At 63.4% G+C, this 228,435-nt stretch carries 216 protein-coding genes, 3 tRNA genes, 1 other RNA gene, 1 pseudogene and 1 riboswitch (1 of these 222 only partly in view); of the genes and pseudogenes, 144 read left to right on the top strand and 77 right to left on the bottom strand.

Going from position 1 to position 228,435, the window contains the following annotated elements:
- On the bottom strand, positions 1-2,523 hold the 5' portion of the coding sequence (locus JFC13_RS14825; protein ID WP_198397827.1) for a M3 family metallopeptidase. It extends 54 nt beyond the left edge of the window; 2,523 of the gene's 2,577 nt are visible here — the first part of the coding sequence; it begins with the start codon at positions 2,521-2,523; its stop codon lies off the left edge, out of view.
- Between the two features lie 107 nt (positions 2,524-2,630).
- Between JFC13_RS14825 and JFC13_RS14820 the strand changes: the two genes are divergently transcribed.
- Complete coding sequence (locus JFC13_RS14820) at positions 2,631-3,701, top strand: AI-2E family transporter (protein WP_092103486.1); 1,071 nt, start codon at positions 2,631-2,633, stop codon at positions 3,699-3,701.
- 3 nt (positions 3,702-3,704) lie between these two features.
- Here the strand turns inward: JFC13_RS14820 and JFC13_RS14815 are convergent, their stop codons facing one another.
- On the bottom strand, positions 3,705-3,920 hold the full coding sequence (locus JFC13_RS14815) for a hypothetical protein (protein ID WP_198397826.1): 216 nt from the start codon (positions 3,918-3,920) through the stop codon (positions 3,705-3,707).
- A gap of 82 nt (positions 3,921-4,002) precedes the next feature.
- On the opposite strand from JFC13_RS14815, the gene JFC13_RS14810 reads away from it, so the two are divergent.
- From JFC13_RS14810 to JFC13_RS14780, 7 genes are all read left to right on the top strand, one after another.
- Complete coding sequence (locus JFC13_RS14810; RefSeq protein WP_332839428.1) at positions 4,003-4,449, top strand: GNAT family N-acetyltransferase; 447 nt, start codon at positions 4,003-4,005, stop codon at positions 4,447-4,449.
- Positions 4,450-4,569: 120 nt separating this feature from the next.
- Entirely contained in the window at positions 4,570-5,328 is a 759-nt protein-coding gene (aqpZ, locus tag JFC13_RS14805; protein WP_198397824.1) for an aquaporin Z, read from the top strand.
- Positions 5,325-5,885 (top strand): GNAT family N-acetyltransferase, encoded by a 561-nt coding sequence (locus JFC13_RS14800; RefSeq protein WP_198397823.1) that lies wholly within the window; start codon positions 5,325-5,327, stop codon positions 5,883-5,885. Before aqpZ ends, JFC13_RS14800 begins: the two co-directional genes overlap by 4 nt.
- Before the next feature lie 8 nt (positions 5,886-5,893).
- Positions 5,894-6,505, top strand: coding sequence for a M23 family metallopeptidase (locus JFC13_RS14795; RefSeq protein WP_198397822.1), 612 nt, complete (start codon positions 5,894-5,896; stop codon positions 6,503-6,505).
- A 79-nt stretch (positions 6,506-6,584) separates the two neighbouring features.
- Complete coding sequence (locus JFC13_RS14790; RefSeq protein WP_198397821.1) at positions 6,585-7,037, top strand: SRPBCC family protein; 453 nt, start codon at positions 6,585-6,587, stop codon at positions 7,035-7,037.
- Between the two features lie 393 nt (positions 7,038-7,430).
- Positions 7,431-8,954 carry an acetaldehyde dehydrogenase ExaC gene (exaC, locus tag JFC13_RS14785; protein WP_198397820.1) on the top strand — a complete coding sequence of 508 codons (1,524 nt, stop codon included), beginning with the start codon at positions 7,431-7,433 and terminating at the stop codon, positions 8,952-8,954.
- Positions 8,954-9,373 (top strand): DUF779 domain-containing protein, encoded by a 420-nt coding sequence (locus JFC13_RS14780; protein ID WP_198397819.1) that lies wholly within the window; start codon positions 8,954-8,956, stop codon positions 9,371-9,373. The genes exaC and JFC13_RS14780 overlap by 1 nt, the downstream gene beginning before the upstream one ends.
- A gap of 6 nt (positions 9,374-9,379) precedes the next feature.
- Here JFC13_RS14780 and JFC13_RS14775 read toward each other — a convergent pair whose 3' ends face one another.
- Positions 9,380-9,997 carry a helix-turn-helix domain-containing protein gene (locus JFC13_RS14775; protein ID WP_198397818.1) on the bottom strand — a complete coding sequence of 206 codons (618 nt, stop codon included), beginning with the start codon at positions 9,995-9,997 and terminating at the stop codon, positions 9,380-9,382.
- Positions 9,998-10,111: 114 nt separating this feature from the next.
- Between JFC13_RS14775 and JFC13_RS14770 the strand changes: the two genes are divergently transcribed.
- The gene (locus JFC13_RS14770; RefSeq protein WP_198397817.1) at positions 10,112-11,083 is read left to right on the top strand and encodes an NAD(P)/FAD-dependent oxidoreductase; all 972 of its coding nucleotides are present in this window, start codon (positions 10,112-10,114) and stop codon (positions 11,081-11,083) included.
- Complete coding sequence (locus JFC13_RS14765; RefSeq protein ID WP_198397816.1) at positions 11,083-11,703, top strand: SAM-dependent methyltransferase; 621 nt, start codon at positions 11,083-11,085, stop codon at positions 11,701-11,703. The genes JFC13_RS14770 and JFC13_RS14765 overlap by 1 nt, the downstream gene beginning before the upstream one ends.
- A 6-nt stretch (positions 11,704-11,709) precedes the next feature.
- On the opposite strand, the gene JFC13_RS14760 is transcribed toward JFC13_RS14765, so the two are convergent.
- Genes JFC13_RS14760 through JFC13_RS20050 form a run of 7 tightly spaced genes read right to left on the bottom strand, consistent with a single transcriptional unit; the run spans position 11,710 to position 19,527 of the window.
- Positions 11,710-13,053 (bottom strand): alkylhydroperoxidase domain protein, encoded by a 1,344-nt coding sequence (locus tag JFC13_RS14760; protein ID WP_198397815.1) that lies wholly within the window; start codon positions 13,051-13,053, stop codon positions 11,710-11,712.
- 1 nt (position 13,054) lies between these two features.
- Positions 13,055-14,098 (bottom strand): putative FMN-dependent luciferase-like monooxygenase, encoded by a 1,044-nt coding sequence (locus tag JFC13_RS14755; RefSeq protein ID WP_198397814.1) that lies wholly within the window; start codon positions 14,096-14,098, stop codon positions 13,055-13,057.
- Positions 14,099-14,108: 10 nt separating this feature from the next.
- Positions 14,109-15,788, bottom strand: coding sequence for a dipeptide ABC transporter ATP-binding protein (locus JFC13_RS14750; protein ID WP_198397813.1), 1,680 nt, complete (start codon positions 15,786-15,788; stop codon positions 14,109-14,111).
- Positions 15,785-16,660: an ABC transporter permease gene (locus tag JFC13_RS14745; RefSeq protein WP_198397812.1), complete on the bottom strand. Its 876-nt coding sequence runs from the start codon at positions 16,658-16,660 to the stop codon at positions 15,785-15,787. Before JFC13_RS14745 ends, JFC13_RS14750 begins: the two co-directional genes overlap by 4 nt.
- On the bottom strand, positions 16,657-17,712 hold the full coding sequence (locus tag JFC13_RS14740) for an ABC transporter permease (protein WP_198397811.1): 1,056 nt from the start codon (positions 17,710-17,712) through the stop codon (positions 16,657-16,659). The genes JFC13_RS14745 and JFC13_RS14740 overlap by 4 nt, the downstream gene beginning before the upstream one ends.
- Positions 17,709-19,418: a TIGR04028 family ABC transporter substrate-binding protein gene (locus JFC13_RS14735; protein WP_198397810.1), complete on the bottom strand. Its 1,710-nt coding sequence runs from the start codon at positions 19,416-19,418 to the stop codon at positions 17,709-17,711. The genes JFC13_RS14740 and JFC13_RS14735 overlap by 4 nt, the downstream gene beginning before the upstream one ends.
- A gap of 52 nt (positions 19,419-19,470) precedes the next feature.
- Positions 19,471-19,527 (bottom strand): putative leader peptide, encoded by a 57-nt coding sequence (locus tag JFC13_RS20050; protein ID WP_353843990.1) that lies wholly within the window; start codon positions 19,525-19,527, stop codon positions 19,471-19,473.
- Between the two features lie 82 nt (positions 19,528-19,609).
- Between JFC13_RS20050 and JFC13_RS14730 the strand changes: the two genes are divergently transcribed.
- The 4 genes from JFC13_RS14730 to JFC13_RS14715 all read left to right on the top strand — a co-directional run bounded on the left by JFC13_RS14730 (position 19,610) and on the right by JFC13_RS14715 (position 24,420).
- Positions 19,610-20,263, top strand: coding sequence for a VOC family protein (locus tag JFC13_RS14730; protein ID WP_198397809.1), 654 nt, complete (start codon positions 19,610-19,612; stop codon positions 20,261-20,263).
- Positions 20,251-20,919, top strand: coding sequence for a VOC family protein (locus JFC13_RS14725; protein ID WP_198397808.1), 669 nt, complete (start codon positions 20,251-20,253; stop codon positions 20,917-20,919). The genes JFC13_RS14730 and JFC13_RS14725 overlap by 13 nt, the downstream gene beginning before the upstream one ends.
- Positions 20,920-20,964: 45 nt before the next feature.
- A complete protein-coding gene (locus JFC13_RS14720; RefSeq protein ID WP_332839427.1) occupies positions 20,965-21,777 on the top strand; it encodes a DUF3152 domain-containing protein in 813 nt (270 codons plus the stop codon).
- Positions 21,778-21,867: 90 nt separating this feature from the next.
- Complete coding sequence (locus JFC13_RS14715) at positions 21,868-24,420, top strand: ATP-dependent Clp protease ATP-binding subunit (protein WP_198397807.1); 2,553 nt, start codon at positions 21,868-21,870, stop codon at positions 24,418-24,420.
- Positions 24,421-24,520: 100 nt separating this feature from the next.
- On the opposite strand, the gene JFC13_RS14710 is transcribed toward JFC13_RS14715, so the two are convergent.
- The 3 genes from JFC13_RS14710 to JFC13_RS14700 form a co-directional block, all read right to left on the bottom strand.
- Positions 24,521-25,150, bottom strand: a complete 630-nt coding sequence (locus JFC13_RS14710) for an endonuclease (RefSeq protein WP_198397806.1) — start codon at positions 25,148-25,150, stop codon at positions 24,521-24,523.
- Positions 25,151-25,185: 35 nt separating this feature from the next.
- Positions 25,186-26,001: a YidC/Oxa1 family membrane protein insertase gene (locus JFC13_RS14705; RefSeq protein WP_198397805.1), complete on the bottom strand. Its 816-nt coding sequence runs from the start codon at positions 25,999-26,001 to the stop codon at positions 25,186-25,188.
- 174 nt (positions 26,002-26,175) lie between these two features.
- Positions 26,176-26,481 (bottom strand): hypothetical protein, encoded by a 306-nt coding sequence (locus JFC13_RS14700; RefSeq protein WP_198397804.1) that lies wholly within the window; start codon positions 26,479-26,481, stop codon positions 26,176-26,178.
- A 154-nt stretch (positions 26,482-26,635) separates the two neighbouring features.
- Here JFC13_RS14700 and JFC13_RS14695 point away from each other — a divergent pair, with 154 nt between their 5' ends.
- The 5 genes from JFC13_RS14695 (at position 26,636) to JFC13_RS14675 (ending at position 30,419) form a co-directional block, all read left to right on the top strand.
- Positions 26,636-27,280 carry a ClpP family protease gene (locus JFC13_RS14695; RefSeq protein ID WP_198397803.1) on the top strand — a complete coding sequence of 215 codons (645 nt, stop codon included), beginning with the start codon at positions 26,636-26,638 and terminating at the stop codon, positions 27,278-27,280.
- Positions 27,277-27,858: a ClpP family protease gene (locus tag JFC13_RS14690; protein ID WP_198397802.1), complete on the top strand. Its 582-nt coding sequence runs from the start codon at positions 27,277-27,279 to the stop codon at positions 27,856-27,858. Before JFC13_RS14695 ends, JFC13_RS14690 begins: the two co-directional genes overlap by 4 nt.
- Before the next feature lie 92 nt (positions 27,859-27,950).
- Positions 27,951-29,342 carry a sensor histidine kinase gene (locus JFC13_RS14685; RefSeq protein ID WP_198397801.1) on the top strand — a complete coding sequence of 464 codons (1,392 nt, stop codon included), beginning with the start codon at positions 27,951-27,953 and terminating at the stop codon, positions 29,340-29,342.
- Positions 29,339-30,013, top strand: a complete 675-nt coding sequence (locus JFC13_RS14680; protein WP_198397800.1) for a response regulator transcription factor — start codon at positions 29,339-29,341, stop codon at positions 30,011-30,013. The genes JFC13_RS14685 and JFC13_RS14680 overlap by 4 nt, the downstream gene beginning before the upstream one ends.
- Positions 30,014-30,131: 118 nt before the next feature.
- The gene (locus JFC13_RS14675) at positions 30,132-30,419 is read left to right on the top strand and encodes an SHOCT domain-containing protein (RefSeq protein WP_198397799.1); all 288 of its coding nucleotides are present in this window, start codon (positions 30,132-30,134) and stop codon (positions 30,417-30,419) included.
- Positions 30,420-30,450: 31 nt separating this feature from the next.
- On the opposite strand, the gene JFC13_RS14670 is transcribed toward JFC13_RS14675, so the two are convergent.
- On the bottom strand, positions 30,451-30,801 hold the full coding sequence (locus tag JFC13_RS14670; protein ID WP_198397798.1) for a helix-turn-helix domain-containing protein: 351 nt from the start codon (positions 30,799-30,801) through the stop codon (positions 30,451-30,453).
- A 164-nt stretch (positions 30,802-30,965) separates the two neighbouring features.
- Between JFC13_RS14670 and JFC13_RS14665 the strand changes: the two genes are divergently transcribed.
- Positions 30,966-31,994 carry an iron-siderophore ABC transporter substrate-binding protein gene (locus JFC13_RS14665; protein WP_198397797.1) on the top strand — a complete coding sequence of 343 codons (1,029 nt, stop codon included), beginning with the start codon at positions 30,966-30,968 and terminating at the stop codon, positions 31,992-31,994.
- 55 nt (positions 31,995-32,049) lie between these two features.
- On the opposite strand, the gene JFC13_RS14660 is transcribed toward JFC13_RS14665, so the two are convergent.
- The 4 genes from JFC13_RS14660 to JFC13_RS14645 all read right to left on the bottom strand — a co-directional run bounded on the left by JFC13_RS14660 (position 32,050) and on the right by JFC13_RS14645 (position 35,614).
- Positions 32,050-33,531 (bottom strand): L,D-transpeptidase, encoded by a 1,482-nt coding sequence (locus JFC13_RS14660; RefSeq protein WP_198397796.1) that lies wholly within the window; start codon positions 33,529-33,531, stop codon positions 32,050-32,052.
- 181 nt (positions 33,532-33,712) lie between these two features.
- Positions 33,713-33,808, bottom strand: an RNA gene (ffs, locus tag JFC13_RS14655) — signal recognition particle sRNA small type.
- A gap of 49 nt (positions 33,809-33,857) precedes the next feature.
- Entirely contained in the window at positions 33,858-35,222 is a 1,365-nt protein-coding gene (locus JFC13_RS14650; protein WP_198397795.1) for an RNA polymerase sigma factor, read from the bottom strand.
- Complete coding sequence (locus JFC13_RS14645) at positions 35,189-35,614, bottom strand: YciI family protein (protein ID WP_198397794.1); 426 nt, start codon at positions 35,612-35,614, stop codon at positions 35,189-35,191. The genes JFC13_RS14650 and JFC13_RS14645 overlap by 34 nt, the downstream gene beginning before the upstream one ends.
- Before the next feature lie 261 nt (positions 35,615-35,875).
- Here JFC13_RS14645 and JFC13_RS14640 point away from each other — a divergent pair.
- From JFC13_RS14640 to JFC13_RS14625, 4 genes are all read left to right on the top strand, one after another.
- Positions 35,876-35,960, top strand: a tRNA-Ser gene (locus tag JFC13_RS14640).
- Between the two features lie 653 nt (positions 35,961-36,613).
- Positions 36,614-37,438 carry a hypothetical protein gene (locus JFC13_RS14635; RefSeq protein ID WP_198397793.1) on the top strand — a complete coding sequence of 275 codons (825 nt, stop codon included), beginning with the start codon at positions 36,614-36,616 and terminating at the stop codon, positions 37,436-37,438.
- Positions 37,431-37,637 (top strand): hypothetical protein, encoded by a 207-nt coding sequence (locus JFC13_RS14630; RefSeq protein ID WP_198397792.1) that lies wholly within the window; start codon positions 37,431-37,433, stop codon positions 37,635-37,637. The genes JFC13_RS14635 and JFC13_RS14630 overlap by 8 nt, the downstream gene beginning before the upstream one ends.
- 259 nt (positions 37,638-37,896) lie before the next feature.
- Positions 37,897-38,529 (top strand): hypothetical protein, encoded by a 633-nt coding sequence (locus JFC13_RS14625; protein WP_198397791.1) that lies wholly within the window; start codon positions 37,897-37,899, stop codon positions 38,527-38,529.
- Between the two features lie 654 nt (positions 38,530-39,183).
- Here JFC13_RS14625 and JFC13_RS14620 read toward each other — a convergent pair.
- From JFC13_RS14620 to JFC13_RS14610, 3 genes are all read right to left on the bottom strand, one after another.
- Positions 39,184-39,717, bottom strand: coding sequence for a type 1 glutamine amidotransferase domain-containing protein (locus JFC13_RS14620; RefSeq protein WP_198397790.1), 534 nt, complete (start codon positions 39,715-39,717; stop codon positions 39,184-39,186).
- Between the two features lie 182 nt (positions 39,718-39,899).
- Positions 39,900-40,856: an NADP-dependent oxidoreductase gene (locus JFC13_RS14615; RefSeq protein ID WP_198397789.1), complete on the bottom strand. Its 957-nt coding sequence runs from the start codon at positions 40,854-40,856 to the stop codon at positions 39,900-39,902.
- 129 nt (positions 40,857-40,985) lie between these two features.
- Complete coding sequence (locus JFC13_RS14610) at positions 40,986-41,591, bottom strand: hypothetical protein (RefSeq protein WP_198397788.1); 606 nt, start codon at positions 41,589-41,591, stop codon at positions 40,986-40,988.
- A gap of 244 nt (positions 41,592-41,835) precedes the next feature.
- Between JFC13_RS14610 and JFC13_RS14605 the strand changes: the two genes are divergently transcribed.
- The 3 genes from JFC13_RS14605 to JFC13_RS14595 are packed head-to-tail and all read left to right on the top strand — an operon-like array spanning position 41,836 to position 44,070.
- Positions 41,836-42,243: a YciI family protein gene (locus JFC13_RS14605; RefSeq protein ID WP_198397787.1), complete on the top strand. Its 408-nt coding sequence runs from the start codon at positions 41,836-41,838 to the stop codon at positions 42,241-42,243.
- Entirely contained in the window at positions 42,228-43,364 is a 1,137-nt protein-coding gene (locus tag JFC13_RS14600) for an RNA polymerase sigma factor (protein ID WP_198397863.1), read from the top strand. Before JFC13_RS14605 ends, JFC13_RS14600 begins: the two co-directional genes overlap by 16 nt.
- Positions 43,365-43,398: 34 nt before the next feature.
- Entirely contained in the window at positions 43,399-44,070 is a 672-nt protein-coding gene (locus JFC13_RS14595) for a DNA alkylation repair protein (RefSeq protein WP_198397786.1), read from the top strand.
- Positions 44,071-44,077: 7 nt separating this feature from the next.
- Here JFC13_RS14595 and JFC13_RS14590 read toward each other — a convergent pair whose 3' ends face one another.
- The 3 genes from JFC13_RS14590 to JFC13_RS14580 all read right to left on the bottom strand — a co-directional run bounded on the left by JFC13_RS14590 (position 44,078) and on the right by JFC13_RS14580 (position 46,631).
- Complete coding sequence (locus JFC13_RS14590) at positions 44,078-45,505, bottom strand: amidase (protein WP_198397785.1); 1,428 nt, start codon at positions 45,503-45,505, stop codon at positions 44,078-44,080.
- 52 nt (positions 45,506-45,557) lie between these two features.
- Positions 45,558-45,899, bottom strand: a complete 342-nt coding sequence (locus JFC13_RS14585) for a winged helix-turn-helix domain-containing protein (RefSeq protein ID WP_198397784.1) — start codon at positions 45,897-45,899, stop codon at positions 45,558-45,560.
- A gap of 282 nt (positions 45,900-46,181) precedes the next feature.
- Positions 46,182-46,631, bottom strand: coding sequence for a flavodoxin family protein (locus JFC13_RS14580; protein WP_198397783.1), 450 nt, complete (start codon positions 46,629-46,631; stop codon positions 46,182-46,184).
- 42 nt (positions 46,632-46,673) lie between these two features.
- On the opposite strand from JFC13_RS14580, the gene JFC13_RS14575 reads away from it, so the two are divergent.
- From JFC13_RS14575 to JFC13_RS14565, 3 genes are all read left to right on the top strand, one after another.
- Positions 46,674-47,603, top strand: coding sequence for a Sir2 family NAD-dependent protein deacetylase (locus JFC13_RS14575; protein ID WP_198397782.1), 930 nt, complete (start codon positions 46,674-46,676; stop codon positions 47,601-47,603).
- Complete coding sequence (locus tag JFC13_RS14570; RefSeq protein WP_198397781.1) at positions 47,600-48,202, top strand: TIGR03085 family metal-binding protein; 603 nt, start codon at positions 47,600-47,602, stop codon at positions 48,200-48,202. Before JFC13_RS14575 ends, JFC13_RS14570 begins: the two co-directional genes overlap by 4 nt.
- A 126-nt stretch (positions 48,203-48,328) precedes the next feature.
- The gene (locus tag JFC13_RS14565) at positions 48,329-48,721 is read left to right on the top strand and encodes a DUF4190 domain-containing protein (protein ID WP_198397780.1); all 393 of its coding nucleotides are present in this window, start codon (positions 48,329-48,331) and stop codon (positions 48,719-48,721) included.
- Positions 48,722-48,740: 19 nt separating this feature from the next.
- Here JFC13_RS14565 and JFC13_RS14560 read toward each other — a convergent pair whose 3' ends face one another.
- Genes JFC13_RS14560 through JFC13_RS14525 form a run of 8 tightly spaced genes read right to left on the bottom strand, consistent with a single transcriptional unit; the run spans position 48,741 to position 54,340 of the window.
- The gene (locus tag JFC13_RS14560; protein ID WP_198397779.1) at positions 48,741-50,369 is read right to left on the bottom strand and encodes a polyamine aminopropyltransferase; all 1,629 of its coding nucleotides are present in this window, start codon (positions 50,367-50,369) and stop codon (positions 48,741-48,743) included.
- The gene (locus tag JFC13_RS14555; protein WP_198397778.1) at positions 50,366-50,791 is read right to left on the bottom strand and encodes a DUF350 domain-containing protein; all 426 of its coding nucleotides are present in this window, start codon (positions 50,789-50,791) and stop codon (positions 50,366-50,368) included. The genes JFC13_RS14560 and JFC13_RS14555 overlap by 4 nt, the downstream gene beginning before the upstream one ends.
- A 48-nt stretch (positions 50,792-50,839) precedes the next feature.
- The gene (locus JFC13_RS14550; protein WP_198397777.1) at positions 50,840-51,196 is read right to left on the bottom strand and encodes a hypothetical protein; all 357 of its coding nucleotides are present in this window, start codon (positions 51,194-51,196) and stop codon (positions 50,840-50,842) included.
- Entirely contained in the window at positions 51,193-51,771 is a 579-nt protein-coding gene (locus JFC13_RS14545) for a DUF2617 family protein (protein ID WP_198397776.1), read from the bottom strand. Before JFC13_RS14545 ends, JFC13_RS14550 begins: the two co-directional genes overlap by 4 nt.
- Positions 51,771-52,388 carry a DUF4178 domain-containing protein gene (locus tag JFC13_RS14540; protein WP_198397775.1) on the bottom strand — a complete coding sequence of 206 codons (618 nt, stop codon included), beginning with the start codon at positions 52,386-52,388 and terminating at the stop codon, positions 51,771-51,773. Before JFC13_RS14540 ends, JFC13_RS14545 begins: the two co-directional genes overlap by 1 nt.
- A gap of 38 nt (positions 52,389-52,426) precedes the next feature.
- A complete protein-coding gene (locus JFC13_RS14535; RefSeq protein WP_198397774.1) occupies positions 52,427-53,452 on the bottom strand; it encodes a GNAT family N-acetyltransferase in 1,026 nt (341 codons plus the stop codon).
- Positions 53,453-53,483: 31 nt separating this feature from the next.
- A complete protein-coding gene (locus JFC13_RS14530) occupies positions 53,484-53,675 on the bottom strand; it encodes a hypothetical protein (protein WP_198397773.1) in 192 nt (63 codons plus the stop codon).
- A complete protein-coding gene (locus JFC13_RS14525) occupies positions 53,672-54,340 on the bottom strand; it encodes a DUF1707 SHOCT-like domain-containing protein (protein WP_198397772.1) in 669 nt (222 codons plus the stop codon). Before JFC13_RS14525 ends, JFC13_RS14530 begins: the two co-directional genes overlap by 4 nt.
- A gap of 138 nt (positions 54,341-54,478) precedes the next feature.
- Between JFC13_RS14525 and JFC13_RS14520 the strand changes: the two genes are divergently transcribed.
- The 15 genes from JFC13_RS14520 (at position 54,479) to JFC13_RS14450 (ending at position 71,448) form a co-directional block, all read left to right on the top strand.
- Positions 54,479-57,820, top strand: a complete 3,342-nt coding sequence (locus JFC13_RS14520; protein ID WP_198397771.1) for a DNA polymerase III subunit gamma and tau — start codon at positions 54,479-54,481, stop codon at positions 57,818-57,820.
- On the top strand, positions 57,817-58,422 hold the full coding sequence (gene recR / locus JFC13_RS14515; RefSeq protein WP_198397770.1) for a recombination mediator RecR: 606 nt from the start codon (positions 57,817-57,819) through the stop codon (positions 58,420-58,422). The genes JFC13_RS14520 and recR overlap by 4 nt, the downstream gene beginning before the upstream one ends.
- A gap of 225 nt (positions 58,423-58,647) precedes the next feature.
- A complete protein-coding gene (locus JFC13_RS14510) occupies positions 58,648-59,343 on the top strand; it encodes a DUF2975 domain-containing protein (protein ID WP_198397769.1) in 696 nt (231 codons plus the stop codon).
- Positions 59,343-59,576: a helix-turn-helix domain-containing protein gene (locus JFC13_RS14505; RefSeq protein WP_198397768.1), complete on the top strand. Its 234-nt coding sequence runs from the start codon at positions 59,343-59,345 to the stop codon at positions 59,574-59,576. The genes JFC13_RS14510 and JFC13_RS14505 overlap by 1 nt, the downstream gene beginning before the upstream one ends.
- 269 nt (positions 59,577-59,845) lie before the next feature.
- Positions 59,846-61,171 carry an aspartate kinase gene (locus tag JFC13_RS14500; protein WP_198397767.1) on the top strand — a complete coding sequence of 442 codons (1,326 nt, stop codon included), beginning with the start codon at positions 59,846-59,848 and terminating at the stop codon, positions 61,169-61,171.
- Positions 61,168-62,220: an aspartate-semialdehyde dehydrogenase gene (locus JFC13_RS14495; protein WP_198397766.1), complete on the top strand. Its 1,053-nt coding sequence runs from the start codon at positions 61,168-61,170 to the stop codon at positions 62,218-62,220. Before JFC13_RS14500 ends, JFC13_RS14495 begins: the two co-directional genes overlap by 4 nt.
- A gap of 212 nt (positions 62,221-62,432) precedes the next feature.
- A complete protein-coding gene (locus JFC13_RS14490) occupies positions 62,433-63,392 on the top strand; it encodes a metal ABC transporter solute-binding protein, Zn/Mn family (protein WP_198397765.1) in 960 nt (319 codons plus the stop codon).
- Between the two features lie 2 nt (positions 63,393-63,394).
- Positions 63,395-64,264, top strand: coding sequence for a metal ABC transporter ATP-binding protein (locus tag JFC13_RS14485; RefSeq protein WP_198397764.1), 870 nt, complete (start codon positions 63,395-63,397; stop codon positions 64,262-64,264).
- Positions 64,264-65,175, top strand: coding sequence for a metal ABC transporter permease (locus tag JFC13_RS14480; protein ID WP_198397763.1), 912 nt, complete (start codon positions 64,264-64,266; stop codon positions 65,173-65,175). The genes JFC13_RS14485 and JFC13_RS14480 overlap by 1 nt, the downstream gene beginning before the upstream one ends.
- 131 nt (positions 65,176-65,306) lie before the next feature.
- Complete coding sequence (locus JFC13_RS14475; protein WP_198397762.1) at positions 65,307-66,275, top strand: metallophosphoesterase; 969 nt, start codon at positions 65,307-65,309, stop codon at positions 66,273-66,275.
- A 55-nt stretch (positions 66,276-66,330) separates the two neighbouring features.
- Entirely contained in the window at positions 66,331-68,682 is a 2,352-nt protein-coding gene (locus tag JFC13_RS14470) for a transglycosylase domain-containing protein (RefSeq protein ID WP_198397761.1), read from the top strand.
- A gap of 272 nt (positions 68,683-68,954) precedes the next feature.
- Positions 68,955-69,110 carry a hypothetical protein gene (locus JFC13_RS14465; RefSeq protein WP_096158366.1) on the top strand — a complete coding sequence of 52 codons (156 nt, stop codon included), beginning with the start codon at positions 68,955-68,957 and terminating at the stop codon, positions 69,108-69,110.
- Between the two features lie 133 nt (positions 69,111-69,243).
- Complete coding sequence (locus tag JFC13_RS14460; RefSeq protein ID WP_198397760.1) at positions 69,244-69,717, top strand: RidA family protein; 474 nt, start codon at positions 69,244-69,246, stop codon at positions 69,715-69,717.
- Complete coding sequence (locus JFC13_RS14455) at positions 69,707-70,684, top strand: NUDIX hydrolase (protein ID WP_198397759.1); 978 nt, start codon at positions 69,707-69,709, stop codon at positions 70,682-70,684. Before JFC13_RS14460 ends, JFC13_RS14455 begins: the two co-directional genes overlap by 11 nt.
- Positions 70,681-71,448, top strand: a complete 768-nt coding sequence (locus tag JFC13_RS14450; RefSeq protein ID WP_198397758.1) for an MBL fold metallo-hydrolase — start codon at positions 70,681-70,683, stop codon at positions 71,446-71,448. The genes JFC13_RS14455 and JFC13_RS14450 overlap by 4 nt, the downstream gene beginning before the upstream one ends.
- Positions 71,449-71,573: 125 nt before the next feature.
- On the opposite strand, the gene JFC13_RS14445 is transcribed toward JFC13_RS14450, so the two are convergent.
- Positions 71,574-72,251, bottom strand: a complete 678-nt coding sequence (locus tag JFC13_RS14445) for a Crp/Fnr family transcriptional regulator (RefSeq protein WP_069599638.1) — start codon at positions 72,249-72,251, stop codon at positions 71,574-71,576.
- Positions 72,252-72,497: 246 nt separating this feature from the next.
- Here JFC13_RS14445 and nth point away from each other — a divergent pair, with 246 nt between their 5' ends.
- Together nth and JFC13_RS14435 are read left to right on the top strand one after the other, a co-directional pair.
- Positions 72,498-73,238 carry an endonuclease III gene (gene nth / locus JFC13_RS14440; protein WP_198397757.1) on the top strand — a complete coding sequence of 247 codons (741 nt, stop codon included), beginning with the start codon at positions 72,498-72,500 and terminating at the stop codon, positions 73,236-73,238.
- A complete protein-coding gene (locus JFC13_RS14435) occupies positions 73,235-74,002 on the top strand; it encodes an NUDIX hydrolase (protein WP_198397756.1) in 768 nt (255 codons plus the stop codon). Before nth ends, JFC13_RS14435 begins: the two co-directional genes overlap by 4 nt.
- A gap of 189 nt (positions 74,003-74,191) precedes the next feature.
- On the opposite strand, the gene JFC13_RS14430 is transcribed toward JFC13_RS14435, so the two are convergent.
- Together JFC13_RS14430 and JFC13_RS14425 are read right to left on the bottom strand one after the other, a co-directional pair.
- Positions 74,192-75,016 carry an ABC transporter permease gene (locus JFC13_RS14430; protein WP_198397755.1) on the bottom strand — a complete coding sequence of 275 codons (825 nt, stop codon included), beginning with the start codon at positions 75,014-75,016 and terminating at the stop codon, positions 74,192-74,194.
- A 2-nt stretch (positions 75,017-75,018) separates the two neighbouring features.
- On the bottom strand, positions 75,019-75,969 hold the full coding sequence (locus tag JFC13_RS14425) for an ABC transporter ATP-binding protein (RefSeq protein ID WP_232488641.1): 951 nt from the start codon (positions 75,967-75,969) through the stop codon (positions 75,019-75,021).
- Between the two features lie 102 nt (positions 75,970-76,071).
- On the opposite strand from JFC13_RS14425, the gene JFC13_RS14420 reads away from it, so the two are divergent.
- A complete protein-coding gene (locus JFC13_RS14420) occupies positions 76,072-77,091 on the top strand; it encodes a TetR/AcrR family transcriptional regulator (RefSeq protein ID WP_198397754.1) in 1,020 nt (339 codons plus the stop codon).
- A gap of 119 nt (positions 77,092-77,210) precedes the next feature.
- On the opposite strand, the gene JFC13_RS14415 is transcribed toward JFC13_RS14420, so the two are convergent.
- Positions 77,211-77,618 (bottom strand): phage holin family protein, encoded by a 408-nt coding sequence (locus JFC13_RS14415; RefSeq protein ID WP_009883350.1) that lies wholly within the window; start codon positions 77,616-77,618, stop codon positions 77,211-77,213.
- Positions 77,619-77,785: 167 nt separating this feature from the next.
- Positions 77,786-79,720 (bottom strand): acetate--CoA ligase, encoded by a 1,935-nt coding sequence (acs, locus tag JFC13_RS14410; RefSeq protein ID WP_198397753.1) that lies wholly within the window; start codon positions 79,718-79,720, stop codon positions 77,786-77,788.
- Between the two features lie 326 nt (positions 79,721-80,046).
- Between acs and JFC13_RS14405 the strand changes: the two genes are divergently transcribed.
- From JFC13_RS14405 to JFC13_RS14365, 9 genes are all read left to right on the top strand, one after another.
- Complete coding sequence (locus tag JFC13_RS14405) at positions 80,047-83,004, top strand: hypothetical protein (RefSeq protein ID WP_198397752.1); 2,958 nt, start codon at positions 80,047-80,049, stop codon at positions 83,002-83,004.
- A 244-nt stretch (positions 83,005-83,248) separates the two neighbouring features.
- Positions 83,249-84,256 (top strand): septum site-determining protein Ssd, encoded by a 1,008-nt coding sequence (gene ssd, locus JFC13_RS14400; protein ID WP_198397751.1) that lies wholly within the window; start codon positions 83,249-83,251, stop codon positions 84,254-84,256.
- On the top strand, positions 84,253-85,422 hold the full coding sequence (locus JFC13_RS14395) for a TadA family conjugal transfer-associated ATPase (RefSeq protein ID WP_198397750.1): 1,170 nt from the start codon (positions 84,253-84,255) through the stop codon (positions 85,420-85,422). Before ssd ends, JFC13_RS14395 begins: the two co-directional genes overlap by 4 nt.
- Positions 85,422-86,099, top strand: coding sequence for a type II secretion system F family protein (locus tag JFC13_RS14390; RefSeq protein WP_198397749.1), 678 nt, complete (start codon positions 85,422-85,424; stop codon positions 86,097-86,099). Before JFC13_RS14395 ends, JFC13_RS14390 begins: the two co-directional genes overlap by 1 nt.
- A gap of 5 nt (positions 86,100-86,104) precedes the next feature.
- Entirely contained in the window at positions 86,105-86,695 is a 591-nt protein-coding gene (locus JFC13_RS14385) for a type II secretion system F family protein (RefSeq protein ID WP_198397748.1), read from the top strand.
- A 110-nt stretch (positions 86,696-86,805) separates the two neighbouring features.
- The gene (locus tag JFC13_RS14380; RefSeq protein WP_143922100.1) at positions 86,806-87,408 is read left to right on the top strand and encodes a GNAT family N-acetyltransferase; all 603 of its coding nucleotides are present in this window, start codon (positions 86,806-86,808) and stop codon (positions 87,406-87,408) included.
- 170 nt (positions 87,409-87,578) lie between these two features.
- Complete coding sequence (locus tag JFC13_RS14375) at positions 87,579-87,935, top strand: DUF4244 domain-containing protein (RefSeq protein ID WP_198397747.1); 357 nt, start codon at positions 87,579-87,581, stop codon at positions 87,933-87,935.
- Between the two features lies 1 nt (position 87,936).
- Positions 87,937-88,362, top strand: coding sequence for a TadE family protein (locus JFC13_RS14370; protein ID WP_198397746.1), 426 nt, complete (start codon positions 87,937-87,939; stop codon positions 88,360-88,362).
- Complete coding sequence (locus JFC13_RS14365) at positions 88,359-88,676, top strand: Rv3654c family TadE-like protein (RefSeq protein ID WP_198397745.1); 318 nt, start codon at positions 88,359-88,361, stop codon at positions 88,674-88,676. Before JFC13_RS14370 ends, JFC13_RS14365 begins: the two co-directional genes overlap by 4 nt.
- 28 nt (positions 88,677-88,704) lie before the next feature.
- On the opposite strand, the gene JFC13_RS14360 is transcribed toward JFC13_RS14365, so the two are convergent.
- Entirely contained in the window at positions 88,705-90,981 is a 2,277-nt protein-coding gene (locus tag JFC13_RS14360; protein ID WP_198397744.1) for a DEAD/DEAH box helicase, read from the bottom strand.
- Between the two features lie 55 nt (positions 90,982-91,036).
- Here JFC13_RS14360 and JFC13_RS14355 point away from each other — a divergent pair, with 55 nt between their 5' ends.
- Both JFC13_RS14355 and topA read left to right on the top strand, forming a co-directional pair.
- Positions 91,037-92,761 carry a class I SAM-dependent methyltransferase gene (locus tag JFC13_RS14355; RefSeq protein WP_332839426.1) on the top strand — a complete coding sequence of 575 codons (1,725 nt, stop codon included), beginning with the start codon at positions 91,037-91,039 and terminating at the stop codon, positions 92,759-92,761.
- A 135-nt stretch (positions 92,762-92,896) separates the two neighbouring features.
- On the top strand, positions 92,897-95,743 hold the full coding sequence (topA, locus tag JFC13_RS14350) for a type I DNA topoisomerase (protein WP_198397743.1): 2,847 nt from the start codon (positions 92,897-92,899) through the stop codon (positions 95,741-95,743).
- A 128-nt stretch (positions 95,744-95,871) separates the two neighbouring features.
- Here the strand turns inward: topA and JFC13_RS14345 are convergent, their stop codons facing one another.
- Together JFC13_RS14345 and JFC13_RS14340 are read right to left on the bottom strand one after the other, a co-directional pair.
- A complete protein-coding gene (locus JFC13_RS14345) occupies positions 95,872-96,396 on the bottom strand; it encodes a GNAT family N-acetyltransferase (RefSeq protein ID WP_198397742.1) in 525 nt (174 codons plus the stop codon).
- Positions 96,397-96,475: 79 nt separating this feature from the next.
- On the bottom strand, positions 96,476-97,210 hold the full coding sequence (locus JFC13_RS14340) for a lipoate--protein ligase family protein (RefSeq protein ID WP_232488640.1): 735 nt from the start codon (positions 97,208-97,210) through the stop codon (positions 96,476-96,478).
- A gap of 115 nt (positions 97,211-97,325) precedes the next feature.
- On the opposite strand from JFC13_RS14340, the gene tmk reads away from it, so the two are divergent.
- Together tmk and JFC13_RS14330 are read left to right on the top strand one after the other, a co-directional pair.
- Positions 97,326-100,037, top strand: a complete 2,712-nt coding sequence (tmk, locus tag JFC13_RS14335; protein ID WP_232488654.1) for a dTMP kinase — start codon at positions 97,326-97,328, stop codon at positions 100,035-100,037.
- Entirely contained in the window at positions 100,038-101,195 is a 1,158-nt protein-coding gene (locus tag JFC13_RS14330) for a DNA polymerase III subunit delta' (protein ID WP_198397741.1), read from the top strand.
- A gap of 3 nt (positions 101,196-101,198) precedes the next feature.
- On the opposite strand, the gene JFC13_RS14325 is transcribed toward JFC13_RS14330, so the two are convergent.
- Complete coding sequence (locus tag JFC13_RS14325) at positions 101,199-102,290, bottom strand: M20/M25/M40 family metallo-hydrolase (protein WP_232488639.1); 1,092 nt, start codon at positions 102,288-102,290, stop codon at positions 101,199-101,201.
- A 112-nt stretch (positions 102,291-102,402) separates the two neighbouring features.
- Positions 102,403-103,314 (bottom strand): GNAT family N-acetyltransferase, encoded by a 912-nt coding sequence (locus JFC13_RS14320; RefSeq protein ID WP_198397739.1) that lies wholly within the window; start codon positions 103,312-103,314, stop codon positions 102,403-102,405.
- A gap of 126 nt (positions 103,315-103,440) precedes the next feature.
- Between JFC13_RS14320 and JFC13_RS14315 the strand changes: the two genes are divergently transcribed.
- Positions 103,441-103,513, top strand: a tRNA-Thr gene (locus tag JFC13_RS14315).
- A 43-nt stretch (positions 103,514-103,556) separates the two neighbouring features.
- Here the strand turns inward: JFC13_RS14315 and JFC13_RS20045 are convergent.
- Positions 103,557-104,081: pseudogene (locus JFC13_RS20045) on the bottom strand (tyrosine-type recombinase/integrase); the annotation flags it as partial.
- 262 nt (positions 104,082-104,343) lie between these two features.
- Between JFC13_RS20045 and JFC13_RS14305 the strand changes: the two are divergent.
- Entirely contained in the window at positions 104,344-104,592 is a 249-nt protein-coding gene (locus tag JFC13_RS14305) for a hypothetical protein (protein WP_198397737.1), read from the top strand.
- 536 nt (positions 104,593-105,128) lie between these two features.
- Here the strand turns inward: JFC13_RS14305 and JFC13_RS14300 are convergent.
- Both JFC13_RS14300 and JFC13_RS14295 read right to left on the bottom strand, forming a co-directional pair.
- Positions 105,129-106,661 carry a hypothetical protein gene (locus JFC13_RS14300; protein WP_198397736.1) on the bottom strand — a complete coding sequence of 511 codons (1,533 nt, stop codon included), beginning with the start codon at positions 106,659-106,661 and terminating at the stop codon, positions 105,129-105,131.
- A gap of 47 nt (positions 106,662-106,708) precedes the next feature.
- The gene (locus tag JFC13_RS14295) at positions 106,709-107,119 is read right to left on the bottom strand and encodes a hypothetical protein (protein WP_232488638.1); all 411 of its coding nucleotides are present in this window, start codon (positions 107,117-107,119) and stop codon (positions 106,709-106,711) included.
- 298 nt (positions 107,120-107,417) lie between these two features.
- On the opposite strand from JFC13_RS14295, the gene JFC13_RS14290 reads away from it, so the two are divergent.
- From JFC13_RS14290 to JFC13_RS14280, 3 genes are all read left to right on the top strand, one after another.
- The gene (locus tag JFC13_RS14290) at positions 107,418-108,626 is read left to right on the top strand and encodes an acetyl-CoA C-acetyltransferase (RefSeq protein WP_198397735.1); all 1,209 of its coding nucleotides are present in this window, start codon (positions 107,418-107,420) and stop codon (positions 108,624-108,626) included.
- 1 nt (position 108,627) lies between these two features.
- Entirely contained in the window at positions 108,628-110,799 is a 2,172-nt protein-coding gene (locus tag JFC13_RS14285; RefSeq protein ID WP_198397734.1) for a 3-hydroxyacyl-CoA dehydrogenase NAD-binding domain-containing protein, read from the top strand.
- A gap of 78 nt (positions 110,800-110,877) precedes the next feature.
- Positions 110,878-111,798, top strand: a complete 921-nt coding sequence (locus JFC13_RS14280) for an NADP-dependent oxidoreductase (protein WP_198397733.1) — start codon at positions 110,878-110,880, stop codon at positions 111,796-111,798.
- Positions 111,799-111,804: 6 nt separating this feature from the next.
- Here the strand turns inward: JFC13_RS14280 and JFC13_RS14275 are convergent, their stop codons facing one another.
- Positions 111,805-112,437 (bottom strand): TetR/AcrR family transcriptional regulator, encoded by a 633-nt coding sequence (locus JFC13_RS14275; protein WP_198397857.1) that lies wholly within the window; start codon positions 112,435-112,437, stop codon positions 111,805-111,807.
- A gap of 127 nt (positions 112,438-112,564) precedes the next feature.
- Here JFC13_RS14275 and JFC13_RS14270 point away from each other — a divergent pair, with 127 nt between their 5' ends.
- From JFC13_RS14270 to cls, 4 genes are all read left to right on the top strand, one after another.
- Complete coding sequence (locus JFC13_RS14270; protein WP_198397732.1) at positions 112,565-114,178, top strand: carboxyl transferase domain-containing protein; 1,614 nt, start codon at positions 112,565-112,567, stop codon at positions 114,176-114,178.
- Positions 114,179-114,186: 8 nt separating this feature from the next.
- Positions 114,187-116,205 (top strand): acetyl/propionyl/methylcrotonyl-CoA carboxylase subunit alpha, encoded by a 2,019-nt coding sequence (locus JFC13_RS14265; RefSeq protein ID WP_198397731.1) that lies wholly within the window; start codon positions 114,187-114,189, stop codon positions 116,203-116,205.
- Between the two features lie 43 nt (positions 116,206-116,248).
- Positions 116,249-117,421, top strand: coding sequence for an acyl-CoA dehydrogenase family protein (locus JFC13_RS14260; RefSeq protein WP_143922081.1), 1,173 nt, complete (start codon positions 116,249-116,251; stop codon positions 117,419-117,421).
- A 148-nt stretch (positions 117,422-117,569) separates the two neighbouring features.
- Complete coding sequence (gene cls, locus JFC13_RS14255; RefSeq protein WP_408610773.1) at positions 117,570-119,042, top strand: cardiolipin synthase; 1,473 nt, start codon at positions 117,570-117,572, stop codon at positions 119,040-119,042.
- A 153-nt stretch (positions 119,043-119,195) separates the two neighbouring features.
- Here cls and JFC13_RS14250 read toward each other — a convergent pair whose 3' ends face one another.
- Together JFC13_RS14250 and JFC13_RS14245 are read right to left on the bottom strand one after the other, a co-directional pair.
- On the bottom strand, positions 119,196-120,071 hold the full coding sequence (locus JFC13_RS14250) for a hypothetical protein (protein ID WP_198397729.1): 876 nt from the start codon (positions 120,069-120,071) through the stop codon (positions 119,196-119,198).
- 342 nt (positions 120,072-120,413) lie between these two features.
- Positions 120,414-121,235: an HAD-IIA family hydrolase gene (locus JFC13_RS14245; protein WP_198397728.1), complete on the bottom strand. Its 822-nt coding sequence runs from the start codon at positions 121,233-121,235 to the stop codon at positions 120,414-120,416.
- A 137-nt stretch (positions 121,236-121,372) separates the two neighbouring features.
- On the opposite strand from JFC13_RS14245, the gene JFC13_RS14240 reads away from it, so the two are divergent.
- The 12 genes from JFC13_RS14240 (at position 121,373) to JFC13_RS14185 (ending at position 135,017) form a co-directional block, all read left to right on the top strand.
- Positions 121,373-121,684, top strand: a complete 312-nt coding sequence (locus JFC13_RS14240; protein WP_198397727.1) for an ArsR/SmtB family transcription factor — start codon at positions 121,373-121,375, stop codon at positions 121,682-121,684.
- Positions 121,685-121,707: 23 nt separating this feature from the next.
- Positions 121,708-122,193 (top strand): SRPBCC family protein, encoded by a 486-nt coding sequence (locus tag JFC13_RS14235; protein ID WP_198397726.1) that lies wholly within the window; start codon positions 121,708-121,710, stop codon positions 122,191-122,193.
- Positions 122,194-122,328: 135 nt separating this feature from the next.
- Complete coding sequence (locus JFC13_RS14230; RefSeq protein WP_198397725.1) at positions 122,329-122,868, top strand: MaoC family dehydratase; 540 nt, start codon at positions 122,329-122,331, stop codon at positions 122,866-122,868.
- A gap of 8 nt (positions 122,869-122,876) precedes the next feature.
- Positions 122,877-123,680 carry an HpcH/HpaI aldolase/citrate lyase family protein gene (locus JFC13_RS14225; RefSeq protein ID WP_198397724.1) on the top strand — a complete coding sequence of 268 codons (804 nt, stop codon included), beginning with the start codon at positions 122,877-122,879 and terminating at the stop codon, positions 123,678-123,680.
- A gap of 16 nt (positions 123,681-123,696) precedes the next feature.
- Positions 123,697-124,368: a peptide deformylase gene (locus JFC13_RS14220; protein ID WP_232488637.1), complete on the top strand. Its 672-nt coding sequence runs from the start codon at positions 123,697-123,699 to the stop codon at positions 124,366-124,368.
- Between the two features lie 43 nt (positions 124,369-124,411).
- On the top strand, positions 124,412-124,942 hold the full coding sequence (gene msrA, locus JFC13_RS14215) for a peptide-methionine (S)-S-oxide reductase MsrA (protein WP_198397723.1): 531 nt from the start codon (positions 124,412-124,414) through the stop codon (positions 124,940-124,942).
- A complete protein-coding gene (locus JFC13_RS14210; protein WP_232488636.1) occupies positions 124,943-125,761 on the top strand; it encodes a nitroreductase family protein in 819 nt (272 codons plus the stop codon).
- The gene (locus JFC13_RS14205; protein WP_332839425.1) at positions 125,758-127,068 is read left to right on the top strand and encodes an MFS transporter; all 1,311 of its coding nucleotides are present in this window, start codon (positions 125,758-125,760) and stop codon (positions 127,066-127,068) included. The genes JFC13_RS14210 and JFC13_RS14205 overlap by 4 nt, the downstream gene beginning before the upstream one ends.
- A 131-nt stretch (positions 127,069-127,199) precedes the next feature.
- Positions 127,200-130,922: an efflux RND transporter permease subunit gene (locus JFC13_RS14200; protein ID WP_332839424.1), complete on the top strand. Its 3,723-nt coding sequence runs from the start codon at positions 127,200-127,202 to the stop codon at positions 130,920-130,922.
- 25 nt (positions 130,923-130,947) lie between these two features.
- Positions 130,948-131,709, top strand: coding sequence for a CPBP family intramembrane glutamic endopeptidase (locus tag JFC13_RS14195; protein ID WP_198397722.1), 762 nt, complete (start codon positions 130,948-130,950; stop codon positions 131,707-131,709).
- Between the two features lie 130 nt (positions 131,710-131,839).
- Positions 131,840-134,314, top strand: a complete 2,475-nt coding sequence (locus JFC13_RS14190; RefSeq protein WP_198397721.1) for a PhoX family protein — start codon at positions 131,840-131,842, stop codon at positions 134,312-134,314.
- 214 nt (positions 134,315-134,528) lie between these two features.
- A complete protein-coding gene (locus JFC13_RS14185; RefSeq protein WP_232488635.1) occupies positions 134,529-135,017 on the top strand; it encodes a GNAT family N-acetyltransferase in 489 nt (162 codons plus the stop codon).
- Positions 135,018-135,152: 135 nt separating this feature from the next.
- Here JFC13_RS14185 and JFC13_RS14180 read toward each other — a convergent pair whose 3' ends face one another.
- Together JFC13_RS14180 and JFC13_RS14175 are read right to left on the bottom strand one after the other, a co-directional pair.
- Complete coding sequence (locus JFC13_RS14180; protein WP_198397720.1) at positions 135,153-135,797, bottom strand: VOC family protein; 645 nt, start codon at positions 135,795-135,797, stop codon at positions 135,153-135,155.
- Between the two features lie 177 nt (positions 135,798-135,974).
- Positions 135,975-136,460 carry an inorganic diphosphatase gene (locus JFC13_RS14175; protein ID WP_143922067.1) on the bottom strand — a complete coding sequence of 162 codons (486 nt, stop codon included), beginning with the start codon at positions 136,458-136,460 and terminating at the stop codon, positions 135,975-135,977.
- Positions 136,461-136,572: 112 nt separating this feature from the next.
- Between JFC13_RS14175 and dacB the strand changes: the two genes are divergently transcribed.
- From dacB to tilS, 3 genes are read left to right on the top strand one after another with little or no spacing between them, the layout of a single operon-like run.
- Entirely contained in the window at positions 136,573-138,039 is a 1,467-nt protein-coding gene (gene dacB, locus JFC13_RS14170) for a D-alanyl-D-alanine carboxypeptidase/D-alanyl-D-alanine endopeptidase (protein WP_198397719.1), read from the top strand.
- Positions 138,036-139,052 carry a zinc-dependent metalloprotease gene (locus JFC13_RS14165; RefSeq protein ID WP_198397718.1) on the top strand — a complete coding sequence of 339 codons (1,017 nt, stop codon included), beginning with the start codon at positions 138,036-138,038 and terminating at the stop codon, positions 139,050-139,052. The genes dacB and JFC13_RS14165 overlap by 4 nt, the downstream gene beginning before the upstream one ends.
- Positions 139,039-140,064 (top strand): tRNA lysidine(34) synthetase TilS, encoded by a 1,026-nt coding sequence (gene tilS, locus JFC13_RS14160; RefSeq protein ID WP_332839423.1) that lies wholly within the window; start codon positions 139,039-139,041, stop codon positions 140,062-140,064. The genes JFC13_RS14165 and tilS overlap by 14 nt, the downstream gene beginning before the upstream one ends.
- A gap of 62 nt (positions 140,065-140,126) precedes the next feature.
- On the opposite strand, the gene JFC13_RS14155 is transcribed toward tilS, so the two are convergent.
- Positions 140,127-141,398 carry an amidohydrolase family protein gene (locus tag JFC13_RS14155; RefSeq protein WP_198397716.1) on the bottom strand — a complete coding sequence of 424 codons (1,272 nt, stop codon included), beginning with the start codon at positions 141,396-141,398 and terminating at the stop codon, positions 140,127-140,129.
- 142 nt (positions 141,399-141,540) lie between these two features.
- On the opposite strand from JFC13_RS14155, the gene JFC13_RS14150 reads away from it, so the two are divergent.
- The 13 genes from JFC13_RS14150 to JFC13_RS14090 all read left to right on the top strand — a co-directional run bounded on the left by JFC13_RS14150 (position 141,541) and on the right by JFC13_RS14090 (position 154,174).
- Positions 141,541-142,845: an MFS transporter gene (locus tag JFC13_RS14150; protein ID WP_198397715.1), complete on the top strand. Its 1,305-nt coding sequence runs from the start codon at positions 141,541-141,543 to the stop codon at positions 142,843-142,845.
- Between the two features lie 46 nt (positions 142,846-142,891).
- The gene (hpt, locus tag JFC13_RS14145; protein WP_198397714.1) at positions 142,892-143,443 is read left to right on the top strand and encodes a hypoxanthine phosphoribosyltransferase; all 552 of its coding nucleotides are present in this window, start codon (positions 142,892-142,894) and stop codon (positions 143,441-143,443) included.
- 154 nt (positions 143,444-143,597) lie between these two features.
- Positions 143,598-145,748, top strand: a complete 2,151-nt coding sequence (gene ftsH, locus JFC13_RS14140; protein WP_198397713.1) for an ATP-dependent zinc metalloprotease FtsH — start codon at positions 143,598-143,600, stop codon at positions 145,746-145,748.
- Positions 145,748-146,371: a GTP cyclohydrolase I FolE gene (gene folE / locus JFC13_RS14135; RefSeq protein ID WP_198397712.1), complete on the top strand. Its 624-nt coding sequence runs from the start codon at positions 145,748-145,750 to the stop codon at positions 146,369-146,371. Before ftsH ends, folE begins: the two co-directional genes overlap by 1 nt.
- A gap of 9 nt (positions 146,372-146,380) precedes the next feature.
- Positions 146,381-147,247 carry a dihydropteroate synthase gene (folP, locus tag JFC13_RS14130; RefSeq protein WP_198397711.1) on the top strand — a complete coding sequence of 289 codons (867 nt, stop codon included), beginning with the start codon at positions 146,381-146,383 and terminating at the stop codon, positions 147,245-147,247.
- Positions 147,244-148,173, top strand: coding sequence for a 2-amino-4-hydroxy-6-hydroxymethyldihydropteridine diphosphokinase (gene folK, locus JFC13_RS14125; protein WP_198397710.1), 930 nt, complete (start codon positions 147,244-147,246; stop codon positions 148,171-148,173). The genes folP and folK overlap by 4 nt, the downstream gene beginning before the upstream one ends.
- Before the next feature lie 28 nt (positions 148,174-148,201).
- Positions 148,202-148,663: a DUF3180 domain-containing protein gene (locus tag JFC13_RS14120; RefSeq protein WP_143922057.1), complete on the top strand. Its 462-nt coding sequence runs from the start codon at positions 148,202-148,204 to the stop codon at positions 148,661-148,663.
- On the top strand, positions 148,660-149,160 hold the full coding sequence (locus JFC13_RS14115; RefSeq protein WP_198397709.1) for a PH domain-containing protein: 501 nt from the start codon (positions 148,660-148,662) through the stop codon (positions 149,158-149,160). The genes JFC13_RS14120 and JFC13_RS14115 overlap by 4 nt, the downstream gene beginning before the upstream one ends.
- A 2-nt stretch (positions 149,161-149,162) precedes the next feature.
- A complete protein-coding gene (locus JFC13_RS14110; RefSeq protein WP_198397708.1) occupies positions 149,163-151,076 on the top strand; it encodes a PH domain-containing protein in 1,914 nt (637 codons plus the stop codon).
- On the top strand, positions 151,073-151,978 hold the full coding sequence (locus tag JFC13_RS14105; RefSeq protein ID WP_198397707.1) for a Rossmann-like and DUF2520 domain-containing protein: 906 nt from the start codon (positions 151,073-151,075) through the stop codon (positions 151,976-151,978). The genes JFC13_RS14110 and JFC13_RS14105 overlap by 4 nt, the downstream gene beginning before the upstream one ends.
- 82 nt (positions 151,979-152,060) lie before the next feature.
- Positions 152,061-153,620: a lysine--tRNA ligase gene (gene lysS / locus JFC13_RS14100; RefSeq protein WP_198397706.1), complete on the top strand. Its 1,560-nt coding sequence runs from the start codon at positions 152,061-152,063 to the stop codon at positions 153,618-153,620.
- A gap of 4 nt (positions 153,621-153,624) precedes the next feature.
- Positions 153,625-153,870: a hypothetical protein gene (locus tag JFC13_RS14095; protein WP_198397867.1), complete on the top strand. Its 246-nt coding sequence runs from the start codon at positions 153,625-153,627 to the stop codon at positions 153,868-153,870.
- On the top strand, positions 153,836-154,174 hold the full coding sequence (locus JFC13_RS14090; protein ID WP_143922051.1) for a histone-like nucleoid-structuring protein Lsr2: 339 nt from the start codon (positions 153,836-153,838) through the stop codon (positions 154,172-154,174). Before JFC13_RS14095 ends, JFC13_RS14090 begins: the two co-directional genes overlap by 35 nt.
- Positions 154,175-154,189: 15 nt before the next feature.
- Here JFC13_RS14090 and JFC13_RS14085 read toward each other — a convergent pair whose 3' ends face one another.
- Entirely contained in the window at positions 154,190-154,414 is a 225-nt protein-coding gene (locus tag JFC13_RS14085; RefSeq protein WP_198397705.1) for a hypothetical protein, read from the bottom strand.
- Between the two features lie 311 nt (positions 154,415-154,725).
- Here JFC13_RS14085 and JFC13_RS14080 point away from each other — a divergent pair, with 311 nt between their 5' ends.
- The gene (locus tag JFC13_RS14080) at positions 154,726-157,278 is read left to right on the top strand and encodes an ATP-dependent Clp protease ATP-binding subunit (RefSeq protein ID WP_198397704.1); all 2,553 of its coding nucleotides are present in this window, start codon (positions 154,726-154,728) and stop codon (positions 157,276-157,278) included.
- Positions 157,279-157,373: 95 nt separating this feature from the next.
- Positions 157,374-157,958 (top strand): amino-acid N-acetyltransferase, encoded by a 585-nt coding sequence (locus tag JFC13_RS14075; RefSeq protein ID WP_198397703.1) that lies wholly within the window; start codon positions 157,374-157,376, stop codon positions 157,956-157,958.
- A gap of 97 nt (positions 157,959-158,055) precedes the next feature.
- On the opposite strand, the gene JFC13_RS14070 is transcribed toward JFC13_RS14075, so the two are convergent.
- Positions 158,056-159,093, bottom strand: a complete 1,038-nt coding sequence (locus JFC13_RS14070; protein WP_198397702.1) for an A/G-specific adenine glycosylase — start codon at positions 159,091-159,093, stop codon at positions 158,056-158,058.
- Positions 159,094-159,129: 36 nt separating this feature from the next.
- On the opposite strand from JFC13_RS14070, the gene JFC13_RS14065 reads away from it, so the two are divergent.
- Positions 159,130-159,906 carry a hypothetical protein gene (locus JFC13_RS14065; protein WP_232488634.1) on the top strand — a complete coding sequence of 259 codons (777 nt, stop codon included), beginning with the start codon at positions 159,130-159,132 and terminating at the stop codon, positions 159,904-159,906.
- 27 nt (positions 159,907-159,933) lie between these two features.
- On the opposite strand, the gene JFC13_RS14060 is transcribed toward JFC13_RS14065, so the two are convergent.
- The 3 genes from JFC13_RS14060 to map form a co-directional block, all read right to left on the bottom strand.
- Positions 159,934-160,326 (bottom strand): VOC family protein, encoded by a 393-nt coding sequence (locus JFC13_RS14060; protein ID WP_232488633.1) that lies wholly within the window; start codon positions 160,324-160,326, stop codon positions 159,934-159,936.
- A 42-nt stretch (positions 160,327-160,368) separates the two neighbouring features.
- Positions 160,369-161,721, bottom strand: coding sequence for a DNA repair protein RadA (gene radA / locus JFC13_RS14055; protein ID WP_198397701.1), 1,353 nt, complete (start codon positions 161,719-161,721; stop codon positions 160,369-160,371).
- A 171-nt stretch (positions 161,722-161,892) separates the two neighbouring features.
- Positions 161,893-162,660, bottom strand: a complete 768-nt coding sequence (gene map / locus JFC13_RS14050) for a type I methionyl aminopeptidase (RefSeq protein WP_198397700.1) — start codon at positions 162,658-162,660, stop codon at positions 161,893-161,895.
- 150 nt (positions 162,661-162,810) lie between these two features.
- Between map and JFC13_RS14045 the strand changes: the two genes are divergently transcribed.
- A complete protein-coding gene (locus JFC13_RS14045) occupies positions 162,811-163,047 on the top strand; it encodes a hypothetical protein (RefSeq protein ID WP_198397699.1) in 237 nt (78 codons plus the stop codon).
- Here JFC13_RS14045 and JFC13_RS14040 read toward each other — a convergent pair whose 3' ends face one another.
- The 3 genes from JFC13_RS14040 to JFC13_RS14030 all read right to left on the bottom strand — a co-directional run bounded on the left by JFC13_RS14040 (position 163,048) and on the right by JFC13_RS14030 (position 166,256).
- The gene (locus JFC13_RS14040; protein ID WP_198397698.1) at positions 163,048-163,290 is read right to left on the bottom strand and encodes a PLD nuclease N-terminal domain-containing protein; all 243 of its coding nucleotides are present in this window, start codon (positions 163,288-163,290) and stop codon (positions 163,048-163,050) included.
- A 32-nt stretch (positions 163,291-163,322) separates the two neighbouring features.
- Positions 163,323-164,861, bottom strand: a complete 1,539-nt coding sequence (gene amaB, locus JFC13_RS14035; protein ID WP_198397697.1) for an L-piperidine-6-carboxylate dehydrogenase — start codon at positions 164,859-164,861, stop codon at positions 163,323-163,325.
- An 84-nt stretch (positions 164,862-164,945) separates the two neighbouring features.
- Complete coding sequence (locus JFC13_RS14030; RefSeq protein WP_332839421.1) at positions 164,946-166,256, bottom strand: NAD(P)/FAD-dependent oxidoreductase; 1,311 nt, start codon at positions 166,254-166,256, stop codon at positions 164,946-164,948.
- An 89-nt stretch (positions 166,257-166,345) separates the two neighbouring features.
- Here JFC13_RS14030 and JFC13_RS14025 point away from each other — a divergent pair, with 89 nt between their 5' ends.
- The 4 genes from JFC13_RS14025 (at position 166,346) to JFC13_RS14010 (ending at position 168,903) form a co-directional block, all read left to right on the top strand.
- Positions 166,346-167,236 carry a LysR family transcriptional regulator gene (locus JFC13_RS14025; RefSeq protein WP_198397696.1) on the top strand — a complete coding sequence of 297 codons (891 nt, stop codon included), beginning with the start codon at positions 166,346-166,348 and terminating at the stop codon, positions 167,234-167,236.
- Positions 167,233-167,835, top strand: coding sequence for a class I SAM-dependent methyltransferase (locus JFC13_RS14020; RefSeq protein WP_198397695.1), 603 nt, complete (start codon positions 167,233-167,235; stop codon positions 167,833-167,835). The genes JFC13_RS14025 and JFC13_RS14020 overlap by 4 nt, the downstream gene beginning before the upstream one ends.
- A gap of 126 nt (positions 167,836-167,961) precedes the next feature.
- The gene (locus JFC13_RS14015; RefSeq protein WP_198397694.1) at positions 167,962-168,282 is read left to right on the top strand and encodes a putative quinol monooxygenase; all 321 of its coding nucleotides are present in this window, start codon (positions 167,962-167,964) and stop codon (positions 168,280-168,282) included.
- Between the two features lie 75 nt (positions 168,283-168,357).
- Positions 168,358-168,903, top strand: a complete 546-nt coding sequence (locus tag JFC13_RS14010) for a hypothetical protein (protein WP_198397693.1) — start codon at positions 168,358-168,360, stop codon at positions 168,901-168,903.
- A 25-nt stretch (positions 168,904-168,928) separates the two neighbouring features.
- Here the strand turns inward: JFC13_RS14010 and JFC13_RS14005 are convergent, their stop codons facing one another.
- The 3 genes from JFC13_RS14005 to JFC13_RS13995 are packed head-to-tail and all read right to left on the bottom strand — an operon-like array spanning position 168,929 to position 171,920.
- Positions 168,929-169,759, bottom strand: a complete 831-nt coding sequence (locus JFC13_RS14005) for an energy-coupling factor transporter transmembrane component T family protein (protein WP_198397692.1) — start codon at positions 169,757-169,759, stop codon at positions 168,929-168,931.
- Positions 169,756-171,291: an ABC transporter ATP-binding protein gene (locus JFC13_RS14000; RefSeq protein WP_198397691.1), complete on the bottom strand. Its 1,536-nt coding sequence runs from the start codon at positions 171,289-171,291 to the stop codon at positions 169,756-169,758. The genes JFC13_RS14005 and JFC13_RS14000 overlap by 4 nt, the downstream gene beginning before the upstream one ends.
- Positions 171,291-171,920, bottom strand: a complete 630-nt coding sequence (locus JFC13_RS13995; protein ID WP_198397690.1) for an ECF transporter S component — start codon at positions 171,918-171,920, stop codon at positions 171,291-171,293. The genes JFC13_RS14000 and JFC13_RS13995 overlap by 1 nt, the downstream gene beginning before the upstream one ends.
- Before the next feature lie 23 nt (positions 171,921-171,943).
- Positions 171,944-172,052: riboswitch (TPP riboswitch) on the bottom strand.
- Positions 172,053-172,165: 113 nt separating this feature from the next.
- Here JFC13_RS13995 and JFC13_RS19425 point away from each other — a divergent pair.
- Positions 172,166-172,684 (top strand): fibronectin type III domain-containing protein, encoded by a 519-nt coding sequence (locus JFC13_RS19425; protein ID WP_198397689.1) that lies wholly within the window; start codon positions 172,166-172,168, stop codon positions 172,682-172,684.
- Positions 172,668-173,021 (top strand): hypothetical protein, encoded by a 354-nt coding sequence (locus tag JFC13_RS13985; RefSeq protein WP_198397688.1) that lies wholly within the window; start codon positions 172,668-172,670, stop codon positions 173,019-173,021. Before JFC13_RS19425 ends, JFC13_RS13985 begins: the two co-directional genes overlap by 17 nt.
- A 219-nt stretch (positions 173,022-173,240) precedes the next feature.
- On the opposite strand, the gene JFC13_RS13980 is transcribed toward JFC13_RS13985, so the two are convergent.
- Positions 173,241-174,149 (bottom strand): universal stress protein, encoded by a 909-nt coding sequence (locus JFC13_RS13980; protein ID WP_198397687.1) that lies wholly within the window; start codon positions 174,147-174,149, stop codon positions 173,241-173,243.
- 114 nt (positions 174,150-174,263) lie between these two features.
- The gene (locus JFC13_RS13975) at positions 174,264-174,803 is read right to left on the bottom strand and encodes a DUF4916 domain-containing protein (RefSeq protein ID WP_198397686.1); all 540 of its coding nucleotides are present in this window, start codon (positions 174,801-174,803) and stop codon (positions 174,264-174,266) included.
- A 60-nt stretch (positions 174,804-174,863) separates the two neighbouring features.
- Here JFC13_RS13975 and JFC13_RS13970 point away from each other — a divergent pair, with 60 nt between their 5' ends.
- The 11 genes from JFC13_RS13970 to proC all read left to right on the top strand — a co-directional run bounded on the left by JFC13_RS13970 (position 174,864) and on the right by proC (position 187,192).
- Positions 174,864-175,166, top strand: a complete 303-nt coding sequence (locus tag JFC13_RS13970) for a putative quinol monooxygenase (protein ID WP_198397848.1) — start codon at positions 174,864-174,866, stop codon at positions 175,164-175,166.
- A gap of 264 nt (positions 175,167-175,430) precedes the next feature.
- Positions 175,431-176,927: an MmgE/PrpD family protein gene (locus JFC13_RS13965; RefSeq protein WP_198397685.1), complete on the top strand. Its 1,497-nt coding sequence runs from the start codon at positions 175,431-175,433 to the stop codon at positions 176,925-176,927.
- Positions 176,927-177,832: a methylisocitrate lyase gene (prpB, locus tag JFC13_RS13960; protein ID WP_198397684.1), complete on the top strand. Its 906-nt coding sequence runs from the start codon at positions 176,927-176,929 to the stop codon at positions 177,830-177,832. Before JFC13_RS13965 ends, prpB begins: the two co-directional genes overlap by 1 nt.
- The gene (locus JFC13_RS13955) at positions 177,829-178,950 is read left to right on the top strand and encodes a bifunctional 2-methylcitrate synthase/citrate synthase (RefSeq protein ID WP_198397683.1); all 1,122 of its coding nucleotides are present in this window, start codon (positions 177,829-177,831) and stop codon (positions 178,948-178,950) included. The genes prpB and JFC13_RS13955 overlap by 4 nt, the downstream gene beginning before the upstream one ends.
- Before the next feature lie 26 nt (positions 178,951-178,976).
- Complete coding sequence (locus tag JFC13_RS13950) at positions 178,977-179,828, top strand: enoyl-CoA hydratase/isomerase family protein (RefSeq protein WP_198397682.1); 852 nt, start codon at positions 178,977-178,979, stop codon at positions 179,826-179,828.
- 20 nt (positions 179,829-179,848) lie between these two features.
- A complete protein-coding gene (locus tag JFC13_RS13945) occupies positions 179,849-180,814 on the top strand; it encodes a Ppx/GppA phosphatase family protein (RefSeq protein WP_198397681.1) in 966 nt (321 codons plus the stop codon).
- Between the two features lie 143 nt (positions 180,815-180,957).
- A complete protein-coding gene (locus JFC13_RS13940) occupies positions 180,958-182,679 on the top strand; it encodes a glycerol-3-phosphate dehydrogenase/oxidase (protein ID WP_198397680.1) in 1,722 nt (573 codons plus the stop codon).
- A 37-nt stretch (positions 182,680-182,716) separates the two neighbouring features.
- Positions 182,717-183,439, top strand: coding sequence for an MIP/aquaporin family protein (locus JFC13_RS13935; protein ID WP_198397679.1), 723 nt, complete (start codon positions 182,717-182,719; stop codon positions 183,437-183,439).
- A gap of 83 nt (positions 183,440-183,522) precedes the next feature.
- Positions 183,523-185,055, top strand: a complete 1,533-nt coding sequence (glpK, locus tag JFC13_RS13930; RefSeq protein WP_198397678.1) for a glycerol kinase GlpK — start codon at positions 183,523-183,525, stop codon at positions 185,053-185,055.
- A gap of 254 nt (positions 185,056-185,309) precedes the next feature.
- Positions 185,310-186,308, top strand: a complete 999-nt coding sequence (locus tag JFC13_RS13925; RefSeq protein WP_198397677.1) for a sugar phosphate isomerase/epimerase family protein — start codon at positions 185,310-185,312, stop codon at positions 186,306-186,308.
- Positions 186,309-186,355: 47 nt separating this feature from the next.
- Complete coding sequence (proC, locus tag JFC13_RS13920) at positions 186,356-187,192, top strand: pyrroline-5-carboxylate reductase (RefSeq protein WP_198397676.1); 837 nt, start codon at positions 186,356-186,358, stop codon at positions 187,190-187,192.
- A 45-nt stretch (positions 187,193-187,237) separates the two neighbouring features.
- Here the strand turns inward: proC and JFC13_RS13915 are convergent, their stop codons facing one another.
- Positions 187,238-188,119 (bottom strand): helix-turn-helix transcriptional regulator, encoded by an 882-nt coding sequence (locus JFC13_RS13915; protein WP_198397675.1) that lies wholly within the window; start codon positions 188,117-188,119, stop codon positions 187,238-187,240.
- A 111-nt stretch (positions 188,120-188,230) separates the two neighbouring features.
- Here JFC13_RS13915 and JFC13_RS13910 point away from each other — a divergent pair, with 111 nt between their 5' ends.
- The 4 genes from JFC13_RS13910 to JFC13_RS13895 all read left to right on the top strand — a co-directional run bounded on the left by JFC13_RS13910 (position 188,231) and on the right by JFC13_RS13895 (position 192,053).
- Positions 188,231-188,572: a DUF485 domain-containing protein gene (locus JFC13_RS13910; RefSeq protein WP_198397674.1), complete on the top strand. Its 342-nt coding sequence runs from the start codon at positions 188,231-188,233 to the stop codon at positions 188,570-188,572.
- Positions 188,569-190,215, top strand: coding sequence for a solute symporter family protein (locus JFC13_RS13905; RefSeq protein ID WP_198397673.1), 1,647 nt, complete (start codon positions 188,569-188,571; stop codon positions 190,213-190,215). Before JFC13_RS13910 ends, JFC13_RS13905 begins: the two co-directional genes overlap by 4 nt.
- Positions 190,216-190,479: 264 nt before the next feature.
- Positions 190,480-190,550 (top strand) — tRNA-Gly (locus JFC13_RS13900).
- 597 nt (positions 190,551-191,147) lie between these two features.
- Positions 191,148-192,053 carry a hypothetical protein gene (locus JFC13_RS13895; protein ID WP_198397672.1) on the top strand — a complete coding sequence of 302 codons (906 nt, stop codon included), beginning with the start codon at positions 191,148-191,150 and terminating at the stop codon, positions 192,051-192,053.
- Between the two features lie 241 nt (positions 192,054-192,294).
- On the opposite strand, the gene JFC13_RS13890 is transcribed toward JFC13_RS13895, so the two are convergent.
- Together JFC13_RS13890 and JFC13_RS13885 are read right to left on the bottom strand one after the other, a co-directional pair.
- On the bottom strand, positions 192,295-192,957 hold the full coding sequence (locus JFC13_RS13890) for a potassium channel family protein (RefSeq protein WP_193072196.1): 663 nt from the start codon (positions 192,955-192,957) through the stop codon (positions 192,295-192,297).
- Positions 192,950-194,359, bottom strand: coding sequence for a TrkH family potassium uptake protein (locus JFC13_RS13885; protein ID WP_332839420.1), 1,410 nt, complete (start codon positions 194,357-194,359; stop codon positions 192,950-192,952). Before JFC13_RS13885 ends, JFC13_RS13890 begins: the two co-directional genes overlap by 8 nt.
- 59 nt (positions 194,360-194,418) lie before the next feature.
- Between JFC13_RS13885 and JFC13_RS13880 the strand changes: the two genes are divergently transcribed.
- The 14 genes from JFC13_RS13880 to ccsB all read left to right on the top strand — a co-directional run bounded on the left by JFC13_RS13880 (position 194,419) and on the right by ccsB (position 208,882).
- Positions 194,419-195,624: an acetoin utilization protein AcuC gene (locus JFC13_RS13880; RefSeq protein ID WP_198397847.1), complete on the top strand. Its 1,206-nt coding sequence runs from the start codon at positions 194,419-194,421 to the stop codon at positions 195,622-195,624.
- 217 nt (positions 195,625-195,841) lie between these two features.
- On the top strand, positions 195,842-195,940 hold the full coding sequence (locus JFC13_RS13875; protein ID WP_009882927.1) for a 30S ribosomal protein bS22: 99 nt from the start codon (positions 195,842-195,844) through the stop codon (positions 195,938-195,940).
- 75 nt (positions 195,941-196,015) lie between these two features.
- The gene (locus tag JFC13_RS13870) at positions 196,016-196,261 is read left to right on the top strand and encodes a glutaredoxin family protein (RefSeq protein ID WP_198397670.1); all 246 of its coding nucleotides are present in this window, start codon (positions 196,016-196,018) and stop codon (positions 196,259-196,261) included.
- Between the two features lie 27 nt (positions 196,262-196,288).
- On the top strand, positions 196,289-196,984 hold the full coding sequence (locus tag JFC13_RS13865) for a redox-sensing transcriptional repressor Rex (protein ID WP_143922016.1): 696 nt from the start codon (positions 196,289-196,291) through the stop codon (positions 196,982-196,984).
- Positions 196,981-199,458, top strand: a complete 2,478-nt coding sequence (gene hemA, locus JFC13_RS13860; RefSeq protein ID WP_198397669.1) for a glutamyl-tRNA reductase — start codon at positions 196,981-196,983, stop codon at positions 199,456-199,458. Before JFC13_RS13865 ends, hemA begins: the two co-directional genes overlap by 4 nt.
- Positions 199,455-201,047: a bifunctional uroporphyrinogen-III C-methyltransferase/uroporphyrinogen-III synthase gene (locus tag JFC13_RS13855; RefSeq protein ID WP_198397668.1), complete on the top strand. Its 1,593-nt coding sequence runs from the start codon at positions 199,455-199,457 to the stop codon at positions 201,045-201,047. Before hemA ends, JFC13_RS13855 begins: the two co-directional genes overlap by 4 nt.
- Before the next feature lies 1 nt (position 201,048).
- A complete protein-coding gene (gene hemB / locus JFC13_RS13850) occupies positions 201,049-202,056 on the top strand; it encodes a porphobilinogen synthase (RefSeq protein WP_198397667.1) in 1,008 nt (335 codons plus the stop codon).
- Positions 202,053-202,568: a MarR family winged helix-turn-helix transcriptional regulator gene (locus JFC13_RS13845; protein WP_198397666.1), complete on the top strand. Its 516-nt coding sequence runs from the start codon at positions 202,053-202,055 to the stop codon at positions 202,566-202,568. The genes hemB and JFC13_RS13845 overlap by 4 nt, the downstream gene beginning before the upstream one ends.
- A 62-nt stretch (positions 202,569-202,630) precedes the next feature.
- Positions 202,631-203,968 carry a glutamate-1-semialdehyde 2,1-aminomutase gene (gene hemL, locus JFC13_RS13840; RefSeq protein ID WP_198397665.1) on the top strand — a complete coding sequence of 446 codons (1,338 nt, stop codon included), beginning with the start codon at positions 202,631-202,633 and terminating at the stop codon, positions 203,966-203,968.
- Entirely contained in the window at positions 203,968-204,609 is a 642-nt protein-coding gene (locus JFC13_RS13835; protein WP_198397664.1) for a histidine phosphatase family protein, read from the top strand. The genes hemL and JFC13_RS13835 overlap by 1 nt, the downstream gene beginning before the upstream one ends.
- Entirely contained in the window at positions 204,606-205,220 is a 615-nt protein-coding gene (locus JFC13_RS13830; protein ID WP_232488631.1) for a TlpA family protein disulfide reductase, read from the top strand. The genes JFC13_RS13835 and JFC13_RS13830 overlap by 4 nt, the downstream gene beginning before the upstream one ends.
- 5 nt (positions 205,221-205,225) lie before the next feature.
- Positions 205,226-205,981 (top strand): cytochrome c biogenesis CcdA family protein, encoded by a 756-nt coding sequence (locus JFC13_RS13825; RefSeq protein ID WP_198397845.1) that lies wholly within the window; start codon positions 205,226-205,228, stop codon positions 205,979-205,981.
- Positions 205,981-207,618 (top strand): cytochrome c biogenesis protein ResB, encoded by a 1,638-nt coding sequence (resB, locus tag JFC13_RS13820; RefSeq protein WP_332839419.1) that lies wholly within the window; start codon positions 205,981-205,983, stop codon positions 207,616-207,618. Before JFC13_RS13825 ends, resB begins: the two co-directional genes overlap by 1 nt.
- A gap of 256 nt (positions 207,619-207,874) precedes the next feature.
- Positions 207,875-208,882, top strand: coding sequence for a c-type cytochrome biogenesis protein CcsB (gene ccsB / locus JFC13_RS13815; RefSeq protein ID WP_198397663.1), 1,008 nt, complete (start codon positions 207,875-207,877; stop codon positions 208,880-208,882).
- A gap of 373 nt (positions 208,883-209,255) precedes the next feature.
- Here ccsB and JFC13_RS13810 read toward each other — a convergent pair whose 3' ends face one another.
- Positions 209,256-209,696: a PLD nuclease N-terminal domain-containing protein gene (locus tag JFC13_RS13810; protein WP_198397662.1), complete on the bottom strand. Its 441-nt coding sequence runs from the start codon at positions 209,694-209,696 to the stop codon at positions 209,256-209,258.
- Between the two features lie 84 nt (positions 209,697-209,780).
- Here JFC13_RS13810 and JFC13_RS13805 point away from each other — a divergent pair, with 84 nt between their 5' ends.
- Positions 209,781-210,047 (top strand): DUF4229 domain-containing protein, encoded by a 267-nt coding sequence (locus tag JFC13_RS13805; RefSeq protein WP_198397661.1) that lies wholly within the window; start codon positions 209,781-209,783, stop codon positions 210,045-210,047.
- 27 nt (positions 210,048-210,074) lie between these two features.
- Here the strand turns inward: JFC13_RS13805 and JFC13_RS13800 are convergent, their stop codons facing one another.
- From JFC13_RS13800 to JFC13_RS13790, 3 genes are read right to left on the bottom strand one after another with little or no spacing between them, the layout of a single operon-like run.
- Complete coding sequence (locus JFC13_RS13800; RefSeq protein WP_198397660.1) at positions 210,075-211,007, bottom strand: 1,4-dihydroxy-2-naphthoate polyprenyltransferase; 933 nt, start codon at positions 211,005-211,007, stop codon at positions 210,075-210,077.
- Between the two features lie 53 nt (positions 211,008-211,060).
- A complete protein-coding gene (locus JFC13_RS13795) occupies positions 211,061-212,305 on the bottom strand; it encodes an AMP-binding protein (RefSeq protein WP_198397659.1) in 1,245 nt (414 codons plus the stop codon).
- A 13-nt stretch (positions 212,306-212,318) separates the two neighbouring features.
- Positions 212,319-213,236 (bottom strand): 1,4-dihydroxy-2-naphthoyl-CoA synthase, encoded by a 918-nt coding sequence (locus JFC13_RS13790; protein WP_198397658.1) that lies wholly within the window; start codon positions 213,234-213,236, stop codon positions 212,319-212,321.
- A gap of 44 nt (positions 213,237-213,280) precedes the next feature.
- Between JFC13_RS13790 and JFC13_RS13785 the strand changes: the two genes are divergently transcribed.
- Positions 213,281-214,393: an o-succinylbenzoate synthase gene (locus tag JFC13_RS13785; RefSeq protein WP_198397657.1), complete on the top strand. Its 1,113-nt coding sequence runs from the start codon at positions 213,281-213,283 to the stop codon at positions 214,391-214,393.
- A 6-nt stretch (positions 214,394-214,399) separates the two neighbouring features.
- Here JFC13_RS13785 and JFC13_RS13780 read toward each other — a convergent pair whose 3' ends face one another.
- A complete protein-coding gene (locus JFC13_RS13780; protein ID WP_198397656.1) occupies positions 214,400-215,113 on the bottom strand; it encodes a hypothetical protein in 714 nt (237 codons plus the stop codon).
- Between the two features lie 23 nt (positions 215,114-215,136).
- Complete coding sequence (locus JFC13_RS13775) at positions 215,137-216,828, bottom strand: alpha/beta hydrolase (protein WP_232488630.1); 1,692 nt, start codon at positions 216,826-216,828, stop codon at positions 215,137-215,139.
- 59 nt (positions 216,829-216,887) lie between these two features.
- Here JFC13_RS13775 and JFC13_RS13770 point away from each other — a divergent pair, with 59 nt between their 5' ends.
- On the top strand, positions 216,888-218,807 hold the full coding sequence (locus JFC13_RS13770; RefSeq protein WP_232488629.1) for a thiamine pyrophosphate-binding protein: 1,920 nt from the start codon (positions 216,888-216,890) through the stop codon (positions 218,805-218,807).
- Between the two features lie 178 nt (positions 218,808-218,985).
- On the opposite strand, the gene JFC13_RS13765 is transcribed toward JFC13_RS13770, so the two are convergent.
- Both JFC13_RS13765 and JFC13_RS13760 read right to left on the bottom strand, forming a co-directional pair.
- Positions 218,986-220,491 carry an HNH endonuclease gene (locus JFC13_RS13765; protein ID WP_232488628.1) on the bottom strand — a complete coding sequence of 502 codons (1,506 nt, stop codon included), beginning with the start codon at positions 220,489-220,491 and terminating at the stop codon, positions 218,986-218,988.
- A gap of 148 nt (positions 220,492-220,639) precedes the next feature.
- Complete coding sequence (locus JFC13_RS13760; RefSeq protein WP_198397654.1) at positions 220,640-222,004, bottom strand: isochorismate synthase; 1,365 nt, start codon at positions 222,002-222,004, stop codon at positions 220,640-220,642.
- Between the two features lie 126 nt (positions 222,005-222,130).
- On the opposite strand from JFC13_RS13760, the gene JFC13_RS13755 reads away from it, so the two are divergent.
- The 4 genes from JFC13_RS13755 to JFC13_RS13740 are packed head-to-tail and all read left to right on the top strand — an operon-like array spanning position 222,131 to position 226,285.
- Positions 222,131-222,850, top strand: a complete 720-nt coding sequence (locus tag JFC13_RS13755) for a demethylmenaquinone methyltransferase (RefSeq protein ID WP_198397653.1) — start codon at positions 222,131-222,133, stop codon at positions 222,848-222,850.
- A gap of 2 nt (positions 222,851-222,852) precedes the next feature.
- Entirely contained in the window at positions 222,853-224,154 is a 1,302-nt protein-coding gene (locus JFC13_RS13750) for a geranylgeranyl reductase family protein (protein ID WP_198397652.1), read from the top strand.
- 29 nt (positions 224,155-224,183) lie between these two features.
- Positions 224,184-225,209, top strand: coding sequence for a polyprenyl synthetase family protein (locus JFC13_RS13745; RefSeq protein WP_232488627.1), 1,026 nt, complete (start codon positions 224,184-224,186; stop codon positions 225,207-225,209).
- An 11-nt stretch (positions 225,210-225,220) separates the two neighbouring features.
- Positions 225,221-226,285 (top strand): permease, encoded by a 1,065-nt coding sequence (locus JFC13_RS13740; protein WP_198397651.1) that lies wholly within the window; start codon positions 225,221-225,223, stop codon positions 226,283-226,285.
- Positions 226,286-226,314: 29 nt separating this feature from the next.
- Here JFC13_RS13740 and rarD (JFC13_RS13735) read toward each other — a convergent pair whose 3' ends face one another.
- Both rarD (JFC13_RS13735) and rarD (JFC13_RS13730) read right to left on the bottom strand, forming a co-directional pair.
- Positions 226,315-227,229 carry an EamA family transporter RarD gene (gene rarD, locus JFC13_RS13735; protein ID WP_198397650.1) on the bottom strand — a complete coding sequence of 305 codons (915 nt, stop codon included), beginning with the start codon at positions 227,227-227,229 and terminating at the stop codon, positions 226,315-226,317.
- 52 nt (positions 227,230-227,281) lie between these two features.
- Positions 227,282-228,202, bottom strand: a complete 921-nt coding sequence (gene rarD / locus JFC13_RS13730) for an EamA family transporter RarD (protein ID WP_198397649.1) — start codon at positions 228,200-228,202, stop codon at positions 227,282-227,284.
- Positions 228,203-228,435 lie beyond the last annotated feature (233 nt).

Here is a 228,435-nt window from a genome sequence, read left to right as displayed (position 1 = left end):
CAGCAGCTGCTCGTATGTCAGGGGCATCACCGAATTCGGTGTGCCGGCGGCAGCCCAGAGAACAGGATAGTCCTTCAGCGCCGTGTCGACGTACGTGGGAATCGACTGCGGGTGTCCACAGGGCGCGACACCGCCGATGACCTGGCCCGTTGCGGTGCGCACCAGGTCCTTGTCGGCTCGGTCAAGGGAGTCCGCGCCGATGAGCCTGGCCACGTGCTCCGTGTCCACGCGGTGACGTCCGGAGGTCATGATGAGCACCGGCTCCCCGCCGGAGGCGAAGATCAAGCTGTTCGCGATCGCGCCGACCTCGACACCGACCTTCTCCGCCGCCGAGGCTGCCGTGGGCGTGGCATCGGTGAACAGCCTGATCTGCGGCTCGATTCCGTTCGCCTCGAGGACCTTGGCGACCTCAGCATGGTTGCGGTGTTCGTGTGGTTCGACGGCTTCGGCCTCGGCGGGCTCTTCGACGGCTTCGTCCGATTCCTCCACCGGCTCCGCCAGTCCGCGGCGGCGCAGCAGCGGCGCCACATCGGGACGTGTGCCGAAGAATCGTTCGATCGCGCTCATCGGATCGATGGAGAAGCCGGGGGCCAGTATCGCTTCACGGAACGCATCGCCGGCCTCACGGTTGAGTCCGCCCTGAGCGTCGAACCATTCGCTGACCCAGGCCGCAATGACCTCCGAATAGAGGTAGGAGTAGTAGCCGGCGGCATAGCCTGAGGCGAAGATGTGGCCGAAGTAGGTGGTGCGATAGCGGGGTGGAACGAGAGTGGTGAACCCGGCAGCGGCGAGGACCTCGGATTCGAAGGAGAGGACGTCGGTGATGTGTTCACCGGCTTCAAGGGAATGCCACGACAGGTCGAGCATGGCCGCAGCCAGGTATTCGGTCGTGTCGATTCCCTGCCCGAACTTCTCGCTCTCGATAAGGGCTGTGACCAGCGACTCTGGCATCGGCTCGCCCGTGTCGACGTGTTTGGCGTAGTGGGGGAGGACCTGCGGGTGGAAGCGCCACATCTCATTGAGCTGGGATGGGAACTCCACGTAGTCGCGTGGAACGGCGGTGCCGGCGGTCGACGGGTAGGTCGAGTTGGCGAACAGGCCGTGGAGGACGTGGCCGAATTCGTGGAAGAAGGTGTTGAGCTCGGTGGGGTTGAGCAGCGTCGGTCGGCCCTCGCCGGGTTTGGCCAGGTTGAGTGAGAGGGTGACGACGGGCAGGTTCCCGGTCAGTCGTGAACTCGTGACCAACTCGCCCATCCAGGCACCGCCGCGCTTCGTGTCCCGGGAATACGGGTCGAGGAGGATGAGTCCCAGGGTGCGTTCGTTGGTGTCCGTGACCTCGAAGGAGAGAACATCTTCGTGCCAGCCGATGACTGACTCACGCGGGGCGAAGGTGATTCCGTAGAGGCCCGTTGCGGCGCGGAAGACACCCTCATTGAGGACAGTGTCGAACTCAAAGTACTTGGCCACCTCGTCGGCATCGATGCCGAACTCATCCGCCCGGTATCGCGCGAGCTGGTGCTTGACATCCTCGGGGGCGACATCATCGAGGCCGTAGCGGTCCTTGACCTGCGCCAGCTCCGTCGACAGCTGAGCGTTGGCCGGGGCGATGAGTGAGGAGACGATGTCCGCGGCCGCATCCGGTCCGCCGGCGGTCTGGTTGTCGACTGCGAATGATGAGTACGAGGGGTATCCCAGCAGTTTCGCCTGCAGCGCTCGCAGCGCCGTGGTGTCGGCCACCTGGGTACGGGTGTCGCCTTCGCCGCCTCGAGCGCCGCGCGAGGTCGAATTGTCGAGCACCAGTCTGCGGGTCTCGGCGGATTCCAGGGATTCGAGGACGAGCTGCTGAGTGAAGTTGTTCAGTGGCAGCAGATACCCGTCCGTGCCACGTTCGGCGGCTCGGTTCGCGGCGGCGGCGACCTGGTCCTCGCTCATCCCGGCCAGCTGCTGCACGTCGCGGAGGTGGACTGCGAGATCCCGGGTGTCTTTCTGCAGTGCCCGGGAGAAGGAGGTTGCCAGGGTCGTGAGTTCGGCCGCGATCGTGGACATCTGCTCGCGTTCTTCTTCGCCGAGGCGGGCTCCCGCACGCACAAATTCCTCGACCGTGAGCTCCTGCTGACGTTTGTCCTCGGGATTGAGATCGCTGGACGGGACCTGTTCGATGCGGTGGAAGAGATCGACGTCGAGGAAGATCCGGGTCCGTGCTGCGGACAGACGATCCCACACCTCGGCGACGGCATCGGCGAGTTCGGGACGGAGATGATTCGACTCCACGGCGCTCACCACGGCCGAGATGCGGGCCATGGGAATGGTCGCGGATTCGAAGCGCACGGTTGTCGACACGAACGTCGGATCGTTCTCATCACCGATGATGTCTTCGACCTCGGATCGTGCGAAGTCGGTGGCCGCCCTGACCGCAGCGATCAGTGATGCCGGAGTGACCGCGGAGAAGTCGGGCAGTGAGAAGTCGCCGTGTGGGTCGAGGAAGGCCTCCCAGACATCGATGCTGTTCGGATCGGAGCTCATCGTCGACGTACCACTTTCTACACGGTTGAAGGATTGTGCCAGGTCTCGCCCTCGATCCTAACGCGTGAACACGCTGAAGCGCATGGTCGCTGGTTACACTTGTCACCATGGGCAAAGGGCAGGGAAAATCGCTGACTCTCAACAGCGCATTCCGGGTCGGCTTCACCGGAACGCTCGGAGTGGGACTCGCGTTCGGGCTGATCACGGCCCTGCAGTCCGTGGCGACCGTCATCATCTACATCGGTCTGGCCCTGTTCCTCGCGCTCGGGCTCGAACCGATCGTGCTGTGGCTGGTCGAGCGCAGGCTGCCCCGGTCCCTGTCGGTCGTCCTCGTCGTTCTGGCCTTCCTCGCCATCGTCGCGGGTGCTGTGCTGCTCATCGCCCCTGCCGTCATCAGCCAGATCCAGCAGTTCATCGGTGATCTTCCGGACATCGTCGCGAGCCTGGCGGCCACAGGGTGGGTCGCCGACCTCGAACAGAGATTCACAGGAGCGGTCGATCTCGACAAGATCTTCGCCAACCTCGGCGAGTGGGCATCCGACCCGAAGAACGTGGTGTCGTTGGGCGGCGGGGTCGTGTCCATCGGAGCCGGCATTATCAGCTTCCTCGCCGGCGTCGTCATCGTCGTCATCCTCACTATCTACTTCGCCGTGACGATGCCGACGATCAAGTCGGCCATGCTCTCCCTCGTCGCTGCGAGCTCCCGACCGACCGTCGAATCCGTCACCGAGGAAGTCACCCGATCCATCGGACGCTACGTTCTGGGACAGGTGTCCTTGGGCATCGTCAACGGCGTGTGCTCGGCGATCTTCCTCACCATCATCGGTGCCCCGCTGCCGGCGCTGTTGGCGTTCATCGCGTTCCTCGCCTCACTCATCCCACTCGTCGGCCCGATCACTGGTGCGATCATCATCACCGGATCCTGCCTCATGGTCTCTCCGGGGCTGGGGATCGCCGTCGGCATCTACTACCTCGTGTACATGCAGGTGGAGGCGTATCTGCTCAGCCCCCGCATCATGAAGACCGCGGTCAATGTGCCCGGTGCGCTCGTCATCATCGCGGCCATCGCCGGCGGCACCCTGGGCGGAGTCCTCGGCGCCGTGGTCGCTGTGCCCGTGGCTGCCTCGGGAATGATCATCATCCGCAAGGTCGTCGTGCCTGCGCAGGACGAGAGGTAGCTGCTAGTCCTGGTCGTCGGTGCTGTTGCGGCGGTTGCGGACGATGAGTCCGATGACGTACCTGACCAGGTAGTAGGTCACGAAGTAGGCGACGGCGATGACGACGACGGTCGTCAGCAGATCTCCGTTGCCCATCGCGGGCAGGCCGAGGAACACCGCGACCGTGAATGCCGCGAGATAGGGAATCAGGCGGAGAACCGGGCTGTCGACATCGCTCATGTTCGTCAGCGTACCAAGTGCCGGTCCCCTCGCCGAGGTGGGCGCTAGGATTGAGGGTATGGCACAGACACGATGGAGTGCAGTGAGAGATGAACAGGTGCCCGACGATGTGGATCGTCTTCTGCTGACTGTCCCGGAGTGGTTCGGCAGGCCGGAATCCAACGCCGAGTACGTCGATGATGCACGAATCATGGAGACCTGGACGGTGCGAAACGAGGCTGGCGAGGTCGTCGGGGTCACACTGGTGTCGTGGCATTTCGATCACTCTGCCGAAGTCCATTTCACGGTTGTCGACCGATCAGAACATGGGGCAGGGGTCGGCACAGCAATGATGCGAGCGATTGCAGCCGATGTGCGCAGACGGGGCGCCAAGCTGCTGCAGGTGAAGACGTTGGGGGCTTCGAACCCCGATCCCAACTACGACCGGACACGACACTTCTACCAGAAGGTGGGATTCTTCCCGCTCGAGGAGACCGATCTGTGGGATGAGCAGACGCCCTGCCTGAGCATGGTCATGCCCTTGGTATGAGCCCGCGTCGCCCCCAGTCAGAGGAAACGACAGCGCGACTTGGGCTCATCTGCTGAGGCGTGACTGTAGTATGGAAAACGGCATGATATGTGGCACACATCACAGATGGGATGAATCATCATGGCTGTCCTGCAGAAACCCTCCCTGGTCTCGAAGATCTTCGCCGAATTCCTCGGCACCTTCGTTCTCGTCTTCGGCGGCTGCGGCGCGGCCGTATTCGCAGCAAAGGTCGTCGGTGACGACGGCATCAACATGGGCATCGGATTCCTCGGCGTCGCGCTGGCCTTCGGTCTCACCGTCGTCGTCATGGCCTACGCCGTCGGACATGTCTCCGGTGGACACTTCAATCCCGCAGTGACGCTGGGCTGTGTACTTGCGGGCAGGACACCGGTCAAGGACGCCGTTCCCTACTGGATCACACAGCTGGTCGCCGGAATCGCCGCCGGCGGAGTCGTGCTCCTCATCGCCTCGGGCAATCCCGACTATTCGCTTGCGAGGGACGGTCTGGCGACGAACGGCTATGGAGAGTTCTCCCCGAATGGTTTCTCCTTGGTCAGCGTCCTCGTCGCCGAGTTCGTCCTCACCGCCATCTTCCTCTACGTCATCCTCGGGGCGACCGACGACAGGTCCCCAGTCGGAATGGCTCCTCTGGCGATCGGCCTCTCACTCACACTCATCCACCTCGTGGCCATTCCGGTGTCGAACACATCGGTCAATCCGGCACGTTCCTTCGGTGTCGCGGTATTCGCCGGTGGAGATGCGCTCGGTCAGGTGTGGGTGTTCTTCCTCGCACCGCTCGCTGGTGCCGCCGTCGCCGGACTCACCTATAACCTTCTGTTCCCGAAGGCTGCCGAAGTTCCCATCACCGAGGGCGGATGACACTGCCACCCTGGCCCGCGGAGCCACCGGCTTGTGGGCAGGTGCTGCTGCGAGCAGTGGAGGCGCGGGACGCCGCAATGGCTCAGCAGCTGTCGACCGATCCCTATGTGCCGCAGACGGGTTCACTGCCAGGAAACGCCACCATGCAGGAGGCAAGTGACTGGGTCAGACGCCAGCAGGGTCGTCATGCAGAGGGAGCCGGCTTCTCGTTGACGATTGCGCGGCGTTGCGATGAGTTCGCGATCGGTCACTGCGGTCTCTGGCTGAAGGATCTCGACGAGGGGCGGGCGAGCGCTGGTTATGCCGTTGCACCGTCCGAGCGTGGGCGCGGCTATGCGGCCGAGGCACTCGCGGCCCTGACCGAGTTCGGGTGGACTGTTCCGGGAGTACAGCGAATCGACCTATTCATCGAACCGTGGAACATCGCATCGATTCGCACCGCAGAGCGAGCAGGCTATGTTCGCGAGGAACTTCTGGCCAGGAATCAGATGGTCGGCGGCGAACCTCGGGACATGTTCCTGTATTCCTCGGTACGGCGAGGGCACTCCACGAGGTGAGGAACCCCATGGCCGACTTGCTCGATATGGACTACCCCTTCACCGGCCGATGGCTGGTCCAGAACAGTCCCGCCGACCGGGTGCCGAGCCACGGCACGACACTCTACGCGACGTCATACGCAATCGACTTCGTGCCGGTCGATGGCTCTGGGAGATCGGCGCCCTTCACCTTCGGCTCCCTCCTCCGTCCGGAACCTCCGGAGAACTTTGTCGGCTTCGGCCGTCCGGTGCTCTCTCCGGTCGCAGGAACTGTCGTGGCTTCTCATGACACTGAGCGTGATCATTTCTCGTACCGCGGTGTCCCGTCGATCGGATACTCGCTGACACAGGCCCGGCGTGTCGGCGCGGGCTGGCTTTCGCTCGCCGGCAATCACGTCATGATCAGATGCCTCGGCGGTATAGTCTCACTCTGCCATCTCCAGCATGGCAGCACACGGGTTCGGGCGGGACAGCACGTTGAGATCGGTGAAGAAATCGGCCGCTGTGGAAACTCCGGCAACAGCACGGAGCCGCACCTCCATGTCCAAGCGATCGACAGTGTCGACATTGAGCACGCTGTGGCTGTGCGCATTGCCTTCAGGGGCGCCTTGCCGTCGAACGGTTCGATTGTCTCGCGGTAGTGCGCTCGAATGAGAGCCTGCCGACCGGTGGATCTGAATCATCCTTGTGGCTTGATGCCGGACACTGAAGAATGTGCCCATGGCCGACAAGAATCCGGAATGGGGCTTCGACAGATCGCTGGTGGTCAAGGCGCCGGCTGCCCAGGTCTGGCCGCACGTGGCAGACCCGATTCGATTGAGCAGATGGTGGTGTCCGCCGCCGACAGTGCAGATCGACTTCGAACCACGAGTCGGCAGCCCCTACGAGGAGCACTACAGCGACCACTCCTACGAGTATGTGCTCACTGGTGAGATCACCGTATTCGAGGAGCGGCGCTGCATGAGGATCCTTCGTCGGACGAATGGGCGCTTCGGCCGATCCGACCATGTCGAGATCACTCTGCAAGCTCATGGCGAGGATACGAGGGTGACCATCGTGCATTGCTTTGACGACATTCCAACCGAACGCCGAGGCGAAGCGCGCGACTTCTTCGCCGACGGGTGGGACTTCAGCCTCGAACTCCTCCGGCGAAATATACTCAGAACCGACTAGAACCAGCGCTATCGTCTGTCGTACCTGGCGCCGAACGCATCCCGCATGAGAACGGCGAACATCTCCGTCATGCGGACAGCGACGCTCAGATGCTCAGCGATCAGCTTGTCTGCACAGCTTGTCTGCACAGCTTGTCTGCACGGGGGATTCCTCAGTGTTGAGGCAACCGGCCAGGTAGCCGTTCGGTCGGACATCCATGGAGTCATTCTCTCAACTTCACCTCGAAATCGTGCAGGTTCACCTTGAAATCGTGCAGGCTATTGTTCGCACACTCTCTCCGCCCTATGGTGAGAGGACACGGACACATCCGCTCCGCGCAGTCGACCATGACCATGCACTGCACGCGAAACAATGCGTGCGATGCGAGCGGATGGACTCACACGAAGGAGTGTCATGGCAGTCTACTCAGCACCCGGTACCGAAGGTTCGCTCGTCACGTTCAAGTCGCGCTACGAGAACTACATCGGAGGCGAGTGGGTGCCGCCGAAGAACGGCGACTACTTCGACAACATCACTCCCGTCACCGGACAGGCATTCACAGAGATCCCCAGCTCCACCGCCGACGACATCGAAACCGCCCTCGATGCGGCCTGGGCAGCAGCACCTGCTTGGGGGAAGACCTCGGTGACCGAGCGCTCGAACATCCTCCTCAAGATCGCTGATCGCATGGAGGCCAATCTTGAGATGCTCGCGGTCGCAGAGACCTGGGACAACGGCAAGGGCATCCGCGAACCACTGGCCGCCGACATCCCACTGGCCATCGACCACTTCCGCTATTTCGCCGCAGCGATCCGGGCTCAAGAAGGCGGCCTGTCGCAGATCGACGACGACACCGTGGCCCATCACTTCCACGAACCGCTCGGCGTCGTCGGACAGATCATCCCGTGGAACTTCCCCATCCTCATGGCCACGTGGAAGCTGGCACCGGCGCTCGCCGCAGGCAACTGCGTCGTCCTCAAGCCCGCCGAGCAGACTCCGGCCTCGATCCTCATCCTGGCTGAACTCGTCGGCGATCTGCTGCCACCCGGTGTCCTCAACATCGTCAACGGCTTCGGCGTCGAGGCAGGTAAACCACTGGCCTCGAACAAGCGGATCAAGAAGATCGCGTTCACCGGTGAGACGACGACCGGTCGTCTGATCATGCAGTACGCCTCGCAGAACATCATCCCGGTCACCCTGGAACTCGGCGGCAAGTCACCGAACATCTTCTTCGAAGACGTCCTCGCCGCCGACGACAGCTACCGCGACAAGGCGCTCGAAGGCTTCGCGATGTTCGCACTCAATCAGGGTGAGGTCTGCACCTGTCCGTCTCGCGCTCTCGTCCAGGAGTCGATCTTCGATGACTTCGTCGCCGCCGGTGTCGAGCGTGTGCGAGCGATCAAGCAGGGCAATCCACTCGACACCGATACCCAGGTCGGTGCGCAGGCCTCGAATGATCAGTACGAGAAGATCATGTCCTACCTGCAGATCGGCAAGGACGAAGGTGCCGAGGTGCTCATCGGAGGAGACAAGGCCGAACTCGAAGGAGATCTCTCAGGCGGCTTCTACGTCCAGCCCACCATCTTCAAGGGCTCGAACAATATGCGGATCTTCCAGGAGGAGATCTTCGGTCCAGTCGTGGCACTGACCTCGTTCAAGGACTACGACGACGCCATCACCACCGCCAACGACACGCTCTACGGTCTGGGGGCCGGCGTCTGGGCCCGCACCGGCAACATCGCCTACCGTGCCGGCCGTGACATCCAGGCCGGCCGTGTCTGGGTGAACAACTATCACGCCTACCCGGCACATGCCGCGTTCGGCGGATACAAATCATCGGGAATCGGACGTGAGAACCACCTGATGATGCTCGACCACTACCAGCAGACGAAGAACCTGCTGGTCAGCTACTCGGAGAACGCACAAGGATTTTTCTGATGAGTGAATCGACACAGACAGCAGCACTGGAATCGGCCCCCACCATCGACGGGGAGGAGAAGTCCCGGGTGGCCATGACACAGGTCGCCGTCGACCTTCTCGGCGAACTGGTCGCCAAACACGGTCAACTGATGTTCCACCAGTCGGGTGGCTGCTGCGACGGGTCCTCGCCGATGTGCTTCCCAGAAGGCGACTTCCTGACCTCCGATGCCGATGTCCTGCTCGGACACTTCGAACTGCCCATCGACGACAGCGAGAAGTCCGGCCTCGACTTCTGGATGTCGGTCGAGCAGTTCGAATACTGGAAGCACACGCATCTGACGGTGGATGTGGTGCCCGGACGGGGAGGCGGCTTCAGCGTCGAGTCACCGACGGGCAATCGCTTCATCATCCGGTCGACACTCATGGACGTCGGCTGAAGCCAGTCAGTTCGCCTGGTGCTTCTGCTCTGCGCCGAGGTGGCGCTTCGGTGCCGCTCGGATGTGGGCTCGTTCTCCCTGTTTGCCGACGAGGCTGAGGAATTCGACCGGTCCTGAGCTGGTGGCACCGAACCAGTGCGGAGTGCGAGTGTCGAACTCGGCGGCCTCGCCTGGTTCGAGGATGAGGTCGTGTTCGCCCAGGACGAGTCGGAGCCTGCCGTTGAGGACGAACGCCCAGTCATAGCCCTCATGGGTGCGCAGCTCTGGCACTGTCTCGTCGTCCCCGGCGGGAAGGACGAACTTGTAGGCCTGGATGCCCCCGGCCCGACGGGTCAGAGGCAGGATGGTGCGACCGTCACCACTGGGGATCGGACGCAGATTGATGCGCGGATCCCCGGTCGGTGGAGCATCGACGAGCTCGTCGAGAGTGGCTCCGAATGCGCGTGCCAAGGGCAGAAGCTGCTCGAGGCTGGGGCGGCGGTGACCGGCTTCGAGCCGGGACAGTGTGCTGATCGAGATGCCGGTCTCTTCGGAAAGATCGGTGAGAGTGATGTCGCGGCGCTGTCGCAGCTGCTTCAGGCGCGGTCCGACAGCATCGAGGGTGCGGTCCATGAGTTCATCCATGCTCACCATTTTGCCATTCGGCAAACTAATTTGCAATGGCGCGTCGTGCTTGTCACCATCGAAGTATTGGAACGCTGCAGAGGCAGTTCCTGATTTCTTGGGAGGACGAGAGGCATGAGCGTGGCAGAGAAGAAGAGCGCAATCCGAGACGTCGTGATCGTGGGAGCGGGAGCGGCCGGCCTCAGTGCGGGCCTGACCCTGGCCCGCGCACGCCGGAGCGTGACCGTGATCGACGCGGGCCAACCGCGCAACGCACCCGCGGACGGAGTGCACGGGCTGCTGGGCCACGAAGACATCAGTCCCCAGGAGCTGCTGACGCGAGGACGAGAAGAGGTGCTCGGCTACGGAGGGGAGCTCATCGACGATGAAGTCGTCGCCGTCAGCGGCGCTGAAGACGGATTCACGCTCAGCTTGCGCAGTGGGAATGCGGTCGAAGGCAGGCGCCTGCTCATGGCCACCGGTTTGGTCGACGAGCTGCCTGAGATCCCGGGTGTCCGCGAACAGTGGGGCCATGGCGTGCTCCATTGCCCGTACTGCCATGGGTGGGAAGTTCGGGATGGCCGCATCGGAGTCCTCGTCACCACCCCGATGGCCGTCCACAAGGCATTCCTGTTCCGCCAGTGGAGTGACCAGGTGATGCTCTTCGCCGGAGACCACGAGCTCAGCGAGGACGAGCAGATCAAGCTGCAGGCACTCGACATCCCAGTGATCGAAGGCGGCATCGCCAGCCTCGAGATCATCGACGACACACTCACCGGTGTACGCCTGGACGATGGGCAGGTCGTCGCTGTGGACGCCGCGGTCGTGGCAACACCGATGGTCGCGCGTACCGAACTGTTCGCAGGCATCGGTCTCGAACCCACGGCACATCCAGCAGGAGCTTTCATCGAAACCGAATCCTTCGGACTGACCTCGGTCCCGGGTGTCTGGGTCGCAGGCAACGCCACAGACATCGGAGCACAGGTCAGCGGTGCGGCGGCAGCCGGAGCGCTCGCCGCCCAGCACATCAACACCGATCTCATCGTCAAAGACCTCGATCGTGCAGTGGAAGAATTGAACGACGAGCAGGCCGGGAGGGCAAGCTGATGACTCACTCATTCGATAAGAACTACTGGGACGAGACCTGGGACGGCGAACGAGCCCCCATGATGCGCTCAGGCGATCCGAACCCCCACCTGGTCCACGAGATCGGTGAGCTCGAGCCCGGGACTGCCCTCGATGCCGGCTGCGGTGCCGGAGCAGAAGCCATCTGGCTGGCGGACAAGGGTTGGGACGTCACCGGCGCCGACGTCGCCGACACTGCGCTGAACTATGCCGAGGATCGTGCGGCCGCTGCCGGGATGTCCGGACGAATCGCATGGGTCCAGGCTGACCTGTCCGTATGGGAACCGGAGACGCAGTTTGACCTGGTCACCACCCACTATGCGCATCCTGCGATGGGGCAGCTGGACTTCTACGACCGCATCGCCTCCTGGGTGGCACCCGGCGGAACCCTGCTCATCGTCGGCCACCTCCATCACCACGGCCATGGCGAATCTCACCCACCTGCAGAAGCCTCAGCCACCGCCGACTCCATCACGGACCGTCTCGATCCAGCGGTCTGGACCCTCGTCACCGCCGAAGAGTCACAGCGGACGATGGTCGTACCTGGAGGCCGCACAGTCACCATCGACGACGTCGTGGTCAGGGCACGGCGCGATCGCTGAGCCTGGTCACTTTCCGGGCGCCAGCACCTCCGGCTCTCCCAGGGAGAGCATGAGCCGATTGGCCCAGTTGAAGAAGGCCGCGCAGTTGAGGACGTCGACGATGTCCCCGTCCTCGAGACCGGCCTCGCGCAGTGCAGTCACATGCGCCGGGCCGAACGCCTGAGGCGTGAGCGTGAGCGCCGCGGAGGCCTCGACGACAGCGTCCCAGACCGCGTCGCCGAGGTTCGACGGTGTGTGAATGCCAGAGTCGAGCAGCGACTGCACCAGGTCGCGGCGCCCGGATTCCTCCGTGGCCCGGTCCGAGTGGATCGAGGCGCAGAACAGGCACCCGTTGAGACGTGAGGCCACGGTCGCGGCAAGCTCGCGTTCGGCCCGGCCGAGTCCGTCGGTGGTGTTGAAGAAGATGTCGAGATCGGTCAGCGTCCGGGCCCGCAGAGCCGCAGGATCCCTGGCCAACAGACGGAAGTAGGGGTTCTTCGCGCGCCCCGCCTCGATCAGAGCCTCGCGCTGGACATCGCTCAGCTCCGCCTCGGCGACGGGTGCGATCCAGGGCACCCACCCCAATCCGGACTGCTGGAACAATGCGGGCCGCTTGAGGTCGGGGTAGGAGCTGACACGATCGCCCACCCGGGCCAGAGCTTCGCTGCCGTTCGAAGAGGCAGCGGATTCCCTCGCCGAGGTGGCCTCGCCGTCATCGTCGACCGCTTCCGGTGGCTCGTCTGCGACGGGGGCCAGGGCCGCGGCCGGTGCGTGGACCAGTGCCGTCAGCCCGGTGCTGATGCGGATCTGGAAGTTGAGGAACGAGACAAGCTGCGCGAGCGTGACGATCGAATCCTCGTCCCATCCGGCATCGAGCAGCAGCGCCATATGTTCGGGACGAGAATCTCGCGGATGCAGGACCAGAAGATGAGCGAATTCGAGCCCGGCGGCCAGCTGCGGACCAAGGACTTCGATGGACTTCTTCTCCACTGACAACCATGGTCCGACAACGTTCTCGTCAGCAAGTGCAGCGGATTCGAAGATTCCGTAGGGGCCGTGCCCAGAGGATCGGGAGTCGAGTTCGAGCAGAGCCTCGTCGAGGAGTTCGGCGATCGCCCAGGAGGCGACCTCGTCCTCATCGCGAAGGAGGTCGCGGTAGAACTCCTCGGCGGCGGGAGATCCCAGCAGCCCGGCGGTGAAGGCGGCGACGGCGTAGCGATCTCGCTGGGAGAACCCCTCGGCCCCGGCAGGTTCCAAGAGAGCTTCGAAGCCGAGCTGCGCATTCTCCTTGGCCTGTGCACGGTGATCGCGGAGAGCATCGAGCGGGTCCTGCGCGGCGATTCCCGCCAGGGTGTTGATGATGTCGGTCATGTCAGGCCGCCTGTTCTGTCGTCAATGTCAGTCCCAGAGCCGGTGCCACCTCGGTGGCCAACAGCTCGATGGACCGCAGGGTGGTCTCATTCGTCGCGGGCACCGAGTGCACCTGGAAGCTGATGTCGGTGGCCTGTGAGAGGACACGGTCTGTCGAGAGGCGTTCGACGACCTGCTCGGGGGTGCCCAGGAACGTATCCGTGGCGACGAGCAGCTCATCAAGGCTCAGGCCCGAGGTGTCGTAGCCGACAAGGCGGTCTGCCTCGGACCGCAGCGCCGGTTCCGTCAGCGCACGCAGCGCGGGCAGATCCTTGGCCTCGGCGACGACGGCCGTGCGGGAGGCGAGGATGCGTGGCTCGATCCCCGCCGGCAGGTTCGACAGATAGGTGTCGATGACCGGCAGCTGCACCTCGTCGAGGGGTGCCCCTGGATTGTCCTGTGGCCGGGGCTGCGTGCGAGAGAGCATGAGGCCATCACCCGCGGCACCGGCCGCTCCGGCACCGCCGGAGGAGAAAGTGGCCTGCCAGAGTCGTTCGGAGAGTCCGCGACCGTCAGACAGGCCGGAGGCCTGCGGGTAGAGGGTGTGTCCGGTGTCCAATGATCTCCCTGCCAGCAGAGTCTTCAGCGCGGCGAGGTTGTCTGCGAAGACTTCGCGGCGGACATCGAAACTGGTGCCGAAGGCCGGGAACGACTTGGGGTTTCCGCCCGAACCGAGTCCGATCTCAAGGCGTCCGCCGGAGAGCACATCGGTGACTGCGACGTCTTCGGCCACACGCACACCGTTCTCCATCGGCAGGGTGATGATCGCTGTGCCCAGCCGAATCCGAGACGTCTGCGCCGCCGCATGGGCGAGGAACACGAGCGGGGAGGGAAGACCACCCTCGGCCGCGGAGAAGTGGTGCTGGGCGACCCAGGCCGAATCGAAGCCGTGGGTCTCGGCCGTCTGGATCTGTTCGAGCGCGAACCGGTAGCGCTGATCGGCCGGAGCGTCCTCGAGCAGGCGTGTGAAGAATCCGAGCCGGGGCCCGGGGGAGCTGTTCGTCATCGTGGTGGTCTCATCTTTCTGCGGCTGCGAGCGGTGTCGGATTCTTCGCGTCCTCGCCGCCGTGGAGTATCACTGGGTGGGGGATCGCGTCGAGGAGGGTGCGTGTGTAGTGTGTCTGCGGGCGAGCGAAGAGGTCCTCCGTCGGTCCGTTCTCCATCAGGCGTCCCTGCGACATCACCGACACCGTATCAGCGATCTGACGCACGACAGCAAGATCGTGGGAGATGAAGACATATGTCAGACCAAGCTCCACTTGGAGCTCATCGAGGAGGTCCAGAATCTGGGCCTGCACGGTGACGTCGAGGGCGGAGACCGCTTCATCGAAGACGACGAGTTCCGGACCGGCGATGAGCGCCCGGGCGATCGCCACTCGCTGCAGCTGACCGCCGGAGAGCTCCTGCGGCCGCCGGTCGAGGAACTCTCTCGGCAGCGACACCCGGTCAAGGGCCTCGGCGACGAGTCCGGGACGCGAAGCCCTGGTCCCGATGCGGAAATTGCGCAGGGGCTCGGTCAGGATCTGCCGAATCGAGTGCTTCGGGTCCAACGCCGAATACGGGTTCTGGTGCACCAGTTGGACTCTGCGTCGGAAGTCCCGACGGCGGACGCGTGCGGCATTGCCCTTCACAGAATCGGCGGTGTCGAAATCGCCGATGCGAATGCGCCCGGACTGCGGGGTGAGGAACCCTGCCAGGGCCTTGCCGGTTGTCGTCTTGCCGGACCCGGATTCGCCCACGATGCCGTGTGTGGTCCCACGTTGAACGCTCAGCGAGACATCGTCGACGCCGATGACCTGATCTTCGTTGCGGGCATAGACCTGAGCCAGTCCCTCGACGGAGACGAAGGCGGCCGAGGACGAGTCTGCCTGCGAGTCCTCGGCGGCCGCGGTGTGGCGCGCCTTCGTCTTCAACGCCGGAGCATCGGCGAGCAGTCGGGCGGTGTAGTCGGTCGCAGGGCGGGAGAAGATCCGAGCTGCCGGACCGGCTTCGACGACCTTCCCAGACTGCATGACGACGACATCATCGGCGCGTTCACCGGCGACAGCCAGATCGTGAGTGATGAAGAGGACGCCCATCCCGGTCTCGGCCCGTAGCCCATCGAGGAGATCGAGAACCTGCTTCTGCACGGTCACGTCAAGCGCCGAGGTCGGCTCATCGGCGATGAGCAGACGTGGACGCAGTGCGATGGCCGATGCGATGAGCACCCGCTGACGCATGCCTCCGGAGAGCTCGTGCGGGAACTGGTCGGCACGCATCCGCGGACGATCGATGCCGACCTTGGCCAGCAGGTCGATGACCTGGGCGCGGGCGGACTTCCGGTCGGCACGCTTGTGGATGCGCAGCGCCTCGGCGACGGATTTCCCGATGGTCTGCAGCGGGTTGAGGGAACTGCCGGGGTCCTGGGGAACATAGCCGATCTGACTGCCGCGGACTCCCCGCCAGGCGCTGGCGCCCAGCGCACCGAGATCGACCTCGCCTAACCGGATGCGCCCACCCGTGATCTGCGCGGAGTCCGGGAGCAGACCGATGACCGCGTTCGCGGTCGTCGACTTCCCGGACCCGGATTCGCCGACGACCGCGGTCATCGACCCGGCAGCAACGGCGAACGAGACGCCGTCGACAGCTGGGGCCGCTGCTTGGGAGTAGGTGACACTGAGATCCTGGACGGACAGCAGCGGTGCGCTCTCGGTCATGATGTCGCCTTTCGCAGGGTGTTGCCGATCTGATGGGTGGCCAGGACGATGGCCATGACGACGAAGCCGGGCAGCACCGTCAGCCACCAGGCGGTGGCCACGAAGTTGCGGCCCTCGGCGATGATGAGGCCCCATTCCGGTGTCGGCGGGGGAGTGCCGTAGCCCAGGAAGCCTAAGGTTGAGATCTGGAGGATCGCGGATCCGATCTGCAGCACGGCCAGGGACAGGACGGGCGAGATCGAGTTGGGCAGGATGTGGCGGAAGAGGACGGAGAAGAAGGTGCCGCCCGAGCCGTAGGCTGCGGCCACGAAGTCGCTTGTGTTGATTCGCACCGCCTCTGACCTCGACAGGCGTGCGAACTGGGCGATGGCCGTGACACCGACGGCGATGGCCGCGTTGATGGTGCCGAAGCCCAAGACGATGACGATCGAGAGGCTGAGCAGGATCGCGGGGATCGAGAGCAGCACGTCGATGAAGCGCATGAGCACATCGTCGAGCCAGCCGCGGCGGGTGCCGGCGATGAGTCCGATCGCCGTTCCCACGACAAGGCCGACGCCCACTGCCACGAGCGCGGCCAGCAGGGACTGAGATGCGCCGTAGACGACGCGGGTGAAGGCATCGCGGCCGGTCTGGTCGGTGCCGAACCAATGGTCGAGGCTCGGGGCCAGCAGCGCGGGAGTGGTTCCGCCGTCATTGGGATCATGGTGGGTGAACAGCGCCGGGAAGAGAGCCCACGCAACGGCGATGAGCAGGACCAGCCCGGAGATGATGGTGGCGGGCCCGATGCTCGCCCGGGTGCGGCTGCGCCGTTTCGATGCCGGACGCGGCGAGCCGGTGCCGGGGGTGCGGGCGAAGGTGTCGATGAGGCTCATGAGTGCGTGTCCTTCTCGTCCCAGTCGAGGTCGACTCCGACGCTGGCAGCGGTGGTCGTCAGCGCTCGGCGAGTTGGTTCGTCGGCAGGCTTCTTCCCCGCCGAGGTGGTTCCTGCCCCAGAACGCAGGCGTACGTCGATGACGGGATAGAGGAGGTCGACGATGAGGTTGATGATCACGTACGTCAGAGTCGCGATGACGACGACGGCCAGGAGGATCGGATTGTCGCGGTGGGTCACTGCCTGGGCCGTGATCTGGCCGATGCCGTTGCGCCCGAACACGGTTTCGGTGACCACGGCGCCGGCGACGAGCTCGCCGAAGACCAGGCCGATGATCGTCAGCCCGGGCAGGATCGCATTGCGGGCGACGGAGTGGACGAGGATCCACAGTTCGCTCGCGCCCTTCGCCGAGGTGACTTTGACGAATCCGGAGGCCTTGACATCGGTGATGGAGCGGATGAGGACCTGCGCGATCGGGGCCGAGAGCGGAACCGCCACGGTCAGGGTCGGGAGGACGAGCGCCTCGGCGGGGGTGGGAGAGACCGCGGAGACGAACCCGAGCTGGAAGGAGAAGATCTGGATCAGCAGGATACCGAGCCAGAACACGGGAATCGAGATGAACAGACTGGGCACGGAGTCGAGGATCTTGCGCAGCCAGCGAAATGGCCCGTAGGTCGCCAGCACCGCGATGACCACGGCCAGGACCACGGCTGAGACGAACCCGGACAGGGCGAGGACCGCCGTCGAGGGCAGGGCCGCGGTGATGATCGTCGACACGGCGGCCCCGGTCTGAACGGAGAACCCGAAGTCGCCGGTGAGGAACCCGCCCAGGCTGAGGAAGTAGCGGCTGATCCAGGATTCGTCGGCCCCGGTCTCGGTCCGGATCGTGGCGATCTGATCGGCTGAGAGGCCCAGTGCCGGGTCGGCGAACCTGGCGGTGACGCCGTCGCCCGGGATGAGGCTGAGCAGTATGAAGGCCGCGGTGAATGCGAGGAGGAGGACGAGAACAGCCTGCCCCAGGCGCAGGAAGAGATATCGGACGTCGAGGATCATTTCTGACCTGCCAACCATGTGCTGTAGAAGTCGGGGCGACCCACCGGTTCGGTCGCGAAGCCGTTGACGCGGCGGCGGAAGGCGAAGACCTGGGGCTCTTCGAAGAACGGCAGCACATAGGCGTTCTCAACGAGGTAGTCCTGGACCTTCTCCGCGGCCTTCTGCCGCTTCTTCGTCACGGGTTCCGAGGCGAGTTCGTCCAGCAGTCGGTCGATCTCGGGATCGATGCTCTCATCACCAGCCTCGTCACGGTCCTTCCCGTTGAGGAAGGCATCGCGGTTGACCGAGGAGTAGTTCGACCGCAGATTGTCGAAGTCCGCGCGGGCGACCATCGAATGATAGATCTGCACGCGATCGAGATCGAGGGCGTCCAGGGTCTGCTTGGACTGGTCACCGGGATTGATGGACAGGCGCACGCCGACGTGGCGCAGCTGCTGCTGGATGAGCGTCTGCACCTCATTCGACCGTGGCTGCGGCAACGCGATATTGACGGCCAGCTCCATGACCTGGCCGTCCTTGACGCGGAAGCCGGCGTCATTGCGTTCGGACCAGCCTGCCTCGTCGAGCAGTCGGTTCGCTTCGTCGGGGTCATGGACCCAGGATCCGGACTGGTCCTTGTAGCCCATGGCTCCCTTGGCCAAGAGCCCGGTGGCCAAAGGGTAGTTGGGGGTGAAGAGCTTGTCGACGATCTCCTGCCGGTCAACGGCGGCGATGATGGCCTGCCTGACCTTGAGGTCGGACAGCAGCTCGTGTCGGAAACGGAAGTTGATGCTGTTGTTGATGCCGTTCGTGGCCTTGGCGTAGAGGCTCAGACCCTGTTCCTTCACCCGAGGTTCGTCGGGGGCCTGGACGTCGCGGACACCGTCGGCCTGCCCGGAGAGCACGGCTCCGATGCGCACCGAGTACTCATTGTTGGCCAGGTAGTCGATGCCGTCGAGGTGGGCTCGGCCTTGGTGGTCGAAGTGCGGTGGCGCCCAGTCGTAGTCCTCGCGGACGCGCACGGACAGCTTCGTCCCGATCGTCTCCTCGGTGATGTGGAACGGACCGCAGGTGTGGATCTGTGTGGCACCGCCGGGACCGAATCCCTCGGCGTCGAGTCCCAGTGTCGAATCGGCGAGCAGACCGGCATTCATCGTCGATGTCGCCTGGGCGAACCCCGGGGAGGGGGCGCTGAAGTGGAAGCGGACCCGATGATCGTCGAGAACTTCGCTGCTCTCATAGTTCGAGATCTGCTCGGAGACCGGGAGAGTGCGGGTCTCGTCGCCTCTGCCGAAGAGGTCGAAGTTCTTCGCCACATTCTGCGCCGTCAGCGCTGAACCGTCGGAGTAGGTCACGCCCCGGCGGATCGTGAACGTGAATTGGGTGGCATCGCCGTTGATCTCCGGCAGCTGCGTGGCCAGCCAGGGGTGGAGTTCGAGAGTCTCCGGGTCCTGCCACAGCAGACGCGCGGAGATGTTGTTCATGATGCCTCCGTTGGGATAGAACCCGACCGAGGGTGGGTAGAGCAGCGTCCAGGTCTGAGGTTCGAAGTAGGTGAGGACTCCGCCCTGCACCGGGTCGCCGCCCTCGGGCAGTGGAACATCGTCGGTGGGGGTGCACGCGCTGAGGGTGATGATCGTGCCCAGCCCCAGCCCGAGGCTGAGGAAGTTGCGTCGCCCGTAGGCTCGAGTGAGGTTCGCCGAGGTGGCTGGACGGAGGTCCGTCATGGAATGTGGTCCTTTGTGCAGATGAAACCGAACGGGGGGTGTGGTCAGGTGCTCAACAATTGGAGCTGGTGAGCCTCTTGAGGTCAATGTGGATCCGACGCCACAGCATTCGGGCCTCTGGGAGTATCTGCATGTTTTGAGTTAAGCGCATCGGCATGCTGACCGTCAATCTGATCGCTTAACATTGAGTCATGTCACTGCCTCCGGAATTCGATCATCTCGTCATCGCCGTGCCCAATCTCGCTGAAAGTGTTGAGCAATATCACGGCATTCTTGGTGTGGAGGCTATTCCGGGTGGCGCTCATCCGGGCCTGGGCACGGCCAATGCTCTGCTTGGTCTCGAGGGGGTCGGTACCGGGGCCGGTCGCGATATCTACCTTGAGATCCTCGGCCCCGACCCCGAACAGGATCCGGGCCTCGCGGCTTCGCGCCTGGCGGGGATCACCGAGCCCACTGTGCAGCGGTGGGCGATCCACCCGGCCGACTTCGACGGACTCGTCACCTCAGCCGCACGATCAATCGAACCGCACATCGACCTCGGCGAGGTTCACGACATGACCCGCCGCACCCCCGAAGGCGCGCTTCTCGAATGGAGACTGACGAGGCGGACACCGCTGGCGCTGGGCGGAATTCAGCCCTTCCTCATCGATTGGAAGGATTCTGTGCATCCCGCACGGCAGGCGATGCCCACTGTTCGCCTCGAGCGGTTCTGGGCGACGAGCCCAGATGTGGACACAACATCCAGAGTTCTGCGATCCTTGGGGGCTACCATCGAGGTTGAGGCAGGAGTCACAGAAACCCTGCACGCCACACTGAAAGGTCCCGGTGGATCATGGACGATCTGAGTACGATTCCCGCCAATCTTGACCACCTCATCATCACGGTGCCTGAACTCGACGCTGGAGTTGCTGAATTCGAGCGCCTCACCGGGGTCCGCCCCGTCGCCGGAGGAAGTCACCCCGGCCGAGGAACCGCGAACTATCTTGTCGGACTTGCCCCAACAGGCTGGGACGCCGGCGCACATGCCTACCTTGAGATACTGGGGCCGGACGCACAGCAGAAGCCACCGGCAGACGGCATCCTGCCGCTGGATGCACATCTGGCGCAGGGTCTGACCCTGCAGACCTGGGCGATCCACCCACATGCCTTCCTCGCGAAGGTCGCCGGTGCGAATTCCGCCGACATCGACTTCGGTGAGGTCAGGGACATGTCCCGGGAGACCGCCGAGGGCGACCTCCTCGAATGGCGGCTGACCTCCCGCTCGCCCCTGCCGCACGACGGTGCGCAGCCGTTCCTCATCGACTGGGGAGAGTCGACCCACCCCGCCGAGGCGCCGCTCCCTTCCGTGGAGCTGCTCGAATTCCGTGTGGAATCCCCGGAGCCCGAGGCGGCGCGGGAGGTGCTCGAGGTGCTCGACGCTGGTGACACCGAGGTCGTCGAGGGGCCGGAATGCCGATTGCGTGCGCGCCTGCGCGGTCCCGGGGGAGAACTCGCGTTCTGAGTCGAACCGCCCGGGAACGGGCACAGGAACGCTAGACTCGGCAGAGTGTCGAGAACTCCCCGCTATTCACAAGGCCCACTGCACTCACGACGTCCGCTGCGGACCGCCTCGGCGATGGTTGCCGCATCCCTGCTCATCGTGCTCAGTGCCTGCGCGCCGGACTCGGGGCAGGAGACCAGGCCTGCACCGTCCTCGAGCGAGACGGTCGCGTCCGGTGAGAGTCCGGCCTCTGCGCAGCCGAGTGAGTCGGCGTCGCCGACGAAGTCCCCGGCACCCAGCAAGTCTGCCGAGCCCGACGTTGATTCCGCCGGTGCTGCCGGTGTGAGTGAGTCCGACATCGATATGAAGGGCAGCGGCGAATGGGACCGCCCGAAGAAGGAGACCGGTCCGAACAGGGAGGGGAAGACCTTCACGGTCGCACTGCGGGTCGAGGACAATCTCCCGATCGACGTCGACGAGGCGGCCGCATTCATCATCACCACTCTCCAGGACGAACGCGGTTGGCAGGACCTCGATGATGTCTCGATCGAAATGGTCGATGAGGGCCAGGACGCGATGATCTCCATCGCCAGCCCCGACACGGTCGACGAGATGTGCCTGCCGCTGCGCACCCTGGGCAAGCTCTCGTGTCGCAACGGCAACAATGTCATCCTCAACGCCAAACGCTGGGTGTCTGCCACAGACGAATTCGACGACACTACCCAGTATCGGCAGTACCTCATCAACCATGAGGTCGGGCACGCACTGGGCCACAGCCATGAATCCTGCCCCGGCTCCGGTGAGACCGCTCCGCTCATGCAGCAGCAGACCAAGGGCCTGCAGGGCTGCGAGCCCAACGGCTGGCCCTCGAAGGGCTAGTCGGGGAGTCGAAGTCGGCACTCGGGAATAAGACCACCGCCTTCGTCGTTGATTGAGTCGTATAGGCTCAACTTTCGACAGGAGGTCAGATTGGCTACGTTCTTCGGATCCGCCGGCTCTGGCGGAGATTCATTCGACGAGTTCCTTGCCCGTTTTCTGCAAGGACAACAGGGCGCCCGCCAGGGGCGCAGCGTCGACATCAACAAGCTGCTGAGCAAGCGCAGTCACGAGGTCATCGACAACGCCGCTGACTATGCCAGAGAGCACGGTCAGTCGGAGGTCGACGCCCTGCACATTCTGCGCACGATGGCAGAGACCGAACCCGGCATCTCGGCGATTCGCCAAGCTGGCGCGGACCCCGAACAGGTCGCCCACGCCGTTGAGGAGCGCCTGCCCGCATCCTCGAGCACGAAACCCGAGGGAGCATTGACCCTGACCGGTTCCGGTCAGCGTGCCCTCCTTGATGCCTACCAGGTAGCGCGGGCATTCGGCTCGACCTACGTCGACCCGGAGCACCTGTTCTTCGCCTTTGTGCTCAACCACGAGATGCCTGCCGGTCGCATCCTCGCCCAGGCGGGCGTGACGCAGGAGCGGCTGCAGGCCGGAGCCGAGGCTGCTGAGGCCGGCGATCCGCAAGGCGGTCCCGGAGCCGGGCAGTCGGAAGAGACCATGCTCCAGCGCTTCGGGACGGATCTCACGGCTCTGGCAGCCGATGGTGATCTCGACCCGGTGATCGGACGTGCTGATGAGATTCAGGAGACGATCGAGATCCTGGCCCGTCGCACCAAGAACAACCCGGTGCTCCTCGGCGAGGCAGGCGTCGGCAAGACAGCGATCGCCGAAGGACTGGCTCAGGCCATCCACAGCGGCGAGATCCCGGCTCAGCTCTCCGGCAAACGAGTCATCGCACTCGACCTGCCGGGAATGCTCGCGGGCACACGCTACCGCGGCGACTTCGAGGAGCGTCTGACAGGCGCACTCGATGAGATCGCCGAAGATGGCGAGATGATCGTCTTCGTCGACGAGCTCCACACCCTCGTCGGTGCTGGCGGCAACGGCGAATCCAACTCGATGGACGCCGGCAACATCCTCAAGCCCAGGCTGGCCCGAGGAGATCTGCACCTGCTGGGCGCGACCACGCTCAAGGAATACCGCACGATCGAGAAGGACACAGCTCTCGAACGTCGGTTCCAGCCGGTGCGGATCGGAGAACCGAACATCGAGGATGCTGTAGCGATCCTCGAGGGGCTCAAGGGCCGTTACGCCGAGCACCACAACGTGACGTACACACCTGAGGCGATCCGCGCCTCGGTGGAGCTCTCCGATCGCTACATCAACGACAGGTTCCTGCCGGACAAGGCGATCGACCTCATCGATCAGGCGGGGGCTCGTCTTTCGCTGCGTCGTGGGCCCAAGATCGATGCCCAGGCTCTGCGGACGGAGATCGAGCGGCTCGAAACCGAGAAGAGCACCGCCATCGGCGAAGAGAACTATGAGCGCGCCGGAGAACTCCGCGACGAGATCATGAGTCTTGGGGAGAAGCTGCATGCAGCCGAGAACCCGGACGAAGACACGGTGCAGGCTGGGGCCGACGCCAATCCCGGCGTCGTCGACGCCGACCAGATCGCACAGGTCGTGTCCCGTGCCACCGGAATACCGGCGGGGAACATGACTCAGGGACAGAAGACAAAACTGGCCCAGCTCGAGGAGGTCCTGCATGGTCGTGTCATCGGCCAGGACGATGCGGTGACAGCAGTGTCCAAGGCCGTTCGCCGGTCACAGATGGGCATGGGGGACCCGAACCGTCCCATCGGCAGTTTCCTGTTCCTGGGCCCCACGGGCGTGGGCAAGACGGAGCTGGCCAAGTCTCTGGCAGCGACCCTGTTCGATGACGAGTCGGCGATGATCCGGTTCGATATGAGTGAGTTCGGCGAGCGTCACACCGTATCGCGCCTGGTGGGTTCGCCTCCCGGCTACGTCGGTTACGACGAAGCCGGTCAGCTCACCGAACAGGTCCGGCGGAAGCCGTACTCGGTGATCCTGCTCGACGAGGTCGAGAAGGCGCACCCGGACGCATTCAATCTGCTGCTCCAGGTCCTCGACGACGGTCGTCTGACCGACGGACAGGGGCGAACCGTGGACTTCCGGAACACCGTCGTCATCATGACGAGCAATCTGGGCTCCGAGTTCATGGCCGGCAGCACCCCGCTGGGCTTCAGCTCCACCGATGCGAAGGTCACCGAGAAGGACCTGAGGGCGAAGGTGATGGGCAAGCTCAAGGAAGTCATGCGCCCCGAGTTCCTCAACCGGATCGACGAGACCGTGATGTTCTCGCGGCTCGACCGTGAGCAGCTGCGCGTCATCGTCCGTCTCCAGCTGGAGCAGTCGGTGCAGCGCCTGGCGCACCAGGACATCAGCCTGAGCGTGTCCGAGGATGCTGTGGAATGGCTTGCTGATGCCGGGTACGAACCCGAGTTCGGTGCTCGTCCGCTGCGGCGTGTGATCCAGCGTGAGCTCGACGACCGCATCGCTGACCTCCTCGTCAACGACGCGGTGTCAGAGGGCGGAACCGTCAGCGCCACCGTCGAAGACGGAGCGCTGCACGTGATCGCGGGCTCTGCCGAGGTCCCCGTGGCAGCCTGAGTCAGAGGCTGTCTGCGAGCTCAATCGACGAGCGGGCCCGGGCCGGAGGATTCTTCCTCCGGCCCGGGCCTTCTTCTGTCCTTCGCCCGCGTGACCGGGGTCAGCCGTCGAGGAGGCCAGGGTTCTGAGCCACTCTCACGAGTGCCGCGGCCAGATTCGCGAACTCGTTCCCGGCGACCAGTTCGGCCAGTTCGTCGGTATCTTCGGGCAGGCCAGCGTTCTTGGCTCCCTTGTGAACGAGCTTGTCGGTGAACGGTCCGACCTCGGGCCACACCTGCTGCGCCTCACGCAGGAAGATGCTGGCTCCGGTGGGACCGATCCCGGTGAACTCCTGCAGGAGCGTCGAGACTCGAGCAGCGTCGTTATCGGCCTCGTCGCGCAGACGCCGAAGGTCACCGTTCCACCGATCGATGAGGAGTGCGGCTGCCTCGTCCAGGCGGGTCGCAGTGCTCTCGTCATACCGGCGATAGCCTCCGCGCCCCAGCGCATCGACTCGCTGCTGCCACGTGCTCTCGCGCAGGCGCTGGGGCGTCCTCCACCCAGTGGAGAAGAGTTCACGTGCAGTTCCGATGGCGATATCAGAGCTGATCCGCGTCGACAGCAGCAGGCTGAGAACGAGGAGCTGCCACAGCGGAGCGGGTTTGTCCCGCAACGTGATTGCCGCCTCGGCTGCGAATGTGCGACCGTGCTCATCCACCAGGCGGCGCGCGAGGTCTCGATGTGTGCTCATGTCGCAGATGCTAGGCCATCAGCCTGACAATCTCTTCAGGCAGCCGAGCTGCTCTGAATCTTCTGCTGGGTCCCGTCCTGCTCGTCAACTTTGAAGGCACGGTTGAGTACGAGACGCTCTGCCAAGGTCCATGCCGTCGTCGTCATGAGATAGAGGGTGGCCGCCAGCGGCACGAACAGGGCGATGACCGCCGTCATGAACGGCATGAAGCTCAGCACCCTGGTCACGCCGGAGAGGTCCGGCATAGCGGGTCGATCGGTGGTGGAAGCCTGGACCGGCGGCGTCTGCGGCATGTCGGGGGTCAGGAGATGCCGCGACAGGGCGGCGACGACAGTGATGATCACGACGATGACGGCGAAGACCGCAGTACTGACCACCGTCAGATCCCCGCCACCCAGGAGACCGACGAAGCCGGCATTGAGGGGGATGCCCAGCAGCGAATGATTGAGGAGCTCATTCGCATGCCCGCCGATCGTGGATTGGATGAAGATGCCGTAGACGGCCATGAGTACCGGCATCTGAGCGAGCACGGGCAGGCAGCCGGCCATCGGGGAGGCCTTCTCCTCCTTGTAGAGCTCCATGATCTTCTGCTGCATGAGCTCGGGATTCTTCTTGTGTCGGGACTGCAGCTCGGAGATCTTCGGTGCCAGCCGACGTCGCGTGTTTCCGGCTCTGACCTGTGACAGGCCCACGGGGATGAGGACGGCGCGTATGACGAGCGTGAGCACCACGATGGCCAGCGCGGCGCTTGCGCTGCCCGCCAGTGGTTCGAGCAGGGTCGAGAGCCAGGTGACGACCCAATAGGCGGCGTTGACGAGCAGTTCAATGGGTGGAAATTCGTAGATGTTCATGGTGAGTGCCCTCCTGGGCGCCGCCGATGCGCATAAGCATGCAGGCAGCAGTGGTGATGTCGTCATGGGGTTCATTGACTCAACGACGCATGGCGACACACGGGCAGGCTCTCAGGGAGCAGGCAGGAGTGACGTCAGAGACCGTGCCTCGGGGCACGGCGATCAAGTCGTCGTTCAGGCGAAGGAGCGAACGACGAAGGAGGGGGCTCTGGCTTGTGCGGTGCCCGGAGTCCCGGGTTCCTCAGGTATGCGGAATTCGCGAACGTCGGTTCGTTCGCGTCGCATCCAGGGACCGTGGGGAGCCAGGGACAGAGTCCTGACGAGAGCGTTTGCTGCCCAAGGCGCCACCGGTGACAGCAGCACCGCGCCCAGAAGCACGAGGACGATCAGATGCATGGACGACTGGGGAATGACCGAATCGACATCGGCGCTCAACAGCACCACGATGAACTGAACTGTCATCCACAGGTTCAGCAGCATTCCGGTCGACCTTCCCGTTGAAATCGTCGCTTGATTTTATCACGACGGCACTGCACGTCGTCTGGGAAAGCGGCACTGTCCGCTCACAGCGGCAGACTCCCGCTTGGAGCAGAAACACCTTCCCGCCCGGCGCAGCGAGAGCCACAGTGGTGACATGAACAGACGAATCGACACCAGAAATGTCCCAGTCCCGCCGAGGTGGGGCGACCCGGAGGACGCCCCCACACCGACGTCCATCCCCGAATCCCAGAGAATGCTCTACGCCTACCGCTCGGTTGTCTTCAACGGGGAGCTGCGTGATGAGAACGGCATGGAGATCATCTCCCGCCTCGTCCTCCTCTCCGCCGAGGATCCCCACAGCGACATCCACCTGTGGATCAACTCACCCGGCGGGTCGGTGCCGATGATGCACGCGATCGCCGACACGATCGAAACTCTGCCCAATGATGTGGTCACGGTGGCGTTCGGGTGGGCCGCCTCGGCGGGGCAGTTCGTGCTCATGATGGGCACACCCGGCAGACGACTCGCCCTGCCCCATGCCAGGATCCTCCTGCACCAGGGATCGGCAGGCATCGGGGGTGCCGCCGCCGACATCGAACTGCAGTCCGGGGATCTGCGCAACGTCCGCGATTCGGTCCTGCACCGCATCGCCGAGGCGACGGGGAAGACATATGAGCGCATCTTCGAGGATTCCCTACGTGATCGGTGGTTCACCGCGAAGCAGGCACTCGACTACGGGCTCATCGACCGCGTCGTCGACTCCCCAGCCGATCTGCGCGGCGGGATCGGTGCGCCATGAGCCAGTACACGATTCCGAATGTCGTTGACCGCTCGGGCGGTGGGGAGAAGATCGTCGACGTGTATTCCCACCTGCTGGGCAACCGCATCATCTACCTGGGCGTGCCGATCGACGACGGGGTGGCCAACACTGTCATCGCGCAGCTGCTCCACCTCGAGGCGAGCAGTCGCGAACTTCCGATCCAGATGTACATCAACTCACCGGGCGGATCGCTGACGGCCATGACCGCCATCTACGACGCGATGCAGCACATCGGGGCACCGGTGGCGACCATCTGTGTGGGGCAGGCGGCCGCTGATGCCGCGGTGCTCTTGGCCGCCGGAGAGCCCGGTCAGCGCTCGATGCTCGGACACGCTCGTGCGGTTCTGCGCCAACCCCATGCCGAGGGTGCACGCGGGGCAATCCCCGATCTCATCGTCGCTGCCGACGAGATCGCCCGACAACGACGGGAGGTCGAGGCGATGCTGGCGCAGGGGACCGGGCGCAGCATGGAGCAGATCCATGACGACCTCGACCGGGACCTCGTCCTCGATGCGCAGGCGGCCCGGGACTTCGGCCTCGTCGACCAGATCCTCTGAGGTTCTCCCGGGCAGCTGTACTCCGTGGGTAGTCCGGTCGGATACTCCCTTGGTACGACGCCGAATCCGGCGGCAGTGACTAGGATCGGAGGATGAGCCGATCCAGGCGCGCCCCCGCCGAGGCGAGCGAGACCGATGCTGATCGTCGTGTTCGTCATCGACCTCGACTGCGCCTGGTTGCACTGAGCGTCCTGGCCCTGCTGCTGCAGCTGCCCTTCGCCGTGTTCATGGCCACGTACGATGGTGCCGATGCCCTGGTCGGCGGTGTGCGCATCGCAGTCGCCCTGCTGTCCCCGATGATCTTCCTGCTGTGCGCACGTTGGCCGGGCCCGAGAGTCGCGATCATCGCCGGACTGACGCTGGTCGACATTGTCGTGTGGTCCGCAGTGGCCAGATCCAGCCTTTCCGGTGTGTGGGCCCACGGTCCACGCAATCGGTCCTGGTCTGGGGAGGGGCCGGGCGGGATGTGGGCGCAGGGGCTGACCGGGCCTGAGATGACACCGTTCTATGCGGCGTTCCTCTTCGCTCTCGTCGTGGCCATGGTCCGCGGTCACCAGATCTGGGCCATAGCCTCGGCCTCCGGTGTCTGGTTGGGTGCCCTGCTGCTCGGCTCCTTCTTCGACGTCGACTGGTCGGTGGGGCGTGTGGCCTCTGCGACGATCGGTCTGCTCATTACTCTGGGCATCGGAGCTTTCGCCCGGCGCAGGCGCGAGGGCAGGAGGATCGCGGCCGAGGAGGCTCGGGACCGGCACCATGAGGTGATTGAGGCCGAAAGGCTGCGCATCGCCAGAGACCTGCACGATGTGCTGGGCCATTCGCTGTCTCAGATCAACGTGCAGGCCGGTGTGGGCGAACACCTCATCGACCGCGACCCTGAGCAGGCCAGGCGTGCGCTCGCTGCCATCAAGGAGCTGAGCCGAACGGGACTCAACGAGGTCCGCTCCGTGCTCCACACGATGCGCTCGGACGCCGCCGACCCCGACACAGCCAGTGTCGGCGAAGATACAGTCGGCGAAGGCACGGCCGAGCCGCTGGCCCCAGTGCCCGGCCTCGACGATCTGCCGGCCCTCATCGCCGCGATGACGGGCCGATCATCCATCCACCTCGATGACACGCGCGAAGTTCGAGCCGACGGGACTCGAGAGACCCCCGGCAGTGCCGCCGATGCGGCCGCCTATCGGATCGTGCAGGAGGCGCTGACGAATGTGGTCCGCCACGCTCACGCCACCCAGGCGAACGTCAGAGTCTTCCGTGACGGCGAGTTCCTGCACATCGAGATCGGCGACGACGGCCACGGAACCGACAATGCGAGCCTCGGGCGAGACTACTACTCGGGCACCGGACTCATCGGGATGCGGGAGAGGACCAAGCTCCTCGACGGAACCTTCGAGATCACCTCGGCGAGCGGGGAGGGCACGCGCATCAGCGTCTGGCTGCCCTGGACCAGCGGACACGCACGAGCAGATTGGCAGGCTCAGGTATGAGCGATATCTCGGTGGCGATCGCCGATGACCACCAGCTGGTCCGCGCCGGCTTCGCCTCGCTGTTGGACGCGGAACCGGGCATCAGCGTGCGCGTGCAGGCCTCCGGTGGGGAGGAGCTGCTGGAGAAGCTGGCAGCGACGCCGGTCGACGTCGTGCTCATGGATATCCGGATGCCAGGCGGTGACGGACTGTGGGCCACCGAGGCGATCGCAGACGATCCGGGCCTCGGCCACGTGCGGGTCGTGCTGGTGACGACCTTCGGCCTCGACGAGTACATCGTGCGCGCGGTCAGGGCAGGCGCCAGCGGGTTCCTGCTCAAGGACACCGAGCCGGTCGACCTGATCAGAGCGGTGCGCGTCGTTGTCGAGGGCGAGGCGCTGCTCTCGCCCGAAGTGACCAAATACCTGTTGTCGAGGATGTCCTTGGGCCTGCGGGCGGAGCCGGCAAAGCATCTCGACGTCCTGACACAGCGAGAACGCGAAGTCCTCGCCCTCGTCGGTCAGGGGCTGTCGAACGACGAGATCGCCGGCCGGCTGGTCCTCTCCCCGCTGACGGCGAAGACCCATGTCTCGCGCATCATGACCAAAACTGCCGCACGCGACAGGGTCCACCTGGTCGTGCTCGCCTATGAGTCCGGGTTGGTCTCCCCTGGGTGGCTGCGCGACCAGTAGAAGCTCATCCCCAGCGAGTACCTGAAGTGACTCCTGGTGGGGGATTCGCCGTGGCGCCCGCCGGCGAAGGATGGATGCCATATCCACGAGCGACGTGGATTCCTGACAAGGAGGCATCATGCACATGGAACACGGACCCGCGGCCTGGCCGCTCTTCTTCCTCATCCCGATCTTCTGGGTGCTCATCATCGGATTGGTCGTCACCCTCATCATCACGCTCAACCGGCGTCGCTGGCGCCAAGCAGGGGGACCACCCTGGGCAGATGCTCAGGGCCGTTTCGGATCGACGAAGAACGCGGAGGCGACCCTGTCTGAGCGCTTCGCCCAAGGCGATATCGACGAAGCCGAGTATCGGGCACGGCTCGAAGTGCTGAGAACCAATCAGCTCGATTCCGGGACGAGCTGAGACGACGAGCTGAGCCGACCGGACTGTGAAATCAGGCCACGAGTGAGAGCTGCGCCCGCCCACCGCTGAGCGGGGCTGAGCGCCCGTCGACGGAGAACGCGGGCGCAGCTCTCGTCATGGACGAGGCAGCGAGAACGAGAACCTGAGGGAGTGCGAGGCCGAGAACCACGGCGATTGCCTCGATGACCTCCGACGATGGATCCTTGAGGCCGCGCTCGACCTCGGACAGGTATTGGGTTGACACTCCCGAGCGTCGCGACACCTGTGCCAAGGTCAGGGCCAGCTCGGTGCGGCGCAGCCGCAGCACCCGCCCGAGAGTCTCGCGCCACAGCAGCGCCGGGGCCTGATCGCCTTGTCCGTCCGTGACTCGAAGTGGTTCCATGGTGTGATCCTAAGAGCCTTCGGCTGCGGTGGCACGAGTTTCTGCTCTGAGCAGACGAATTGCAGCTGAGCAGTCGAGTTGCACCAACACCACAAGGTTAAGTTAGGCTGTCCTATGTTCATGTTGAGGGGTCGATAGCGATCCCCACAGTCGAAAGGGCAGGAATGTCAGCTCATCTCTCTCGCCGGGCCATGGCCATAGGCACCATCGTCACGCTCGCCTTCAGCGCGAGCGCCTGCAGCCAGGGCTCGGCGGATGCGGAGAAGTCGGCCTCAAGCGACTTCCAGACCGTCACGATCGAACATGCGCTGGGCAAGGCCGTCATCGAGGCCGAACCGAAGCGCGTCGTGACCCTCGGCCAGGGCTCGACCGAGACAGCCATCGCGTTGGGCAAGACCCCCGTCGGCATGGAGGAATACGCCTGGGGCAGCGATGCCACCGGCTACATGCCGTGGATCCATGAGGCTGTGAAGGAGAAGGGGGACAAGCTTCCCACGCAGTTCCAGGGAGATACGGAGCTCGACGTCGAAGCGATCGCCGAGCTCGAACCTGATGTGATCCTCGCGCCGTGGTCCGGCGTCACCGCCGATCAGTACAAGCAGCTCGACGCCATCGCACCCACGGTTGCCTACCCCAAGCAGCCGTGGACCATCGAATGGGATGAGCAGATCACCACCATCGGCAAGGCACTGGGCCAGAAGAAGGAGTCTGAGGGGCTCGTCGCCGACATCAAGACGCAGCTCTCCGAAGCCAAGCGGTCCGAATACGAGGGACTCACATTCTCCTACATCTACAACGACGGACCGGGCACCCTCGGCGTCTTCTACCCCAATGAGCAGCGGGTGGCGATGGTCTCGGCTCTGGGTCTGACCCCCGATCCCATCATCAACAAGCTCAAGAAGAACTACGATGCTCCGGGCACGGACTCGGCTCTCATCGGCCTCGAGAACGCCGACAAGCTTGACGACTCTGACCTCATCTTCACCTTCTACTCCGATGAGAAGAGCAAGAAGGAGATCGAGTCACAGAGCGTGTACTCCAACATTCCGGCAATCAAATCCGGTGCGGTAGTCGCTCCCGAAGACCAGGCCTTCGTCACCGCTTCGTCGATCATCAACCCGCTCACCGTTCCCTGGACGCTCGAGCGCTACGTCCCGATGATCGACAAGGCAGCGAAGAAGGTCAAGAAGTAGGACGTCAAGGGGCCGAGCGGCACACGGGGACGCAAGGCGGGCGCACTGCAGACAATCAGTCGAGTGCGCTCATCTTCTTCCAGTCGTCCCAGTCGTAGACCCAGTCGGAGATGTCGCTGGCGGCGGTGGACAGGCTGACGTTCGAGCCTGTGATCTCGACCGGATCGCCGAAGATCGCCGAGTCGTAGTACTGCTTGGCGCGCGCGGTCGACAGGTTGATGCAGCCGTGGGAGACATTCGCCGATCCTTGGACCCCTGTCGACCAGGGAGCGGCGTGGATGAATTCTCCGTTGTTGTGGATGCGCACGGCCCAGCGCACGTCGGTTTCGTAGTCCCACTGCTCGGACGTCATCGTGTAGTCTGCCGACTTCGACATGACCACATGCGTTCCGTTGTATGACGGAGACTTCGCCGCACCCAGCGAGGCGGGGAAGTCCATGACCTCTTTGCCGTCGCGGGTGACGGTCATGCGGTGAGACTTGGCATCGGCCTTGACGATCTGCTTGCGGCCGATGTCGAAATCAAGGGTGAGGTCGTTCTGGCCGACCGTCTTCGTCGTGGTGGGGACGTTCTTCAGTGGGGCGTCGACGGAGACCTTCGAGTGCGCGGGCCAGAAGTCCTTGGGGCGGAAGTGCAGACGTGACTGCGGATCGTCAGGCAGCCATGCCCAGGAGCCCTCGACCTTGCGCTTCTTGCCCTCGTTGTCGGTGACATTGACCGTCAGGCGACGCTCGACATCGTCACGGTACTGCTTGCTCACTGTGGAGCCGAAGCTGAGGATGATCGGTGCGCCCACGCCCACAGTCTGGTCATCGGAGAGGGTCGTGCGCACGGACATCGGTGAGGCGTCGCCGGCTGGCACCTTGACCGTGGAAGTGAAGTCGTGTTCCTGCCCATCCGCCGAGGTGGCAGTGGCCGAGAGCTCGTAGGTGCTGTCGGCCACGAGGCCGTAGGCCGAAACCCAGGCCGCAGCGTCGTCGGGAGCCATGACCGAGTGCTCGTCCTTGGCAGAGTCCTTCTTCGCAGCGGCCTCGGTTGCAGCGGTTTCGCTTGGAGTCGCAGAGCCCGCCTCATCAGAGGACGTCTGGCTCTGGTCGGCTGCCTCGAGTTCGGCCCCGGCGGTGTCGAAGAAGACTCCAGGGTCAGATGTGATTCGGGGGTGTTCGGACTCGGTGATCGAAATGTCGCTGAGTGTCGCGTTCTCGACGCTGAGGCTGATGCGCTCACCCGGTTCGGCCGTTGACTCCGTGCCCGATTCGACGACTTTCCCACTCTGTCCCGGGGTGGGTGACTTGGTGCCGGTCGGCTCGGCCGATGAGGTGGAACCGGAAGTCTTCGCTGAAGATCCCTGCGCAGGGGACTTGGCTGCCTCTTCCTCGGAGATCGTGCCGATTCGGAAGACGGTTTCGGCAGCGGCTTCGGCAGTCTTAGCATCATCGCGAGTGGAATCGGAGTCAGAGCCCGAGGGGGTGCAGGCCGTGAGCAGAGCGATTGCCGATAGGGCAGCAACCGCCCCGTGAATCTTCTTGGGTGACAAAACAGGGATCCTCGTTCGAACAAAGGGGATGAGAGCTGCAGACCATGCTAGTGAAGCCAAATCACGAAAGTATTAAAGCAATGCCTGAAATCGTCGGGAATTGCCCATTTCTCGCCGTCGAGAGTGGCCCTGACCTGGACTGACATAGGGGAGGGGAGTTGTGGAATTGTGACCTTGAGATATGAAGGACTCCCCGTGCACCCGCCAGAGCTCGCTTACCCTTGCTGCCTTCCGGCCCTGGGGGAGTTCACAAGATGACGCCGCACGGGGAGCCATCGATCAGTGTAGTCGAGAGCATCCTCGAGGCACAAAACGAGGCGGCTGGATCAGTTGCCAGTGCTTCGTCGACGTCCACGATCGGCCTTGTCGGTGCTCTCTGCCGGCCGGCACTCAATTCTGCGAAGCTTGGCGAGGAGGACCTCGCGTTCTCGGTCATTGGCCGTCAGCGCTGCCGCGCGTTCGAATTCGCCTCGCGCTTCCTGATCCCGGCCGAGGCGGGACAAAAGCTCACCGCGCACGCTGGGAACAAGGTGAAATTTCCCAAGTGCTCCCGTGGAGTCGATGTCATCGACGAGGGGGAGAGCGCGAGCTGGGCCATGCGCTTCGGCGATCGCGATCGCCTGGTTGAGCTGAGTGACAGGTGAGGGAACGGCTCGATTGAGCATGTCGTAAAGCGACGCAATGCGCACCCAATCGGTGGCCTCAACGCTACTGGCTTCGGCATGACACCAAGCGATCATGGCTTGGATTGTATAGGGGCCGAGTGCAGCACGGAGACCCTGTGCGGTCCCAAGACTGCGAGAGCCGAGGCGTATGAGCGAGCGATCCCATTGCGATCGGTCCTGATCGGCTAACAGGATCGGCTCGCCATCCGCCCCCAGGCGGGCAGGGAATCTGGCCGCGGTGAAGGCCATGAGGGCGACGAGACCGTGGACCTCCGGATCGTGTGGGAGCAGACCGGCAGTCACCCGGGTCAGTCGGAGAGCCTCCATTGCCAGTTCTGGACGCATCCAGTCGGGTCCGGAGGTTGTCACGTGTCCCTCTGCGAACATGAGATAGAGGACCCCCAGCACTCCCTTGAGCCGCTTCGGCCGTTCGTCGGCCGGCGGAAGCTCGAAGGGCACCTGAGCATCTGCCAGGGCCCGCTTCGCCCGGACGATGCGCTGCTGCACTGTCGAGACTGGAATGAGGAACGCCCGGGCGATCTGTTCGCTGGAGAGGCCGCCCACAACCCGAAGCGTGAGTGCGAGCTGGGCGCTGCGACCGAGTACTGGATGACAGGCGATGAAGACGAGACGGAGTACATCGTCCTCGATGTCGTCCGGATCCCAGGGGAGACCACCCAAGTCCGCGTCCTGACGGCCTTCGAGCTCCCCGGCAAGCTTCACCAGACGATCGTCGAGTCGCTCTCGCCTTCGCCACGAATCGATTGCCCGACGCTTGGCAACCGTGGTCAGCCACGCGGCCGGGTTAGCCGGGACTCCGGATTTCGGCCACTGGGACAGCGCATCGGTCACTGCCTCCTGGGCGAAATCCTCGGCGAGCCCGAAATCGCCGACGTAGCGGGTCAGGGCCGCGATGATCTTCGCTGCCTCGATCCGCCACGTCGCGGCGATGACCCGGTGAACCGCATCGGTGTCATCGGCTGGGGCACTGGTCAACTGCCGGCCAGTTTCCCTTCGGCGATCCATTCCTGTTCCTTCTGGATCCACTCATTGTCCTGAGGAAAGTCCTCCGGTCCATTGACGCGTCGCACCTCGATCTGGGATCCGGCGCCCAAAGGGGCCCGCTTGGCCCACTCGATCGCTTCCTCCTGGGACGAGACCTCGACCATCCAGAAGCCGTTGAACAGCTCCCGCAATTCTCCATAGGGACCGTCTGTGACGACGGGATCGTCCTCACTGAAGTCGACGACTGCCCCTTCGGAGGCATCGGAGAGTCCGGCGCCGTCGGCCATGACCCCGGCGTTGACCATGGATTCGTTGTAGGCACCCATGTCGGCGATGATCTTCTCGAAATCGGCGGTTTCGTAGGCGTCCACAGCGGTCTGGTCGACTGCGCGCATGATGAGCATGAACTTCATGATGACTCCTTAGTCAGCAATGTTTCAGAGAGTCTCGGTCGAGACCCTCTCATGCACTACGTCGAACAAGTTTATGCCGCGTCGACACACGGCTGGAAAATTTTCTGCGCCCATATCAATCGCCCTCTACTGGCTCGACCTGGGGCAGGCGGGTGAGGGCAAAGGCAGCTGAGGAGCGATTTCACCTGCACTTAGTGTGATGGTTCACACTCGGCCGTCAGGATTTCGCATTGTCGACACGACTCGGATAGGCTGGCTCGCGGAGGATTCGCCTAGTGGCCTATGGCGCTCGCCTGGAACGCGGGTTGGGTTAACGCCCTCAGGGGTTCGAATCCCCTATCCTCCGCAGAGAGAAGAAGCCCCTCACCTTGGAAAACTCGGGTGAGGGGCATCTTTGCATTCACAGTTTGTGCTCGTATTTGTGCTCCGGCCTACTTTTTCGCCTGCATCAGCATCGAGAGACGTTCAACGGCATTGGCCTAAATGTTCGGTAAAACGTGGCTGTAGGTGTCCATTGTTGTCCCTGCCTGTCGTACAGGAAGGCCAGGGACAAAGTCACCAGCGTGCGCACCCAGTACAGCCGAATCCTGGAGGAAGCGCGAGCAGACCGCCGACGATGACAGACAAGCTCATCGCGGAACTCAGGGACCGTGCCGCTGATCTCGGATTCGTGCTCTAAGGGCGATGTCGTCACTGCCTACGCCCAATCACTTCATTGGCGTCACTTAGCGACAAGGCAGGACCAGTCTGCAAGTCCAAACACTAGAAGAACGATCCCAGAAGTCATTCACAAAGGCCGATACCAAACACCAATGATCCTTGCAAGGAGACCACAAGGTGTCTGTATCTAATTCCACCACCGAGCCTGTCCTATCTCCATACGCGACTGGCGTGTCCTTGACCGCGTGGAGCGCTGCGAGTAAGTACAAAACGATGTGGCGGCTATGGGATCAACTTCGCAGCCAGCCACTTTCGTATTCACCGGGATATAGTAATGAGATGTCGCTTGAGCCTCGTTTGCAATCACCACCGTGGTCTCAAAACGATCTCAGGGCGCTGGGAAAGGCTTTGCGTGATGACACGCAACCGCCGAGTAAGGCGCCAGATTATGAGGAAGTACTTGCCTGGTATCTGGACTTTTCGGGTGATGTTTTACAGTACCTCGAGAACCTGGATTGGGCGCCGCTTGGGTTGACTGCTACTCCTGGGACTTCGCGGCCAAAGACGATTGGCACTCTGGTTGAGAAGTTGAGGCGGGATCCTTCAACCCCGCTACAGAATGTGGGAGACCTTGCAGGCGTCCGCATCGACGCCGAAATGACACTCTCGGTTCAGACGGCATTCGCCGAGTCGGTTGCGGCCATGGTTCGCGATGAGGTCGGCGAAAAGAACGTCTTCATCAAGGATCTTCGTGATGGTGACCATAGCGGGTACAGGGCTGTGCATGTCCTGGCGAAATTCCCTGCTGGACGATGCGAGATTCAGCTTCGCACGCGGTTACAGAGCGCGTGGGCGAATGCGTATGAGCTTCTGGCCATGATCGTTGGACGTGGTATCAGGTACGGAGAATCACCTTCGATTGTTCCTGCTCGAGGACTCGTTGAGTCAATGCAACGACAATCTGGAACACTCGCGAGCCTCGAGGTGCAGGCTGATCGACTTGGGGGCCTATCTCAGGTATCTGAATCGGGCGAAGAGGATACGCGCGAAATTCTGAAATCGAAGTACAATGAAAATAAGCAAGTCGAGGAGCGGATCGTGCAGTCGTTGAAAGAGACTGAGCATGCTCTCCTCGCGATGGTGAAAGGGGACCGTGATGACTAAGTTCGTCCTCGCATATAACAAGCGCACTGCAGAACTTGACGTGCTCGAGAAGTTTCGGGACTCAAAGGATGCGGTGCACCGCCGCATGCAGCTTGCGGAAACTCATGTAGGTTCCGATTGGGAGCTGGCAGTGCTGATGAGTCAGGACGAGGGTACCCTTCGTTCAACCCATCAGCGGTATTTCGCTGCGACTGTCTGAACCGTTTCAGTGTGCCCCGTAGGCGCTGAAGCTAACTGAATACGTTTTTGCCCCAGGTTAGCCTTGCTTGAGGCCGTCCTGGGGATTTTTCTGCATTTATGGACACGTTCTGGTAACGAATCACAGGTAAAGTCTTAAAGGCTTTATGCCTGGTTTCTGATTCAACAATGGCAGTGATACCTTCAGGATATAAAACTAGGAACGGGTCACCCGATGCAACCGAGTGACCCGCACGACAACGCTGAATCGGAGCGTCATCATGAAAAAGCTTATCGCAATCACAGCCTCCGCAGCGCTTGTGGCTCTTACAGGATGTGGGGCACGGCAGCCCGTAGCTAAGCCCGTTGAACAGGCTGTAGACACTCAGGCGAGCGAACTGGCAACCGAACCCACCGAAACCAAGCAGGACACGAAAACTTACAGTCTCCAGGACGAGAATGGCACTGTCTACACGCTCGACCTGAGCGGATATTCGGATAAGAGAACCGATGCAGCAGACAATGCTATCGCTGAGGCAATGGCTTCCGAGGGCGACGTTAACGCGGAAGAGCTTGAGGGCATCACCGAATGGGCCTCACTGACCATTGACAACACCAAGAGCGACATGGAATCCGGCGTCACCTACGTTGATATCAAGATCGTGGGCGACGAAATGCAGTATGAAATCATCACCGACCCATCCGAATATGTTGCTGAACTGACGTGGATGTCGGAATACGGCGACAACGCCGAACCCGATACATATAACCGGATGCTTGACGTTGCTGATGCACTCATACCTACCGACACCATCAAGCCGGGAGTTAAGGAAACGTACCCTATCGTCCTAGCGACGGGCCTCCCGGAAACAATTGAATCGGTATGGTGCTGGGATTTGGAGATGAAGCCGTGAGTTACGGTTACCATCAACGTCCGCCTCAGGCACAATTCCAGCCCGCGCCGCCTATAAGGAAACCGAAGAACGGGTTCGGTACGTCGTCGTTGGTGATTGGTGTTGCCGGGTGTATTGCTACGGTGTGTTCGCCGAATGCTAGCCCAGGGGAGGGTCTTGCAATGCTCCTGGGCATTCTCGGTGTGGTATTCGGGAGTCTCGGCATTCACAGTGCAAACGCTCGAATGGCGACGAATAAGGCGTCTGCAGTTGCGGGCTTGGTGACTTCCATTGCGGCCCCAGTTATTGCTGTGATCAGCGTGGTTTCGTCCCAATGAACTTCGGACGCAGGTGCGTCAGTTAGCCGCGATTGAAGATTGTTTAGCAGTGTCGCCCCGTATGGTCTCAAACAATTTGTGCTTAGATTTGTGCTCCCGCAGGCGTGCGTCGATGTAACTGGATGTTGTTTCCGTGGTGCGATCGTCCTGCAGTAACCACTCTGACCTACAGCAGAAGGGGTGATCGCGTACCCAGATGTAGCACTGTGGACAGGGGTTCGAATCCCCTATCCTCCGCAGAGAGAAGAAGGCTCCCATCCGAGAACATTCGGATGGGAGCCTTCTTCGTCCGCTGTGCACAAGCGCATCAGTCTGCTCTAGCGCCTCAGCCGCAACCTCAGCCCAGCGCGTTCGCGATGGCTGCGTTGAACGCGTCGAGGTCGCCGGGGTCGCGCGAGGTGATGAGATTGCCGTCGATGACGACCTCGGAATCCTCCCACTCCGCTCCGGCGTTGACCAGATCGGTCTTCGTTGAGACGAATGAGGTCAGCTTCCGGCCCTTGGCCACGCCTGATTCGGCGAGGATCCATGGTGCGTGGCAGATCGCGGCCACAGGCTTGTCTGCCGCGACGAACGCCTTCACCAGTGCCACAGCGTCCTCGTCGAGGCGCAGAGCATCCGCATTGAGGGTGCCGCCGGGAAGCACGAGCGCATCGAAGTCCTCAACTTTGGCAGCAGAGACGGGGACGTCGACGGTGAACTCATCGGCATGGTCCCAGTCACCGTTCATCGCCTGCAATGTGCCGTCCGAGGGCGAGACGATGACCGTTGTGGCTCCGGCTTCGTCAAGTGCTCCGCGGGGGCTGGTGAGCTCGACCTGCTCGACTCCGCGGGTGAGGAGGAATGCGACCTTCTTGTCTGAGATTGCCATGATGCTTACTCCTAGTCAGTTGTCGGATCCGACTCGTCGCAGACGATCTGACATCGTCGTATGCGATCTCTCAGCACCGGGTGCTGTTCGTCGGTGTCGTCAAGGACAACGCACTGACCCGGCCCCAGTATTCCTGCCGGCCACAGTATTCCTGAGCGCCCACCACCGGATGCGAACTCGGGTCAGCTGCTGAGGAACTCGCGCTGATCGTTGGTGAGGGGATCGGCGTCGACGCGGAGGACCACCTTGCCGGCAGGGTGTGAGCCCCTGAGGAAACGGTAGGCGTTCTGGACCTCGTCGAGCGAGAAGACACCGGCGACGGGCACGTGCACATGCCCGTAGGCGATCGCTGTGGCAAGCCACGCCAGGTCACCGCGGTCAGCCGCAGTCTCGCCGGCGATGCTCACCCCGTACGTGTCGGCGACCTGTGGTCCCGCACCGATCGAATTGATGCGCCCGGCGAGAATGTCGAGACTCAGCAGCTGCTTGATCTCGGCCTCGTCCTGGGTCGAGAAAGCGGCATCGATGCCCTCGGGGGCCGTCTCCCGCAGGCGGGCCTCGAGTCCCTCACCATAGGTGATGGGTTCGATGCCGAGGCTGCGCAGAACATCATGGTTGGCTTCACTGGCCGTGCCGATGACGCGAGTGCCCAAGTTGAGCGCCAATTGGGCTGCGATGATTCCGACTCCGCCCGAGGCGCCGGTGACGAGGACGGTCTCACCTTCGGCGATCGCCAGGGCGCGGATGCCCGCGATGGCGGTGCGCCCGGCAATGTAGAGGCCTCCGGCTGTGTCGATGCCGAGACCGCGAGGTATCTTGTCGAGTCGTTCTGCCGGGTCCCGGATGAGCAGATGAGTCGTCTGCGTGCGGTGTGGCCGTCCCCCGAATACGAGATCGCCGGGGGAGAAGTCGGTGACACCCTCACCAACCTTGTCCACGACTCCCGAGAAGTCGGCGCCGTTGCCCTTCGCGCCGGTGGCCTGCCCGAAGGCTCCACCGATGACGGCGAGATCGACGGGGTTGAGTCCGGCATAGCGGACGGCGACTCGGACCTCACCTGGACCGACCGAGGGGGCGTTCGCCTCGGCGATGTGGAGCTGGTCGATATCGCCGTTCTGGGTGTACTGGACACTGCGCATGATGGGAATGCTCCTCGCTGGTCGATGTGGCAGGTGCACGAACTGCGACGGTGTGCACCTGCCATAACCATCTGCGGTCGCGAGTTGTTCCGCAGCCTCGGCCGACACCAGCGGTGCCAGCAGCAAGGCTCAGTTGAAGCTGGGGAAGTCGAGCGTGTAGCCGACGTAGTTGCCTGAGACCGATGTGACCTTGACCGTGCCGTAGCGCTTCTCGCCGTAGGCGGTGACGTTGCAGGAGGCCGAGCCTTGCTTGGAGATGACCATCAGGTCATTGAGGCATTCGACCTCGTCGACTGTCGTCCCCTGCTTGGAGTACGCCTTCTCAATGTCCTTCTCGAGGAGGGAAGCGGGAATGGTGCCGTTGCCGTGCTCATCGATGTCGAATCCGGGGTCATCGACGCTGGCATGTTCGCCGCTGGAACTCGATGATCCTTCACCCGCCGAGGTGGACGTGCTGTAGCCGTCACTTGACGACGAACCCTGACTCGACGAGGAATCGGGGGAGTCCCCGGCGGCGGCGTCGTTCGACTCAGACTCCTCCGGCGCTTCCTCAGCAGGAGTCGCGACCTCTTGCTGCTCGTCAGGATTCGCTGAGGTCTCGTCAGGCTCCTGGCCCTGCGTCTGCTCCTGCTCGGGAGTGCCGAAGGAGATGTTCATATCGCAGGCTGACAGTGACAGTGCTGCCGCAACTGCGCCGGCGACGGTGATGGTCCGAATGATCTTCGTGGTCTTCATGGTGAACTCCTGATGAGGTGAGGTGGTGTGTATGAGTCCACTCTGTCAACTGAATCCGCCGAGGTGGGGGCGTGTGTGTTCGCATTCGGAGACGTGTGTTCCAGGTTGGTGACAACCGCACATCGGAGACTATCCGTGGAAGAATCGAAGGAAATCTCGCCGAGGATGTCGAGAATGCGCATGTGGCTCCGTCCCAGGGATGTCAGCGAAGTTCGCGACGAGCAAATCATTAGAGGAGAAGATCATGGCTAAGTACCTGATGCTCAAGCACTACACGATGGCCCCCGAGTACATGCAGTACACCCCGATGGAGGAGTGGACGCCGGGCGAAGTCGACGCGCACATCGGTTACATGAACGACTTTGCGGCGAGGCTGAAGGCCAGCGGCGAATTCGTCGACTCCCAGGCACTGTCGCCCGAAGGAACCTTCGTCCGCTTCGACGGAGAGGGCAAGCCGCCGGTCACCGACGGTCCCTTCCCGGAGACTAAGGATCTCATCGCCGGGTGGATGGTCATCGACGTCGAGTCCTACGATCGGGCGCTCGAACTTGCGGGCGAACTCTCGGCGGCACCGGGTGCCGGCGGCGAGCCGATCCGGGAGTGGCTCGAACTCCGTCCGTTCATGGGTGTGACCCCATCTACGACGGACTGAGGGAGCTCGTTCCCATCGTGATCGGCATCCTCGAGCGGAGGGGAGCAGACTTCGCCACCGCCGAGGATGCCGTTCAGGATGCCCTGATCGAGGCGTTTCGCTCGTGGCCGGAGAACGAACCCCGGGACATGAAGGGGTGGCTGATCACGGTCGCCTGGCGGAAGTTCCTCGACCGCGTCCGTGCGGAGTCCGCGCGCACTGCGCGGGAGGAACATGCCTTTGCACTGGACACGGATGCGGCGACCACCTCGGCCGATGACACCGTCGCTCTCTATTTCCTGTGCGCCCATCCGGACCTCAGCCCAGCCTCGGCGGTGGCCCTGACCCTGCGGGCCGTCGGCGGACTGACGACCCGACAGATCGCCGAGGCCTATCTCGTGCCCGAGGCGACGATGGCACAGCGCATCTCTCGGGCCAAACGCACCCTGTCCGGACGCAGGCTCAACCGCCCGGGAAGCATCTCCGCGGTCCTCACTGTCCTCTATCTCGTCTTCAACGAGGGCTACTCCGGTGACGTCGACCTCGCAGCAGAAGCCATCCGTCTCACCCGGGTGCTGGCCGCATCGATCGACCATCCCGAGGTCTCCGGGCTGCTGGCGCTCATGCTCATCCACCATGCCCGCCGCGAAGCCCGCTTCACCGCCGATGGGGCTCTGATCACTCTGACCGACCAGGACCGGTCCCGGTGGGACTCCCACCTCATCGCCGAGGGCATCGGCATTCTTGAGACCGCGCTCGCCCGCGAGGAACTCGGCGAATTTCAGGTGCAGGCGGCCATCGCCGCTCTCCACGCCGATGCACAACGAGTCGAGGACACCGACTGGCCCCAGATCGTCGAATGGTACGACGAACTGCTCACGTTTCACGACAGCCCGATCGCTTCCCTCAACCGAGCTGTCGCGATCGGTGAAGCCGACGGGCCGGCGGCCGGACTGGCCCAACTGGACAGACTCGATGAGACTCTGCCGCGCTACTTCGCCGTCGAAGCCCACCTGCGAGAACGGGCAGGAGAAGACGAGTCGGCGGCAAAGCTCTACGTCAGGGCCGCGGCTAAGGCAGGCAACCTCGCCGAGCGTGACCACCTCATGCGGCAGGCGGCCCGACTGAACTCCGAACGCTGAGGACTGGGCGCCGAACTCGCGGTAGTCTGATCGCATGGTTGAGGCAAGCGTGCACAGCGTCATGGAGACACTGGCGACGATGGAGGATCCCAAGGCCCGTGCCGTCAATGAGAAGCACGGTGACGATCACGGTGTGAATCTGACGAAGCTGCGAGCCGTGGCCAAGGAACTGAAGAAGAACGACGAGCTCGCCGTCGAACTGTGGGACACCAGGGATACAGCGGCGCGTCTCGTCGCGATCCTCATCATGCGCCCCCGCAGCTATGACGCGGAGCGCCTCGACGCCATGCTGCGCGATGCACGTGTGCCGAAGGTCCACGCCTGGTTGGTCAACTACATCGTCAAGAAGTCGAAGCATGCCGAAACACTGCGCCTGAGCTGGATGGCCGACCCCGATTCGGTCGTGGCTTCGGCCGGCTGGGCACTGACCAGCGAGCGCGTGAACAAGTCGCCCGAAGGCCTTGACCTGCCCGGTCTCCTCGACATCATCGAGGCTCAGATGCTCGACGCCGAAGAGCGCCTCCAGTGGGCGATGAACGAGACCCTGTCCTATATCGGCATCGAGAACGAACAGCTGCGTCCACGTGCCATCGCCATCGGCAACCGCCTCGGCGTCCTCAAGGACTATCCGACCCCGCCGAACTGCACCTCCCCCTTCGCGCCGACCTGGATCACAGAGATCGTGGCCCGCCGAGAGGCGCAGTGAGCGTCGTCTATACCGCCACGATGTGCGGGTGCTGTCGGTGGAAATCGGTGGCCTGTTGGAACGCGTGCCCGGCAGCCAACAGCAGACTCTCCTGAAAGTCACCGGCGACGAACTGAGCAGCCAGAGGGGTGCCGCGATCGGTGAAACCGGCAGGCACAGTGATCGAGGGCATGCCGCAGTTGTCGATCGGTGCCGTCGGGATCGTGACTCCCGCGAACAGTTCGGCATCCGAGCCGAGGTTCTCCATCTGAGTGATCGTCGGCGAGGCGGCTCCGATGCCCGGAAGCAGCAGCAGGTCGATGTCGGACATGAGGGCGCGCATGCGACCGGTGAATGCCCTCCTGGATTCGAGCAGCTCGTGGTAGTCGACGGCACTGAGTCCGCGCCCGATCTCGATGAGGCCAGCGAGGTCGGGTCCGTACTCGGCCGACCTCGACGGGTAGTTCTCTGCATGAACGCCAGCGGTCTCGATTCCGCACAGCGCAGTCCATTCCTGCGCCGCTTCGGGAAACCCGGGCGTGCGCACGTCGAGGACGCGCCAACCGAGGTCGATGAGCACCTCAATCGTGGACTCCAGCATCTCATTGGTCGCGTCATCGAAATGCTCGGCGGCCAGTTCGCGGTCGAAGCCGACGACCGGAGCGTGCTCGAGTTCGAGCTGCTGGCTGTAGCGGGGGACCGGTTCGAGGGCCGAGGTCGGGTCGTTGGGATCATGCCCGGCAATGGCCTCGAGGATGATGGCGGCGTCCCGTGCGCTGCGCGTCATCGGGCCGATGTGGTCGAGGCTCGGTGCCAGCGGGAAGATGCCGTTGCGCGAGACCCGGCCCCACGTGGGTTTGAGTCCGGTGACCCCATTCGCCGAGGAGGGCAGCCGGATCGATCCGCCCGTGTCCGAGCCCAGGGAGCCGTAGCAGAGGCCGGCGGCGGTCGCGACGCCCGAACCGGATGAGGAGACTCCGGACCAGGTGTTCGGTTCCCAGGGATTGACCGGAGTCGGCAGGTCCGGGTGGTGGCCGGTGAATGCACCTTCGGTCAGTCGCAGCTTCCCGAGGATCACGGCCCCGGCAGCCCGCAGGCGAGCGACGACGGTGGCATCGTAGTCGGGTTGGAAGTCGGCGTGGATCGTGGTGCCCGCGCCCGTCGGCGCGTCGTGGGTGTAGGCCAGGTCCTTGATCGCCAGCGGTACGCCGTGCAGCGGTCCCAGCCAGTCCCCGCGAGCTAGACGCGCATCGAGGGCATCGGCCTCGGCCAGTGCCGATTCCCGCATCAGGGTGACGAAGGACAGAAGGTGGGAGTCGAGCTCGGCGATCCGGTCGAACATGGCCTGCGTGGCGTCTCTGGAGCTCAGTCGCCCGGACCTGATGAGTTCCGATACTTCGTGCAGTTCGCGGAACTCGAGTCCGCTGTTCGCCGAGGTTGTGCTGCTGCTGGCCATGGACGCCTCCTTGCATCGGTTTTCCTCATGCTATCGGGGAAAGTCCGGAAGGTCACTGCTGGTCAGATCCACCACCGGCGAGTTCCCGCAGGGCTTGGACGTGAGCGTCGAGACGATCGCGGCCTCCCGAGGTGATGGACACCCAGGTGCGGGGCCGCTTGCCGACGTAGCCCTTGCTGACCTCGATCATGCCTGCCTTCTCGAGAGCGGAGATATGTCGGGAGAGCACGGAGTTTGAGACTCCGAGAGAATCGCGCAGGAGTTTGAATTCGGCCCTGTCCCGATTCTTCAGGCTCGCCACGATTCCGAGTCGCGTGGGATTGCCCAGATCTGATTCGATCCGAGCCAGGGAGCCGCCGAGGTTGGGGATCGTCTCGTGTGATTCGTTCTTCATTCTGGTGCCTCGTCCCTTCTCAGCGGCGCAGACCGAAGAGGGCCATGATGGGGGAGAGGACCCAGAGGAAGCCGGCGGCAGCGAACGGCACCCACCTCTGCCTGCTGCGGAGTGGGCGTGCTCATGACAACTCCTTCGTTGCTGTCTTCACCGAGATGCGGTGTCCTCCGAGCGGAAGTGATTACAGACTGGCAAGTACTTTCCATGCTGGAAAGTACTTTCGCGAAGTTCATCTCAATGAGCGTCGTGCGCATCTCGGAGACTGCCGGTGGTGCCGGGCGCTCACATGGCCGCAGCCGCCACGGTGGCCGCGAGTTCGCTCGCACTGGCGAGGTGGTCCTCTGTGACCTCACCGGTGACGATGAGAGGGTCGAAGGCGAGCTTCCAGCCCAGGCCAGTGGTGATCTGCTTCATCGCGGTCTCCGCCCCGGTCGTGTCATAGCCTCCGTGAATCCAATAGGAGAACGGGCGGCCGGCGGTCGGCTCCCTGACCTCATCGTATGTGGTGTCGAAGAAGTGCTTGAGGGCACCGGAGATGTAGCCGAAGTTCGCGGTCGTGCCGAGAACGAATCCATCGGCGGCGAGCACGTCCGCGGACGTCGCCTCCAGCGCGGGACGGACCGTCACGTCGACGGCACCCAGCTCCGGCATGCGCAGTCCGGACAGCGCCGCCTCGGCGATTTCAGTTGTTGCCTGTGACGGAGAATGATGAACGAGCAATATGCTGACCATGGGACCAGACTAACCCTGCAGCAGTTCGACGAGGGAGGATTCGTGGCAGTCATCTTTGATCCGCTTCGAGGCCGGGCGCGGCCCGCGGCCAGCCACAGTGATGAGGAGATCATCGACGTGCTCACCGGCGCTGACGGGACCGTGGGAGTTGACACCTCCGGGTGGGCGGTGCTGACCGGGGCCGGGATGAGCACGGACTCGGGAGTTCCCGACTATCGGGGGCCCGACGCAGTGCCACGGCAGCCGATGACGATCCAGACCTTCCTGTCCCACCCCGATCAGCGGGCCCGCTACTGGGCGCGCTCCTGGGTGGGCTGGCCGCGCATGCGCTCAGCGCGTCCGAACGCGGGCCATCTGGGACTCGCGGCGCTGCCCGTTGCCGGAATCGTCACGCAGAACGTCGACGGACTCCACCAGGCCGCGGCGAGGCAGATGGGCAGCGACAGCCCGGTCATCGACCTGCACGGCAGCCTTGATCGCGTCATCTGCCTTGACCAGGGGCACATGTTCGACCGCGACTGGGTCCAGACCAGACTCAGTGAGCTCAACCCCGACTTCGCGAAACTCGTGGGAATCGACCCGATCGATGTCGAGACGGCGCCCGACGGTGACGTGGATCTGGAGGAGACGGCGGACTTCGTCGTGACTGATTGCCCCCGCTGCGGCGGATTGCTCAAGCCAGACGTCGTGTACTTCGGTGACTCCGTGCCGCCGGCACGGCTGCAGGACGCGAATCGCATCTGCGATGAGGCGAGCGGAATCGTCGTGCTCGGATCCTCGCTCGCGGTGCTTTCCGGGCTGCGATTCGTCCGGACGGCCGCGAAGGAGTCGAAGCCGGTCGTCATCGTCACCGACGGTCCCACCAGGGGCGATGAGCTCGCCGACTACCGCTCGATCTCCCGCGTTGCCGATTTCGTGCAGGACTGGGCACTCAGAGGAATCCAAGGCGATGATGACAAGCTTCAGGCATGACCAATCTTGCGCGAACCGAACGCCTCCGCCTCGTCGATACAGCCAACAGGGCCGGTGAAGACGCCCCGACTCTGTGCGAAGGCTGGACGACACGTGACCTCGCCACGCACCTCGTGATTCGCGAGCGCCATCCCGCTGCCGCCCTCGGCATCTTCATGCCGAAGTTCGAGGGCAAGCGCGAGGAGCAGGAACAGGCGTATGCCTCGATGCCGTATTCGCATCTGCTGGGTCTGGTGGCATCCCCGCCGAGGTGGACCCCTGGCGGATGGCCCGGCGTCGAATCGGTGATGAACACCGCCGAATACCTCGTCCATCATGAGGACATCCGCCGTGCTGCGATCGAGTGGATCCCACGCAGGCTGTCGCTGTCGGAGAACCGTGCGGTGTGGGCCGCGTGCCGAACCGCGCTCCTGCCCTTCGCAGCCAAGGCCGAAGGGCGTGTGGAGATCTCCAGTCCCGGCTTCGGCCAGCGCAGCGCCGGCAGGCAGACCCGAGGAGGCAACGGGAAGGCCGAGGGAATCACCATCACGGGTGAACCCGTGGAGATCCTGCTCTACCTCATGGGTCGCGAGCGGCGTGCCCTCGTCGATGTGAAGTGAAACGACTGCTCCAACAGGCGAAACGGGGGAAAACCCCCGAGGAGCGCAACGGTTTATATCATTCACCCCGCCGTGCAGAGTTCCTAGGCTGGTACCACCAGCACAGAGACGAGCAGAGGCAGAATCATGGACACCAACTACACCCCCAACCTTGACAGCAACCAGCACTCCGGCAGCCAGGGCTACTACGATCCGACTCAGAACTACGGCACAGGCGCGCAGCCGCCGCAGTCATACCGTGCTCGAGCCGAGGAGGATCCGGGTAAGGTCCTGGGGATCATCTCCCTGGTCGCGACCCTGTCGACGTTCCTCGGTTTCAACTTCCTCGGCCCGATCATCGGCATCATCACCGGTCACATGGCACGCAAGAACTCACGCGGCGCAGGCTTCGCCGACAACGAGATGGGCAAATGGGGCTTCATCCTCGGCATCGTGTTCATCTCGGTGGCAGCACTGGGCGGACTGCTCGGCCTGTCCATCGCAGGCTTCGCCGGACTCGCCGGCCTGCTGGGAGCCTGAGCCTCAGACAGACTGAGACTCAGTACCCGACCCAGGCTCCGCGCTCCTGATCGAGCACGCGAGGGTGGAGCAGGGTCGAAGCCTCAACGTCACCGACGGAGGCCCGATCGCGGTCGGGCGGGAACGTGGTGGAGGAAGCGAGCACCTCAGGCGTCGCGAATTTCAATCCCCCGGGAGCATCCGCAGGCATTGTCACGTCCGGACCCTTATCGCTGGTCCCGTCGTGATCAGAGACATCGGCGAGGAAATAGCCCCAGTCACCGAAGCTGGGGACATCGACGTGATAGGGCGTGGTGGTCAGGCCCGCCTCGGCGACAGCCTCTCCGATGCCCCAATACGCCTCCGGCGCGAAGTACGGGGAGCCGGCCTGGACGACGAGGCGGGCCTCGGGGGACATCACCTGCTTGATGAGACCGTAGAACTCGATGCTGTAGAGCTTCGAGGTGGCCACATCGTCGGGGTCGGGCAGGTCGGCGATGACCGCATCGTAGGCGGTGTGCTCGGCTTCACGCAGCCAGGTGAAGGCGTCCGCGGCGATGGTTCTCACCCGAGGGTCGTCGAGGGAGTCTTCGTTGAAGTCGGTGAAGTGGTCCGAGGTCTTCGCGAGTTCGAGGACGCGTGGGTCGAGGTCGACGAGCGTCACTGATTCGACGTCGGGGTACTTCAGTATCTCCCGTACGGCCAGGCCGTCCCCGCCGCCGAGGACGAGGACATTGCGCTTGGGGCCGTCCATGAGCGGATGGACAAGGGACTCGTGATAACGGTATTCGTCGGCCGAGGCGAACTGCAGGTCTCCGTTGAGATAGAGCCTCGTGTCCCCGGTCTTCTGCGATTCGGTGAGCACGATCTCCTGATAGTCCGTGCGCTGGGAGTACACGATCGGGTCGCGGTAGAGACGCTGGCGGGTCGTCACCTCGATGTCGTCGGTGAACACCCAGACCACGGTGAGTCCGCCGACGATGAGGACGAGCAGGCCCGCCAAAATCACCTGTGTGCGGGTGCGGATCTCGGTGCGGAAGAGCCAGAGGACGATAAGGATGCCGACGACGGCGTTCGTGATCCCCACAGCCAGAGCGCCTCTGGGCAGACCGAAGACCGGAAGCAGGATGAACGGGAAGGCGAGGCCGCCGACGAGCCCGCCGACATAGTCCGCTGCGAAGAGATCGGCCACGGCACTGGAGGCCTTCTGCGCACGGATGCGTTGGACGAGCTCCATGAGCAGGGGGATCTCCGCGCCGATGAGAGCACCGATGACGAAGGCGAGGGCGACCATCGCCACGGTGTAGACGTCGGCGAAGGCGAATGCGAGGTAGAGCAGGATGACTGAGAGGCCGCCGATGATGCCCAGTGCCGCCTCGATGAGGGCGAAGGCGACTGCGGCGAACTCGGTCAGGCGCTTCGTGGCCAGGGACCCGATGCCCATCGCGAAGACCATGACCGAGAGGACGATCGAGGCCTGAACAATTGTGTCGCCGAGGAGGTAGGAGCCGAGCGCGACGAGCGCGAGCTCGTAGACCATGCCGCAGCTGGCGCAGATGAAGACGGCCAGAAGCACGAAGAAGCGGGCGGGTCCTGGCTTCAGCGGCAGCGTGATCGGTTTGCTGCCGCCGATGGTGTCGGCGTTACTGGACTCTGTCGGTGAACTCAAAGGAGCGCTGCGGCCATGATGCCCGCGATGCCCACGTGAGCGGAGGCATTGACCCAGACTTCAGGGTGAAACGCATCGGGTTTGATCATGTCGCCGAGCTTGCCGGGGGTGAAGGCGTCGATGAGCAGGAAGCTCAGGGCCATGAGGATGATGCCGACGATGCCGAAGACCAGGGTGGAGATGATGCCGAAGACGAAGTCATCGGAGCTGGCTCGGATCGCGGCGATGACGATGATCGCCACACCAAGGAGGTCGGAGGCGACGAGGATCACGGCATTCTTCGACTTCTGCTGCCAGAGGATGATGTGCAGCTTTCCGGGGGTGAGGAGGTCGACGACGAAGTAGCCGATGAGCATGAGCGCGAGGCCGCTCACGGCGTAGGAGAGGACGATCCCGATCTCAAGGAAGAGGTCTGCCAACATGATTGCCTTTCAGAGTGCTGCCGGTGCTGTCATTTGCCGCGAACGCTGTCATTTGCCTGTGCCGGGTCCGCCGCCGCGGAATCCCGAGCCGTCGCCGTAGTTCGATCCGACGCTGCTGGAGCCACCGCCGAAGAAGGGCAGGAAGAAGAATCCGCCGCCACCGCCCGAGCCGTCCGAGTCATCCGTGCAGCCATTCATGATGTTGCCGAGGATCAGGACGATGACGATGAGAATGACGACGGTGCCGCACCCGGAGCGCTTCTTCGGGCCGCCGGAGTTGTTGTTCGAGGGCCCGGAGCCGCGATTGCCCCCGGACCCGCGGTCTCCGCCGCCGGAGCCGCGCCCGTTCTCGGCGTCGAAGTTGAAGGAGCCTCCGCCCATGGAGACATTGGGATCGCGGCTCATGATCTCCTCCTCAGCTGACTGTGGCTGTGCACGATCTGTCGGTGCTGCGGATAGCAGTGCCAGCTCTGCCAGGAGACCTGCTCCGCTGTCATGTCCGTGAGCGCCAATGCTGTGAGCGCACCCGGTTCACCGGGGAAGTCGACGACGAGGTGACGGTCGTGGGCACTCGAACGGGCCACCACCTCGGCGGCGGCATCACTGAAGCTGCCGGCCACATCTGTGAGCTCGCATCGGAACTGATGTCGGGTGACACCCGACCAGGTTCCAGCAGTGGTGCGGGTCGTGTCCCAGCCAGGACGCTCATCCTCGCCGAGGCAGGCGAAGGTTTCGACGAATGAATCAGCGTCGTTCTCGCTCAGGATGACCTGGTGGGAGGAGCCGATGACGTGGAGTTCGAGACGCGAGCGCTCCTGCCCGTTCGACGACGGCAGGTCGATGAAGTCTGAGGCCAGAGGGGTGATGCGACCGTGGTCGAGGCTGAAGGTCAGCGCCTGGGCAGACGTATCGGCGAATGCCACGTCGACGCTCACGTGCTGGGTCGGCACCGGCTCGGTCAATGGGGGAGTGAGCGTCATCAGCTGCCCGAATAGATGGTGAAGGAGCCGACCGGGATCGATTCGCCGGTGCTCACTTCCCAACGGCCGTGGTCGAAGCGTTCGAAGGCGAGCAGCTTGTGGTCATCGGACTCGTAGTCGACGTAGTCCACGCCGCCCTTCTCATTGAGGCCGGTGGTGCCCTCGGAGCGGTAGGAGGCGGTCCCGTGCTCGACGAGTTTGTACTCGGTGCCCTCGATCGTGATGGTCTTGGCCTTGGGCTCGATGTCGAGCTCGGGGCGATCACTCCACCGGGAGACCTGCAGGTCGGGATCCTTTTCGACGGTCAGCCACAGGCGGGTGGCGGATTGGTCGGCCTGGAAGAAGTGCTCGGCCCAGTCATAGCCGCCCTCGGAGATGCGCAGGGTGCCGCGGACGAAGAACTTCTCATTGCCGAATTCGAGCAGGTCACCGGCCTTGATCGTTTCCGGATCCCCGCCGGTGTTCTGTTCGGGGGCGAACGGATCCTGCGGCCGGTGGGGTGCGGCCGCGTTCTCTTCGAACTTGCGGCGGCTCGCGGCGCGCCTGCGGACGATGATCACCGTGATGATGATGACGACGATGAACACCAAGACGGTGATGAGGATGTTGGAGGACACGGGTGCCTGCTTCACTCAGTTAGCCGGAACTTTCACACTCAACTGTAGTCGAAACGTCCCTCGAGCGCGGTCATGGAATCCGCAGAGAAGAAGCCGAGATCCCGGTTGAGCGCGTGCATCGGCCCGTTGCCCGCCGCTGTGTAGGTCTGGACCCATGAAGCCTGGGCAGCCTCCGGGACGTCGTGGAGCTGGCGCATGTTCGCGACCTTGAGTCCGCGTCCGATGCCGCGACCGCGATACGCACCCTCGACGAAGGTGTCCTCCTGGATGACGATGTCCGGTTCGTGGCGGGAGACCATGATCTCCGTATAGCCGACAGGGGCAGGGCCGCTGGAGTCGTCGTCGATGTGCGCGATCGAGCTGACGAGGATCCAGCCCTGCTCCGCCATCCGCTCCTCATGGGTGCGAATTGCGCTCGCACCGGCATGTTTGAGGGTGCGAGTGAGTTCGCCGACGGGGACATCCTCGTCCATCTGTTCACGCAGCCTCGCCCAATCCTTGACCGCTTCGTCCGGGCAGCCGCCGATCCATGAGGTGATCGACAGGGAAGGAGCGAGCGCTGTGGTCAGACGCGACTTCGCATCCGGGTTCTTGTAGCGGTTCGCATCGTCGTGCAGGTAGGCCGGCAGGTCGAGCAGGAGGCGATGTTCCTGGTTGCCGATGCGCAGCCTCTGGGCCTGAGCGAAGGCAACGCCTTCCGGGCAGTAGGTTTCGGTCTGGACCAGCTCCGTGCGCCCGCGCAGCAGTTCCTCGACGACTCCGGCTATCGAGGTGCCGTGACCCCGGCGCCGGCAGTCGGGCACAACCCCGATCTCGACATCGGCGGGAGCATCGGTGACGATGTTGATCTCCGCACCGCCGATGGCCTCCTCGCCGAGGTGGGCCAGGAGTGCAATGTCCACCTTGTCCGAACGCGGGTGGGCGAACTGGGTGAGGGTGGATTCGAGACTCTGCCACCAGGGTGCGGTTCGATCAGCAGTGTAGGCCTCACGCATGAGGCCGTGCCAACGCGTGAGCCCGTCGACATCGTCGGGCTCGATGCGGGTGATCCGGACATCGACCATGTCACGAGTCGACCATGGCCCGACACGGATTTCAAGGATTTCGGTGCGAGTCCCTGTCGTCCTCAGGTCCCGCCTCGGCGGGGGGATCGTCTTTGGGAAGGCGCGAGCCGATGTGCGCATCGGGACGATTCATCACCCGGTAGACGAGGAATGCACCCACACTGACGACCACGATGATGGTCAGGATGAGGAAGATGACCGCGCCGAGACCGGGTTCCATCACTTGGCCATCCGACGGCGGTCGAGGAAATTCGCGAAACGGGCGCGGAAGGAACCCATGCCGACCGAGCCGGTGACTCGGATGATCGGCTTGCTGCCCTCTGGGACGGCGTTGACCACGGACTTCACCGAACCCCATGATTTGGACAGGGAGTCGATGTTGACGGCCCAGTCATCGGGGATGACGACGATCACAGACCCCATACCGGCGACGACTTCGACATCGATGACCTCGAGGCCGGTCTCGACCTCGAGGAAGTTCAGTTCGATGTTCGCCCCTGTCGGGTGGCACCGGATATAGGGAGGGACCTGCCATTTGGCGCGGCGGAGCTCGTTCTCCCAGCCGGCCTTGACGACCAATGGCTCTCCTGTCTCAATGGCCTGCCCTGCGGGAGTTGATCGGGTGAGAGAGGTGCCGGGACGGAAGCGATCGGAGGGCAGATCGGTGGTGAGGTCGGAGAGGACCTCGTCGAGATCGATCGGGAACCGGGCTGCATGGACCTTCTCCATGCGCTCGTCGAGTTCCTCAACTGTGATCCGGCCGTCGCCGGCGGCTTCGCGCAGGACTTCGATCGCTTCGTCGCGCTCTTTGTGTCCGATGCGGTAGGTCTTCGCAGGGTCGTTTTCGGCAGGGGAGTTGTCGGGGGAATCGGGGGTGGAGTGGCTCATAGTCTCTATCGTGCCCGATTCACACTGCCGCTTACAACGGACTGCACCCGGCATTGGGTGCGGCGATGGGCTGCAGGTCACCATGGCGTCGAGGAGCGGTCCGTGTGTCGTGTCAGCCGTTGGCATTAGGCTAGGGGCGTGTCCACCGCACTGTACAGAAGATACCGCCCAGAGACCTTCGATGAGGTCATCGGTCAAGAGCATGTGACCGATCCGCTGAAGGCCGCGATCGAACGTGGCCGCATCAACCATGCCTATCTGTTCTCCGGCCCCCGAGGCTGCGGCAAGACCACCTCGGCTCGGATCCTGGCGAGGTGCCTCAACTGTGCCAAGGGCCCGACTCCTGTGCCCTGCGGCGAGTGCCCGAGCTGTGAGGACCTGGCCAACGGCGGCCCGGGATCCCTCGACGTCGTGGAGATCGACGCGGCCAGCCACAACGGTGTCGACGATGCCCGTGACCTGCGTGAGCGTGCGATCTATGCCCCGGCACGCGACCGGTACAAGGTCTTCATCCTCGATGAGGCTCATATGGTGACCTCGCAGGGCTTCAATGCTCTGCTCAAGATCGTCGAAGAGCCGCCGCCTCACATCAAGTTCATCTTCGCGACGACCGAGCCCGAGAAGGTCATCGGCACGATCCGCTCGCGGACCCATCATTACCCGTTCCGGTTGGTTCCGCCCGAGGCGCTGGGCAACTATATGGAAGATCTGTGCAACCGCGAAGGTGTGCAGGTCGCCAAGGGTGTGCTGCCGCTCGTCGTGCGCGCCGGCGGCGGTTCCGTGCGTGACACCCTGTCCGTCCTCGACCAGCTCATCGCCGGTTCGGGTCCCGACGGCGTCGACTACGCCGGAGCCATCGCACTGTTGGGCTACACTCCTGACTCCCTGCTCAGCGATATCGTCGATGCGTTCTCCGCCGGTGACGGCGGCGGGGTGTACCGGGCCGTCGAACGTGTCATCGAGTCCGGTCAGGATCCGCGTCGTTTCGTTGAGGACCTGCTCGAGCGCATGCGCGACCTCATCGTCATCAATGCTGCTCCCGAGGCCGCTCATGCCTTCCTGCCGGAGGTCCCTCCCGACCGCCTCGAACGGCTGACTCTGCAGGCCAGAGGGTTCGGTCAGGGCGAACTTTCGCGTGCCGCCGACCTTCTCAACCAGGGTCTGACCGAAATGTCAGGAGCAACCTCGCCGAGGTTGCAGCTGGAGCTGATCTGCGCGCGTATTCTCCTGCCCGGTTCGGGCCGCAGCCGTGATGCCGTGCTCAGTCGTGTCGAACGGATGGAACGTCGGATCGGCATGTCCGCATCCGGAACGGCCGCGAATATTCCGCCCGCCCCGCAGGATGGAGCGCAGGACAACACTGCCCAGCCGGTTGCCGGTGCCCAGCAGCGAGAAGCTGCGTCGTCGAGTTCGGCGCAGTCAGCTCAGTCACCTCAGGCGCAGCCTGCGCAGGCTCGCGCTGCACAGCCCTCAAGCCAAGCACCACATGATGATTTCGACGACCTCGCCGAGATGGCTGTCGCTGCGGAATCCATGCTCAACGAGCCACCGCGCTCGGCTCCAGACCCATCACCGTCAGCGAACGCAGCCGCAGAAGCGGAACCTCGCGAAGAGCAGCCCGTGGTCGAAACTGCACCGCAGGAGCAGACTGCCCAGGCGCAAGCACCCCAGAACCAGGCTCAGGCGCCTCATGATGAGGCGGGGCAGGCCCGACCTGCACCGGAACCTCGAGCGCAGCGTGAGCCGGAAGTCAGTGCGCCATCTCAGGAATCAGCCGCAGGCGCTGGCTCTGCTCCGGAAAGCGTCGCCGTGGCCGGTGCGGGCACCATCGGTGGCGAGATCGAAGCCATTCGACGGGCCTGGCCGAGCATCCTCGCGGCAGTCGAGAAACGCAGTCGCCTGACCAGGGCGATCATTGCTGCGAATGCGATCCCGCAGTCGTTCTCTGAGGGTGTCGTCTACCTCGGATTCAACAACGCCGGTTCCGTCCAGGGCTTCCAGCAGAGAGACCACGCAGCGAAGCTGGCGATGGCGATCAATGATGTCCTCGGTATCCAAGCTCGCATCGATATCGGTGACGTCGGTCGAATAGGTGGGAATTCGAGTCAGGCAGATGCCGGGCGCGGAAGCGGTGGCAAGGGAGCCTCGGCACCGGTGGCGAACGAGACCGCCGGCAATCGGGGGCAGACTCCCACACAGAGACGACCCAGCCCTCAGGAAGTCGCCGCGGTCGTCGGCACTCGCGAGGTCGACAAGCCGCAGGTTGATCACGAGAAATTCTGGGAGACCAGCGGCTCTCCTCAAGGTCCTTGGTCCGACGACGACGAGGAGGGAGAACAGCCGGCGTCCCACGAAGCTCCACAGTCACCGACTGACTCCGAACCCGACACCTCAACGGATGTACCCGTTCAGGCCGACGACGATTCAGGCAGCAACGCTGGACCAGCAGGAGAACCCGGCTCGAGTGAAGAATTCACGTCAGGTGAACAGCCCGGCCCGGACGGCCTCGCCAGGTCGGCCGATCAATCGCAACGGGTCGACGAGCCGGCGGCGTCCGAAGATCCAGAGGAATCTACAGAATCCCAGGGACTGTCGGAGTCCGACAAGCCGATGATCGACGAGCCAGCCCGGGAGGCAGCCGACCCTGACGATCCAGCGGCGGATTCGGATATCGTCGTGCCCGATCTCTCGGACGATGACTTCTTCAGCGGCCCTTCCGACCAAGCGTCCGATCAGCAATCGGAAGGTGATCCACTGGCGCACACCACGTCACCGGCGCCTACTACATCACAGGTGCCCACCACATCACAGACGACACCGTACGCACCCATGGAGTATGTGCAGCCACGGTGGGAGGAGCCGACCTGGCACGATGGGCCAAGTGCTGGCGACCCGAACGCTGTTGCCCCGAGCGCTGACGGCCGGAACGCCGGCGACCGGAACCTCGGTGGTTTCTCAGACGGCGAGGCTTCGTCGAACGATCCAATCGACGAGTCCACGAGTGCGGGTTCGGGAGCTGTGGAAGTCGGAGCGCTGGTGGTGCCTCCTCCAGAGGATGATGATCTCGACTTCCTCGGTGACTACGCAGATGGGGATATGGGACTGTCGGATTCTGCGGCACAGCCAACTTCGCAACCGCAGTCGCAGGCTCAATCGGCACAGTCCTCGCGACCTCAGGGACACGGGGGCGCGAAGCCATTCAAATCCCGCTTCGCCGCTTTGGCCGAGAAGCACGGAGGCGCCGCCCCACAGCAACCGGCCCAGACCGGAGCAAACGCGTACCCGCAGGATGCGAACGGCTCATTGTCCGGAAACGGTGCGGTGGACGACAGCGCAGGTGCTCAGGCCCAACGCTCCGGTGCCGACGAAGACGATTATGATCCGGAGACGGACCTCGACGTCTCGGAAGCTCCACAGATCGGCGTGGCCGTGATCGCACGCGTCCTCGGCGGCGAAATCATTGATGAAAGAGAAGTATGAGCGCGGTTTACGAAGGTGCCCTGCAGGACCTGGTCGAGGAATTCGGCAAGCTTCCGGGCATTGGCCCGAAGTCCGCGCAGCGGCTGGCGTTCCACATTCTCCAATCTGAATCCGCCGATGTCAGCGCCCTGGCTCAGGCCCTGACCGAAGTGAAGAAGCGCGTGCGCTTCTGCGATATCTGCGGCAATGTCTCTGAGGAGGCAGAGTGCACCGTCTGTCAGGATCCGCGTCGTGATCGTTCGATGATCTGCGTCGTCGAAGAGCCGAAGGATGTCGTCGCCATCGAACGCACCCGTGAATACAGGGGCCTCTATCACGTCCTCGGCGGCGCGATCGATCCCATGGCAGGAGTCGGTCCCGACAATCTGCGCATCAAAGAGCTGATGCCGCGTCTGCAGGACGGCGAGGTCAAGGAATGTGTCATCGCCACCGACCCCAACCTCGAGGGTGAAGCCACAGCCACCTACCTCGTGCGGCTGCTCAACTCTCTGGGAGTGACCGTGACCAGGCTGGCCTCGGGACTGCCCGTCGGGGGAGACCTTGAATACGCCGACGAGGTCACTCTCGGGCGTGCTTTCTCCGGCCGCCGCGAAATGGACTGATCTGACTCCACAGCTCCGCCTCTGCTGATCGTTTCCTCGGGTCAGTGCTCGTCTTCTGCCGTCAGCAGTCGTTCGATCCCTGTCCTTGACGCCATATCGATTATCGTGAAGTATATTGTTTATCGATATATCGACTAACGATAACCATTTGCGAGTCGATGCGGTGGATCTGGGCCGGAGACTTGACGTTCCCACCTGGACTCGCCACGAAGAGAAGGCAGGATCATGCCACAGGAAAACGGACGCAGCGAACTGCCCGAGGAGCCAGACGACACCGTCAGCGGAAGTCTCAATGGTCTCAAGGGTGGGATGAAGCGCGGAGACGGCCCTGCCAAACAGAAGGCCCTGGGCACGGGCTACGAACTCTGGGTCGGAATGGCGCTCGCGTTCTACGTGATCTTTGCCGTGACCGAGCTGGTCACAGGCCTCGCTCATGCGCAGATCAGGCTTCCGCTTGAATTCGAATCCGACGCGGCAGCCGCGCTCGATTTCCCGGGGGCGGAGGCAACGCTGAGTGGCTTGACTCAGATAACGGTGGCGACCACCGATCTGGCCACCGCGACGCTGGTGCTCCTTCTCATTGCGAAGATCGTTCTGACGCTCACCGCCGTCGTCGCCGCGGTCTCTATAGTGCCTGTGATCAGGGGCATCGCCAAGGGCGACCCGTTCACTGCTCGGTCGATCAAAGCGCTCGGGGTACTCGAGAGCGTCATCGCCGTCGGGTGGTTGGTGTACTTCGCTGCCATGGTGCTGGGCAGCAACATGGTCTCGCGCGACCTCGACATCGCCGATGACGTCGGCCCCGGCGTGACGACCGTCCAGGCGTTCGTGCTCTTGGGTGTCGTCGGTGGAATCGAGCTGCTGCGCCGCTGTTTCAAGTCGGGGCAGAAGGCCCAGGAAGAACTCGAGGGCCTCGTCTGATGGTCGAGGAATTCGAGTCGCTGCACGTCGTCTGTCATCTTGACTCGGTGCTGACGCAGAGAGGGCTGAGTCTGACTGAGCTCTCGAGGCGTGTTGATGTGTCCTTGGCTAACTTGTCGGTGCTCAAGAACAACCGCGCCAAAGCCATCAGATACTCCACGCTCATCGCATTGTGCCAAGTGCTCGATTGCCAACCTGGCGACCTTTTCACCGTCAACGTTCGGCCCGACTGAGACGAGCAGAACGCGTCACTGGCGAAACGCCCGCGATCGTTAGCAGCTCGGGGATCTCAGCGGATCCACGACGTAGAATCCGGGGACCTGGGCAGTGTCTGAATAACGGGCGAAGGTGAAGTGAAACGGCTGACCTCATACAATGGTCACGGTGCCGGAGAGCCGACACGGCTGAAATCCTGATCGATGCAAGCACGAGACAACCATGTTCGGAAGCATGGAATCGATCGCCCGGCACGGAACTTATCAGCGATAAGGAAGAGACTGCAGTGAGCATAGTCGTCCAGAAGTTTGGCGGGTCCTCGGTAGCCGATGCGGAATCGGTGAAGCGGGTGGCCAAGCGAATTGTCGAGAACCGTCAGGCCGGTCACGAAGTTGTTGTCGTGGTGTCGGCCATGGGAGACAGCACCGACGATCTCATCGACTTGGCCCAACAGGTCTCTCCGATGCCCCCAGCCCGTGAGCTCGACATGCTCCTCACTGCCGGTGAACGCATCTCCATGGCGGTTCTTGCCATGGCGATCGCCAACCTCGGCGAGGAAGCACAGTCATTCACAGGCTCCCAAGCCGGTGTCATCACCGACGAGCAGTTCGGCAAGGCGCGCATCATCGACGTCACGCCAGGCCGAATCCGCTCGGCACTTGACCAGGGATACGTGGCCATTGTGGCCGGATTCCAGGGAGTCAGCCAGACAGCGAAGAACATCACCACACTGGGACGCGGCGGATCGGATACTACCGCGGTAGCCCTCGCAGCGGCACTGGATGCCGACGTGTGTGAGATCTACACCGACGTCGACGGGGTCTTCACCGCCGACCCTCGCATCGTGCCGACCGCACACAAGATCGATGAGATCGGCTACGAGGAGATGATGGAGATGGCGGCTTCGGGCGCCAAGGTCCTCATGCTCCGGTGCGTCGAATACGCCCGCCGCTACAACGTGCCGGTGCACGTGCGGTCCTCATTCTCACGTAAGCAAGGCACCTGGGTGACTGACTCACCCATTCCTGAAGCCTTCCGGCCGACACGGGGAGCGAAGGCCCCGGCAGCGGAATCAGAAACGGAGTCCAACATGGAACAGGCAATCATTTCCGGAGTCGCCCATGATCGCTCGGAGGCCAAGGTCACGATCGTCGGTGTTCCCGACGTTCCTGGCAAAGCTGCCGAGATCTTCAACACCATGGCCGCGACGGAGATCAACATCGACATGATCGTGCAGAATATCTCCACTCGAGAACCGGCCAAGACCGACATCTCGTTCACCCTGCCGATGGACGATGGCGCCAAGGCGCTCGAGGCCCTCGACGCGGTGAAGGCCTCGATCGGCTTCGACCAGGTCCGCTACGACGACCAGATCGGCAAACTCTCTGTCGTCGGCGCGGGCATGCGCTCTCACCCCGGGGTGACCGCCATCCTGTTCGAAGCGCTGAGCGAAGCCCAGGTCAACATCGACATGATCTCCACCTCGGAGATCCGCATCAGCGTCGTCACGAGGGCAGACGTTCTCGACGACGCAGTCCGCGCCGCGCATGCCGCGTACGGACTCGACAGTGAAGCCGACGAAGCAGTGGTTTACGGAGGTACCGGACGATGAGCGTCAATATCGGAGTAGTCGGAGCAACAGGCCAGGTGGGCGGCGTCATGCTCGACCTGCTGGCAGACAACCCGGGATTCGAGATCAACAGCCTGAGGCTCTTCGCCTCGGCGCGGTCTGCGGGCAAGGTCATCGAGTTCAACGGTGAGAAGATCACCGTCGAAGATGCCGCCGAGGCGGACCCCAGCGGGCTCGACATCGCCCTGTTCTCCGCCGGTGGAGCCACCTCCCGAGCGCAGGCGGAGCGATTCGCCGCGGCCGGAGTCACCGTCGTCGACAATTCCTCGGCATGGAGATCCGATCCCGAGGTTCCGCTGGTCGTCAGCGAGGTCAACCCTGAGGCCATCGACGCGGTGGCCAAGGGCATCATCGCCAACCCGAACTGCACAACGATGGCCGCTATGCCGGTCCTCAAAGCGCTCGACAACGCGGCCGGACTCAAGCGGCTCATCGTCAGCACCTACCAGGCAGTGTCTGGTTCGGGTGTGAGCGGAGTCGAGGAGCTCGCCAGTCAGCTCGAAGCCGGGGTTGCAGATTCCCGCAAGCTGGCCCGCGACGGCAGCGCCGTGACCCTGCCCGCGCCGGACAACTACGTCGAGCCCATCGCATTCAACGTCCTGCCCATGGCAGGGTCTATCGTCGACGACGGTGAGCTCGAGACCGACGAAGAGAAGAAGCTGCGCAACGAGAGCCGCAAGATTCTCGGTAAGCCGGATCTCCTCGTAGCCGGCACCTGCGTGCGCGTTCCCGTGTTCACCGGGCACAGCCTGAGCATCCACGCGGAGTTCGACTCCGAGATCACCCCGGCCAAGGCCACCGAGGTGCTCGCTGAGGCACCCGGCGTCGAGCTTGATGACGTGCCCACACCGCTGAAGGCGGCCGGCAAGGACGCAAGCTTCGTAGGCCGCATCCGCGCCGACCAGTCTGCCCCGGCAGGCAAGGGCCTCGTCCTGTTCGTGGCCAACGACAACCTGCGCAAGGGCGCTGCCCTGAACACGGTGCAGATCGCCGCACTGCTGGCGAAGAAGGTCGAGTCACAGGCGGCCTGAGCAGTCGGATAGCCGAACCGAACGCCCGAGAGCCTTGCTCTCGGGCGTTCGACATTGCTGGAACGTCTTCAAGCTCGGAGTGGATCGAGCGAGGCGGGAGCACATAAACAAGTTGCTATATATAAATATTTATATTAGTGGTGAGTCTTCGGGCTGAGTAGTGTGAACGTCGTCGTCACACTCCTCCTCACCTACGCTCCGAAAGGCTCATCATGCGCTCTTCCCTACTCGGCTTCATATCCGGGGCAGCCGCCCTCACAGCTGTTGCCGCCCTGAGTGGATGCGGGGGACAGGCATCGGGGTCCACCGAGCTCTCTGTGGTCGCTTCGACCAATGTGTACGCCGACATCGTGTCGCAGGTGGCAGGCGACTTCGCGAAGGTGAGCGCTGTCATCGACGACCCCAACCAGGACCCGCATTCCTATGAGGCGACGACCCAGGACCGATTGAAGCTGTCGAAGGCCGATCTGGTGGTGCAGAACGGCGGCGGCTACGACTCGTTCATGACCACGATGCTCGAAGCCTCCGACGTCGACGTCGGTACCATCGATACAGTCTCGATCTCCGGCCTGCCCGGATCTGAAGGGGTCGGCAATGAGGGCCATGACCATGGTGACGAGGAAGCCCATGAACACGGGGAATTCAACGAACATCTCTGGTACTCCGTCCCCACGATGACGAAGCTCGTCGACGAGGTCGCAACCCACCTCGGCGAGGCTGAGCCTGAGCACAAGGATGACTTCGCAGCCAACGCGGATGACTATAAGAAGACGCTGGAGAAGCTGCAGTCGCAGATCGACGGCGCCAAGGCAGAACATAGTGGAGAGGAGGTCGCTGCCACCGAACCCGTGCCGCTGTGGCTGTTTGAGGACATGGGCCTGAAGAACATCACCTCCGATGAGTTCCTTGAAGCGGTGGAAGAGGGCAATGACGTGCCGCCTCTGGTGCTGAAGAAGGCCGAGGAGCAGATCTCCTCGGGCGAGGCGGTGCTGCTTGGGTACAATACTCAAGCGGCAGGTCCACAGGCAGAGCAGCTGAAATCCACGGCTGAGAAATCCGACGTTCCGGTCGTCGACCTCGGCGAGACGATGCCGGCCGATGCGCACTACGCGGATTGGATGGGCGACTACATCACCGAAATCTCCACTGCGCTCGAAGGACATGAACACTGAGAATGGCCACTGATTCCGACGCTTCTCCCGCGCAGACCGCATCCGCCGATCACCCTCCGGTGATCCGTCTGCGCGATGCCGAACTGCGATTCGGAGAGCGTGTGCTCTGGCACGACCTCGATCTCGACGTCGCGCCGGGGGAGTTCGTGGCGGTGCTGGGCCCGAACGGGACAGGAAAGACTTCGCTGCTCAAGGTGCTGTTGGGCCAGCATGCGCTGTCCACCGGCTCGGCTGAGATCAATGGCCGGAATGTCCACTCGGGGAACTCGGCCATCGGCTACATCCCCCAGCAGCGCGGAATCGACCAACACACCCCGATGCGGGGTCGCGATCTGGTGCGGATGGGCATCGACGGACACTGTTGGGGACCCGGCCGGTTCCTGAAGCGCCGCCGGCAGCTGGTCGATGAACTCCTCGAATCCGTCGGCGCCCGAGAATACGCGGACGCCCCAGCCGGGACCCTGTCCGGCGGTGAGCTGCAGCGACTGCGCGTGGCTCAGGCCCTGGCCAACGACCCCTCGGTGCTTCTCTGTGACGAGCCGCTGCTGTCCCTGGACATCCACCATCAGAAGGTCGTGGCCAACCTGCTCCATGAGCAGCGAGTCAAACGCAACACCTCAGTCGTCTTCGTCACCCACGAGATCAACCCGATCCTGCCCTACGTCGACCGCGTCCTCTACATCGTCGGCGGCCACTTCCTCGTCGGCACCCCCGCCGAGGTCATGACCACCCAATCGCTGACCCGACTCTATGGTTCCCCGGTCGAAGTCGTCCGGGTAGGCGGTCGGCTTATCGTGGTCGGCGGCGAAGCCGAATGCGTGGACCACCACGTCCACGAGGACGACATGAGCATAGAACGAGGTGCGATCTGATGTCGGCTCAGGAGATCTTCGGCAGCCTATTCACCTTCGAGGACTACGGCGAACTGGTGGCGCTGCTGACCAACTCGCTCATCGCCGCCGGACTGCTCGGCGTCGTCGGCGGCCTCATCAGCGTCTTCGTCATGGCCCGTGACATTCCCTTCGCTGTCCACGGCGTCTCCGAACTCTCGTTCGCCGGTGCCGCCTTTGCCCTCCTCATCGGCTTCGATGTGGTCGGCGGGTCCATCATCGGCTCAATCATCGCCGCACTCATCATCGGCATCGGTGGGGCCAAAGCCTCGGAGAAGAACGCCATCATCGGGGTGCTCATGCCCTTCGGGCTGGGCCTCGCGATTCTGTTCCTCGCCCTCTACGACGGACGTGCCGCCAGCAAATTCGGCCTGTTGACCGGGCAGATCGTGGCCATCACCCCGGGCCAGATCATGACCCTCGTCGTGTGCTCGCTGATCGTGCTCCTCGTGCTCGCCGTCATCTGGCGACCGCTCATGTTCGCCAGCCTCGACCCCGAGGTGGCACGTGCCAAAGGGGTCCCGGTGTCCGGGCTGACGATCGTGTTCATGCTCGTCCTCGGCCTGGCCGTGGCATTGAGCGTGCAGGTCGTGGGCGTCCTCCTGGTGCTGGCTCTGCTCATCACTCCAGCCGCGGCGGCCACCCAGCTCTCGGCCTCCCCGGTGTGGGTGCCGGTGTTCAGCGTCATCTTCGCGGTCACCGCCTCCGTCGGCGGCATCCTCATCGCACTGGGCTCGCCGGTGGTGCCGATCAGCCCATTCGTCACCACGATCTCCTTCCTCATCTACCTTGTCTGCAGGCTCGTGGGGCAGCGCCGGATGAAGCATCTGCATCGCCGCCGCACGGCCCGTGCCGCCGATGAACACGACAAGCCGGTCGCGTTCCCGGCCTGAGGTGCCGTTGGCAGTCTGTGATTGTGGGCTCGCGTTCGAGAACGCGCGAATCTTCGAACGGGAGCCCACTATGACGGAAGCTCGGGGGCCGGGTCCACGAGGGGATCCCGAGGCCGACTAGAGTTGGACGAATGAAGAAGCGTGCACTATTCGCCGGCGCCCTTGCAGTCCCCGCGGCGGCTGGAATCTGGGGCGCGGTCATCGAACCGCACCTCTTTACCGTCCGCCGCCACACTTTGCCGATCCTGCCGGCCGGTGCACAGAGCATCCGGATGCTGCACGTCTCCGATCTGCACCTGGCGCCCTGGCAGAAGCACCGGGCCGCCTGGGTCAAAGCGCTGACACGACTGGAACCGGATGTCGTCGTCAACACCGGGGACAACCTCTCTGCAGACATCGTGCCCACTGTCCTCGACGTCTTCGACGGACTTCTTGATGTACCCGGCGTCTTCGTCCTCGGATCCAACGACTTCTTCTCACCCAAGGCGAAGAACCCAGCCACCTACCTGCGGTCCCCCTCCGAGGTCAAGCACCGCACGGAGCCCGACCTCGACGTGAAAGCCCTGATCCGCGGGTTCGAGGCCAGAGACGAAACAGTCAGCGAAGTGTCGACCGGTGACACGCCCAGCAGCACCCGCGGGTGGCATTTCCTCGACAACGCCGAGGCGACTCTGACGATCCGTGGGACCCGCATCGACTTCTGCGGCCTGGGGGACTCCCACATCGACCGTGACCGGATCCAGCCCAGCGACGGTCAGGGCCGCGGCCCTGACGCGTTTGACTACCCTCGATTCGATTCTGAAGCTGGGGTGAAAGTCGGGGTCACGCATGCTCCCTATTCGCGGACGCTGGAGGCGTTCGCCTCGGCGGGGGCTGACCTCATCATGACCGGGCACACTCACGGGGGACAGATCCGGGTGCCCTTCTGGGGCGCGCCGGTGACGAACTGCGACCTCGATCGGACACGCGCGAGAGGCCTGTTTCCCTATCGAAAATCTCTCGTCGAAATCTCCGCCGGATTGGGTTTCTCGCCCTTCTCACCGGTGCGTTTCGCCTGCCGTCCCGAGGTCAGCCTGTTGACGCTCGTCCCTGGAGTCTGACGTTCTCAATGATTTTTGAGAACTTGCACAAGTCGTATTAGCTAAACTTGGTTTCATGGTGTCTCCTGAGTCAAATCCGAATCCGACCAAGACAGGCGCGTTTCTCCAGTTCGTCGCCGTGAGCGCGGTGGCGGGAATCGTCGCCGCCGGTCTTGCCATCCCCGGAGTCGGTGTAGCTACTGCCAGTGCAAACAGTGCCGTCGAGATCTTCAATTCACTTCCCGCGACCCTGGAGATCCAGGACCTGGGAGAGAAGTCGACGATGCTCGCCTCCGATGGTTCGGAGATCGCGGAGTTCTACTGGCAGAACCGAGTCGAGGTGCCTCTCGACGAGATCTCAGATCATATGCAGGACGCGACGATCGCAGTCGAGGACTACCGGTACTTCGAACACGGCGGCGTCGATATCGAGGGCATCGCGCGTGCAGCGGTGCACAATATGGTGTCCTCGACAACGCAGGGCGGATCAACGCTGACTCAGCAGTACGTGAAGAACGTGCTGGCGGAGAACGCCCATGCCGAAGCGGACAAAGAGGGCGTGTCAGCGGCCAAGGAGTCGGATGGCACGGCCGGCTATGCGCGTAAGCTCCGCGAAGCCAAACTCGCGGTGGCAGTTGAGAAGAAGTACGACAAAAAGGACATTCTCAACCGCTACATGAACATCAACAACTACTCCGGTTCACCCAACGCCTACGGCGTGCAGGCAGCCGCCCATAAGTATTGGGGCATCGACGCGAAGGACCTGAATATCGAGCAGTCGGCGATGCTCGCCGGCATTGTGCAGAACCCTTCGGCCTTCAACCCGCAGCGTTTCCCCGATCAGGTGAAGAAGCGCCGCAACACCGTCCTGGGGCAGATGCTCAAGTACAAGCACATCACTCAGAAGGAATACGACAAGGCGGTGAAGACCGACCTCGACCTCGATCTGCATGAGACGCCGAACGGCTGTACCTCGGCCAAGAGCAACGCAGAGTTCTTCTGCGACTACGTCGAAAACGTCATCAAGAATGACGACACCTTCGGCGAGACCGTCGACGAGCGTCTCGCCTTCCTGCAGCGGGGCGGACTGACGATCAAGACCAGCCTCAACCCAGACATTCAGAAGATCGCTGACAAGGAGATCAAGAAGCGTGTTCCTGTGGGCGATCCGTCCGGCGCCGGACACGCTCTGGTCACGATCGAACCGGGCACGGGCGAGGTCATCGCCATGGCCGAGAACCGCGAATACACGGTCGGCGAGGTCAAGAAGAACGAAAAGAACAAGAAGACCAGCATCAATTACACGGTCGACAGGAAGCACAACGGCGGTGGCGGATTCCAGGTCGGTTCGACTTGGAAGCCCTTCGTGCTGGCCACGTGGCTGAAATCCGGTCGCGGTCTCAACACCACGGTCAACGCCACCAAGCGCAACTTCCCTGCAAGTTCTTGGAAGTATGAGGGCTGTCCGAACATGGCCGGTGACTGGGACCCGAACAACGCCGGTGACGGTGAGGGCAAGGGCTCGATGACCGCGCTGGAAGCCACGAAGAAGTCGGTGAACACCGGTTATGCGGCTATGGGCAACCAGCTCAATATGTGCAAGATCATGGACACCGCCATGGACCTTGGAATTCGCTACGGCAGCGGCGAGAAGCTCGACTTCAAGAACAAGGCGGGCTTCATCCAGGCCCTGTCACCATCCTCGATTCTGGGCACGACGGAGACAACACCGATTGCAATGGCCGCGGCATTCGCGACCTTCGCGAACGAGGGCGAATTCTGCGGCCCGAAGCCGATCGTCTCCATCAAGGACCGCTCAGGCAAGAACATCGACGTGCCGGGAGAAGGCTGTAAGCGAGTCCTCGACAAAGAGGTGGCCAAGGGTGTCGCCTACGCTCTGACACAGACGTTCAACGGCGGTACCACCACCCAGCTGAAGATCGGAGCACCAGCAGGTGCAAAGACCGGTACGACGAACTTCGATGTCGGCCACACCTGGTTGCTCGGATTCACGAAGACACTGTCGACCGCGGTCTGGACAGGTGACCCGTCAGGTACACGCGACTGGAGAAACAACAGCGAGGGCGTTGTCCGCGGACACGTCTACGGTGCCACGATCTCCGGTAAGACCTGGCAGGCCTATATGAATGACGCGGTCAAGGAGACGAAGGGCAACACCGGATTCCCTAAGCCGAGCGGCAAGTACATGGGCGGTGGCGGCACCGGTGGCGGCGGCGGTGCCGGAGGCAGCGGCACCGGCGGCGGCCAGAACGGTGGTGGCGGCACCGGCGGCGGTGGCGGCAACAACGGCGGCGGTGGCGGCAGTAACAACGGCGGCGGCACCGGCGGTAACGGCGGCGGCGGTACCGGTGGCGGCGGTAACGGCGGAGACGGCGGCGGCGAAGCGCCGGGTCTCGGCGGCAACTGAGCACCGGACGTTCTGAGAGGAAGACCCTGAGAAACAGCGCCTGAGAGACAGTGGGGTGGGACGATCATCACGATCGCCCACCCCATTCTCGTCTCTCAGCGGTGTTCACACTGTGGCATGGCTGGCGGGAGGTGCACGGGTTCTCGGCTAGGGTTGGGAAGGACAGTGATCAGCCGGTCGCACTCCTGCAGAACGATCGGCTGTCGGTCCATGCAGACGCTCGTTCCGATGACGCATCGGGGACTCGGGCACACAGAGACTCAAGGAGAATCATGACCAAGTGGGAATACGTCACCGTGCCGCTCATCGTTCACGCAACGAAGCAGATCCTCGACCAGTGGGGCGAAGACGGCTACGAGCTTGTCCAAGTCGTCCCGGGCCCCGATAACAACGGCCTCGTTGCCTACCTCAAGCGTCCCAAAGCCTGAAGCAACAGCGCCTGAAGCACCACAAGCCTGAAGCAACAGTGCTTGCAGCAACAGTGCCTGCAGCACCACAAGCATGACGCATCAGAGTGTGGGCGCTCACCTGACCTGCAATACCCTCGTCGAAGGATCAACCATGTCAAAGACCCTAGACCGCATCGCTGAACTCGGTCTCACCCTGCCCGCTGTCGCCGTTCCCGCTGGCGTCTATGTCCCGGCGCTTCGCACCGGCAACTACGTCTACACCTCGGGCCAGCTGCCCGTCATCGACGGGAAGCTCCCGGCGACCGGCCACATCGGCTCCGACGTCGACCTCGAGACCGGCTACGAAATGGCACGGACTGCAGGGCTCAATGCTCTCGCCGCGATTGCCGGTGTCATCGGCGACCTGGACAAGATCGTGCGCGTCGTCAAAGTGACCGGGTTCGTGAACTCGGCAGATGACTTCACACAGCAGCCATCGGTCATCAACGGAGTCTCCGAACTCTACGGTGAGATCTTCGGTGACCGCGGCCAGCACACGCGCAGTGCGGTGGGAGTGAACACTCTTCCCCTCGGCACTCCGGTCGAGGTCGAGGTCATCGTCGAGGTTGAGGACGATGCCGCTTAGCGGACGCTCTCTGCCCGTCTCGTCGGAGCTGCGTTGGCTCTTGGACCAATGGCAGTCCGACGGGCGGTTCCCGGTCCCCGAAGCTCCACGACCCGCCTCGGCGATCGTGTTGATCAGGGACTCGCTGGTTGGTTTGGAAACCTTCATCACCCGGCAGCTCGATGCCCGCGGAATCGAAGACCGCAACCGCTTGTCCTTCCCGGTCAGCAACCTGCGCCCCGGCGACCTGCGCAATCTGCCTCTGGCCGGATGGAACTCGGCTCGCTGCGCAAGGACTCTGAGCATCGAGAACAAGTCACGGGCGCTGCACCATTTCTCGGCCGCGGCACGCATCTCGTTCGCTGCAACCGGTGTCCTGCTGGCCGAGAACGTCGATCGTGACATCGTCGCCGCGCCCCAGACAGATTGGCGCGGAACTCGGGCACGGCTGTTCTCCAATGAGATCTCCTGGTCCCAGATCCTGCGCGAACGTGATCTCAAGCTGCGCCCGGACCTCTGCAAACCCTGGCTGCGTTGGATCAACACAGGGACCCAGCTGCACCGTTTCGACACCACCTATTTTGTGGCCACAGTGCCCTTCGGACAGAACGTCGACTTCCTCTCACCGAATGAGACCTCGGGAGGGTGGAAACGGCCCAAGGAGATCCTCACCGAGACAGCAGGAGATCCCGACAAGATCAGCGCGAGCACACGCATCATCGCTGAGAGCCTGGTAGATGTCCCCAGCGTCGGAGCCGCCATGGCCCAGGTCCGCGACCTGCATCCGCTGCGGCCAGAGGTCACCAATGAAGACGGCGAATGGTGCGTCGTCATCCATCCCGGACGCGACCTCTACAGCAAAGGCACACTGCGTGACTACGCGATAGCCGTCGGTGACGACGAGAACGACCAGAGCCCGGGATTCCTGACGCTGAGTGACGATGACAACAACGCCGAAAGCGGCGAAGAGGAGACCGACGAATCATGAGGATCCGCGCGAACAACCCATCCCCGATGACGCTGACGGGCACCAACACCTATGTCATCGCCTCGGTGGACGATACCACGGCAGTGCTCATCGATCCGGGCCCTGAACTTGCGCAGCACCGTGAGAACTTCCTGGCTGAGCTCGGCGACAGGAAGCTGTCGGCCATCATCCTCACTCATCAGCATGCCGATCACTCGGAGATGCTCGGCAGTGTGGAACAGTGGGCGCCCGAGGTGCCCGTGTACGCGGTCCTCGAGAAATTCGGCCGTCTGGCACCTCCTGTGGCCGATGGTGACATGATCGCATTCGGCACTGACACAGCCGATGTCATGAAGGTCATCGCGACTCCGGGACACACGATGGACAGCATCAGTCTCATCCACGACCACGTGCTCTACAGCGGCGATACGGTCCTGGGGGAGGGGACGACCATCGTCACCCACCCGGAAGGCTCTCTGCGCGACTACCTCAATTCCCTGGACCTGCTCCTTCGGATGCTCGATGAGGGGGCATATTCGACCATTGAGCCCGCACACGGTCCCAGCATCGAATCCCCTGCCCAGGTGCTCGAGTACTACCGCAGCCACCGACTCGAACGCATCGAGCAGGTCAGAAGGGCACTGGCCCAGGGAGCCACGCGCGCCACTGACGTCTGCGACATCGTCTACCACGACGTTGATCCGAACGTCCGCGGTGCCGCCGAGCAGATCGTGCGCGCCCAGTTGGCCTACCTCGGAGTCCTCGCTCCCGACGACCGGTCCTGACTCGACCTGGCCAAGCGTAGGCAGGGCCCACCACACCAGACGCACGAACGCCCAGGCACGATGTGTGCCTGGGCGTTCGATGACTGAGAATTCAGTGGTCCGGCATCAGCCGGTTGAAACTTCGATCAGCGGGCGCGGTTGCGCATCCGCTCCATGTCGAGGATGACGACGGAACGAGCTTCGAGGCGGATGAAGCCACGAGCTGCGAAGTCGGCCAGGGCCTTGTTCACGGTCTCACGTGAGGCACCGACGAGCTGCGCGAGCTCTTCCTGCGTCAGATCGTGCGCGACGAGGACACCATCCGGTGCCGGCTTCGAGAAGCGAGATGCGAGGTCCAGCAGTGCCTTGGCGACGCGACCGGGAACATCGGAGAACACGAGGTCGCCCACAGTCTCGTTCGTGCGGCGCAGTCGCTGTGCCAGAGCCTTGAGCAGGTTCATTGCGGCCCGCGGGCGCTCATCGAGCCACGTCGTGAGGTCCTCATGCTTGAGGCTGAGCAGCTCGGACTGAGAGACAGCGGTGACGGAGGTGGAACGTGGGCCTGGATCAAAGAGGCTGAGCTCACCGATGATCTCGCCCGGCCCGATGACCGAGAGCAGATTCTCGCGGCCGTCGGAGGACTCGCGGCCGATCTTGAGCTTGCCGCTGGAGACGATATAGAGTTCGTCACCGGCATCGCCCTCGTGAAAGAGCACGGTTCCCCGACGGAGGCTCCGCGGGTTCATGAACTTCATCAATGCGCTCGTGGCTTCATCGTCCAAACCTGCGAAGAGCGTGGCGCCCCGCACAACTTCAATATCCACTGTGTCCTCCTTGTCGTGGTAATCACAGATAAATCTACCTGGTCAACGGTGCTGATACCAGCAAAGGCGCGGGAGTTTGCGGCATTAGTGCAAAACAAGGGGTTTTGCTTGCGTTTCCTCCGCCCTCGCCGAGGTGGGCCACGGTTGCGTACGGACGACCCCGTTCGACGGACAACTGCAGAGCCACCTCGGCGATGTGAGGGGCGCCACTGCGGAAATGCAGGGCACGGATTAGGATGGTGAGTCGTGTTGACGGTGGCAGAGAAGAGCGCGCGGAAGTTCGCCAAGGAAACCCCATTGGGCCGGACCCGACGCGCGAGGAAGATTCATCGCATCCTCGCCGAGGTGTACCCGAACGCGAAATGCGAGCTCGACTTCGAGACCCCATTCCAGCTCCTGATTGCGACCGTCCTGTCTGCACAGACCACAGACATCAGGGTCAACGCGGTGACACCAGGGTTGTTCTCCGTCTTCCCTGATGCTCACAGCCTCGCGGTGGCCAACCTGATCGAAGTCGAGGAACTCATCCACTCGACCGGCTTCTACCGAGCCAAAGCCCGCAACATCGTCAAACTCGCCAATGAACTCGTCGACACCTATGACGGTGAGGTCCCCAACTCATTGGACGAACTCGTCAAGCTCGCAGGAGTCGGACGGAAGACCGCGAATGTGGTCCTCGGCAACGCCTTCGACACCCCGGGCCTGACCGTCGACACGCACATGGGGCGGTTGGCACGCCGCCTCGGATGGACCGAAGAGGAGGACCCGGTCAAGGCTGAGCACGACATCGCGGCGCTGTTCCCAAAGAAGGAACTCACCCTGCTCTCCCACCGGGTCATCTTCCACGGACGACGCATCTGCCACTCGCGCAGACCAGCCTGCGGAGTGTGCCCATTGATGGCACTGTGCCCCTCGTTCGGGGTCGGGGAACTCGATCCGGAGAAGGCGCGGGCGATGCTCAGATTCGAAATGGCGCCCCAGGCATGAGCGCCGAAGCATGTGAGCATCCACCGGCGGGGCCAGGCTCGGCGGTGTGGGCGTCCACCGGGCGGGACTCCGTTTCGCACGATGAGACCCTGCGGACGCAGCTGGAGAACCTCGCGGCCTCGAATGGTTCGCCCGAGTGGCTCAGGCGGGCACCGACACCGGGTGACGAATCGGTGCGTGACGCGGCCGTCCTCATGCTCTTCGGCAGGGGCGGTCAGCCGCGCACAGATGCCGGCCGTGCCGAGTCATCACGTCTGGCGGATTTCGGAGTCGACGACGTCGACATCGTTCTGCTGCAGAGGGCAAGCACCCTGCGCAATCATCCCGGACAGGTGGCGTTTCCCGGAGGCGGACGAGACCCAGAAGACGACTCTCTGGTCTCCGCGGCCCTGCGTGAAGCTCAGGAGGAGGCCGGCATCGTGCCGTCGACGGTCGATGTGCTCGGTCAGATGGATCCGCTCTACATTCCCGTCAGCAAGTTCCAGGTCACGCCCGTCATCGGTTACTGGGCGCAGCCCGGTGTCGTGCGGGTGATGGACGAGGCGGAGTCGTACTCGGTCTACCGGGTCTCTGCTGCCGATCTGGTGGCACCGGCCAATCGAGGGACGTTCTCCCGGCCGGACCTGAAGATCACGACACCGGCCTTCGACGTCGGAGTGCTCAAGGTGTGGGGCTTCACCGCAGGAATCCTCGACTTCGCTCTCGACCACCTCGGCTGGGCCGGGGAATGGGATCGCGACGCACACATCGACATCGACTTCTGAGGCTGTCGCTCCTCGCCTCGAAGGCGACTGCCTCCGGCCCTCAGCGAGGCGAGGCCATCCGGGCAAGAGCAGCCTTGATCTTCGACATGCGCCGGCGCCACAGCCAATCGAAAGCGGAGGCTCGAGAGCAGCCCGCTGGATGTGCTGGTGGTACCGGGCTGAGCCCGATGCCACCGATGCTTACAGCTGTCAGAGTCGACCGGCTTTGATCGTGAACAGCTGAGCCGTCCACACGATGGAGATCGCCAGGATTGCCACACACCAGACGACCGAAAGCAGGGCTGAGTCGCCCATATTGGTACCGACGAGCAGGCTTCGCAGTGCATCGATGATCGGGGTGATCGGTTGATTGTCGGCAAACCAGGTCAGCCATCCGGGCATCGTTTCGACCGGAACGAATGCGCTCGAGACATACGGCAGGAACAGTAGAACGAATCCATAGCCATTCGCCGACTCCGCTGATTTGGCGGCCAGGCCAATGCCCGCGAACAGATATGTGATGGTGAAGATGTAGAGAGTGATGAGGGCGATGACGGCCACCCATTCCGCCACGTCCGCCGATGGGCGAAAACCGATCGACACTGCCACTGAGAAGACGATGCCAGTGGCGAACAGGTTCTTCACTACGCTGGCTACCACATGTCCTGTGATCACCCCACTTGATCGGACGGGCATGGTTCTGAGCCGGTCGATGAATCCTGAAGTCATGTCGTTGGCCACGGACAGTGACGTTGATGCCGCGCCGAATCCGGCGCATGTGAGAATGATTCCGGGAACGATGTAGTTGACGTAGTCTCCGCTCGGATCGATGGCTCCACCGAAGACGAAGGTGAACATCAGCATGAGCATCACCGGCAGTGCGACTGCCATGAGCATGGATTCGACGTCCCGAATGGCATGACGAAGACTGCGACCGATGAGTGCAAACTCAGTATTGATGCCACGAGGAGGGGTTCGTCGTCGAGCAGGCGACGGGTATTTAGCCGTCAGTGAGGCTTCTGCAATATCGGTCATGATCATTCTCCTGTCTGCGAAGGTTCGGCGGATGGGCCGGGGGTGGTGAGCGAGAGGAAGACGTCGTCAAGGCTGGGGTGGCGGAAGCTGACCGAGGACTCGGCGAACTCTGGTGCGACTGCTGCCAGGACAGAAGAGATATCGCGTACAGTTCCGGTGGTCGGCAACTGTGAGACGGTCGTGCCACGATCGTCGTGGACGGCCACCATTCCCTGACCGACCTTCGCCTTGAGTTCTCTCGACGTGCCCAGCCCGGCCAGACGACCGCGATCGAGCAGGCCGATTCGATCGGCCAAGGCATCGGCTTCCTCGAGGTACTGTGTGGTGAGAAAGACGGTCGTGCCGCGCTTTGCCAGCTCCTTCACCTCGTCCCACAGCTCGCGACGCGAACGAGTGTCCAATCCAGTTGTCGGTTCGTCAAGGATCAGCACATCGACCTGCACCACCAGGCTCAGCGCCAGATCGAGCCTGCGCCTCATGCCGCCGGAGAGTGCGGCAACTTTCGTATCGATGAATGAGGTCAGACTCAAACGCTCGGCCAGCTGTGCGGCTCTGACCTTCGCTTCCCTGCGCGAGAGCCCCGACAGGCGTGCCAACAGGACGAGGTTCTCCCGAGTTGAGAGATATTCGTCGACAGCCGCCGACTGCCCAGTGACAGCGAATCGCCGTTTTGCCTCATTCGGCTCTTCGGCCACATCGATTCCCGCGATGAGAACTGTGCCCGAATCCGGGCGAATCAGAGTGGTGAGGATGTTGATCGATGTGGTCTTTCCAGCCCCGTTCGCGCCCAGCAAGGCGAAGACCTCACCCTGGCTGATTTTGAGGTCGAGCCCTTGGAGGACCGGGTTCTTGCCGAAGCGTTTGCGAACATCAGAGAACTCGATAGCTGTGGCGGGCGCCGCGGAGTCTGTCGTTTGAGCGCCCGGTCCGGCTGAAGTCATTGTGCGTTTCATGTCGTGCCTTTCGGAGATCCTGAGAGGAGCTAACTGTGTACGCCTGCAACTGTATATGACAGTAACACGCAATATATGCCGTACACAATATAAGCTGGTGAGATGAGTACACAAGACCCGATCGAGCAGCTTCCACGCGGAATCGCACTGGCCTGGGGCGTGGCCGCAACACCGCAGCGCGGGCCCAAGCGCGAGATGAGTGTCGAGCGAATAGTCGATGCAGCCATCGAGATCGCCGATCACGATGGCATTCAGGCGGTGTCGATGTCGGCGGTCGCGAAACGCCTCGGATACACGCCGATGTCGCTCTATCGTTATGTCAGCGCCAAGGACGATCTGCTGCTTCTCATGCAGGAGGAAGCGACAGGGCTGCCGCCGGAGTCCGAAGGGGTGGAGAATTGGCGCACCCGACTGGAAGAACTCTACGAAGCCCAGTCGCAGGTCTACCGGACGCAGCCGTGGTTGCTGTCTCTGTCGATTATGGGCAGTCCCATCACACCCAACAGTTCCGCGTGGTTGGACGCGAGCCTCGAGGCGCTCCACGACACTCCACTCACACAGGACGAGCGCATTGCCGTCTCGATCTTCGTCACCGGCGCGGCCCGATGGAAGGGCGCCGTGTTCGCTGGGTACGAGGATCAGAAACGCGCCACTGGCTTGAACGATTCCGAGCTTGCGCAGCAGGAATCTCGGCTCTTCGATGCCGTCATCACCGATGATGGGTACCCCTCGCTGCGCCGTGCCATCGACGCAGGTGTCTTCACCTCCGAAGCTGATCCATTTGCCTTCGGTTTTGAGTGTGGGCTCGATGGCTTGGCGGCATACATTGACAGAGTCCGCCGCGAGCGAGGCGAAGGAGCTTCAGCTGCGGCAGGAGAGATTCCGGAGACCGCCTCGGAGGTGGGCGAACCTTCGGCTTCAGGGGCGACGTTGCCTGCTGAGAAGACCCCAGATGTCGAGCAGTCGGTTCCGACCGATGATGATCCGGAAGTTGCGGCCGATAAGAAGTACCGCGAATCACAGAAAGCCGTCAGACAAGCGCAGAAGGTGCTTGCCGAGGCGCGTAAACGGGAGCGTCAGACTCTGAGAGAAGCGAAGGATCGGGTCGCCAAAAGGCGTTGAGACCAGTGGTGACGCGGTCGACGGTGATTGGCCCCGGGCGTGAATGCAACGGAGGCGCCGGGCTGAGCCCGACGCCACCGAGTGTGGAACTATTCTGCTGATCTCAGATACGAGATCTGTCAGTATCGCGGTCCGGAGGGATTCTTCACTGCACGCTTGACCGACGCGACCAACGACTTGGCCGAACCGATCGCCGTACCCGGGACCGGGTTGCCCTTCTTGAACAACGGCAGAGCAATCAGCACGAGGATGATGGCGAGCACCGCAAGGATGCCGAAGACAATGAGGAAGCTGCCCCACCATGGCCATCCCAGGCCCTCGTGGAATGCGGCCGCCCCGGCGAAAATCACCATGAACGATGACAAGAACAGGAAGAACAGGGCGACGACGGCAAGTGCCGAGCCGATGCCCAAGTTCTTCGCACCGGCTGTGGCCTCAGCCTTGGCCAGCGCAATTTCTTCCTCGGCGATCGCTTTGGAATCGTCGCCGATGCCTTTGATCAGTTCGCTGATCGACCTCTCAGCCATGAGTGCTCCTATCGACAAAAACGTGGACAATCTTTCTTAAGAGTAGTCTGAACGCGCGTGGTGACCAAAGAAATGCGGCCAGTAAAACGAGAAAAACCCGCCAGATGAATACGGAACGGCTCTTTGCGAGCATCCGTTCTCACCGGCGGGTTCGTCTCAGAGCACGGTCAGTCCTTCGCCACCGATTCTTCGATCAGGTCCATGACCGATGAGTCGGCCAGGGTCGAGGAGTCTCCCACCTTGCGGTGTTCGGCGACGTCCTTGAGCAGGCGGCGCATGATCTTGCCGGAGCGGGTCTTTGGCAGTTCGGACACGATATGGACCTTCTTCGGCTTCGCGATCGGCCCGATGTCCTTGCCGACGTGTTGACGTAGCTCTTCGGAGATCTCTGGGGAGTCTTCGACGTCGTTGCCCACGATGACGAAGGCAACGACGGCCTGACCGGAGGTATCGTCCGCTGCTCCGACCACTGCCGCCTCGGCGACATAGGGGTGGGCAACCAAGGAAGACTCGATCTCGGCTGTCGACAGACGGTGCCCGGATACGTTCATCACGTCATCAACACGGCCGAGGAACCAGATGTCTCCGTCCTCATCGCGCCGGGCGCCATCCCCCGCGAAATAGGTGTTCTCGAACCGTGACCAGTAGGTCTCCTTGAAACGCTCTGGATCTTTCCAGATACCGCGCAGCATCGATGGCCATGGCTGGCGGATGACGAGGAGCCCACCTTCCGGACCGGCTGGGCTGTTGCCCTCATCGTCGACTACATCGACGGAGATGCCTGGGATAGGACGCTGTGACGAGCCTGGCTTCGTCGCCATCACGCCGGGAAGCGGAGCGATCATGTGCGCGCCTGTCTCCGTCTGCCACCAGGTGTCGACGATGGGGCAGCGCTCACCGCCGACGACGCGGTGGTACCAACGCCAGGCCTCAGGATTGATCGGCTCGCCGACGCTGCCGAGCAGACGCAGGCTGGAGAGATCGTATTTCGCTGGAATCTCCTCACCCCACTTCATGTATGTGCGGATCGCCGTAGGAGCGGCGTAGAGGATCGTTGCCTTGTACTTCTCGATGATCTCCCACCAGCGTCCCTGGTGGGGCGTGTCAGGAGTACCCTCATAGACGATCTGCGTGGCGCCGGCTGCCAATGGCCCGTAGGTGACATAGGAATGTCCGGTGACCCAGCCGACGTCGGCGGTGCACCAGAACACATCGGATTCGGGCTTGATGTCGAAGACGGCCTTCATCGAGTACAGAACCTGGGTGAGGTAGCCGCCCGAGGTGTGCAGGATGCCCTTCGGCTTACCGGTGGTTCCGGAGGTGTAGAGGATGAACAACGGGTTCTCGGAGTCGAAGAATTCGCATTCGTGCACAGAGCTCGCGGTTTCCACACTCTCGTGCCACCACTGGTCCCGACCGTCGACCATCTCGACGTCCTGACCCGTGCGGCGCACCACGAGAACCGTTTCGACGGGAGTGTCACCGTGTGACAGGGCGTCGTCCACGGCCGGTTTGAGGCTGGTGGCCTTGGCACGACGGTAGCTGCCGTCGGCGGTGATGACCACACGTGCTTCGGCATCGATGATGCGTGAGCGCAGCGCATCGGCGGAGAAGCCGCCGAAGACCACTGAATGGGCGGCGCCGAGGCGGGCGCAGGCCAACATGGAGATCATCGCTTCGGGGATCATGGGCAGGTAGATGGCCACACGATCTCCGGCTTTGACCCCGAGATCGGTGAGGGTGTTGGCTGCCTTGGACACTTCGGCGAGCAGCTCCGCGTAGGTGAAGGAACGGGAGTCGCCGGGTTCGCCTTCGAAGTTGATGGCAACGCGATCACCGTTGCCGGCGATGACATGGCGATCGAGGCAGTTGTAGGCCACGTTGATTTTGCCGCCGATGAACCACTTCGCGAATGGCGGGTTGGTCCAGTCGAGTACTTCGCCGAAGTCCTCATTCCAGTCGACGAGGTCACGAGACTGCTCGGCCCAGAAGCTCAGGTAGTCGGCATCGGCCCGCTCGTATTCGTCGGCCTTGACATTGGCGGCAGCAACGAACGCTTCAGGTGGGGTAAAGGTTTCGGATTCTGCTGTGCTGTCGGTCATTTTTCCCTCCGGCTTCTTTGATGGATCGAAAATTCTAGTTGCACTGTATACCCGAGGTGGGGCCCAGAGGCACCGGCGTCCGTTCGATGAACGGTGGTGTCCGGGGGTAGCAATCACTCAGAGGCTGTGCTATAGGACACACTCTGGGCACCGAGTGGTACGCGGGGGAGACGTACCCAGAGATTCACCGGCATCGGACCGGCGGCAGAGAAGGAGTGCGCAGGGGGTCCTGTTCTGCAAGGATGGGGGAGGAGTCTGTCAGGATGGAAACTAGACAGAAACATGGAGTTTGACGACCCTGTCCCCAAGAGCGACTGGAGTAATCGATGAGTTCGCCGCAGCACCCCACTGGATCGGGACCACAGCAGTGGCATGATCCGCACGCGCAGAACCCCGGCCCGAACAGCCAACCACAGTTCGGCCAAGGGCCGGCATATGGATCAGGACCTGCCTACGGTGCAGGACCTGATCCTCAGTCCTCCGGACCCGGCGGATACGGCGGCGGAACTGTCGGCTCGGGAGGACCAGGTCCCTATGGTTCGGGAGGGCCCGGTCCCTATGGTTCGGGTCCAGGTCCGCAGAACTCGGGTCCCGGTCCCTATGGTTCGGCACCGGCGCCGGGCCCATACGGTTCGGGCCCAGCTCCAGGTCCGCAGAACACTGGTCCAGGCCCTTACGGCTCGGGAGGCCCAGGACCCTATGGTTCGGCACCTGGTCCCTATGGTTCCGCTCCAGGCCTGCAGGGGTCAGCGCCGGGTCAGTTCGGTTCCGCAGGTCCAGCAGCCCAGAAGAGTCCGCGCACCGGCCCGGGCCTCCTCGGGCCGCTGACCTTGCGCGATCTGTTCCTGCTCTTTGCAGGACTCCTCTCATTAGTTGTCCTCTTCGTGCCGTTCAAGGGCGATGGGTTCGTATCGGTGTCGCTGTGGCATTGGACCATCGACGCTATGGGCACCTTGACATTCGACGTGTTCGGAATCTGGTTGATTGTGGCGGCAGTCTTCGTCAGCAAATTCGGCAACGGTGGGCTCAAGGTCGGTTCACTCAGCCTTGATCAGGCGATCTCGGTTCTGTCCGGCGCTGCGTTCACCTTCGCCTTCGTTCACCTGCTGACGTCGGTCCAGTACTGGCACGTCGGTGCGTATCTTGCCTTCTTCGCAGCTCTGATTGCCTTCTTCGCGGGCGTATTCACCATGCTTCCCTTCTTCAGCAAGGAATTCGCGGTTCGCGATGATGTTGCCGCACATCCGAAGGCACGCCCCGTGAGTAAGCGCGCACCGCATCCAGCTCCTGTGGCGAACGTGCCAGACGCCCACAACGGCCCGGGCGGATTCGGTGCACCCTACGGTGGTCAGTCCAATGGACCGATCGGTTCGCAGGGTCAGCCAGGAGCACCCCTACATCCAGGTCAGCAAAGTGGACCGGGTCAGTTCGGCGGACAGAGCCAGTTCGGCGGCCCAGGTCAGCAGACTGGCGCAGGCCAGCCAGGTGGAGTGGACCAGTTCGGCCAGCCAGGACAGTACGGACAGCCAAACCAGCCAGGACAGTCGGGGCAATTCGCTGCGCCCGCACAGTCGGCAGCAGCCGGTCAGTTCGCTGCGCCAGAACAGAATGGCCAGCCTGTTGGGCGGGACCAGTTCGGTCAGCCCGATGGGCAGGACCAGTTCGGTCAGCCTATCGGAGCCGAACAGGGAAGCCCATATGCTCCGCCGGAGCAGCAGGCGCAGGAGTCGTCTTTCGATTCTGCAGCGGCAGCCGATGACTCGGCAGACCAGGCGTTTCAGAGCACAGGGTCGGGCCAGACCTACCTGGGCGCCCAAGACTCACAGGACCCCCAGCACACGCAGAGCGAACCGACGCAGACGTTCGGCTTCGGCGCTCAGCGTGAGGAATCGCCGTGGAGCAACGACGGCGAAACAGCAGTTCAAGCTCCCGTGCCTGCCGAGGGCTCAAGCACCAGCGGTTCGAATGACGGAGGCGACTCCCGTGATGCGAGTGGCTCCGGCGAGGACAGCCGGGGCACCACCGAGTCGAAGTCAGGCAGTGCTGACCACGATTCGTCGGGAGCGGGCACGACCGCTGCCGTCGCAGGCGCGGGCGCAATCGGAGTCGGTGCCGCAGTTGCCGGAGTAGCCTCAGCGAGCTCAGAATCTGAGTCGAAGTCGGAATCAGAACGTCGTCGCGGACGCCATGCCGCTCCCAATTCGCATGGAGAATCCGAAACAGTTGAGGGACGGGCCGATGGACGGGACGAGCGTTCAGAAGGTGGCCCCGACCGCACCGAAGGCGCCGCTCGTCAATCGGTCAGCGACCGGGGAAACAAGGCCGGAACCACTTCAGGTGCGGCGGTGACGTCGACGCAGACTGATTCCTCACCACTGACCGACGACGACTCCACTTCTCCCGCGGAGAGCAGCTCGCTTGCCTCGAAGGTCAACGCTCACGAATCGGACACCAACGTTCGTGCCTCCGAAGGGGTTGCGCTGAAGCCGGAAGACGGCTCAAGCGACTCAACCACCTCAGTTGACTCAACCACCTCAACCGCTTCAGCCGTCTCGGGCGAATCAGCTGACTCAACCGCTTCGGCGAATGCCCGACGCAGCGAGAGAAGCACGACCGCCGATGAGGACCGTGGAAGCGCGGCCGGCGCCGACAGGCCACACACCGGGGCTTCTGACGAGAATGCCACCGTCGTCAGCGGTTCCCCCGCGACTGGTGCTGCTGGTGCTGCTGCCGCAACAGGTGCGACTGGTGCCGCGGAATCGGCTCCGGAACGTACCACCCACCCGGAAGCTGACGAACCGACGCAGTACGTGCCGGTGGCTGGCTATGGCAGCAACCGACATGGCGGCAACGGCTCGGACACAGGAGAGGCGAGCGGGCGCGGCGGAGACAACGCCGAGAACGCGCCTTCGGCTCCACAGTTCGGAGCAGCGACCGCCTCGTCGAACTCCTTCGCGATCGACGAAGAGGAAACTGTCGCCCAAAGCGCAGTTCAGCCGGGCACCAGCCTGGACGATCGCGAGGACCGTTCGGGTGAGAACCAGAACGATGCCGACCAGGACGCGTCCGATCAGGGTGCTGGCCAGAACGTGATTCGGGCGTTCTGGTTCGCCGTTCCCGAACCGCGCGAAGCCGTGGACGCGACCACCGGAATGCCGGTGTTCACGATCTACCCCGGAGACTGGTTCCTCGGTCTAGAGGACAACGGTTCGTGGTTCAAGGTTCGTGATTCGGATGGTCGCGAAGGACTCCTGCGCAACACCGAAGGTGTCCAGCGCGGCTGAGACCTCAACGGTCGACTCGTGTGCTCGGGCTGTGGACAACGGTCCGAGCACACGTCGTCTGACCACCTGGGCAGACACTGTGAGACTGTGCCCGTGAGGGCTCTGACCGTGCGAGATGCTCAAACCGACCGAGATGGGGCGGCTCCTGTGACTTGAGTGCACAGGAGCCGCCCCATCTGTCTTTTGTCCACAACCCACAGTGTGTACCTGTCCTCAGGGCATACTGCGGGTCCACGCTGTCACCATGCAGGTAGCACTCATCACCGACCTCGGCGCCATCACCGACGAATGCGCACGAGTCGCCGAAAGCATCGGCATTTCGCTCAAGGTCCTGCCTCCGGACTCGGGCGGCTGGCAGAACGCCTCTCTCATTCTCCTCGGCGAGGATGTTCGCGAGGCTCCGGCCACGGACCATGCGGACCGCATCCTCGTCGTCCTCGACGGGGACGAACCCAGCTCGGCGTGGAAGCGTGCGGCCCACCTCGGCGTCGAACAGTTGGCGGTTCTGCCCTCCGCCGCGGAGTGGCTGAGTGGACGCATGATCGCAGCCGTCGAACCGCCTGTGGCCCCCGGCGTCACTGTCGGCGTCGTCGCCGGGTGCGGAGGAGCGGGCGCCTCGGTGCTTGCCTGTGCTCTTGCCCGCCGTGCCGGACCGGATGTGAGCACGGTCCTCGTCGACGCTGATCCGCTGGGCGGTGGACTCGATCTGGTGCTCGGGGCCGAACAGGTTCCGGGCCCACGCTGGGCCGATCTCAGTGCATCACGGGGACAGCTTCGGCCCTCGACGCTGAGTCAGGCGCTGCCCCGACACGAGGGCTTGGCCATCCTGTCGTGGGGCCGCGACGACATCCTTGACCTCGACCCGGACGTATTCGACGACTTCCTGGCGGCCGCCGGACAGGCGTTCGAACTCGTCATCGTCGACTTGCCTCGCCACGCCCCACCACAGTGGACGCGCCGCTGCCATCACGTCCTGCTCGTCTCCCCGGCACGGGTCCGGTCCGCAGTCGCAGCATCTCAAGTCGCCAAACGCCTGTCCCAATCCCATCCCGACGTCCGTCTTGTCGTTCGCGACACCGGTGCCGGAGGTCTTGACTCCGAGCTCCTCGCCGATTCCATCGGACTCGACCTCGCCGGCAGCATCCGTGACGATCGTGGCCTGTCCGCCGCTGTCGACCGGGGCGAGGGCATCCCCGGCGGGGCACGACTGGGCAAACTCGTCGACCGGCTTCTGGGGGAGTGGGTGGAATGAGCGAATGGCTCGACGCCTCACTTGTGGCAGAGGTCCGCAAGACCCTGCTCGACAATCCGGGGCCGGTGACCACAGCTGCCGTCGCCGAGGCGGTTCAACGCACCGGGCGGGTGCTCGGTTCCAGCGCCCTCCTCGAACTCGTGAACCGACTGTCCGCGCAGCTCTCCGGAGCAGGTCCCCTCCAATCAGTGCTCGAAGTCGCTGACACCACCGATGTGTTCGTCAACGGACCACGTGAGATCTTCGCCGACACCGGAACGGGACCCCACCTTCTCGACCTGTCCTTGGGTTCTGAGGACGAAGTGCGGTCATTGGCTGTGCGCTTGGCGGCTCTGGGCGGCCGCCGTCTCGATGATTCGAGTCCGTTCGTCGATGTCAGGCTGCCCGACGGGGTACGTATGAACGCGATTGTGCCACCGATCTCGGGTGATCACACGACGATCTCCTTCCGAGTTCCCCGGCATGCCGGCTTCACCTTCGACCAGTTGCTCACCGGCGGATTCATCCCCGAAGAAGTGCACGAACTTCTCATCTCGGCGGTCCGATCCCGAGCCAACATCCTCATCTCCGGCGGCACCGGAACCGGAAAGACGGTCCTCCTCGGCGCGCTTCTGGGTCTTGTCGATACAGAGCACCGCATCGTCATCGTCGAGGACTCTCGAGAACTCATCGTCGGACACTCCCACGTGGTCCAGCTCGCCGCGCGTCAGGCCAATGTCGAGGGCGGCGGTGAAGTGACGCTGACGGACCTCGTTCGAAACGCCCTGCGGATGCGGCCCGACCGCCTCGTCGTCGGAGAGTGCCGAGGCGCGGAGGTGAGGGACATGCTCACCGCGCTGAATACCGGCCACGAGGGCGGCAGCGCCACGATCCACGCGAACACAGCCGAAGCCGTTCCCAGCCGCCTGGCAGCGCTGGGTGCATTGGCGAACATGAGTCCACAGGCCGTGTTCTCACAGTTCTCAACGGCAATCGACCTCGTCATCCACCTGCGCCGGATCGGAGCCGACCGAGGAATCACAGAACTGGCCATTCCCACTCGGGAGAGCAGCAGCGGGGTGACAATGGAACCCGTCTGGGGCCGACCGTCCCCACTGTCCGAGGGCACCTTCAACCGTCGAGCCCTGAGCCGATTCGAAGCAGTGCTCGAGCAGAAGGCTGCCTGATGCTCACCGCCATCGCCGTGCTAGTTGCTGTGAGCATCATCCTCAGCGCACCGCTTGACCCGGCATCGCGACTGCAGGATCTGCTCCGCACACGCCCGGACAGGGACGACTCCCGCGGAGGTGGACGATCGACCAAAGAAGATCCCGAACAGGACAAGCTGTGGGCCATCTCGGCGGTGGAGAACTGTGCGCACCTGCTCAAGGTGGGAATGACTCCGCAGGCAGTGATGGCGACCCTGAGTCGGCAGAACGCACAATTGGCACCGATCTCTCGTGCGATCTCCTTGGGCGAGGAACCCGGACGAGCCATTGCCACCAGGGGCGCAGCACTGCCACCTGCAGCCGCCGAAGTCTTCGCCGGCATGTCGTCGGTGTGGACCGTGTCGGAGCGTTCCGGTGCACCCGCGGCCGACATGATTCTCCGCTATGCCACGGCACAGCGCAGCGCCCTCGATGCTGATCGGGAGAGACGCATAGCGATGGCCGGGCCTCGAGCGACAGTCCGAGTCCTCAGCTGGCTGCCGTTGATCGGGGTCGGTCTCGGGCTGCTCATCGGCGTCCAACCCGTTGAACTGTTCTCAGGACTTCCTGGCCGGTTGAGCATCGGCGGCGGTCTCGCCCTCTACCTCGTCGGGCGCTGGTGGATGCGACGAATGATGGCTCGGGCGGAGCGCTGATCGATATGACCACGGTCCTGATGGGAGTGCTCATCGCGATGGGAGTTCTGTTGTGGTCGGGCAGATCCGACGGGCGGCTGAGACGCCTGCTGAACGGGGGGAGTGAACGACGGCAAGGCGGTGTCGAGGCGCCCAAGCGGGATTCGCAGCTGGACTCGAAGGACCAGTCTCGGGTGGTCGATGACCTGCTCGCCTTCGACCTCGATCTCGTGGCCATCTGCCTCACCTCCGGGTTGCCGATCCCGGTCGCTCTGGCATTGACCGCCGAGGCGACAGGCGACAGGTCCGGGTTGGGGCGAATCTCGCGGTCCATGACGATCGGGGGCCAAGACCTGTCCGACGATGATCGACTCATCCCGGTGCTGGAAGTCTTCGAATTCTCCGAACACACAGGCGTCGGACCCGCACCACTCATCGAATCCGTTGCGAAGGAACTCCGGGACTCATCCCGCAGGCGCAGACAGGAGGCGGCTGCGGCTCTGGGCGTCAAACTCGTCGTACCGCTGGGAGTCTGCATCCTCCCAGCTTTTCTGCTGCTCTCGGTCGTTCCCGTGGTCATTTCGCTGCTGTCTGACCTGACGACTGTCTTCTTCTGACAGAATCCGACACCCATGACAGAACCCCTGACCCAGGGGCCGACCGCGCGTTCTGACTGTCGTGAGTGATTGTCGACCGACCGTTCAGCTGGCCTTGGTAAGGTCGGGGGATGGCACCGGTTACGCCCTTCAATCAACTGTCCAACGTCGAACAAGCCGAAGAATACGCCGACAAGCTCTTCACCGGTCGGCACGTCAGGCTTCGTCCGCTGCAGCAGGAGGATCTGCCCTACCTCGAACAGTGGTGGTTTGATCCCTCGATCGTGGTTCTGCAGAACCACACGGTGCTGCCGCGACCCGAGGGCGGGGTGTCCGAACAGTTCGCACTGTGGAGCGCGAACAAGGATACCGATGCGGTCGGTTTCAGCATCGAGCTGCTCGAGACCGAGGAATTCGTCGGTCACGTGACACTCTTCGGACGGAATTCGATCAACCAGTCCGCCACCTTGGCCATCGTCCTCGGACCCGAGTTCCACGGCCGCGGCTATGGCTCCGATGCCGTGCGTCTGGGCATCAAATACGGCTTCCTGCAGCTGGGACTCAACCGTATCGAGCTGCAGACATGGGCGTTCAACACCCGCGGCATCGCTTCGTACACGAAGGCCGGATTCGTCGAAGAGGGACGTCGCCGTGAGGCTGTCTTCTTCAACGGTCGTCGCCACGACGAAGTCCTCATGGCAATCCTCAAAGAGGAGTGGGCCGGCCGGGGCTGACTCGTGTGCTTCAACCTGTGGAATCAGCCTCGACTCATGTGCGTTTCGACTGTGGACGCTGAACCTGTTTCCACAGCTCGATTGTGACCTCTGGACGTGAGTCCTCGTCTCATCCAACACTGAAACTCTCATCGCAGACCGCGAATGAGGGCTTCAACGAGGAGGAGACTATGAGCATAGAGACAAAGCCGACCGACTGTGACGGGCCGCCCTACCCGCAATGGGGTCAGGTGCGAAGCGTCGATACCAGCGATGTCGATTGGTCCGGAACAGCCCTGTACTCCGGCGCTGTCACCGGCACCGATGCGGATGCTGCTGCGAATGCCATCGACCGTGAAGAACCCTGGCGAGAGGATGGCACTCCAGAACCCTGGGGTCCCGACGCAGGGGCAACGACCGCAGAATATGCGATCACCACCCTTGCTGCCTGCGGATTCGCGGCGCTTCTGGTCGTCATTCTGAAATCGGAACCGATCAAAGAACTTGTCACCGGCGTAATCCAGACCGCCCTCGGGCTCGGAGCCTGACATGGCGACCGGATGCTCCTGTGACTCACGAAGACAGAAGCAGCACCGGGATGCGGGAACGGCCACCGCCGAATTCGCAGTGGTCATGCCCGCCGTTGTGCTTCTCATTATCGTACTCACAGGGGCAGCCGCCGTCGGCTTCTCCCAGTTGAGAGCCTTCGACGCAGCCAGATCTGCCGCCCGAGAGATCGCCCGTGGTGAACCACAGGCAGCGGTCGTGACCGAAGCCAAGAAGCACGCTGGAAATGCGTCCGAGGTGCTGGTCCGTTCCGAGGGAGGATATTCGACGGTGACCGTCACCATCGAACTCCCCGCAGTGATCATCTTCCTCAGCGAAGTCGAAGCAGCAGCGACGGCGCGAACAGAAGGAAGTCGCTCCACTGCCGGCGAGGCCCTGGGCCAGCCCGCTTCAGGTAGACTGCCGTGACGAACATCGTGGTCGGGCTATGCTCGATGATCCTGGTCCTCGTCACCGCTATCGGCGGCCTCAGCCAAGCCTTCGCAGCCCACAGCACAGCGCAGAGTGCCGCCGACCTTGCGGTGCTCGCGGCGGCCGACGTAGTTCGCGGACTCGCCACCGGCGATCCCTGTGACATTGCCAAGGAGGTCGCGAAGCGCAACGGTGCGGTGCTCGACGACTGTCGTGCATCGACGTCAGAGCAGAGTGCCTATGTCCAGGTCGAAGTCGACATCCCCGGCCTGCTGCCGAAGGTGAAGGAAAAGGCCGTGGCCGGGCAATAGAAGGAGTGGTCAAAAACGACGGAGATCGTCAGTCCAACACGGCGCGCAGCAGTCGCAGAGCCGCATCCTTCTCCAAGGGTTCATTGCCGTTGCCGCATTTTGGTGACTGCACGCACGAAGGACAGCCGTCGACGCATTCGCACGCGGCGATCGCATCACGTGTCGCGCCCAGCCACCCTTCGATGACCTCGTAGCCGCGCTCGGCGAACCCGGCCCCGCCGGCGAGCCCGTCGTAGACGAAGACCGTGGCCATTCCGGTGTCAGCGTGCAGCGCGGTGGAGACGCCGCCGATGTCCCACCGGTCGCAGCCGGCGAACAGCGGCAGAAGACCGATCGAAGCATGCTCGGCTGCGTGGACGGCACCGGGCAGGTCGGCATGGACGATCTCGGCTTCGTCCAACAGCGTCTGCGGAATCGTCCACCACACGGCTTTGGTCTCCAGGGTGCGTTCGGGCAGATCGAGTTCGTGTTCGGCGATGATCGCCCCACCGCGCTTCGCCCGCATCCGGTAGGCGATGACATGGTCCTTCACATCGACCGTCCCGCTGTGCACGGACACACCGGAGGACAGAGTCCGCTGCTGATCGGTGTCGACGATGTCGATCTCGGTCTGGGACCTGGCCTGCGTCGTGTAGTCGACTTCGGCACGTTCGACCAGCGCCACATGTTCCTCGAGATCAAGGTCGAGGACCGTGAAATCGGCGCCCTGATGCGTATAGACCGCACCGGGATGAGCCCCAGTGAAAGCACCGGACTCGTCGACGGTGCCCAACAGTGCACCCGTGCTGGCCTCGACGAGTCGGAACTGTCCACCCCCGCTGCCACGGATGTCGGACATGTCCGCCGCGGACGAGTCCTTCGCCCAGAACCACCCGGTGGGTCGTGCGCGCAGGAGCTTTCGCTCGACTAAGTCAGCGAGCACCTCGGCGGAGTTGTCGGGGAAGTGAACGAGATCCGCCTTCGTCAGCGGTACCTCGGCGGCTGCGGCACACAGGTGCCCGCCCAGAACATGTGGATTGCCGGGATGGATGACACCAGCATCGACGGGAGCATCGAAGATGACTTCGGGATGGTTCACGACATAGGTGTCCAGCGGGTCATCACGGGCGATGAAGACGGCCATCCACCGCTGCCCCGCACGTCCCGCACGACCGGCCTGCTGCCACAGTGACGCCAGGGTTCCGGGCCACCCGGAGATGATGACGAGGTCGAGGCCGGAGATATCGATCCCGAGCTCAAGAGCGTTCGTCGACGCCACCGCCAGGAGACGTCCTGATCGCAGTGCCGACTCGAGGAGTCTGCGCTCCTCGGCAAGATAACCGCCGCGATAGGCCGCGACCTTGTCCTTCAACGAGTCATCGACCTGAGCGACCTGGTCACGCACGGTCGACGCCAATGCTTCTGTGCCGCGGCGGGAGGCGATGAACGCAATCGAACGATAGCCTGCGCACATTGCGTCGGTGAGGATATCTGCCGCTTCGACAAGGCCGCTGCGGCGCTCGCCGCCGGGGGAGACCGGTGGCTCCCAGAGAGCGAAGCTGCCCGAGGCGCGGGGAGACGAATCCTGGCTCACCGCGTGCACTTCGCGTCCCGTGAGCTTGGAGAACGCCTCATCCGGGTTCGCCATCGTCGCCGACGCTCCGATGACCACAGGGTGAGCCCCATAGTGCGCGGCGATGCGCAGCAGGCGGCGGAGGATCAGTGCCACGTGGGAGCCGAAGACTCCTCGGTAGCGGTGGGCCTCGTCGATGACGATGAAGCGCAGCGACTTGAATAGCCGAGCGAACCGTTCGTGCTGCGGCAGGACCCCGCGGTGGAGCATGTCCGGGTTGGTGAAGATGATGTTCGCATGCCGTCTGGCCCAGTCCTTCGACGCCTGGGAGGTGTCGCCGTCGTAGGTCGCAGGCCGCATGCCCTGGACGATGAGCTTCTCCAGATTCGCCAACTGATCAGCGGCCAAAGCCTTGGTCGGTGCGATGTAGATCGCCGAGGAGGTGCGCAGCTTCGCACGGGTGCTCTGAATCGATTCGAGGACCGGCAGCCAGAACCCCAAAGATTTCCCCGAGGCAGTCGGAGTGGCGATGACGACGTCCGAACCGTGCCTCGCCGCCTGCGCTGCTTCGAGTTGGTGGTCCCACAGCTGATCGACCCCGATGGCATGACAGGCGTGTTTGAGTTCCTCGTCGATCCACTCCGGCCAGTCCGACTCATGTTCGAACCGCTGTGGAATATCGCGCACGTGGACGATCCGTTCATCCCTGGCACCGAATCCGGTGACGATGTCGAGAAGAGCAGAAGAGGCCATGGCCCCAATTATGGCGCAGTCAGAGTCCTCGGGGTGCAGTCGCTAGGATTTGTGTGTGATTGAACAAGACATGACCCTAGTGGCAGACCGACTCTACAGGGCCGGATACACCGAGCCACGGCTCCGACAGTTCTGGGGTGGACCCATCGCCTCCGCACTGGTGCGCAACAACGCGGCCCCCGCGATCCACTTCTGCCAGACGGTGCTCGAATCCGCCCAGACACAGACACAGACACAGCCGCAGGCACAGGAACCCGGTGAGGCTCCAAAGCGGTTCGACGAGCACCTGGCGGCACTGGCGATGCTCTTCCACTTCCATCGCGAGATCAGCACCGAAACGGCGCGCGCAGCCCTCGGCGAGGACGCGTTCGATATCGCAGTCGACAGCGGACTGCTCGTGACCAGCAGTCGTGGCACCACAGACGATGGTGCCGAGATCTCGAACGCCGAGGTGGGGGAGCCGGGACACGTGTCCGCTCCGTTTGCGGTCACTCCCTATGATCTGCCGGTCGGTGTTCCACGCGGCTTCCGCCGCGGCGACGAAAACCTCTATCTCGTCAGCGACCATGGAACTCTCATCAACCCCGATGTTCTCGACGGCGACTTCGTGCTTGGACTCGGCGGGGCCGGACGCACGCTCGTGTCACTGACACCGCGTGACCATGTCTCCATCTCCGCCGATATCGGCACCGGGTGTGGGATCCAGGCTCTGCTGTTGGCCCGCCACAGCGACCGCGTCATCGCCACCGACATCTCAGAGCGCGCTCTGCACCTGACCGGACTCAGCGCCGGACTCAATGGCGTGGACAACATCGAACTTCGGGCAGGATCCATGCTCGAACCGCTCAGCGAATCAGTCGATCTGCTCGTGTCCAATCCGCCCTTCGTCATCACCCCGCGCACCACCGTGGCCAACTTCGAATACAGGGACGGCGGGATGACCGGTGACCGGCTGGTGCAGTCCCTGTTCACCGCGATTCCCGACCACCTGCAACCGGGCGGACGATCAGTGTGCCTCGGGAACTGGGAGACCACCTCGGCGGTGGATGCAGGGCCGGAGGCCTGGGTCACGGACCCGGATACCTCGGTGCTCGTCATCGAACGTGAGGCGCTCGACCCCATCGCCTACGCAGAGACATGGATCAGAGACGGAGGCATCCCTCGTGCCAGCGAGGACTGGAACGCGGCAACTGCAGCCTGGATTGAGGACTTCGACACACGTGATGTGACCGAGGTCGTCTTCGGATACGTCATCATGCACAGGGCCGAGCACAGCTGCGCCACAGATAACGATGTCCCAACGATTGCCGACCACACGATTGCCGGCAACGGCGAACAGCCATCATCCGTGTTCAAGACAAGGGTCAGGACCACCTCGGCGATAGCGAACAACCCGCATGGACTCGGACAATTCATCGCGACCACATTCGCGCTGCGATCGTGGCTGGCGACTGCCGGTGCCGAAGAGATCGCGAACACCGTATTCACCCGCTCCCCGGACCTCGTCGAGCACCGCCACCATATGCCCGGAGAATCAGACCCGAGCTCGATCACGCTGGAACAGGGCATCGGATTCGGTCAGGTCTTCGACCTTGACACAGCCCTGGCCGGATTCGTCTCGGTCGCTGACGGAAGCCTGACTCTGCGGCAGACAGCGGTGGCTCTTGCACAGCTTCTCGACGTCAACCCGACCGCACTCGAAGACCAGCTCATCGCTCAGGTGAGACAGCTCGTCACCGCCGGTGCACTGCTGCCTGTGAACGAGAGGAAACAGGAATAACGGTAGTATCGAAAGCCGTTGCCGTTCAGGTTCGCTGCATCAGCCCGATGCAGGTCAGGCACGATCATCAGTGTTACATTGGGCCGGATCGTCCGTTTATTCGATCAACCGGCGCCGTGAGAGGAATGTGAAAGCGTGACCACAACCGAGAAGCAGCCCCGCCGTCTCGTCATCGTCGAGTCCCCGACGAAGGCGCGAACGATCGTTGGGTACCTCGGAGAGGGTTACGACGTTGAGGCGTCGGTCGGCCACATCCGCGACCTTCCCACCCCGTCCGAACTCCCGGCAGACATGAAGAAGGGACCGTACGGAAAGTTCGCTGTCGACGTCGACAACAACTTCGATCCCTACTACCGCGTCGACCCGGGCAAGAAGAAGAAGGTCACCGAACTCAAGCGCCTCCTCAAGGACGCCGACGAACTCTATCTCGCAACAGATGAGGACCGGGAAGGTGAGGCCATCGCCTGGCACCTTCTCGAAGTCCTCAAGCCGAAGATCCCCGTCAAGCGCATGGTCTTCCACGAGATCACCCGCGAGGCCATCGAGCGGGCACTGGAGAACACCCGTGAGATCGACACCGCTCTCGTCGACGCACAGGAGACCCGCCGCATCCTCGACCGCCTCTACGGCTACGAGATCTCGCCCGTCCTGTGGCGCAAGATCCGTGCGGGGCTCTCCGCCGGCCGTGTCCAGTCGGTGGCGACCCGACTCGTCGTCGAACGCGAACGCGAACGCATGGCCTTCGTCTCCGCCGACTACTGGGACCTCGACGTCGACTTGGGACTGCCCGATGGCACCAGCCCGTTCGCCGCGAACCTTTCAACCCTCGACGGTGCACGCGTGGCCTCCGGCCGAGACTTCAATGACAAGGGTGAGCTGAAGAACTCCTCGGCCACCGTCGTCGACCAGGCCAGAGCCGAAGCGCTGGCCACGGAGCTCAACGGCACCGCGAAGGACGCGCTGACGGTCACTGCCGTCGAGTCGAAGCCGTATTCGCGCAAGCCTGCGGCACCGTTCACGACCTCGACCCTTCAGCAGGAAGCCGGCCGTAAGCTGCGCATGAGTGCTCGTCAGGCCATGCGCACCGCCCAGTCGCTGTACGAGCACGGTTACATCACCTATATGCGTACCGACTCCTCTGCGCTGTCGGGTCAGGCGATCTCCGCGGCACGGAAACAGGTGACCGAACTCTACGGTCCCGAATTCGTTCCGCAGTCGCCTCGCACCTACTCGGGCAAACAGAAGTCGGCGCAGGAGGCCCACGAGGCGATCCGTCCCTCCGGTGACTCCTTCCGCACCCCGGCCCAGGTCTCGAAATCGCTCAGCGGCGACGAGTTCCGTCTCTACGACCTGATCTGGAAGCGCACAGTCGCCAGCCAGATGGCCGATGCCAAGGGCAAGACCGCAACGATCAAGGTCCGCGCCGACCTCGCCGACGGCCATGATGCGGGCTTCAGCGCCAGCGGCACCGTCATCACCTTCCGCGGGTTCCTCGCCGCCTACGAAGAGGGCACCGACGCCGGACGCTATGACACGAAGTCCGGCGAGTCACGCCTGCCGCAGGTCGAAGAAGGACAGTCGCTGTCCGTGGTCAAGGCCGAAGCCGACGGTCACACGACGGCCCCACCGCCACGCTTCACGGAAGCCAGCCTGGTCAAGCAGCTCGAAGAGCTCGGCATCGGCCGACCGTCAACCTACGCCGCCACGATCTCTGTCATCCAGGACCGTGGATACGTCACCTCCCGCGGCAATGCGCTGGTACCCAGCTGGCTGGCGTTCTCCGTCGTCCGCCTCCTTGAGGAGCACTTCACAGGCCTCATCGACTACGCGTTCACCGCCGACCTGGAATCCGAACTCGACCGGATCGCCATGGGCGAGGAAGACCGCAAAGCGTGGTTGGCCCGCTTCTACTTCGGCGACAAGTCCCAGGACCGCGAAGGGCTCAAGGAAGTCGTCGACGACCTCGGCGACATCGACGCCCGCGAGGTCAACACCGTGCGGATCAGCGAAGGCGTGAATCTGCGTGTGGGTCGTTATGGGCCCTACCTCGAGGTCCCGGCCTCCGAAGAGGGCGCGGACCCGAAACGCGTGTCTGTGCCCGAGGATCTGGCCCCGGATGAGCTGACCGCGGCCAAGGCCGCTGAACTCATCGAATCGCAGGGTGATGGCGACCGTGAACTCGGTGTCGACCCAGAGACCGGACACACCATCGTGGCGAAGAACGGGCGCTTCGGCCCCTATGTCTCCGAGATTCTGCCCGAGCCCGAGGAGAAGCCCAAGCGCGGAGCGAAGAAGCCGAAGCCTCGCACCGGCTCTCTGTTCAAGTCCATGGACCTGAATTCGATCGACCTTGAGACGGCACTGACCCTGCTCAGCCTTCCCCGGGTCGTCGGCCAGGACGAAGAGGGCACTGACATCACCGCCCAGAACGGTCGCTACGGTCCGTACCTGAAGAAGGGCACGGACTCACGGTCGCTGACCGACGAAGAGCAGATCTTCAACATCACCTTGGACGAGGCGCTGAAGATCTACGCCCAGCCGAAGCAGCGCGGTGGCCGTCAAGCCGCAGCACCATTGAAGGAACTGGGCGAGGATCCCATTTCGAAGAAGCCGGTTGTGGTCAAGGACGGTCGCTTCGGCCCCTACGTCACCGATGGTGAGTTCAACGCCACTCTGCGCAAGGACGATACGGTCGAGTCGATGAACATCGGCCGCGCCGCCGAGCTCCTGGCGGAGAAGCGTGCGAAGGGACCGGCTAAGAAGAAGGCGCCGGCAAAGAAGGCACCAGCGAAGAAGGCTCCCGCTAAAAGGACGACGGCTGCCAAGACGGCCGCTGCAAAGAAGACTCCGGCGAAGACAGCTGCGAAGTCGACGACAGCCAAGAAAGCCACGACGGCGAAGTCGACGACAACGAAGACCGCTGCCGCGAAGAAGACGACAGCCGCTAAGAAGTCGACGACTGCGAAGCCGAAGACTCCCTGACGAGCCTGGGTCGGCTGGCATCGACGCCCCTTAGGTGGACGTTTTGGACTGATTTCCCGCTCTGGGATCGGCCCAAAACGACCATCTAAGTCGTTCACAGTGGCTGAGATGCGGGTCATCGGCTCTTATTAAGCACGTTCACTCGATGCGTTTGCACCTGATGTGTTTGCAGCTGACTCATCGGCGAACGCGTGCAGGGTCTGACCATCGAGGCGGAAGGTCTCCCACTCGTCCTGAGCGTTCGCGCCCAGCGAGCGGTAGAACCCGATCGAGGGCTCGTTCCACTTGAGCACGCACCACTCGAGGCGGGTCAGACCCCGTTCCTGGCAGATTTGAGCCAAGTGCCCCAGCAGGGCTTTGCCGGCCCCGATGCCGCGATGATCAGGGTCGACGAACAGATCCTCGAGCCAGATCCCATTCTTTCCAGTCCAGGTGGAGAACGAATGGAACCAGATCGCGATGCCGATGATCTGCCCTTCCACCTCGGCGACGAGCCCATAGGTATTCGGACGGCCATCGTCTGGGAACATCACCGCAGCGAAGTCGTCCTCGGTGGCGTCGACCGCGTCGGGTTCCTTCTCATACACGGCCAGAGCATGGACAAGTCGGAGAATGTCCGGCAGATCGTTCTTCGTCGCCTCGCGCACATTCATGAGGTCATAGTCTCCAATCGCTTCAGCGTCGCAGTGCAGGAATTGTCGCAGTGCAGGAATTTTCGCAGTTCTAGGGGTGTCACAGCACATGAGTGCCGGTCTTCTCCGGCAGCGCCGCGAGCTCGTCGGCGGTGGGCTCACCGGGCGTGTGTGGATCGGCATAGGAATAGTAGGAGGCGAACGCCTCGGCGACGGCATCGATCGTGATCTCGGGGTGAACTTCACTGATCGAACCGCCCGTGGCAGGGTCCCACTCGATGCCCAGGGCCGCCTCGACGTCGGTGAGGACGGCACGGATGGGATCGGGATCCTCGACGATCACGGAGGACGAGAACAGCCACGCACCTGAGACCACCCGCTGTGCGGTTCCGATCGCCTTGATCCGACCGGCCACGTTGACGCTGTGCTCTCCGGGGCAGTATTCACCGGGAATCTCGCCGAGGCGGGCGTCGACTCCGATGCCACGCAGAACCTCGACGTAGTCCTGCCCGAACCCGGAGAACCTGGCGGTCGTGTCCTTGATGAAGGCATCACTGGGTTCGATGTGATCGATGACCAGGGACCCCCGATGATAGGCCGCGGCTCGCCCGCCGAGGCTGCGCAGAGCTGGGGTGAAACCGTGATCTCGGGCTGCTTCGACGGCCCTCGGGAACCCGGGGAGGAAGCGGTCTCTGGCCCCGAATGCCACCGTCGGAGCAGGGCGGTACATCCGCAGGGTCGCCTCGCGGCTGCCATGCTTGACCGAGTCGAGGAGGACTCGGGCGAAGGCGAGCTCCTCGATCGGACTCAGTCCGGTGGTTGCAACTGCTGACATGGCGGTATTCGTAGTGTGCACGCAATCAAGAGTAGAGGATCAGGCGTCGGTGAGAAGAGATCCGGCCGGTTCCAAGAGATATGTCAGTCGCGGCAGATATTGTAGGGCTGTGAGTATGTTGACGACTACAGGACATCGACTTCCCGGAGCCCCTGGCCGGTTGGTTGCCGAGACCGCTGCTTGGGGCGCACTGATAGTGCTCGTGGCGATCAGCTATGTCGTGGCGGGCACCAGCGGATTCTTCGCCACGATCGGTGGGCGGGCGTTTACCGCAACGGCAGACAGCATTGGTGCGGGAGGCTTCGACAACCAGTTGGGAAGCCTGTCACTCCTCATCGTCTTCGTCCTCGCCGGGGCCGGACTGTTCATCCCGCAGAAGATCTTGGCGAGCAAGGGCCCGGCCGTGCGCAAACTCGCGCTCAGCATCGCCGCTGTCATCGAGGCTGGGTTGCTCATCGTCCTCTCCCTCGCACCGAGTGCCTGGCTGACCTGGGTCACCGCACTGTTCCTCGGAGCCGTCGTCGGCCTGCTGATGAGCATCAATCCGTTCACGAACGAGAAGCCGTGGCGTCGAGTCGGCATCCCCGCAGCGATCCTCGTCTTCGTCGCATTCTCCTTCCAGATCATCGGTGGGTCCGCCGCAGGCACTCAGTCCCTGGGGTGGATGAGTCTCCTGGTGGGTGTCGCCATGGCCGTCGGCGCCGTGATCATCTTCCTCACTCCTGAGCGTGCTCTCCACGCCGAAGCAGCGACAACCGGCGCATTCCCCTCGACCAAGGCACGCGTGGCCAGACCAGCCGCGACCATTAAGATGCCGTGGGTCTGCATCGCGCTGTTCGCAGTGCTGGGAACCACCGTCATCCTGGCCCAGCCGACCGCTGTCGAACACAGCTTCGGCCAAGCCGGCTTCGCCCTCATGATTGCGTCGTGCCTGGTGGGTTGGGCCATCGGCTTCGAGATGGGGCCCACTTTCGCGCCCGGAATGTCTCGGCCGCGCGTCTCCGCCTTCGCGTTGACCGTGTCCGGAATTCTGCTGATCGCCACGGGAGCCATCAGCGAGCTCTCCGGCAAGGTCGTCCTTTCCGCAGTCATCGCCTTCCTCGTCGGAATCGGGGTCCGCTCACAGCCCTATGACTTCTCGCGGCGGATCGGAGCCGTCGGCGGCGCGGTGGTCGCCCTTATCCTCAACTCCATCGACTTCGGCATCACCATCCCTGTCGGCTCGGCCATGGAATGGCTGCTGGCCCCCAGCGACGTTGCCTTCGGAATCTTGGGACTGGCCGCTCTGGTCGCCGGAGTCATCGGACTCTTCATCTTCGACCCGCACGGTCTTCAGGGACTGTCCGTCGACATCGTGCATGGATTCCGTCCGCCCAGCGCCGCCGAGAACGGAGCGAACGACGGTATCGGAAACTCCGCGGAACGACTGGGAGCCGGATTCTTCATCGCCATCGAAGGCGGTGATGGTTCGGGCAAGAGCACACAGATCAAGCGAATCTCACAGATCCTGGCCGACGAAGGACACAACGTCGAAGCGACCCGGGAACCAGGCGGAACCGAACTGGGACGACAGATCCGTTCGGTGCTCTTCGACTCCGAACCACCGAGCCCCCGCACCGAGGCGCTGCTCTTCGCCGCCGATCGCGCCCACCACGTGGCCTCATTGGTCGATCCGAGTCTCGACGGCGGAAACATCGTCATCACCGACAGGTACATCGATTCGACGATCGCCTACCAGGCTGCAGGCCGCAACTTCGACCCGAAGACGATCCTGGCGCTGAGCAAATGGGCCACTCAGGGACTCGTCCCGCATCTGACGATCGTCCTCGACATCGATCCCGAGACCGCCGCGACCCGGATGGGCAAGCGCGGCGAGAACAACTACCTCGACGAGGAGAACCGGCAGTTCCACCAGCGGGTCCGTCAGACCTACCTGACCCGTGCGCACAAAGAGCCCGACCGCTACGTCGTCCTCGACGCATCGGTGTCGGAGGATGAACTGACCGCCGAGATCCTCACCGCCATCCGCAGCCGTCTGCCGCGGCAGCTGGGCAGCGCGGCCGCCACCGATGCAGGTGTGGTCACAAGCACGTCAACCGACGCCGAGGCGGAGGAGAGCCATCCCTCCGAAGCCGTCGTCGACTCGCCCGCCGAGGAGACCGATGAGGGGGCATCGACTACCGCCGACGAGTCGGTCGCACCCGAGCCCGGAGTCCGATTCGTTCCAGCTTCGAACGAACGGTTCATCCCGCAATCCGCTGACCGCCTCGAATCCGAAGAACGCAATGAGGGAGTCGAAACGGAGAGAGTCGACCTCGGCGCTGATCTGCGAGGGCCAGACGGACAAGGCGATGATGAAGCGGCCACGACGGTGCTTCCAGCTCACGCAAGCGCACCTGAACCCGAACCAGAGCCCGAGTCTGCGCCTGAGTCCGAACCCGAGACCGACGAGGATGCGGCCACGACGGTGCTGCCGTCCCGCGGAGTCACGCCGAGTGCTCCCTTGGCAGATGACGATGATGAGGACGCTGTGCCGACGAATGAGATCGCAACTCCTGACTTGGAGGAGGCAGAAACCCGTGTGGTAGGTCAGGTCGACCCCCGCAGCGGTGACGGGACTCCACCGAGGTCCGAGGCTCAGCCGGGAGGCGGGACCGACGCGGGCGACGAAGATGCAGCGACAACGGTCCTGCCCATGCGAAACGCCCGACAGATGAGCCGAGAGCGACTGCATGCCCAGGCTGAGATCGAACGTCAGGCACGCGAGCGGCTGCGCAAACAGCGAGAACGCAACCATCAGCGCTTCAACAACCCGGAAGGTCACTGAGTGAGCGTCTTCAATGAGCTCGTCGGCCAGGACGACGTCATCACCCAGCTCAAGTACGCGCTCTATTCGCCGGGTGCGATGACCCATGCCTGGCTATTCACCGGGCCCCCGGGGTCCGGTCGATCCAATGCAGCACGAGCCTTCGCCGCTGCCCTGATCTCCGGCAGCGAGGAGCCCGACGATGTCACCGCCCGTGTACTCAAAGGTCATCACGAATCGCTGACGATCATGTCGACCCAGAAATCGGTCATCGCGATCGATGAAGTGCGGGAACTTGTGACGAGAGCACAGTCGGCCCCGGTCAACTCTCAATGGCGGGTTGTCATCATCGAAGACGCGGACCGGATGAGCGAGCGCACAGCCAACGTGCTGCTCAAAGCCATCGAGGAGCCGCCACCTCACACCGTATGGCTGCTGTGCGCGCCGAGTCCCATCGATGTGCTCACCACGATCCGTTCCCGGTGTCGCCCTGTGCGCCTGCGCATCCCCTCACGGGAAGCCGTGGCACAGCTCCTCATCGAACGCGACCATGTCGACGAGGACAGAGCCAAGTGGGCCGCCGCCGTGGCGCAGAACCACATCGGTCGCGCCAAGTACATGGCGCTCAACGAATCTGCCGGTGAGGAGCGTAAGCAGATCCTCGCGATCCCCGGCAAGCTGACCTCCGTCGGTGCGACGATCCGCTTAGCGGGACGCATCGTCGATGAAGCCGCAGAGACCGCTAAGTCTCGAGTAGAGGAACGCAATGCTTCGGAGCGCAGCGATCTCATGGCGACTTTGGGCATCGAATCCGAGAAGTCCATCCCTCCCTCGGCGAGATCTCAGATCAGGAAGCTCGAAGAGGAGCAGAAGCGCCGGTCGGTACGCGCCCGCAATGACGAACTCGACCGAATCTTCCTCGAACTCATGAGTCTCTACCGCGACATCCTCATGCACCAGTTGGGGATCCGCGAGGGATGGATCAACGCCGGAGAAGTCGATCTCATCGCCGAGCAGGCGAACCGGGACGGCCCCGATACGACTCTGCTGCGCATCGATGCCATCACCGAGGCGAGACGACGGCTGCAGACGAATATGTCACCCGTGCTCATCGTCGAATCGGCGTTCGTGCTGCTGTCGAACCCCTGGCTGCTCGAGGACCGTACGGGCGCACTCTGAGGCTCAGTCCTCGTCGAGGAGCTCGCCGACCAGAGCAGTGGTGAGCTCAACACGGCGAGGGATCCACACCTGCAGGGCATGTTCGGTTCTCGCGTGCGAACCTCCGCCCACTGTCCCCAGTCCGTCAATGGTCGGTGTTCCGACTCCGGCTGTGAAGTTGCCGTCCGATCCACCGCCGACGGCCACGGAGCGCAATGGCGGGTGCCCCAGGTGAGCACTCAGCCGCTGGGCTCGGGCGTAGAGCCCCATCGCCATATTCTCCTCCAGCGGGGCACGATTGATGCCACCTAGGACGTCGACCTTGGCCCCGGCCACAGTTGGGGAGAGGGAGCTCATGATTGCGTCGATGCGTTCCTGTTCTGCGACCGAGGCGGCCCGGGAGTCGACACCGACAACAGCCTTGGCCGGCACGGTGTTCGTCGTCGAACCGCTGTGCATGACAGTCGGCACAACCGAGGTTCCTGCAGACGGATCATGAAGGCCCGCGATCTTGACGACCTGGTTGGCGACCTCGATCGTGGCGTTGATGCCCTTCTCTGGCTCCACGCCCGCATGAGCGGCCAAGCCAGTGACTTCCAGTGAGTAGATGGCGACACCTTTGCGGGCGATCTTCACAGCCCCGTCAGGTGCGCCGCTTTCGAAGACCAAAGCCGCCCTGGCTCCACGGGCTTCGTCCTCGATGATCTGGCGTGAACCGGGGGAGCCGAGCTCCTCGTCTCCGGTCATGAGGATGCTGACGCCATCGAGATTGCCGCGATCCTCGCGCAGACGCGCCATCGCATAGAGAGCGATGAGCAGACCGCCCTTCATATCGTCGGCGCCCGGTCCGCGCACGACACCGTCAGTGACCGAATAGGGGAAATCGGCAAGAGTGCCGGTGGGCCACACAGTGTCATGATGGCCGATCAGCACAACCCTGCGGGGCCCGGACCCGAAGCGCCACAGCAAGTGCGGGTGCGAGTCGGTTTCGATGATGTGAGGGGCCGCCCCCAGCAGACCGGTGCCGATCCGAGAGACGAGCTGAGCACTGCGGGCCAGCGATTCGGGGTCCTGGGAGAACGACTCACATTCGATGAGCGCCTGGAAATCACTCATGAAGTCCTTCGAGTCGAACTCGACCACGTGCGTCACCCTTTTCTCTTGTGGAATGTCTGTCTCCACCAGGTTAACCGGTGAGCTGCCGCAGAGGCGTGAGGGCTGGGAGGCGTCAACTGCCTCGGCGAAGATCCTTGACCTGGGGGCGAGGAATGTAGCCGGCGGACGAATAGGCGGCGACGGCGCTCCTGTTCGCACTTTCCGTACAGACTGATGCCGACGACGATCCCAGCTGCTGCAGGCGGCTTGCCGCAGCGATCGCTATGGCCTTTCCATAGCCGTGACCCTGTTGGTCGCGGTGGACGGCCAATGGTTCGAGCAGTCCGGGACGGTTCGGACCCGCTGACCATACTGTCGTCACGGCGACCGGCAGACCGCTGTTGTCATACCCCAGCAGGCACTGTGCTCGGGAGGAGAAGGGGCCAGACATCATCGTGTGCCACCGGTCGACTAATCGCTGTCTGTCGTCAGCGGTGTAGGGCACACCGCGAAATGCCGACCAATGAATGGCCGTCCAGGCCTCAGCATCGTCTGGCCCGGCAACCTCGACTCGGATGTCGGGTTGTTCCACCGGCACACTCAAGTCACGATTCATCGGCGTCCACGGCTCGTCCGTGCCCCATCCGCGAGCTTTCAGACATTCGCAGAGGCGAAATGCTCCCCGAGCTTCGACAATTGCCGTTCCCTTTCTGAAGACAGTGGTGTCCGTCCCCGAAGCAGTCCTGTCCGATGAGACGATGTCGGATTCGATCTGCCGTGCCAAAGCGTCATCGTGAGTGAGATCCGGGTCAACAGACAGACGGAGAAGGTCCTCGCCGTCAAGCAATCCGATTGCCAGGATCCTGTCCTGGCATCGCCAGACCCGCAGTGCCTGAGCCGTTGCTCCTGCACCTCTCAGCGAATACCAGCCCAGGTCTCCGGTGTGGAGGTGAAGCGGGCCGGCATCGGACTGCCATCGATCGAGCACAGCACCGATATCGGGAAGTTCTGAGACCTGAGGGACGGTCAGCACAACGGTTCTCATATGACTCCTGAGATGGGGAGAGAATGCGCAGGGAAGTCCAGCATATGTGAGCTGTGTTACGTCGCTGGGGTTCGGCTGCGTTCCTTTTGACCAGGAGTCCTGGTTTTGGCTAGAGTTAGCTCGGTTGCCGCCTTAGCTCAGTCGGTAGAGCGATTCACTCGTAATGAATAGGTCGCGAGTTCGATTCTCGCAGGCGGCTCGGCAACAACACCCCAGGTCAACAGCCTGGGGTGTTTCCGTTGCTAGCACCGTCCTCGTCTCCAATTGTGCCCCCGGTGTGTCCCAGGGGAGTTCAAACGGTCCAAACCGGTCCGGTCAGCGACCGTTCCGAGATGCGGTACATACAAGTTTGTTGTGCTGATCGAGGGGGTTATAGGCCAAAATGTGTGTATGGGTAGGGCGTGTCCGGCCCATGCTTGTACCGTCGCCGCATCGACGCCGCGACGAAGCCATAGACAGATCGCGGTGTGGCGCAGGTTGTGTATTCGACGAACCTTAGCCGTCTGGGGCCAGCGCGCCGACTTCTTGAAGCCTGAGGCATGAAGGCGAGTTCCTGTGCTTGCCGTGAACAGCGGATCATCTCCGGCTTTGTCGCCAGCACACGTCTCGATCAAGCTCAAAACTCGATCTGCGACGGGAACAGTACGGGCACGACGTCCCTTCGTCGTTATTACGGCGATACCCTCCGGCGCAGCTCGTCGTACCACTAACACGGGTACAGGGACACGCGAGAAATCGCCCACGGTGATCGCTTGCAGTTCCGACCATCGAAGCCCAGTCCAAACCCTGCATCAGTCCCGGCCGTATTAGTGGGGAGCACACTTGTTGCGGCACCCGCCAGTGCTGCGGAAGCCAACGTGCCGGACGATCTCGCCAAGAACGGTGGATCGATCGAAATGGCTGCAGCAGGCGAGTCAGAGACACTTGAGATCTCGCGGGACGGCTGGCCGACATGATGGGGCGGTAGGGGACCTTGAAGTTCGTGGCCCTGATATGACATTCCCGATGCGTGACAGCGAAGGCTCACTCGTGAGTTTCAGCATCAACGTTCATGGGCTCGCAGACGAAGTTGAGGCGAACAGTTCCGATGCGGTCGTCGCGATGGGAAACAGTCGTGGAGCACAGCATGCAGCGCTCGCGCTTATCGCAAACCGTATCCTCGAGGACCATCACGAAGACTGGGATACGGCTTCCGATGGTGAAGTCGTGTACCACGATGACAATTACGAACCGATCGTAATCGACATGGAGAACTTCCCAACTAGGCGACGTAACTAGAGTCATCTCGTGTAGACCCCCCGGGCCGTCATAGCCTGGGGTTGTTTATGGTGGGATTTCAGCCGTGACTGATTCTCCACGTGTCGTCTCTGGTGACTCTGCCGAGCCCGGTCACAAGTTTCGTGCGTGATCGTAAGACACCTCGACGCGGCTGAACTTGACACGACAATCGCCTTGCGGATCCTCTCAGCTCCATGATGCTGCCACAAAGGCACCCTCACCACCATCATCCCCGACCACGGATCCCACACCATCATCCCCAACCACGGATCCCACAGCAGCATCCTCATTATTGGCGACCTCCGGCACGTTGTTCCCAACGGCGTGACCGTGTACGTCGAACAGACCGTCGTGGTCATCGGACTATGAGCACCGTTGATGAGACGGGCTGGGGACCCAGGAATAGCCAGATCCTATCTAAGCGCCGGCCCGAGGGACAGTTTGGCAACCGTCCGAACGCGGGCCTCAAAATCAGCAGGGTCCACGGCGGCACTAGCAAGTACGCAATGCAGGCCGGGCAACGTAACGCAGGCCCCCTATGACCGCGTGATCTGAGTGCTGAATCTCCGATCGAAAGCACCAGTCACGGCGAGGCCTCCGATCAATGCCGCGACAAGGATGATCAGCAGGACGACCAGCGTCGGCACCAGTTCTCCAACCAAATGTCTGCTTCCACCGATGAGCATCGTGGCACTGGACCACCAGCCCGAACGGCTCGGGTCGAGAAGATTCGCCAGGGTGTTCCAGACGGTTCCCCAGACAACGGCGCCGACAGCGACTACGACTCCGGCCAGCACACCCAGGGCGTCGGTCACGGCGAGGACGACGATAACCACAGTCAGGAAGACGAGACAGAAGAATCCGATGATCGCGATCAGCCGGAGACCCGGGTAGGCGCCGAGGCTGTCGACGATGATTCGTCCCGGCCATGCCGTGCTGACGGCGGCCGCCGTAGTCAGTGCGAGTGTCCCGGCGGCGGCCAGTCCGAATTTCTGGCTCAGCAACGTTCTTCTGGGGAATGGTCTCTGAGGTGACAGCGATCTCCATGGCCCGATGATCGCGACCTGCAGTCCCGCTGCCCGATTGACGGTCGCCGATGACAGCATGGCCAAAGTGACCGCGGCGAGAATGAGTGCACTGATGATTGCGGAGACTCCGGCACTGCTCGACGACTGTGGAGCGTGCGATTGGGAGGATGTGGCATCTGTGTCGGAGGACGTGGCAGCGGGGTCGGACGGCGAGGCAGTCACCGTTGCAGATGCAGAGGGCTGGTCATGAGGCGAAGGACTGCCCTCATCCGTTTTCTGGCTGAAGTAGTCGACGGCCGGTGGGCCGCTGACCTTCTCAACATTGATGTCGAAGGGCCGCTCGAAGGCGCGTTGGGCCTCTTTCGAAGTACGTGGGCAGGCCTGCTCCCCGGTCTCGCATCCGAACTTCTGGGCGACGATGCGAATCTGCTCGGAGACATGCTCCTCCGCTTGGCGGATGACCTGATCCCGGTATTGGTTGAGGATGAACTTGTCTTCGTTCAGTGCCTGCGGACTTGCAAGGACAGTGATCGTGTAGCGCGGGGCGTCGATGTCACCGCGGTAATACGCTCTGATGTCGTCGATGGCCTGCGGAGTGAGGTCCTTCGGCAACAGGACTGCGAGCACCGAAGTCCCATCCTTCACCTGAGCGCGGGCAGCCTCAGGTGAAAGCTCACGTTCAGTCGTGGAGAAGTCGGGAGCGACCGCGCCTTGCTCGAGCCTGGTGAAGAACTGATCTGAAAATGACAGGTAGTCCGTCATCGCGCTCTGGATCGCCGGCATCTCCCGCGGCTCGTCGTCCGTGCCGACCGCAATTGAGAAATTCGGGGGCGAGCTAGGTAGTTGTTCCGCTGTCGTCGGAGTCGGAGCCGGAGTCTGGCCCCTCTCGTCAGCACCCGCCCGTTCGATGGCGCCGAAGAGAGGAACGAGGACGGACAGGGCTATGACATACACGCACAGCGAGGCCATGATCGGCCAGAAGTACATCCGGCCTGCCCGTCCTCGGGACAGAATCGAGGTCACTGCGAAGAATCGACGCATGGTTCATCTTCCCACCGACCGGCGATCGCTCTACGCCAGCAGGCGGACTACTTCTTCTTGGGCTTGAACGACGTCGAGCACGTCCACGTCGTCTTGCCTTTTTTCGCGACCACGGTCACCTTGACCTTCTTGCCCGGGGTGGCGCCGGAGATGTAGTACTTCAGCGAGGCCTTGCCCTTCTTGGAAGCGGTGGCCTTCTTCTTGGTCTTCGTCGTCTTGTAGTGAGCGGTCGTCGTGATCTTGGACTTCGAGCCGACCTTTGACACCTGGACCCAGGTGTTCGAGTACTGGCGCGGTTTCGAATTCGACATCTTGACCGCGCACTTCTTCGAAGCAGCCTCGGCGGGCGGAGCGTCGAGCACGATCGGGCCAGCGAGGAGGCCGATGGCCAGGAATAATGCGAGGAGCTTCGACCCCATACGGGCAGGGATGAATTGGGCAGGAATGATCGAGGACATGATTCTCCAGGAAACTAAGAGTGTTAGATTGACTCATTCTAAGCACTGCGGGCGTGATTTCTATGGATCGAACTCATATTATCGTAAGTGATGACTATCACATGAGTGTCGGCTCCAGGCTCCCCGGTGGCGCGACCTGGTTTCCGTGTTGACCATCACATGCAACTGGTATTGAATGGGGGTGCGAATGTTACTGAACGCTCGATTAGCAAGTGAGGTTGAGCGAGCGTCATTGGCGTATCCACGGCTGAGATCACGAACCCGATCTTCGGCCGTTCTCTAGGACTGTGAGGAACAGATGAGCGAAGCGTACATCTACGACGCAGTGCGCACGCCGCGCGGAAAGAACCGCGGCGGAGCCCTGCACAGCGTCAAACCAATCGATCTTGTGACAGGGCTCATCGATGCCCTGCGCGAACGCAACCCCGATCTCGACGACAAAGCGATCGACGACATGGTCTTGGGCGTTGTCTCACCCGTCGGTGAACAGGGCGGAGACATCGCTCGCACCGCGGCGCTCGTCGCAGGCCTCGATGAATCCGTCGCCGGTGTTCAGGTTAACCGGTTCTGCGCATCCGGGCTCGAAGCGGTCAACATCGCCGCACAGAAGGTCGGCAGCGGATTCGAAAACCTCGTCCTGGCCGGCGGCGTCGAATCGATGTCGCGTGTACCCCTCGGCTCCGACGGAGGCGCATGGGCACAGGACCCGACGACGAACTTCGACACCTATTTCGTGCCCCAGGGCATCAGCGCCGATCTCATCGCAACCACAGAGGGATTCAGCCGCACCGATATCGACGAATTCGCCGAGGAGTCGCAGAAGCGCGCCGCCAACGCTTGGAAGAACGGCTACTTCGAGAAGTCGATCGTCCCCGTCAAAGACATCAACGGTGTGACCCTGCTCGACACCGATGAGCACATGCGTCCCGGCTCGACGGTGGAGTCCCTGTCGAAGCTGTCCCCGGCCTTCACCAAGGTCGCTGCGCAGGCAGGCTTCGACGAGGTTGCTCTCCAGAAGTACCACTGGGTCGAGGAGATCGACCACGTCCACACCGCAGCGAACTCCTCGGGAATCGTCGACGGGGCCAGCCTCGTCATCATCGGCGACGCCGAGGTGGGTCAGACGATGAATATGAAGCCGCGCGCTCGCATCGTCTCCACTGCCGTCACAGGATCCGAGCCGACCATCATGCTCACCGGGCCCACACCCGCGACGCAGAAGGCGCTGGACAAGGCCGGATTGACCGTCGAGGACATCGACCTGTTCGAACTCAACGAAGCCTTCGGTGCAGTGGTCCTGAAGTGGATGAAGGACCTCAACATCCCGCATGACAAGGTCAACGTCAACGGCGGAGCAATTGCCATGGGTCACCCTCTGGGCGCCACCGGTGCCATGATCCTCGGCACCGTCCTCGACGAACTCGAACGTCGCGATCTTCAGCGTGGCCTCGTCACGCTGTGCATCGGCGGCGGAATGGGCATTGCGACGATCATCGAAAGGGTCTGACATGACGAACACTGAAACGACTTACTCCCATTCCACTGACTCGGACGGAATCGTCACCGTCGTCCTCGACGACCCGAATTCCAAGGTCAATACGATGAACGACCATTTCAAGGATGCCTTCGAGAGCATCGTGGACTGGCTCGAAGCAAACGTCGATGACATCACCGGCGTCGTCCTGACCTCGGCGAAGAAGACCTTCTTCGCAGGCGGAGACCTCAATAAGCTACGCGCAGCCGACCCTGAGAACTCGGAAGCCGAAGCCGCACTGACCAACCACATGAAGGCGGTCATGCGCCGCCTCGAGACGCTGGGCAAGCCCGTCGTCGCAGCCATCAATGGTGCCGCACTCGGAGGCGGCCTCGAGGTTGCGCTCGTCGCACATCACCGCATTGCAGCGGAGGACGTCCCCAGCCTGCGGGTTGGATTCCCCGAAGTCTCCCTGGGCCTCCTGCCCGGCGGTGGCGGTGTCGCCAGAGCCGTGCGCCTGATGGGCCTCCAGAATGCACTGCAGAAGGCCATCCTTCCGTCGACGAAGTTCAAGGCGGCCGAGGCTCTCAAGCTCGGCCTCATCGACGAGCTCGCCCCCGTGGCCGAGCTCGAAGATCGTGCCAAGGACTGGATCAAGGCCAACCCCGAGGCGACTCAGCCCTGGGACGTGAAGGGCTTCAAAATCCCAGGCGGATCACCCACCTCACCGTCACTGGGCGCGATGCTGCCCGCGCTGCCGGCGCTGCTGCGTCGCCAGACCAACGGCGCACCGATGCCGGCGCCACGCGCTGCCATGGCTGCCGCAGTCGAAGGTGCCTACGTCGATATCGACACGGCGCTGCTCGTCGAGACTCGCTACTTCATCCACCTCACCCACACTCCGGTGGCGAAGAACATGATCAAGGCGTTCTTCTTCGATCTCGGGCACATCAACTCCGGTGGCTCGAGGCCTGATGGCTTCGAACCGCGCCAGGTGAAGAAGCTCGGCGTCCTCGGCGCCGGAATGATGGGCGCTGCGATCGCCTACACCGCAGCCAAGTCCGGCATCGAGGTCGTCCTCAAGGACGTCAAGATCGAGGCCGCGGACAAGGGTAAGGCCTATGCGCGCAAGCGTGAGGAATCAGCTCTGGCCAAGGGTAAGACCACCGCGGAGAAGAGCAAGGCCGTCCTCGATCGGATCACGCCGAGTGCGTCGGCCGATGACTTCGCCGGCGTCGACTTCGTCATCGAAGCGGTCTTCGAATCGGTGCCCCTCAAGCAGCAGGTGTTCCAGGAGATCCAGGACGTCGTCGACTCCGACGCGGTGCTCGGCTCCAACACCTCGACTCTGCCGATCACCGACTTGGCCACCGGGGTCAAGCGCGATTCCGACTTCATCGGCGTTCACTTCTTCTCGCCCGCCGACAAGATGCCCCTGGTCGAGATCATCCGTGGTGAGAACACCTCGGATGAGACCCTGGCACGCACCTTCGACCTTGTCCAGCAGATCAAGAAGACCCCGATCGTCGTCACCGACAGCCGTGGCTTCTTCACCTCCCGTGTGATCGGCACATTCATCGCCGAGGCGGTCGCTGCCGTCGGTGAGGGCGTGGAGCCGGCATCGGTGGAGCAGGCCGCACTGCAGGCCGGGTACCCGACCGGTGCCCTGCAGCTGCTCGACGAACTGACGCTGACTCTGTCGCAGAAGATCCGGAAGGAGACCGAAGAGGCGATCGAAGCCGCCGGAGGAAAGCGCGAAAGCCACCCCTCCGATGTGGTCTTCGACTGGATGGTCGAGGAAGCCGGACGCACAGGCCGCAAGGACGGCGCCGGATTCTACGAATACGACGAGGACGGCAAACGTGGCAAGCTGTGGCCGGGCCTGCGCGAGAAGTACGACTCCGGTTCCGCGACCCAGCCCTTCACGGACCTGCAGGAGCGGATGCTCTTCGCTGAGGCGATCGAGACGATCAAATGCCTCGACGAGGGAGTGCTCACCTCTGTGCCGGATGCGAACATCGGTTCGATCTTCGGTATCGGTTTCCCCGCCTGGACCGGTGGCGTGCTCCAGTACGTCAATCAGTACGAGGGCGGCCTGAACGGTTTCGCCGAACGTGCGAAGGAACTTGCGGCAACCTACGGTGACCGGTTCACCCCGCCAGCTTCGCTCATCGAGCGTGCGAATTCGAACGACACCTACGAGTAGGAACTGCACGCAGGAATAGCTCGGCGGCCTTTCGGTGTTCATCAGGTATCCACTGATGACTACCGGAAGGCCGCCGTTATGCGTGCAGCAGTCTACGACCAGTACACCGATGACTTCGACGACATCACGGTCCGTGACGTCGATGACCCGAAAGTCCCGCCGGCGTCCGTGCTCATCGAGGTCCGCGCAGCGGGGGTGAACCCGGTCGATTGGAAACTCGTCGGCGGTCACCTGGATCCGGTCATGCCGACCCAGTTCCCAGTCACTCCCGGCTGGGATGTCGCCGGAGTCGTCATCGGACTCGGTTTCGACACTCCGGAATTCTCCATCGGCGATGAGGTCATTGCCTACGCCCGCAAGGATGTGCTCGGCGCGGGCACCTTCGCCGAGAAGGTCGCGGTGCCCGTGCACGCGGTCACCGCCAAGCCGAAGAGCCTGAGCTGGGAACAGGCAGGCGGACTGCCACTGGCCGGCGGCACTGCTCTGCGCACCCTCGAGGCGCTGGGCGACATCAACGGAAAGACCGTGCTCGTCCACGGGGCATCCGGGGGAGTGGGCAGCTTCGCCGTGCAGATCGCGAAGGCCTTCGGCGCCCGAGTCGTCGGCACCGCGTCGGAGGCCAATCATGACTACCTGCGCACTCTCGGCGCCGAACCGGTCACCTACGGGGACGGACTCAGAGATCGCGTTCTCGAGATCGCGGGCGGCCCGATCGACGGGGTCGTCGACTTCGTCGGAGACATGCTCGAAACCACCCTCGCGGTGCTCAAAGACGGCGGAGCGCATGCCTCCGTCGCAGACCCTTCGGTGGCCGAACACGGTGGACGCTACATCTGGGTGCGTCCCTACGGCTCGCAGACCGCGCGAGTGGCCGAGCTCGTCGATTCAGGCAAGCTGAGCGTCGAAGTCGCCGACACCTACGGTCTCGACCGGGTGCCCGAGGCATTCAAAGCCAGCGCCACCGGCCATACCCGCGGAAAGATCGTCATCGTCCCCTGAGTGACGTCAGGCGATACCCAGCGCCGCGAGAGCGGCGGCGCGCAATTCGACCCCGACCACCTCGGCGCTTGAACGCCTGGCCTGGTACGGGGTCGAATTGATCATGCCGAAGACTGCGTGGACACGCACCGTTGCGGCATCGATCGACCAATCCGGGTTGGCGCGCGCCACGACCTCGGCCCAGTGGCTGACATAGCTTCTCTGCAGGCGACGGACCGTGCGCCGTGAGGACTCGGGAAGTGCTGCGAGGTCACGATCCTGAATCCGAATGAGCTCGGGCTCGCTCATGGCGAAGGCGACATGGAAGTCGATGAGCTCGACCAGCGCCGAGGTGGCCGCGTCGTTCTCATGACGGGCGATGATCGCGTCCCCGCCCGAGTTCAGATACTCGGAGATTCCGACGAGCAGCTCCTCGAGGACCGCTTCCTTCGAGTCGAAATGGCGATAGACCGCCGGGGCGGAGATCCCGGCACCCTTGCCCAGATCATCGAGGCGGACCCCGTGGAAACCATGCTGAGCGTAGAGGGTCTTCGCCACCGAAAGAAGCTGCTCACGACGCGCAGCCTTTGCCGCAGCGCGAGTGGTCCTCGCAATTCCCGACCCTGCCGTCGCTGAGCGCGCAGATGCCTTCGGCTCCATATCCGTCACCTCATCTCCCTCATCCGCACCCGGCTCGAAGTCTGCTCGATCGTGCGCATTGTCACAATGGCCTTTGAGCAGTATCATAGCAGTCAGTTAACAAATATTAACTGAAATGGGGAGTGGAATGAGAGCAGTGGGAACTGCGGTCAGTCCGGCAACGGGGCAGGCAAACGCCGAGGCCCATGCCGAACTCATCGCTGAACTCCGGGAGCGGATCCGGGCCACGGCCCTGGGCGGACCCGAAAAATCCAGGCAGCGCCACATCGACCGTGGCAAGCTGCTTCCACGCGAGCGCGTCGAGAATCTCCTTGACCCAGGCACAGCGTTCCTCGAACTCTCGCCCCTGGCGGCCAACGACATGTACGACGATGCCAGTCCCGGAGCGGGAATCATCACGGGCATAGGCCGCGTCAACGGGCGCGAGTGCATCATCGTCGCCAACGACGCCACAGCCAAGGGCGGGACCTACTATCCCGTCACGGTGAAGAAGCACCTGCGCGCCCAGGAGATCGCCAAGGAGAACAATCTCCCGTGCATCTACCTCGTCGATTCGGGCGGAGCCAACCTGCCGAACCAGGACGACGTATTCCCCGACCGTGAGCACTTCGGCCGGATCTTCTTCAACCAGGCCACGCTCTCCGCCGCAGGCATCCCCCAGCTGGCAGCCGTTCTCGGCTCGTGCACCGCCGGCGGTGCCTACGTTCCGGCCATGGCCGATGAATCGATCATCGTGAGCGAACAGGGCACGATCTTCCTCGGCGGCCCACCGCTGGTCAAAGCAGCCACAGGTGAAGAAGTCAGCGCAGAGGACCTCGGCGGCGGAGCACTCCACTCACGCGTCTCCGGAGTCACCGACCACCTCGCGGCCAACGACTCCCACGCCCTGGAGATCATGCGCGACATCGTCTCCACGCTGGGACCGAAGCCGGCGGCCAACTGGGACATCGTCGAAGCCCGCGAACCGCTGCACTCTCCCGAGGAGCTCACCTCGGTCGTCCCCGTCGATTCGAGGACTCCCTACGATGTCCACGAGGTCATCGCCCGTCTCGTCGACGGTTCCGAATTCCACGAATTCAAGGCCGAATACGGCACCAGCCTCATCACCGGCTTCGCCCACCTCGATGGACACCCGGTGGGAATCGTGGCGAACAACGGCATCCTCTTCGGCGAGTCCGCGCAGAAGGGCGCCCACTTCATCGAACTCTGCGACCAGCGCAGCGTGCCGCTGATCTTCCTCCAGAACATCTCAGGCTTCATGGTCGGCCGCGACTACGAAGCCGGCGGCATCGCCAAGCACGGAGCGAAGATGGTCAACGCCGTCGCCACCGCCCGAGTGCCCAAGTTCACCGTCGTCATCGGCGGCTCCTTCGGCGCCGGCAACTACTCGATGTGCGGTCGTGCCTACTCACCTCGCTTCCTGTGGATGTGGCCCAACGCCCGCATCTCCGTCATGGGCGGCGAACAGGCCGCCAGCGTGCTCTCAACGGTCAAACGCGACCAGATCGAAGGCCGTGGCGAGACCTGGAGCGCCGAAGAGGAAGACACGTTCAAGCAGCCAGTCCGCGATCAGTACGAAGCCCAGGGCAACCCGTACTATTCGACGGCCCGCCTCTGGGACGACGGAATCATCGAACCCACCGACACCCGCCAGGTGCTGTCCCTGGCACTCGAACTCGCCCGTTTCGGACCCATGGAACGCCCGCTGAATGCCAGCGGCTACGGCGTTTTCAGAATGTGAGCTCACCCATGTTCAATACCGTACTCATCGCCAACCGCGGCGAAATCGCGCTGCGCGTCATCCGCACCTGCCGCCGACTGGGCATCAGAACAGTCGCCGTCTACTCCGACGCCGATGCCCGCGCCGCCCACGTCAAGGCCGCCGACACGGCCGTGCACCTGGGTCCAGCCCAGGCCTCCGAGTCATACCTGCGCATCGATAAGGTCATCGCCGCGGCGAAGGCCACCGGCGCCGAGGCGATCCACCCCGGCTACGGATTCCTGTCGGAGAACGCTGACTTCTCTGCCGCATGTGACACCGCAGGAATCGTCTTCCTGGGCCCCGGTGCCGAAGCCATCCGCACCATGGGCGACAAGATCACCGCGAAGAACGCCGTCTCCCAGCGTGGAGTTCCTTTGGTGCCCGGCACCAAGGGCGCCGCCATGAGCAACGAGGCCCTCGTGGCTGCTTCGGCCGACATCGGCTTCCCGGTGCTCATCAAGCCCTCCGCCGGTGGCGGCGGCAAGGGCATGCATGCGGTCTTCGAGCCCTCCGAACTGTCCGCAGCACTGGACACCGCCCGCCGTGAGGCCGCGAGCTCCTTCGGTGATGACACGCTGTTCCTCGAACGCCTCGTCGCGACCCCGCGTCACATCGAGGTCCAGGTGATGGCCGATGCGCACGGCAATGTCATCCACCTCGGCGAACGCGAGTGCTCCCTGCAGCGCCGCCACCAGAAGGTCATCGAGGAAGCTCCTTCGGCACTGCTCGACGAGGCAACCCGGGCACGGATCGGCCAAGCAGCTTGTGAGACCGCGAAGTCCGTGGGATACCGCGGGGCAGGCACGGTCGAGTTCATCGTCGGTGCCGACCGCCCCGACGAGTTCTTCTTCATGGAGATGAACACCCGGCTGCAGGTCGAGCATCCGGTGACCGAAGAGGTCACAGGCGTCGATCTCGTCGAACTACAGCTGCGCGTCGGAGCAGGTGAAGAGCTGACACTGAGCCAGGACGACATCACGATGACCGGTCATTCGATCGAGGCGCGCATCTACGCAGAGGACCCCTCGCGCGGATTCCTGCCCACCGGCGGTCGGGCCCTCGACGTCGTCTTCCCCGAAGGCGAGGGCATCCGCGTCGATGCCGGACTCGAAGCCGGACAGACGATCGCCTCGGACTATGACCCGATGATCGCCAAACTCATCGTCCACGCTCCGGATCGGGCGTCAGCCATCGCGCGCCTCGATGCTGCGCTTGCCGCCTCGGCAGTGCCGGGGATCGTCACGAACATCGACTTCCTGCGCACTCTCATCAACCTCGACGCAGTGGTCTCCGGCGATCTCGACACCTCACTCATCGACAACCTCAGTGAGGACCAGCTCGCGCATGCACCGGGCGAGACCGACCGTCAGCTTGCCGCTGCGGCCGTGCTCGTCACCGGCGGTCTCGCCGGAACCGAGCTGACCGGAGCGATCACGGCAGCACAGCTGCCGCAGAACTCCGCGACCGCCTCGGCGTGGGGGAGACCATCTGCCTGGCGGACCTCACGTCCGGACTTCCGTCCCTCCGTGGCGCTGAGCTCCGGGGGAGACGTCACCGACGTGGAATCACACCTCGGTGATGTCTCCGTCGATGACAGTGGCCTCTGGCACCTGACGATCGACGGTGTGCAGCACACGGCCCGCGTGTTCTCCGATGCTCGCGATCGCAGCATCTGGGTCAGCAGCGACCAGGGCGTCTACACGTTCACCCGTCCCCAGGCCGATACCTGCCTGACACCGGGTCTCGACGGCGCCGAGGTGCTTGCCCCGATGCCCGGATCCGTTGTCGAGGTTCGAGTGGAGTCTGGAGACCACGTCGAACAGGGCGATCCGATCGTCGTCGTCGAGGCGATGAAGATGGAACACGTGCTCACCGCGCCGGCCACGGGAATCGTCACCGTCACCGCAGTCCAGGGCGTCCAGGTCGGCCTCGACGAGGTGCTCGCCACCGTCGTCGACGAAGCCGCCGCGGAAGCAGCCGACGACGCCACAGCAGCAAACGACTGACCACCAGAAACTCACTGACCACGCATACAGCGGGGAGGAAATCATGACAGCTTTCGTTCCGGGCATGCTGCCCGAAGAATACGAAGACCTGCGAGCCGGCGTCGCGAAGTTCGCCGACGAAGAGGTCGCACCAGTATCCGCCGAACTCGATGCCAAGCACGAGTTCCCCTACGAGCTCGTGAAGAAGATGGGGCAGATGGGCCTCTTCGGCCTGCCCTTCGACGAAGAGTACGGCGGCATGGGCGGGGACTACTTCGCGCTGACACTTGCCATCGAGGAGATTGCCCGCGTCAACCAGTCGCTGGCCATCACGCTGGAGGCCGGAGTCTCCCTGGGAGCAATGCCGATCTACCGCTTCGGCACCGAGGAGCAGAAGCGCGAATGGCTGCCCAAGCTCACCGATGCCTCCGGGCTGGCCGCCTTCGGCCTGACCGAACCGGAAGCAGGATCCGACGCCGGCGGCACGCGGACCAAGGCCACCTTGGAGAACGGCACCTGGACGGTCAACGGCGGCAAGTGCTTCATCACCAACTCGGGCACCGACATCACGCGTCTGGTCACAGCCACCGCCGTGACCGGAACCCGAACCTCCGGCTCCGGCCGCGAGGTCCCCGAGATCTCGACGATCATGATTCCGACGGGCACCCCCGGCTTCACCGCCGAGCCCGCCTATGACAAGGTCGGCTGGAACTCATCGGACACGCACCCGCTGACCTTCGACAACGTGCAGGTGCCCGAAGCCAACCTGCTCGGCGAACGCGGTCGCGGCTACGCGAACTTCCTGCGCATCCTCGACGAGGGCCGCATCGCCGTGGGTGCGCTGTCCGTGGGTGCCGCCCAGGGCTGTGTCGACGAATCCGTGAAGTACGCGAAGGAGCGTCAGGCCTTCGGCAAGCCGATCTCCGACTTCCAGGGAATCTCCTTCAAGATCGCCCGGATGGAGGCCCGCGTCGTCGCAGCCCGTTCCGCGTACTACCTCGCGGCATCGCGCATGATGGCAGGGCTTCCCTTCAAGAAGGAAGCCGCGATTGCGAAGATGGTCGCCGGTGAGGCCGCAATGGACAACGCCCGCGACGCCACGCAGATCCACGGCGGCTACGGCTTCATGAACGAATACCTCGTCGCCCGCCACTACCGTGACTCGAAGATCCTCGAAGTCGGCGAAGGCACGACCGAGGTCCAGCTCATGCTCATCGCCCGCGAACTCGGCATCTGAGCTCAGCCGCAGTCGCACCGCCCGCCGAGGCGGCTCGATACTTCCGTACGGAAGTGCAGGGCCACCTCGGCGGGCGGTGCTGTCATCTGTCTGGGGCAGGCTCCGTTAGTGTGGAGCAGAAGATCAGCCGAGCAAGGGAAGGGTGTACGTGGATCTCAGCATCGTGACGTCCGTCCTGGGCGTGGGGTGGATCGTCGTCGAATATGCGGTGAAGATCATCGCCGTCGGCGTCGTCCCTGAGGACCGCAGGCCCTCGTCGTCCTCGGCCTGGCTGCTGCTGATCCTGTTCGTGCCGATCGTCGGGATCCCTCTGTTCCTCATGCTCGGCAGCCCCTACATCAACCGACGGCGGGCTCGCATCCAGGCCCAGGCCGATGAGCTCATGCACGAAGGTGCCGACGATCTGCCCGACGTGCCCCCGTCGCTGCACACGGCCCCCGGCTTCGTGTCGATCGCCCAGCTCGGGCGCAGACTCACGGCTCTGCCGATGGTCACCGGCGACAGCCACGGTGTCATCTGCGACTACGAGGCCAGCATCGCGCGGATGGCCGGCCTCGTCGACGAAGCCCGCGAATACGCGCATGTCGAGATCTACATCATGGCCTGGGATTCGACGACCGATGTCTTCTTCCGGGCCCTCGAACGTGCCGCAGACCGGGGCGTGAAGGTCAGGGTTCTCTTCGATCACATCGGCTCTCGGAAGTATCCGGGATTCCACCGTCTGGGCAAGCGTCTGACCAACGGCGGAATCGACTGGCATCTCATGCTTCCCTTCATCCCCTGGCGCGGAAAGACCAGGCGCATCGATCTGCGCAACCATCGCAAGCTGCTCGTCGTCGACGGGAAGAAGGCGATGATGGGGTCCCAGAACATGATCGACTCCTCGTACCTGAAGAAGGCGAACGTGAAGGTCGGGCGGGCCTGGCACGACATCATGGTCGAACTCTCCGGGCCCATCGTCGCCGCCGTCGAAGCGGTCTTCGCCACCGACTGGTACACCGAGTGCGGAGAATCCCTGGGGATCAGGTCCTATGATCGCGACGCGTACGAACCCGATGTCGGCGGGCGGACGAGTGCCATGCAGCTTGTTCCCTCAGGTCCCGGCTTCACCACTGAACCGAACCTCAAGGTCTTCAGCTCGCTGATGTATCTGGCACAGAAGCGCCTGGCGATCGTGAGCCCGTACTTCGTGCCCGATGAATCACTGCTGGCCGCCGTCGTCACCGCCGCCGAGCGCGGGGTCGCCGTCGAACTCTACGTCAGCGAACAGGCCGATCAGTTCATGGTCGACTACGCCCAATCCTCGTACTACCGGTCGCTGCTCGAGGCGGGGGTGCGGATCTTCCTCTACCCGAAACCGCAGGTTCTGCACACGAAGTGCCTCATCGTCGATGACGAGTACGCGGTGATGGGGTCCTCGAATCTGGACATGCGCTCATTCGGCCTCAACTACGAGATCAGCCTGCTGACGACAGGGGGAGACCTGGTCGACGACATCGCCGAGGTGGTCGTGGACTACCAGCGCACGAGCCGTGAGCTCTCCCTCGAGGAATGGGAGCAGCGACCCTATATTCGCCGCTATCTGGAGTCCGTGATGAGGCTGACCTCGGCGTTGCAGTGAGTCTGCGGCGGCTGCGTCGGCTCGAATCATGAGCAAGAGTGATGATGCCCCCCCCCCAGCGCCCAGCCCCCAGCCCCCAGCACCCAGCCCCAGCACCCGGCGATACGCGGGTTGAGCGTCGAATGACGGCTGTGCACGTGCGTGCTTCGACGCTCAAGCCGTTTTGCCGCGAGAGATGGGCTGCACTGTCCTCTGGATGCTTCGTTTGATCTCGGCAAGTATCCAGGGCCGGAACAGGTCGCCGAAGGTCAGGTTGAACACAGTGAATCCGGCGTTGAGCAGGTTCATGTTGCGCTGGTGATTCCTTTTCGCAGCTTCATCGGGGCCATTGGGATTGAGGTAGAACTTTCCGACCCCATGGACTTCCACGACTACCGGTGCCTTCTCGTGGCGGAAGTCATTGCGACCGATGAACTCACCGGAATCGGTGTAGGCGTCGAGTTGCGGGACCATCCCCGTGATGCCGTGTCGGTAGAACTTCACCGCGCAGAAGGCCTCGGACGGAGACTCGTATTCGGCGTTCGAGAGTTTGAGCGCCAGCGGGGCTCTCCTGCGACCTCGCTGGCCTTGGACCAGCCGATCTTTTATGTCGTGGAAAGACACCGATCCGGCGCGCAAAGCTTGGGAGACGACTGGCACTGAGACTTCGAGTGAATGGTCGAGAGCAAGGTCGGCGAGTGTGCGCGTCAACGAGGTGACCGGATAGGCGAAACTGTCGGCGGTCTCTTCGGCTGAGAGGTCTCGAGAGTAGATGTAGAGGCTGCTGTAGTTGCGGGTAGGAGACCGCTTCGAGATCTCGACCTTCGGCGTTCCCATGAGGACCGGGTCGAGGCCGTGGATGAGCGCAGCCGAGATATGCGAGAACACATCACCTGGTGGAACCGAATCACGACGGCAGGCGATCTGCTGCCGCAGTGCCTCGGCCTGGTCCCTGATGTCGCCGTAGGCTCCGGGGAACGTCGTCTCCTCAGCCTCAGACAGATGTGCTGTTGCTTTATGGTGTTCCTGATCGCACTTGCGAGTAATCACATAGCGGCCTCTCCTGACCTTGCACAGGCAGCACCGTTCGGACTCCGCCAACTGGGCTCGAGTCACGCCGAGTTCGCGGAGCTGTTGGGGGTCAGTACTTGAAACATGGAGGCAGTATGCGCCCGAAATACTCCAAGCGCAATCAAATGTCATCAAAATATATCAAACAGTATTTAACTGCAGGTTTGGGTGATGCGGAAGGCGGGCACTGAAAATCGGGCTGAACGTCGAAAACCATATGTGCACATAAGTTATTCGACACTCATCCAGTTACTCGCCGGAGGCCTCATGCCACGAGCCTGTGTTTCGACGCGGGGGCCGTTTCTCGGTCGGCAGGTCGCCTCAGGCGGAGCCGGTGACGTCTGGTCCCAGCGTCCCTCGCTGATCGAGCGGGACGTCAAGGAGATCGTGAACGCCGTTGACGATCTCATTGGGGCGGAATGGGAAGCGGCGCACATCCTCGGCGGTGGAGATCCCTGAGAGGACGAGAACCGTGTGCATGCCCGCTTCCATCCCCGCGATGATGTCGGTGTCCATCCGGTCGCCGATCATCGCGGTGCTCATCGAATGAGCGCCGATCTGGTTGAGCGCGGAACGGAACATCATGGGATTGGGTTTGCCCACCACATAGGGGTCACGGTTTGTGGCCTTCGTAATCAGCGCGGCGATGGCGCCGGTGGCGGGGAGGACGCCCTCGGGGCTGGGGCCGGTGGCATCGGGGTTAGTCACGATGAAGCGTGAACCGCCGTCGATGAGGCGGATCGCCTTGGTGATCGCCTCGAAGGAATAGGAGTGGGTCTCGCCGACGACGACGAAGTCCGGATCCTTCTCGGTCATGATGAACCCAGCTTCATGGATGGCCGTGGTCAGTCCCGCCTCGCCGACGACGTAGGCAGTGCCGTGCTCGACCTGGTTGGACAGGAAGTCGGCGGTGGCCATCGCGGAGGTCCAGATCTTCGACTCGGGAACGTCGAGGCCGTTCGACCGGAGCCGGGCAGAGAGGTCCCTGGCGGTGTAGATCGAATTGTTCGTCAGCACGAGATACGGGATGTCTGCCTGTCGCCACTGTGCGAGAAGCTCGGCCGCGCCCGGCAGCGGGTTGTTCTCCTTGACCAGGACGCCGTCCATGTCGGTCAACCAGCATTCGATCGAATCGCGATCCATGTCTCTCCTGAAGATAGTCGTTGAGCCGATGCCACCAGCCTAGCGGGTCGATGCGTCCGATCCGGCTTCGCAGAAGACCCTTGACACCTGCGTCTCAGGCCGTATTGTAGTAATCACTTAATTAAGGAGGTGCTGAAATGAATCTGAGTTCGCTGTTCGGTGCTTTGGCTGATCCGACTCGGCGGGCGATGATCGACCGCCTGCGAGCAGGGGACCTCAGCGCAGGAGAGTTGGCGCAGCCGCTGACGATCAGCAGGTCGGCAGTATCGCAGCATCTCAAGGTGCTCGAGGACGCTGGGCTGATCACCAGGACCAAGAGCGCACAGACACGGATCGTGCATCTCAATGCCGAACGGCTGACAACGGCCACGGACTGGCTGCTGTCAGCACGCGAGGACTGGGAGCAGCGGTTCGACAATCTCGACCAGGTGCTGGCCGAGAAGAAGTGATCGACTCAAGGAGGAGAACCATCATGAACCAGAACAGCATGTCCGCCAACAGCACAGCAGCAACGGCTGAGGCACCCGGCTTCACCATCGTCCGTGACTTCGCAGCACCACGCGAACGGGTCTGGGATGCCTGGATCAACCCCGATGTCATGGCTCGCTGGTACCACCCGGAGGGACTGCATACCCCGCGGGATTCGGTGAGCGTCGATCTCAGGGAGGGCGGAATCTACGCCTATACGATGATCGTCGACGAAACCGGTGAGGAGTTTCCCGCCGGTGGGAAGTACCGCCACGTCGATCCACCTCGGCGACTGGACTTCACGTGGGGAAGTCAGGGCGAGGAGGACCTATCGCCGCTTGTCAGCCTCGAGTTCGAGGAGATCGACGAGGCGATGACACGGATGACCTTTACGCTCACGGGGCTCCCGAGCGACTCCGGCGCCGTCGACAGCGTCTTTGACGGATGGACCTCCGCTTTCAACGTCTTCGAGGCCGAGGTCGCTGGGTGAATCCCCTCCGGAAGGTGGCCCGGGTTCGGACAGACGGACCCGGGCCACCTGTCCTTCGGTCCCAGGCGATAAGCTCACATCACGACAAGTGGTCAGAGACACACAGCAATCAGCAGTGACACAGAGGAGTGACGCATGAGTGAGCAGAAGGTCATCGAACAACGAGGTCTGTGGCTGGACGAGATGGAAGTCGGCGCGATCTACAAGCACGCGCCCGGCCGGACCATCACCGAAGCGGACAACACCTGGTTCACCGCCGTGACCATGAACACGCAGGCCCTGCATCTTGACGCAGCCTTCGCAGCGACCGAGCCCTTCGGCCAACGACTCGTCAACTCGATGTTCACCCTCTCCACCCTCATCGGTCTGTCGGTCACGCAGCTGACACAGGGCACGATCGTGGGCAATCTCGGCTTCTCCGAGGTCTCCTTCCCCGCCCCGCTCTTCCACGGCGACACCCTGTATGCGGAGACGACGATCCTCGATAAGCGCAACTCGAAGTCCCGGCCCGGCCAGGGCATCGTGACCCTCGAGCACCGCGGCTACAACCAGGACGGAACCCTCGTCGCCAAGGCCGTGCGCCAGACCATGATGTTCGACTCCAGCCACGCCGACGAAGCAGTGGCGCACGCCGCCCAGCAGACTGAACCGACCCAGCCCGAAACCGGAAAGTGAGCACGACGATGGCATTGGACTTCAAACCCGCCTGGCTCTTCGTCCCCGGCGACCGCCCCGACCGCTATACGAAGGCGGCCGAACGCTCCGACATCGTCATCCTCGACCTCGAGGACGCGGTCAACGACGCCGACAAGGCGACCGCCCGCGAAGCGATCATCGACTATCCGCTCGACCCCACACGCACCGTCGTCCGCATCAATGCCCGGGATTCGGAGCACCTCGGCGAGGACCTCAAGATGCTCGCCAAGACCGAGTACACGGCCGTGATGCTGCCGAAGTCCGAGCACGCCTCAGACCTCACGGTCCTCGGCGACTACCAGGTCATCGCACTGATCGAGACGGCCCTGGGCGCGGTCAACGTCGCCGAGATCGCCGCCGCGCCCAACGCCTACGCACTCATGTGGGGTTCTGAGGACCTCATCGCCGACCTCGGCGGGGGATCGTCGCGCACTGCCGAGGGCGGCTACCGCGACGTGGCCAAACACGTGCGCAACTCGACCCTGCTGGCCGCCCGCGCACACGGAAGATTCGCCCTCGACTCGATCTGGGCGAACATCCCCGACCTCGACGGGCTGCGAGAGGAAGCCGAAGACGCCGTGCAGTCCGGCTTCAGCGGCAAGGTCTCCATCCACCCCAACCACGTTCCCGTCGTCCGCAATGCGTTCCGCCCCAGCGAAGAGCAGCTGACCTGGGCGAAGGCCGTGCTCGAACTCGCGAAGACCGAGAAGGGCGCCTTCGCCTACGAAGGCAAGATGATCGACGCGCCCCTGCTCAAACACGCCGAGCTCATCGTCGCCCGGGACGTGTGAGCCGGTCGAAAGGGACATGACCATGAATGACGCCGATGCGCTCATCGCCGCCCAGATCCGTTCCGTGCTCGCCGCGGCAGAGGCAGGCGGGGGAGTGGCCCCGATCGTCGAGGCCGGCGACCCGATCCTGCGCTCGGTGACTCGCCCCTTCGACGGGCAGGTCGATGATGCGGAACTGGCTCAGCTCGCTGAGGTGATGCGAGCGACCATGCTCGCCGCCCCAGGCGTGGGATTGGCTGGTCCGCAGGTGGGCATCGGTCTGTCGATGTTCGTGGCCGAAGACCCCGGAAGTCTCGACCCTGAGACCGCCGAGGTGCGGCAGCGGACCCCGATGCCCCTGCGCGTCGTGCTCAATGCCGGCTACACCCCCGCCACCTCCGAGGACGTCGCCTTCTTCGAAGGCTGCCTGTCGATCCCCGGCTACCAGGCCGTCGTGGCTCGTCCCCGCGAGATCGAACTGCGAGGCGAGGACCTCAACGGCACGCCCATCGCCGAGGTGGTCTCCGGTTGGTCGGCACGCATCGTCGCCCACGAGACCGATCACCTCGAAGGCGTCATGTTCCTGGACAAGGCAGAGATGCGATCCTTGTCGACGAACACCTCGGTCGCGAGGTTCTGGAGCCAGCCTTCCACACAGAAAGCCGCCGCCGAGCTCGGGTTCACCCTGCCCAGCGGCATGCTCATGTGAACTCGACCGGGAATAACTCGCACACATCATGGTTGTACGGGATATGAGTGAACTTCGTACCCTGACCTTGGGCGCCGGATGCTTCTGGTGCCTCGACGCCGTCTACCAGCGGACCACCGGAGTCACCTCGGTGATCTCCGGATACACCGGAGGGCATACGCCGAATCCGCATTACCGTGAAGTCTGTTCAGGCACCTCGGGTCATGCTGAGGCGCTGCAGGTGACATTCGATCCGGAGATCGTCCCGGAAAGCGTCATCCTGGGCCTCTTCTTCACCGGACACGACCCCACGAGCCTCAATGCTCAGGGCTACGACGTCGGCACCCAGTACCGGTCGGCCATGTTCTACGCCGACGAAGAGGAGAAGGCGCGCTTCGAGGCCGCGATCGCCGAGGCACAGGGGATCTTCGAGGCTCCGATCGTCACGACGCTTGAACCCTTGGGCATCTTCCACACCGCCGAGGCTGTCCACCAGGACTTCTACACCGAGAACCGCAACAACGGGTACTGCCGTGTCATCATTGATCCGAAGCTGTCCCATGCACGGGAGGCGTTTGCGGATTGGGTGAGCTGAATGTCGAAACACAAAGACTCGTCTGAGCATCGCGGCTCGAAGAGGAAGAAGCCGAAGAGCGACGGTGCCTGCGAGGTGACGAAGGGGCGCGTGCGCGCCCACTTCCTCGACGGCGAGACCGGCCCCTGGGCGAAGAAGCTGGCCGCGGGTCCAAGCGCTGAAGAGACATCAGCAGCGGCACCGGCACCGGATGAGCAGACGGCGCTTCCCTCGCCCCGACTGGGTCCGGACTATTCGGCGCCGAGTTCCATCGACATCGTCGCCGACCCTGTCCTGCACGCGATCTCGACTCGACGTTCGATCTCAAAACTGGACCCGGAGACACCCAACGACTCCGACCTGCGCGAACTCATCCACGCAGTCTCCTCGGTCGCCGATCACAAGGGGCTCAAGCCCTGGCGGTTCATCATCATCCGCGGTGAGGACAGGATCCGTCTCGGCGCGGCCCTCGACGAAGCGGGTGGGGTGCACCGGAAGTCCGGTGAGATCAACGAGAAGCCGCTGCGGGCAGAACTCCTCCTGGCACTCGTCGCCGCACCGCAGGACAACCCCAAGGTTCCCGAATGGGAACAGCACGCCACAGCGGCCGGAGCAGGTCACCTGCTCGAACTCGCTCTGTGGCAGGCAGGTTGGGGCGTCATGTGGCGCAGCGGAAACCTCACGAACGAACCTGCCGTGCGCAGACTCCACAGGCTTAAGGACAAGGAACTGCTCATGGGCTGGCTCTACATCGGGGCGGTCCCCGAACGCTACCGACAGCGCATGGTCAACAGCACCCGACCACTGCCGGACCCCGAGCAGTTCCTCGATACCCTGTGACAAACGACGACAACTCGACGAACAACGGCGAACAGGCAGAGTCGACCGTTGCCTCGCGCCGTCTGCCGAAGGAGATCTACGTCCTCGTCGCGGCGGCCTTCATCGTGGCTCTTGGCTACGGCATCATCGCCCCCGTGCTTCCGCAGTTCGCGGCGAGCTTCAACTTCGGAGTCACTGCCGCCACGATCGTGGTCTCCTCCTTCGCCTTCTTCCGGTTCGTGTTCTCACCGTCCTCCGGACGCCTCGTCGACGCCTTCGGCGAACGCCGCATCTACATCTCCGGTCTCCTCATCGTCGCCGCCTCCACCGCAGCCGTCGCCTTCGCCCAGAACTACTGGCAGCTGCTGATCTTCCGTGGTCTGGGAGGCATCGGCTCAACGATGTTCACAGTCTCAGCGATGGCCCTGATCATCCGGCTGGCCCCGATCGACGCCCGCGCCAAGGCCTCGAGCACCTATGCCACGGCCTTCCTCGTCGGCAATATCGCCGGCCCCGTCCTCGGCGGTGCGATGGCCGGATGGGGCATGCGCATCCCGTTCATCATCTACGCCGTCGGGCTCCTCATCGCCGCCATCGTCGTTCGCATCTTCCTCGCCTCCACCGCCTCAGAAGGCTCCTCGACCAAACTCGGACGCGCACGCCTGGAAGCAACGAAGGACGAGACGCAGATGGAGGTGATGACGTTCAAACAGGCGTGGCAGGACTCTGCCTACCGCGCCGCCCTGATCTCTGCCTTCGTCCAAGGCTGGTCGGCCATGGGCATCCGTGTGGCCATCTACCCGCTCTTCGCCATCCAAGCGCTCAAGGCCGACACCGCGGTCGCCGGTCTGGCCCTGACGATGTTCGCGATCGGCAATGCTTCGGCGGTCACCGTCGTCGGCAGATTCGCTGACACCTATGGACGCAAACCCTTCATCCAATGGGGCCTGCTCGTCCTCGGCGTGACCACCTCGGCGCTGGCGTTCACCGATTCGATCTGGCTGTTCTTCCTCCTCTCCGTCATCGCCGGAATCGGCTCAGGATTGGCCAATCCCGCCCAGCAGGCCACCGTTGCCGATGTCATCGGACGCGATCGCAAGGGCGGTCGCGTCCTGGCGAAGTACCAGATGGCGCTCGACGCGGGAGCAATCCTCGGCCCCGTCATCGCCGGTGCCGTCGTCGACCACTTCGACTACTCCTGGGCATTCATGGCCACAGGTGTCCTCGGCATCCTGGCCGCTGCGTACTGGATCACCGGTCGTGAGACCCGGCCGCGGGTGGTGCGCCAAGCGGAGCAGAACGAGCGGATTGAGGACGATCTGAGCTGAGCTCGGCAGTGCCCGGGCGCTCAGGGTCTGCTCACGTGATTTGGATAGTGTGAATCACTAATATTGGTCCACGGAGCACCATCCCCTGCAGGCGATCCCTGCGCATGCGTCACCGACAAGAGAGTCACCACGTGAGTTTTCTGACCCGTTTGAGCCTGAAGAACCGCGCACTCATTGCGCTCATCTCAGTCGTCGCCATCATCTTCGGCATCATCGGGGCGGGAGCGCTCAAACAGGAGCTGTTCCCCTCTCTTGAGAACCCGCAGGCCACGGTCACCGCCTCGTATGAGGGTGCGACTCCCGAAGCCGTCGAACAAGAGGTCACCGATCCTCTCGAAGGTGCGCTGACGGCCCTGCCTGAAGTCGAGGACATGACTTCGACCTCTTCGGCAGGCAGCTCCTCGATCACTGTGAGCACCGAGTACGGTGAGGACTCCGACGATGTTGTGAAGTCCCTCCAACGTGCGGTCTCACAGGTTCAGGCCACTCTTCCCGACGGTGTCGAACCCACCGTGAACACGGCCGGAACCGATGACATCCCCGTCCTCGCACTGTCCGTGACCTCGGACGCCGATGAGGACAAACTCGCTGCCAACCTCAACGACATCGCCGAACCCGAACTGAAGAAGATCGACGGCGTCTCCCAGGTCATGATCGCCGGTGCGAAGACCAAACAGGTTGAGGTCACCATCCGGCGCGACGACCTCGAGGACGAGGGAGCCAACCTCGACGAGATCGCCGGCATCCTCCAGTCCAACGGAATCCCCACCTCGGCGGGCGAATTGAAGAGCGATGAGGGTACCGCGCCGGTCGAGGTCGGCACCCGCATCCGCTCCGTGGATGCCATCAAGGATCTCGTCATCAGCGGCAAGGACGACCCGATCAAGCTCTCCGACGTCGCCGACGTCACGATCGAGAACCAGCCCGTGGAATCGATCTCGCGCACCAACGGACAGCCATCACTGTCGGTGTCGATCATGAAGGAATCCGACGCCAACACCGTTGACGTCTCCGATGCTGTGGCCCAGAAGCTGCCCGATCTTGAGAAGTCGATGGGGGAGGACACGGAGTTCGTCTCCGCCTTCGACCAGGCACCATTCATCGAGCAGTCGATCCACGATCTGCTCGTCGAAGGCGGACTGGGGCTGTTCTTCGCGGTCCTCGTCATCCTCGTGTTCCTGCTCTCGGTGCGCGCCACGATCATCACGGCGATCTCGATTCCGCTCTCACTGCTCATCGCCATGGTCGGTCTGTGGATGGGCGGTGAGACCCTGAACATGCTGACCCTGGGTGCTCTGACGATCTCCGTCGGACGCGTCGTCGACGATTCGATCGTCGTCATCGAGGCGATCCGACGACGGCACGCAGCGGGTGGTGAGAAGTTCGCGAACATCCTCGCCGCAGTCTCCGAAGTCTCCGGGGCCATCACCGCCTCCACGCTGACGACCGTCGCCGTATTCCTGCCGCTGGCCTTCGTCTCCGGCCAGACCGGCGAGATGTTCCGACCCTTCGCCCTGACAGCCACCATCGCCCTGCTCTCGAGCCTGTTCGTGGCGCTGACGATCGTGCCCGTCCTCGCCTACTGGTTCCTGAGGCAGCGTGAGGCGAAGGTCAAGCTCACCCGCGCGGAGAAGAAGGAGATCCGCCGCAATCGCAAAGGCATGCTCTCCGAATGGAAGAGCGAGAACAGGGCCGCGAAGAAGGCGTCCAAGAAGCAGGACATCCTCACCGCCGGACGCCATGACGAGCCCGGCACCGAGTCCACGACTGCGAGTGCCGCCACCGCCTCGGCGGGGTCAGGCGTCGACTCCACTGCGGAGGGGACCGGCGAGGTCGATGAGCTTGCCGGCATGCATACGCCGGTGACGCGACTGCAGAAGACCTATATGCCGGTGATCTCCTTCTCCACCAAGCATCCGGTCGTGATGATCCTCGTGGCGGTCCTCCTCCTCGTCGGAACGGGAGCGATGGTCCCGCAGCTGAAGACCGAGCTCTTCGGCGACACCGGCCAGGACAGCCTGCAGGTCTCGCAGACCTTCGACCCCGGCACCGATCTCGATGAGGCCTCGAAGCAGGCAGAATCGGTCGAGAAGGTGCTCAAAGACAACAGCGATGTCGAGTCCTATCAGCTCTCCGTCGGGGGCTCGAACTTCGGGTTCACCGATGATTCGGCACTCACCGGCACCTACACCGTCAACTCCAAATCGGGCGTCTCGGCCCAGTCGATCTCCGATGAGCTGCAGAAGGAATTCGACGATCTGGGGGATGTGGGAACGGTCGAGGTGCAGAGCCAGAGCTCGATGCCCGGCGCTCAGACCATCGACGTCACGCTCTCGGCTTCGGATGCCGAAGAGCTCGACGATGCGACGAAGGCAGTCACGGACAAGCTCGAAGGCGTCTCGGGCACCCAGTCGGTGACCAGCGACCTCGAAGCCGTCCAGCCCGTGATCGAGGTCAAAGTCGATCATGAGAAGGCAGCCGAGGAGAATCTCACGGAAGCCACCATCGGCCAGTACGTGCAGCGGGCGATGCACGGCCAGAACATCGGTGAGGTCGTCATCGACAACGTGTCGCATTCGGTGCTGCTCTTCGACCGCAACGCCGACACGGTCGACGAACTGCGCGACCTCAAGATCCCCGGCACGCCGAAGGAGACCGCCCCCGCCGGTGGCGCCGGCGCTGCTGGTGCTGCTGGTGCAGCAGACGGTGGTGCCGGAGCTGCGGGCGGAGCCGGTGATGCCGGAGAAGCCGAAGGCGGCGCGGGCGCTGCCGGAGGAACGGGCGCTGCCGGAGGAGCGGGTGCCGGCGGTGGAGCTGGTGGCGACGCCGGTGCCGCTGGTGACCCGGGCGCCATGGCAGGCGCTCCGGCACCGACGTCTGAGCCTCGGTTCATCGATCTCAGTGACGTCGCCGAGGTGAAAGAGGTCAAGACCGCGCCGACGATCCGTCACACGGATTCGCAGCGATCGACCACCGTGTCGGTGACCCCTGCCGGCGATGACCTGGGCACCGTGTCCGCCGATGTGCAGTCCGCGCTGGGCGAGGTTGACATCCCCGACTCGGTCAGCGTCGACACCGGTGGTGCCACGCAGGAGCAGAACGAAGCGTTCTCCCAGCTGGGCCTGGCCATGCTCGCCGCGATCCTCATCGTGTTCGTCATCATGGTCGCCACGTTCAAGTCGCTGCTGCAGCCGTTGATCCTCCTGGTTTCGATCCCGTTCGCGGCCACCGGATCCATCGCGCTGTCACTGCTGACGGATACTCCGCTGGGCCTGACCTCGATGATCGGTCTGCTCATGCTCATCGGCATCGTGGTCACCAACGCGATCGTGCTCATCGACCTGATCAACCACTTCAGGGCGCGGGGCGTCGACTTGCGCGCGGCCATCGTCCACGGCGCCAGACTGCGCTATCGCCCGATCCTCATGACTGCGGCAGCGACCATCTTCGCGCTCGTGCCGATGGCGCTGGGCCTGACCGGCGGGGGAGTGTTCATCTCGAAGCCGCTGGCGATCGTCGTCATCGGCGGTCTCGTCAGCTCGACTCTGCTCACGCTCATCCTCGTACCTGTCCTCTACCTCCTGCTCGAAGGGGCGAAGGAACGTCGCGGAGAGAAGAAGCACGTGAAGAACATGGCCCGCGGCCAGGTCCTCGACGTCGCCGAGGCGAGAGCCGCGCAGCGTCCGGGCTCTGCGGATCATGCGCGCTCAGAAGCTCAGACGGACACCACCGCCGAGGTGGGGTCGCTGGCCACAGCCGAACCCACCGAGGCATCATCGTCGGCTTCGGACACCGCGGTTGAGCGTCCTGACCACAGTGAGCGCCCCGACACGGGAGAGGAACCGAAGCACTGAGGCCTCGCCCACTACAGTGGGATCCATGAGAAGCGAGCTCGAACCACAGGAGAAGAAGCGCCTGTGGTTCGAGCTCGGTCTCGTTGCGGCACTCTCGCTGGGCCAATCGGCGGTCTATGCGATCGTACGGTTGGCCGACATCACCACCCGCGGTCCGATCAGCGACGCCCAAGCGAAGCTCAACACCTCGATGTCGCCGCGACCCGGATTCGACCTCGTCTACCAGATCCTCGACATCGGGTTCACCCTCGTGCCAGTGCTCCTGGCCCTCTACCTGCTGACTCGCGACCCGAATGCCGCGCCCCTGAGCACACGGCTGGGCGTGAACGGCCAGTACGGAAAGGACCTCGGCCGCGGAACGCTCATCTTCACCATCATCGGCATCGGCACCCTCGCCGTCTATGCGGGCGGTAGGGCACTGGGGATCACGGCCGAGATCCAGCCGGCCAACCTCGGCGATCATTGGTGGACCATTCCCGTGCTCATTCTGGCGGCGGTGAAGAACGGCATCGTCGAAGAGGTCATCATCTTCGGCTTCGGGGCCGAACGGCTCCAGCGCCTGGGCTACGGGATGTGGCCGATCATCATCAGCCTGGCCGTCTTCCGTGCCAGCTACCACCTGTACCAGGGCATCGGGCCATTCATCGGCAACGTCGCCATGGGCATCATCTTCGGGTGGTACTTCATGCGTCGGGGCAGGCTGATGCCGCTGGTGTGGGCGCATTTCATCATCGATGCCGTGGGTTTCCTGGCACCGGGAATCCTCAGTCTCGTCGACATCGGCTGAACTGGTTCACACGCAGTTCATCGAACCGTAGTTCTGGGTCCAACTGACCCTGAAAGTCTCAATTTGGTGAGCCCGACTCAGTTTCGTGAGCCAGGGCCGACGGACACGACCCGAGGAGACAACTGAACCGATGGCACCCCTACGTGAACTTCTGCCCATGGCCAGCCACGTCCGTGGCAAGCGCAGCCCCGTGACATGCGCGCTCAAATGCGACAACGCGTGCACGAAGGCGATCTGCAACACCTCGTCCAACAGCTACTTCCGCGACATCGTCGGAGCGCAGCTGTCCCGCAGGGCAGTGTTGGGCGCGTCGGCGGCAGGAGCATTGGCCATCGCAGTCACGACCGGACCGAGCCCGACCACACGCGCAGCCGCGGCCGCAGCAGCAGGCACAGGAGGCAGCCTCGACTTCACCGCGATCGACCCGGTCCAGCACGAGGTCGATAAGTTCATCGTCCCTGAGGGCTACTCCTGGCACCCCGTCGTTCGCTGGGGCGACCCCCTGTTCGCTGACGCACCGAAGTTCGACCCTGAGAATCAGAGCGTCGAATCGCAGCGCCGCCAGTTCGGGTACAACAACGACTACCTCGAGATCCAGGTCGACGAGAGCGGAGACGGCAACCGCGCCCTCCTGTTCTCGAACCAGGAGTACACGAACGATGCGATCATGTACCCCGACAGCATGGACAAGGCCACTCAGCGCGCCATCAGCCGCGACGCACACGGGCTGACAGTTGCCGAACTGGTCCGAACCAATGAGAAGACCCCGTGGAAGGTCGACGTCAACGGCGCAAACAACCGCCGCTTCCTCATCGACACCGAATACGAATTCACCGGACCGGCAGCCGGCTCCGACCTGCTTCGGACGAGGGACTACCCCAACGGCGACAAGGCTCAGGGAACCCTGGGCAACTGCTCGGGAGGCCTGACCCCGTGGGGCACTCTGGTCTCCGGTGAGGAGAACTTCAACTCCTACTTCAAGGCGCAGGGCACCTCGGCGGCTGACAAACGCTACGGTCTGAGCAGCGAAGCCTCGGCAAATGGCTGGGAAGAGGACCTGCAGCGATTCGACACGAACAACTCCGGCTACGCCAACGAGGCGAACCGATTCGGCTGGATCGTCGAGGTCGACCCGCGCGACCCCGAATCGACACCGCTCAAGCACACCAATTTGGGGCGCCTCAAGCATGAGGGCGCCAACATCACGATCGCCGACTCAGGTCAGGCCGTTGCGTACATGGGCGACGATGAGAAATTCGACTACCTCTACAAGTTCGTGTCCAAGGGGAAGTACGTCGAGGGCGACCTGTCCCACAACATGACCCTGCTGACCGAGGGTGACCTGTTCGTCGCGAAGTTCACGGGCAACTCCCCGAAGGGTGAGATCGATGGCAGCGGCGACGTTCCGGCCGACGGCGAGTTCGATGGCAGCGGACAGTGGCTGCCGCTGATCAAGGACGGCAAATCGCAGGTCTCAGGCATGGCCGTCGAAGAGGTGCTCGTCAACACCCGGCTGGCAGCCGACAAGGTCGGTCCCACGAAGATGGACCGCTGCGAGGACGTCGAGCCCAACCCCGTCAACGGGAAGATCTACGTCGCGTGCACGAACAACTCGGATCGTGGCGTGGACGGCAAGGCCGTGGCCGATGAGGCGAACCCGCGCACCGAGAACCGAGACGGACACATCGTGGAACTGACCGAACGCAGCGGCGACCACACCGGCACCGAATTTGACTGGACTCTTCTGCTGGTCTGCGGTGACCCGAAGCAGGGCGACACAACCTACTTCTCAGGTTTCCCCGAAGACCAGGTCTCGCCTATCTCCTGTCCCGACAATGTCACTTTCGACTCCGCAGGCAACCTGTGGATCTCCACCGACGGTGCCCCCGATGGCATCGGCTACTGCGACGGTCTATTCAAGGTCACCATCGAAGGTGAGGAGCGCGGACGCGTCGAGCAGTTCCTCTCAGTCCCTCGTGAAGGTGAGGTCTGCGGACCACTCATCCACGACTCCTATAACTCGGCGTTCGTGGCCGTCCAGCACCCCGGTGAGGACGGCGTATGGTCGGACCAGCACTCGCAGTTCCCCGACTACGTCGACACCACGGATGTCGACAAGGGCGTGGCCGCGCTTCCCCGCCCAACAGTGGTCCAGGTGATCAAGGGCAGCGGCGAAGAGCCCACCGACCCTCCGACAGAGGACCCGAAGGACGCAGACCAAGACGCTGACGCCGAAGGAAACGAAGACACCTCGTCTGATGGCAGCGACGGGGCTGACGGCGGCGCGTCCGACGGCGGCGATGGAACCTCCTCGTCCGAGGGATCGAAGAGCGGATCGCAGGACGGCGCGAAGGATGCAGCTGCTGCGGCCGGAGCAGCCGGCGCAAGTGAGGCCGGCGCGAACGGCGGCTCCGGATCAGGAGGCTCGGGCTCCGGTGGCGGCGGTGACCTGCCGCGGACCGGCAACGACAGCACTCTGCCGCTGCTCGGCGGAGGTGCCGGCCTGCTTGCCGCAGGCGGTGCCATGGCAACGGCCGCGCACATGCGCAAGAAAAAGGCAGCAGAGAGTGCCGAAGACCTCACAGAGGGCTCTGCGGAGGTCTGACTCCGCGGCCACTCCAGCTTAAGTGGACGTTTTGGGCTGACAATTCCGATTGTATTCAGCCCAAAACGTCCACTTAAGCGTGAACCGGTGGCGTAGGGCGATGCAGCTGTCACCGTCGCTACCCGCTCGTAGAGCGCGGACCCTCAACGAACCACGGTGTGCAGAGCACGTATAGGCCCCTCTTGCTCGCCTCGGAGGGAGATGGTTGGCTGGCATGATGAACGAGGCCGTCACCCTCCGTCCTCTGTGTGTCGGGGACGCAGCCGAGATGGCGGTCGTTCTCTCACATCCTGTCCTCTACCGGTACACAGGCGGGCAACCGCCCAGCGAAGCTGACCTCAAGAGGCTCTATGTCATTCAGAATCGCGGTGGGCCTGCCGACCGGAGCGAGATGAGGCTGAATGACATCGTCACCGTCGGGGATGACCAGCAAGCTGTCGGATTCGTCCAGGCGACCCTCCCGGCCGATCAGCGATCCGCGGAGATCTCCTGGGTGATCGGTCGCCCGTGGCAGGGGCTCGGGTACGCAGGTCGGGCCGCGTTGCTTCTCACCGACGACCTTCGCACCCGCGGAGTCGAACAGATCATCGCTCACTTTCATCCAGATCACGAGGCGTCGCAGCGAATCGCCGAGCGGCTCGGCATGACTGAGTCCGACGTTGTCGTCGACGGGGAGACACGGTGGACCGGGTTCCTGGTGTAGAACGAGGCCAGCACACCGAACCGGTGTGCTGGCCTCAACGTGGTGCTGTGTCAGTACTCTGCTGCCAACCGTCTGGCTCCATCTTGCCAGTGTCGAACAGCGGCGAGCGCCGAACGGTACGACCTACTCGGCGACTCAGATGGTGACGAGGCCGTTCTTGGCGGTGTCGAAGCTGATCGACATGATGCCGGGGGTGCCGTGCGGCGCCGACCAGTCGATGTGGATCTCCGGGATGGGCTTGGGATCCTGGGTCCCCAGCCAGTCGCGGAGTCGGTCACGATCCCCGGCGATCTGCAGGGTGTCGATGGCGACATCGCCATTGGTCTTGTAGGACGAAGGATGCTGAGACGAGTCGGCTGCCCACTTGATGAAGAACGGAAGCTGAGGGTCGGCGATGAGCCCCTTGATTCCGATCTGCAGCCATTTGAGTTCCAGGCCTGATTCCGGGGTGCGGTTTCCGTCGACGGCTTTGCGTTCGAGACGAGTCTCCACTCCGGCGAGGTCATCGACCGAAACGCACCAGCCCATCCAGCCGCCGCCGAGCTCGGAGCGAGCTCGCACTGCCTGGCCGAAGGGTGTTGACAACGCGGCCGGGTGCTCCAAGGCTTCGACGACTTCGAGGTAATGACCGTTCGCGAGAGGGAAGATCAGATTTCTGGTACCGAATCGAGGATGCACACCACCGTCGTAGGGAACCACGCCGAGCTTCTCCGAGATGCGCTCGGCAGTGGCTTTGTACCCGTCTGGTTCGCTGGCGAATGACACATGATCGAGTTTCATGTCTCGACAATCGCATAACCTGGCTCACACTTCTCATTAGGTTCACCTAACTAGTGGGTCGTGCCAGGTGCGGCAGCGACTCGTCTGATGAATGCAGAGACCGCCCGGAAGGCGAGGTCCGGGCGGTCTCTGATCACGGGTGAGGCGATGCTTCACACCGCCTCGGTGAGGGTGAACTCAGTGAGAGTCTTTGAAGCGCTTGATCGAAGCCTCGACCTCGGCCTCAGCCTCAGCGCGGCCGACCCAGCTGGAGCCCTTGACGAACTTGCCCGGCTCAAGATCCTTGTAACGAGTGAAGAAGTGCTCGATCGAGTCGAGGGTGAACTGGTCGACGTCGCCGATGTCCTGGTAGCTCTCCCAGCGAGGATCGCCGGCCGTGACGCCGAGGACCTTGTCGTCGCCGCCTGCTTCGTCTTCCATCTTGAACATGCCGATGGGACGCACATCGATGAGGACGCCGGGGAAGAGAGGTTCGGGCAACAGCACGAGAACGTCGAGCGGGTCCCCGTCGTTGCCCAGAGTGTCCTCGAAGAAGCCGTAGTCAGCGGGGTACTGCATCGAGGTGTAGAGGTAGCGGTCGAGCTTGACTCGACCTGTCTCATGATCGACCTCGTACTTGTTGCGCGATCCGCGCGGGATCTCGATTGTGGCCAAGAGTTCCATAGTGCTCCTTCAAGCTAGGGTTGCATCACTAGAATAGAGCTTACAAGTCCCCACGAACGACAACCACAACGGCTACGGCGAGGACGATGGCAATGAGAATGAGAGCCCGCGCTTGAACCAGACCCCGGAACGGAAGAGGCAGAAGCGGTCGAAGAAGGCTGTCGCCGGCATCACCGCAGGCAGCCTCGCCATCGTGCTGGCCGGCATCGCAGCTATCGACGCCTACGATGTCTTCCCCGAACTCCCGGGAATCCTGACCACCGACCCCGCCGTCGAGGTCCAGGCGGTCCCCGCACCTCACGCACAGGGGAAGAACATGCCTGCCCCCGCCTCGGCGCTGGATGATTCCGCACCCGTGCCCACCAAGATCCCCGACACAGTGGACAAGATCCTCTCTGATGCCAAGGTCAAGGGCTTCGGGATCGAGATCCGCGACGGGCTCAGCGATGACATCCTCTACGCCGAGAACGAGAACAGGCCTCGCACCCCGGCCTCGGTGACGAAGGTCCTCACCGCCTCGGCGGCGCTGCTGAGCATCGGCGGCGAGACGAGACTGAGAACGACCACGGCATTCGACCCGTCCACTTCGACGGTGACGCTGACAGGCGGCGGTGACTCACTGCTGGGTGCGGGGGAGTCGCAGCCGGGTGCCGTGAACGGTCACGCGGGCCTGACGACGCTGGCGCAGCAGACCGCCGAGTCACTCAAGAGCCAGAACGTTGCCGAGGTGGCCCTTGACTTGGACACCTCCCGGTACACGGGCGAGGACTTCAGCCCCGGATGGGAGCGTGCCGATATCGCCAAGGGCGTCATCACCCCGATCCAGCCGCTGATGATCGACACCGGTTATGTCGGCAGCAAAGACAAGGAGTGGCGGGGCCGCAGCGAGCACCCGGCCAAGGACGCCTTCGCCGTTTTCTCCAAAGAACTCAAGGCGGCCGGGATCACGGTCACCGACACCCCGAAACCTGCCGCTGAGACGGGTGAGGATGCGAAGACCGACGGTGATTCCGACACCACCGAGCTGGCGGGGGTGGAGTCGGCCACGATCTCCGAAATCGTGGAATACGCACTCGTGCACAGTGACAACGTCGTCGCCGAAGTCCTCGGCAATGAGGTCGCCATCGCCCAGGGCGAGCCGGGCAGCCTGGAAGCGGGGCCGAAGGCTGTTCTTGCGGCCCTGTCCGATTCCGTGGACCTGGGCAAGACCCACCTCGAGGACACCTCGGGCCTGTCCTATGACAACCAGATCAGTCCGCACGACCTGACGACGATCCTGCAGGCATCGGTCGTCGCCGACGATTCGCTCGCCAGCCTCATCAGCTATATGCCAGTGGGCGGACTGACCGGCACGCTCACGGACAGATTCACCAAAGATAAGACCGCAGCCGGGACGGTGCACGCGAAGACGGGGACACTGTCGACCGTGACCTCACTGGCAGGAGGGGTGCTCGATGCCGATGGACGCTATCTCGTCTTCACCCTGCAGATCGACGATGTGGACAAGGACAAAATTTTGGAAGCCAGGAAGACAGTTGACGATATCGTCGCAGCACTCGCGGATTGCGGCTGCCGATGATCGTCGATGAGAAGTTCGCCGCCCGCACAGCCCGGGAACTCGTCCCCGCAGCGCGTATGCCCGACACCGATGAACTCGACGCGCTGGTCGCCGGGCTCAAGGACAATGCGCTGACGGCTCAGGAACTCGTCGTCGACTCGTTCCTCCTCGACCCTGCCCATGCCGATGACGTGCGCAGTCGCCTGGGCGCCGGTTCCGTGCTCGTGCTCGATCAGATCGGCTGGATCAAGGCCAATGCGCAGTCGCTCAACGGCATGGTCGACGCGGACTCCCTGCCCACCCCGGTCAGTCCGGGAGCCGCGAAAGCAGCCGCCGTGGAACTGGCAGGCGTGCTCTCTCTGCTGTCGACTCGAGTTCTGGGCCAATTCGACCCCTTTGCGGTGGACACGGGCCGGCTGATGTTCGTCGCCCCGGCTGTCCTCATCGCCGAAGAGGCGATGAGCGTCAAGCCGCGCGACTTTCGCATGTGGGTGGCCCTGCACGAAGCCACGCACCAGGTGCAGTTCGCCACCGCGCCCTGGCTGCGTGAGCATATGCGCTCTCTTCTGTCTCAAGTCGTCGCGACTCCGCTCAAGGCACCGGGGATCAGCGGTCTCGCTGACGTCTTCTCCACTGTGGGCCGGATCATCAAGGGCGATGCGAGCATGGTCGATCTGATCAGGGACGAGGGGATGCGCAGCGCCCTCGACGAGGCGACGGCGATCCTCAGCCTGCTCGAGGGGCACGCCGACGTGGTCATGGACGAGGTCGGCATCGAAGTGATCCCGAGCGTGCGGAAGCTGCGACGCAAGTTCGAAGCCCGCCGCGACGCCGGTCAGGGCGGATTCCTGTCGAACCTGCTGGGCATGAACCTCAAACTCGCCCAGTACCGTGACGGCGCCACGTTCGTCCGCGCCATCCGCAAGGAAGTCGGCCAGACCGGTTTCTCCGCCATCTATGCCGAACCGGAGAACCTGCCGAGGAGCGAGGAGATCCACACCCCGAGCCTGTGGTTGGACCGTGTCCACGGCTGAGGCGCGACCACCTCGGCGACCGAGCCTCGATCCGGCCAGCGGGGCGATCCGCAACAGTGTCCGTGAAGCCTTGGCCCAGTTGGGCAGCTCCCGGCCCAACATCATCGTCGCGGTCTCCGGGGGAGCGGATTCGATGGCGCTGCTGCACGCCTGCGCCTTCCTCCACCGACGTGGGGAGCTGCATGCGCAGGCCGTGACCGTCGACCATGGTCTGCAGTCCTCGACCGCCGAGGTGGCCCGCCGGGTCGTCTCCATCGCCGAATCCTGGGGTGTGCCCGCCGAGGTCGCCACCATCACCGTCGCAGCCGGCGATGAGGGCCTCGAAGCCGCCGCCCGCGATGCCCGCTACGGCGCACTTGAAGCCGCCCGGGAAGTGCAGGGGGCCGAGTGGGTGCTGACCGCGCACACCCGCAGCGACCAGGCGGAGACGGTGCTGCTGGGACTGATGCGAGGTTCGGGCACGAGATCCCTGGCTGGAATGGCTCTGCGCACCGGCACCGTGGTGCGTCCCCTGCTCGACATCGAACGGGCGACCAACGTCGCTTCGTGCCGGGCTCAGGGCATCGAAGTCTGGGATGACCCGATGAACGCCGACGATTCCTTCGCCCGGGTCCGCGCCCGCGCCCTGCTGGCCACCCTGGAAGCCGACCTGGGCCAGCCTGTCACCGCGAATCTGGCCCGCACCGCCGAGCTGTGCCGTGCCGATGCCGACTGCCTCGACGAGCTCGCCGAGACCTCCGCCGCCACCGTACGCGGACGCACCGAGGTGCCGTTGGCCGAACTGGCAGGAATGGAGGATGCGATCCTCTCCCGCGTCGTCCGCGAGTGGCTGATCTCCCTCGACGTGCCCGCACAGAGCTTCGGCGCCGCCCGCGTGGCCCAACTGTGCGCCCGGATTCGCGAACCTGGGACCTCGGATCGCCCACATGCTCGTCTGTCGCTTCCCGGTGACACCGAAGTGATCATCACCAGGCAGCTCCTGTGCTTCCGTCGCGAGGCGAAGACCGGCTGACTGCAGCCCACTGTGGTTGGGCGTGGAATTCGGTCGTCGAGCTCCGTCTTCGATCGTCGGGCTCAGGCCTCGCCGTCGACCAGGCGGCCGCCGGTGGCCACCAGCTCGCCGTTCTTGAAGACGTCGCGATCGGCTGGGCAGTCCATGATCGCCGAGGTGACCGTATCGGCCTCGAGCAGCATGAAGTCCGCCGGAGCACCGATGCCCAGACCGAAGCGGGCATCATCGACCAGTGCGGTTCCGTCCGGTCGGGCGCCGGCCATCACCTGCGCCCCACCTCGGGAGGCGATGTCCAAGCAGGCCTCGATGTCCGCATCCAGGCGATGCCCATTCGTGAATGCCAGCTGCCAGGTCCGCCGCAGCAGGTCACCGTCACCGTAGGGACTCCAGTAATCACGCTGACCGTCCTCGCCGAGACCCACAGCCACCCGATTCTCACGCAGACTGCGCTGCGGCAGGACGCCGTTCTGCGGTGCCACCGTCGTCAGAGAGATGCCCGCCTCGGCGACGAGTTCGATGATCCGTTCGACCTCTGGTGCAGGGTTGGAACTCAGGGCGAAGGCGTGTGAGATCGTCACCTTCCCCTCCATGCCGAGAGTCTTCGTGCGGTGGGCGATCTCCTCGAACGTGAACACGCCTGCGCTGCCGCGCTCATGCAGATGGATGTCGATGCCTTTGCCGTGCTTCTCCGCAAGCCCGAAGACGACGTCGAGATGCGCGACCGGATCGCGATCATATTGGAGCGGATCGAGTCCTCCGACCAGATCAGCGCCCTCGCTCAAGGCCAGGTCGAGAAGATCCCTGACACCCTTTTCACGCACGATTCCGGCCTGCGGGAAGGCCACGATCTGAGAGTCGAGGACCCCAGCGTGATCGGCCAGTGCATCCCGGACGCCGCTGAAGCGCTCGAGACCGCAGTCGGCGTCGATCTGGGTATGTGAGCGGATGCGCGTACCGCCGGAGGAGACGATCTCTGCGATCACGAAGGCCGCCTGATCACGGACGCTGCGCTCGCCCTGCCGCCAGTTCTCCCGATCGTTCATGATGAAGCCGTGCAGCGTTCCGTCGGCAGTGTGGGGACGGAACGTCTGGCCCATCCGGTTCGAATCGAGATGGGCATGGACGTCGCCGAGGCTGGGCAGCAGCGCTCGCCCAGCCCCATCGATGATGTCGGACCCATCGGCGCTTTCGGCGCCGGCGGCATTGGTGCGGCCGATCGCCTGCGCCGAGGCGGCCGGCGTGAACGAGGTGAACCGTCCGTTGTCGATCTCGACATCAACGGTCTGGGCATCGGCGGTGCGGGGAAAGAGGCGAACATTTCTCAGAGTGGTCATCGTCGTCCTTGACAGTAGGAGGGCATGTGATCTCCAAATGGTATACCGTTATGTGGTTCGGGTACGGGCCCCGGCGGGTACGGGTCCACAACGAGTGCGGGCCCCCGGACCGAGCGAGCACAGCGTCTGAAAGGATGAGCCCATGACCTCTCAGCCCGAATACGGCCATCGTACGGGTCGGGGACTCGACGTGCTGGCACTCGTGGGCCTCATCCTCATCGCCTGCTCCCTGCGACCGGCCGCATCGTCCCTGGGCCCCGTCCTCTCCGAAGTCCAAGGCGCCTACGCCCTGGTCGAATGGCAGACGGGCCTGCTCACAGCACTTCCCGGCCTGATCTTCGCAATCTGCGGGTTCATCGCCGTACCCGTGCTCAAGAAGATCGGACTCTTCAGCTCGCTGGCGATGACCTGCGTGCTGATCGCGGTCGGAGTGGGCGCCCGGGTCCTCGTCGACAACTGGGTCGGCTTCGCCGGGCTGACCGTGCTCGCGCTGGTCGGAATGTCCATCGGAAACGTCATTCTGCCGGTGTACGTGAAAACGCGCTTCCCCAACCGAGCCAACCTCGGCGCCACGGCCTTCACGGTGTCCCTGGGACTGGGCGCGATGTTCCCCGCCTTCCTCACTGCACCGCTCACCGGCCACTTCGACAACTGGCGGGTGGGACTGGGCATCTGGGCACTCGTGCCCGCCTGCGCACTGATCACTTGGATCATCCTCAGACTCGTCCGATCTGTACCCCACCTGGATCAGCCCGAACAGGACACGCACGAGGCCGGCCCGCCTCGGCGACATATCTTCACCTCAGCCAAGGCCAGATACATGGCGATGTTCTTCGGTCTGCAGTCGGTCAACGCCTATGTCCAGTTCGGATGGCTGCCGCAGATCTACCGTGATGCGGGGATCGATCCGGTCCTCGCCGGACTCATGCTCACGGTCGTCACCCTCGGTGGGATCCCCGGCGGCTTCCTTGCCCCGCAGATCATCATGCGCAGCATCCTGCCCCGCTTCTTCCTCGTCAGCTTCTCCGTCAGCGCCGTGTGCGGCTACCTCGGACTGCTCCTCATGCCCACCACCGTGCCGGTGCTGTGGGCAATCCTCCTCGGCTATGGCGGCTTCGCCTTCCCTGCCGCGCTCGCGCTCATCACGGGCCGCACACAGGCCGTGTCCATCACTGCCCGGACCTCGGCATTCGTGCAGTCCAGCGGCTATGTGCTGGCCGCGATCGGTCCCTTGGCCGTCGGCGGTCTCCTCGGACTCAGCGGCGGCTGGTCGGTGCCGCTGGGGTTCATGATCTGCGTTTCGGCGCTCATGGGCGTGACCGGGTACCTTGCTGCCGCCCCGGGGACAGTCGACGATGAGCTGGCAGCACCGGGCTCTCGCGCCGCAGCATCAGACCTCCGTGGCAGCACGAACGACCTCCGTGGTGGCACGCCGGGGCAGAAGTGAATCATAATGGAGACACACCCACCCCAAGCGAGGAGATTCGACACCTGTGGACATCAACGATCTCGGCAATGACATCGAAAAAGTACTTGTCTCGGAAGAACAGATAGCCACACGACTCGTTGAACTGGCAGCCGCCATCGATGAAGACTACAAGGGCAAGGACATTCTGCTCGTCGGCGTCCTCAAGGGTGCTGTCATGGTCATGGCGGATCTGGCTCGCGCGATCCATTCGCCCGTGACCATGGACTGGATGGCCGTCTCCTCCTACGGTTCGGGTACCAAATCGTCCGGTGTCGTGCGCATCCTCAAGGATCTCGACACTGACCTCTCCGACCGGCACGTGCTGATCGTCGAGGACATCATCGACTCGGGCCTGACTCTGTCCTGGCTGGTTCAGAACCTGCGTTCGCGTGGAGCGGCGACCGTTGAGATCTGCACGATGCTGCGCAAGCCCGAGGCAGTCAAGGTCGACATCGACGTCAAATACATCGGCTTCGACGTTCCGAACGAATTCGTCATCGGCTACGGACTCGACTATGCCGAGAAGTACCGCAACGTTCCGTTCGTCGCGACCCTGGCTCAGCACGTCTACAGCTGAGCGTTCCGCGCATTGACTGAGTGCCTGCCGCACCCGGGAACAAAACCGGGTGCATTCGAGCTATGTCAGTGCGAGGTATTAGGCTGTGGGGGATGTTCCCAGGCAGCCTCGGTAGCCTGAACAGGTTGCCCACATCTTTTTCCTGAGAGGACTTATGGCCGAGTCGAATAAGCGTCGCCCACTGCTCAACAAGGCGACGAAGGGCCCATTGGTCTGGATCGTTCTGGCACTCCTCGTAGTGTCTATCGGTGCTCTGCTCTTCAGCCGAGTCGGATTCAGCCAGATTGACACCCAGCAAGGCCTCGAACTGCTCCAGGACGACAAGGTCGAACAGGCCAAGATCGTCGACAAGGATCAGCGCGTCGACCTGACCTTGAAAGACGATCTCAAGATCGAGGGCGAGGACTTCGGCAAGAAGGTTCAGTTCTTCTACGTGGAGCAGCGTGGGGACCAGATCGTCAAGGCCGTGGACTCGGCCGAGCCCAGCAAGGGATACACCGACGAGGTGCCCAAGCAGAGCTGGCTGATGTCCCTGCTGGGAACTCTGATCCCATTCGTCATCATCTTCGTTGTCTTCTGGTTCCTCATCTCGCAGATGTCGGGCGGGAAGATGATGAACTTCGGCAAGTCCAAGGCGAAGCTCGTCAACAAGGAGAACCCGGACGTCACTTTCAAGGACGTCGCCGGTGTCGACGAGGCTCTTGAAGAGCTCGAGGAGATCAAGGAGTTCCTGGCCGAACCGGAGAAGTTCAAGGCTGTGGGAGCCAAGATCCCCAAGGGCGTCCTTCTCTACGGTCAGCCCGGTACCGGTAAGACCCTGCTGGCGAAGGCAGTGGCCGGTGAAGCCGGTGTGCCCTTCTACTCGATCTCGGGCTCTGACTTCGTCGAGATGTACGTCGGCGTGGGCGCCTCCCGTGTGCGCGACCTGTTCGAGCAGGCTAAGACGAACGCTCCCTGCATCATCTTCATCGATGAGATCGACGCCGTCGGTCGCCAGCGCGGAGCCGGCATGGGCGGCGGCCATGACGAGCGCGAACAGACGCTCAACCAGCTGCTCGTCGAGATGGACGGCTTCGACGTGAAGACCAACGTCATCCTCATCGCGGCCACAAACCGTCCCGACGTTCTCGACCCGGCGCTTCTGCGCCCCGGCCGCTTCGATCGGCAGATCCCGGTTGAGGCCCCGGACATGAAGGGCCGTCAGCACATCCTCGAGGTCCACGCCGAGGGCAAGCCCCTGGCAGATGACGTCGATCTGGCCCAGATCGCCAAGCGCACCCCCGGATTCTCAGGTGCGGACCTGGCCAACGTCCTCAACGAGGCGGCTCTGCTGACAGCTCGCGAGGGCGCGACGGTCCTCGACAACCGGATCCTCGACGAGGCGATCGATCGCGTCATCGCCGGACCGCAGAAGCGGACCCGCCTGATGAACGACAAGGAACGCCTCATCACCGCGTATCACGAGGGCGGACACGCACTTGTGGCCGCGGCGATGAACCAGACCGACCCGGTCACCAAGGTCACTATCCTGCCCCGCGGCCGCGCCCTGGGCTACACCATGGTCCTGCCGAGTGAGGACAAGTACTCCACGACCCGCAACGAGCTGCTCGACCAGATGGCTTACGCCATGGGTGGCCGCGTGGCCGAAGAAGTCGTCTTCCACGATCCCACCACCGGTGCCAGCAACGACATCGAGAAGGCGACGAACATCGCCCGGAAGATGGTCACGCAGTACGGCATGAGCGACAAGCTGGGGATGGTCAAGATCGGAGACGATCAGGGCGAGCCCTTCGCCGGTCGCGGCTACGGCGGAGGCGACGAGTACGGCGATGCGACACTGTCCTCGATCGACAGCGAGGTTCGCGACATCATCGACGCCGCCCATGCTGACGCCTACTGGGCGCTGACGCACAACCGGGACGTCCTCGACGACCTCGCCTACCAGCTGCTCGAGCGGGAGACTCTTGATCAGGCGGCACTGGCAGAGATCTTCACCCCCATCGTCAAACGCCCCACGCGCGATGTGTGGCTGGCCAATGACGAACGCCCGGTCTCCGAACGCGGCCCCATCGATCCGCCTGCACCATTGAGCGGGGACCGCAACGGCAAGAGCAACGGCAACTCGGAGGTCGACACCACCGACGTTCCCGGCGCCGGACCGACGGGCGCGAACGGACCTCACGTGCCCCATAACCCTACGGGACCGATCAAACCCAACGATCCGACCGGTCCATCCGGGCCGACGGGTCCATCCGGACCGACGAGTCCACGCAATACCGACGGCAGCGGGGAGAGCGGCTACTGATGTCAGAGCTCGAAGAGGTGACAGAGGTCCTCGGCAAGGCGCCTGCTGGCACCGGCAATAAGGTCGACCAGCCGCGGATCGCCGCCGCCGTGCGTGAGATCCTCATCGCCGTCGGGGAAGATCCTGATCGAGAAGGACTGCTGGAGACCCCGGCCAGGGTCGCTCGTGCCTACGAAGAGGTCTTCGCCGGCATCCACCGCGACCCGGCCGACGTTCTGGGCGTGACCTTCGACATCAGCCACGAGGAAATGGTCCTCGTCCGAGACATCGACCTGTATTCGATGTGCGAACACCATCTGGTGCCATTCCACGGAGTCGCCCACATCGGCTACATCCCGAGTAAGAACGGCAAAGTCACTGGACTGTCCAAGCTTGCCCGCCTCGTCGAGATCTATGCTCGTCGCCCCCAGGTCCAGGAACGGCTGACGGCTCAGATCGCCGACGCACTCGTCGAACACCTCGAGCCTCAGGGCGCGATCGTCGTCGTCGAGGCCGAACATCTGTGCATGACCATGCGGGGAGTCCGGAAACCGGGCGCCTCGACCATCACCTCGGCGGTGCGCGGGCAGCTGCGCGAAACGGCATCCCGAGCAGAAGCCATGAGTCTGATCATCCGGAGATAGAGGTCGCACATGCCCACACCGGAACGCACGAAGATCATGGGCGTCCTCAACGTCACGCCCGACTCCTTCTCCGACGGCGGTCGCTACTTCGACCACGACGCCGCCATCGCCCACGGTTTCGACCTGCTGCGCTCGGGCGCAGACATCATCGATGTCGGAGGGGAGTCCACTCGCCCCGGCTCAGTTCGAGTCGATGAGGCGGAGGAGCTGCGCCGCGTCGTCCCAGTGATCAGAGAGCTGGCCGCTGCAGGTGCCGTCATCAGCGTCGACACCATGCGAGCCAAGGTCGCAGAGGCATCATTGGATGTCGGCGCCCACATCATCAACGACGTCTCCGCGGGACTCTCCGATCCGACGATGCTGGCCGTCGCCGCCGAGACCGCAGCCCCGGTCGTGCTCATGCACTGGCGAGGCTACCTCGACCGTGCGTCGGCGTCCTTCCACTACGACGATGTCGTCGCCGAGGTGATCACGGAGCTGAAGACGAGAATCGACGAAGCGACGGCCGTCGGTGTGAAGCATGAGAACATCATCCTCGACCCGGGCCTGGGCTTCTCGAAGAACGCCGAACACAACTGGCAGATCCTCGGAGCCCTCGACGAGTTTGCGGATCTGGAACATCGGCTCCTCGTCGCCGCCAGCCGCAAACGCTTCCTCTCTACCCTGCTCTCACCGGAGGACCCGAAACTCGCCGAGGAGTCGGCGAAGGATCAGGCCACGGCCGCGATCTCGGCCCTGTCGGCCAGGGCAGGAGCGTGGGCGGTGCGCGTCCATGAACCTTCCACCTCGGCGATCGCGGCCAAGGTCATTCACGCCGTGAACTCATATGCCCCGGCGGGCACTTCGAATGAGCGTGCAGCGGAGGCAGACGCATGAATGCCGGTTCGGATCGGATCGAACTGCGCGGGCTGAGAGTCCGCGGCAACCACGGAGTCTTCGACTTCGAGAAGCGTGAGGGCCAGGACTTCGTCATCGACGCCACCCTGCACACCTCCGTATCGCGGGCCGCGGCCACGGACGACATCGCCGACACCGTCCACTACGGCGATCTGGCCGAAGACGTCGCACACATCGTCGAAGACAACACCTTCGACCTCATCGAGACCCTGGCCGTCCGGATCGCCGAGCACTGCCTGGGCCTGGCTGAACATGTCGAAGTTGTCGTCCATAAGCCCGGAGCTCCGATCCAGCGCAGCTTCAACGACGTCAGCGTCACCGTCATCCGTTCCCGCGACACCACCGACGCTGCCGCGGCCAACACGGTCGATGATGAGCCTGCCGGGGCCGAGTCGGCCGAGACAGAGGCCTACCTCAATCTCGGGGCCAACCTCGGCGATGCGGCCGACACACTCGAGCAGGCCGTTGCCGCACTCGATCGACATCCCAAGATCACCGTGCTCAGGCGATCCTCCCTGTATCGCACCGCGCCCTGGGGCGGAGTCGAACAGAACGACTTCCTCAATCTGGGCCTCATCGTGGCCACCAGCCTGCCCGCCCCACAGCTCCTGGCCGTGGCACAGGGAATCGAAGTCGCCTGCGGCCGGACCCGGGAACTGCGCTGGGGACCACGCACCCTCGACATCGACCTGATCCGCTTCGGCACCGAGCCGGCAGAGCTCATCCTCGACACCGACGCACTGACCCTGCCCCACCCACGGGCGCACGAACGTGCATTCGTCCTCGCACCATGGGCCGAGCTCGATGCGGCCGCAGAAATCCGCACACCCACCGGTCCGCGACCGATCACCGCCGTCCTGAGCGAGCTGGGCGACCAGGAAATCACGCGAATCCCGGCCCCATAAGGGGCCAGGGTTTGAGAGACTTGGAGCTATGCAGCGAACATCGTCGGGGACTCTCGTCATCTGGGCCGTCATCGGTGCCGTGGTGGCGCCGACGGTCGACGTGCTTCTGGAGAGTCAGGGCTTCGCTCTGCCAGGGCTGCCCTGGTTCGCCATCATCGGTATGCTCATACTCGCTGCAGTCCTGCTGGTCCTGGGTTGGCCGATCAAGAAATGGAATGACGGCGACCGGACCAAGGAGATCGACCCTCTCCAAGCGGCCCGCGTAGCCGTCATGGCCAAGGCCAGTGCCCTGACAGGGGCCGGACTGGCCGGTTGGTATATGGGCAACGCCGCCTACTACTTCCTGTCCGCACCCGGCATCCGCAATGATTTGGCGGCAGGTATGCTGTTCGCTATGATCGCAGCCGCAGCGTTGATGATCGTCGGCCTGATCGTCGAAGGCTTCTGCGAGCTGCCCCCTCAAGATCCACCAGGAGCCGAAGCAGCATGAGCCGCGAATTCAACTATCTGTCCGGAACAGACGCCGACTTCAACCGGGTCAGTCCCAAATACGGTCTCAAGGAGACGATCGCGACTCTGACGATGCTCGTCCCGATGATCATCGTGGCTCTCGTCTTCGCCATCATCTTCACTTCCGAAGTTCCATGGCTGCACGCGATCTGGGCCTGCCTTGTGGCGTTCACCGTCTTCCTCATCGTCATCATCATCCGTCAGGCCAAAGCCATCGGCTATGCCGAGAGGGCCGACGACCTCCTCATCCGGCGCGGCATCATGTTCCACAAGGCCACGGTCGTCCCGTACGGACGTCTGCAGTTCGTCGACGTCGATGCCGGCCCCCTCGATCGCATGTTCGGCCTGGCCACCGTCAAACTTCATACTGCCTCGGCGGCCACAGATGCCACCATTCCGGGATTGCCACGCGCCGAGGCCGATCGTCTGCGCGACAGCCTCGCCGGCCTGGGCCAGGCCAACTTGGCAGGGCTGTGAGCATGACCGAGGACGGACCGAACGGCCAACCTCCTGAACCCACAGGTGATCCCGCGACCGAACCCGCGCGCGAACCCGCAGCCGAAACTTCTACCGATCCCGCAGCTGAACCCGCAACCGAGCCGGCAGCTGAGCCCGCAGACCAGGATGCGGCGGCTCCCGAGGTGTGGCACAGAGTCCACCCTCTGACACCGATTCTCGAAAGCTTCGGCGTGCTCGTGGGTATCTTCATCGCGGCCGCCTACGGTCTGCAGAACTTTGCGCAGACTGCCATCGAAAACCTGGCCAGGGGCGATGGCGTCGACCTGGGATTCGCCGGTTGGCTGCGCACTCACCCCCTCGTCATCCTCGGCGGGGTCGGAGGGCTCGTTCTCATCCTCCTCATCACCGCACTCTTCAGTTGGTTGGCCTGGAGAGTGATGGGCTATCGGATCGATTCCGAGTCCATCTACTATCGACGCGGTCTGCTGTCGAAGAAGCTGCGCAAAGCCAGGCTCGACCGCGTGCAGTCGATCGACCTGCAGCAGAAGCTGCTACCCCGACTGCTGGGAATGGCGGAACTCGTCTTCGACGTCGCCGGAGGCACCGACTCCAACATCTCCCTGAAGTATCTGTCGAAGAAGCGTGCAGAGGGACTGCGGGACGAGCTTCTCACCGCTGTCCGCGAGAAGAGGCAAGGAGCTCACCAGGGGGAGCGAACCCCGGCCTCGGGAGGATCCGCCGAGTCGGTCCCTGGCACAGCTCCGGGCGCCGTCGGTGTGCCCGCCGGAACCGAACCCCGAGCTTCCGGCGATGCCGAAGCCACGGGTGCACCAGCCGATTCCGGTGCCGAGCCCGCCATCGATCGCAGCGTACCCGAACGTCGCGATGACAGCATCGGCGTACGCCTGAGCAAACGCCTCGGCTCACTGGCCGAAGGGGCCTCACAGGAGGCGGAGTCCAGCATCAACGAACTTCTGGCTCCATACAATGTCTCCGCCGACATCAGTGACGAAGGCGAGATCGTCCGCGTGCCCGTGCACCGGGTCGTGGTCTCCTCGCTGTTGAAGTCAGAGACGATCATCTCGGTCTTGGTCGTGCTTATCGTCATCGCCGCAGCCATCGTTCTCCTGGCTATGGGGCTGACCGAGGCCTTCATCCCGATGCTCGTCGCAGTCATCCCCGGCCTCTTCGCAGCTTTCTCCGCCTTCAGGAAGAACCTCGACAACGCGAACTTCGTGGTCAAACTGGGAGAGAACGGACTGGCCGTCAACCACGGGCTCGTCTCCACCTCCCGCAAGGTGATCCCACTCGACCGTCTGCAGGCCGTCTGCCTCCATCAGCCGCTGCTGTGGCGGTGGGCCGGTTGGTGGAAGGTCGAATACAACCTCGCCAGCGCCGGAGGCTCGGGCGAGACGAACATACTGCTGCCCGTCGGCGATATCGACCAGGCACGGCTCATGGTCGGACTCGCGCTCCCGGATCCGCAGATGCCAGACGAGGTCAGCGCCGCGACCCTGGTGCGATCAGCCATGTACGACCGCAAGTCCGAGGACCCGCAGGCCGAAGCCGCAGAAGAGCTCTTCCACGGTCAGCCCCGTTCCTCCAGGCTCATCGACCCCTTGGTGTGGAAGCGGCGGGCCTATGTCGTGACCGGTTCACTGCTCGTGCTGCGAATGGGTGTCCTTGACCGTCGAGTCGACTTCGTGCCGCATGTGCGCGTGCAGTCGATGAGCTATCACCAGGGTCCGCTCATGCGCGCGCTCGGTCTGGGCACGGTCGCCGTGCACTCCACGGCTGGTCCCATCGACCCCCGCGTCACCCATCAGAGTGTCGACGACGCGAAGCGGTTCTTCAGCGAGCACTCCGAGCGCACGCGGCTCGCGCGGCAGCGTTACGACGAGGAAGCCCGCAGGGCCAAGGAAGGCAGGCCATGAGCCAAGCAGGTATGGGCCAAGACGGAGCCCCTCGTCTGGGAATCGGAATCATCGGCTGTGGGAAGGTCGGCGCGACCATCGGAGCTGCCTGGCGCGAGGCCGGTCATGCCATCATCGGTGTCAGTGCCACCTCGGCGACCAGCCTGCAACGGGCCGAGGAGATGCTGCCAGGAGTACCGGTCCTGCCACCGGACGATGTCGCAGACCGTGCCGAGCTTCTGCTCCTGACCGTCCCTGACGATGAGATCGAATCCCTCGTCAGCGGTCTGGCGAAGGTGTCACGAATCCATTCGGGGCAGATCCTTGTTCACTGCTCGGGCCGGTACGGAACGGACGTCCTCGAAGCCGGAACCAGCCTCGGTGCGCTGCCGATCGCACTGCATCCATCGCTGTCTTTCACCGGCACCGCAGTCGATCTTCCACGCCTGCGGCAGTCGACGATCGCCGTGACCGCACCTGCACCGATCCGTCCTGTGGGCCAGGCGCTCGTCGTCGAAATGGGCGCCGAGCCGATTGACGTGGCCGAGGCCGACCGTCCGCTCTACCATGCAGCCATCACCCACGCCTCCAACCACTCGATAACGATCATCAGCGAAGCGATGGAGATGCTCGCCGAGGCGGGAGTCAGTGACCCTTCACGTGTGCTCACAGCCCTCGTCGACGCGAGCGTGACGAACACCCTGCAGAACGGTCCGAAGGCCCTGACCGGGCCCGTCAGCCGCGGAGACGTGGGCACGGTCTCCGCGCACCTGGCAGCGCTCAGTGAGTTCAGTCTCAACGTCTCCAGCCCCGCGGCTCGCAACAGCTACATAGCGCTGGCCAGATCGACGACCGCCAAGGCGCTGAGCTTGGGACGGATCACGCAGTCGCAGGCGCAGGAGATCCTGTCCCGTCTGGACTGAACGACGTGCTGGAACTGTGTGCCGGGGCCGGTGGTCGTTTGCGAATTCCCCCTGGGGCCGCGCTCACGGTAGCCTGGAGGGTATGGCAGATACCGAGTCGAACACGCCCGAAAACGCAGACCTTTCACCCGAGCATCTCGATCCCGAACAGATCCGGATCCGAAAGGAAAAGCGCCAGCGGCTCTTAGACTCCGACACCGATGCCTATCCGGTCGGAATTCCTCGCACGCACACCCTCGCCGAGGTTCATGCCGCGCATGACGGGCTGGAAGCCGGTGACGAGACCGAGGACATCGTCGGCGTCGTCGGCCGTGTCGTGTTCGTCCGGACAACGGGCAAGCTCTGCTTCGTGACCCTGCAGTCGGGTGACGGGACGCGCCTTCAGGGCATGCTGTCTCTGCGTGAAGTGGGGGAGGAACGACTCGGCGATTTCAAGACCGACGTCGATCTGGGCGACTTCCTGTTCGTCCATGGCAAGGTCATCAAGTCCAAACGCGGCGAACTCTCTGTGCTCGCCGATTCCTGGACGATGGCCAGCAAGGCGCTGCGTCCGCTGCCGGGCCTGCACACCGAACTGGCCGAAGATACTCGTGTGCGTCAGCGCTACCTCGATCTGATCACCCGCGAAGACGCACGGAAGAACATGCTGGCCCGGGCAGAGGTCATGTCGTCCCTGCGTCGGACGTTCGCAGAACAGGAGTTCGTCGAGATCGAGACTCCGATGCTCCAGTTCATGCACGGTGGAGCTGCAGCACGGCCATTCAAGACACATATGAATGCCTATGACATCGATATGTTCCTGCGCATCGCGCCGGAGCTCTTCCTCAAGCGGGCGATCGTCGGCGGCATCGAGAACGTCTTCGAGATCAATCGCAATTTCCGCAATGAAGGTGCCGACTCCACGCACTCACCGGAGTTCGCGATGCTCGAGGCGTACCAGTCCTACGGCGACTACCACTCGATCGCCGAACTGACGAAGACGCTGGTCCAGAACGCGGCACAGGACGCCACCGGTTCTCTCGTGGTGAAGTTGGGAGACGGTGAGGACTACGACTTCGGCGGTGACTGGCCCGTGGTCAGCATGTACGAGACCCTGTCCGCGGAATCCGGAGTCGAAGTCACCCCGGAGACCGGACTCGACGTCCTGGACAAGATCGCAGCCGATAACAACGTCGACCTGGGTGGAGTATTCCGCTCACACGGCAAGTATGTCGAGGAGTTGTGGGAGCACTTCTACCAGGACAAGCTGTGGGTGCCGACATTCGTCACCGACTTCCCCGTCGACACCTCACCTCTGGTTCGTGAACACCGGACCAAGAAGGGCGTCGTGGAGAAGTGGGACCTCTATGTTCGCGGCTTCGAATTGGCCACAGGCTATTCCGAGCTCGTCGACCCGGTCATTCAGCGTGAACGGTTCGAGGCTCAGGCGGCCGACGCGGCCAAGGGTGATGAAGAGGCGATGGGGCTCGACGAGGAATTCCTCACCGCGATGGAACACGGAATGCCGCCGACCGGCGGTATGGGAATGGGACTTGATCGTCTGCTCATGGCTTTGACCGGCCTGGGAATTCGAGAAACGATTCTCTTCCCATTCACGAAGCCAATTGCCTCCGGTAATTCGGAAATGGCTGAGGAAGGTTGAGCACATGATGGATCTGATGAAGGCACTATTGCCTTCGATCTGTGTTGGTTTGCTGTTCTGGTACGTGATGAGAAACATCCTGCGTGCAGATCGGACCGAACGAGAGCAGATCGATAAATTCTATTCAGAGCATGAGGTTAGCGAATTAGGCGATAATCATGAATCAGATGTTAAGCTGACTGCGACAAATACTTCTGATTATGAAAAGAGTGAACATGGCAAGGGAGATGCGACTCGTTCTCACGGATGATTTCGATGGCTCGGAGGCGTCGGAAACCGTTCGCTTCAGCCTCGACCAAGGTACCTACGAACTCGAACTGTCGACAGAGAATGCCGAAAAGCTCCGTGAAACGTTCGCCCCGTTCATCGCCAAGGCTCGTCGGGTAGCCAACCCGGGTGGCCGTGGACGTCGTGCAGGGGCTGGCTCCACCGCGGGCCCGAAGCGCGACACTGCCAAGATCCGCGAATGGGCACAGGCAAACGGTTACCAGCTGGGCGATCGCGGACGCATTCCGCTTGAAATCGTCCAGGCATACGAAGCTGCAGACAGCTGATCCGCCTCAATCCAGTCACCGCCGATAACTGAAGCGGTATAGCGAATCGATGATTGCGACTGATTCGATAATCGCTTTCTGAAGGACCAACGGTTGAACCGTTGGTCCTTCAGTGTTTTTGCTGATGAGTTTCGCAAGCCGGGCTTCCGGAGTCGGCACCGGAATATCCACCCCGCGAATGACGTTGGAGCGGATGACGTCCCAGCGCCGTTGTCGAATATGACGGCTGACTGCAATCACGTTGTCACTTGACCGCCGACAGTAAAGTTAGACGATTTACTCAATTCCCGTCCGCGGTAATCTATGACCGCAGCAATCTATGGAGTATCTCGATTTCCCGTTGCGAAGGATGGAATCGACACACCTCAGAGACACGGAGAACCGGAATCTGCGTAGGACGAGTCGGCAGTATGTCGTGCAGAGGAGTGACGAAGGGGCGAACACCGAATTTCGCCCACAGCCAAACGGTTTCGGCTGATGGCGAAACGTGCAATAGATCGTGGCCAATGGTCGTTAGGCTCTAAAGAATAACAAGACCGAGGAGGGTGAATATGTTCGAGCGGTTCACTGACCGAGCACGCCGAGTGGTAGTGCTTGCCCAGGAAGAAGCCAAACTACTCAAACATAACTACATCGGAACCGAGCACATCCTGCTCGGGCTGATCCACGAGGGCGAGGGCCTGGCAGCCAAAGCACTCGAGGGAATGGACATCTCCCTCGAGCAGGTGCGCGACCAGGTCCAGGAGATCATCGGACAGGGGCAGCAGGCACCGAGCGGGCACATCCCGTTCACCCCGCGTGCCAAGAAGGTCCTCGAGCTCAGCCTCCGTGAGGCGCTGCAGCTGGGACACAGCTACATCGGAACCGAGCACATCCTGCTCGGTCTGATCCGCGAGGGTGAAGGCGTTGCCGCACAGGTGCTCGTCAAGCTGGGCGCCGATCTGGGACGAGTCCGCCAGGAAGTCATCAAGCTTCTGTCGGGCTACCAGGGCAAGGAGCCCGTCTCCGCAGGTGGTCGCGAGGAGGGAACCCCATCCGGTTCGCTCGTCCTCGACCAGTTCGGAACGAACCTGACCGCAGCCGCCCGCGAAGGCAACCTCGATCCGGTCATCGGCCGGCACGAGCAGATGCAGCGCGTGATGCAGATCCTGTCCCGCCGGACCAAGAACAACCCTGTCCTCATCGGTGAACCCGGTGTCGGCAAGACCGCAGTGGTCGAAGGACTTGCCTTGGCGATCGTCAACGGCGAAGTTCCGGAGATTCTCGAGGACAAGCAGCTCTACACCTTGGACCTCGGTTCACTGGTGGCGGGCTCCCGCTACCGCGGTGACTTCGAGGAACGCCTGAAGAAGGTCCTCAAGGAGATCCGCACACGCGGCGACATCATCCTCTTCATCGACGAGATCCACACTCTGGTGGGTGCGGGTGCCGCTGAAGGTGCCATCGACGCTGCTTCGATTCTCAAGCCCATGCTGGCGCGAGGCGAGCTGCAGACCATCGGTGCGACGACTCTCGACGAGTACCGCAAGCACATCGAGAAGGACGCTGCACTCGAACGTCGCTTCCAGCCGATTCAGGTTCCTGAACCATCGCTGGCGCATTCGATCGAGATCCTCAAGGGTCTGCGCGACAAGTACGAGGCGCACCACAAGGTGACGATCACGGAGGGTGCACTTTCGGCTGCCGTGAACATGTCGGATCGCTATGTCAACGACAGGTACCTGCCGGACAAGGCAATCGACCTCATCGACGAAGCAGGCGCCAAGCTGCGCATCTCGCGTCTGTCGGTGCCGCAGGAGATCCGCGACCTGGAGGAGCAGATCCTCGAGGCCCGTCACCGCAAGGAAGCCGCCATCGACGCTCAGGACTTTGAGCTCGCGGCATCTGAGCGTGACTCCGAGATGAAGCTGCAGCAGGACAAGGACGAACAGACCGAAGCCTGGCGCAAGAGCGGCAAGGACACCTCTGCGGTCGTCGACGCGGAGCTGATCGCCGAGGTGCTGGCTGCAGCCACCGGTATTCCTATCTTCAAGCTCACCGAGGAAGAGTCCTCGCGTCTGCTGCGGATGGAAGACGAGCTGCACAAGCGCATCATCGGGCAGAACGACGCGGTCAAGTCGATCTCCCGTGCCATCCGCCGGACCCGTGCGGGCCTGAAGGATCCGAAGCGCCCCTCCGGCTCGTTCATCTTCGCTGGTCCCACCGGTGTCGGCAAGACCGAGTTGGCGAAGGCTCTGTCGGAGTTCCTGTTCGGTGATGAGGATTCGCTCATCAGCCTGGACATGTCGGAGTACTCGGAGAAGCACACCGTGTCCCGACTCTTCGGTTCTCCTCCCGGCTATGTTGGCTACGAAGAGGGCGGCCAGCTGACGGAGAAGGTCCGTCGCAAACCGTTCTCAGTGGTCCTCTTCGACGAGGTGGAGAAGGCTCACTCGGATATCTTCAACTCGCTGCTGCAGATCCTTGAAGATGGCCGTCTGACCGACTCGCAGGGTCGTGAGGTGGACTTCAAGAACACCATCATCATCATGACCACCAACCTGGGTACTCGAGACATCTCGAGTGGCCTGCAGCTGGGCTTCCAGGTTGAGGGCAACACGAACAACAACTACGAGCGCATGAAGCAGAAGGTCAACGAGGAGCTCAAGCAGCACTTCCGCCCCGAGTTCCTCAACCGTGTCGATGACACGATCGTCTTCCCGCAGCTGAACAAGGAAGAGATTCTGCAGATCGTCGATCAGTTCCTGGCACGTCTGGACGCCCGTCTGGCCGATCAGGGCATGAAGGTCGAGGTCAGCGATGCGGCCAAGATTCTGTTGGCCGACCGTGGCTACGATCCGGTCTTGGGCGCTCGTCCGCTGCGTCGGACGATCCAGCTCGAGATCGAAGACCACCTGTCCGAGAAGATCCTGTTCAAGGAGATCGGCAGCGGTCAGACCATCAAGGTCGACGTCAAGGGAGAAGGCAAGGAAGCGGAATTCACGTTCGAGGGCGTGGAGACCGAGAGCATTGCCGCCAGCGGTCCGGATGATTCCGGTTCCGGTGGAGAACTCGCTGGTGCCGGTTCGTCCGGCGGCAGCGGATCGGGAAGCTCCGCGTCCTGATCTCCTCCTAGAGCGTTGAAGAGGCCCGGGGGCACAGCACAAGCTGCGTCCCCGGGCTTTTTCATGCCCACTGGCCGATGGTGTTGAATGAAGATATGAGCTCAGCCCCAGTCGACTTCGACCATCACCAGGTCTCCTCGGACCATCACTTCAACCATTCCCTTCCCGGCGGGCTCTACCTGCGCAGGGCGCGCACGAGCGACGTCAAGGGGATTGAGGCATTGGTCGCACCGCTGGCCGAAGAGCGCATTCTGCTCGCCAAGGACACCGTCACCTATTTCGAGACTCTGCAGGAATTCTGGCTGGTGGTGGATCCGCAGCCGGACGGAACCGAAGTTCTGGCCGGCTGCGCGGCACTGCACATCATTTGGGCGGACCTTGCGGAGGCGCGCACCGTTGCCACCTCGCCGGCCTATCGGGGGCGCGGAGTCGGCAAGGCCCTCATCCGGCAGCTCCTGGCAGACGCCGTGGCGATCGGCGTCGACAGGGTCTTCTGCCTGACCTTCGAGACCGGATTCTTCGGTGCACTCGGATTCGAGCCGATCAAGGGCATCCCTGTCTCCCCAGAGGTCTACGTCGAACTCCTGCACTCCGCCGACGAAGGTGTGGCAGAGTTCCTGGACCTCGCCCGCGTCAAACCCAATACCCTGGGCAACGCCCGGATGATCAAGTTCCTGTGAGGATCACTTCCCGTCGAACTTCGAGATGAACTCTTCGACGATGGAGACCGTATCCTCGGGCGCATATGAGAGCCCAAGCGCGCAGCGGCAGCGGCGCTCACCCGGGAAGACGAAGCATCTCACCGTCCTGAGCTGCCAGACCGTCAGAGATCAGATCGCCGATGAGACGGGAGATCCGGTCTGCATCTGCGCTGAGTTCCCGTACTTGCGCAAGCTTCGTCGATGTGTGTGAAGGGAGCGAGTCGAGCAGCTTGAGATCCACCTCGGCGGTGGATGCGGTGAAGAGATCGACGGAGACGCAGCCGAAATTGTCGCTGCCGTCGGAATGTTCGTGCGCGGACTTGAGCACATCCATGATGGCACCGCGCAGCTGACGGTCCGTGCCCGCCCACTTCTGTGTCTTCGGCTTCACCACCGAGGCTGGCCTTCCCGCCTTCTGCCAGGCGCACATGTCGCTGAGCGGGCAGGTCTCGCAATGGGGGTTCCTGGCCGTGCATACGAGCGCCCCGAATTCCATGACCCCGGCGTTCCACTGCTTGTGATCTGTCTCGGGAACGAACTGGCTGGCCCATTCGGTCTCTGTGCGTCCCGGTGAAGCTGAGGGACGATCGCGGCCAGCGAAGAGCCGGATGAGAACACGGCGCACATTTGTGTCGAGCACGGTGGTGCGCTCACCGTGGGCGAAGGAGGCCACAGCTGCTGCGGTGTAGGAACCGATGCCGGGGAGACGCTCGAGTTCCTGCGCAGTCTGCGGCACGTGACCGTCGAGTTCCTCGGCGATCACCCGTGCGGCTTCCTGGAGTCGCAGTGCCCTTCGTGGGTAGCCGAGGCGGTCCCAACTGTGGAGCACTTCGGCGGTGGGCGCCTGTGCCAGATCTGCGGGCGTCGGCCACTTGTGCATCCATTCCCGCCACCGGGGTTCGACTCTGGAGACTGGAGTCTGCTGCGACATGATCTCGCTGACGAGGACGGCCCAGGCGCTGGTGTCTGCATCTCTCCAAGGCAGAGGGCGAGCAGCGGTTTCGAACCAGGTGATGATCGTCTCGCGAACGTGGTGGATGTCCGCGTTCGCGACGGTGGGGAACGGAGAGTCGCGGCGCGAAGATCTCGATTCGGAAGCGGCTCGGTGTGTCATTTGGATGCTCAATCGCTTCGGCCTAGGCTCAAAGCGATGACTCCTTCCAATCGTGGTTCGCAGCCGAAGAACGGCGCCAGGCAGCCCCGCCAGTCTAGCGGGAAGCTGCCAGCGCACGTGTACCGTCGGCGACGTTACGCGCTGTTGGTGGCCAGCCTCGTGGTGGTCGCACTATTGGTGCTAGGCGTCGTCGGAATCGTCAAAGGACTGGGTGGGGGCAGCAGAGACGAACCTGTCGCCGAGGAGACACCGTCGGCAAGCACGACCTCGGCAGCGCCGGTCCCAGACGAGAAGGCCGCAAGTGGGAAGTGTCCCGAGGAGAAGGTCGGACTCAAAGCCAAGGTCGACAAGAAGAGCTTCAAAGAAGAGGCCAAGCCCAAGTTCGAAATGGTGATCGAGAACAACCACACGGCCACATGCCTGATCGAGGTCGGCACCAAGGAGCAGGAGTTCCTGGTCGAGAAGAACGGTGACGTCGTCTGGTCATCGAAGTTCTGCGCCGCCGATGAGGACGAGAACGCTGAAGTCTCGACCGAGTTCGCGCCGGAGTCTGAGAAGACTGCTCAGTTCGAATGGAATCGGGTGCAGGTCGACAAGAACTGCAATCGCACGAACAAGTCCTTCGGACCGGGGGAGTACGAGCTCGTCGTCAAACTCGGCGATGAGAAGAGTAAGCCAGCGAAGTTCGAACTGGAGAAGGACGCCGCCACCAAGGCCAAGGAGAAGAAAGAGGCCGAGGACAAGAAGTCGGAGGAAAAGGAGTCCGAGGCGCCTGACGAGAAGCCATCGGAAGAGAAGTCAACAGAGGAGTAGATCCCTGCTGACCCAGCCGGCTGTTGGTCAGGCTCCGCGGTAGGACCCCACGCCCCAGGAATTGCCGTCATGGTCGCGGAAGTCGAATTCCCGACCGCCGTGAGACTGCGTTGCCACGGGGCGGACGATCGCATGGCCCATGTCGACGATCTCCTCGTAGAGTCGGTCGACCTCCCGTTCGGTGTCGACGACGACGTAGATAGAGCTCCCGCCGACGCTGTCCAGAGCCGAGCCGTCATTGCGGACGGAGCCGAACATGATTCCGCCCGTCTCGCCCAGTGCGTATTCGGCGCGGACGACGATCTCGGGATCAGACTCGTCCCTGACGATGAGCCTCTCGGTGAAACCGAGCGCGAGCAGCAGAGCGGTCGTTGCGGCCGAGTCTGTGGTCCTCATTGCGGGAAAGACTGTCGTGGTCATACTTCCAGGATGCGCCATTTTCATGCAGATGTCCCGAAATTTTTACCGATTGCCTCCCAAAAGTAACTCGACAGCCTCCGAAACGTGTTCACATTCCTTGACGCGCATCCCCTGCGGGGTGGAGACGTTGCGCAGCGCACCGTGGGCGACGATCGCATGGGTGATGCCCAGGCGTGACGCCTCATTGAGCCTCTGCCCGAGGTTGGGTACATTGCGAATCTCGCCCGAGAGGCTGATCTCACCGATAGCCACGAATTTTGCGGCAAGCGACTTTCCGATCGCGGCCGAGGCCAGTGAGAGGCAGATCGCCAGGTCGCTGGCCGGTTCTGCCAATTTCGCGCCCCCGACAGTTGCGGTGAAGACATCGGACTTGGCCAGACTGATGCTTCCGATCTTCTGGCTGAGCACGGCGAGCATCATCGCCACACGGGAGGAGTCCACGCCGGAGACAGACCGGCGGGACTGCCCGCCGGCGGACTCGGTGATCAGTGATTGAACTTCGACGAGGAGCGGACGTTTGCCTTCCTGCGTCACGGTCAGACAGGTCCCTGGAGGATTGCTGCCGCTGCGGGAGAGGAAGAGGCCAGATGGGTCCTCGAGGCTCTTGATGCCGTTCTCCTCCATGTCGAAGCAGCCGACATCGTCGGTCGGTCCGAACCTGTTCTTCACGGCTCGCAGAAGACGCAGTCGGGAGTGACGTTCCCCTTCGAAGTTGCACACCACATCGACGAGGTGTTCGAGAAGTCGGGGGCCGGCGATCGTGCCGTCCTTCGTGATATGGCCGACGAGCACAGTCGGCAGAGACCTGGCCTTCGCCTCGCGGATCAGGGCCGCGGCCACTTCTCTGACCTGGGTGACCCCGCCTGGGACCCCGTCGATCTCGGAGGAGGCGAGGGTCTGGATGGAGTCGACGATGAGCATTTCGGGCTCCTCTGCCTCGATCATGCCCAGGACCGCGCCGAGGTCGGTCTCCGCAGCCAGCAGCAGGGAGTCCTCGAGGGCGTTGATGCGCTCGGCCCGCAGCCGCACCTGCCCCGCCGATTCCTCACCGGTGACGTAGAGAACCTTGGCCCCGAATTTAGCAACGCGCGACGCGACATCGAGCAGCAGCGTCGACTTGCCGACACCGGGCTCGCCAGAGAGGAGAACGACGGCGCCGGGGACGATCCCGCCGCCGAGGACACGGTCGAATTCGCTGACGTAGGTGGTCTTCGCCTGGGCCAATGTGGAGTCGATCTGGTTGATCGACTTCGCACCGCTGGACTTCTTGACCTTCGTCTTGACCGAGGACTTGCCGGCGCCCTTCTCCTCGAGCGTGCCCCAGGCCTGGCATTCGGGGCAGCGGCCCAGCCACTTGACGGTCGAATAGCCGCATTCGGTGCAGGTGAAAGACATAAAACAATTCTGGCACGCCCTACTGACACGGAGGGGGTGCAGACGCAGAGATCACTGCCGGGCCACAGGAGCCGATCTCGGGTGACCCGTTGATCGAGGCGATCGTCCAATAGAAATCGGGCTCCCAACGATCTCTGTCGTTGGGAGCCCGATTGCATGTGGAGGCGGGGATCAGTCCAGCGCGGTGAGGATCCTGGGCCCATCCTCGGTGATGGCGATCGTGTTCTCCGAATGCGCGCCGTTCGATCCGTCGGCCAAGCGCAGGGTCCATCCGTCCTTGTCCACGGAGAGCTTCTTCGAGGTGAATGACCACCATGGTTCGATCGCCAGTGTGAGACCGGGCTTGAGTACCAGGCCGCGTCCGCCCTTCCCGCGGTTGGCCACGTGCGGATCCTCATGCATCGTGTGGCCCAGTCCGTGACCGCCGAAGTCGAGGTTGACCGGAATGCGCTGCTCATCGGCGACATCGCCGATGGCTTTCGATATATCGCCGAGGCGGCTGCCCGGCTGGGCGGCGGAGATGCCGGCTTCGAGTCCTGACCAGGTTGAGTCGATGAGGCGCTGATCTTCTTCGCTGCCGTTCCCGACGATGACGGACCGTGCTGCATCGGCGACCCAGCCATCGATGGACACGGCGAAGTCCAAGGTCAGAAGGTCGCCGTCCTTCATCACGTATTCGTGGGGCTTGCCGTGGAGGACCCCGTCATTGACCGAGAGGCAGATGACGTTTCGGAAGGGGCCCTCACCGAATGATGGTGCATAGTCCCAATAGCAGGAGACGGCGCCGGCCTCTTCGATGAGTTTCCTGGCGCGCTTCTCCAGATGCATGATGTTCATGCCCGGTTCTGCGATCGAAGACAATTCGGCCAGTGTCTTCGCGACGAATCGGCCGGTGACCGCCATCTTGTCGATCTCGGCGGGTGTCTTCAACTCAATCACAGGTGTTCTCCTTCAGTCATCACGGGCTCATTGGCAACTTTAGTCGTTCTGGTCCCTTCCGTCGCGGTCGCACCTGCTTTCCGTGATCAAGCAGACAGCTGCAAGCGAATCTGATTGCAAGGAATCTTGTAGCCAGGGAGGTTCCGCACCATGAGAGATATCGTGGTTGCCGTCATCCTCGGCAATGCCTTCGGGATGTCAATGATGTCCGGAGCAGAAGCATTCCAGGACGGCGCGGCCTCGTGGATACTTCAGCTCATCGTGTTCCCGCTCGCCGCTGCGGTCGGAATCGTGTCGCTGCTCCTCAAGCACAGAAAACGGGCGTCGGCCCAAGGCCGACACCCGAATTCTCACGACATTGATCAAGAGCCAGAACAGCGTCGCTGACTATTGCGCCAACTCATCGGAATGCTTGCGCTGCGCCACACTTCTGCGGCGATAGTCGAGCCAGACGAGCGATCCGAGAATCGGTAAGGCGATGATGAATACTGCCCACGCCAGCTTGGTGGGCGCATCGACTTTCGACTGAGCCAGCGACACCAATGACCAAACTGCCAGACCGATGACGACGAGAAGGAGCGCGGTCCAGGCGAAGTCGTACCAAGCGGGGAGCAGTGGAGTCTCAGACATGTCAGCAGACTATCTCATCTGACAAGTGACCTTCAGAGGAACTCCACACCCTGGGCCAGCGGGAGCTCACCCGAATAGTTGACGGTGTTCGTGGCCTGCCGCATGTAGGCCTTCCACGAGTCGGTGCCGGATTCGCGGCCGCCGCCGGTCTCCTTCTCGCCACCGAAGGCCCCGCCGATCTCCGCACCGGAGGTGCCGATATTGACGTTGGCGATGCCGCAGTCGGATCGGGACAGGAATTTCTCCGACTCGGCCAGCTCCGAGGTGAAGATCGCCGATGACAGACCCTGTGGCACCCCGTTGTGGATGTCGAGCGCCTCGTCGAGGTCGTTGTAGGTCACGACGTAGAGGATCGGGGCGAAGGTCTCCGACTCCATCACCGAGGTCTGGGCAGGCATCCGTACGACCGCCGGCTCCACATAGTGTGCTTCGGGTCGTTCATCGTCGAGGACGCGCCCACCACCGGTCAGGACGGTGCCGCCTTCCGATTCGGCCTGTTTCAGGGCTGCCTGCATCGCCTCGAATGAGCCCTCATTGATGAGCGGTCCCACCAGCACGCCGTCCTCGGTGGGAGACCCGATGCTCAAGGTCTTATAGGCGGCGACGATCTTGTCCACGAAGTCATCGGCGATGGATTCGTGGACGATGAGGCGGCGCAGCGTGGTGCAGCGCTGTCCCGCGGTTCCTGCGGCAGCGAAGACGACACCGCGCAGTGCCAGGTCGATGTCGGCACTCGGGGCCACGATCGCACCATTGTTGCCGCCGAGCTCCAACAGGAGGCGACCGAAGCGCTCGGCCACGACGGGTCCGACCTCGCGGCCCATGCGCACCGACCCGGTGGCCGAGACGAGGGCCACGCGCTCATCGCGGACCATGGCATCGCCGATGTCCCTGCCGCCGACGAGGACAGGGACGAGTCCCTCCGGTGCCCCCACCTCAGCGGCGGCGCGGGCCAGAAGGGACTGGGCGCCAAGGGCTGCGAGCACGGCGTTCTCCGAGGGCTTCCACACCACGGCATCGCCGGCGACCAGGGCCAGTGCGGTGTTCCAGGAGTAGACGGCCACAGGGAAGTTGAAGGCCGAGATGACGCCGACGGCGCCGAGCGGATGCCAGGTCTCCATGAGCCTGTGTCCGGGGCGTTCGCTGGGCATGGTCTTGCCCCACAGCTGCCTGGACTGGCCCAGGGCGTACTCGCAGATGTCGATCATCTCCTGCACCTCACCGGCGGCCTCGGACGGGGTTTTGCCCGCCTCGACCGTGATGATCTTCGCGAGGTCCTCCTTGTGCTCGCCCAGCAGCTGCCCCCAGCGCTGCACCAATTGGCCGCGCACTGGTGCGGGAACGTCACGCCAGGCAGCGAACGCCTCGGCGGCTGCTGAGATCTTGTCTGCAACGGACTCCTTGGTGTCCGCAGCCAGCGTGCCCAGGCTCTGGCCGGTGATGGGGGAGCGGGCAGGCAGGTTCGCCGGGGCTCCAGGTCCGGCGTTGAGCACGGCCGCCTCGACTCCGCAGGCCTTGAGCCCGGAGGTGAGGAGATCGGTGATGGTCTGGTCGGTGGGCAATGCGGTCATTGCTGTCCTTTCGCTGGTGCTTCTGGTGAGCGGGAATCTGATGATGTGGTTGAGTCACGGTCGATTGCAGTGGGGGAGGGGTCGTCAGACGATGTTGAGCTCCTTGCGCAGGCCAGAGGTGGCGAAGCGTCGTTTGTCCAAACCGGAGACGTCGACGAAGGGCTGATGTCCGGTCATGAGGTCAGCGACGACCTCCCCGACGGCCGGGCCCATGAGGAACCCGTGGCCGGAGAATCCGCAGGCGTAGAAGAAGCCTGCGAGTTCCTCCGCCTCACCGATGAGCGCATTGTGATCGGGCGTCATCTCGTAGAGTCCCGCCCAGCCGCGCTTGACTTCGACATCGCCCAAGGCCGGAGCCCGAGATTCGATGAGCTCTGCCAGGGTGGGCAGCCAGTCCGGGCTGCGCTTGTCATCGAATTCCCACACGTCCGTCTCGTCCGGGCATCCGAAGAGCAGGCCCGGACCCTCCGGATGGACGTAGAAGCTCGTGGAGAAGTCGATGGTGAAGGGCATCCGCGACAGGTCGATACCCAGCTGCGTTTCATCCACGGGTTCGCTGACCATGATCTCGCGGCGCAGGGGCCTGACCGGCAGATCGACCCCGGCTGCCTCACCGATGAGACCGGACCAGGCGCCGGCGGCACAGACGACCTGTGCACACTCGATCCTGCCCTTGCTGGTCGTCACCGCGCTGACTCTGCGACCGCCGTTCGAACCGTCGCTGCCCACCGAACCGTCACCGCCGGCGGTTTCGAACCCGGTCACCTCGCACTTCTTGAGCACCTGCACGCCCAGGTTCCGTGCGGCATTCACGTATCCGGACACCACGGCCTCAGGGGTGCAATGACCGTCTCCGGGATTGAAGGCACCGGCAACGAGTCCCTCTGTGTCGATGTACGGGGCCAGATCAGCCACCTCGGCGACGGTGAGCATCCGGGAATCCAGACCCATCCGCTGCTGGAGTTCGACGTTGGCGGCGAAGGTCTCGGCATCCTCGGCGGAATCGAGGAGGAAGAGGTACCCATTGCTCACCAGATCGATGTCGACGCCGAACTCGCTCTCGAAGGTGCGCAGCACCTCGAGGCTGCGTGTGGACAGGGCGATGTTGACCTCATCGGAGAATTGGCTGCGCACCCCGCCGGCGGCCTTCGACGTCGACCCCGAACCGGGGACGTCGCGTTCGACGAGGACGATGTCGTGGACGCCGTGTTTGGCCAGGTGATAGGCGATGGATGCTCCCATGACCCCGGCACCGATGATGACCACCTCGGCGCTCGTCGGGGCTGTTGATGTGCTCTCCAACTTCCACCTCTTTCGTCTCCTGCTGCGGCGGCCGTCCTTGGCCGCCGCAGAGTCGGAAATCGCCGACGTCGATGTCGGCGTATTGCGGTTCACTGCCCATTGTGGTTCCAGTCACGTTTAAGGACAAGAGCGAGTTCATGAAAACTGTTTTTAGGAAACCTGAAAACAGCTAGGCTGTGGCCATGGCATGGACTCTGGGGCAGCTGCGCACCTTCGTCACGGTGGCCGAGCTCGGGTCGATGACCCGAGCTGCGGAACAGTTGGGCTACAGCATCGGGGCGGTCTCGCAGCACATGAGCGCCCTGCGCCGCGCGGTCGGTTCCGAGCTGTTCCTTCGCCGAGGCAGGGGGATGGTCCTCGCCGAAGCCGGCCGAACGCTGCTTCCGCGCGCCCGAAGCATCCTCGCCGCCCAGAAGCAGGCAGAGATGGCGATGCTGGGCAGGGACTTCCGCAGCGAGGCCATCGTCACGCTCGGCGTCTTCGGTTCGGCATCGACGAGGGCATTGCCGGCCATTGTGAGCCTCCTGGGCCAACAGCACCCGCACATCGAGGTCCGGGCCCGCGAGATCAATGTCGAGACCATGTCGGCGGCCGTCATCGACGGAGCCATCGACTTAGGCATCGGGATCAACTATCCGGCCGTGCCGCTGCCGCCGATGCGGGGCCTGAGCTGGACGACCGTGGCCAGTGAGGACTTCGGCATCGCCGTGCCCGCGGGCGCACCGGGTCCCACACGGCAGGCCTTGGCCGAGGCCGATTGGATTCTGCCGCCGGCCGAAGAGCTCTTCGGCCGAGCGATGCGACTGGCCACCTCGGCGCTGGGGATCGCTGCGAAGGAGACCCACATCGTCACCGACACCGCCGTCGCGCTCGCCCTGGCAGGCACGGGACTCGGGCTGACCCTGGCGACGCCGATCATGATGTCCCTGGGCGGGCCCGACGTCGAGCTGCATCCCATCGCCGAGGCGGGCGGCAGGGAGATCATCGTGCTGACCTCCCCGGATCCGGCAGATCCGGTCGCAGCCGTCGCCGAGGTGGTGGCCGAGGTCTTTCGTCCTAGGATGGGGCCATGAGCTTCGATCATCAGTGGAACCGCATCCGTGAGACCAATCCCGACCACTCCGCGAACTACGCCGAGCGGTGGCGCACACTCGCCGCCTCCGGCCACGACATCGGTGGAGAGGCGAGATTCGTCAATGCGATGGCACCGCGAGGAGCACGTATCCTCGACGCCGGCTGCGGTACCGGTCGTGCCGGTGGCCTGCTCATCAGCGAAGGGCACAGCGTCTACGGCGTCGACCTCGATGAGTTCCTCATCTCAGTCGCCGAGGAGGACTTCCCAAGCGGTGAATGGCACACCGGCGACTTGGCCGAATTCGACTTCGCAGATGCGGGCATCAACGACATCGACGTGGCGTTCTGCGCCGGCAACGTCCTGTCATTCCTCGATCCCGCCTCACGTCGCCAGACCCTGGGCAACATCAGATCCACCCTGAAATCAGGCGGACGCTTCGTCGCCGGCTTCGGGGCCGGCCGCGGCTACGACTTTGCAGACTTCATCGATGATGTGAAGTCGACCGGGATGCTCGTCAACCTCAAGCTGTCCACCTGGGAACTCCACCCCTTCGAGCCCGATTCCGGCTTCCTCGTGCTCATCGCCGAACGTGTGTGATCGCGGACGATCATCGAAGCAGTGAGCGCAGACGTGGCTCTTGGAGCGCAGGCCGAAACATGATTGGCTGGTGGCGTCGGGCCGACACGGTCCGACGGAATTCGCACAAACACAGGAGCGGTCAGCATGATTTTCATCGTTGTGAAGTACGACGTGAAGCCCGAGAGCGTCGATGAATTCCCCGAGGCGGTGCGCACCTTTACCGAGGCGACGCGCTCGGAACCGGGCAACCTGTGGTTCGAATGGTCCAAGAGCCTGGAGAAGGACAACGAGTTCGTCCTTGTCGAAGCATTCACCGACGAAGGGGCAGAACCCCACGTCAAGAGCGATCATTTCGCCGCGGGTCTCGAAGCCATGCGCCCTCACCTGGTGTCGACGCCGAGGATCATCTCCCGCAAGATCGACGGCGAAGGCTGGGACGAGATGGGCGAACTCCAGGTCGACTGAGGCCTTTCTGCATTGCTGCGCATTATCGGCCCGCTGAGCATTCACGGCTGGGCGATAGTTGCTTAGACTTCACTCATGGTGACCAAGGCGATGAATGTGGCGGCAATCGAGAAGGCTCTCGGCGAACCGTGGGCGGATACCAAGGCCCGCCTCGAAGCGGCCGGGGGAGCGTCGGCGAGTCACAAGGAACTCGCCGACGCCCTCTACCCGCAGTTCGACGGAGTCATCGAGAAGCACGGCTGGTGGGTCCAAGGCGCGGTCGTGGCCTATGAGCAGGAGATCGGCCGACGTGTGCCGGGCCAGCGGGCTGACGGCACCTTCGACGTGGCGGTCTCACGCACCGTGACCGGTCAGCGTGATGACGTCATCACTCGATTCGCCTTCCTCATCGATGAGGGAACGCTGGCAGGTCTGACCCTTGACGGTGAGGCACGCACGTCGACGACGGAGAAGCGCTCCTTCTGGCGGGCGAACCTCGAGGACGGAACCAAGTTCGAGGCAGCCGCCGAACCGAAGGACGAGAACAGGACACTCCTCGTCCTCACCGTCTCCAAACTGCCCAGCGCCGAGAGACTTGAGGAATGGCGGTCAGACCTGAAGGGTCTTCTCTCCCAGATCTAGTTCCCGCCGACGATCGGGCGCAGACTCAGCCGCCGACGATCGGATTCCAGGTGCCCAGCAGATGAGCGGCCGCGATTGCGAGCACGCAGACCCCGATCGAGGCCGACAGCGCCACACCATCCCTTGAGCCGAAGGTCGACTCTCGACGCCATGTCCGCCCCGGACGACCGAACGCCCGGCCCTCCATCGCCATCGCCAAGGTGGTGCCGCGACGGATCGACTGCACCAGCAGCACGAAGATGCCGGCGAACAGACTGCGCGTGCGCCGGACGATCGAACCGCCGGCAATGCCCCTGGCCCGTCTGGCCATCGCCAGGGTCTGCCACTCACTGACGAGGAGACCGAGCAGTCTGCTGGCTGCCAGCACCGAGACGACAACCACCTCGGGCAGCCGCAGCCGCTGGACGAGCGCATCCGCCAAGTCACGGGGATCGATGGTCGAGGCGAGCACGATGAGCGGAATCGCCAGCGCCAGGGCTCGCAGGAAGATCGCCGCCGCAGCCCCCAGCGAATCAGTTGTCATCAGGATCGGACCGACGTCGACGACCACCGCACCTGTCTTCTCCGCCAAGATCGCTGTGCCCCACGCGGCCAACAGTGCACCGAGAGGCAGGAACCACAACCGCAGGAGCGCCGCCCGCAGGTCGAGTCCCGTCGCCGGCAGCGCAAGCAGGCAGAACCCGAGGACGATTCCTGCTGAGACCATGTCGATGCTCAGCAGCGTCCCGACCATGAGGATGAGCGCCACAGCGATCTTCGTCAGCGGATTGCACCTGACCAGCGCCGTCCTGCGCACAAGGGGGATGAGCTGGCCCGGATCGTGGACTGCGACCGGTGACGGTGTTGGTGCACTCACAACTCTCGCCCCTCCTGGATGTCTCCAGCTCCGGTCTTCTCCGCTGTGGGCTGCTTGGCACCGCCGAGGACGACGCGTCTGGCCCCGATCGCTTCGAGGAAGGCATGGTCGTGGCTGATGGCGACCACCGTTGATCCGCGTGTGAGGACATCGAGGAACTGTTCGACCAATCCTGCCCAGGTCAGGGCGTCCTGACCGAAGGTCGGCTCGTCGACGATGAGGACCTGCGGTCGGGGAGCCATCATGGCCGCCACTGACAGGCGCCTCTTCTCACCTCCGGACAGCCCCTGCGGATGCGCCTCGGCGAGGGTCTCAAGGCCAAGCGCCCGCAGCAGCTCGGCGACACGTTCCTCGACCTGATCCGCTGACCATCCGGACAGACGCGGACCCAGAGCCAGCTCTTCGGCGACACTTGAGCGCAGGAACTGATGCTCCGGCTCCTGGAACACCATCCCGATACGAGGAGCCAGAAATGCTGAGGGCCAGCGGAAGGGCCGGGCATGTCTGGCCCCAGACCGCAGTGAGCCCAGCGCGCTGACTTCTCCGCCGAACTCGGGAATGAGGCCTGCCAAGGTCAGGGCCAGCGTCGACTTGCCGGCCCCGTTGGCACCGACGATACCCACAGCCTCACCAGCCCGAATGGACAGATCGAGACCGGTGACGGCCGGGGCCTTCACCCGCGGTCGAGCAGCGCTGAGCTGATCGGTCCTGAGGACGACCTCGCCGGCCGACACCGAAGCAGCGCCCGATACGGACTCCACCGCATTCCGATCGTCTCCGGCCACGGACTCTGTCGTTCCCGGCACCCAGATTCCACTCTCGAGAAGCACCTCGGCGAGTTCGGGGTCACCGAAGACCGAACTCGGTGTGCCCTGCGCAAGCAGCCCGCCCGAGCCGAGCACGATCACGGTGTCCACATGATCGAGCCACAGTTCGACCCGGTGTTCGACGATGACCATCGTCGCCGAGGTTGCCGCCTGGGTATCGAGGACGGCATCCCGAATGGACGCGGCCGAGTCCGGATCGATATTCGCCGTCGGCTCGTCGAGGATGATCACCTGTGGTGCCATCGCGTGGACTCCCGCCAGTGCCAGCCGCTGCTTCTGACCCCCGGACAGTGCCGCGGTGGGATGGTCATGAGGGAGGTCGAGGCCCATCGTCTGCAGCGAGGCGGAGATGCGGGCATCGATGATCTCCGCAGGCAGTCCCAGGTTCTCCATCCCGAAGGCGACATCGTCGCCGACGCGGGAGAAGATCACCTGCGAATCGGGATCTTGCAGGACCAGCCCGGTCTCACCTCGGCGAGGGTCGGGTGGCAGGTCTCCGACGAGCAGCTGCCCGTCGGCTTCGCCGGATTCAGCGGGGAGGACCCCGGCGATCGCATGCAGCAGGGTGGTCTTGCCAGCCCCGGATGGGCCCAGAAGAAGCACCTTCTCACCTGCGTCGATGTGCAGGTCGAGGGGGACGAACGCAGGCTGCTCGCGATCGGCGTGGCGCCAAGAGTACCGGCGAGCAGTGATTGGCAGGGCCATCAGCGCAGGCGACCGGAGGCGAAGGAACTCAGCGCCCCGGTCTTCGCGATCGCGCGGTAGGCGAACCAGGCGCCGACGCCGGAGATGACGACGCCGGAGATGACGGCGCACACCGTGTAGGCGGCTTGGAAGCCGAACTGCCATTCGGCGTTGTACATGATGTTCTCGCTCACGGACATGAACGCGGCGGCCAGGAAGCCGGCCAGGCTCGTGACCCACAGGGTGAACGTGCGATAGCCGAAGGCTGCGAAGATGAGTTCGGCGCCGAGGCCCTGGACCAGCCCGGACAGCAGGACGGTAGCGCCGAAGTGGGAGCCCAGCACAGCCTCGACGACGGCGGCGATCATCTCGCACAGCAGGGCGGCACCGGGTTTGCGGATGATGGCCCCGGCCAACGGCCCGGCGAGGACCCAGAGCCCGGCGATGAGGCCGATCGAGGGAGGGAAGGCCTGGAACCCGAGTTCGAGTACCTTCCAGCTCAGGGCCAGGACCCAGAAGATGAGTCCGACGCTGATCCCGAGCACAGCGGTGACGACATAGTCGACGACCCGCCACTGCTTCGTCGCCGGTGCGTGGGAATGGTTTCGCGCGGTCTTCGAAGTGGATTCAGGCGCGGCTGTTTCTGGCATTGTGCCTCCTCATATCAAGGAGGGGTAGAAGAGTCTCGACTTCCTTCGGCGGTGCTAGCCGCATCAGGTTCGAGGGTCTGCAGCTTCATCTGCACTCTCAGCGCCCCTATTGGCGCTCCCCTGTCGTGGAGACCACTGTACAGCAGTTCACGGCAGTACCGCGTGGTGAAAAGTTCACCTGCCGTTGACTCGGCGGCCGCCCGTCGGGGTCGAGGCTTTCATTACCGGCGGGTAGGAATGATCGGGTGAAAACACAACATCATCTGATCAGACCACTGGGTTTCCTGTCCGCACTGACGCTGCTGGCCGCGCTCGTGTCGGCACCGATTCCGGCACATGCCCAGGAACAGCTGCTCAGCAGCGATCCCCCCGCGAAGAGCCAGGAACGGACATCCGCGATCACCGATCCCGTCCTCCAAGTCGGAGCCGACGAGCGAACGCGCAACCTGTCGTGGATGAGTGAGAGCTCCGGCGGGGGAGAGGTCCGCTGGGCCAAGGCTTCCGAACTTGAGGGTCCGGCGCTTCCCGCCGATGCGAAGCGCGCCACGACGACGAAGTCCGGGCTCTCAACTGATCTCAAACGCCACTACAACCATGCGAGTATGACCGGGCTGGAGCCGGACACCGAATACGTCTACCAGGTCGGAAGCGAGGAGGACGGCGTCTCACCGGTGGCGCAGTTCGATACGGGGACAGCGGGTGGGGACAGCGCAGGATCCGCGGTTGGTCTACTCTCTGGGCGATCAGGTGAACTCCGCCAATGACCAGGGCCAGTACGAGGAGGACTTGGCACCTGAGGCGACGACAACTGTTCCGCAGGCGACGACGATCGGCAATCATGATGTCGCGTCGAAGTCCTATGGGCAGCACTTCAACCGGCCCAACGTCAGCTCGGACCACGGTGAAGGTGGAGCCATCACCTCCGGCGGGGACTACTGGTTCATCGATTCCGGGGTTCTGTTCATCAACATCAATTCGAACAGTCATGACACCGACGCGCACGCCGAATTCATCGACGAAGTCGTCAAGGCCCGCGGCGACGAGGCCCGGTGGAAGGTCCTCGGTTTCCACCCACTCGATCTATTCGACCGCGACGCATAACAGCGGGTTGGAATGGGAGGCCAAGAGCGTGCACAACGACACCCCAGCCTTCACTCGAGTGCGGGTGAGTGACGAAGCTCTGCAGGCAGCGTCCGAGAAGATCGACGATGTCGAGATCACCCGCGCCGGAAATGACGCTCCAGAGCCGGGAGCCGACGTGGAAGCAGATGCGAACGTGGGTTCAGATGCGGACGCCGGCGATCTCCCGCGCACCGGCACTCAGCTCGGGACGACCATGATCGGGCCCTCCGCGCGGTGGAGGACTCCACGTGACACGGAGCCCAGAATCGCACTTCGGACTGCTCCGCGTCCGCGGGTGCCGAGGACGGTCAGCTGTGCGGTCTTTGCGGCTTCGACGAGAACTCCGGCCGGGTCTCCGATGGGCACCTCGGCATCGACCCGCAGATCGGGGAACTGCTGAGCCACTGCCGCGACCTCGGACTCGAGGGCTGCCTCGAGCTGCTTCTTCCTCCGAACGGAGACCTCGGCGCTCAGCTCCAGTTCGGGGTACCAGTAGAGCCATTCCTCGCCGGCTGGGAGGACGGAGATGATGTCGAGGGCGGCACTTCGGGAGCTGGCCACCTCGGCGGCGGTGAACATCGCCAGACGTCCGGCATCCGAGCCGTCGACGGCGACGAGCACCGGGGCATCATCCGTCTCCGTTCGGTGGCCTGGGACCACGATGGTCGGGCAGTGGGAGTGGGCAGGCAGCGCTGTGGAAACCGAGCCGAGAATTCGGCCCATGAATCCGCCGCGGCCTCTCGCGCCCACCACCACCGTCCGTGCGTGTGCGCTCAGATCCTTCAGCACCCCGGCCGCGTCTCCCCGATCGGCGCGGTAGGAGACCTTGCCTACGTGGTCTCGCAGGAGTCCGGCCGCTTCACCGAGGAGTTTCTCGACCGCTCGGAGTGAGGCCTGCTCCTCGTTCTCCTCCGGCATTGATGCGATGTTCGGATAGATCATCGCAGGAACGGTATAAGCGGCGACGACGGTGAGAGCGGCGCTGCGGCGAGTGGCCTCGGCTGCCCCGTACTCGAGGGCGCGCGCGGCGAGTTCGGAGCCGTCGTAACCGACGAGGATTCCGAGGTTCATCGATGCTTGGTCAGCGGTGCGGTTCTCAGCAGTCATGGCAGACCTCCCGTGGGGGCCGACTGTACCCGGACGAGGACGATGGCCCCGTCATCAGAACCGTCCTCGTGGACTCAGTCTACCAAGGGACTTCTACTGAGTGTAGAAAAATTGTCAGATCGCGAAGCCCATATGCGCCAGTGCGTAGCGGAGGATGTGCTCCTGACCGTGGCACATCTCGCCGACGATGTCAGAGCGCAGCGTTTCCTCCGGCGTCAGCCAATCGAGGCTCAGGGCATCCGCGCGAGGAGTGCACTCGCCTCGGACTTCGAGGATGAAGCACATTGAGATCGCATGCTGGCGAGGGTCGTGGAGGAGCGAGGAGCCTTCAGTGGGGAAGTACTCGGCGATGTGGAACGGTGCGATCGCAGGCGGAATGACCGGCAGTGCCATCGGTCCGAGGTCATTCTCTGCATGGCGCATCAGCGCTGTGCGGATGCTCTCGTGGAAGCGGATCCGCCCGCCGACGACCTCTCGGCCCAGTGTTCCATCGTCCAGGCTGCGCAGCAGGAGGCCGATCCGCTCGACGTCTCCCGATTCGCCCACCCGCACAGGAATCGCATTGACATAGGGGATGGGCAGTCGCCGTCGCAGCTGAGCGAACTCGGCATCGTCGAACCAGTTGTCGTCGAAGTCCAGAGCAGTGCGCGTCATGGCTCAATTGTGGCACATCGGCACGTGATGCAGTTCACTCCCGCTGGTGTCCTTGAGACCATGGTCTTCGCGAACGTCGGCACCCTCGGGACACTGCCCGGACAGCGCGACGCCCTGGTTGCTCTCCTCACCCGTGGCAACGACTACCTCAAGCGGATCGGGTGCCTGAGCTATGAAGTCGGAGTCAGTGATGATCATCCCGACACCGTCTTCGTCATCGAACTCTGGGAGAGCGAGGATGCACACCGAGAGTCCCTGCAGCTGTCCGAAGTCCAGGTCTCGATCGCAGAAGCCCGCCCCATGCTCTCCGGTGAATTCGGCGGTTACAGCTTCGACATCGCAGGGTCACCCCTGCGCGACTGAGCCTCGCTTCTCGTGGATGGTTCCTCACTTCTGCGCGGCTTTCTCATATCGCGGCTGCGCGGCTCTCCCGGACCGCGGCCGTGCCAGCGAATGTTGCCGGATCGGCATTGCGAGACCGGGTGGTGGGAACTCGGTGCGGTCGGGTAAAGTATCTTGATGTCGAGATAAAATTCTGACCAGACCGTGACAGTGACGTGACGTAGCCTACAGTTGTGTCAGCCACTGGAAGACCTGAACGGTCAAGGACGTTTGAAGGGGTTAACCATGATCGATCATGAAGTCCGCACGCACAAGAGCTCAGAGAACCTGGCTCGCGAAGACCAACTCGCCTGGAAGATCGCCGAGGTCGCCTCAGACCCGACTCCGGTGGACTCAGAGGTCACCGAAATGGTGATCAACCGCGTCATCGACAACGCCTCGGTGGCCGCAGCCTCGGTGCGCCGTTCGGCCCCGCTGCACGCCCGTGAACAGGCACAGACCCACCCGTACTCACCCGGAGCCACCGTCTTCGGTCTGCCCCTGGGCGAGCACTTCTCCCCGGAATGGGCTGCCTGGGCCAACGGAGTCGCAGTTCGTGAACTCGACTTCCATGACACCTTCCTCGCCGCCGAATACTCACACCCCGGCGACAACATCCCACCCGTCCTTGCAGTCGCCCAGCACAAGGGCATCAGCGGCAAGGACCTCATCAACGGCATCGCCACCGGCTACGAGATCCAGGTCGACCTGGTCAAGGGGATGTGCCTGCACGAGCACAAGATCGACCACGTTGCCCACCTCGGCCCATCCGCAGCAGCCGGCATCGGCGCAATGCTCGGCCTCGACACCGAAATCACTTTCCAGGCGATCCAGCAGGCCCTGCACGTGACCACCGCGACACGTCAGTCCCGCAAGGGCGAGATCTCCTCGTGGAAGGCACACGCTCCTGCATTCGCCGGCAAGATGGCCGTCGAGTCCGTCGACCGTGCCATGCGCGGCGAGGGTGCGCCCAACCCGATCTATGAAGGTGAAGACGGCTTCATCGCCTGGATCCTCTCGGGCCCCGAGGCTCGTTACACCATTCCTCTGCCGGGTGCAGGTGAGGCCAAGCGCGCGATCCTCGACACCTACACCAAGGAGCACTCGGCCGAGTACCAGGCCCAGGCGCTCATCGACCTCGCGCGCAAGCTCGGTGGCGAGATCGAGGATCTGAGCAAGATCAAGCGCATCGTCATCCACACCTCGCACCACACGCACAACGTCATCGGCACCGGCGCGAACGACCCGCAGAAGATGGATCCCAAGGCCAGTCGCGAGACCCTCGACCACTCGATCATGTACATCTTCGCCGTGGCCATGGAGGATCAGGGCTGGCACCACGAGCACTCCTACGCTCCCGAGCGTGCCGGACGTCCGGAGACCGTCAAGCTGTGGCACAAGATCGAGACCACCGAAGACAAGGAATGGACTCGCCGCTACCACTCGACCGACCCCAATGAGAAGGCCTTCGGCGGCCGCGTTGAGATCGAATTCGAGGACGGATCGACCCTGGTCGACGAGATCGCCGTGGCCGACGCGCACCCCTTCGGTGCCCGTCCCTTCGCCCGCGCGAACTACATCGAGAAGTTCAAGACCCTGTCCGAGGGCATCCTCACCGGTGCCGAGCAGACTCGTTTCATCGACCTGGCCGAGAACCTCGAGAACCTCGACGCAAAGGGTGTTGCCGAACTCAGCTTCACCGTCGACGGACTCGAGCACACCGGCTCGAAGGGCATCTTCTGATGTTGGGGGCAACCGCAACGCCGGCCGAGCGCCGCGCGAAGTTCCGTGAACTTCTCGCCGGTGACCAGATCGTGCAGTTCCCCGGCGCCATCAATCCGATCAACGCTCAGATCATCGAGCAGACCGGATTCGAGGGTGTCTACATCTCCGGTGGCGCCTTCTCCGCGGCCATGGGCCTGCCCGATATCGGACTCACCACCCTCACCGAGGTGGCCGATCACGGACGTAACATCGCCCGGGTGACGAACCTGCCGACCTTCATCGACGCCGACACCGGCTGGGGCGAAGCCATGAACGTGGCGCGCACCATCCAGGAATTCGAAGACGCAGGAATCTCGGGGATGCACCTCGAAGATCAGGTGAATCCGAAGCGCTGCGGCCACCTCGACGGCAAAGAGGTTGTCACCGCTGCTGAGATGAGCAAACGCATCGCCGCCGCCGTCAAGGGCCGTCGGGATGAGAACTTCGTCATCAGTGCCCGCACCGACTCCCGTGCAGGCGAAGGCCTCGACGCGGCGATCGGTCGCGCGAAGGCCTACGTCGACGCCGGAGCGGACCTGATCTTCCCCGAAGCCATGCGCGACCTGAGCGAGTTCGAGAAATTCGCCAGCAGCGTGGATGTTCCGATTCTGGCGAACATGACAGAATTCGGAAAGAGCGAACTGTTCACGACCGAGCAGTTGGCGAACGTCGGAGTCAAAGTCGTGATCTACCCGGTCACAACTCTGCGTCTCGCCATGGGTGCGATCAAATCGGGCCTGCAGACCATTCGAGATCAGGGCACCCAGGTGGACCTGCTCGAGGGCATGCAGACCCGTGCGGACCTCTACGACACGATCGACTACGCTGCGTACAACGATTTTGACGCAGCCGTATTCAACTTTTCACAGGAGGGTCACCAGTGACCGAAGAAATCAAGAAGGGCCTCGCCGGCGTCGTTGTCGACACCACGGCCGTTTCGAAGGTAGTCCAGGAAACGAACTCGCTCACCTACCGCGGGTATCCCGTGCAGGAACTCGCTGCACAGCGCAACTTCGAAGACGTCGCCTACCTGATCTGGAACGGTGAACTGCCGACGAAGGCTCAGCTCGACGAATTCAAGGCCCGCGAGCGCTCACAGCGCACCGTCGACGACAAGCTGATCCAGCTCATCCTCGACCTGCCCAAGGACTGCCACCCGATGCACGTGGTGCAGACGGCCGTGTCCTACCTCGGCGCTGTCGATCCTGACGCAGACGTCGAAGGCGAAGAGGCCAATCTGGCCAAGGCCGAGCGTCTCTACGCCCAGCTGCCGACGATCGTGGCCATCGACCACCGTCGCCGCCATGGCCTCGACCCGGTCGCTCCGACCGAGGACCTCGACTACGCCGCGAACTTCTTCAAGATGGTCTTCGATGAGGTTCCCGACGAGGCGGTCGTGCGCTGCTTCGACATCTCGATGATCCTCTACGCGGAGCACTCGTTCAACGCGTCGACGTTCACCACCCGCGTCATCACCTCGACGACGGCCGACCTGTACTCGGCAGTCGCCGGTGGCATCGGCGCCCTCAAAGGCCCCCTGCACGGCGGTGCCAATGAGGCCGTCATGGCGATGCTCGAAGAGGTCGGCACCGCCGACAAGTCATCGGCGTGGATCGACGACGCCCTGGCGAAGAAGGCCAAGATCATGGGCTTCGGACACCGTGTCTACAAGAACGGTGACTCGCGCGTTCCGACCATGCGCAAGGCCTTCGAGAACATGGTTGCGGCGAAGGGTGCAACCGATCTCCTCGATCTCTACAACGCCTTCGAAGAGGACTTCGTCTCACGCAAGGGCATCTACCCGAACCTCGACTACCCCTCAGGTCCCGCTTACCACCTGATGGGCTTCGACACCGATCAGTTCACCCCGATCTTCGTCATGGCCCGCATCACCGGCTGGACCGCTCACATCATGGAACAGCAGGCCAACAACGCTCTGATCCGTCCGCTGAGCGCCTACGACGGTCACGAGCAGCGCGAGGTCCCCGAAAACCGGGGCTGAAGCGCCACAGCTGAAAGGCGACAAACATGACCGTTGACGGCACATACCGTCCGGTCGATCTCGAGGGTTTCGACTTCACCGTCACAGGTGGAGTCGGAACCCTCGTCATTGATCGGCCCGAAAAACGCAACGCCATCTCCCGTCCGATGTGGCGGGCCCTGCCGGAGATCATCGCCGGCATCGACGCCGATGACTCGATCGGGGCACTGGTGATCACGGGCGCGGCCGGGCACTTCTCCGCCGGGTCCGATATCGCTGACCTCAACGTCGCCCTCGCCGATTTCTGGGAGCTCAATTCGACCGCCGAGGCGGCTGTGGCCAATGCCCGTACCACGACGATCGCGGCCATCACCGGCAACTGCGTGGGCGGGGGCACCGAGATCGCGGCCGCCTGCGACATCCGCATCGCGGCCCCCGGCTCGATCTTCGGCGTCACGGCTGCGAAGCTCGGCCTCGTCTACCCACCGGGTCCAACCCGCCGCCTGGCCACCGTCCTCGGTGACTCCTGGGCCAGGTATCTGCTGGTCACTGCCTCGATCGTCAAGTTCGATCAGATGCGTCAGCTCGGCTTCTTCCACGAGGTCTCCGAGGCTCCGTTGGATTCGGCACAGGTGATGGGGGAGAAGATCGTCGGACTCTCACGGCTGTCGCAGATCGGCTCGAAGGCAGTCCTCGCCGGAGAATCCATGGAGACCGCCGGCACTCCGGATGCAGACACCGCGTTCAACCCACCACAGTGGCTCGACGAGGCGTACCAGGATGAGATCACCCGCGGACAGGAGGCGTTCTTCGCGAAGCGCCCGCCCGAGTTCAGCTTCCGGGGCACGGCTTGGGCCGAGGGGTCGATACCTACGAGCTCGGCACCGGAAAAGCCGTAAACAGTGGTTAAACTGATCGAATGCGCCTAGCAGTCCTCGATATCGGGTCCAACAGCGTCCACCTCCTCGTGGTCGACGCTCACGTCGGAGCCCCTCCCCTGCCTGCCACCTCCCACAAGGAGATCCTGCGCCTCGCCGAGTACCTCGGCGATGACGGGATGATCGATGCCGCAGGTCAGGAACGACTGCATAACTTCATCGCCGAGGCGGTGGAGATCGCCGAAGACCAAGGATCGGAACAGATCCTGGCGTTCGCCACCTCGGCGGTCAGAGATGCCCCGAACGGTGCCGAGCTCATCGATGCCATCAATGCTCAACTCGGCGTAACCCTCAACGTGATGTCCGGCAAGGACGAAGCACGGGTGACGTTCCTCGCAGTCAGGCGCTGGTTCGGCTGGTCGGCGGGCAAGATCCTGCTGCTCGACATTGGTGGCGGCTCCCTTGAGATCGCGGCCGGTCAGGACGAATACCCGGAAGCGGCCGTGTCAGTGCCCTTGGGTGCTGGTCGCACCTATTCCGATTTCCTCCCTGATCCTCTGCCCAGTGCCGATGACATCCACAGCCTGCAGAAATATGCGCGGTCTCAGATCGGTCGCATCGCCGGCAAGATCAACCGAGTCGGCACCGCCGATCAGGTGGTCGGGTCATCGAAGACCTTCCGTTCGCTGGCTCGGATCGCCGGCGCGGCACCCAGCGGCGACGGCATCTACGCCCCACGCAAACTCTTCCGCCGTGACCTCGCCGGAATCATCGAGACACTGTCCTCCCGGACCCCCGAAGAGCGCGCGACGCTGCCCGGAGTCTCCCAGGCTCGGGCCGGGCAGATCCTCGCGGGTGCCATCGTCGCCGACGCGGCCTTCGCCATCTTCGACGTCAACGTCATGAGCATCTCCCCGTGGGCACTGCGGGAAGGGATCATCATGCGCAAACTCGACCTGCTCGATTCCGCGGAGACTTCCTCGGCCATGCGGGTGGAGCTGGTCTGAGGGGTTACGCTTCTGGTCGTTATGTTTCCCTTCTGCGCATTGCCTGTTAGATTTTTCCTAACTGCCGCACACGACCCGAACCCACCGTTCGGGGCGTGATAATGGTGGGAACACACACGCTCGGAGAAGGAAAAGAACTGTCAATGCGAAATGGCGAGCTGTCCCCATCGTTCCGCGATGAAGCCCTGCACACCCTCGAGAACACCACAGCCGACAATCCCCTCGACGTCTTCGTCGTCGGCGGCGGCGTCACCGGAGCCGGCTCGGCATTCGATGCCGCCACCCGCGGACTGAAGGTCGGGGTCGTCGATGCCAAGGACTGGGCCTCGGGCACGTCCTCGCGGTCCTCGAAGCTCATGCACGGCGGACTGCGCTACCTCGAGATGCTCGACTTCAAGCTCGTGGCCGAGGCGCTGAAGGAACGCGACCTCCTCCTCCAGCACACGGCGCCCCACCTGGTTGAGCCCGTCGCCTTCGTCTTCCCCTTCGAACATCGCCTCATCGACCGGGCATTCATCGGATCCGGCGTTCTGCTCTACGACACCATGGCCACCCGCCCCGGTCGCAAACGCGCTCTGCCCCTGCATCGGCATCTGGGCAAGAAGGCCCTGACCTCGCATTTCCCCGGCCTGGCCGATGATGCCGCTGTCGGTGCCCTCGAATACTACGATGCGAAGGTCGACGACGCCCGCTTCGTCATGACGCTCATTCGCTCAGCTGTGGGCTACGGCGCCGCCGCGGCCAACCATGTCTCCGTCATCGACTACCTCCACGACGGAGAACGAGTCTCCGGCGTCCGAGCCCGCGATGAGATGACCGGACGCGAGTTCGACATCCACGCCCGCCGCACTATCCTCGCCGGGGGAGTCTGGACCGAGGAGCAGCAGGACCTGGCCAAGGCCGACGCAGGCCTCCAGGTCCTTGCGTCCAAGGGCGTGCACATCACCGTCGACCAGGACAAGATCAAGGCCGACCCAGACACCGGCATCATCTCGAAGACGGAGAAGTCCGTGCTCTTCGTGATCCCGTGGGAGGGCTACTGGGTCATCGGCACCACGGACACCCCGTGGGATCAGGACGTCGACTCTCCGGTGGCCAACTCCGACGACATCGACTATCTGCTCAAGCACGCGAACGCGATCCTGACCGAGAAGCTCACCCGCAACGACGTCATCGGCGTCTACTCCGGACTCCGACCTCTGCTTCAGCCCGTGGTCAAGGAGGGGCAGGCCTCGACGAAGGTATCGCGCGAGCACACGGTGATGGAGATCGAACCCGCACTCGCCGCGATCGCCGGCGGAAAGTTCACGACCTACCGGGTGATGGCCAAGGACGCCGTCGACTTCGTCCTCGGCGACGATGCGAAGGATCGGCGCTCACTGACCGAATCGGTCCCGCTGCTCGGTGCCCAAGGCGTCGGTGCAGTGAGACGAGGTCAGGCAGGCATCGCCGAGAAGTACGGCTGGGACGAGGACCGGGTGAAGAGACTCATCCGCCGCTACGGCACCCTGCTTGAGGACATCCTCGACCTCGTCGACGAGGACCCCGAACTCGGGCGCCCACTCCCTGGCGCGCAGCGCTACCTGCGCGCAGAGGCCCACTATGCGGCGACCTCGGAAGGTGCCGTCCACCTCGGCGATATCCTCGAGCGCCGAATGCGCCTCAACTATGAGATCAGGGACCGAGGCAAGAGCGCCGCCGAGGCGGTCGCCGCCATCGTGGCGCCTATCCTGAATTGGGACGATGAGCGGGAAGCGAAGGAGATCGCCGACTTCAATGCTCACGTCGACGCACAGATCGCCGCAGAATCCACCCACGACGATGTGTCCGCTGCGGCACTCGTCGAGGAGACACTGAAACCGTAAATCCGCTCAGCAGGACAAACATAGGAGTTTGTGACATATGGGTACTATCTTCCTCTATGAGATCGGCGGAACGGCGATGCTCATGCTGCTCGGCGTCGGTGTCGTCGCCAATGTGGTGCTGGGTAAGACGAAGGGCAACGGGGGAGGCTGGCTCCTCATCTCGTTCGGCTGGGGCCTGGCAGTCTTCGCCGGTGTCTTCGTCGCCTTCAAGACCGGAGCGCACCTCAACCCGGCAGTGACCTTCGGCATCCTCGCCAGCGGCGCCGAAGAATACGCGCCAGGCATCGCGGTGAATTTCGGCAACACCATCGCCTACCTTGCGGCCGAGATGATCGGTGCCATGATCGGTGCGGTCCTGGCCTGGGCCGTGTACAAGAAGCACTACGACGAGGAGAAGGACGCCGGCAACATCCTCGGCACCTTCTCGACCGGCCCGGAGATCCGCAGCTACGGCTGGAACTTCGTCACAGAGGTCATCGCCACATTCGTCCTCGTGTTCGTCATCCTGCTCTTCGGAAAAACCCCGCACGAACTGGGACCGCTGGCCGTCGGACTCCTCGTCCTCGTCATCGGCGCCTCACTCGGTGGCCCCACCGGCTACGCGATCAACCCGGCCCGTGACCTCGGACCCCGCATCGTCCACGCCCTGCTGCCGATCCCGAACAAGGGCAAATCGGACTGGGCGTACTCATGGGTGCCGATCGCCGGCCCCCTCGTCGGCGGCGTCGCTGCCGGTCTCCTGTCTCAGGCCTTCGTCTGAGACACCCGGCAACCGTCTGAGCCCATCGGACCCTCGTCTGAGTCACCAGCAATCCACAGCATCACCTCGCCAAAGGAGTCAGCATGAGTCAGGAAAAGTTCATCCTCGCCATCGACCAGGGCACCACCTCGTCGCGGGCCATCGTCTTCAACCACGACGGACAGATCGTGTCCTCGGGCCAGCTTGAGCACGAGCAGATCTTCCCGCGGGCCGGCTGGGTCGAACACGACCCCCTGGAGATCATCAGGAACACGAACGAGGCGATCGGTCAGGCTCTGACCCGCGCCGACATCAACCGCCACCAGCTCGAGGGCGTGGGCATCACGAATCAGCGTGAGACCACGGTCATCTGGAACAAGAACACCGGCAAGCCCGTCTACAATGCGATCGTCTGGCAGGACACCAGAACTCAGAAGATCTGCGACGAACTCGCCGGCGACGAAGGACCCGACAAGTACAAGGAGCGCGTCGGCCTGCCCCTGGCGACCTACTTCGCCGGACCGAAGGCCAAGTGGATCTTCGACAACGTCGACGGCGTCAAGGAGTCCGCTGAAGCCGGTGAACTGCTCTTCGGCACCATGGACACCTGGGTTCTCTGGAATCTCACCGGCGGCGTCAACGGCGGCGTCCACGTCACCGACGTCACGAACGCCTCGCGCACGATGCTCATGAACGTCAAGAGCCTCGACTGGAACGAGGAGATCGCCGGCGACATGGGCATTCCCGTTTCGATGCTCCCGGAGATCAAGTCCTGTTCGGAGGTCTACGGCTACGGCGCCAAGAACGGCCTCATCATCGACACCCCGATCTGCGGCATCCTCGGTGACCAGCAGGCGGCGACCTTCGGTCAGGCATGCTTCGATAAGGGCCAGGCCAAGAACACCTACGGCACCGGAAACTTCATGCTCATCAACACCGGCAACGAACCTGTGGCCAGCAAGAACGGCCTGCTGACGACGGTGGCCTACAAGATCGGCGACGCCGAGGCGGTCTACGCTCTCGAAGGCTCCATCGCCGTCACGGGTTCCCTGGTGCAGTGGCTGCGCGACAACCTCGGAATCATCTCCGATGCACCAGAGGTCGAAACGCTGGCGAAGCAGGTCGACGACAACGGCGGCTGCTACATCGTGCCTGCCTTCTCCGGGCTCTTCGCCCCGCACTGGGAATCCGATGCACGCGGCGTGATCGTGGGCCTGACCCGCTACGTCAACAAGAGCCACATTGCCCGTGCTGCTCTCGAATCGGTTGCGTTCCAGTCCCGCGAGGTCCTCGACGCGATGGATCTCGATTCCGGTGTCGCGCTCACCGAGCTCAAGGTCGACGGCGGCATGGTCGCCAACGAAACGCTCATGCAGTTCCAGGCCGACCTCCTCGGCGTGCCCGTCATCCGTCCCGAGGTCGTCGAGACCACAGCCCTGGGGGCGGCATACGCAGCCGGCATCGCCGTGAAGTTCTGGAACGGCGAGGAAGATGTGAAGGCCAACTGGCGTGAGGGCAAACGCTGGCAGCCGTCGATGGACGGCGACAAGGTCGACCGCGTCTACCGCCTGTGGAACAAGGCCGTCGAGAAGTCGAAGACCTGGGTCGACGAGGACGTCGAAGAACTCTACGGCTGACCTCCGGTCGAGGTCGACCCTCGCCGAGGTGGGGGTTGAGTCGCGATCGATTGTGAACATGCACTCTGGCACCGCCGGGGACACTGCGTCGAAGACGTGGGTGATCTCCGTGCGGTGCCAGCCGTGTTCGGCATAGAGCGCATTGTCGACGCAGGTGCGGCGAACTCGACAATCAACCACTGATCCGGCTGAGTGACTTCAGGGCATATGCTTTCTGAGGGAATATGGAATCTTCGAGGACTAAACTGGGTGAGATGAGCAGGGCGAAACGGTCGAAGTCAGCACGTAAGGTCTACACCGCAAAGAATTCCGCGCGGTCCAATTCGCGACGGCACCGTGAGTACTTCGACAGTCATCAGGTCTACGACCACGAGACCCAGCACAGTTCGGACCACCAGATCCGGATCGGACTCTCCAGCTCCTCGGTGTCGCCGATGACCGTTGCCGAGACCTTCTCCCAAGCAGCCGAACACGGCTACGACGGTGTCGAGATCATGGTCACCCACAATGCCGAGACCCGCGACGTCGACCTCATCAACGGCCTGGCCGCGGAGACCGGACTCGAAGTCATGTCCCTGCACGCACCGACCCTGCTCTTCCTGCCTCGCGTCCTGCACAAAGACCACTGGGAGAAGCTGCGCATCACTGCGAACCTCGCCAAGGAGGTCGGTGCCAAGACTGTGGTCCTGCATCCGCCGTTCAGGTGGCAGGGGGAGTACGCGCTGGGCTTCGTCGACGGTGTGCGGCAGGTGTCGAAGGAGACCGGAGTCGTCCTCGCCGTGGAGAACATGTACCCCTGGCGCGCAGGCGTGCGCGAGGTCCTCGTCTACTATCCCGACTGGAACCCCCTCGACGAGGACTACGATGCCCTCACCTTCGACTTCTCCCATGCCTCGACGGCCGGGATGAACGCCGTCGAGACCGTGTCGGAGATCTTCGACAAACTCCGTCACGTCCATCTCACCGACGGCTCCGGATCCCTCAAGGACGAACATCTGATCCCCGGCGCCGGCACCATGCCAGTGGCCGAAACCCTGCAGCTCCTGGCCAAACGCAACTGGTCCGGCGACGTCGTCGTCGAAGTCAACACACGCTTCGTGACGAAGAAGTCCACTCGGGACCAGATGCTCGCCGACTCCCTTGCCTTCGCTCGCACCCACCTCGGCCTTGAGACCGAGGACCGCCACCGCAATGCCTCGAGCCATGTGCGCACCAGTGAGCTGCGCACGAGCGAGAGACAGTCGAACTCCTGAACACAGCACGCACACCGACTGAACCACCACAGAAAGGCAGGTCTGATTTGACCTCCATCGCCTCCATCGGCACGGGAAACATGGGCTCGGCACTGATCAAGGGAATCCTGAGCGCCGAGGAGAAGCTCGAGGTTCGAGCGACGACCAATTCGGCCGCCTCGGCGAAACGACTCGCTGCGGAGCTCCCGAGCGCGACCATCGTCTCGTTGGAAGACGATGCCGAGGCCAACCAGAAGGCCGCTGCAGGGGCGGACTTCGTCTTCCTCGGAGTCAAACCGTGGATGATGGCCGACACGCTGCGCGAGCTCGCCCCGAGCCTGGATGCGGACACCGTCCTCGTCTCGATGGCCGCCGGGGTCGCCACGGACGATCTGGCCACGCTGGCGCCGAAGAACCCGATCGTGCGGATCATGCCCAACACCCCCAGCTCCATCGGACACGGAGTCATCGCCCTCGCCCCCTCCGCCGAGGTGGACGAGACCACAGTGGACACACTGCGGACTCTGCTGTCAGGAGCCGGACTCGTCGTGGAACTGGACGAATCCGAGATCCCCGCCATGACCGGAATCTCAGGCTCCGGAGTGGCCTACTTCTTCCTCCTGGCCGAGACGATGATCGCCGCCGGTGTGAAGATGGGACTGAGCGAGGAGACGGCCAAGCAGATGGTCGTGGCCACTGCGGACGGAGCAGGCCGGCTCCTGAGCGAGAAGCCGGACCCGAGCGCACAGCGTCAGGCGGTCAGCAGCAAGGGTGGCACCACACTCGCCGGACTGCAGACCTTCATCGACGCAGGGCTCTTCGATATCGCCGAGGCGGCTGCCCAGGCTGCAGGCGACCGCTCCCTTGAAATGGAGAAGGAGAACTCCGAAGTCATCAACGGCTGATAGCCAAGCCCGACCCGGCAGCCCGGGTCAGCTCGGCAGTCCGAATCAGGGAAGGGCCCCGGCCGAGCGTGCGATGGACACTGCCTCATGTCGGGTGCCGGCCGAAAGTTTGACCATGGCCGTATTCAGATAGGACTTCACGGTCGACTCCCGCAGTCCCAGCCCCTCGGCGATCCGGACATTCGACCAGCCCAATGCCACATGCGAGAGAATGTCGGTTTCCCTGGGGGAGAGGCTGACAGTGCGCGTCGGGTTCGGGAACAGATCCGAATTGTGGCCGGAGAGGATATCTGCCAGGCGGCTCTCCACGACGGTCAGTCTCTGGCGCATCTCGTTCTCATCGACGCCTGAACGGATTGAGCGCAGTTCCGCATAGGTGCGGCGCAGAGCTTCTCTGCTCGAGGACTCGAGATCGGAGTACAGACGCTCGGGCTCTGCCGGTTCCTCGGGTTGTGGGGGCTGACCGAGCCGACCCAGATCCACTGACAGCTGCCTGACCCGTTTGACCAGGTCGCTCGTCTGCGGCGCCGCAGAGTTGTAGTTTGTGCGATGACCGCAGTAGATCATGCCCGTGACGTCACCGCCGCGCAGCGTCGGGACGGCGATGAGCACCTTGATCCCCTCGCCGAGGATCTCTTCGTCGTAGTGGTGAGTGATGAAGGGGTCGAGTCCGTAGTCCTTCGTCAGCTGTGGGGTGCCTTCGGTGAGCGCACGTCCACCGAGCCCGCGTCCGGTGCTGACGATGAGCGATGACAGGCGGTCCTTGCCGCCTCCGGCCACCGCCTCGACGGTGACCTCGCCCTCGTCGACCGTTCCGCCGAAGACCACATCACCGGTCCCGCTGCGGTGCAGAGAGTCGATGGCTTCGACGAAGAGTCGGCGAGTCTCGGCCTTCAGCGCCCGAGATTCTCTGGTTTTGGCATTCATGTGAACAAGCTACCAACTTTCGGTGGTATTCCCCAGCGCCGACTGACCGTTAGTTTAAGGTTGTGTGATTCAGACCACTGATGCTCGACGCACGTTTCGAATGGAGAAGCAATGACCGATCCCGTCAGCACTCGGGTCGATTTCCTCGTTGAAGAGGAGAATCCCGAATTCAAAGCACTTAAGCGCAAAAGGTTCTCGGTGGTGATACCACTGTCGATCGGATTCATGGCGTGGTATTTCCTCTACGTCATCCTGAGCACCTACGCGCACGATTTCATGTCCACGAAGATCATCGGTGAGATCAACCTCGGGCTGATCCTCGGGCTCCTGCAGTTCGTGACGACCTTCGCGATCACGATGTTCTACGTCTCGTTCGCGAACAAGAAGCTCGATCCGCCGGCCTCGGCGATCCGTGAACGCCTCCAGCAGCAGTCGGAAGGAACCACCCCATGAGCACAGTCGCCATAGGAGACCTCTTCGCTTCCGGTCTCGACAAAGTGTCCCAAGGCGTGACCGAGGTCGAGAACAACCCGATCCTCAACATCACGATCTTCGCCGCCTTCGTCGCGGTGACGATGTTCATCGTCCTGCGGGCCAGCAAGAACAATAAGTCGGCTTCCGACTACTACGCGGGCGGCAGGTCCTTCACCGGCCCGCAGAACGGATTCGCGATCTCAGGTGACTACCTGTCTGCGGCTTCGTTCTTGGGCATCTGCGGCGCCATCGCGGTCAACGGCTACGACGGCTTCCTGTACTCGATCGGATTCCTCGTCGCCTGGCTCGTCGCCCTGCTCATCGTGGCAGAGCTGATGCGCAACACCGGCAAGTTCACGATGGCCGACGTGCTGTCCTTCCGCCTCAAGCAGCGCCCTGTACGCATGGCCGCAGCGCTGTCGACGCTGGCAGTCTGCTTCTTCTACCTCCTGGCGCAGATGGCCGGCGCGGGTGGGCTTGTATCACTGCTCATGGGCATCGACGGCAAGCTCGGCCAATCACTGGTTGTTGCCGTCGTCGGCGCGCTCATGATCATCTACGTCCTCGTCGGCGGCATGAAGGGAACTACCTGGGTCCAGATCGTCAAGGCGGTCCTGCTCATCCTCGGCGCCTTCGCAATGACCATCTGGGTCCTCGCCCTCAACGGGTTCAACCTCTCGACCCTTCTCGCCTCTGCGGTCAACAACTCGGGCGTCGGTGAGGCAATCCTCGAACCAGGTCAGCAGTACGGTGAGAACCCGCTCGACTTCATCTCCTTGGCTCTGGCCCTGGTGCTCGGCACCGCTGGTCTGCCGCACGTTCTGATGCGCTTCTACACGGTGCCTTCGGCGAAGGAGGCTCGTCGTTCGGTCGTCTGGGCTATCTGGCTCATCGGTGCGTTCTACCTGTTCACCCTCATCCTCGGATACGGTGCGGCAGCACTTGTGGGTGCCGATGCGATTGAGAACGCACCGGGCGGAGTGAATTCGGCGGCACCGCTGCTGGCTCTCCACCTCGGCGGGCCCCTCCTCATGGGCTTCATCTCGGCCGTGGCCTTCGCGACGATCCTCGCCGTGGTCGCCGGTCTCGCGATCACCGCGGCCGCGTCCTTCGCTCACGATATCTATGCGAGCGTCATCAAGAAGGGCAAGGTCGAAGACCCCGACGCTGAAGTCAAGATCGCACGTCGCACGGTCATCGTCATCGGTGCCGTGGCGATCATCGGCGGCATCGGAGTGCAGGGGCAGAACATCGCATTCCTCGTGGCACTCGCCTTCGCCGTTGCCGCCAGTGCGAACCTGCCGACGATCGTCTACTCGCTGTTCTGGAAGCGCTTCACCACCCGCGGTGCGGTGTGGTCGATCTACGGTGGTCTGGGATCTGCGATCCTGCTGATCGCGTTCTCGCCGGTCGTGTCCGGTTCCGAGACCGCGATGATTCCAGGTGCAGACTTCGTGCTCTTCCCACTGTCGAATCCCGGAATCATCTCGATTCCGCTCGGCTTCCTCCTCGGCTGGATCGCGTCGATCACCGACAAGACAGTCGAGAGCCCCGAGCTGGCAGCGGAGATGGACGTTCGCGCCCACACCGGGTTCGGCGCTGAGGAGGCTGTCGAGCACTGAGTGCGAGACAGGGTCCTCGTACGACATGATGCTCGTACGGCTTGATGCTCCTGAGTCAGGATGCTGAGGGGGTGGCTGCGGCCGCCCCCTCAGGCGTTGTTGCTGCATGCCCCTGCAGGGACTCCATCCCGAAGATATACCGGTATACGCTGGGGGAGTCGATATACACTGGGTGGGTCGATATACACTGAGGGAGTCTCAGCAGGAATACTCTCGCCGCTTCAGGGTATATTCCCTGGTGAGAACATGTTCCGCCGGTCAAACGCGGGCGTAGCTTAATGGTAGAGCCTCGGCTTCCCAAGCCGATGACGCGGGTTCGATTCCCGTCGCCCGCTCTCGTACACGTAAGCGGGGGTCTAGTTGCGCTTCTAGCCCTTTTTGCGCTCCTTCCTGCCGTCTTTGCTCACCTCGCCCGCGCCTTAGCCACCGTAAAGCCGCTGCTCGCTAGCCCAAAGTGCACTGGTGCGTCACATGTGCTCTACCTGCGCACTTGTTCCCAGCGGTTGTGTATCGACCAACAGGGAACTGCGCCGCTTACAGTCTGCTGAGGTGTGAGTGTGAGCGGAAGAGCGCGCATAGTTGAAGTCCATATTCCTCGTCTTCCCTTGTCAGCTGTAGCAGAAGTCACGTCGGTCGCTGCCGCATCAGTCGGCGACTCGGGTTCGTTTCGTTGTGGACGATGCCGTGACTCGTGTGCGTGAACCCTGTGGAGGCGAAACCTGCTTCCACAGGGTTGAGCGAGCCCATTGAATCGCGTCGCACCTGCGCTCGAGCATTGGCCCATGTACAACATTGTGCGAACTCGGGAATTGAACGCCAACGGGATCCACAGCCGCAGAATCGGCAGTGCGATCGGCTGCTGCCTGCTCAAACTTACGTATGGCATGTACTCGATTGTCGCTCGGTGCCAAAGCCCTCGTCACGGCAGAATTATGGACCTCATCACTGATGAGGCGTGGATCAAGACGGTTGGCGAACAGACGGATACCACGGGGCGGAAGAGCTTCGCCCTGCTGGATACTATCGAGAAACTCAGAGTTGCGTCTTATCCGCTGTACCGGTCCGACGATGTGGTGTGCGGAGTCTCGGCGGCCTACATTCATGATCTGCCGTTGTACCGACCGCCACGCGGACTGATCCATGTGGCGAATCCGTCCCGACGATGGAAGAGCAGCGACCTGTCCCGCACGACCAGATTGATACCGGAAGAGGATTCGGTTCACATCGGCAAGATGATGCTCACCTCACCCGTGAGAACGGCCCTTGACCTCATTGAGCACTTGGGGGAGCCAGAGGCGTTCGCTGCGTTGGAGAAGGTTCTGCGGAGAGCTGTGTTCGGCTCTGATCTCTGTGCAGACGAAGCGGCACGTTTCGGATATCCGAAGAACACCGGTCAGCTTGCGCGAAGGTGTATCGATGAGGGCATTGCTCCGGTCGTTGGACGGCTTTCGAAAGGGCGCCGCCGGGCAGAACGGCTGCTTGCCTCCATCAGCCCACTGTCGGAGAGCTACGCCGAAAGTCGATGCGCCTACAACCTCTCACTTCTCAAGATCGCGGGCTTCGAACAGCAGGTCGATGTGTTCGATGGCCACCGACGTATCGCGCGGGTTGATTTCATGCACAGGGCCTCGAAGACGATCATCTTTGTGGACGGCACGACGAAGTACGTCGACAGCGGGTTCTCCCTGATGCGGAAGGAGTCTGCGCAATACAATCGCCTTATCGCAATGGGCTACCGGATCGTCCGCCTCAGTTTCGCCGAGGCAGTCGAATTGGAATCCCTCGCGACCAAACTGTATGGCCAGGCACCGTGGCTACGTGCGGCTGAGTGGGTCTGAATACAAGTACTATGACGCAGCTGCGATGCAACCACTAGGCATAAGTGCCCACGTAGTGCACAAGTGCTCTACCTATGCACTTTCAGCAAGCTGGTGCTGTTCGCCAGCCTATAAGGCGCCGGCCCGCACCTCGCCACCCCGCACGGTTCCTCGCCGGCCCGCACGGTTCCCCGCCGGCCCGCACGGTTCCCCGCCGGCCCGCCCCTTGCCCGCGGTTGAAGTCGGCCTCCGCCCAGTCGTCCTACGGGCGTCCGGCGAAGCGCCCCAGCAGCTCCACGTGGCCGGCGACGATGAGCAGGTCCTGCTTGCCGACGCGGGTCGTGGGCTCGGCGTATGTGAAGTCGCGACCGGGGCTCTTGATGCCCACGATCGTGACCCCGTACTTGTCGCGCACGCCGGACTCGCTGAGGGTGAAGCCCTGGATCTCACGCGGGGGACGCATCTTCACGACTGCGAAGTGGCCTTCGTCGAATTCGATGTACTCCATCATCCGCGAACTCACCAGGTGCGCCACCCGCCGGCCGGCATCGGATTCGGGGTAGAGGACATGGTGGGCGCCGATGCGGTGGAGGATCTTGCCGTGTGAGGGGGAGATGGCCTTCGCCCACACCTGACCCACGCCCAGATCGACGAGGTTGGCCGTCGTCAGCACACTGTCCTCGATCGAGGTGCCGATGCCGACTACCGCCGTGGAGAAATCACCCGCGCCGACTTGCCGCAGCGCATCGATGTTGGTGGCATCTGCCTCGACGACATGGGTGAGCTTGCCGCTCCAGTCCTTGACCAGCTCGGCGCTGTGTTCGATCGCCATGACCTCACGGCCCAGCTTCGCCAGCGTGGCAGCGGTCGATGACCCGAAGCGTCCGAGTCCGATGACCAGGATTGAGGTGTGTTCGTTAGCCAACGACCGGCCTTTCTTCGGGGTAGCGGTACAGGCGCACCGAGTCCTGCATGGACAGGGCTGCCGCCAGTGTAATCGTACCGAGACGGCCGATGAGCATGATCACGGACAAACTGTACAGGCCTGCCTCATTGACCGTGGCAGAGACCCCGGAGCTCAATCCCACGGTGCCGAATGCGGAGATCACCTCGAACAGCACCTTGTCCAGCGGCTCGGCGGAGATCTGCAGCATCGCCAGAGTGCCGATGAAGACGATGATCGCACCCGTGAGGAGAACCGAGATCGAGAGCTTGATCGTCGACGAGGTCAGGCGCCGTCCGAAGACATGCACGTCCTGCAGACCGCGGGCCTCGGCATAGGCGGCCAGCACCAGCACAGCCACTGTCGTGACCTTGATGCCGCCGGCCGTCGACGACGATCCGCCGCCGATGAACATCATCAGGTCCATGAGCAGGTGCGAGGACTGGTTCATATCCGCAATGTCCATGGTCGAGAACCCGCCCGAACGTGGCATCACCGCCATGAACAGGATCTCGACGAACGTGTGCCCTGCGTTCTTGTCACCCAGAGTGTCGGGGTTGGCTGATTCGAAGATGAGGAGGAATAGGAGCCCGATGGCCAGGACTGCGGTCGTCGTCGTCAGCGTCAGCTTCGTGTGCAGGTCCCACTTCCTCGGGTGATTCCACTGCATGGCGATCATGAGCACAACGGGGAACCCCAGCGCGCCGACGAAGACGCCGAGCATGAGCAGCGAGAGGATCCATGGGTCGGATGCGAAATAGGCACCACCGCCGGGGTGGATCGTGAAACCGGCGTTGTTGAACGCCGAGATCGAGTAGAACACCGAATACCAGAGAGCGTCGCCGATGCTCTCGCCGCGGATGAGGAACCGCGGGAACATCAGCACCGCAAGAATCGCCTCGGCGGTGACGATGGTGATGACCACGGTCTTCAGCAGTGTGCCGACCTGGCCCAGATTGAGCGCCGAGGTGGCCTGCTGGGCGATGAGGCGCTGCCTGACTCCCAGCCTCCGGGAGACTGCCATGCCCAGCACCGAGGCGAGGGTGAGGATACCCAGGCCGCCGACTTGGATTCCGGCGGTGATGACCGAGATCCCGAAGTCTGACCAGTAGTTCTCTGTCACCACCGGAGTCAGCCCCGTGACGCAGACGGAGGAGACGGCCACGAATACGGCATTGGCGATCTGCTCGGACTGGGACACCGAACCCGGATCGCGCATGCTCGCAGGCAGCATCAGAAGGATCGCGAAGAATGCCACCACCGCGATGAAAGATCCGATCGCCAGACGAGCCGGCGAGGCAACGGCGAGGTCGTCGACGAAGTCGCGGGCCCACCGGCCGGGGCGCAGGATCCGGTCGAAGCGCTGCGGGGAATTCTTGGACACAGACTCTATGGTAGATCCCGAAGCGTGCGAATCTCCGTAGGTGAGCTGTGCCATATAGCATGGTGCCCATGGCCGATAGCGATGTATATGTCGTCTGGGACGACGCGGTGACCGGGTACAACTTCGGTCCCAGCCATCCCATGCACCCCCTCAGACTTGATCTGACTGCGAAGTTGGCCATGGACTTCGGCCTCTTCGACGCCGACAACGTTCATATCCACGGCATCGGTGAGGTCGAAGAGGACACGCTGGCGAATCTCCACGATGCGGACTTCATCGCCGCGGTGAAGAAGGTCGGCGCCGGTGCCGAACTCAGCGATGAGGATGGGAAGAAGTACGGCATCGGCACCGAGGATGTGCCCGGATTCGACAACATGCATGCCGCCTCGGCGATGCTGTTCCAGGGCTCGGTGGACTCGGCGCGGGCTATCATCTCCGGGGACTACTCCCACGCCGTGAACTTCACCGGCGGAATGCACCATGCGATGCCCGATCACGCGAGCGGGTTCTGCGTGTACAACGACATCGCCGGTGCCATCACCGAATTCCTCAAAGCGGGATACGAGCGCATCGCCTACATCGACCTCGACGCCCACCACGGGGACGGCGTCGAGAAGTTCTTCTGGGACGACCCTCGGGTGCTCACGGTCTCGATGCACGAATCGGGGAAGTTCCTGTTCCCCGGCTCCGGCTTCCCCGCCGACATCGGGGGACTGCGCGCGGCCGCCTCGGCGGCGAACATCGCACTGCCGCCGCGCACACTCGACGCGGAATGGCTGCGGGCCTTCGACGCCACGATCCCCGCGATCATCGGCGGATTCGAACCGCAGATCATCGTCTCCCAGCACGGCTGCGACGGACATCGCAGCGACCCGCTGACACACATGCGACTGAGCGTCGATGCGATGCGGGTGGCCACCGAATGGGTCCGCGACCTGGCCGCCGAATACACCGACGGAAAATGGCTGGCGACCGGGGGAGGGGGCTACTCGATCATCGACGTGGTGCCCCGAGCCTGGACCAATGTGCTCGCGATCTCCGCCGGGCTCGACATCGATCCAGGTGCCCGCATTCCGGGCCGCTGGGCCAACTACGCGCAGACGAAGACCGGGCGCGAAGCGCCCCTGTCGATGACCGACGGCTTCGACGGCACATTCACCCGCTGGTCGAACGGGTTCGACCCCGAAGCCGAACTCGACCGCGCTGTGATGGGCACCCGCAAGAACCTGTTCCCGTTCTTCGGCCTCGACGCCTACTTCGACTGAAGCCGGCCGCCTACTTCGACTGAAGTCGACGCCTGTGTCGACTGAGGCTCGCGTCCCCCGGGATCGCGAGACCGCCAATCCGCGGATCGTGCCATCGGCGCTGTGGATCTGGACACAGTTTTGGGAAAGCAGAGGCCCAAGCGATAGAATTGCACGGTTAGTTCAAAGGGTGGGCACCAGATGTTCACCTCCACCGACGATCACAAGGGGTACCCGCGTGGGCTCAGTCATCAAGAAGCGCCGCAAGCGTATGTCGAAGAAGAAGCACCGTAAGCAGCTTCGCAAGACACGTCACCAGCGTCGCAACAAGAAGTAAGACCGGACACGGTCCTACGCCCCCGCTCGAATCTGAATTCGGCGGGGTTTGTTGTCGCCCGATGAGGAGTGTGCAGTGGTCACATTGACCTTCCTGACACGCGCCGACTGCCACCTGTGCGAGACCGCAAGGGATGCCATCGCCGAGGCTGTGGCCGGCAGAGACGTCCGTGTCAGCGAGATCGACATCGATACCGATGATGATCTTGCCGGACAGTACGGCTGGGATGTCCCAGTGGTCCTGCTCAACGGCCGGCAGCACAGCTTCCATCGGGTCGATTCGGGCCGGCTGTCGAGAGCACTTGAGGCTCTGGGCGCATGAGATCGTTTGAAGGAGTGACGCGTTTTCGTGGGCGAGATTCTGTCCGCCAACAGCATTGAGGGTGTCGTCCGAAAGGACGTGCCCGAACGCGTCATCTCCCGACTCCCGATCTACCTGCAGACGGTTGAGACGATCGCTGCAACGGGTCAGTCAACGATCTCCTCGGAGGCGTTGGCGGCCCGCAGCGGTGTGTCGTCGTCGATTCTGCGCAAGGACCTGTCCCAGCTGGGACGCTCGGGTCGGCGCGGGGTCGGCTACTCCTGTGAGGATCTCGCCTCGACTCTGCGCACATTCCTCGGTCTCGACCGGTCGCGCACCGTCGCCATCATCGGCGCCGGTCGCCTGGGCTCAGCCCTGGCAGACTACGCAGGATTCAAACGCCGCGGACTTTCACTCACCGCAATCTTCGACACCGATGAGGCCAAGATCGGAACCGTGATCGGCACTCTGCCGGTCTCAGACCTCACCGAACTTGCCACCTGGCCCGAGGACATCGACCTCGTCGTCATGGCAGTACCCGCATCCGCGGCACCGGCGGCGGCTCATATCGCCGCCGAGGCAGGCGTGCGCGGGATCCTGAACTTCGCACCCACCGTGCTCGACGCCCCGGATTCGATCCGTGTGCATCAAGTCGATCTGGCCAGTGAGCTGCAAGTACTCGCATACTATTCGGCGCTAGATTCGGCACCGCTCAACCCAGGTTTTGAGGAGCACAGGAATTGACTCTCTTGGTTCTCGGCATTTCCCATCAGTCGGCTCCGATCGACATGTTGGACGCCCTCGCATTCGGCACCGGTGAGGTCGGAGCACTGCGCACCGACGCTTTGGCCGGCGACAATGTGGAGGGACTCGCGGTTCTCTCGACGTGCAACCGCCTGGAGCTCATCGCCGATGTCACCGCCTTCCACGGAGGCCTCGCCGATCTCGGCAATGCCCTCGTCTCCTCCATCGACAAGGAATGGCAGGACATCGCCGGGCACTTCTACGCCCACTACGATGCTCAGGCCCTGGAGCACCTGCTCAAGGTCTCCTGCGGTCTCGATTCGATGGCGATCGGCGAAGCCCAGATCCTGGGACAGCTGCGCTCGACGTTCACCGAGTCGCTGTCGGCCGGAGCACTGACCTCCGACCTTTCGCATGCACTGCAGCAGAGCCTGCGGGTGGGCAAGAGAGCTCATTCGGAGACCGGACTCGACGAAGTCGCCCGCTCACTCTTCAGCGCCGCCCTCGAAGCCGCCCAAGCCCACATCGGATCCCTGCGGGCCGCGAATGCGCTGGTCATCGGTGCCGGCGCTATGTCGGGCCTTGTCGTCTCGGGCCTGCACAAGGAGGGCGTGGCGCAGACCACCGTGCTCAACCGCACCGTGGACAAGGCAGAGCGCCTCGTCGCCGAGGTGGGCGGCCGTGCCCGCGAACTGACCTCCCGGATCCTCGCCGAGGAGATCGCCGACGCCGACCTCATCATCTCCTGCACCGGTGCCCGGGAAGTCGTGGTCACCCGTGAGGACATACAGGCCGGTCTGTCCCAGAACCCCAAGGGCGCAGCGAACAAGGCCTTCGTCGATCTCGCCCTGCCCCACGACATCGACCCCACGGTGCGCGAGTTCGAACACGTCGCGCTCTTCGGTCTCGCCGAGATCCGAACCATGCTCACCAGCTCCGCGAACCAGCGTGACGCTGCGGTCGTAGAAACCGTCGAATCGGTGCGTGCGATCATTCAGGAAGAGCTGGCCAAGCTTGAGACCGGTGCCAAGGAACGATCGGTCGCCCCCACAGTCACGGCGCTGCGCAGCCACGCCAAGGATGTTCTCGCGGCGGAGACGAAGCGTCTGGAGAAGAAGATCGGCGCCGATGTCGATGACAAGGCCTTCGCTGAGATCCGCAAGTCCCTGCACCGTGTGGCGGAGAAGCTGATCCACACGCCGACGGTCAAGGTCAAGGAGCTGGCCGTCACGGACTCCGACGTCGACTACGCGCAGGCGCTGATGCAGCTCTTCGACCTGCCGACGAACAAGGTCGCCCACTCGATCGCGAAGCCAGAGACCAAGATCGCCACGGCCTCGAGTGCGAATCATGTTGAGGCCGACGGTGTTCGTCCCGTAGCCGACCACACCCTCGACATCGTCGAACCCGAGCACTTCTCCGGTCGCACGATCCGCCTGGGCACTCGCCGCTCGAAGCTCGCACGTTCCCAGTCCACGGCGATCGCCCACCAGCTGGCGGCACTGACCGGCTGGCGCGTCGAGATCGTCGAGGTCGTGACCGAGGGCGACGTCAACATGTCGCCCCTGACCGGATTCGGCGGCACCGGCGTCTTCGTCTCCGCCGTCCGGCAGGCACTGCACCAGGGCAAGATCGACATCGCAGTGCATTCGCTCAAGGACCTGCCCACCACCCCCGAAGCTGGCATCCAGATGGCTGCGATCCCGCCCCGGGTCGATCCCGCCGATGTCCTCATCGGCCGGGACGGTCTGAGCTTTGCGGATCTGCCTGCAGGCAGCGTCGTCGGCACCGGTTCCCCGCGCCGTGCCGTGCAGCTGCGCGCCGCGAGACCCGATATCGAGGTCCGCGGGGTGCGCGGAAACGTCGATACACGCATCGCCCACGTCCGTGACGGACGGCTCGACGCAGTCGTGCTGGCCGCGGCCGGAGTCCGCCGCATCGGTCGCTTGGCCGAGGCCACCGACTCCCTCGACTTCGACACGATGCTTCCCGCCCCCGGGCAGGGAGCCCTGGCCGTTGAGACGCGGGGTGCAGACAGTCCCTTCGCCCTCGACAACGAGGTCATGGCTGCCGATGCCGAGGTCCGCGATCAGCTCAAGCTCCTCCACGATGAGACCACCGACCTGGCCGTGACCTGCGAGCGGGCGATCCTGTCCCGTGCGGAGGCCGGATGTTCGGCCCCCATCGGTGCGCTGGCCACAATCCAGGGCTCGGACTTCGTCGTCGACGCAGTCATGGCCGATGACGACGGAAACCTCGCCCGCACTCGCCAGAGCGCCCCGCTGCCCATGACTCCGGACGTGGATCTGGACTCGGGCAGCGCGAACCAGCTGTCGATCACAGGCAAGGAGCTCGCTCGGCTCGCCGACGAACTCGGCACCGCAGCGGCAGAAGATCTGCTGGGACAGCTCGGCATCGATCCCGCCCAGTCCGCGGATCACCTCACCCCTGTCAAAGTCCAGGAGCAGGTATGACTATCGGCCAGGTTCAGCCCCGACGTCTTCTGCCCGTCTCACCCCGCGTCGTCTTCATCGGCAGCGGTCCCGGTGAGTCGGGTCTGATGACGATCCGCGGCGCCGACATCCTCGCAAACGCCGAGATCGTCGTCTACGACACCCACGTGCATTCCGAGATCGTCACCGCCTACGTCCCGCAGGCCACTGAGATCATCGAGGCTGCTGAGCTCGGTGCGACGGCCTCGACACGGGGACGCAAACTCGCCGAGCTGGCTCGCCCAGACAAGACCGTGGTGCGTCTGAGTTCCGATGACGGCATTCTGTTCACGACGACGACTGCCGAGGCCGCCGTGTGCCGCAAGGCCGACGTCGACGTCGAGATCGTGCCCGGAGTGGGACTCTCCGCGGCCACCTCCGCCTACACCGGCACAGCGCTGACGACGAACCGCGTGCGTTCGGTCCGCTTCATCGAGGCAGGCCCGCAGACTCACGTCGACGTCTCCCGGCACCGCAACACCACCCACGTGCTCACGGGCACGACAGCCGATCACGAACAGGCGATCCGCGCTCTGCTCGACGACGGCTGGGATGAGAACACGAAGGTGCTGCTGGGCTGGGGCATCTCCACCACCGATCAGACGAGTGTGGAGACCACCCTGGGGCAGGCCCTGACGATGGCGCAGTCCGGCGGGGATCGTATGGTGGTCATCATGGGACAGGGAGTGGAATCGCGAGGCGCACTCAGCTGGTTCGAGACCAAGCCGCTTTTCGGATGGCAGGTCCTCATCCCGCGGACGAAGGAACAGGGCACCTCCACCGCCGAGGCGCTGGGGGAGCTGGGTGCTGTCGGCACCGTTGTCCCCACGATCGCCGTTCAGCCCCCGCGCACGCCGACTCAGATGGAGAAGGCGATCCGGGGCCTCGTCGACGGATCCTACGAATGGGTGGGCTTCACCTCGGTCAACGCCGTCCGCGCCGTGCGCATGTGGTTCGAGGACTTCGGTCTCGACTCCCGCTCACTCTCCGGTGTCAAGGTTGCGGCCGTCGGCGGTCGCACCGCCGCTTCACTCATCGACTGGGGCATCACCCCCGACCTCGTCCCCGACGGAGAACACTCGGCTCGTGGCCTCGCTGCGGCCTGGCCGGACTACGTCGATGACATCGATCCGATGAACACGGTGTTCCTGCCGCGCGCCGACATTGCCACCGAGGTGCTCGTGGCCGGACTCCTGGAGAAGGGCTGGGACCCGGACGACGTCACGGCCTACCGTACCGTGCGCGCCTCGCCGCCTCCGGCTCCCATCCGGGAGGCCATCAAGGCCGGTGACTTCGACGCCTTCCTCTTCACGTCCTCCTCCACGGTGCGCAACCTCGTCGGGATTGCCGGAAAACCGGCAGCCACCTCGGTGATCTGCTGCATCGGACCTGCCACGGCGAACACTGCGGCCGAACACGGCCTGCGAGTCGACGTCCTCGCCGAGGAAGCCAACCTCACCTCCCTCATCGACGGATTGGTCGAATTCGCGATGTCTGCACGCGAAGACGACCTGGCGGCGGGAACCACCCCGACGCGCCCCAGCCAGAAGCGCCGCAGAAAGAAGGCCTGACATGACATTGGTCCCCGGAACCGTTCGGCCCCGCCGCCTGCGGACGACACCGGCCCTGCGCCGGCTCGTCTCCGAGTCGCGCCTGCACCCGGCCGATCTCATCCTGCCCATGTTCGTCAAGGAGACGCTGAGCGAACCGGCACCGCTGACCAGCATGCCCGGCGTCGTCCAGCACACCCTGGATTCCCTGCTCGAGGCAGCCAACGAGGCTGTGGACGCCGGTGTCGGCGGACTGATGCTGTTCGGAATTCCGGAACACAAGGACAATGAAGGCTCCCAGGCTGATGATCCCGAGGGCATCCTCAACCGAGCGTTGACGCTGCTGCGGGACAACCTCGGCGATGCGACCGTCATCATGGCCGATCTGTGCCTCGACGAATTCACCTCTCACGGACACTGCGGAGTCCTCGATTCCGCGGGCGGCGTCGACAACGACGCAACCCTGACGCGCTACGCCTCGATGGCCGTGGCGCAGGCTCGCGCCGGAGCCCACGTGGTGGGACTGTCCGGGATGATGGACGGTCAGGTCGCGGCCTGCCGGGAGGCATTGGACCTGGAAGGCTTCACCGACGTGGTCGTGATGGCCTATTCCGCAAAATACGCTTCGGCGTTCTTCGGTCCGTTCCGCGAAGCCGTGGATTCGGAGCTTCAAGGCGACCGCAAGACCTACCAGCAGGACCCCGCGAACGGCCGCGAGGCCATGCGCGAACTCGACCTCGACCTGGCCGAAGGTGCCGACATCGTCATGGTCAAGCCCGGCATGCCCTACCTTGACGTCCTCGCCGAGGTGGCCTGTGAGTCGCCGGTGCCCGTGTGGGCCTATCAGGTGTCGGGGGAGTACGCGATGATCGAATTCGCGGCCTCCGCCGGAGCCATCGAACGCGAACGCGCCATCGAGGAATCCCTCATCGCCTTCAAGCGTGCCGGAGCCGACGCGATCCTCACCTACTGGGCCACAGAGGTCGCGCAGCGACTGACCTCGCCGACGCAGGACGGGGCACTGCGATGAGCGAACCACGATGGCTCAGCGGCCCCGATCAGAAGGCCTGGAGAAGCTATCTCACCGGGTCACAGCTGCTGACCACGCAGCTGGACAAGGAACTGCGGGAGCATCACAACATCGGCATGCCCGAATACGAGATCCTGGTCCGGCTGAGCGAACATGAGAACCGGACGATGCGCATGGCTCTGCTCGCGATGGACACGACGATGTCGCGTTCGCGTCTGACGCACAGCGTGGCCCGGATGGAGAAGAAGGGCCTTCTCGAGCGCTTCTCGATTCCCGAAGACGGACGCGGAGTCAACTGCCAGATGACCGATGCCGGCTGGGAGCTGCTCGTGGCCGTGGCTCCCGCACATGTGGAAAGCGTCCGCGATCACCTCGTCGACCTGCTCGAGCCAGAGGAGATGGCGACTCTGGGGCGCGTGTTCGGCAAGGTCACCGCCCACATGCGTGAGATCGGCGAGGGGCCCGTCGATTCACCACCGGCCGATGTCGAACCTTCGACGTCTGCGAACTGAGCTCACCGACTCCACTACCATCTGAACCGACCACCGATCCGGCGACTTCTTCAGGAGAACCCATGAAACACGAGACTGCGAAGTCGGCCGCGCTGTTCGAGCGCGCCGAACATGTCATCCCCGGTGGAGTGAACTCACCGGTGCGGGCCTTCAAAGCCGTCGGAGGCACCCCGCGCTTCATCACCTCGGCGACCGGAGCATGGCTGCGCGACGCCGACGGCAATGACTATATCGACCTCATCGGATCGTGGGGTCCCATGATCATGGGCCACTCCCGTCCCGAGGTGGTCGCCGCCGTGCAGGAAGCCGCAGTCAAGGGCTTCTCCTTCGGCACCCCGTCGACCGGTGAGGTCGAACTCGCCGAGGAGATCGTCGCCCGCGTCGAGCCCGTGGACCAGGTCCGGCTCGTGTCCTCGGGCACAGAGGCGACCATGAGCGCCATCCGATTGGCCCGCGGCTACACGGGGCGGGCGAAGATTGTGAAGTTCGCCGGGTGCTACCACGGACACGTCGACGCGCTTCTGGCCCAAGCCGGATCCGGGCTGGCCACCTTCTCCCTGCCCGACACCCCGGGCGTGACCGGTGCTCAGGCCTCGGACACCATCGTCGTCGACTACAATGATGCGGCAGGATTGGAGGCCGTCTTCGCCGAACACGGTGATGAGATCGCCTGCGTCATCACAGAGGCCAGCCCGGGCAACATGGGCGTCGTGCCTCCTCGCGACGGCTTCACCAACACCATCCGCCGCCTGACCAAGGCCCACGGGGCTCTGATGATCAGCGACGAGGTGATGACAGGCTTCCGCGTCTCGGCCGCAGGATGGTACGGCTATGAGGCCGAATCACTCGGCTACCCGGAGGGGCCTGCCGACCTGTTCACCTTCGGCAAGGTCATGGGCGGCGGTTTCCCGGCCGCGGCCTTCGGCGGACGTGCCGACGTGATGGAGCATCTGGCACCGACAGGACCGGTCTACCAGGCGGGAACCCTGTCCGGAAACCCTGTGGCCACTGCCGCCGGCCAGGCCACGCTGAAGCTGACGACCGAACTCGATGTGTACTCACACATCTCCCGCGCTGCGGACATTCTGCGGCCCGCAGTCGCCTCTGCGCTGGAGGCTGAAGGTGTGGCCCACACCATTCAGTCGGCGAATTCGATGTTCTCCGTCTTCTTCACCGACCATGAGGTCATCAACTACGACGACGCCCGGAGACAGAACGTCGAGCGCTACTCCGCGTTCTTCAACGCCATGCTGGAGGCCGGCATCCACATGCCGCCGAGCGCTTTCGAAGCCTGGTTCCTCTCCTACGCCCACACCGATGAGATCCTCGATCGGATCATCACGGCACTGCCGGCCGCAGCCAAGGCGGCAGCGAGTGTACCGAACACGCAGGGGAACTGATGACGACGATCCACCTGGTCAGGCACGGGGAGGTCGACAATCCGGAGGGCATCCTCTACGGACGGCTGCCGAACTTCGGTCTGACCGAACGCGGCCATGAGATGGCCCGACGGGTCGGCGAGCACTTCGCCGCAGCCTCGGCGCCCCCGGTCGAGCTCGTGTGCTCCCCGCTGCTGCGGGCGCAGCAGACGATCACCCCGCTGCGGCAGCGACTCGAGCTGCCGGTCTTCACCGATGACCGCGTGATCGAAGCCGCGAACTCCTTCGAGGGTCAGAAGGTCAACGGTCGCAGGTTGGCCGAACCGCGCAATCTGCTGCGGCTGTACAACCCGCTGACACCGTCCTGGGGTGAGCCCTACAGGCAGATCGTTCTGCGGATGCAGGCGGCCATGGCCAGCCTGCGCACAAAGCTCGCCAAGCACGACCCCGAGGCCGAGGGAATCATCGTCTCCCATCAGCTTCCGATCTGGATGACACGCCGGGCGGGGGAGCAGCGTTCACTCGTCCACGACCCCCGACGCAGGGAGTGTGACCTGGCATCTATCACCAGTTTCACATTCGAATCGTCCACACTTGTATCCGTGAGTTACGAGAGCATCTGTGCAGATCTGCAGCCTGGGCAAGCGGTGGCGGGAGCATGAATGCCCGCCCCAATCCGTTCAACCGCCCGAATCCGATGAACCGTCGCACCCTCCTGGCCGGACTGGTCGCCGGCACCGCTGTGGTTCTCAGCGCGTGCAGTGAGAATGACGAACTGGCCGATCAGGCCGGATCCGATCAGGGATATGTGTCCGGCTCCGGTGTCGTGTCCCAGGTGGCCAAGGACAAACGCGGGGAGCCTTTGGAGCTGAACTTCGAGACACTCGACGGGAAGTCGATGTCACTGGCCGACCTCCGGCCCACCCCGGTCGTCATCAACCTCTGGTACGCGGCCTGCCCACCGTGCCGGAAGGAAGCCCCGGCGCTGAAGTCCCTGGCCGAGGAATTCGGTGACGAGGTCCAGTTCCTCGGCGTCAATGTCCGCGACCAGGATGCCGCAGCCAACGCGTTCATCTCGAACTACCAGATTCCCTATGCGAACATGCTCGACACCAACGGCGACATGGTGGCTCTGCTCTCGGGTGTCCTCCCGCCGCAGGCCACACCCTCCACAGTCGTCCTCGACGCGAAGGGTCGCGCCGCAGCTCGAGTCGTCGGCGAGGTCGATGAGTCGACGCTCAAAGGACTCATCGAGGACGTGCAGGCGGAGTGAGTGGAATCGGGGCGGACTTCGCCCAGACGGTTCTCGACGGGCCGCTGCTTCTGGCCACCGGCGCGGCCGCACTGGCCGGACTCGTCTCCTTCGCCTCACCCTGCGTGCTGCCGCTGGTCCCGGGCTATGTCGGCTATGTCACCGGGCTGAGCGGGTCCTCCCTCAAGGACAAGGAGACCTGGCGGGTCGTTGTCGGGATCGCACTGTTCGTTCTCGGGTTCACCGTCGTCTTCGTCCTGCTGGGGACGGGATTCTCGGCCCTGGGCGCACTGTTCTCACAGTGGCAGGGACTGCTCATCCGGATCCTCGGCGTCGTTGTCATCATCGCCGGCTTCGTGTTCATGGGCGGCTTCGGCCTGCTCCAGACCGAGCACCGGATCCGGGCTCGTCCTCAGGCAGGGCTCTGGGGCGCGCCCGTGCTCGGCGCGACCTTCGCCCTCGGCTGGGCCCCATGCGTGGGCCCGACACTGTCGGCAGTACTGTCGATGTCGGTCAGCTTCGGCGGCGATGGAACGATCTGGCGCGGCGCACTGTTGGCGTTCGTCTACTGCCTGGGACTGGGCATTCCCTTCATTCTCCTGGCGGTGGCGATCCACAAGGGTGCAGGCCGCCTGACCTGGGTGCGCAGGCACCAGACGGCGATCGTCCGTGCCGGGGGCATCATGCTCATCGTGTTGGGCGTTCTCATGGCCTCGGGACTGTGGAACGCGTGGATGACCTCTCTGCAGGGTCTGATCTATGATTTCGAAGTGGTGATCTAGTGGCGAAGAAGACCGCTGACAAGAAAGCTGACAACAGCAAGCAGGTTGGCAGCCACAAGTCCGGTGTGACCCAGCCCCAGCTGGGGTTCATCGGCATGTGCCGGTGGGCGTGGCGTCAGCTGACGACGATGCGGGTGGCACTGATCCTCCTCCTCGTCTTGGCCCTGGCCGCGATCCCGGGCTCCCTGCTGCCGCAGCGTATTCAGGATCCGGGCCGGGTCACCACGTTCCTCGAAGCCAACGGTGCGTGGGGGCAGTTCCTCGACACGATCCAGATGTTCGACGTGTACTCCTCGATCTGGTTCTCCGCGATCTACCTCCTCCTCATGATCTCGCTGATCGGCTGCGTGATCCCACGCTCGGCCCAGCATTGGAAGGCCATGCGTTCGGCCCCACCCAAGGCGCCGAGGCGGTTGGGTCGGATGCCCGGATACGAATCCTTCACCTCGGCGACCGGATCAGCCGAATCCCGCGAAGTCGCAGACCAGGGATTCCTCGACACTGCCCAAGCCCGGCTGAAGAAGCTCGGCTACCGCACCGTGCGCCACGACGATCACGTGGCCGCCGAACGAGGCTACCTGCGCGAGACCGGCAACCTGGTCTTCCATATCGCCCTCCTCGTCGCGACGCTGACGATGGCGATCGGATCCCTGTTCGGCTATCAGGGCCAGCGGATCCTCGTCGAGGGGGAGACATTCACGAACTCCCTGGTCGCCTACGACTCGTTCGAACCGGGCTCCTATTACGACGCCAACAACCTGCCGGATTTCCGGCTCAAACTCGACAGCTTCGAATCCACCTTCGACGACCAGGCTCCGGGGAGTCAGTTCGGCCAGCCCCGGACCTTCGATGCGAAGGTCACGGCCACCGCTGATGGGAAGAGCGAGAAGCACACGCTGCGCGTCAACGAACCCGTGCGCGTGGGCGGGACGGGCGTCTACCTGACCGGAAACGGCTACGCTCCGGAGGTCACGGTCAAGGACGCCAAGGGCCAGGTCGTGCAGTCCGGGCCGCAGGTGTTCATCCCCGACGGCGGAGACCCCGGCTACACCTCCGAAGGCGTCATCAAGGTACCCGATTCTGCTGGGACTCAGATGGGCTTCGTCGGCGTATTCCTGCCGACCGCCACTCAGAACGAGAACGGCGAACTCGTCTCGAGCTTCGCCGAACTGCGCAATCCCTACCTCGTGATGAGCGGGTACACCGGTGACCTCGGCCTTGACAACGGAACGCCGCAGTCGGTGTACACGATCGATGCCGAAAACATGACGGAGATGACCGATGCCACGGGCAACCCTCTGCTCATCCAACTCGCCGAGGGAGAGACTCAGAAGCTGCCCGATGGCGGGTCGGTGACGTTCGATGGGGTCAAACGCTATATCGCCGTCGACATCTCGCAGGACCCGACACAGGGTCTGATGCTCGTCAGCGCGATCGCCGTGCTGCTGGGTCTGGGGCTGTCCCTGTTCATCCCACGTCGACGCATGTGGGTGCGCATCAAGGATGGCCAGGCCGAAGTTGCGGCACTGGCCCGTGGTGAGGATCAGATGGTCGAACGGGCTGCGAAGGACCTCGCGAAGGATCTCGCCGATGAACCGGACGATGATCCTGACGATGATTCCGAGGAAAGGATCTGACGATCCTGACGAACGGAAGGGCCCGGTTCGGAGCGCTCGAGATCGGAGGCCCGAGATTGGAACGCTCAGGGTCGGGAGGCCCGAGATCGGAACGCCAGGGGAGACGAATGATTCGCTTTAGGTACTACGCGGAGTAGAATTGTCGCGGGTCGGCCCCGACGAGGGCTGTCCTGCCGCAGCAACAGCTGTCCTGGCACAGCAACAGCACAGCAAAACCCACGACGCAATGGAAGAGCACCGCTGGTGCGGAGGATGTATGGACGTCAACACTGACCTCGCAATGTGGTCGAATCAGCTCATCATCTCGGCGATGGTCGTCTACGCCGTCGCTATGATCTTCTATGCCTTCGACCTGTTCGGCGGGCGCGAACTCAAGCAGACTGAAGCCGGTGCGACGAGTGCCGCCAAGCCCTCGAATGTGCGACGCACGAACAGGAAGGCCACCACGGCACTCCTCGACCCGCCGCAGACCGACGTTTCGGCTGAGATCTCGGCCGGATCAGGCAAGGAGAAGCCTCGGCGCGGGGCAAGGATCGGCACCTCGCTCCTCGTCCTTGCTGCCCTTCTTCACGTGGCCGCTGTGCTCACTCGGGCGCTGTCGGTGATGCGTGTGCCGTGGGGCAACATGATGGAATACGTCCTCACTGCCACGGTGATCACCGTCATCGTCTTCCTCATCGTCAATGTGAAGAAGGACATCCGTTACCTGGGAACGATCGTGGCCGGGGGAGTGCTCCTGTGCTTGGGCCTGGCCATCACGGTCTTCTACACACCAGCCGCGAAGCTCATCCCGGCGCTCGACTCGTACTGGATCGCCATCCACGTACCCATCGCAATCCTGTCGACGTCGCTGCTCTACATCTCCGCGATCCTCGCCGTGTTCCAGATCCTGAAGAACACGCAGGAGACCAAGAACCCGAAGTGGCTGCGGTTCATGCGTCGGATGCCCGCGAGCATCGACCTGGAACGGTTCTCCTACACGATTGCCGCAGTCGGATTCATCACGTGGACGTTCACCCTCATCGCCGGCGCCATCTGGGCCGAGGTGGCCTGGAGCCGCTACTGGGGCTGGGACTCGAAGGAGATCTGGACGTTCGTCGTCTGGGTCATCTACGCCGCGTACCTGCATGCCCGCGCCACACGGGGTTGGGGACCGACAAAGGTCGCAGTGCTCAACCTCATCGGCATCGCCACGGTGATCTTCAACTTCACCGTCGTCAACATGTACTTCAACGGCCTTCACTCGTACTCGGGGCTCGGCTGATCTGCGGTCAGGGCTGCACAGCAGCCTGAGCCGAGTTGCAGCCAGCGCCGAGGCAGATCACACCTGATTCACGACGTTCTAGGGCTGATCTCCGGGCGATGCGCCTGATGACGACGCTCTGCAGTCCGAGCACAGTCTGTGGACTACGCACCAGCCTATTGCTGGTTGCACGATGCTCTTGTGCTCTTGTGTGCCGCCGAGGTTCCAATCGACTGCAGAGGAGCCCTCTCGCGCGGTCCAAGGTCTGTGCGCAGTCAATCAGTGTCCAACAGACTGCGTGAGCCTCAACGGAGCTGTGTGAGCCTCAGCGCAGGAGCATTCAGAGACGCAGCGGAGCGCTCAGCGTCGGTCAGGCGAGAGTGAGGGCCAGCGGTCAGTTCGAGTGGCCGCGTCCGTCGCCGGTGGAACCGCCCGAACCGTGTTCGTCGGTATCGGCGGAATGAGTGTCGGAATCGGCAGAAGTATCGTCGCCGATGTCATCTGCTGCGCCGGGGGTCTTGTCCTCGGGCTTCTGCGCTTCGGGAGCGTGCTTTCCCAACTTGACGTCGCGATCGACTTTGCGCAGATAGTCATCGTCATCGTCTGGGGCGCTGGGGCCGCGCTGACGAGGCGCTGCTGAGGGCTTGTCCTCAGTCCCGCGGCCGAAGAGGTACCAGAGGACGAAGCCGATCACGGGGATCAGCAGAATGATGATCGCCCACACGGGTTTGGGCAGGACTCGGATCAGACCACGATCGCGCAGAAGGCAATCGAAGAGTCCGTACAGTGTGACCGCTGCCGCCAGGACGATCGCGGCAATGAGTATTCGAGCCATGCACCCAGGATAGTCCACTAACCTGAGCACCCGCCCACACGGGCAGTGATGAATCACTGATGTGGACGGACTAAAATAGGTGCAATGCGCAACTTCTGGATCTATACATTGGCTCGTCTGGGCATCATCGTCGCCGTAGGGCTGATTCTGCAGCCATTCCTCGGGTTCAACCTCGTGATGGCGATGGCTGCAATCGTCATCGGAGCCATCCTCAGCTATCTCTTCCTGGGCGGCATGCGCGCCAAGGTGGCCGAGGATATCGAGAAGCGCGTTGCGAAGCGGAAAACGGCTCCGAAGGGCAAGAGCGTCGACGAGGATGCGGAAGACCGTATCGTCGACGAAGGGAACTGAGCCAGCCAGGCTACTGAGCCAGCCAGGCTACAGTGCCAAGCCCAGGCCCATCAGGGCGGCGAAGGCCAGAGCGGTGAGGCCCGTCGATTTGATCGGGGGGATGAGCCCGGGGCCGGTGGTTCCACGCAGCACCGTCTTCAACGGGTTGAGAGCGGGCACCAGCGCGAGGACGGCCAATGCTACGGCCGGATGACCGTCGAGGATCGCCAGGACGAGCAGTGCGAAGGGTACGAGCACGAGGCTCGCAAATGCGATCCGTGAGCGGTTGTCGCCGAGGCGGACAGCCAGGGTGATCTTGTCGGCTTCGATGTCGGTGGGGATGTCGCGCAGGTTGTTGACCATGAGCACCGCGGAGGCGAGTGAACCGATGGCAATCGCACCGGCCCAGCCGCTGAGGCTGAGTCCGCCGACCTGCATCCACATCGTGCCCAGCGTGGCCACCAGGCCGAAGAAGACGAAGACGAAGACCTCGCCCAGCCCCATGTATCCGTAGGGCTTCTTGCCGCCCGTATAGAACCAGGCGGCTGCCACAGCGGCGGCGCCGACGATGAGGAACCACCACGCCTGCGAGATGAGGATGAGCACGATTCCGGCGACGCCGGCGATGCCGAAGAACAGAAAAGCCGCACGTTTGACCGCGTTCGGCTCGGCGAGGCCCGTCGCTGTGAGACGCACGGGACCGACGCGGACATCGTCGGTGCCGCGGACACCGTCGGAGTAGTCGTTGGCGAAGTTCGACCCGATCTGCAGGCAGAGGGAGACGAGGAGGGCGAGCACCGCTCGGAGGAAGATCTGCAACAGCGAATGGTCGTGGCCGTTGCGCGTGTAGTCGCCGATGATGAAGGAGGTGAAGCCGCCGACGGAGCCGATGGCAGCGCCGGTGCCGATGAGAACAGGGGCTACAGCCAGCGGCAATGTTCGTAGTCGGGCTCCGGAGATCCACTGCGCGGCAGTTGCCATTGGGCGGGATACCTTCCTCATAAAAATTGGAACCGTCTCATATTACCGATAGTTCACTTGTTAGGGTATTCGGGCGGCGGAGTCCTGTGGTTCTCGGTCTCAGCAAGCTCGGCGGCAAGCCGGGCCGCAGCCTGTCGGTCGGGTTTGCCGATCGACCGATTGGGGATCTCAGTGACGGGAAAGACCAGCCGAGGCAGCAGCTGCCCGTGCATTCCATGGTCGAGTCTGCCCAGACTCCGCGCGAACTCACGCGGTGAGCCCATCGAGCTGGCCACAGTGTCGGGCCCCTGACCGTCGATGCGGACGAGGGCGACGAGCAGTTTGCCCCACTCCTCATCGGGCACCCAGGTCACGAGCACCTCGGCGATCCCATGGTGCTGCCAGGTGGGCAGCAGTCCGGTCTCAAGGGCATGAGGCGAGACATTCGTGCCCCCGGAGACGATGATGTCATCGGAGCGCCCGAGTACCGTAAGCACCCCTTCGTCGAGCCGACCCAGATCGCTCGTGTGGATGGTCCGTGTACCGTCATCATCGGTGGTCAGGCCCGGGTTGTCGACGGGGCAGATGCGGCCCTCAGCAGTGATCTCGACGTAGGAATCGGCCACGACGCGACCGCGCAGGTCGATCGTTGAGGACTCGGTGATCGTGATCTCGACACCATCGAAGGGGGTCCCGTTGTACACGCACCCACCTGCGGTCTCACTCATCCCGTAGGTCCGCACGATGTGCAGGCCTCGTGCATCGGCGCGTTCGAGCAGGGCCGGCGAGATCGCGGAACCGCCGAGGAGGATGGCGTCGAACTTCGCCGCAGCGAAAGCGGCCCGGTCATCGGCAAGGATCCGGTGCAGTTGGGTGGGCACCAGTGAAGTGTAGGTCGGTCGCTCGCCGGATTGTGCGAACAGCTGCTGGGCCTCGTCGGCGAAGGAACCTGCGGTGAATGTCGCCGAGGTGGTTCTGATCGGTTCCCGTCCCGCGAGCCGGGCGCGCAGCTCCACCTGGAAGCCGGCAATGTGGTTGATGGGCAGGCTCAGGTGCCAGTCTCCGGGTCCGGACAGGGAACGTTCGGTGGCCCGCGCCGAGGTGGTCAGCGCCTCGGCGGACAGAGCGACGGCCTTGGCCGTGCCCGTCGAACCAGAGGTGAAGAGCACCAGCGCCGGCGCCCGGCCAACACCCATCCATTGACTGGGAGCCACCTCGGTGATGGCAGCATCACGCGTACGGGGCAGGACGAGGATCGAGCGGCCGTCCAAGGCACGATCGATCGCACTGGGCAGATCCGCAACGGGCTGTGCGTTCATGTGGCGGGGGCGCTCAGTAGTACCAGGGGTAGGGGGACCAGTCGGGGTCGCGCTTCTCCAGGAAGGAGTCACGGCCTTCGACCGCTTCGTCGGTCATGTAGCCCAGACGGGTGGCCTCACCTGCGAAGACCTGCTGTCCCATGAGCCCGTCGTCAACGAGGTTGAATGCGAATTTCAGCATCCGCTGGGCGTTGGGAGACTTGCCGAGGATCTCCCTGGCCATGGTCAGGGCTGCGGTCTCAAGATCTTCGTGGTCGACGACCTCGTTGACGGCGCCCATGTCAGCCATGTCCTGGGCCGAGTAGGTGCGGCCGAGGAAGAAGATCTCGCGCGCCTTCTTCTGCCCGACCATCTTCGCCAGGTAGGCGGAGCCGTAGCCGGCGTCATAGGAGCCGACATCGGCATCGGTCTGTTTGAACTTCGCATGCTGGCGCGAGGCAATCGTCATGTCACAGACGACATGGAGGCTGTGGCCACCGCCGGCGGCCCAACCCGGGACGACGGCGATGACGACCTTGGGCATGGTGCGGATGAGGCGCTGGACCTCAAGGATGTGGAGGCGACCGGCACGGGCCGGGTCCACGGACTCGCGGGTCTCCCCGGAGGCGTACTGGTAGCCGGAACGGCCGCGGATGCGCTGGTCGCCGCCGGAGCAGAAGGCCCAGCCGCCGTCGCGTGAGCTGGGGCCGTTGCCGGTGAGCAGGACCGCGCCGACGTCGGAGGTCTGACGCGCGTGGTCGAGGGCTCGGAAGAGCTCGTCGACGGTGTGCGGGCGAAAGGCGTTGCGGATATCGGGACGGTCGAAGGCGATGCGTACGCAGCCCAGGTCGGTGCCGTCGGGATTGACCGCGCGGTGGTAGGTGATGTCGGTGAAGTCGAATCCGGAGACTTCACGCCACTGGGAGGGGTCAAAGATTTCAGAAACCGTCATGGCACCAACCCTATCGCCTGTCACCCGACCGATATGGTTGCTCCATGGCTGATACGGAGCAGATCCCTGAGTCGATCGCTGAACTCGTGCCGAATTTCACGATTCTCACACTCCCCATGGTCACCCGGTTCCGGGGGATCACCGAGCGCGAGATCATGCTCTTCGAAGGCCCCGACGGGTGGGCGGAGTTCTCCCCATTCACCGAATACGATGCAGCCGAATCCTCACGCTGGCTGCGAGCCGCTCTCGAATTCGCAGGTCTGCTGCCGGGAACCGCCGAGGCTGGCCCCAGTGCCGTCGGTCAGTTGGCTGACACCGCAGGTCGATCAGGCGCCGCCGCCGTCCGGTCCGTGGCCGTGAACGCGACTCTGCCTGCGTGCGCCACTTCCGAAGTCGAGTCGATCCTGGCCCGCTACGGACCCGTCGGTACAGTCAAGGCGAAGGTGGCCGAACATGGGATCGACTCCCTGCCGGCTGACGTGGAGCGGCTGCGAGAGTTTCGGCGCCTGTTTCCCTCAACGACGCTGAGACTCGATGCGAACGCCGGCTATTCGCTGCCCGAGGCGCTCAGAGCCTGCGCCGAGTTGGCGGAACTCGACCTGCAGTACTTCGAACAGCCGGTCGCGGCCGTTGAAGACATGGCGCGGCTGCGCGAGCAGCTCGATGGACTGCCTGTGGTTCTGGCCGCTGATGAGTCGATTCGCAAGGCCGAGGACCCCCTGCGAGTGGCAGAGCTGGGAGCCGCCGAGGTTGTCATCGTCAAGGTCCAGCCGCTGGGTGGGATCGCTGCCGCACGATCGATCATCGAAGCCTGCGGTCTGCCGGCAGTTGTGTCTTCGGCATTGGAGTCGTCTGTCGGATTGGCCGCCGGTGCCCAGCTGGCGGCCACGCTGCCGCGCACACCAGTGAGCCGGGAACTCCTCGGTGAGCACCCGGCCTGCGGTCTGGGTACTGGGAGGCTCTTCGCCGAGGATGTGGTGAGCGCGGACCTCAGCGTGCGTCCTGTCAACGGTCAGATCCCGGTGACGCGAATCGTCCCGGACCCACAGCGCTTGGAGAGGCTGGCGGTGGATCAGGGACGATTCGACTGGTGGTCGATGAGACTGCAGGAGTGCTGGAGCGTTCTGCGACCGTCGCTGCTCAGTTCGCGTTCTTGAGACTGCTCAGTTCGTGTTCTTGACGGCGTCGACGAACGTCTTCGCGGTTTTGGGCACCGCTTCTTCATCCCCGGTGTCGGCGATGTTGGCAGCGGTGACGATGTTGTTGCCGACGCGGCTGGTGACGGTGTCGGTGTCGAGGACAGTCTGACCGCCGGCACCGATCTTGGCGTGGACTCCCACGGTCTCGTCAGCGCCTTCGACAGTGGCATCGAAGGACTCGTAGGACATCGTCATCTCGATGCCCTGCGACTTGATGGTCACGTCGCTGCACTTCTCGGCGACCTTGGTCGAGTTCCTCAGCTGTGAACCGGCGGCATCCTCGTCTGCCAGGCTCATGAGCGCGACGCTCATCGTGTTGTCCGCTGAGGTTCCCGCGAGGGTGGTGCCGTTGCTCGCCTCGGTGGCGTTGAGAGCAGACATAGCGAGGTCCTTGCACTCAGCAGGTTCGTATTCGGCGCTTTCAAGTGCCTTGATCGCTTCGCTGCCGGAGGCCGCACCGATATCGACGGACTTGAACGACTGACCATCGACATCTGTGGATTCGATGATCTTCTTGAGCTGATTCTCGTCGAGCTGCTGTACTTCGGGAGCCTCTTCTGCGGCGGGCTGTGCGCCACCGCCTGCTTCCTTGGCCTGACTGTCCTGGGAGTCAGCTCCTGAGCAGCCTGTCAGTGCCAGTCCGGCGATGAGAGCGATGGCTGGGAGTACGCGTTTCATGGGTGACCTCTCGAAGTCAAGGTTCAATCAGATGGAGGAAAGTCGGTCACGATGGTGTGACCTTTATAACCATAGATAACAGCCGTCTGAGATCCGTCATCGACATGTGCCGATTCCGACACATCTGTTGTTTCCTCTGCGTCTTCGGATGACCTTGCGGTTTGCCGCGGTACGTCGGCTGAGGTAGCTCGTGGCGAGGCGTCTGATTCGATGGCTCGTGCCGGTGCGGACGATTCATCCGGCGTCGACGCGATGCGCACCGTCGTGATCTCGGACTGCCCCACCGTCGTGAAGTGCTGAGTGCGCTTGCCCGGAATGATCGGGTCGTGCATGGCTGCAGCCAAGCGCCCGGTGAACGTCAGACGCCCCTTCTTATCGGCGCGCTGCGGATAGTCGTTCGTGCCTGTCGGCCCGGTGACGGAGATGTCGTATCGGCGACCGGGTTCGTACAGACCCGGTGTGCGTACCCGGAAGCTTCCGGTTCCGGTCAGGGAGAAGCCGGCAGTGCTGACGGAGCCGAAACACACGATCTGAGCTCTGCGTCGCGAGATCTCGACCCTCCATCCGTGGATGTCGAAGAGGGCGTGCCCGGTGAGATATGAGAATTCGCCACCGTCCGCGACGCGGGGGTCGCCTCGGCGGCCTTCGAGACTGCCACTTCGGCGCTCGCCCGCACCGTCGCCTCGGCGGCCTTCGACGTTGCCACTTCGGCGCTCGATGCTGCGGTGATTGGAGCTGGCATAGTCACGCTGACGTCGCAGGGTCTTCAGCCAGGCGCCCAGCTCTCGCTCCCAACTGTTCCAGTTGTGCAGGCCCGTCGTGCGGGGAAACCACGAATGGCGGATGCCCAGCGAGTTCAATCGCGCGGAGAAGCGCTCGCCCTGCTGGTTGACCATCGATTCGAGGAGGTCACGATCTTTTGACTCTTCGAGACTTCCGGACCCTGCACTGAGCCACAGGTTCAGGCCGTGCAGGTTCTCCGCGAGGCCGTAGGGGGAGTTGGCGATCCACTCGCTGCGGTCGGTGACGGGATCGCCGAACAGCGTCATCGACTTCGCGCCCTCCCGCATGGCGATGATGTCGAAGGCAGGGATCGCAGACAGAGGGTCGAGTGGGGAGGAGAAGGCCGCTGCCCAGCTGTAGCGGTCCGGGTGCCAGGCTGCGTATTTCATCGCCCCGTATCCGCCCATGGACAGTCCCGCCAGGAGTTGGTTCTCCGGTGCGAAGTCCACGGAGAAGTTCTTGCGCAGGAAGTCCGGGATCTCCTTGGTGTGGAAGGTCGGCCAGTCGTGGACCTCGCTGCCGACTGCCACGCGAGAGTAGGTGCCGGCTCCCGCATCCGGCATGACGACCAGGTAAGGCGAGTCGAGTGTGAGCTCCTCGGCGGACCCGAAGTCCGTCCATGATCGGAAGTCGTCCCCGCCGCCGTGATAGAGATGGATGACCGGGCTGACCTCCTGCGGAATTCCCGGCAGCAGCACGCGCACTCCGACGGTTCGACCGAGCGCGGGGGAGTAGATGAAGAACTCCCGCAGTCGGTTCGAGAGTTTGCGTTTGTCTCGGATGTGCCATTTCCTGGCCTCCTTGCCGCGAGGTTCAGGGCCGAGGAATGAGCTGTTCTGGTCGAGGGTGGGGAAGCGTCCTCTGTGGGAGCGCGCGGCGGTCAGCGAACGGATTGCACGCGCCCCAACCGCGAAGAGAATCGATCGGCGCATGGGTCAATCGTAGGGAGTCAATGTGAACCGCAGGTGGGTTAGTGGTTGAATATCAGGTGATGTTGAATTCGAGCGCAGTGGCGCAGCAGATTGCCTGTGGGTTGGCGTCGTCGGGAGTCACCGAGGTCGTCATCGCACCCGGGTCCCGTTCCGCACCGTTGATCTATGCGCTCGCCCCTCTCGCCGAGGCGGGGGTGATCCGTACGCACGTGCGCATCGATGAGCGTGATGCCGGGTTCCTGGCGCTTGGCCTGGCACGAGGACTGCGCAGTAAGCAGGCCGGTGCAGGTGCCGGTGCTGCTGCTGGCGCTGGTGACGGTACCGCTGGCACCGGTGACCGTACCGCTGGCACCGAGGGTGCTGCTGCCGGCGCCGTGGCGCTGGTGACAACATCGGGTTCGGCTGTGGCCAACCTGCATCCTGCGGTGCTCGAGGCCTCCTACGGTCACCTTCCGCTCGTGGCGATCACGGCAGATCGTCCTGCTCGGATGCGGGGGACTGGTGCAAATCAGACGATCGACGACCAGTCGCAGGTGCTCAGCGATGTGCGCGCTCGAGTCGATGTGCCTGCCGGAAGCGCCGATGCACAACATCTGCTCACCGAGGCGGTTGAGCTCTCGCTCGGCACGGACACAGGCAGAGCTGGCCCCATCCAATTCAACGTGCAATTCGATGTGCCGCTCGTGCCGACTGTGACAGAGCTCGCCGATTGGAAAGCCACGGTGCAGACTCTGGCATCGGAGTCACTGGAGTCAGCGAGCAAGACGACGAAGTCCGCCTCCGCAGATCATCACATCCCCGCGGAGGCACGCGACGCCGCGAGCAACGCCGCGGATGCTGCGCGCCGCGCCACGAATGCTTTGAGGAGCTCCTCGGTCCGAATTCTTCCTGGCACGGTCATCGTGGCCGGAGATGCTGGCGGCTACTCGGCCCAGGCTCTGAAGTCCTTGGCTGAGGCTTACGCAATCCCAGCCCTGGCTGAGCCCTCGAGCCCTCTCACCTCTGCGATGCGGAACTCACCTGCTGCGGTTCCGGCGCATGCCCGTGTGCTCAGCGAACGCGAGGACCTGCGATCAGCGATCCGCACTGCGATCGTGCACGGGAAGCCGACTCTGACCAGGCCTGTTGCCTCGCTCCTTGCCGATTCTAAGGTGTTGGTTCAGCGGTTGCCCGATGACGTCGACGCGGTGCCGCTATCCGTCTCGCTCTCGGGGCCGGAAGTCAAGGAAACAGGCAACAGCACCCGCCACGGAGATCGGGTCGGCGGCGAGGAAGGCCCCAGCGATACATTCTCGCGCGAGAGCGAAGACACGACGTGGCGCGACGAGTGGGTGAATGCCGGCGAAGCGATCATTGCCGCATCTCGGCGTGAGCGCGAGCGTGCAGGCGTGTCGAAGCCGACGATCGCCCGGGCGATCACTGAACATCTGGCCGCCCGCACAATCAACCTTTTTGCAGCGAGTTCAAATACGATCCGTTATCTCAGTGAGGCCACCGACGTGCGAGCGCGAATCCACGCCTCACGCGGGCTCGCTGGCATCGACGGCCTGATTTCGACCGCCACGGGGCTCTCCCTTGCACTCGAAGAACAGGTCGTACTGGTCATCGGTGACGTTGCAATGCTCCACGACGTGGGTGGCCTGCTCACGCCGAGCGCCGAAGAGGCCGGGAATGTGCTCATCGTCGTCCTCAACGACGATGGGGGTGCGATCTTCTCCGGGCTCGAACACTCGCAGGAGCACGTGGCACCGTATCTCGAAAGATATTTCACGGTTCCTCACGGTCGGGACTTCAACGATCTCGCGACTGCCTATGGGTGGGAATATTCGTGGGTGGGACCTCATGACGAGTCAAGCCTGCTCAACGACTTCATCGCAGAGTTTGAGAAAGCTGTCTGCGGCGTAGAGGACGACAAAGTAGCGGACAGCCCACAAACGAGGACGCACGGCCGTCGGATCATCGAAGTGGATCTGAGCTGATCTATCTGATGTGAGCACTCTGACCTGAGCAATCCACCAGAGCCATGCACCAAAGCAAACGGACCTGAGCAGAAGGACACGACAGAGGGATAGCGCAGAGGGACTGACCCGGGGACCGTTCAGTGGAAAGAACTTCAGCCATCGAAACCACCGGCGGCTCAGTTGCCGCGGCGGTCAGTCACCCGGTGTCCCTCAGCATCAGCTCCTCGAAGAGTGCTTCTACCGAGCTCAGTCGGGGGAAGTCGACGACGTCTTCGTTCGCTTCCGGCGCGGATTCGCCGCCGGGGTGACTACCTGCTGCGCCGGAACTGCCGCAACAGCCTGGTTCGTCGGAGTCTGCGGGTTCATCAGCGTCTCCCGAAGCGGTGTACTTTCTCGGCGGTGGATGACGGAACTTGGTGACGAACGGGGGAGTGGCCGTCTCGTACTCTTCACCGGTGGGGGTGGAGACGGTGAGGTCGTCGGCAGTCCCCTCGTGCTTCCAACCGGGGTGCTCCTTGGCATAGTTGCAGGCCGCGCACAGTCCGGAGGCGTTGGACCACTGGGTCTGTCCGCCTTCGGCTACAGGGTTCGCATGGTCTGCGTGCTTGATCGGGGCGTCACACCACGGGGTCCGACACACGTCGTCGCGGAAGACGACCATGCGTCGCAGCAGGCCGCCGAATGTTCGCCTGCGTGAGTCCATACCGACCAACTGCCCTGTGTCCGGTGAAGTGAACATGCGGCGGATGAAGGACCGGGCCCGATCTGCCGCAAGGAAATTCCGGGCCGTCTTGGCCGGCAATGGCCCATAGCTCGGAATCCACGCAGGAACCTGTCCGTCAGAGAACAGGCTTTCGGCCTCCATCACCAAATGGACCTCAGTGGGCACATCGCCGGCAGAGTCCTGTCCCGTGAGCCGTTCGACGAAGATATCGGCCATCAGCTGGTTGCGGCCGCGGTCGAAGTCCTGGCCGTTGAGCTTGTGCTCGGCGGCAGCGGCGTCCAGACTTTCATACGCAGCAACGGCCTGCTGCAGTGGCAGCGTGGCGCTGAGCATCGCCATGCCGTTGTTCAGCGCGCTCAAGGACACATGGCGATTCGCACTCGCGGCTTCGGCCCTTTCATGCGCATTGTCGGAGGACACATTGGCCGCCAGGGAGCGGGCCTCGGTGCGTAACCGGCGACTGCCGGCAACGGAGGCACGGTCTTTGAGCTCCTCGTCGACGAAGAGACGCTCGTCGGGAGTGAGCCAGGCCGTCTCATCGGCGATGATGCGAGCTTTGGCTTCGGAGATGGAGCCGTCGGCCAGCGCCTCGTAGGTGCGAGGCAGATCGTTGACGACGGCTTTGGAAGTTGAGAGAAACTTGCGCCCCGTCGCGGGCGAGACCCGTTTGGCCAATGCGATCTCGTTGCCTGCGTACTTTCCCTGTTCGCGTTTGGGCACGTCGTTGGCAGCATCTTCGCGCTGGCGGTGCCTATGGAAGGCGACGGCTTCACGGGCCTGAGCGGCGGCGGCAGCGGACGTGAGCTCCTCCAGGGCACGGATGCGCGTCTGGGCCTCCCACGCATCGTCTGCTGGTTCGAGGTCACGCAGAGTCGTGCACCACCGATCGATATCGGTGCTGATGCCCGGAAGCCGGGCCCACGATCCGGGGCCCCGATAATCGGGGTGGTCCGGGTCATCCGCGGGATGCGTGAACATGTGAAGAGACTATGCCGAGCCACTGACACAGCCACTGACACGAGCCTTGAAAACCTTGACAACGTGTCAAGGCTACGAGGCTCAGCTCAGGGGCAGCGAGGCTCAGCTCAGGCAGTAATGCTCAGCTCAGGGGCATCGAGCCCAAGTCCTATTCCAGCCCCAGCGCACGGCGCATCGGAGCGAATTTGGCTTCGGTCTCGGCCACCTCGGCGAGGGGATCCGAATCGGGCATGATGCCGGCGCCGGCGAACAGGCGGATCCGATTGCGGTCCTCGAGCTGTCCGCAGCGCAGGGCGATTCCGAACTGACCGTTGCCGCGGTCGTCCATCCAGCCCACGGGGCCCGAATACCGGCCACGATCCAGCGGCTCCAACTCGTCCACGTGGGCAACCGCGCTGGCCTGCGGGTACCCGCCGACGGCCGCGGTCGGATGCACAGCGGCCGCGATGTCGAGGGCATTGAGGCACGAGTCCTCCGGCAGGTGGGCCGAAGCATCAGATGCCGAGTGGATGACGTTGGCCAGGGGCAGCAGGTGCGGCCGCTCGTCGACGGTGACATCATCAGCGACGAGTCCAAGGCTGCGCTGGAGCGAGGCGATCGCGAAGGCATGTTCGGTGCTGTCCTTGTGCGCGCTCAACAGCTTCCTGGCAGCGGGCATCTCGGCCGTCGGGTCGCTCTCCACCCGATACGTGCCCGCGAGCACGCGCGAGGCCACCCGGTTGTTCTCGACGCCGATGAGCAGCTCCGGCGTGGAACCGATCAGGCCGGCGACATCGAAGGTCCAGCAACTGGGGTAGCTGCGGTTGAGTGCACCGAGCACGGACCGGACGTCGATGTCATCGTCCGTGGTGACAAGCTCATCACGGGCCAGCACGATCTTGCGCAGCGTGGAATCGTCGGCGAAGGCGTCCACCTCGGCGGAGTCCCCGACGGGCGTGAGCATATGCGAGACCTTCGCGACCAGATCCGCCCAGGAATCGCTGTCGAGGTCACCGGGGGAGGCCGTCGCCGAGGTGACGCGGCGCAGCGGTTCGGACTTCAGCACGGGCGGGGTGGGGGTGGCGCCCTCGGCGATGATCGACGTCATCCACACGCGACCGCCTCGGCGTCCGAGCACGAATTCGGGGACGTGGATAAGGGAATCGACCTCCGATTCGCCCGAGTAGGCGACGGTGGCGAAGCACATCAGCCCGGAGCCGAGCAGATCGACCTCGTCCTCGATGGTCGCGGCGCTGGTGATGGCCTTCCATGCGTCGGAGAGCTCGGTGAAGCGGTCGCGGCCGCGGGCACGGATGCGCAGCGTGCGACCGAAGCCGATGAGGCCCGAGGTGTCGCGGACCCAGCAGGAGAACGCCGAGGTGGGCAAAAGCTCCAGCGTCTGCTCGACGGTCGTTGGCAGTCCGGATTCGAAGGGGAATCCGGGTCCTGGTTCGACGTCGTCGACGAAGCGAGATCGCACGTGCAGGCGCGGGGGCGCGGTGCGGATGTCAGAGGTATCGAAGGTCGTAGTCATTTCAGGCCCACTCTAGTCGAGGATTTCGACACGACGATGATGACTGTGGCCAGTTCCACACCGTGAAGAGCATGGAAACGAGTCCGCGAATTCGCCCCCGGCATCAGGTGTTGAGAGAATAGTGGCATGAACCGTGCTCAGCTGGACAAGCAGCCCGACGATGTCGCATCGATGTTCGATGACGTCGCCTCCCGTTACGACCTCACCAACGACGTGCTCACCTTCGGTCTGGCGCGCACCTGGCGCCGGACGGTTGCGCACTCCGTGGCTGCCGGACCCGGCGAACGCGTCCTCGATCTCGCGGCCGGTACGGGGACGTCGTCGATGACGTTCACCCATCACGGCGCCGAGGTGGTCGCCGGTGACATCTCACAGGGCATGCTCTCCGAGGGGCGTCGTCGCCACCCGACGATCGACTTCATCTATGCCGATGCGATGGATCTGCCGTTCTCCGACGCCAGCTTCGACGTCGTCACCATCTCCTTCGGCATCCGCAACGTCAATGACGTCGACACCGCGTTGGCAGAGATGCTGCGCGTGCTCAAACCCGGTGGCCGACTCATCATCTGCGAGTTCTCGACACCGACGTTCGACCCCTTCAGCCTCGTCTACAAGGAATACCTCATGCGGGCACTGCCCGCCGTGGCCAAAGCCGTGTCCTCGAACCCCGAGGCCTACGTCTACCTGGCCGAATCGATCCGTGCCTGGCCTGACCAGGACGAATTCGCGCAGCAGATCCTCGGCGCCGGCTTCGACCAGGTCAAGCACCGCAACCTCACGGGCGGAATCGTCGCCGTTCACCACGCTCTGAAGCCGGGCGCGCTCAAGCCGGGCGCCGAACGCTGACCATGACCAACTTCGAGGCCGAGGTCATCGTCGTCGGGGCCGGCCCTGCCGGATCGGCCATCGGCACCTACCTGGCGCAGGCCGGCCATGAGGTCATCATCCTGGAGAAGTCCGGGTTCCCTCGGGATAAGATATGCGGCGATGCGCTGACCCCGCGTGCGGTCAAGGAAGTCGGGTTCCTGGGGATGGAGACCCCCGAATCCGAGGGATGGCACAAGAACAGAGGCCTGCGTCTCATCGGCGGTGGGCATCGCTTGGAGATCGACTGGCCCGATATCGACGGCACTCCGAACTATGGGCTCACAAAGCCGCGGATGGGCATGGACGAGGCCTTCGCCCGCCACGCTCAGCGCAGCGGTGCCAGGCTGTTCGAGCAGGTCAAAGCCATGTCACCGGACGTCGGCGAGGATGGCTGGATCAAAGGCATCCACGCCTCCGGAACCGATTACCGAGGCCGTCGGGTCGGACCTGAGGCTCATTTCAGCGCCCCGATCGTGATCGCTGCGGACGGCGTCTCCTCACGTCTGGCAGTGGCCATGGGCCTGGAGAAGCGCGACGATCGCCCGATGGGTGTGGCCGTTCGCGCCTATCATTCCTCGCCGAGGCATGCCGACGACTACATCGAGAGCTGGGTCGAGATGCGTTCGAGCAACTCGGCGGGCGAATCCGAGGTTCTGCCCGGGTACGGATGGCTCTTCCCGCTGGGCGACGGCACGATCAACATCGGTGCCGGCCTGCTGGACTCCTCACCTCAGTTCGGTTCCGTGGACTTCCGAGCGATGATGGGGCAGTGGATTGCGGATATGGGACACGAATGGGGAATCGACGAGTCCACCTCGTTGGGCCCGATCAAATCCGCGGCGCTGCCGATGGCCTTCAACCGCACCCCGCACTTCCACAAGGGGCTCCTGCTCGTCGGCGATTCGGGTGGGATGGTCAATCCCTTCAACGGGGAGGGCATCGACTATGCCCTTGAGTCCGCTCGACTGGCCGCCGAGGTGATCTCCACCTATTCCCGCTACCCGCAGCGCGTGATGCGGGAGAAGCTGCAGGAATACCCCGCGCTTGTGGGTGATTCCCTGGGCGGCTACTTCACCCTGGGGCGCGTTTTCTCCTCCATTATCGGCCACCCTGCACTCATGCAGTTCGGAATCAAGTACGGTATGGGTGTTGAGGTTGTGATGGAGTTCGTCGTGAAAGTGCTGGCGAACCTCTACCGCGACCCGAAGGTCTCTGAGGCCGATCTCATCGACCGGGTGATTGCAGCTCTCACCCGAATCGTGCCGGCGACCAGCAATGCCTGAGCTCACCGGCGACTACAACACTGACTACGATGAATGACGAGGACATGAGCCACCTAGCCTCTCCGGCGACTTTTATCGGTGCCGATGCCCAGCTCGCGGCGGATATCTCCACTCAGTTGGAAGCCGTCGAGCGCAGGCTCTACGAAGTGACCGCGCAGACACGGAAGCTGCCGGACACCACGTCCAAACATCTCCTCGCAGCTGGTGGCAAGCGTGCCCGGCCCAATCTTCTGCTGCTCACGGCCCGCCTCGGCGAGGCTGATCGAGAGGAGATCATCGACGCTGCCGTCGCCGTGGAACTCATCCACTTAGCCTCCCTGTATCACGATGATGTGATGGACGATGCCCCGGTTCGCCGAGGTGCTCCGGCCGCACACGAGGTGTGGGGCAATTCCGTGGCCATCCTCACCGGCGATCTCCTGTTCTCGAAGGCTTCGGGAGTGACGGCGAAGCTCGGTCCCGATGCCGTCACGGTTCAATCCGAGACCTTCGAACGACTCGTCCTGGGCCAACTCAACGAATTCGCAGGCCCACCCGAGGGCGCGGACGCGATCGATCACTACATCCAGGTGCTCGCGGACAAGACAGGATCTCTCATCGCCACCTCGGCGCAGTTCGGGGTCATGTTCTCACGCGCGGATCAGGCGCTGGCCGAGCCCGTGCGGGTATTCGGCGAACGTGTCGGCATCGCCTTCCAGCTCGCCGATGACATCATCGATCTGACGGCCGCCTCCTCGGTGTCGGGTAAGACCCCCGGCACTGATCTGCGCGAAGGCGTTCCGACCTTGCCGGTGCTCTATGTCCGGGCCGCTGCGGCCGAGGGTGACAAAGCCGCCGCCGAGGTGGTCGAACTCCTCGACGCGGATCTGACCTCCGACGAAGCGCTTGAGTCCGCTCGTGCTGCCCTGGCCGCTCACCCGGTGACGGCCCGTGCACGCGACGAAGCGACCCGCTGGGCCGAGGATGCGAAGGCAGCGCTGGCTCCTGTCCCCGAAGGACTGGTCAAGGAGTCCCTGTTCGCGTTCGCCGATTCGGTGGTCTCACGCACCGCATGAGGATCTGACCCTTGGCGAGCCAAGCGACTGCTGAGGCAGGTCGTCGACGGCGACTGACCACGGTCGACTGGGTCGGACTCGGCGTGCTCGTGATCTTCCTCCTGATCGGCCTGAGCTGGTCGAAGTGGATGCCCTATTGGGACAAGGCCTGGACGATGAGCCAGACTTCTGTCTGGGACGGCAGTCCGCTCTTCGAAGCCGCGGGGGACACGTTCTCCTTGGCCGGAGCCTGGGACTTCACCCTGGTGTACTTCATCGCCGTGTGGAAGGCACTGCTCGTGGCTCTGGTGGTGGCCGCGGCCATCGATGCGCTGGTGCCGCGAGATTGGCTGCTGCGAGTGATGAATCGTCGGACCCACACCAGCCAATCGCTCGTCGGCGCGGCGATGTCGCTGCCGTCGATGATGTGTACCTGCTGCGCTGCCCCGGTGGCTGCAGGCCTGCGGAGTTCGGGCGTGATGCGAAGCGCCGCCTTGGCCTACTGGGTGGGCAATCCGCTCCTCAACCCCGCAGTTCTGATCTTCCTCGCGCTCGTCCTGCCCTGGCAGTACGCTCTCACCCGACTTGTGTTCGGAATCCTCATCGCCGTCGGTGCCAGCGCGCTCATCGGCCGGTGGATCAAGGGGCGCGCCGAGGCGGTTCCCGAGCAGAGTCCTGAGCCGTCGAGGCTGTCGTCTCTTCCCCAGCGCTACCTGCGATCGCTGTCGAAATTCACGCTCATCCTCGTGCCCGAGCATCTCGCCCTGGTCTTCGTCATCGGACTCATCAGTCCATGGCTGTCGGGAGTGTACGGGCTCGAGGCTCAGGTCGGTGCCCTCGCAGTGCTCATCGCTGCTGTTGTGGGCACACTCCTGGTGATCCCGACCGGGGGCGAGATTCCCATCATCATTGCGCTGCTCGCAGCCGGGGTGGGTGCGGGTGTCACCGGAGCCCTGCTGATCGCACTTCCGGCACTGAGCATCCCGTCGATGGTGATGGTCGGAAAGTCCATCGGCTGGCGCACCACCACCGCGATGGGCAGTGCTGTTGCCCTCGGCGGGGTGCTCTCCGGGGTCGTGCTCATGCTCGTGGGCTGAGGCTGGCCTGCTGGCTGGCGCCGGCGCGGCTAGAGCCTGCGGCGGCTCTGGCGGATCATGTCGATACTCAGCAGGACGACGGCGATCCAGATGACGAAGAATCCGATCCAACGGGTCGTTGACATCATCTCACCGAGGATGAAGACTCCGGTGATGAACTGCATCGTCGGGGTGATGTACTGCAGCATCCCGACCCACGACAGCGGAATTCTTCTCGCCGCAGCACTGAAGAGAATGAGTGGAATCGCCGTGGCCGGGCCGGTGATGAGGATGATGATGACGTGGCTGGCACCGAACCCGGTGAACGTGGAGAGACCCTGTGCGCCGAGTACGATGAGGAAGATCAGACTGGGCACGGACAGCACGGCACTCTCGATCGTCATGCCTTCGAGAGCTCCGACCCGATTGCCGACCTTGTTCTTCACGAGTCCGTAGAGACCGAACGAGATGGCAACGGTGAATGAGAGGTAGGGCATCCGACCGAGGCCGATGCCGACGATGACGACGGCGATGAGGCCGAAGCCCACAGCAGTCCACTGCAGCGGACGCAGCTTCTCACCGAGGAAGATCACGCCAAGGCCGATCGAGATGAGCGGGTTGAGGTAGTAGCCCAGTGACACCTCGACGAGGCGGCCCGTCTCGACTCCATAGATGAACGTCGTCCAGTTGATCGCGATGAGTACAGAGGCCAGGGTGAGAAGCCAGAAGGTCCGACCTGAGCGCACCACGACCCAGGTGCGCTTGAAGCCGCCGGTGACTGTCAGCAGGATTGCGCAGAAGAGCAGCGACCAGACGACCCGATGCGAGACGAGCTCCACGGCCCCGGTCGGGGCTGCCGCAGCGAAGAGCAGGGGGATGAGTCCCCACAGAAAGTAGGCGGAGAGTCCGTTGATCAGCCCGGCACGGCGGAAGGCGTTCTCATCGGGGGCTGAATCTGCGATCACATAAAGAGTCTAGTGAGTCGCAGCAGCCTGTGGGACCACCGGTGACAGAGACTCAGCCCACATGCGGTCGTCGTCGGTTCTGGCGGACCATGTCGGTGCACAGCAGGATGACGGCGATCCAGATGATGAGGAACCCGATCCATCTCGTCGTCGACATCGCCTCACCGAAGAGGGCGACGCCGAGGATGAACTGCATCGTCGGTGCAATGTACTGCAGCATTCCCACCCAGGACAGTGGAATTCGCCTCGCGGCTGCGCCGAAGAGGATGAGCGGGATCGCCGTCAGCGGTCCTGTGGCCAGGAGCAGGGCCACGTGCCAGGGCCCGAATCCGAGAAATGTCCCATTGCCCTGCACAGCGAGGTAGGCGAGGAATGCAAGGCTGGGAAAAGTGAGTACGGCGGTTTCGACGGTCATGCCTTCGAGTGCACCGACCTTCCCGCCGACCTTGTTCTTCACCAGGCCGTAGAGGCCGAAGGAGAGCGCCACCGTGAGCGCCAGATAGGGAAAGCGGCCGATCCCGATGCCGACCACGATCACTGCTGCCGCTCCGAAGCCCACCGCGGCCCACTGCAGCGGGCGCAGCTTCTCCTTGAGGAGGATGACGCCCAGCCCGATCGAGATGAGCGGGTTGAGGTAATAGCCAAGCGAGATTTCGACGAGGCGGCCGGTTTCGATGCCGTAGACGTAGGTTGTCCAGTTCACTGCGATGAGCACGGATGCCAGAGCAAGCAGCCAGAAGACCTTCCCCGAGCGCATCACCAACCAGGTGCGGACAAAGCCCTTGGCGAAGAAGAGGAGGATGGCGCAGAAGATCAGCGACCAGATGATCCGATGGGCGACGATCTCGAGCGCGCCCGTCGGAGCCGCAGCGGCGAAGAGCAGGGGAATGAGACCCCAGACGATGTAGGCAGTGGTTCCATATCCCAGTCCGACGCGTCGGAAGGCAGATTCTTCGAGTGCAGAGGCGTTCACAGGCCGAGTCTAGGCAACGCACAGGAAGCTGGCGATTCCGACTGATGCCTGAGATGAAGCCGAAAGTCGGGATGCGAGCTTCGTCACGTGTTTGTTAGGAGGACCTTCTTTGCCGATACAATCGGAGATGACTTACTAGAGAGGTGTGAGAATGACGCGTCCCTTCCGTGTGGCTATTGTGGGTGCCGGCCCGGCCGGCATCTACGCGGCCGACCTGCTGACCAAAGCCGAGC

Source organism: Brevibacterium antiquum, from assembly GCF_016107655.1.
In the GTDB taxonomy this organism is placed as follows: domain Bacteria; phylum Actinomycetota; class Actinomycetes; order Actinomycetales; family Brevibacteriaceae; genus Brevibacterium; species Brevibacterium antiquum.
The sequence above is the reverse complement of the archived record's forward strand: the minus strand, read 5'-3'. Positions and strand labels throughout refer to the sequence as shown.

Excerpts from the sequence above, each read along its gene's own strand:
- JFC13_RS14685 (WP_198397801.1), top strand. The coding sequence starts at position 27,951 with ATGAGCCGATCCAGGCGCGCCCCCGCCGAGGCGAGCGAGACCGATGCT.
- amaB (WP_198397697.1), bottom strand. The coding sequence starts at position 164,861 with ATGACCGCATTGCCCACCGACCAGACCATCACCGATCTCCTCACCTCC.
- JFC13_RS14595 (WP_198397786.1), top strand. The coding sequence starts at position 43,399 with ATGGTTGAGGCAAGCGTGCACAGCGTCATGGAGACACTGGCGACGATG.
- recR (WP_198397770.1), top strand. The coding sequence starts at position 57,817 with ATGAGCGCGGTTTACGAAGGTGCCCTGCAGGACCTGGTCGAGGAATTC.
- JFC13_RS14300 (WP_198397736.1), bottom strand. The coding sequence starts at position 106,661 with ATGCGTCGATTCTTCGCAGTGACCTCGATTCTGTCCCGAGGACGGGCA.
- JFC13_RS14770 (WP_198397817.1), top strand. The coding sequence starts at position 10,112 with ATGAGCGTGGCAGAGAAGAAGAGCGCAATCCGAGACGTCGTGATCGTG.
- JFC13_RS13845 (WP_198397666.1), top strand. The coding sequence starts at position 202,053 with ATGAGCGAACCACGATGGCTCAGCGGCCCCGATCAGAAGGCCTGGAGA.
- JFC13_RS14475 (WP_198397762.1), top strand. The coding sequence starts at position 65,307 with ATGAAGAAGCGTGCACTATTCGCCGGCGCCCTTGCAGTCCCCGCGGCG.
- ccsB (WP_198397663.1), top strand. The coding sequence starts at position 207,875 with ATGGACGTCAACACTGACCTCGCAATGTGGTCGAATCAGCTCATCATC.
- JFC13_RS14755 (WP_198397814.1), bottom strand. The coding sequence starts at position 14,098 with ATGACGAACAGCTCCCCCGGGCCCCGGCTCGGATTCTTCACACGCCTG.
- JFC13_RS14765 (WP_198397816.1), top strand. The coding sequence starts at position 11,083 with ATGACTCACTCATTCGATAAGAACTACTGGGACGAGACCTGGGACGGC.
- JFC13_RS14185 (WP_232488635.1), top strand. The coding sequence starts at position 134,529 with ATGATGAACGAGGCCGTCACCCTCCGTCCTCTGTGTGTCGGGGACGCA.
- ssd (WP_198397751.1), top strand. The coding sequence starts at position 83,249 with ATGCAGGTAGCACTCATCACCGACCTCGGCGCCATCACCGACGAATGC.
- JFC13_RS14390 (WP_198397749.1), top strand. The coding sequence starts at position 85,422 with ATGCTCACCGCCATCGCCGTGCTAGTTGCTGTGAGCATCATCCTCAGC.
- JFC13_RS14320 (WP_198397739.1), bottom strand. The coding sequence starts at position 103,314 with ATGAGAACCGTTGTGCTGACCGTCCCTCAGGTCTCAGAACTTCCCGAT.
- JFC13_RS13905 (WP_198397673.1), top strand. The coding sequence starts at position 188,569 with ATGAGCACAGTCGCCATAGGAGACCTCTTCGCTTCCGGTCTCGACAAA.
- JFC13_RS14615 (WP_198397789.1), bottom strand. The coding sequence starts at position 40,856 with ATGCGCAGTGTCCAGTACACCCAGAACGGCGATATCGACCAGCTCCAC.
- JFC13_RS14690 (WP_198397802.1), top strand. The coding sequence starts at position 27,277 with ATGAGCCAGTACACGATTCCGAATGTCGTTGACCGCTCGGGCGGTGGG.
- JFC13_RS14750 (WP_198397813.1), bottom strand. The coding sequence starts at position 15,788 with ATGACCGAGAGCGCACCGCTGCTGTCCGTCCAGGATCTCAGTGTCACC.
- JFC13_RS14460 (WP_198397760.1), top strand. The coding sequence starts at position 69,244 with ATGTCAAAGACCCTAGACCGCATCGCTGAACTCGGTCTCACCCTGCCC.
- JFC13_RS14510 (WP_198397769.1), top strand. The coding sequence starts at position 58,648 with ATGCCACAGGAAAACGGACGCAGCGAACTGCCCGAGGAGCCAGACGAC.
- tmk (WP_232488654.1), top strand. The coding sequence starts at position 97,326 with ATGTTGACGACTACAGGACATCGACTTCCCGGAGCCCCTGGCCGGTTG.
- JFC13_RS13970 (WP_198397848.1), top strand. The coding sequence starts at position 174,864 with ATGGTCTTCGCGAACGTCGGCACCCTCGGGACACTGCCCGGACAGCGC.
- lysS (WP_198397706.1), top strand. The coding sequence starts at position 152,061 with ATGGCAGATACCGAGTCGAACACGCCCGAAAACGCAGACCTTTCACCC.
- JFC13_RS14550 (WP_198397777.1), bottom strand. The coding sequence starts at position 51,196 with ATGAGCCGCGATCCCAATGTCTCCATGGGCGGAGGCTCCTTCAACTTC.
- JFC13_RS14105 (WP_198397707.1), top strand. The coding sequence starts at position 151,073 with ATGAGCCAAGCAGGTATGGGCCAAGACGGAGCCCCTCGTCTGGGAATC.
- JFC13_RS14090 (WP_143922051.1), top strand. The coding sequence starts at position 153,836 with ATGGCAAGGGAGATGCGACTCGTTCTCACGGATGATTTCGATGGCTCG.
- JFC13_RS14695 (WP_198397803.1), top strand. The coding sequence starts at position 26,636 with ATGAACAGACGAATCGACACCAGAAATGTCCCAGTCCCGCCGAGGTGG.
- JFC13_RS14605 (WP_198397787.1), top strand. The coding sequence starts at position 41,836 with ATGGCTAAGTACCTGATGCTCAAGCACTACACGATGGCCCCCGAGTAC.
- JFC13_RS14095 (WP_198397867.1), top strand. The coding sequence starts at position 153,625 with ATGATGGATCTGATGAAGGCACTATTGCCTTCGATCTGTGTTGGTTTG.
- JFC13_RS14450 (WP_198397758.1), top strand. The coding sequence starts at position 70,681 with ATGAGGATCCGCGCGAACAACCCATCCCCGATGACGCTGACGGGCACC.
- JFC13_RS13830 (WP_232488631.1), top strand. The coding sequence starts at position 204,606 with ATGAATGCCCGCCCCAATCCGTTCAACCGCCCGAATCCGATGAACCGT.
- JFC13_RS14635 (WP_198397793.1), top strand. The coding sequence starts at position 36,614 with ATGTCGCTTGAGCCTCGTTTGCAATCACCACCGTGGTCTCAAAACGAT.
- JFC13_RS14025 (WP_198397696.1), top strand. The coding sequence starts at position 166,346 with ATGGCATGGACTCTGGGGCAGCTGCGCACCTTCGTCACGGTGGCCGAG.
- JFC13_RS14480 (WP_198397763.1), top strand. The coding sequence starts at position 64,264 with ATGTCGGCTCAGGAGATCTTCGGCAGCCTATTCACCTTCGAGGACTAC.
- JFC13_RS14395 (WP_198397750.1), top strand. The coding sequence starts at position 84,253 with ATGAGCGAATGGCTCGACGCCTCACTTGTGGCAGAGGTCCGCAAGACC.
- JFC13_RS13765 (WP_232488628.1), bottom strand. The coding sequence starts at position 220,491 with ATGTTCACGCATCCCGCGGATGACCCGGACCACCCCGATTATCGGGGC.
- JFC13_RS14075 (WP_198397703.1), top strand. The coding sequence starts at position 157,374 with ATGAGCTCAGCCCCAGTCGACTTCGACCATCACCAGGTCTCCTCGGAC.
- msrA (WP_198397723.1), top strand. The coding sequence starts at position 124,412 with ATGAGTGAACTTCGTACCCTGACCTTGGGCGCCGGATGCTTCTGGTGC.
- JFC13_RS13945 (WP_198397681.1), top strand. The coding sequence starts at position 179,849 with ATGCGCCTAGCAGTCCTCGATATCGGGTCCAACAGCGTCCACCTCCTC.
- JFC13_RS13795 (WP_198397659.1), bottom strand. The coding sequence starts at position 212,305 with ATGAACGCACAGCCCGTTGCGGATCTGCCCAGTGCGATCGATCGTGCC.
- JFC13_RS14725 (WP_198397808.1), top strand. The coding sequence starts at position 20,251 with ATGGACGATCTGAGTACGATTCCCGCCAATCTTGACCACCTCATCATC.
- JFC13_RS14195 (WP_198397722.1), top strand. The coding sequence starts at position 130,948 with ATGAGAAGCGAGCTCGAACCACAGGAGAAGAAGCGCCTGTGGTTCGAG.
- JFC13_RS14555 (WP_198397778.1), bottom strand. The coding sequence starts at position 50,791 with ATGTTGGCAGACCTCTTCCTTGAGATCGGGATCGTCCTCTCCTACGCC.
- hemL (WP_198397665.1), top strand. The coding sequence starts at position 202,631 with ATGAAACACGAGACTGCGAAGTCGGCCGCGCTGTTCGAGCGCGCCGAA.
- JFC13_RS14275 (WP_198397857.1), bottom strand. The coding sequence starts at position 112,437 with ATGGAGCCGAAGGCATCTGCGCGCTCAGCGACGGCAGGGTCGGGAATT.
- JFC13_RS13810 (WP_198397662.1), bottom strand. The coding sequence starts at position 209,696 with ATGGCTCGAATACTCATTGCCGCGATCGTCCTGGCGGCAGCGGTCACA.
- prpB (WP_198397684.1), top strand. The coding sequence starts at position 176,927 with ATGTTGGGGGCAACCGCAACGCCGGCCGAGCGCCGCGCGAAGTTCCGT.
- JFC13_RS14370 (WP_198397746.1), top strand. The coding sequence starts at position 87,937 with ATGGCGACCGGATGCTCCTGTGACTCACGAAGACAGAAGCAGCACCGG.
- JFC13_RS14585 (WP_198397784.1), bottom strand. The coding sequence starts at position 45,899 with ATGAAGAACGAATCACACGAGACGATCCCCAACCTCGGCGGCTCCCTG.
- JFC13_RS14120 (WP_143922057.1), top strand. The coding sequence starts at position 148,202 with ATGCAGCGAACATCGTCGGGGACTCTCGTCATCTGGGCCGTCATCGGT.
- JFC13_RS14240 (WP_198397727.1), top strand. The coding sequence starts at position 121,373 with ATGAATCTGAGTTCGCTGTTCGGTGCTTTGGCTGATCCGACTCGGCGG.
- JFC13_RS14295 (WP_232488638.1), bottom strand. The coding sequence starts at position 107,119 with ATGTCCTCGATCATTCCTGCCCAATTCATCCCTGCCCGTATGGGGTCG.
- JFC13_RS14280 (WP_198397733.1), top strand. The coding sequence starts at position 110,878 with ATGCGTGCAGCAGTCTACGACCAGTACACCGATGACTTCGACGACATC.
- JFC13_RS14800 (WP_198397823.1), top strand. The coding sequence starts at position 5,325 with ATGACACTGCCACCCTGGCCCGCGGAGCCACCGGCTTGTGGGCAGGTG.
- exaC (WP_198397820.1), top strand. The coding sequence starts at position 7,431 with ATGGCAGTCTACTCAGCACCCGGTACCGAAGGTTCGCTCGTCACGTTC.
- JFC13_RS14225 (WP_198397724.1), top strand. The coding sequence starts at position 122,877 with ATGGCATTGGACTTCAAACCCGCCTGGCTCTTCGTCCCCGGCGACCGC.
- JFC13_RS14780 (WP_198397819.1), top strand. The coding sequence starts at position 8,954 with ATGAGTGAATCGACACAGACAGCAGCACTGGAATCGGCCCCCACCATC.
- JFC13_RS14245 (WP_198397728.1), bottom strand. The coding sequence starts at position 121,235 with ATGGATCGCGATTCGATCGAATGCTGGTTGACCGACATGGACGGCGTC.
- JFC13_RS14165 (WP_198397718.1), top strand. The coding sequence starts at position 138,036 with ATGATCGTCGATGAGAAGTTCGCCGCCCGCACAGCCCGGGAACTCGTC.
- JFC13_RS14230 (WP_198397725.1), top strand. The coding sequence starts at position 122,329 with ATGAGTGAGCAGAAGGTCATCGAACAACGAGGTCTGTGGCTGGACGAG.
- JFC13_RS13785 (WP_198397657.1), top strand. The coding sequence starts at position 213,281 with ATGGCTGATACGGAGCAGATCCCTGAGTCGATCGCTGAACTCGTGCCG.
- JFC13_RS13800 (WP_198397660.1), bottom strand. The coding sequence starts at position 211,007 with ATGGCAACTGCCGCGCAGTGGATCTCCGGAGCCCGACTACGAACATTG.
- JFC13_RS13750 (WP_198397652.1), top strand. The coding sequence starts at position 222,853 with ATGACCAACTTCGAGGCCGAGGTCATCGTCGTCGGGGCCGGCCCTGCC.
- JFC13_RS13980 (WP_198397687.1), bottom strand. The coding sequence starts at position 174,149 with ATGACTGCTGAGAACCGCACCGCTGACCAAGCATCGATGAACCTCGGA.
- JFC13_RS13790 (WP_198397658.1), bottom strand. The coding sequence starts at position 213,236 with ATGACGGTTTCTGAAATCTTTGACCCCTCCCAGTGGCGTGAAGTCTCC.
- JFC13_RS14420 (WP_198397754.1), top strand. The coding sequence starts at position 76,072 with ATGAGTACACAAGACCCGATCGAGCAGCTTCCACGCGGAATCGCACTG.
- JFC13_RS14150 (WP_198397715.1), top strand. The coding sequence starts at position 141,541 with ATGACCTCTCAGCCCGAATACGGCCATCGTACGGGTCGGGGACTCGAC.
- JFC13_RS13940 (WP_198397680.1), top strand. The coding sequence starts at position 180,958 with ATGCGAAATGGCGAGCTGTCCCCATCGTTCCGCGATGAAGCCCTGCAC.
- JFC13_RS14820 (WP_092103486.1), top strand. The coding sequence starts at position 2,631 with ATGGGCAAAGGGCAGGGAAAATCGCTGACTCTCAACAGCGCATTCCGG.
- JFC13_RS14815 (WP_198397826.1), bottom strand. The coding sequence starts at position 3,920 with ATGAGCGATGTCGACAGCCCGGTTCTCCGCCTGATTCCCTATCTCGCG.
- JFC13_RS14155 (WP_198397716.1), bottom strand. The coding sequence starts at position 141,398 with ATGACCACTCTGAGAAATGTTCGCCTCTTTCCCCGCACCGCCGATGCC.
- JFC13_RS14485 (WP_198397764.1), top strand. The coding sequence starts at position 63,395 with ATGGCCACTGATTCCGACGCTTCTCCCGCGCAGACCGCATCCGCCGAT.
- JFC13_RS14620 (WP_198397790.1), bottom strand. The coding sequence starts at position 39,717 with ATGGCAATCTCAGACAAGAAGGTCGCATTCCTCCTCACCCGCGGAGTC.
- JFC13_RS13805 (WP_198397661.1), top strand. The coding sequence starts at position 209,781 with ATGCGCAACTTCTGGATCTATACATTGGCTCGTCTGGGCATCATCGTC.
- JFC13_RS14000 (WP_198397691.1), bottom strand. The coding sequence starts at position 171,291 with ATGGCCCTGCCAATCACTGCTCGCCGGTACTCTTGGCGCCACGCCGAT.
- JFC13_RS14455 (WP_198397759.1), top strand. The coding sequence starts at position 69,707 with ATGCCGCTTAGCGGACGCTCTCTGCCCGTCTCGTCGGAGCTGCGTTGG.
- JFC13_RS14345 (WP_198397742.1), bottom strand. The coding sequence starts at position 96,396 with ATGAATGTGCGCGAGGCGACGAAGAACGATCTGCCGGACATTCTCCGA.
- JFC13_RS14270 (WP_198397732.1), top strand. The coding sequence starts at position 112,565 with ATGAGAGCAGTGGGAACTGCGGTCAGTCCGGCAACGGGGCAGGCAAAC.
- JFC13_RS14465 (WP_096158366.1), top strand. The coding sequence starts at position 68,955 with ATGACCAAGTGGGAATACGTCACCGTGCCGCTCATCGTTCACGCAACG.
- JFC13_RS14490 (WP_198397765.1), top strand. The coding sequence starts at position 62,433 with ATGCGCTCTTCCCTACTCGGCTTCATATCCGGGGCAGCCGCCCTCACA.
- JFC13_RS14565 (WP_198397780.1), top strand. The coding sequence starts at position 48,329 with ATGGACACCAACTACACCCCCAACCTTGACAGCAACCAGCACTCCGGC.
- folE (WP_198397712.1), top strand. The coding sequence starts at position 145,748 with ATGTCAGAGCTCGAAGAGGTGACAGAGGTCCTCGGCAAGGCGCCTGCT.
- JFC13_RS14505 (WP_198397768.1), top strand. The coding sequence starts at position 59,343 with ATGGTCGAGGAATTCGAGTCGCTGCACGTCGTCTGTCATCTTGACTCG.
- JFC13_RS14180 (WP_198397720.1), bottom strand. The coding sequence starts at position 135,797 with ATGAAACTCGATCATGTGTCATTCGCCAGCGAACCAGACGGGTACAAA.
- radA (WP_198397701.1), bottom strand. The coding sequence starts at position 161,721 with ATGTCTTTCACCTGCACCGAATGCGGCTATTCGACCGTCAAGTGGCTG.
- JFC13_RS14080 (WP_198397704.1), top strand. The coding sequence starts at position 154,726 with ATGTTCGAGCGGTTCACTGACCGAGCACGCCGAGTGGTAGTGCTTGCC.
- JFC13_RS14705 (WP_198397805.1), bottom strand. The coding sequence starts at position 26,001 with ATGAACATCTACGAATTTCCACCCATTGAACTGCTCGTCAACGCCGCC.
- JFC13_RS14710 (WP_198397806.1), bottom strand. The coding sequence starts at position 25,150 with ATGAGCACACATCGAGACCTCGCGCGCCGCCTGGTGGATGAGCACGGT.
- JFC13_RS13880 (WP_198397847.1), top strand. The coding sequence starts at position 194,419 with ATGGTGCCCATGGCCGATAGCGATGTATATGTCGTCTGGGACGACGCG.
- JFC13_RS14735 (WP_198397810.1), bottom strand. The coding sequence starts at position 19,418 with ATGACGGACCTCCGTCCAGCCACCTCGGCGAACCTCACTCGAGCCTAC.
- JFC13_RS14415 (WP_009883350.1), bottom strand. The coding sequence starts at position 77,618 with ATGGCTGAGAGGTCGATCAGCGAACTGATCAAAGGCATCGGCGACGAT.
- JFC13_RS14380 (WP_143922100.1), top strand. The coding sequence starts at position 86,806 with ATGGCACCGGTTACGCCCTTCAATCAACTGTCCAACGTCGAACAAGCC.
- JFC13_RS14545 (WP_198397776.1), bottom strand. The coding sequence starts at position 51,771 with ATGACGCTCACTCCCCCATTGACCGAGCCGGTGCCGACCCAGCACGTG.
- JFC13_RS14405 (WP_198397752.1), top strand. The coding sequence starts at position 80,047 with ATGAGTTCGCCGCAGCACCCCACTGGATCGGGACCACAGCAGTGGCAT.
- JFC13_RS13760 (WP_198397654.1), bottom strand. The coding sequence starts at position 222,004 with ATGACTACGACCTTCGATACCTCTGACATCCGCACCGCGCCCCCGCGC.
- JFC13_RS14265 (WP_198397731.1), top strand. The coding sequence starts at position 114,187 with ATGTTCAATACCGTACTCATCGCCAACCGCGGCGAAATCGCGCTGCGC.
- JFC13_RS14525 (WP_198397772.1), bottom strand. The coding sequence starts at position 54,340 with ATGAGCCACTCCACCCCCGATTCCCCCGACAACTCCCCTGCCGAAAAC.
- JFC13_RS14290 (WP_198397735.1), top strand. The coding sequence starts at position 107,418 with ATGAGCGAAGCGTACATCTACGACGCAGTGCGCACGCCGCGCGGAAAG.
- JFC13_RS14220 (WP_232488637.1), top strand. The coding sequence starts at position 123,697 with ATGACCATGAATGACGCCGATGCGCTCATCGCCGCCCAGATCCGTTCC.
- JFC13_RS13965 (WP_198397685.1), top strand. The coding sequence starts at position 175,431 with ATGATCGATCATGAAGTCCGCACGCACAAGAGCTCAGAGAACCTGGCT.
- JFC13_RS14570 (WP_198397781.1), top strand. The coding sequence starts at position 47,600 with ATGACCAATCTTGCGCGAACCGAACGCCTCCGCCTCGTCGATACAGCC.
- JFC13_RS14065 (WP_232488634.1), top strand. The coding sequence starts at position 159,130 with ATGACTCCTTCCAATCGTGGTTCGCAGCCGAAGAACGGCGCCAGGCAG.
- JFC13_RS14360 (WP_198397744.1), bottom strand. The coding sequence starts at position 90,981 with ATGGCCTCTTCTGCTCTTCTCGACATCGTCACCGGATTCGGTGCCAGG.
- JFC13_RS14630 (WP_198397792.1), top strand. The coding sequence starts at position 37,431 with ATGACTAAGTTCGTCCTCGCATATAACAAGCGCACTGCAGAACTTGAC.
- JFC13_RS13935 (WP_198397679.1), top strand. The coding sequence starts at position 182,717 with ATGGGTACTATCTTCCTCTATGAGATCGGCGGAACGGCGATGCTCATG.
- JFC13_RS13755 (WP_198397653.1), top strand. The coding sequence starts at position 222,131 with ATGAACCGTGCTCAGCTGGACAAGCAGCCCGACGATGTCGCATCGATG.
- JFC13_RS14580 (WP_198397783.1), bottom strand. The coding sequence starts at position 46,631 with ATGGTCAGCATATTGCTCGTTCATCATTCTCCGTCACAGGCAACAACT.
- JFC13_RS14040 (WP_198397698.1), bottom strand. The coding sequence starts at position 163,290 with ATGTCTGAGACTCCACTGCTCCCCGCTTGGTACGACTTCGCCTGGACC.
- JFC13_RS14795 (WP_198397822.1), top strand. The coding sequence starts at position 5,894 with ATGGCCGACTTGCTCGATATGGACTACCCCTTCACCGGCCGATGGCTG.
- JFC13_RS14175 (WP_143922067.1), bottom strand. The coding sequence starts at position 136,460 with ATGGAACTCTTGGCCACAATCGAGATCCCGCGCGGATCGCGCAACAAG.
- JFC13_RS14235 (WP_198397726.1), top strand. The coding sequence starts at position 121,708 with ATGAACCAGAACAGCATGTCCGCCAACAGCACAGCAGCAACGGCTGAG.
- JFC13_RS14745 (WP_198397812.1), bottom strand. The coding sequence starts at position 16,660 with ATGAGCCTCATCGACACCTTCGCCCGCACCCCCGGCACCGGCTCGCCG.
- JFC13_RS13745 (WP_232488627.1), top strand. The coding sequence starts at position 224,184 with ATGAATGACGAGGACATGAGCCACCTAGCCTCTCCGGCGACTTTTATC.
- JFC13_RS14045 (WP_198397699.1), top strand. The coding sequence starts at position 162,811 with ATGAGAGATATCGTGGTTGCCGTCATCCTCGGCAATGCCTTCGGGATG.
- JFC13_RS14775 (WP_198397818.1), bottom strand. The coding sequence starts at position 9,997 with ATGGATGAACTCATGGACCGCACCCTCGATGCTGTCGGACCGCGCCTG.
- JFC13_RS14425 (WP_232488641.1), bottom strand. The coding sequence starts at position 75,969 with ATGAAACGCACAATGACTTCAGCCGGACCGGGCGCTCAAACGACAGAC.
- JFC13_RS14610 (WP_198397788.1), bottom strand. The coding sequence starts at position 41,591 with ATGAAGACCACGAAGATCATTCGGACCATCACCGTCGCCGGCGCAGTT.
- JFC13_RS14650 (WP_198397795.1), bottom strand. The coding sequence starts at position 35,222 with ATGGATCGCCGAAGGGAAACTGGCCGGCAGTTGACCAGTGCCCCAGCC.
- JFC13_RS13775 (WP_232488630.1), bottom strand. The coding sequence starts at position 216,828 with ATGCGCCGATCGATTCTCTTCGCGGTTGGGGCGCGTGCAATCCGTTCG.
- ftsH (WP_198397713.1), top strand. The coding sequence starts at position 143,598 with ATGGCCGAGTCGAATAAGCGTCGCCCACTGCTCAACAAGGCGACGAAG.
- JFC13_RS14385 (WP_198397748.1), top strand. The coding sequence starts at position 86,105 with ATGACCACGGTCCTGATGGGAGTGCTCATCGCGATGGGAGTTCTGTTG.
- JFC13_RS14470 (WP_198397761.1), top strand. The coding sequence starts at position 66,331 with ATGGTGTCTCCTGAGTCAAATCCGAATCCGACCAAGACAGGCGCGTTT.
- JFC13_RS14680 (WP_198397800.1), top strand. The coding sequence starts at position 29,339 with ATGAGCGATATCTCGGTGGCGATCGCCGATGACCACCAGCTGGTCCGC.
- JFC13_RS14675 (WP_198397799.1), top strand. The coding sequence starts at position 30,132 with ATGCACATGGAACACGGACCCGCGGCCTGGCCGCTCTTCTTCCTCATC.
- JFC13_RS14740 (WP_198397811.1), bottom strand. The coding sequence starts at position 17,712 with ATGATCCTCGACGTCCGATATCTCTTCCTGCGCCTGGGGCAGGCTGTT.
- JFC13_RS14375 (WP_198397747.1), top strand. The coding sequence starts at position 87,579 with ATGAGCATAGAGACAAAGCCGACCGACTGTGACGGGCCGCCCTACCCG.
- JFC13_RS14110 (WP_198397708.1), top strand. The coding sequence starts at position 149,163 with ATGACCGAGGACGGACCGAACGGCCAACCTCCTGAACCCACAGGTGAT.
- JFC13_RS13835 (WP_198397664.1), top strand. The coding sequence starts at position 203,968 with ATGACGACGATCCACCTGGTCAGGCACGGGGAGGTCGACAATCCGGAG.
- JFC13_RS14325 (WP_232488639.1), bottom strand. The coding sequence starts at position 102,290 with ATGAGTGATTTCCAGGCGCTCATCGAATGTGAGTCGTTCTCCCAGGAC.
- JFC13_RS14070 (WP_198397702.1), bottom strand. The coding sequence starts at position 159,093 with ATGACACACCGAGCCGCTTCCGAATCGAGATCTTCGCGCCGCGACTCT.
- JFC13_RS14020 (WP_198397695.1), top strand. The coding sequence starts at position 167,233 with ATGAGCTTCGATCATCAGTGGAACCGCATCCGTGAGACCAATCCCGAC.
- JFC13_RS13910 (WP_198397674.1), top strand. The coding sequence starts at position 188,231 with ATGACCGATCCCGTCAGCACTCGGGTCGATTTCCTCGTTGAAGAGGAG.
- JFC13_RS14260 (WP_143922081.1), top strand. The coding sequence starts at position 116,249 with ATGACAGCTTTCGTTCCGGGCATGCTGCCCGAAGAATACGAAGACCTG.
- JFC13_RS14625 (WP_198397791.1), top strand. The coding sequence starts at position 37,897 with ATGAAAAAGCTTATCGCAATCACAGCCTCCGCAGCGCTTGTGGCTCTT.
- JFC13_RS14285 (WP_198397734.1), top strand. The coding sequence starts at position 108,628 with ATGACGAACACTGAAACGACTTACTCCCATTCCACTGACTCGGACGGA.
- JFC13_RS14645 (WP_198397794.1), bottom strand. The coding sequence starts at position 35,614 with ATGAAGTTCATGCTCATCATGCGCGCAGTCGACCAGACCGCTGTGGAC.
- aqpZ (WP_198397824.1), top strand. The coding sequence starts at position 4,570 with ATGGCTGTCCTGCAGAAACCCTCCCTGGTCTCGAAGATCTTCGCCGAA.
- JFC13_RS14015 (WP_198397694.1), top strand. The coding sequence starts at position 167,962 with ATGATTTTCATCGTTGTGAAGTACGACGTGAAGCCCGAGAGCGTCGAT.
- JFC13_RS13895 (WP_198397672.1), top strand. The coding sequence starts at position 191,148 with ATGGACCTCATCACTGATGAGGCGTGGATCAAGACGGTTGGCGAACAG.
- JFC13_RS14060 (WP_232488633.1), bottom strand. The coding sequence starts at position 160,326 with ATGACCACGACAGTCTTTCCCGCAATGAGGACCACAGACTCGGCCGCA.
- folP (WP_198397711.1), top strand. The coding sequence starts at position 146,381 with ATGCCCACACCGGAACGCACGAAGATCATGGGCGTCCTCAACGTCACG.
- JFC13_RS14010 (WP_198397693.1), top strand. The coding sequence starts at position 168,358 with ATGGTGACCAAGGCGATGAATGTGGCGGCAATCGAGAAGGCTCTCGGC.
- JFC13_RS14590 (WP_198397785.1), bottom strand. The coding sequence starts at position 45,505 with ATGGCCAGCAGCAGCACAACCTCGGCGAACAGCGGACTCGAGTTCCGC.
- JFC13_RS14730 (WP_198397809.1), top strand. The coding sequence starts at position 19,610 with ATGTCACTGCCTCCGGAATTCGATCATCTCGTCATCGCCGTGCCCAAT.
- JFC13_RS13780 (WP_198397656.1), bottom strand. The coding sequence starts at position 215,113 with ATGAAACGCGTACTCCCAGCCATCGCTCTCATCGCCGGACTGGCACTG.
- JFC13_RS14210 (WP_232488636.1), top strand. The coding sequence starts at position 124,943 with ATGTCGAAACACAAAGACTCGTCTGAGCATCGCGGCTCGAAGAGGAAG.
- JFC13_RS13770 (WP_232488629.1), top strand. The coding sequence starts at position 216,888 with ATGTTGAATTCGAGCGCAGTGGCGCAGCAGATTGCCTGTGGGTTGGCG.
- JFC13_RS14790 (WP_198397821.1), top strand. The coding sequence starts at position 6,585 with ATGGCCGACAAGAATCCGGAATGGGGCTTCGACAGATCGCTGGTGGTC.
- folK (WP_198397710.1), top strand. The coding sequence starts at position 147,244 with ATGAATGCCGGTTCGGATCGGATCGAACTGCGCGGGCTGAGAGTCCGC.
- JFC13_RS13925 (WP_198397677.1), top strand. The coding sequence starts at position 185,310 with ATGAGCAGGGCGAAACGGTCGAAGTCAGCACGTAAGGTCTACACCGCA.
- JFC13_RS14340 (WP_232488640.1), bottom strand. The coding sequence starts at position 97,210 with ATGTCAGCAGTTGCAACCACCGGACTGAGTCCGATCGAGGAGCTCGCC.
- JFC13_RS13975 (WP_198397686.1), bottom strand. The coding sequence starts at position 174,803 with ATGACGCGCACTGCTCTGGACTTCGACGACAACTGGTTCGACGATGCC.
- hemB (WP_198397667.1), top strand. The coding sequence starts at position 201,049 with ATGACATTGGTCCCCGGAACCGTTCGGCCCCGCCGCCTGCGGACGACA.
- JFC13_RS14670 (WP_198397798.1), bottom strand. The coding sequence starts at position 30,801 with ATGGAACCACTTCGAGTCACGGACGGACAAGGCGATCAGGCCCCGGCG.
- acs (WP_198397753.1), bottom strand. The coding sequence starts at position 79,720 with ATGACCGACAGCACAGCAGAATCCGAAACCTTTACCCCACCTGAAGCG.
- JFC13_RS13855 (WP_198397668.1), top strand. The coding sequence starts at position 199,455 with ATGACTATCGGCCAGGTTCAGCCCCGACGTCTTCTGCCCGTCTCACCC.
- JFC13_RS14190 (WP_198397721.1), top strand. The coding sequence starts at position 131,840 with ATGGCACCCCTACGTGAACTTCTGCCCATGGCCAGCCACGTCCGTGGC.
- JFC13_RS13995 (WP_198397690.1), bottom strand. The coding sequence starts at position 171,920 with ATGCCAGAAACAGCCGCGCCTGAATCCACTTCGAAGACCGCGCGAAAC.
- JFC13_RS14700 (WP_198397804.1), bottom strand. The coding sequence starts at position 26,481 with ATGCTGCTGAACCTGTGGATGACAGTTCAGTTCATCGTGGTGCTGTTG.
- JFC13_RS13915 (WP_198397675.1), bottom strand. The coding sequence starts at position 188,119 with ATGAATGCCAAAACCAGAGAATCTCGGGCGCTGAAGGCCGAGACTCGC.
- JFC13_RS14435 (WP_198397756.1), top strand. The coding sequence starts at position 73,235 with ATGAGCGCCGAAGCATGTGAGCATCCACCGGCGGGGCCAGGCTCGGCG.
- JFC13_RS13950 (WP_198397682.1), top strand. The coding sequence starts at position 178,977 with ATGACCGTTGACGGCACATACCGTCCGGTCGATCTCGAGGGTTTCGAC.
- JFC13_RS14430 (WP_198397755.1), bottom strand. The coding sequence starts at position 75,016 with ATGACCGATATTGCAGAAGCCTCACTGACGGCTAAATACCCGTCGCCT.
- JFC13_RS14665 (WP_198397797.1), top strand. The coding sequence starts at position 30,966 with ATGTCAGCTCATCTCTCTCGCCGGGCCATGGCCATAGGCACCATCGTC.
- JFC13_RS14760 (WP_198397815.1), bottom strand. The coding sequence starts at position 13,053 with ATGACCGACATCATCAACACCCTGGCGGGAATCGCCGCGCAGGACCCG.
- JFC13_RS14535 (WP_198397774.1), bottom strand. The coding sequence starts at position 53,452 with ATGGTCGATGTCCGGATCACCCGCATCGAGCCCGACGATGTCGACGGG.
- JFC13_RS14115 (WP_198397709.1), top strand. The coding sequence starts at position 148,660 with ATGAGCCGCGAATTCAACTATCTGTCCGGAACAGACGCCGACTTCAAC.
- glpK (WP_198397678.1), top strand. The coding sequence starts at position 183,523 with ATGAGTCAGGAAAAGTTCATCCTCGCCATCGACCAGGGCACCACCTCG.
- JFC13_RS14495 (WP_198397766.1), top strand. The coding sequence starts at position 61,168 with ATGAGCGTCAATATCGGAGTAGTCGGAGCAACAGGCCAGGTGGGCGGC.